Source organism: Dysgonomonas sp. GY617 (assembly GCF_015233815.1).
Classification (GTDB): Bacteria; Bacteroidota; Bacteroidia; order Bacteroidales; family Dysgonomonadaceae; genus Dysgonomonas_A.
In genome coordinates, this window is sequence record NZ_JADCLR010000001.1 from 506,934 (window position 1) to 737,619 (window position 230,686).

The 230,686-nt window shown below is 35.9% G+C and carries 218 protein-coding genes and 2 tRNA genes (1 of these 220 running past the window's edge); 128 read left to right on the forward strand and 92 right to left on the reverse strand.

Translation table 11 applies throughout. From position 1 onward, the window contains the following. Positions 1–383 precede the first annotated feature (383 nt). The 10 genes from IR022_RS02070 (at position 384) to IR022_RS02115 (ending at position 10,855) form a co-directional block, all read left to right on the forward strand. Complete coding sequence (locus tag IR022_RS02070) at positions 384–1,520, forward strand: hypothetical protein (protein WP_194202424.1); 1,137 nt, start codon at positions 384–386, stop codon at positions 1,518–1,520. Between the two features lie 25 nt (positions 1,521–1,545). Further along, the gene (locus IR022_RS02075; RefSeq protein ID WP_194202425.1) at positions 1,546–2,442 is read left to right on the forward strand and encodes a hypothetical protein; all 897 of its coding nucleotides are present in this window, start codon (positions 1,546–1,548) and stop codon (positions 2,440–2,442) included. Between the two features lie 470 nt (positions 2,443–2,912). Then, positions 2,913–3,677, forward strand: a complete 765-nt coding sequence (locus tag IR022_RS02080) for a hypothetical protein (RefSeq protein ID WP_194202426.1) — start codon at positions 2,913–2,915, stop codon at positions 3,675–3,677. A 57-nt stretch (positions 3,678–3,734) separates the two neighbouring features. Then, complete coding sequence (locus tag IR022_RS02085) at positions 3,735–4,487, forward strand: hypothetical protein (RefSeq protein WP_050708868.1); 753 nt, start codon at positions 3,735–3,737, stop codon at positions 4,485–4,487. A gap of 736 nt (positions 4,488–5,223) precedes the next feature. After that, on the forward strand, positions 5,224–6,036 hold the full coding sequence (locus tag IR022_RS02090) for a hypothetical protein (RefSeq protein WP_185099943.1): 813 nt from the start codon (positions 5,224–5,226) through the stop codon (positions 6,034–6,036). 15 nt (positions 6,037–6,051) lie between these two features. Then, the gene (locus IR022_RS02095; RefSeq protein ID WP_050708870.1) at positions 6,052–6,798 is read left to right on the forward strand and encodes a hypothetical protein; all 747 of its coding nucleotides are present in this window, start codon (positions 6,052–6,054) and stop codon (positions 6,796–6,798) included. A gap of 27 nt (positions 6,799–6,825) precedes the next feature. Further along, positions 6,826–7,587 carry a hypothetical protein gene (locus IR022_RS02100; protein WP_194202427.1) on the forward strand — a complete coding sequence of 254 codons (762 nt, stop codon included), beginning with the start codon at positions 6,826–6,828 and terminating at the stop codon, positions 7,585–7,587. 893 nt (positions 7,588–8,480) lie between these two features. After that, positions 8,481–9,284: a hypothetical protein gene (locus IR022_RS02105; protein ID WP_157258276.1), complete on the forward strand. Its 804-nt coding sequence runs from the start codon at positions 8,481–8,483 to the stop codon at positions 9,282–9,284. A gap of 13 nt (positions 9,285–9,297) precedes the next feature. After that, positions 9,298–10,056 (forward strand): hypothetical protein, encoded by a 759-nt coding sequence (locus IR022_RS02110; RefSeq protein ID WP_050710489.1) that lies wholly within the window; start codon positions 9,298–9,300, stop codon positions 10,054–10,056. A gap of 28 nt (positions 10,057–10,084) precedes the next feature. Beyond that, positions 10,085–10,855 carry a hypothetical protein gene (locus tag IR022_RS02115; protein WP_050710490.1) on the forward strand — a complete coding sequence of 257 codons (771 nt, stop codon included), beginning with the start codon at positions 10,085–10,087 and terminating at the stop codon, positions 10,853–10,855. Between the two features lie 88 nt (positions 10,856–10,943). Here the strand turns inward: IR022_RS02115 and IR022_RS02120 are convergent, their stop codons facing one another. Together IR022_RS02120 and IR022_RS02125 are read right to left on the reverse strand one after the other, a co-directional pair. Beyond that, positions 10,944–11,621, reverse strand: a complete 678-nt coding sequence (locus IR022_RS02120) for a DUF2461 domain-containing protein (protein ID WP_194202428.1) — start codon at positions 11,619–11,621, stop codon at positions 10,944–10,946. 45 nt (positions 11,622–11,666) lie between these two features. Then, entirely contained in the window at positions 11,667–12,122 is a 456-nt protein-coding gene (locus IR022_RS02125; RefSeq protein ID WP_194202429.1) for a surface-adhesin E family protein, read from the reverse strand. A gap of 125 nt (positions 12,123–12,247) precedes the next feature. On the opposite strand from IR022_RS02125, the gene IR022_RS02130 reads away from it, so the two are divergent. From IR022_RS02130 to IR022_RS02145, 4 genes are all read left to right on the forward strand, one after another. After that, on the forward strand, positions 12,248–12,823 hold the full coding sequence (locus IR022_RS02130) for a TIGR00730 family Rossman fold protein (protein ID WP_050710493.1): 576 nt from the start codon (positions 12,248–12,250) through the stop codon (positions 12,821–12,823). 512 nt (positions 12,824–13,335) lie between these two features. Then, positions 13,336–13,674: a hypothetical protein gene (locus IR022_RS02135; protein WP_194202430.1), complete on the forward strand. Its 339-nt coding sequence runs from the start codon at positions 13,336–13,338 to the stop codon at positions 13,672–13,674. 196 nt (positions 13,675–13,870) lie between these two features. Then, on the forward strand, positions 13,871–14,692 hold the full coding sequence (locus IR022_RS02140) for a hypothetical protein (protein ID WP_194202431.1): 822 nt from the start codon (positions 13,871–13,873) through the stop codon (positions 14,690–14,692). Then, on the forward strand, positions 14,658–15,284 hold the full coding sequence (locus IR022_RS02145) for a hypothetical protein (protein WP_242053016.1): 627 nt from the start codon (positions 14,658–14,660) through the stop codon (positions 15,282–15,284). The genes IR022_RS02140 and IR022_RS02145 overlap by 35 nt, the downstream gene beginning before the upstream one ends. A gap of 60 nt (positions 15,285–15,344) precedes the next feature. Here the strand turns inward: IR022_RS02145 and IR022_RS02150 are convergent, their stop codons facing one another. From IR022_RS02150 to IR022_RS02160, 3 genes are all read right to left on the reverse strand, one after another. Next, on the reverse strand, positions 15,345–15,878 hold the full coding sequence (locus IR022_RS02150) for a hypothetical protein (RefSeq protein WP_194202432.1): 534 nt from the start codon (positions 15,876–15,878) through the stop codon (positions 15,345–15,347). After that, on the reverse strand, positions 15,821–16,126 hold the full coding sequence (locus IR022_RS02155) for a hypothetical protein (protein ID WP_194202433.1): 306 nt from the start codon (positions 16,124–16,126) through the stop codon (positions 15,821–15,823). The genes IR022_RS02150 and IR022_RS02155 overlap by 58 nt, the downstream gene beginning before the upstream one ends. Positions 16,127–16,388: 262 nt before the next feature. Beyond that, complete coding sequence (locus IR022_RS02160; RefSeq protein WP_194202434.1) at positions 16,389–16,574, reverse strand: hypothetical protein; 186 nt, start codon at positions 16,572–16,574, stop codon at positions 16,389–16,391. Between the two features lie 230 nt (positions 16,575–16,804). Between IR022_RS02160 and IR022_RS02165 the strand changes: the two genes are divergently transcribed. The 3 genes from IR022_RS02165 to IR022_RS02175 all read left to right on the forward strand — a co-directional run bounded on the left by IR022_RS02165 (position 16,805) and on the right by IR022_RS02175 (position 19,071). After that, positions 16,805–17,668 carry a GNAT family N-acetyltransferase gene (locus tag IR022_RS02165; protein WP_199330242.1) on the forward strand — a complete coding sequence of 288 codons (864 nt, stop codon included), beginning with the start codon at positions 16,805–16,807 and terminating at the stop codon, positions 17,666–17,668. A gap of 324 nt (positions 17,669–17,992) precedes the next feature. Then, on the forward strand, positions 17,993–18,406 hold the full coding sequence (locus tag IR022_RS02170) for a hypothetical protein (RefSeq protein ID WP_194202435.1): 414 nt from the start codon (positions 17,993–17,995) through the stop codon (positions 18,404–18,406). A 254-nt stretch (positions 18,407–18,660) separates the two neighbouring features. Beyond that, positions 18,661–19,071 carry a group III truncated hemoglobin gene (locus IR022_RS02175; RefSeq protein ID WP_199330243.1) on the forward strand — a complete coding sequence of 137 codons (411 nt, stop codon included), beginning with the start codon at positions 18,661–18,663 and terminating at the stop codon, positions 19,069–19,071. Positions 19,072–19,160: 89 nt separating this feature from the next. On the opposite strand, the gene IR022_RS02180 is transcribed toward IR022_RS02175, so the two are convergent. Beyond that, entirely contained in the window at positions 19,161–19,469 is a 309-nt protein-coding gene (locus tag IR022_RS02180) for a hypothetical protein (RefSeq protein ID WP_050710501.1), read from the reverse strand. Between the two features lie 358 nt (positions 19,470–19,827). Here IR022_RS02180 and IR022_RS02185 point away from each other — a divergent pair, with 358 nt between their 5' ends. The 4 genes from IR022_RS02185 to IR022_RS02200 all read left to right on the forward strand — a co-directional run bounded on the left by IR022_RS02185 (position 19,828) and on the right by IR022_RS02200 (position 24,468). Next, on the forward strand, positions 19,828–21,006 hold the full coding sequence (locus tag IR022_RS02185; RefSeq protein WP_194202436.1) for a lanthionine synthetase C family protein: 1,179 nt from the start codon (positions 19,828–19,830) through the stop codon (positions 21,004–21,006). Between the two features lie 53 nt (positions 21,007–21,059). Continuing rightward, complete coding sequence (locus IR022_RS02190) at positions 21,060–21,233, forward strand: TIGR04149 family rSAM-modified RiPP (RefSeq protein WP_194202437.1); 174 nt, start codon at positions 21,060–21,062, stop codon at positions 21,231–21,233. A gap of 155 nt (positions 21,234–21,388) precedes the next feature. Further along, entirely contained in the window at positions 21,389–23,584 is a 2,196-nt protein-coding gene (locus tag IR022_RS02195; protein WP_194202438.1) for a lantibiotic dehydratase family protein, read from the forward strand. After that, positions 23,581–24,468 carry a thiopeptide-type bacteriocin biosynthesis protein gene (locus tag IR022_RS02200; protein WP_194202439.1) on the forward strand — a complete coding sequence of 296 codons (888 nt, stop codon included), beginning with the start codon at positions 23,581–23,583 and terminating at the stop codon, positions 24,466–24,468. Before IR022_RS02195 ends, IR022_RS02200 begins: the two co-directional genes overlap by 4 nt. On the opposite strand, the gene IR022_RS02205 is transcribed toward IR022_RS02200, so the two are convergent. From IR022_RS02205 to IR022_RS02230, 6 genes are all read right to left on the reverse strand, one after another. Further along, positions 24,379–25,335: a hypothetical protein gene (locus tag IR022_RS02205; protein WP_194202440.1), complete on the reverse strand. Its 957-nt coding sequence runs from the start codon at positions 25,333–25,335 to the stop codon at positions 24,379–24,381. The genes IR022_RS02200 and IR022_RS02205 overlap by 90 nt on opposite strands. Continuing rightward, positions 25,335–25,763 (reverse strand): type VI secretion system tube protein TssD, encoded by a 429-nt coding sequence (tssD, locus tag IR022_RS02210; RefSeq protein ID WP_050710506.1) that lies wholly within the window; start codon positions 25,761–25,763, stop codon positions 25,335–25,337. Before tssD (IR022_RS02210) ends, IR022_RS02205 begins: the two co-directional genes overlap by 1 nt. Before the next feature lie 11 nt (positions 25,764–25,774). After that, a complete protein-coding gene (tssD, locus tag IR022_RS02215; protein ID WP_194202441.1) occupies positions 25,775–26,200 on the reverse strand; it encodes a type VI secretion system tube protein TssD in 426 nt (141 codons plus the stop codon). Positions 26,201–26,266: 66 nt separating this feature from the next. Beyond that, positions 26,267–26,896 (reverse strand): tetratricopeptide repeat protein, encoded by a 630-nt coding sequence (locus IR022_RS02220; RefSeq protein ID WP_194202442.1) that lies wholly within the window; start codon positions 26,894–26,896, stop codon positions 26,267–26,269. A 6-nt stretch (positions 26,897–26,902) separates the two neighbouring features. Then, positions 26,903–27,592 carry a tetratricopeptide repeat protein gene (locus IR022_RS02225; protein ID WP_194202443.1) on the reverse strand — a complete coding sequence of 230 codons (690 nt, stop codon included), beginning with the start codon at positions 27,590–27,592 and terminating at the stop codon, positions 26,903–26,905. A 103-nt stretch (positions 27,593–27,695) separates the two neighbouring features. Then, positions 27,696–27,875 (reverse strand): hypothetical protein, encoded by a 180-nt coding sequence (locus tag IR022_RS02230; protein WP_050710509.1) that lies wholly within the window; start codon positions 27,873–27,875, stop codon positions 27,696–27,698. Between the two features lie 1,040 nt (positions 27,876–28,915). Here IR022_RS02230 and IR022_RS02235 point away from each other — a divergent pair. Further along, the gene (locus tag IR022_RS02235) at positions 28,916–31,426 is read left to right on the forward strand and encodes an AAA family ATPase (protein ID WP_194202444.1); all 2,511 of its coding nucleotides are present in this window, start codon (positions 28,916–28,918) and stop codon (positions 31,424–31,426) included. Positions 31,427–31,729: 303 nt separating this feature from the next. Here the strand turns inward: IR022_RS02235 and IR022_RS02240 are convergent. Further along, a tRNA-Pro gene (locus IR022_RS02240) sits at positions 31,730–31,804 on the reverse strand. A gap of 192 nt (positions 31,805–31,996) precedes the next feature. Here IR022_RS02240 and IR022_RS02245 point away from each other — a divergent pair. Beyond that, positions 31,997–33,760, forward strand: a complete 1,764-nt coding sequence (locus tag IR022_RS02245) for a cellulase family glycosylhydrolase (protein ID WP_194202445.1) — start codon at positions 31,997–31,999, stop codon at positions 33,758–33,760. A gap of 2 nt (positions 33,761–33,762) precedes the next feature. Here IR022_RS02245 and IR022_RS02250 read toward each other — a convergent pair whose 3' ends face one another. From IR022_RS02250 to tssD (IR022_RS02315), 14 genes are all read right to left on the reverse strand, one after another. Beyond that, positions 33,763–34,230, reverse strand: a complete 468-nt coding sequence (locus IR022_RS02250; protein ID WP_194202446.1) for a GNAT family N-acetyltransferase — start codon at positions 34,228–34,230, stop codon at positions 33,763–33,765. A 145-nt stretch (positions 34,231–34,375) separates the two neighbouring features. Then, a complete protein-coding gene (locus IR022_RS02255; protein WP_194202447.1) occupies positions 34,376–35,704 on the reverse strand; it encodes a tetratricopeptide repeat protein in 1,329 nt (442 codons plus the stop codon). A 43-nt stretch (positions 35,705–35,747) separates the two neighbouring features. After that, the gene (locus IR022_RS02260) at positions 35,748–35,972 is read right to left on the reverse strand and encodes a hypothetical protein (RefSeq protein WP_050710512.1); all 225 of its coding nucleotides are present in this window, start codon (positions 35,970–35,972) and stop codon (positions 35,748–35,750) included. Positions 35,973–36,077: 105 nt separating this feature from the next. Next, complete coding sequence (locus IR022_RS02265) at positions 36,078–37,214, reverse strand: tetratricopeptide repeat protein (RefSeq protein ID WP_194202448.1); 1,137 nt, start codon at positions 37,212–37,214, stop codon at positions 36,078–36,080. 309 nt (positions 37,215–37,523) lie between these two features. Further along, entirely contained in the window at positions 37,524–38,006 is a 483-nt protein-coding gene (queF, locus tag IR022_RS02270; protein WP_194202449.1) for a preQ(1) synthase, read from the reverse strand. A gap of 56 nt (positions 38,007–38,062) precedes the next feature. Further along, a complete protein-coding gene (locus tag IR022_RS02275) occupies positions 38,063–38,785 on the reverse strand; it encodes a hypothetical protein (protein WP_050710515.1) in 723 nt (240 codons plus the stop codon). A gap of 52 nt (positions 38,786–38,837) precedes the next feature. After that, positions 38,838–39,506, reverse strand: a complete 669-nt coding sequence (gene queC / locus IR022_RS02280; protein WP_050710516.1) for a 7-cyano-7-deazaguanine synthase QueC — start codon at positions 39,504–39,506, stop codon at positions 38,838–38,840. Positions 39,507–39,712: 206 nt separating this feature from the next. After that, positions 39,713–40,141, reverse strand: coding sequence for a hypothetical protein (locus tag IR022_RS02285; protein WP_194202450.1), 429 nt, complete (start codon positions 40,139–40,141; stop codon positions 39,713–39,715). A gap of 3 nt (positions 40,142–40,144) precedes the next feature. Then, positions 40,145–40,324, reverse strand: coding sequence for a hypothetical protein (locus IR022_RS02290; RefSeq protein ID WP_194202451.1), 180 nt, complete (start codon positions 40,322–40,324; stop codon positions 40,145–40,147). Beyond that, positions 40,302–40,772, reverse strand: coding sequence for a hypothetical protein (locus IR022_RS02295; RefSeq protein ID WP_194202452.1), 471 nt, complete (start codon positions 40,770–40,772; stop codon positions 40,302–40,304). Before IR022_RS02295 ends, IR022_RS02290 begins: the two co-directional genes overlap by 23 nt. Positions 40,773–40,914: 142 nt before the next feature. Next, the gene (locus tag IR022_RS02300) at positions 40,915–41,376 is read right to left on the reverse strand and encodes a hypothetical protein (protein ID WP_194202453.1); all 462 of its coding nucleotides are present in this window, start codon (positions 41,374–41,376) and stop codon (positions 40,915–40,917) included. 3 nt (positions 41,377–41,379) lie between these two features. After that, entirely contained in the window at positions 41,380–42,402 is a 1,023-nt protein-coding gene (locus IR022_RS02305) for a hypothetical protein (RefSeq protein WP_194202454.1), read from the reverse strand. A 3-nt stretch (positions 42,403–42,405) separates the two neighbouring features. Continuing rightward, positions 42,406–42,834, reverse strand: coding sequence for a type VI secretion system tube protein TssD (gene tssD, locus IR022_RS02310; protein WP_194202455.1), 429 nt, complete (start codon positions 42,832–42,834; stop codon positions 42,406–42,408). A 12-nt stretch (positions 42,835–42,846) separates the two neighbouring features. Then, a complete protein-coding gene (tssD, locus tag IR022_RS02315; protein ID WP_050708091.1) occupies positions 42,847–43,272 on the reverse strand; it encodes a type VI secretion system tube protein TssD in 426 nt (141 codons plus the stop codon). Positions 43,273–43,564: 292 nt separating this feature from the next. Between tssD (IR022_RS02315) and IR022_RS02320 the strand changes: the two genes are divergently transcribed. Beyond that, positions 43,565–44,563, forward strand: a complete 999-nt coding sequence (locus IR022_RS02320; protein WP_194202456.1) for a hypothetical protein — start codon at positions 43,565–43,567, stop codon at positions 44,561–44,563. A gap of 37 nt (positions 44,564–44,600) precedes the next feature. Here IR022_RS02320 and IR022_RS02325 read toward each other — a convergent pair whose 3' ends face one another. The 5 genes from IR022_RS02325 to IR022_RS02345 form a co-directional block, all read right to left on the reverse strand. After that, positions 44,601–46,073: a hypothetical protein gene (locus IR022_RS02325; RefSeq protein ID WP_050708089.1), complete on the reverse strand. Its 1,473-nt coding sequence runs from the start codon at positions 46,071–46,073 to the stop codon at positions 44,601–44,603. After that, the gene (locus tag IR022_RS02330; RefSeq protein ID WP_199330244.1) at positions 46,070–46,558 is read right to left on the reverse strand and encodes a CYTH domain-containing protein; all 489 of its coding nucleotides are present in this window, start codon (positions 46,556–46,558) and stop codon (positions 46,070–46,072) included. The genes IR022_RS02325 and IR022_RS02330 overlap by 4 nt, the downstream gene beginning before the upstream one ends. Before the next feature lie 51 nt (positions 46,559–46,609). Continuing rightward, positions 46,610–47,695, reverse strand: a complete 1,086-nt coding sequence (locus IR022_RS02335) for a DUF4831 family protein (protein ID WP_194202457.1) — start codon at positions 47,693–47,695, stop codon at positions 46,610–46,612. Between the two features lie 251 nt (positions 47,696–47,946). Beyond that, positions 47,947–48,396, reverse strand: a complete 450-nt coding sequence (locus IR022_RS02340) for a PepSY-like domain-containing protein (RefSeq protein WP_194202458.1) — start codon at positions 48,394–48,396, stop codon at positions 47,947–47,949. Positions 48,397–48,409: 13 nt separating this feature from the next. Further along, entirely contained in the window at positions 48,410–49,735 is a 1,326-nt protein-coding gene (locus IR022_RS02345; protein WP_194202459.1) for a mechanosensitive ion channel family protein, read from the reverse strand. Between the two features lie 293 nt (positions 49,736–50,028). On the opposite strand from IR022_RS02345, the gene IR022_RS02350 reads away from it, so the two are divergent. From IR022_RS02350 to IR022_RS02390, 10 genes are all read left to right on the forward strand, one after another. Continuing rightward, positions 50,029–50,805: a hypothetical protein gene (locus tag IR022_RS02350; RefSeq protein WP_194202460.1), complete on the forward strand. Its 777-nt coding sequence runs from the start codon at positions 50,029–50,031 to the stop codon at positions 50,803–50,805. A gap of 166 nt (positions 50,806–50,971) precedes the next feature. Then, entirely contained in the window at positions 50,972–51,505 is a 534-nt protein-coding gene (gene hpt / locus IR022_RS02355) for a hypoxanthine phosphoribosyltransferase (protein ID WP_050708083.1), read from the forward strand. A 141-nt stretch (positions 51,506–51,646) separates the two neighbouring features. Beyond that, complete coding sequence (locus IR022_RS02360; RefSeq protein WP_050708082.1) at positions 51,647–52,228, forward strand: adenylate kinase; 582 nt, start codon at positions 51,647–51,649, stop codon at positions 52,226–52,228. A gap of 185 nt (positions 52,229–52,413) precedes the next feature. Continuing rightward, positions 52,414–53,607: a GTPase ObgE gene (obgE, locus tag IR022_RS02365; protein ID WP_050708081.1), complete on the forward strand. Its 1,194-nt coding sequence runs from the start codon at positions 52,414–52,416 to the stop codon at positions 53,605–53,607. Positions 53,608–53,790: 183 nt separating this feature from the next. Next, positions 53,791–53,949, forward strand: coding sequence for a winged helix-turn-helix transcriptional regulator (locus IR022_RS19825; RefSeq protein WP_199330245.1), 159 nt, complete (start codon positions 53,791–53,793; stop codon positions 53,947–53,949). A 42-nt stretch (positions 53,950–53,991) separates the two neighbouring features. Continuing rightward, the gene (locus IR022_RS20295) at positions 53,992–54,099 is read left to right on the forward strand and encodes a hypothetical protein (protein WP_199327711.1); all 108 of its coding nucleotides are present in this window, start codon (positions 53,992–53,994) and stop codon (positions 54,097–54,099) included. A 45-nt stretch (positions 54,100–54,144) separates the two neighbouring features. Beyond that, complete coding sequence (gene pgeF, locus IR022_RS02375) at positions 54,145–54,957, forward strand: peptidoglycan editing factor PgeF (RefSeq protein WP_194202461.1); 813 nt, start codon at positions 54,145–54,147, stop codon at positions 54,955–54,957. Between the two features lie 266 nt (positions 54,958–55,223). Further along, positions 55,224–55,799 carry a hypothetical protein gene (locus tag IR022_RS02380; protein WP_050711266.1) on the forward strand — a complete coding sequence of 192 codons (576 nt, stop codon included), beginning with the start codon at positions 55,224–55,226 and terminating at the stop codon, positions 55,797–55,799. A 111-nt stretch (positions 55,800–55,910) separates the two neighbouring features. Further along, positions 55,911–56,927 (forward strand): Gfo/Idh/MocA family protein, encoded by a 1,017-nt coding sequence (locus IR022_RS02385; protein WP_194202462.1) that lies wholly within the window; start codon positions 55,911–55,913, stop codon positions 56,925–56,927. A gap of 325 nt (positions 56,928–57,252) precedes the next feature. Then, positions 57,253–58,896 (forward strand): fumarate hydratase, encoded by a 1,644-nt coding sequence (locus IR022_RS02390; RefSeq protein ID WP_194202463.1) that lies wholly within the window; start codon positions 57,253–57,255, stop codon positions 58,894–58,896. Positions 58,897–59,129: 233 nt separating this feature from the next. On the opposite strand, the gene IR022_RS02395 is transcribed toward IR022_RS02390, so the two are convergent. After that, entirely contained in the window at positions 59,130–60,983 is a 1,854-nt protein-coding gene (locus tag IR022_RS02395) for a hypothetical protein (protein ID WP_194202464.1), read from the reverse strand. 454 nt (positions 60,984–61,437) lie between these two features. On the opposite strand from IR022_RS02395, the gene IR022_RS02400 reads away from it, so the two are divergent. Both IR022_RS02400 and IR022_RS02405 read left to right on the forward strand, forming a co-directional pair. Continuing rightward, the gene (locus IR022_RS02400; RefSeq protein ID WP_194202465.1) at positions 61,438–62,043 is read left to right on the forward strand and encodes an MBL fold metallo-hydrolase; all 606 of its coding nucleotides are present in this window, start codon (positions 61,438–61,440) and stop codon (positions 62,041–62,043) included. A 546-nt stretch (positions 62,044–62,589) separates the two neighbouring features. Beyond that, positions 62,590–62,805 carry a hypothetical protein gene (locus IR022_RS02405; RefSeq protein ID WP_050710383.1) on the forward strand — a complete coding sequence of 72 codons (216 nt, stop codon included), beginning with the start codon at positions 62,590–62,592 and terminating at the stop codon, positions 62,803–62,805. Between the two features lie 151 nt (positions 62,806–62,956). Here the strand turns inward: IR022_RS02405 and IR022_RS02410 are convergent, their stop codons facing one another. The 7 genes from IR022_RS02410 to IR022_RS02440 form a co-directional block, all read right to left on the reverse strand. Then, a complete protein-coding gene (locus IR022_RS02410; RefSeq protein WP_194202466.1) occupies positions 62,957–63,553 on the reverse strand; it encodes an outer membrane beta-barrel protein in 597 nt (198 codons plus the stop codon). Positions 63,554–63,706: 153 nt separating this feature from the next. Beyond that, positions 63,707–64,687, reverse strand: a complete 981-nt coding sequence (gene pfkA / locus IR022_RS02415) for a 6-phosphofructokinase (RefSeq protein ID WP_050710385.1) — start codon at positions 64,685–64,687, stop codon at positions 63,707–63,709. 25 nt (positions 64,688–64,712) lie between these two features. Beyond that, entirely contained in the window at positions 64,713–65,591 is an 879-nt protein-coding gene (locus IR022_RS02420) for a 4-hydroxy-3-methylbut-2-enyl diphosphate reductase (RefSeq protein ID WP_050710386.1), read from the reverse strand. Then, positions 65,588–66,280: a (d)CMP kinase gene (gene cmk, locus IR022_RS02425; protein ID WP_194202467.1), complete on the reverse strand. Its 693-nt coding sequence runs from the start codon at positions 66,278–66,280 to the stop codon at positions 65,588–65,590. Before cmk ends, IR022_RS02420 begins: the two co-directional genes overlap by 4 nt. 79 nt (positions 66,281–66,359) lie before the next feature. Beyond that, entirely contained in the window at positions 66,360–67,361 is a 1,002-nt protein-coding gene (gene porQ / locus IR022_RS02430; protein ID WP_194202468.1) for a type IX secretion system protein PorQ, read from the reverse strand. Between the two features lie 254 nt (positions 67,362–67,615). Further along, the gene (locus IR022_RS02435; RefSeq protein WP_194202469.1) at positions 67,616–68,086 is read right to left on the reverse strand and encodes a hypothetical protein; all 471 of its coding nucleotides are present in this window, start codon (positions 68,084–68,086) and stop codon (positions 67,616–67,618) included. 48 nt (positions 68,087–68,134) lie between these two features. Continuing rightward, positions 68,135–68,908, reverse strand: a complete 774-nt coding sequence (locus tag IR022_RS02440; RefSeq protein WP_194202470.1) for a response regulator transcription factor — start codon at positions 68,906–68,908, stop codon at positions 68,135–68,137. Between the two features lie 17 nt (positions 68,909–68,925). Here IR022_RS02440 and IR022_RS02445 point away from each other — a divergent pair, with 17 nt between their 5' ends. Beyond that, positions 68,926–70,083, forward strand: coding sequence for an acyltransferase (locus IR022_RS02445; RefSeq protein ID WP_242053019.1), 1,158 nt, complete (start codon positions 68,926–68,928; stop codon positions 70,081–70,083). A 264-nt stretch (positions 70,084–70,347) separates the two neighbouring features. Here IR022_RS02445 and IR022_RS02450 read toward each other — a convergent pair whose 3' ends face one another. Genes IR022_RS02450 through IR022_RS02460 form a run of 3 tightly spaced genes read right to left on the reverse strand, consistent with a single transcriptional unit; the run spans position 70,348 to position 72,841 of the window. Continuing rightward, positions 70,348–71,184: a hypothetical protein gene (locus IR022_RS02450; RefSeq protein WP_050710391.1), complete on the reverse strand. Its 837-nt coding sequence runs from the start codon at positions 71,182–71,184 to the stop codon at positions 70,348–70,350. A gap of 12 nt (positions 71,185–71,196) precedes the next feature. Continuing rightward, positions 71,197–71,964, reverse strand: a complete 768-nt coding sequence (locus tag IR022_RS02455; RefSeq protein WP_157258264.1) for a hypothetical protein — start codon at positions 71,962–71,964, stop codon at positions 71,197–71,199. Positions 71,965–71,971: 7 nt separating this feature from the next. Further along, a complete protein-coding gene (locus IR022_RS02460) occupies positions 71,972–72,841 on the reverse strand; it encodes a hypothetical protein (protein ID WP_194202471.1) in 870 nt (289 codons plus the stop codon). A 589-nt stretch (positions 72,842–73,430) separates the two neighbouring features. Between IR022_RS02460 and IR022_RS02465 the strand changes: the two genes are divergently transcribed. From IR022_RS02465 to IR022_RS02500, 8 genes are all read left to right on the forward strand, one after another. Next, on the forward strand, positions 73,431–74,675 hold the full coding sequence (locus IR022_RS02465; protein ID WP_050710394.1) for an ABC transporter permease: 1,245 nt from the start codon (positions 73,431–73,433) through the stop codon (positions 74,673–74,675). A gap of 50 nt (positions 74,676–74,725) precedes the next feature. Further along, the gene (locus tag IR022_RS02470) at positions 74,726–75,199 is read left to right on the forward strand and encodes a PepSY-like domain-containing protein (protein ID WP_194202472.1); all 474 of its coding nucleotides are present in this window, start codon (positions 74,726–74,728) and stop codon (positions 75,197–75,199) included. Between the two features lie 80 nt (positions 75,200–75,279). Further along, complete coding sequence (locus IR022_RS02475) at positions 75,280–76,263, forward strand: aminodeoxychorismate synthase component I (RefSeq protein ID WP_242053023.1); 984 nt, start codon at positions 75,280–75,282, stop codon at positions 76,261–76,263. Between the two features lie 79 nt (positions 76,264–76,342). Continuing rightward, positions 76,343–76,948: an aminotransferase class IV gene (locus IR022_RS02480; RefSeq protein WP_194202473.1), complete on the forward strand. Its 606-nt coding sequence runs from the start codon at positions 76,343–76,345 to the stop codon at positions 76,946–76,948. 138 nt (positions 76,949–77,086) lie between these two features. Then, positions 77,087–77,686, forward strand: a complete 600-nt coding sequence (locus IR022_RS02485; protein ID WP_050710398.1) for a hypothetical protein — start codon at positions 77,087–77,089, stop codon at positions 77,684–77,686. Positions 77,687–77,706: 20 nt separating this feature from the next. Beyond that, positions 77,707–79,143, forward strand: a complete 1,437-nt coding sequence (locus IR022_RS02490; RefSeq protein ID WP_194202474.1) for a DUF5723 family protein — start codon at positions 77,707–77,709, stop codon at positions 79,141–79,143. 150 nt (positions 79,144–79,293) lie between these two features. After that, complete coding sequence (locus tag IR022_RS02495; protein ID WP_194202475.1) at positions 79,294–80,265, forward strand: helix-turn-helix transcriptional regulator; 972 nt, start codon at positions 79,294–79,296, stop codon at positions 80,263–80,265. Positions 80,266–81,218: 953 nt separating this feature from the next. Next, on the forward strand, positions 81,219–83,012 hold the full coding sequence (locus tag IR022_RS02500) for a hypothetical protein (RefSeq protein ID WP_194202476.1): 1,794 nt from the start codon (positions 81,219–81,221) through the stop codon (positions 83,010–83,012). 115 nt (positions 83,013–83,127) lie between these two features. On the opposite strand, the gene IR022_RS02505 is transcribed toward IR022_RS02500, so the two are convergent. Together IR022_RS02505 and IR022_RS02510 are read right to left on the reverse strand one after the other, a co-directional pair. Then, positions 83,128–83,694 (reverse strand): flavin reductase family protein, encoded by a 567-nt coding sequence (locus tag IR022_RS02505; RefSeq protein ID WP_194202477.1) that lies wholly within the window; start codon positions 83,692–83,694, stop codon positions 83,128–83,130. Positions 83,695–83,885: 191 nt separating this feature from the next. Beyond that, on the reverse strand, positions 83,886–84,551 hold the full coding sequence (locus IR022_RS02510; RefSeq protein WP_050710401.1) for a hypothetical protein: 666 nt from the start codon (positions 84,549–84,551) through the stop codon (positions 83,886–83,888). Positions 84,552–85,595: 1,044 nt separating this feature from the next. Between IR022_RS02510 and IR022_RS02515 the strand changes: the two genes are divergently transcribed. From IR022_RS02515 to IR022_RS02540, 6 genes are all read left to right on the forward strand, one after another. Next, entirely contained in the window at positions 85,596–86,402 is an 807-nt protein-coding gene (locus tag IR022_RS02515; protein WP_194202478.1) for a hypothetical protein, read from the forward strand. Positions 86,403–86,433: 31 nt separating this feature from the next. Then, complete coding sequence (locus tag IR022_RS02520; protein ID WP_194202479.1) at positions 86,434–87,297, forward strand: hypothetical protein; 864 nt, start codon at positions 86,434–86,436, stop codon at positions 87,295–87,297. 30 nt (positions 87,298–87,327) lie between these two features. Continuing rightward, positions 87,328–88,152 carry a hypothetical protein gene (locus IR022_RS02525; RefSeq protein WP_050708842.1) on the forward strand — a complete coding sequence of 275 codons (825 nt, stop codon included), beginning with the start codon at positions 87,328–87,330 and terminating at the stop codon, positions 88,150–88,152. Positions 88,153–88,749: 597 nt separating this feature from the next. Continuing rightward, the gene (locus IR022_RS02530) at positions 88,750–89,646 is read left to right on the forward strand and encodes a hypothetical protein (RefSeq protein WP_194202480.1); all 897 of its coding nucleotides are present in this window, start codon (positions 88,750–88,752) and stop codon (positions 89,644–89,646) included. Positions 89,647–89,708: 62 nt separating this feature from the next. Then, entirely contained in the window at positions 89,709–90,572 is an 864-nt protein-coding gene (locus IR022_RS02535) for a hypothetical protein (RefSeq protein ID WP_194202481.1), read from the forward strand. A 14-nt stretch (positions 90,573–90,586) separates the two neighbouring features. Further along, entirely contained in the window at positions 90,587–91,390 is an 804-nt protein-coding gene (locus IR022_RS02540; RefSeq protein ID WP_194202482.1) for a hypothetical protein, read from the forward strand. Between the two features lie 89 nt (positions 91,391–91,479). On the opposite strand, the gene IR022_RS02545 is transcribed toward IR022_RS02540, so the two are convergent. The 5 genes from IR022_RS02545 to IR022_RS02565 all read right to left on the reverse strand — a co-directional run bounded on the left by IR022_RS02545 (position 91,480) and on the right by IR022_RS02565 (position 94,888). Continuing rightward, the gene (locus tag IR022_RS02545; RefSeq protein ID WP_194202483.1) at positions 91,480–91,926 is read right to left on the reverse strand and encodes a biotin/lipoyl-containing protein; all 447 of its coding nucleotides are present in this window, start codon (positions 91,924–91,926) and stop codon (positions 91,480–91,482) included. 18 nt (positions 91,927–91,944) lie between these two features. Next, positions 91,945–92,121: a hypothetical protein gene (locus IR022_RS02550; RefSeq protein WP_185099929.1), complete on the reverse strand. Its 177-nt coding sequence runs from the start codon at positions 92,119–92,121 to the stop codon at positions 91,945–91,947. 25 nt (positions 92,122–92,146) lie between these two features. Next, on the reverse strand, positions 92,147–93,706 hold the full coding sequence (locus IR022_RS02555; protein WP_050708204.1) for an acyl-CoA carboxylase subunit beta: 1,560 nt from the start codon (positions 93,704–93,706) through the stop codon (positions 92,147–92,149). 184 nt (positions 93,707–93,890) lie between these two features. Continuing rightward, positions 93,891–94,301 (reverse strand): methylmalonyl-CoA epimerase, encoded by a 411-nt coding sequence (mce, locus tag IR022_RS02560; protein WP_110308908.1) that lies wholly within the window; start codon positions 94,299–94,301, stop codon positions 93,891–93,893. Between the two features lie 218 nt (positions 94,302–94,519). After that, positions 94,520–94,888, reverse strand: a complete 369-nt coding sequence (locus tag IR022_RS02565; protein ID WP_194202484.1) for a hypothetical protein — start codon at positions 94,886–94,888, stop codon at positions 94,520–94,522. Positions 94,889–95,431: 543 nt separating this feature from the next. Here IR022_RS02565 and IR022_RS02570 point away from each other — a divergent pair. Further along, positions 95,432–96,583: a sensor histidine kinase gene (locus tag IR022_RS02570; protein WP_194202485.1), complete on the forward strand. Its 1,152-nt coding sequence runs from the start codon at positions 95,432–95,434 to the stop codon at positions 96,581–96,583. Between the two features lie 111 nt (positions 96,584–96,694). Here the strand turns inward: IR022_RS02570 and IR022_RS02575 are convergent, their stop codons facing one another. Beyond that, complete coding sequence (locus IR022_RS02575) at positions 96,695–97,303, reverse strand: OmpH family outer membrane protein (RefSeq protein WP_050708200.1); 609 nt, start codon at positions 97,301–97,303, stop codon at positions 96,695–96,697. A gap of 306 nt (positions 97,304–97,609) precedes the next feature. Here IR022_RS02575 and IR022_RS02580 point away from each other — a divergent pair, with 306 nt between their 5' ends. From IR022_RS02580 to IR022_RS02590, 3 genes are all read left to right on the forward strand, one after another. Continuing rightward, entirely contained in the window at positions 97,610–99,070 is a 1,461-nt protein-coding gene (locus IR022_RS02580; RefSeq protein ID WP_194202486.1) for an aminoacyl-histidine dipeptidase, read from the forward strand. A 342-nt stretch (positions 99,071–99,412) separates the two neighbouring features. Continuing rightward, entirely contained in the window at positions 99,413–100,144 is a 732-nt protein-coding gene (locus tag IR022_RS02585; protein WP_050708198.1) for a DsbA family oxidoreductase, read from the forward strand. Beyond that, positions 100,068–101,633: a choice-of-anchor Q domain-containing protein gene (locus IR022_RS02590; protein ID WP_242053026.1), complete on the forward strand. Its 1,566-nt coding sequence runs from the start codon at positions 100,068–100,070 to the stop codon at positions 101,631–101,633. Before IR022_RS02585 ends, IR022_RS02590 begins: the two co-directional genes overlap by 77 nt. A gap of 135 nt (positions 101,634–101,768) precedes the next feature. Here the strand turns inward: IR022_RS02590 and IR022_RS02595 are convergent, their stop codons facing one another. Next, positions 101,769–102,524, reverse strand: a complete 756-nt coding sequence (locus IR022_RS02595) for a creatininase family protein (protein ID WP_410492790.1) — start codon at positions 102,522–102,524, stop codon at positions 101,769–101,771. A 284-nt stretch (positions 102,525–102,808) separates the two neighbouring features. On the opposite strand from IR022_RS02595, the gene IR022_RS02600 reads away from it, so the two are divergent. From IR022_RS02600 to arsM, 8 genes are all read left to right on the forward strand, one after another. Beyond that, positions 102,809–103,246, forward strand: coding sequence for a dCMP deaminase family protein (locus IR022_RS02600; protein WP_050708558.1), 438 nt, complete (start codon positions 102,809–102,811; stop codon positions 103,244–103,246). A 34-nt stretch (positions 103,247–103,280) separates the two neighbouring features. Then, positions 103,281–104,936 carry a S41 family peptidase gene (locus IR022_RS02605; RefSeq protein WP_194202488.1) on the forward strand — a complete coding sequence of 552 codons (1,656 nt, stop codon included), beginning with the start codon at positions 103,281–103,283 and terminating at the stop codon, positions 104,934–104,936. A gap of 103 nt (positions 104,937–105,039) precedes the next feature. Next, positions 105,040–105,600: a 5-formyltetrahydrofolate cyclo-ligase gene (locus IR022_RS02610; RefSeq protein WP_194202489.1), complete on the forward strand. Its 561-nt coding sequence runs from the start codon at positions 105,040–105,042 to the stop codon at positions 105,598–105,600. A gap of 56 nt (positions 105,601–105,656) precedes the next feature. Continuing rightward, positions 105,657–107,726 (forward strand): alpha-L-fucosidase, encoded by a 2,070-nt coding sequence (locus IR022_RS02615; protein WP_194202490.1) that lies wholly within the window; start codon positions 105,657–105,659, stop codon positions 107,724–107,726. Positions 107,727–107,888: 162 nt separating this feature from the next. Then, on the forward strand, positions 107,889–108,209 hold the full coding sequence (locus IR022_RS02620) for an ArsR/SmtB family transcription factor (protein WP_050708554.1): 321 nt from the start codon (positions 107,889–107,891) through the stop codon (positions 108,207–108,209). A gap of 69 nt (positions 108,210–108,278) precedes the next feature. Next, a complete protein-coding gene (locus IR022_RS02625; protein ID WP_194202491.1) occupies positions 108,279–108,704 on the forward strand; it encodes an arsenate reductase ArsC in 426 nt (141 codons plus the stop codon). Further along, a complete protein-coding gene (gene arsB, locus IR022_RS02630) occupies positions 108,697–109,740 on the forward strand; it encodes an ACR3 family arsenite efflux transporter (RefSeq protein ID WP_194202492.1) in 1,044 nt (347 codons plus the stop codon). Before IR022_RS02625 ends, arsB begins: the two co-directional genes overlap by 8 nt. Positions 109,741–109,759: 19 nt before the next feature. Further along, complete coding sequence (gene arsM / locus IR022_RS02635) at positions 109,760–110,572, forward strand: arsenite methyltransferase (protein ID WP_194202493.1); 813 nt, start codon at positions 109,760–109,762, stop codon at positions 110,570–110,572. A 60-nt stretch (positions 110,573–110,632) separates the two neighbouring features. On the opposite strand, the gene IR022_RS02640 is transcribed toward arsM, so the two are convergent. After that, entirely contained in the window at positions 110,633–111,004 is a 372-nt protein-coding gene (locus IR022_RS02640) for a carboxypeptidase-like regulatory domain-containing protein (RefSeq protein WP_194202494.1), read from the reverse strand. Between the two features lie 113 nt (positions 111,005–111,117). Then, complete coding sequence (locus IR022_RS02645) at positions 111,118–113,004, reverse strand: vWA domain-containing protein (RefSeq protein WP_194202495.1); 1,887 nt, start codon at positions 113,002–113,004, stop codon at positions 111,118–111,120. A gap of 265 nt (positions 113,005–113,269) precedes the next feature. Between IR022_RS02645 and IR022_RS02650 the strand changes: the two genes are divergently transcribed. The 4 genes from IR022_RS02650 to IR022_RS02665 all read left to right on the forward strand — a co-directional run bounded on the left by IR022_RS02650 (position 113,270) and on the right by IR022_RS02665 (position 116,573). Then, on the forward strand, positions 113,270–113,860 hold the full coding sequence (locus IR022_RS02650) for an RNA polymerase sigma factor (protein WP_050708561.1): 591 nt from the start codon (positions 113,270–113,272) through the stop codon (positions 113,858–113,860). Then, the gene (locus IR022_RS02655) at positions 113,847–115,112 is read left to right on the forward strand and encodes an energy transducer TonB (RefSeq protein WP_194202497.1); all 1,266 of its coding nucleotides are present in this window, start codon (positions 113,847–113,849) and stop codon (positions 115,110–115,112) included. Before IR022_RS02650 ends, IR022_RS02655 begins: the two co-directional genes overlap by 14 nt. A 43-nt stretch (positions 115,113–115,155) precedes the next feature. Then, the gene (locus IR022_RS02660; protein WP_194202498.1) at positions 115,156–115,782 is read left to right on the forward strand and encodes a viroplasmin family protein; all 627 of its coding nucleotides are present in this window, start codon (positions 115,156–115,158) and stop codon (positions 115,780–115,782) included. 131 nt (positions 115,783–115,913) lie between these two features. After that, a complete protein-coding gene (locus IR022_RS02665) occupies positions 115,914–116,573 on the forward strand; it encodes a DUF2461 domain-containing protein (RefSeq protein WP_199330246.1) in 660 nt (219 codons plus the stop codon). 68 nt (positions 116,574–116,641) lie between these two features. Here the strand turns inward: IR022_RS02665 and IR022_RS02670 are convergent, their stop codons facing one another. Together IR022_RS02670 and IR022_RS02675 are read right to left on the reverse strand one after the other, a co-directional pair. Beyond that, the gene (locus tag IR022_RS02670; RefSeq protein WP_050708546.1) at positions 116,642–117,139 is read right to left on the reverse strand and encodes a DUF4252 domain-containing protein; all 498 of its coding nucleotides are present in this window, start codon (positions 117,137–117,139) and stop codon (positions 116,642–116,644) included. Between the two features lie 44 nt (positions 117,140–117,183). Next, positions 117,184–117,834 (reverse strand): HAD family hydrolase, encoded by a 651-nt coding sequence (locus tag IR022_RS02675; RefSeq protein WP_050708545.1) that lies wholly within the window; start codon positions 117,832–117,834, stop codon positions 117,184–117,186. A 174-nt stretch (positions 117,835–118,008) separates the two neighbouring features. Here IR022_RS02675 and IR022_RS02680 point away from each other — a divergent pair, with 174 nt between their 5' ends. From IR022_RS02680 to IR022_RS02720, 9 genes are all read left to right on the forward strand, one after another. Further along, complete coding sequence (locus IR022_RS02680) at positions 118,009–118,905, forward strand: diaminopimelate dehydrogenase (RefSeq protein ID WP_050708544.1); 897 nt, start codon at positions 118,009–118,011, stop codon at positions 118,903–118,905. Between the two features lie 17 nt (positions 118,906–118,922). Further along, the gene (gene ispE, locus IR022_RS02685; RefSeq protein WP_194202499.1) at positions 118,923–119,735 is read left to right on the forward strand and encodes a 4-(cytidine 5'-diphospho)-2-C-methyl-D-erythritol kinase; all 813 of its coding nucleotides are present in this window, start codon (positions 118,923–118,925) and stop codon (positions 119,733–119,735) included. 286 nt (positions 119,736–120,021) lie between these two features. Beyond that, positions 120,022–121,746: a helix-turn-helix domain-containing protein gene (locus IR022_RS02690; protein ID WP_194202500.1), complete on the forward strand. Its 1,725-nt coding sequence runs from the start codon at positions 120,022–120,024 to the stop codon at positions 121,744–121,746. Between the two features lie 406 nt (positions 121,747–122,152). Continuing rightward, entirely contained in the window at positions 122,153–122,908 is a 756-nt protein-coding gene (locus IR022_RS02695) for a hypothetical protein (protein ID WP_194202501.1), read from the forward strand. Between the two features lie 7 nt (positions 122,909–122,915). Continuing rightward, complete coding sequence (locus tag IR022_RS02700; protein WP_157258082.1) at positions 122,916–123,671, forward strand: hypothetical protein; 756 nt, start codon at positions 122,916–122,918, stop codon at positions 123,669–123,671. A 5-nt stretch (positions 123,672–123,676) separates the two neighbouring features. Then, positions 123,677–124,390 carry a hypothetical protein gene (locus IR022_RS02705; RefSeq protein WP_050708539.1) on the forward strand — a complete coding sequence of 238 codons (714 nt, stop codon included), beginning with the start codon at positions 123,677–123,679 and terminating at the stop codon, positions 124,388–124,390. A 684-nt stretch (positions 124,391–125,074) separates the two neighbouring features. After that, on the forward strand, positions 125,075–125,716 hold the full coding sequence (locus tag IR022_RS02710; protein ID WP_194202502.1) for a hypothetical protein: 642 nt from the start codon (positions 125,075–125,077) through the stop codon (positions 125,714–125,716). 6 nt (positions 125,717–125,722) lie between these two features. Then, positions 125,723–127,291, forward strand: a complete 1,569-nt coding sequence (locus tag IR022_RS02715) for a hypothetical protein (protein WP_194202503.1) — start codon at positions 125,723–125,725, stop codon at positions 127,289–127,291. A 31-nt stretch (positions 127,292–127,322) separates the two neighbouring features. After that, positions 127,323–127,979, forward strand: coding sequence for a hypothetical protein (locus IR022_RS02720; RefSeq protein WP_194202504.1), 657 nt, complete (start codon positions 127,323–127,325; stop codon positions 127,977–127,979). Positions 127,980–128,115: 136 nt separating this feature from the next. On the opposite strand, the gene dnaJ is transcribed toward IR022_RS02720, so the two are convergent. Continuing rightward, positions 128,116–129,261 (reverse strand): molecular chaperone DnaJ, encoded by a 1,146-nt coding sequence (gene dnaJ, locus IR022_RS02725; protein WP_050710880.1) that lies wholly within the window; start codon positions 129,259–129,261, stop codon positions 128,116–128,118. A 52-nt stretch (positions 129,262–129,313) separates the two neighbouring features. Beyond that, positions 129,314–129,859 carry a nucleotide exchange factor GrpE gene (locus IR022_RS02730; protein WP_194202505.1) on the reverse strand — a complete coding sequence of 182 codons (546 nt, stop codon included), beginning with the start codon at positions 129,857–129,859 and terminating at the stop codon, positions 129,314–129,316. Between the two features lie 389 nt (positions 129,860–130,248). Here IR022_RS02730 and IR022_RS02735 point away from each other — a divergent pair, with 389 nt between their 5' ends. Beyond that, entirely contained in the window at positions 130,249–132,078 is a 1,830-nt protein-coding gene (locus IR022_RS02735) for an SLC13 family permease (RefSeq protein WP_050709326.1), read from the forward strand. Positions 132,079–132,176: 98 nt separating this feature from the next. Here the strand turns inward: IR022_RS02735 and IR022_RS02740 are convergent, their stop codons facing one another. After that, positions 132,177–133,712: a TlpA family protein disulfide reductase gene (locus IR022_RS02740; RefSeq protein ID WP_194202506.1), complete on the reverse strand. Its 1,536-nt coding sequence runs from the start codon at positions 133,710–133,712 to the stop codon at positions 132,177–132,179. Positions 133,713–133,900: 188 nt separating this feature from the next. Here IR022_RS02740 and IR022_RS02745 point away from each other — a divergent pair, with 188 nt between their 5' ends. Beyond that, positions 133,901–135,265 carry a nucleobase:cation symporter-2 family protein gene (locus IR022_RS02745; RefSeq protein WP_050709324.1) on the forward strand — a complete coding sequence of 455 codons (1,365 nt, stop codon included), beginning with the start codon at positions 133,901–133,903 and terminating at the stop codon, positions 135,263–135,265. A 109-nt stretch (positions 135,266–135,374) separates the two neighbouring features. Next, on the forward strand, positions 135,375–135,944 hold the full coding sequence (gene xpt / locus IR022_RS02750; protein ID WP_194202507.1) for a xanthine phosphoribosyltransferase: 570 nt from the start codon (positions 135,375–135,377) through the stop codon (positions 135,942–135,944). A 33-nt stretch (positions 135,945–135,977) separates the two neighbouring features. On the opposite strand, the gene menA is transcribed toward xpt, so the two are convergent. Both menA and IR022_RS02760 read right to left on the reverse strand, forming a co-directional pair. Further along, a complete protein-coding gene (menA, locus tag IR022_RS02755; RefSeq protein WP_194202508.1) occupies positions 135,978–136,883 on the reverse strand; it encodes a 1,4-dihydroxy-2-naphthoate octaprenyltransferase in 906 nt (301 codons plus the stop codon). A gap of 46 nt (positions 136,884–136,929) precedes the next feature. After that, the gene (locus tag IR022_RS02760) at positions 136,930–139,368 is read right to left on the reverse strand and encodes a DUF5686 and carboxypeptidase regulatory-like domain-containing protein (protein ID WP_194202509.1); all 2,439 of its coding nucleotides are present in this window, start codon (positions 139,366–139,368) and stop codon (positions 136,930–136,932) included. Positions 139,369–139,633: 265 nt separating this feature from the next. Here IR022_RS02760 and IR022_RS02765 point away from each other — a divergent pair, with 265 nt between their 5' ends. From IR022_RS02765 to IR022_RS02820, 12 genes are all read left to right on the forward strand, one after another. Further along, entirely contained in the window at positions 139,634–141,019 is a 1,386-nt protein-coding gene (locus tag IR022_RS02765) for an aspartate kinase (RefSeq protein ID WP_194202510.1), read from the forward strand. Between the two features lie 509 nt (positions 141,020–141,528). Beyond that, the gene (locus tag IR022_RS02770) at positions 141,529–142,335 is read left to right on the forward strand and encodes a MotA/TolQ/ExbB proton channel family protein (RefSeq protein WP_050710169.1); all 807 of its coding nucleotides are present in this window, start codon (positions 141,529–141,531) and stop codon (positions 142,333–142,335) included. Positions 142,336–142,410: 75 nt separating this feature from the next. Further along, positions 142,411–143,028, forward strand: a complete 618-nt coding sequence (locus IR022_RS02775; RefSeq protein WP_050710168.1) for an ExbD/TolR family protein — start codon at positions 142,411–142,413, stop codon at positions 143,026–143,028. Positions 143,029–143,057: 29 nt separating this feature from the next. After that, positions 143,058–143,711 carry an ExbD/TolR family protein gene (locus tag IR022_RS02780; RefSeq protein ID WP_373419310.1) on the forward strand — a complete coding sequence of 218 codons (654 nt, stop codon included), beginning with the start codon at positions 143,058–143,060 and terminating at the stop codon, positions 143,709–143,711. 23 nt (positions 143,712–143,734) lie between these two features. Next, on the forward strand, positions 143,735–144,568 hold the full coding sequence (locus tag IR022_RS02785) for an energy transducer TonB (protein ID WP_050710166.1): 834 nt from the start codon (positions 143,735–143,737) through the stop codon (positions 144,566–144,568). A 105-nt stretch (positions 144,569–144,673) separates the two neighbouring features. Further along, on the forward strand, positions 144,674–144,907 hold the full coding sequence (locus IR022_RS02790) for a hypothetical protein (protein ID WP_194202511.1): 234 nt from the start codon (positions 144,674–144,676) through the stop codon (positions 144,905–144,907). Between the two features lie 39 nt (positions 144,908–144,946). Further along, positions 144,947–145,894: a PstS family phosphate ABC transporter substrate-binding protein gene (locus IR022_RS02795; protein ID WP_050710164.1), complete on the forward strand. Its 948-nt coding sequence runs from the start codon at positions 144,947–144,949 to the stop codon at positions 145,892–145,894. 63 nt (positions 145,895–145,957) lie between these two features. Beyond that, positions 145,958–147,589, forward strand: a complete 1,632-nt coding sequence (locus IR022_RS02800) for a tetratricopeptide repeat protein (RefSeq protein WP_194202512.1) — start codon at positions 145,958–145,960, stop codon at positions 147,587–147,589. A gap of 216 nt (positions 147,590–147,805) precedes the next feature. Continuing rightward, positions 147,806–149,074, forward strand: coding sequence for a methionine adenosyltransferase (metK, locus tag IR022_RS02805; protein ID WP_050710162.1), 1,269 nt, complete (start codon positions 147,806–147,808; stop codon positions 149,072–149,074). Positions 149,075–149,256: 182 nt separating this feature from the next. After that, positions 149,257–150,141, forward strand: coding sequence for a DUF4271 domain-containing protein (locus IR022_RS02810; protein WP_050710161.1), 885 nt, complete (start codon positions 149,257–149,259; stop codon positions 150,139–150,141). After that, positions 150,138–150,890 carry a uroporphyrinogen-III synthase gene (locus tag IR022_RS02815; protein WP_050710172.1) on the forward strand — a complete coding sequence of 251 codons (753 nt, stop codon included), beginning with the start codon at positions 150,138–150,140 and terminating at the stop codon, positions 150,888–150,890. The genes IR022_RS02810 and IR022_RS02815 overlap by 4 nt, the downstream gene beginning before the upstream one ends. 162 nt (positions 150,891–151,052) lie before the next feature. Beyond that, positions 151,053–151,748, forward strand: coding sequence for a M48 family metallopeptidase (locus IR022_RS02820; RefSeq protein ID WP_194202513.1), 696 nt, complete (start codon positions 151,053–151,055; stop codon positions 151,746–151,748). Between the two features lie 6 nt (positions 151,749–151,754). Here the strand turns inward: IR022_RS02820 and cdd are convergent, their stop codons facing one another. After that, positions 151,755–152,237 carry a cytidine deaminase gene (gene cdd / locus IR022_RS02825; protein ID WP_050710159.1) on the reverse strand — a complete coding sequence of 161 codons (483 nt, stop codon included), beginning with the start codon at positions 152,235–152,237 and terminating at the stop codon, positions 151,755–151,757. 55 nt (positions 152,238–152,292) lie between these two features. Between cdd and IR022_RS02830 the strand changes: the two genes are divergently transcribed. After that, a complete protein-coding gene (locus tag IR022_RS02830; protein WP_194202514.1) occupies positions 152,293–153,240 on the forward strand; it encodes a glucosaminidase domain-containing protein in 948 nt (315 codons plus the stop codon). Here IR022_RS02830 and IR022_RS02835 read toward each other — a convergent pair. Together IR022_RS02835 and IR022_RS02840 are read right to left on the reverse strand one after the other, a co-directional pair. After that, on the reverse strand, positions 153,226–154,272 hold the full coding sequence (locus IR022_RS02835) for a glycosyltransferase family 2 protein (protein ID WP_194202515.1): 1,047 nt from the start codon (positions 154,270–154,272) through the stop codon (positions 153,226–153,228). The genes IR022_RS02830 and IR022_RS02835 overlap by 15 nt on opposite strands. Positions 154,273–154,435: 163 nt before the next feature. Continuing rightward, positions 154,436–155,329, reverse strand: coding sequence for a DUF3078 domain-containing protein (locus IR022_RS02840; RefSeq protein WP_194202516.1), 894 nt, complete (start codon positions 155,327–155,329; stop codon positions 154,436–154,438). A 293-nt stretch (positions 155,330–155,622) separates the two neighbouring features. Between IR022_RS02840 and IR022_RS02845 the strand changes: the two genes are divergently transcribed. The 3 genes from IR022_RS02845 (at position 155,623) to IR022_RS02855 (ending at position 160,766) form a co-directional block, all read left to right on the forward strand. Continuing rightward, complete coding sequence (locus IR022_RS02845; protein WP_050710155.1) at positions 155,623–156,336, forward strand: hypothetical protein; 714 nt, start codon at positions 155,623–155,625, stop codon at positions 156,334–156,336. 16 nt (positions 156,337–156,352) lie between these two features. Then, positions 156,353–158,038 (forward strand): energy-dependent translational throttle protein EttA, encoded by a 1,686-nt coding sequence (ettA, locus tag IR022_RS02850; protein ID WP_050710154.1) that lies wholly within the window; start codon positions 156,353–156,355, stop codon positions 158,036–158,038. A gap of 208 nt (positions 158,039–158,246) precedes the next feature. Continuing rightward, positions 158,247–160,766: a DUF5686 and carboxypeptidase-like regulatory domain-containing protein gene (locus tag IR022_RS02855; protein ID WP_242053028.1), complete on the forward strand. Its 2,520-nt coding sequence runs from the start codon at positions 158,247–158,249 to the stop codon at positions 160,764–160,766. 5 nt (positions 160,767–160,771) lie between these two features. Here the strand turns inward: IR022_RS02855 and IR022_RS02860 are convergent, their stop codons facing one another. The 4 genes from IR022_RS02860 to glf are packed head-to-tail and all read right to left on the reverse strand — an operon-like array spanning position 160,772 to position 164,527. After that, positions 160,772–162,289 (reverse strand): ArnT family glycosyltransferase, encoded by a 1,518-nt coding sequence (locus IR022_RS02860; protein ID WP_194202517.1) that lies wholly within the window; start codon positions 162,287–162,289, stop codon positions 160,772–160,774. Beyond that, positions 162,289–163,002, reverse strand: coding sequence for a glycosyltransferase family 2 protein (locus IR022_RS02865; RefSeq protein ID WP_194202518.1), 714 nt, complete (start codon positions 163,000–163,002; stop codon positions 162,289–162,291). The genes IR022_RS02860 and IR022_RS02865 overlap by 1 nt, the downstream gene beginning before the upstream one ends. Further along, complete coding sequence (locus tag IR022_RS20300; RefSeq protein ID WP_194202519.1) at positions 162,999–163,415, reverse strand: GtrA family protein; 417 nt, start codon at positions 163,413–163,415, stop codon at positions 162,999–163,001. Before IR022_RS20300 ends, IR022_RS02865 begins: the two co-directional genes overlap by 4 nt. Then, the gene (gene glf / locus IR022_RS02875) at positions 163,412–164,527 is read right to left on the reverse strand and encodes a UDP-galactopyranose mutase (protein ID WP_194202520.1); all 1,116 of its coding nucleotides are present in this window, start codon (positions 164,525–164,527) and stop codon (positions 163,412–163,414) included. Before glf ends, IR022_RS20300 begins: the two co-directional genes overlap by 4 nt. A 231-nt stretch (positions 164,528–164,758) precedes the next feature. Between glf and IR022_RS02880 the strand changes: the two genes are divergently transcribed. Together IR022_RS02880 and IR022_RS02885 are read left to right on the forward strand one after the other, a co-directional pair. Next, positions 164,759–165,568 (forward strand): threonine/serine exporter ThrE family protein, encoded by an 810-nt coding sequence (locus IR022_RS02880; RefSeq protein ID WP_194202521.1) that lies wholly within the window; start codon positions 164,759–164,761, stop codon positions 165,566–165,568. 4 nt (positions 165,569–165,572) lie between these two features. Continuing rightward, the gene (locus IR022_RS02885) at positions 165,573–166,097 is read left to right on the forward strand and encodes a threonine/serine exporter family protein (RefSeq protein WP_050710152.1); all 525 of its coding nucleotides are present in this window, start codon (positions 165,573–165,575) and stop codon (positions 166,095–166,097) included. A gap of 51 nt (positions 166,098–166,148) precedes the next feature. On the opposite strand, the gene IR022_RS02890 is transcribed toward IR022_RS02885, so the two are convergent. The 13 genes from IR022_RS02890 to lon all read right to left on the reverse strand — a co-directional run bounded on the left by IR022_RS02890 (position 166,149) and on the right by lon (position 181,767). Continuing rightward, complete coding sequence (locus tag IR022_RS02890; RefSeq protein WP_194202522.1) at positions 166,149–167,525, reverse strand: aminopeptidase C; 1,377 nt, start codon at positions 167,523–167,525, stop codon at positions 166,149–166,151. A 2-nt stretch (positions 167,526–167,527) separates the two neighbouring features. Next, positions 167,528–168,571: an acyltransferase gene (locus IR022_RS02895; protein WP_194202523.1), complete on the reverse strand. Its 1,044-nt coding sequence runs from the start codon at positions 168,569–168,571 to the stop codon at positions 167,528–167,530. A gap of 2 nt (positions 168,572–168,573) precedes the next feature. Beyond that, the gene (locus IR022_RS02900) at positions 168,574–170,370 is read right to left on the reverse strand and encodes a MutS-related protein (protein ID WP_194202524.1); all 1,797 of its coding nucleotides are present in this window, start codon (positions 170,368–170,370) and stop codon (positions 168,574–168,576) included. A 48-nt stretch (positions 170,371–170,418) separates the two neighbouring features. Then, positions 170,419–171,141 (reverse strand): DNA repair protein RecO, encoded by a 723-nt coding sequence (gene recO, locus IR022_RS02905; RefSeq protein WP_050711272.1) that lies wholly within the window; start codon positions 171,139–171,141, stop codon positions 170,419–170,421. A gap of 201 nt (positions 171,142–171,342) precedes the next feature. Beyond that, on the reverse strand, positions 171,343–172,014 hold the full coding sequence (locus IR022_RS02910; protein WP_191976327.1) for an OmpA family protein: 672 nt from the start codon (positions 172,012–172,014) through the stop codon (positions 171,343–171,345). A 27-nt stretch (positions 172,015–172,041) separates the two neighbouring features. Beyond that, entirely contained in the window at positions 172,042–172,371 is a 330-nt protein-coding gene (locus IR022_RS02915; RefSeq protein WP_050709995.1) for a hypothetical protein, read from the reverse strand. A 181-nt stretch (positions 172,372–172,552) separates the two neighbouring features. Beyond that, positions 172,553–174,988 (reverse strand): type I DNA topoisomerase, encoded by a 2,436-nt coding sequence (topA, locus tag IR022_RS02920; protein ID WP_194202525.1) that lies wholly within the window; start codon positions 174,986–174,988, stop codon positions 172,553–172,555. A 177-nt stretch (positions 174,989–175,165) separates the two neighbouring features. Beyond that, positions 175,166–176,116: a glycosyltransferase family 2 protein gene (locus tag IR022_RS02925; RefSeq protein WP_194202526.1), complete on the reverse strand. Its 951-nt coding sequence runs from the start codon at positions 176,114–176,116 to the stop codon at positions 175,166–175,168. Between the two features lie 3 nt (positions 176,117–176,119). After that, positions 176,120–176,650, reverse strand: coding sequence for a DUF4199 domain-containing protein (locus IR022_RS02930; protein ID WP_050709998.1), 531 nt, complete (start codon positions 176,648–176,650; stop codon positions 176,120–176,122). A gap of 389 nt (positions 176,651–177,039) precedes the next feature. Then, entirely contained in the window at positions 177,040–178,131 is a 1,092-nt protein-coding gene (locus tag IR022_RS02935; RefSeq protein WP_242053031.1) for a GyrI-like domain-containing protein, read from the reverse strand. A gap of 158 nt (positions 178,132–178,289) precedes the next feature. Further along, the gene (locus IR022_RS02940) at positions 178,290–178,559 is read right to left on the reverse strand and encodes a zinc ribbon domain-containing protein (protein WP_050709999.1); all 270 of its coding nucleotides are present in this window, start codon (positions 178,557–178,559) and stop codon (positions 178,290–178,292) included. Between the two features lie 133 nt (positions 178,560–178,692). Continuing rightward, positions 178,693–179,145, reverse strand: a complete 453-nt coding sequence (locus IR022_RS02945; protein WP_194202527.1) for a GNAT family N-acetyltransferase — start codon at positions 179,143–179,145, stop codon at positions 178,693–178,695. A 138-nt stretch (positions 179,146–179,283) separates the two neighbouring features. Next, complete coding sequence (gene lon / locus IR022_RS02950) at positions 179,284–181,767, reverse strand: endopeptidase La (protein ID WP_194202528.1); 2,484 nt, start codon at positions 181,765–181,767, stop codon at positions 179,284–179,286. Between the two features lie 258 nt (positions 181,768–182,025). Between lon and IR022_RS02955 the strand changes: the two genes are divergently transcribed. The 21 genes from IR022_RS02955 to IR022_RS03055 all read left to right on the forward strand — a co-directional run bounded on the left by IR022_RS02955 (position 182,026) and on the right by IR022_RS03055 (position 206,299). Continuing rightward, positions 182,026–182,739 carry a tRNA1(Val) (adenine(37)-N6)-methyltransferase gene (locus tag IR022_RS02955; protein ID WP_194202529.1) on the forward strand — a complete coding sequence of 238 codons (714 nt, stop codon included), beginning with the start codon at positions 182,026–182,028 and terminating at the stop codon, positions 182,737–182,739. 152 nt (positions 182,740–182,891) lie between these two features. Then, on the forward strand, positions 182,892–183,650 hold the full coding sequence (locus IR022_RS02960; RefSeq protein WP_194202530.1) for an SDR family NAD(P)-dependent oxidoreductase: 759 nt from the start codon (positions 182,892–182,894) through the stop codon (positions 183,648–183,650). A 188-nt stretch (positions 183,651–183,838) separates the two neighbouring features. Continuing rightward, complete coding sequence (locus IR022_RS02965; RefSeq protein ID WP_194202531.1) at positions 183,839–184,402, forward strand: hypothetical protein; 564 nt, start codon at positions 183,839–183,841, stop codon at positions 184,400–184,402. Further along, positions 184,403–184,573 (forward strand): hypothetical protein, encoded by a 171-nt coding sequence (locus IR022_RS02970; protein ID WP_194202532.1) that lies wholly within the window; start codon positions 184,403–184,405, stop codon positions 184,571–184,573. Positions 184,574–184,600: 27 nt separating this feature from the next. Continuing rightward, positions 184,601–186,109 carry an NAD(P)H-hydrate dehydratase gene (locus tag IR022_RS02975; protein ID WP_194202533.1) on the forward strand — a complete coding sequence of 503 codons (1,509 nt, stop codon included), beginning with the start codon at positions 184,601–184,603 and terminating at the stop codon, positions 186,107–186,109. A gap of 174 nt (positions 186,110–186,283) precedes the next feature. Beyond that, a tRNA-Glu gene (locus IR022_RS02980) sits at positions 186,284–186,355 on the forward strand. Positions 186,356–186,398: 43 nt separating this feature from the next. Next, positions 186,399–186,650 carry a 30S ribosomal protein S20 gene (rpsT, locus tag IR022_RS02985; RefSeq protein ID WP_050710005.1) on the forward strand — a complete coding sequence of 84 codons (252 nt, stop codon included), beginning with the start codon at positions 186,399–186,401 and terminating at the stop codon, positions 186,648–186,650. A 236-nt stretch (positions 186,651–186,886) separates the two neighbouring features. Next, positions 186,887–187,099, forward strand: coding sequence for a hypothetical protein (locus IR022_RS02990; RefSeq protein ID WP_194202534.1), 213 nt, complete (start codon positions 186,887–186,889; stop codon positions 187,097–187,099). 236 nt (positions 187,100–187,335) lie between these two features. After that, positions 187,336–189,294, forward strand: a complete 1,959-nt coding sequence (gene gyrB, locus IR022_RS02995; RefSeq protein ID WP_050710007.1) for a DNA topoisomerase (ATP-hydrolyzing) subunit B — start codon at positions 187,336–187,338, stop codon at positions 189,292–189,294. Positions 189,295–189,438: 144 nt separating this feature from the next. Next, positions 189,439–190,347 (forward strand): LD-carboxypeptidase, encoded by a 909-nt coding sequence (locus IR022_RS03000; RefSeq protein WP_194202535.1) that lies wholly within the window; start codon positions 189,439–189,441, stop codon positions 190,345–190,347. After that, on the forward strand, positions 190,347–191,843 hold the full coding sequence (locus tag IR022_RS03005) for a potassium/proton antiporter (RefSeq protein WP_194202536.1): 1,497 nt from the start codon (positions 190,347–190,349) through the stop codon (positions 191,841–191,843). Before IR022_RS03000 ends, IR022_RS03005 begins: the two co-directional genes overlap by 1 nt. A 153-nt stretch (positions 191,844–191,996) precedes the next feature. Further along, complete coding sequence (locus tag IR022_RS03010; protein ID WP_194202537.1) at positions 191,997–192,989, forward strand: M20 family metallopeptidase; 993 nt, start codon at positions 191,997–191,999, stop codon at positions 192,987–192,989. A 49-nt stretch (positions 192,990–193,038) separates the two neighbouring features. Further along, positions 193,039–193,470: a SufE family protein gene (locus tag IR022_RS03015; RefSeq protein ID WP_050710011.1), complete on the forward strand. Its 432-nt coding sequence runs from the start codon at positions 193,039–193,041 to the stop codon at positions 193,468–193,470. Positions 193,471–193,622: 152 nt separating this feature from the next. Beyond that, positions 193,623–195,026 (forward strand): arylsulfatase, encoded by a 1,404-nt coding sequence (locus IR022_RS03020; protein WP_194202538.1) that lies wholly within the window; start codon positions 193,623–193,625, stop codon positions 195,024–195,026. 191 nt (positions 195,027–195,217) lie between these two features. Next, positions 195,218–197,758, forward strand: a complete 2,541-nt coding sequence (locus IR022_RS03025; protein ID WP_194202539.1) for an alpha/beta hydrolase family protein — start codon at positions 195,218–195,220, stop codon at positions 197,756–197,758. A 163-nt stretch (positions 197,759–197,921) separates the two neighbouring features. Continuing rightward, positions 197,922–199,253 carry a serine hydrolase domain-containing protein gene (locus tag IR022_RS03030; RefSeq protein ID WP_194202540.1) on the forward strand — a complete coding sequence of 444 codons (1,332 nt, stop codon included), beginning with the start codon at positions 197,922–197,924 and terminating at the stop codon, positions 199,251–199,253. Positions 199,254–199,291: 38 nt separating this feature from the next. After that, complete coding sequence (locus IR022_RS03035; protein WP_194202541.1) at positions 199,292–200,602, forward strand: M16 family metallopeptidase; 1,311 nt, start codon at positions 199,292–199,294, stop codon at positions 200,600–200,602. A 131-nt stretch (positions 200,603–200,733) separates the two neighbouring features. Then, on the forward strand, positions 200,734–202,779 hold the full coding sequence (locus IR022_RS03040) for a M16 family metallopeptidase (protein WP_194202542.1): 2,046 nt from the start codon (positions 200,734–200,736) through the stop codon (positions 202,777–202,779). 137 nt (positions 202,780–202,916) lie between these two features. Beyond that, positions 202,917–204,932: an AAA family ATPase gene (locus IR022_RS03045; RefSeq protein ID WP_194202543.1), complete on the forward strand. Its 2,016-nt coding sequence runs from the start codon at positions 202,917–202,919 to the stop codon at positions 204,930–204,932. Between the two features lie 54 nt (positions 204,933–204,986). Beyond that, complete coding sequence (locus tag IR022_RS03050) at positions 204,987–205,412, forward strand: GNAT family N-acetyltransferase (RefSeq protein WP_050710017.1); 426 nt, start codon at positions 204,987–204,989, stop codon at positions 205,410–205,412. 104 nt (positions 205,413–205,516) lie between these two features. Continuing rightward, positions 205,517–206,299, forward strand: a complete 783-nt coding sequence (locus IR022_RS03055) for an NUDIX hydrolase (protein WP_050710018.1) — start codon at positions 205,517–205,519, stop codon at positions 206,297–206,299. Between the two features lie 64 nt (positions 206,300–206,363). Here IR022_RS03055 and IR022_RS03060 read toward each other — a convergent pair whose 3' ends face one another. Then, positions 206,364–207,821: a sodium:solute symporter gene (locus tag IR022_RS03060; RefSeq protein WP_194202544.1), complete on the reverse strand. Its 1,458-nt coding sequence runs from the start codon at positions 207,819–207,821 to the stop codon at positions 206,364–206,366. A 127-nt stretch (positions 207,822–207,948) separates the two neighbouring features. Then, on the reverse strand, positions 207,949–208,581 hold the full coding sequence (locus IR022_RS03065; RefSeq protein ID WP_194202545.1) for an HAD family hydrolase: 633 nt from the start codon (positions 208,579–208,581) through the stop codon (positions 207,949–207,951). Positions 208,582–208,897: 316 nt separating this feature from the next. Here IR022_RS03065 and IR022_RS03070 point away from each other — a divergent pair, with 316 nt between their 5' ends. Further along, positions 208,898–209,779, forward strand: coding sequence for a LuxR C-terminal-related transcriptional regulator (locus IR022_RS03070; protein WP_194202546.1), 882 nt, complete (start codon positions 208,898–208,900; stop codon positions 209,777–209,779). 86 nt (positions 209,780–209,865) lie between these two features. Here IR022_RS03070 and purU read toward each other — a convergent pair whose 3' ends face one another. Genes purU through IR022_RS03085 form a run of 3 tightly spaced genes read right to left on the reverse strand, consistent with a single transcriptional unit; the run spans position 209,866 to position 213,656 of the window. After that, positions 209,866–210,726: a formyltetrahydrofolate deformylase gene (gene purU / locus IR022_RS03075; protein WP_194202547.1), complete on the reverse strand. Its 861-nt coding sequence runs from the start codon at positions 210,724–210,726 to the stop codon at positions 209,866–209,868. A gap of 40 nt (positions 210,727–210,766) precedes the next feature. Then, on the reverse strand, positions 210,767–211,807 hold the full coding sequence (locus IR022_RS03080) for a hypothetical protein (protein ID WP_194202548.1): 1,041 nt from the start codon (positions 211,805–211,807) through the stop codon (positions 210,767–210,769). Beyond that, the gene (locus IR022_RS03085; RefSeq protein WP_050710024.1) at positions 211,800–213,656 is read right to left on the reverse strand and encodes a DNA topoisomerase IV subunit B; all 1,857 of its coding nucleotides are present in this window, start codon (positions 213,654–213,656) and stop codon (positions 211,800–211,802) included. The genes IR022_RS03080 and IR022_RS03085 overlap by 8 nt, the downstream gene beginning before the upstream one ends. Before the next feature lie 286 nt (positions 213,657–213,942). Here IR022_RS03085 and IR022_RS03090 point away from each other — a divergent pair, with 286 nt between their 5' ends. Genes IR022_RS03090 through IR022_RS03105 form a run of 4 tightly spaced genes read left to right on the forward strand, consistent with a single transcriptional unit; the run spans position 213,943 to position 218,540 of the window. Further along, the gene (locus tag IR022_RS03090; RefSeq protein ID WP_194202549.1) at positions 213,943–214,866 is read left to right on the forward strand and encodes a glycosyltransferase family 2 protein; all 924 of its coding nucleotides are present in this window, start codon (positions 213,943–213,945) and stop codon (positions 214,864–214,866) included. Beyond that, positions 214,859–215,725: a methionyl-tRNA formyltransferase gene (locus IR022_RS03095; protein ID WP_194202550.1), complete on the forward strand. Its 867-nt coding sequence runs from the start codon at positions 214,859–214,861 to the stop codon at positions 215,723–215,725. The genes IR022_RS03090 and IR022_RS03095 overlap by 8 nt, the downstream gene beginning before the upstream one ends. Further along, positions 215,722–216,867 (forward strand): dTDP-4-amino-4,6-dideoxygalactose transaminase, encoded by a 1,146-nt coding sequence (gene rffA / locus IR022_RS03100; RefSeq protein ID WP_194202551.1) that lies wholly within the window; start codon positions 215,722–215,724, stop codon positions 216,865–216,867. Before IR022_RS03095 ends, rffA begins: the two co-directional genes overlap by 4 nt. Next, entirely contained in the window at positions 216,864–218,540 is a 1,677-nt protein-coding gene (locus IR022_RS03105; RefSeq protein WP_194202552.1) for a DUF6044 family protein, read from the forward strand. Before rffA ends, IR022_RS03105 begins: the two co-directional genes overlap by 4 nt. A 129-nt stretch (positions 218,541–218,669) precedes the next feature. Here the strand turns inward: IR022_RS03105 and IR022_RS03110 are convergent, their stop codons facing one another. From IR022_RS03110 to alaS, 5 genes are all read right to left on the reverse strand, one after another. Further along, complete coding sequence (locus tag IR022_RS03110; RefSeq protein ID WP_194202553.1) at positions 218,670–219,800, reverse strand: hypothetical protein; 1,131 nt, start codon at positions 219,798–219,800, stop codon at positions 218,670–218,672. A 72-nt stretch (positions 219,801–219,872) separates the two neighbouring features. After that, complete coding sequence (locus IR022_RS03115; RefSeq protein WP_194202554.1) at positions 219,873–220,652, reverse strand: C40 family peptidase; 780 nt, start codon at positions 220,650–220,652, stop codon at positions 219,873–219,875. A 65-nt stretch (positions 220,653–220,717) separates the two neighbouring features. Further along, entirely contained in the window at positions 220,718–221,305 is a 588-nt protein-coding gene (locus IR022_RS03120) for a DUF1287 domain-containing protein (protein ID WP_194202555.1), read from the reverse strand. A gap of 131 nt (positions 221,306–221,436) precedes the next feature. After that, entirely contained in the window at positions 221,437–222,501 is a 1,065-nt protein-coding gene (locus IR022_RS03125) for an acyltransferase (RefSeq protein ID WP_194202556.1), read from the reverse strand. Positions 222,502–222,683: 182 nt separating this feature from the next. Further along, complete coding sequence (gene alaS, locus IR022_RS03130) at positions 222,684–225,296, reverse strand: alanine--tRNA ligase (protein ID WP_194202659.1); 2,613 nt, start codon at positions 225,294–225,296, stop codon at positions 222,684–222,686. A 122-nt stretch (positions 225,297–225,418) separates the two neighbouring features. On the opposite strand from alaS, the gene IR022_RS03135 reads away from it, so the two are divergent. From IR022_RS03135 to creD, 5 genes are all read left to right on the forward strand, one after another. Continuing rightward, on the forward strand, positions 225,419–226,393 hold the full coding sequence (locus IR022_RS03135; RefSeq protein ID WP_050710030.1) for a M23 family metallopeptidase: 975 nt from the start codon (positions 225,419–225,421) through the stop codon (positions 226,391–226,393). 108 nt (positions 226,394–226,501) lie between these two features. Beyond that, positions 226,502–226,843: a MerR family transcriptional regulator gene (locus tag IR022_RS03140; RefSeq protein WP_050710031.1), complete on the forward strand. Its 342-nt coding sequence runs from the start codon at positions 226,502–226,504 to the stop codon at positions 226,841–226,843. 146 nt (positions 226,844–226,989) lie between these two features. Beyond that, a complete protein-coding gene (locus tag IR022_RS03145) occupies positions 226,990–227,598 on the forward strand; it encodes a hypothetical protein (protein WP_194202557.1) in 609 nt (202 codons plus the stop codon). Further along, a complete protein-coding gene (locus tag IR022_RS03150; protein ID WP_050710033.1) occupies positions 227,598–227,897 on the forward strand; it encodes a winged helix-turn-helix domain-containing protein in 300 nt (99 codons plus the stop codon). The genes IR022_RS03145 and IR022_RS03150 overlap by 1 nt, the downstream gene beginning before the upstream one ends. Before the next feature lie 53 nt (positions 227,898–227,950). After that, positions 227,951–229,273 carry a cell envelope integrity protein CreD gene (gene creD / locus IR022_RS03155; RefSeq protein ID WP_194202558.1) on the forward strand — a complete coding sequence of 441 codons (1,323 nt, stop codon included), beginning with the start codon at positions 227,951–227,953 and terminating at the stop codon, positions 229,271–229,273. Positions 229,274–229,355: 82 nt separating this feature from the next. On the opposite strand, the gene IR022_RS03160 is transcribed toward creD, so the two are convergent. After that, on the reverse strand, positions 229,356–230,686 hold the 3' portion of the coding sequence (locus IR022_RS03160) for a DUF3857 domain-containing protein (RefSeq protein ID WP_194202559.1). 631 nt of this gene lie beyond the right edge of the window; the window shows 1,331 of its 1,962 coding nt (coding positions 632–1,962); its start codon lies beyond the right edge, outside the window; its stop codon occupies positions 229,356–229,358.

The following is a 230,686-nucleotide window of genomic DNA, read 5'->3' on the forward strand; positions in this document are numbered from 1 at the left end:
AGAGAGAGAGAGAGAGAGAGAGAGAGAGAGAGAGAGAGAGAGAGAGAGCTAAATAACGCATCTACATGCTTAACACTTCTTACCTCTAAAATTTTAAGGAGAAATATCTGTTTTTCACACTTATTGCGTTTTCGTGACTCATTAGTGTGTCTTTTTTTGTATCCTTTAATAAAAGTTAATAAAAGTTATAGCTCTGCCGATAATACTAGTCGTATAGAACATTCCCTATGTTGTTGTCGTTTAGAATTTGTACGACTTAGATTTTCATCTAAATCGGAGCTATACATAGTGTTAATGTGTAGTGATTACACGTTGACACTTTTTTCGTATATTTGCATTTTTGCATTAACTAATATATTTTATTTTTTAAATTTTTAAAAACGATGAACAAAAAGACTTTTTTATTAATTCTGTTTTCGGTTTTATTCAGTATGCTCTCTGCTCAGGTCGGGATCAACACTGAAAACCCTAACATATTGACCGAGCTCGATGTGCGCAACCTTTTGGCCAACGGCACCGACACCATTCCCAAAGGCATAATGATCCCTCGCATGAGCGAACTTCAGCGAGACCAGATCGACGTCTCCAATATCACCACCGCCAACAGTCTCATGATCTATAACATAGACGAAGACTGTTACAACTATTACTCCAAAACCAACCAAGAATGGCAAAGCCTCTGCGGTAAGATGGGCAAAGCCCACTTCGACATGATCTGCGACTCCGTCAAAGTCATGGGACAATACGGCGATGGCGTAGCCCTCACCCCCTCCAACTATTTGCGAGTAACCCTCAATATCACCCGTATCGGCTCCTACAGCATCTCCGCCACCTCCGATCCCGACAACGGCTATTTTTACGAAACCACCGGCACCTTCTTTACCACCGGCACCATCACCCTAACCGTTCCCGGCATAGGCCAACCCATACGTCACACCCAAGGCACCGACCTAATCAGCCCCAGTGATGACACCCCCGACCAATTCACCCTAACCTCCAATGGAGGCGGAGGCGATTGTAGCTTCAAAGTAAACGTCCGTTCCACCGCCGCCCGTCCCAAATTTACAATGAGCTGCGCAGCCACAATCGTCGAAGGCATGTATTTCGAAGACCAAGCCCTCAGTAACATCCCCAACCCCTATAACGGCCAATCACACCGCTTAGCAGTCACCATCACCAATATCCCCTCCAGCTCCTATGGCGCCATAGCCATGTTGGAAACCAACACCATAGACGGCATCAGCTTCAAAGGCGAAGCCGTCCTTAGCGCCTCCACCCAAGTCGTATACCTAGAAGGAACCGGCGTCCCCCGAGGTTTAGCCGATAAAATCGTAACAATAACCTCCAACAGCGAAAGCTCCACAGCCTCCTGTACCGCCACCATCCGCATCCTCATCCCCCGTAAACGGCTGATGACATTAGGCAATACCACAGGCCCCCTTTACTCATACAATGCCGGAATCGTAGACAACCGTACCCCCCCCCAACAACATAAATACCCTGCTGACCGACAAAAATAACTTCGGTTACAACCAGTGGTCCATCATGAAATTCCAAGGCTTCAATAACGTCTCCACCTCCCCCTTCTCCAACTTCATCCCCACCAGCCCCAATAGCTGGACAGACGATGACCGAGACATCATAGCCCTAGAAACCGTCACCTGGCAGAATATGTCAGACACCAAATTAGAATCCCTGCTCAAAGGCACCAACGGCGTCTCCAAAGTCGACATCTTTATGATCGGATATAACACCGAATTCTATCGAACCGGCAACGCCTCAGACGCCGCCAAATGCGCCAAGCTCGTAGAATTTGTAAAATCCGGAGGCATCCTTATGATCTGCTCAGAACAAGTCACCTCCAATGCCAACTTCATGAACCTATTGTTTGACTATCCCTCCCCCGCAATAGCCTCAGCAGGAGGAGCAGGACCAGGCTCAAACTATACCCTAGGCTTCAATAGCACCAATATGCCCGCCAATATGCGTCCCTATTATTGTCGAGACGACGACCCCATCCTAAGAGGCCCCTTCAATGATATCCTAGGAAGAAATTGGGGCGAAGACGCCTCCACCACCCAATATGTCACCAATCTCCCCCTAGACGAAGTCGTCATCTATTCCGGCGCCAGAGAAATCGGTAACACCACCCGTCCCGCCGAAGGAGTCACCATCTTCCGACACAAAAACCTACCCTTCGTATTTATCGGCGACGGCGGATTTAACTCCTCCGAAGCCCGAACCTACGCCAATGTACTAAGCAATGTCTGTCCCTTCGTCCTAACCAATAGAACCATAAATGGCCGAACCTTTACCAATTACCCCGGCTTCCGTCTGAACTTTGGCGGCACAGGCAACAGAGTTGACAATACCACCTTTACCGCCAATGCCTTTGCCTGGTGTATATTACAAGCAGAAGAGTTTAGACGACAAAATCAATAACTATAAACCAATAAAGATCCTACCTTATACCCAACAAAAACCACGCAATACACCTTGCGTGGTTTTTTATACAATCAAAGATATATACATTAAAATTTTTCTTGTATTATAAAAAGTACTATCTTCGCCCCTGTAAAATAACTCATTACAATAATGGCTCAAGTAAAATTAACAAATATATCACTAGATAATAATCTAAACTTTAACTGTTTAGGTTTGGTTAATTGTGCTGAAATATTAGAGAGAGAGAGAGAGAGAGAGAGAGAGAGAGAGAGAGAGACTATACACAGCTAACTAATCATTTTCATTTTAAACAAATAAATCTCGGAAAATATTTTTTGAGATGCGTTCTCACGTCTTTACATTTCCTAAACACAATTTTTTCATGTAATTGGTGTCGATTACATAGTGATGTTGTGCCCCGAAAAATCCAATCAATAAAATATAAAGTACCCCAAAAGACAATAGTAATGAAAACATTCAAGACAATATTGGTTTGCCTATTATTTGTGAACACTCTTAATGCTCAACAAAAGGTAGGTATTGGTACAACCAATCCGCAAGCTACACTTCATGTTGAAGGAGATCTGAGAGTGACAAATACGCCTATTCTTTCTAACCCCACTGCGTTGGGGATAGATAATAAGGGGCGTGTATACACCACTCAGAAAACAGCAAAAGCAATGATTGTACAGTCGTCAAACGATCAGTTATATGCGACCACCGACCCGATTATTGCTAGTTTCAATAATGCTACCCCCATAATTGTAGAATGGAGTAATAGCGATATTATAAGTAATAATATAATGACATTTAATAGTGCGGATAATTCGTTTACATTCGATAAAATAGGCACCTACGAAGTGAGTGGTTATATCAATTATAGGGCAGGAGCTAAAGTGGCAACTACTTTGGCTCAAGTGTCTTCTATTGCTGTTAATCTTATTGCGCTCAATGTCACTATACAGTTGTACGAGGTAGCCACAAACAGTTGGCGTAATATAGCAGGTGTTAGATACTTAACATCGGGTCCTGGTATTGATAAATATCCCGAAACGATTATGATTCCCTCTGTAGCTTATAATTTTAAAGCGGGCGATAAAATACGTGTAGTTTTTTACCGACCTCTAGCCAACTTTGCTTCCCCACACGCTACATCTTCCGAATTGGGTATCCAAAAGCCCGAAGGATTACTATTTACCAAAGGTCTGAAGGTTATCAATAGTAGTAATTGATTCATAAAACACTAACTAAAAGAATATAAAGTATATCACTACAAAATATTTCATCAAATGAAAAAAATAAAATTACTTATTACTTGTCTTTTGTTTACAAGTATAATTAATGCTCAGGTGGGTATTAATACCGAGAATCCGCAGTCCACACTTCATGTCCAAGGAGATATGATAATAACCGATACTCCTCCATTAACTAATGCTACAATACTTGTTGTAGATAATGAGGGACACGTGGGTACAGCGGCTTATGTGCCGGCTAAATTGTTTCTTATACAGTCGGGTACAAATCAGTTATATGCACCTAACGGAAGCGTGGCTGATAGCTTTAATCAAGCCGAACCTATTATAGTGGCATGGGCTCAGAGTGATATTAAGTCCAACAATATTATGGTATTGAATAGCGACAATACTTTTACTTTTGAAGAAGCAGGCACTTACGAATTGAGTGGCTATATCAATTATAGGGTGGGTAGCGCTATTGCTACAACTCTGGCTGATATAACCAGTATAGCTAAAAATTTGGCTACCCTTAATGTTGTAATACAACTTTATAATGCTAATACAAGTAGTTGGACAAGTCTGGCAGGTTCAAGATATTTGATTTCGGGTCCGGGTATCGATAGATACGTTGAAACTGTTCATGTACCTCCTGTTTTGTATAAATTTGCAGCCGGGGATAAAATTAGAATGATATTTTTCAGACCCACTGCTTCGTCAGGGATGTTGCATGGAACAACTTCCGAATTTGGCATAATTAAGCCCGATGGGATGGAATTTACTAAAGGCATGAAAGTTATTGCTTATTAAGCTAGAAGTCCTTATTGTATTGGTATATTGTATAAAATAACAAACCTATCAAAAGTATTGATAGGTTGTTGTTTCTTTTGTTGTCGTTCAATTTTCTTTTGTAACCGAGGCGTTACCTATGGCATAACTATGTCCGTAGTGCAATTTTTCGTTTCGATATTATTGCGTGTGTGCAAAAGTATTAAAATCTAGTTGGTTTTACAACATAATTGTGTAAAAAAAGAGCAGTTAATTAGATTTTAATTGTTTTAATTGTTAAAATGGAAGGTGTTTTTTCATTAATTGAGAGTAATAATCCTTTTTTGTCAGAATTTTAAATAAAAGGATTATCTTTGCATTTGTTAAACGGGAAATTAACATTTTTTTTATCACTGAAAATGACAACACTATTCACTGACGCTTTTGTTTGTAAAAATCTGAATTTTAACTATCGCAAATTAAGTTGCTGTATCCAATCGTGTGAGACAGTGTACGAGTATTGTTATATATCATAATCATATTCTATTGTGACATTAAAAAATGAGGTCACATAAAATTGTGTGTTTATTATTGTAGTTATATCTGTATCTGCACTAAATATACATTTTATAGTACCTCTGTTGTACCATTGGTTGGGGAACTATTGGGCTTAATGTTTTTTGATTATGGGTAAACTGTGTTCAGTTGCGAAGTTTAGTGATTGTCCTTCTCTGTTTTATTTAGAGAGAGAACGTATTTAATGAATGAGAACGACAAAATGAGGAAAACAATTCTATTAGGGTATGTACTGATTATTTCAGTCTCACTGTTTGGTCAAGTAGGAATAAATACTCGAATCCCCTATGCCGGTAGTGTATTGCACATTGATGGTAAAGGAAACAATACATCGTCTACGGGGGCAATAGTTGCCGAAGCAGCAGATGATGTGGTGATTGATAAACAGGGCAATGTTGGTGTTGGTGTACTACAACCGAAGGCAAAGCTACATATAGATACATCCAATGGCACACTTAAGCCACTTCGTTTGGCAGACGGATCGCAGGGTGTTAACAAATACTTTTTCTCAGATACCGAGGGTAGGGGTACATGGAAAGATAAACCCATAGCCAATGGTATTGTTTATTATAGTGCCACACCCAGAACATTCACCAAAAATGTATTTACGGAACTTCCCGTAGAAGTTAATTCTGCTGGATATAGCCGTATCACAATACCCCGAGCAGGTAACTATGTATTTACCTTGCGATGGTGGGGAGCTTTAGATGCTTTGCCTATCGGCACGAAGCTAATGTCGGCAGCCACTATTCAGCTATGTAGGTATGTAAATGCAACTACGGCTACTGTTCTCGATCAGACTACTTATTATACTGCAGTTACGGGAGTGGGAGGGAGTACCACCCGTTTTTCGTTTACCGTAAGTTTTTTTGCCTCTAACCTTCCCGCAGGTTATGTTATGTTTTTAAGACTCCGACCCGATGATGGCTACAATTGGGCAACAGGTGCAGGGTTGAGTGCAGGGCAAACAACAGCAACTATTTATTATCCGAGTATAATGGTCTATAATATTTGAAAACAAGAAAAACGAATGAAAAAATATATAACTCTATTAGGTTTGTCGCTTTTGATGTCTTCTATCACTATAGCTCAGGTTTCAATAAATACTAAAAATCCGCAAGGCATATTTTACATTGACGGAGGGGCTGATAATGCAACCACTTCGGCAAATCGTTTCAAGAACGATGTGATGGTAGATGCCAACGGTTCGCTGGTATTGGGTAAAGCTACACAGCCATCAGTTGGATTGGCAAAGGTAGATATTACTTCCGATGCGGCTTATGGCACTCTAAAAATGGTAGACGGTGGCGAAGGTGATGGTATGGTTTTGTTGGGCGATGCCAATGGGTATGCCCGATGGGGTATGTTAAAAGGTAGTGGAGGGTATAAGCTCTCCCTTACAGCTCCTACGGGTGCTATGGCAACAGGCTCTTTTTATACAATGACTTTTAGCAACAAGTTGAATTATATTCCGATAACCGAGCAGGGAAGCTATATTGTTATGGTGAGAATGTCTGCTACATATACCGGTGCATTGGGACGTACGGGCGGATATTTCTATCTGCATAAGAATACTGTAAATACCGCTACTATGGGTATTGACTCGATAGAAATGTATATGGAATGTTTGAGTGGTAAAAAATTCTCTACATATACCGTACTTCGGGCACTCGATCTGGCGGTAGGCGATAAGATATATTTGGTGATGAAACCGCAAACGGCTGGTACATGGACTCTGGATCTTAGTTTGACTACCGTATTCTTTTATCGCGTATAAATATTCTTCCATTAAGTTAAGTAAATTATGAAACAAGTAGGATTAACTTTTTTATTGCTTATATCATTCGGTCTTGCTTATGCACAGATCGGGATAAATACAGAACGTCCTTTATCGATATTTCACGTGGATGCAGCGAGTGATAATGCGGCAACACCTACGGCTGACCAGATATTGAATGATGTAGTGATAACTTCCGCAGGCAATATGGGGGTGGGAACACTTACTCCGTCGGTGAAACTGGAAATCGTAAAGGGTGCAAATGATGCTTTACGGATTAACGATGGTTCTACCATGTCGGCAAAGGTATTAGAGTCGGATGCTAATGGTATAGCGACTTGGACAGAGCAACCTGCATCATACGCCAAATCGTATAGAGCTACTACGGCTGGGCAGAAGTTCTATTATAATACTATAACGGTATTGGCTACGAATCAGCCAATTGTTATCCCTCAAAAAGGAAAATATTTACTTACTCTCCGTTGGTGGGGATATAATAGGCTCGATGTTTCGTTACGTCATATTCTTAGTGGTTATATTTATGTAAGAAAGAAGGGTACTACTGCTTATCTTGATCAGATCGAATATTATATGACAGGTACGGTAAACGATGTTCTTACTTTTACCACTTCTTTATATTTAGGTGACAGAGCGGCAAATGAAGAGATTGAGGTCTTGATCCGTCCTGTGATCGGAACAGATGGTACGGTAGGGGCTCTTCAATGGGAGCTTATAAATAATGCAGCACGTCCCGATCTTATGCCTCAGGTTATTTTGTATTCAATTTAGAGATATAAGTATATTTTAAAGCAGGTGTATATTCTATTTTAGAGTATATACCTGCTTTGTTTTTTAGGGTTTTAAATTTTTACTTTAACTGTTAAATGAACTCTAGGGATATTTTAATGAGATATTGTTTCTCTAAATTATTCTTACTGTTTATCGTTTCTTGTTATTGCTCCTTTATTGTCTTATTATTCTATATATGTGATTATAAGCTTTTGTTTTTTGTTATCTTATCTGAAAAATATGCAAATAGATTCTATTTATATCGTGATTTGTTTTATGTATAACTATTGCAATTCAATTACTTGCGTGTGTTAAATTTGAAAAGAAGATGAAAGGCAAATATCTTAAGCTATTTTCCAAATAAGAATTAGATTTACCATATTTGAAATATGATTTTAATACATATCTTTGTGCCAGTAAATAAATGTTTATAAACGATTTATGCAGACTCTTACGGCACACTTAACTATCAAATCAGCATCATTATTTGTTGATAATAAGCTTAATTTTAACGATTTAAGTTTGGATAAGTGCGTTGAAATATTAGAGAGAGAGAGAGAGAGAGAGAGAGAGAGAGAGAGAGAGTAATACAACTTCACGCTCATTAAAATATTCTCCTTTTCTAGTTTTTTATAGGGTTTGTCGACCCTTTTTTAATAAGTGTTTAAAAATCACTTATTCTTTAAGTGCAATATATTCCCCTTATAAATATATTCTTAGTTTGATTGGTAAGAACTATTGTTGTGCAATAGATCCTTTTTGTTGTCGTTTGGATCGTGCACAAATACACAACTTACCTAGAGGCAAACTATGTCCAGCAGTGGGGTGTAGTGATTATACTCCGCTGTTTTTTCACACTAATAAATGAACAATTAACTAATAAGACCTAGAGAATGAGAAAAATGATTTTATCACTTCTGATACTTGCTATATCTATTTCGCTGTATAGTCAGGTAGGTATCAATACTCGGACACCTTTTTCCAAAAGTGTGTTTCATATAGATGCAAAAGGAAATAATACTTCCGAATACACCGTTACTACAGCCCAACAGCTTGATGATGTTCTGATTGATATGTCAGGAGCTTTGGGCTTGGGGGTAGTTTCTCCCACGGCAAAACTGCATATTTTTACCACAGGTTCAACAACAAAACCTATTCGTATTGCCGATGGATCGGAAGGTGTGAACAAATATCTTTTTTCGGATGTTGACGGGCGAGCTACATGGAAGGATAAGCCTGTACCCAATGGGGTAGTTTATTACAGCAGATCGCCAAAAACATACGCCAAAAATGTATATACCGAATTGCCTGCTGAGGTGAATGCTCCCGGCTATAAACGTATTACTATTCCAAGAGCAGGTAACTATGTTTTTACATTGCGTTGGTGGGGTTCTATAAGTGGCTTGCCGATTGGTACCAAACTTATGTCGGCAGCAACCATACAATTGCGAAAAGTAACCGGTACGTTTGAATCTGTAGTCGACGAAACTACTAATTATGTTGCAGCAACAGGAACAAATTATTCACGTTTTTCATTCACCATGAGTCTCTTTGCTTCCAATTTAGCCGCGGGAGATGTATTGTATCTCGCTATCAAGCCTATTGACGGATATGCATGGGCTACAGGCTTAGGCTTATCGGGGAGTCAATTAACCAATACAATCTATTATCCGAGTATAATGGTTTATAATATCTGAAAAAATTATAGGAATGAAGAAATATATAGTTCTATGGGGATTACTTTTCCCTTCGTTATTCGTTTGTTTTGCACAAGTGTCTATCAATACGCAAAACTCTCAAGGTATATTTTACATTGATGCAGCGGCAGATAATACAACCACCTCGGTCAATCGTTTTAAGAATGATGTAGTGGTAGACGAGGCAGGCTCACTTATATTGGGACAGTCTACACAGCCCACAGTAGGAAAGGCTAAACTCGATATAACTTCCGATACGCCATATGGAGCTTTTAAGATGGTAGATGGAGGCGAAGGCGATGGTATGGTACTATTGGGTGATGCCTCGGGATATGCAAAATGGGGTATGCTAAAAGGTAGTGGGGGATACAAACTCAGGGTTACAGCCCCTACAGGTGCTATGGCATCTCAAACGGCTTATACTCTTTCTCTTAGTAGTGGACTCAATTATATTCCGATAAGTGTAGCAGGAAGTTATATTATAATGATTCGTATGACGGCAACTTACAGAGTTACAAGTGGAACCGGGGGGAGAGCATCGGGTTATTTTATAGTTTATAAGAACACAATTAATGCTTCAACTTTAGGAGAGGATTCTACCGAAAATTATTTTGCAGGTATCAGTGGTCAGAAATTCACAGTCTATACCTTCCTTAAGGTTCTGAATGCTTCGGCGGGAGACAAACTTTATCTGGTAATAAAGCCTCAGACAGCTAATAATCAATGGACTCTCGATACTGCTCTGACTACAGTATTCTTTTATCGTGTCTGAATATGTGTTTATTAATTCGTGAAATAATATGAAACGTATACTATTTTTATTTTTATTAATTTCATCCGTAGCCTTTGTATCTGCACAAATAGGCATAAATACCGAAACTCCATTGGGGATATTTCATGTAGATGCATTGCGTAATAATAGTGCAAGCCCTACTGCGGCTCAGATAGCAGACGATGTGGTGATAACAACAGCCGGTAATATTGGCTTAGGAACTCTTACACCTTCCGTTAAAGTAGAGATTGGAGATATTTCTAATATTTATAGTCCTTTACGTATAGAAGATAATTCGACGTTTGCAGCTAAGGTATTAGAATCTGTAACGGCTGATGGCACAGCTATGTGGACGGAGCAACCGGCGTCTTATGCAAAAGCTTATAGAGCCAGTACATTTGGGCAGGTATTTCCTTTTGATGGTTTTACTGTGCTCGCACTGAATGAGAATATGGTTATACCTCAAAATGGAAAATATTTGGTTACCCTCCGATGGTGGGGATATAATAGAGTTGATGCGATAGGCGATAATATTTTGAGTGGCTATATATATGTAAGAAAGAAGGGTACTACTGCTTATCTTGACCAAATAGAATATTATTTGGTAGGAACCAAAGGAGATGTAATTACTTTTACCACCTCTTTGTATTTAGGTGATAGAGTGGCGGGCGAGATTATGGAGATATTGGTAAGACCCGTAATTGGAGCCGGAGGTGCTGCTACACCAATTCAATGGCAGCTTATGTCTACCACCTCTAATGCGCATCTTATGCCACAGGTTATTTTGTATTCAATCTGATACACTGAGAAATATAAGCATTATTAAGCCTTGACTTTTAGAAGATAAAAGTCAAGGCTTAAATTTTATTTTTAGAGCTTAGAAGAGATCATATTTCTTCAAAAGCAAAATTTGCAGCACGATTCAATATTTGATTAAATTCTAAGTTTTTTTTGAATTCTGTTAAACAATTCTCCAGAAGATTTTCGCTCAAAAGGAAATCATTTGACACAAATTTCATAAGAGAGTAGTTTTTAAGCTTTAAATATTCAGCATGTTTATAATCCTGAGGGAAATCTTTAGGAACTTTCTTTAGTTTCGAGTTTTCGTCTAATTCAAAACCTTTAGCATGTTTAATGGCTTTTATAAAAGCGTCTCCATTATCTAAAATCTCTTCCCTTATACTTTGTAATACCTTTGGCTCGGGATTGTGTATACCGGTAGCCAAAAGATGTCCTCCAATGTAATTAGATTCGGGAGCTTCCACATGAAAATAATATCCAGCCAATCCCGATTTTTTACCGTTCGGGCAAATATAAGCAGCCATATGTGTTTTGTAAGGCTCTTTATTCGGCGAAAAACGTACATCCCTATATATACGGAAGGTGCAATCTTTAGCAGTCAGATTTTTGATTGAAGAATCAAATTTCGAAATACCTTCAATCAGTTTTTCGGCAAAGGCATTAAACTCCTTTTCCATGTCTTTATATAAAGCCTTGTTTGCTGTGAACCAGTCTCTGTTATTATTCTCTTTCAGTTGAGAGAGAAATTCTATTATATTTTTCATGCAGCTAAATTAATTGTTAAGTCTCAATTTTCTAATACTCCGAATTTATATGTTCTGATCGCAGATGTAAAACAGAACGAAGTCTCCCACTGTTTCGCTATCTACTAATAACCAAGGCGATTTTTCTTCTTTCGATTTAGTTGCTATAATGAGTTTGTTATCTGCCGTGTAATCTTTCACCTCTAATATTTTGAATCGTTTGTGCGTACAATCATATAAACCATAGGTAATGGAGTAGCTAAAATTTTCCCACTTTTTGATTTTTTTGTCAGCATTCTTTTTGAAGACCCTTTTTATTTTGTCAACATAAGCTTTTTTGCTTTCAGACGTCATATATACCGTTTTGATGGTTGCATAGATACTCCCGTCTACCATTTTTACATTGGTAGAATCTATATAATATTCCAAATTTTCGGTAACTGCCAGATCTTTCCATCCATTTTGTCCCCATGCCAATATCGGAGCCAATACAGCAACGATTAAAATAAATACTTGTTTCATATGCGAAGTTTCTTTAATTCAGATTTTAAATACTCTTAATAAATTTGTAACAGATATGTCTTCTCTTTGTAACTATAAACGGCAAAAAACGTTTTATATTTGTAGTAACAAATTAAACAAAAAAAATGAAAAGAATAGCAGTTTATTGTGGTTCGAGTTCAGGTTCGAACGATATTTTTAAGATAAAAGCCGAAACTTTAGGAAAAGCCCTAGCCAAAAACAACGTAGAATTGGTATATGGTGGAGCTAAAGTAGGGTTGATGGGTGCAGTTGCCGATGGAGCACTCAACAATGGTGGTAAAGCTATTGGTGTACTACCACACTTTCTGGCAGAAAAAGAATTGGAACACAAATCGCTCACCGAAATTCACTTAGTGGATACGATGCACGAACGTAAATTCAAGATGGCAGATTTGTCGGATGGTTTTATCGCACTTCCCGGTGGTTTTGGAACAATGGAAGAGCTGTTTGAAGTATTAACATGGGCTCAACTATCGTTACATAAAAAACCGGTAGCACTGCTCAATGTAAATGGATATTACGATGCCTTGTTAGAATTTATTAAGGTAATGAGTCGTGATGGTTTCTTGAAAGAAGAATATCTCGATCTATTGATTGTAAGTAATGATATTGATGATTTGTTGCTTCAAATGAAAACTTATGTTCCTTTGAAGAACGAAAAATGGTTTGTTTCTAAATAAAATCAATCTGATTCATTATTAGGTAATTGTTTAGTCTGTCCCTTAGGATAGGCTTTTTTTATTGCACAAATTTTTTGATAAATGAGTTTTATCTTTTTTTGTTAAAATGAAGTTTTTCCTTACCTTGCATCCTCAAACTTTATAAAAACGACACATAGAATGAAAAAATCAATTTTCTGATTTTAGAACAAAGTATAATGCAACTATCTTTTATGTGGTAGCTGCTGTTAAAAATAGCTATACATCGAATCTATATAAAATTACACTCAATTAATATCAGCTTTCTAATCTACACCTAGTTAACAGTCAAGGCTATCCTTTAGGGGGTAGCCTTTCTTTTTTTACACTTAATTAAGAAGATTCAGTCGGGGGAATAACTTCTTTGTACCTATTAAAATGGGCTTTTTTTATCTATACAATAGGAGAAGAGAAGATGACTAGTCGTAATAATCTGAATAAGATTTCTTCTTCTGAGATAGCCACGCTGTATTAATAACTAAATTTTTACAATTATGTTAGGAGTGAATTTTCAAAATGTACTTTTTAATGTTAGAGACGCCGATACTTTCGAAATTATCGATGAGGATTTTACCATAATGTTATATCCCATAGATGAATCTACCTATCGAACAATAAAATGTGGAACATCTATTTTGTCTAATATCCCCGTGAAAGATGGTTTTGTTACTATTATTTTCCCGAATGAAGAACAAGTTTCTGCCTTAGGATATGATCCTGGAAGTCTTACCGGAAATTATATTGTATTTGAGGGATATTATGATGAAGCATCGGGTATTACTACAAAGTATATGCCTTGGGAAGTAAATCTTTTTATAAAGAAGTTGTCTTAAACTAATAATTAGATTTCTCATTATAAATCAATCAGCAAGCTTGCCTCACTTTGTGGTAGGCTTGCTTTGTTTGTCACTGGTTATACTTTGTTTATTAATAATATTTATAGTCTTCTAGGATATGGAAAAGTACCAGTATTTATCTATAAGTCTGAATTACATAACAAGAGGTCTAAGACCTTTCTAAAATTGATATATGGATAAAGGATTTATTAAACTTAACCGGAAGTTTTTCTCTCATAAAATGTGGGAAGCAGCCCGTACGTTTTCAGAGTGCGAAGCGTGGATCGACTTGATACAGTCGGCACGATTTGAGGCAACTGAGCAAATTGAGCGTATCGGAGGTAGAGAAATTTGTTTTGGAAGAGGGCAGTATCCCGCATCAAATCGCTATCTGGCTCGAAAATGGGGTTGGGGTGAGCAGAAAGTAAAAACATTCTTAGGCAAACTGAAAATAGAACGAATGATTAAAGTAGATACCTCTCAAGGTATGAATGTTATAACACTCTGTAAATACAATAGTTATAATGGTACAACCCAACCCGATAACTCCGATGATAACTCATCTATCGATTTGTTATTTAAAGAGTTGAGAGACTTGAAAACCCAGCTTGAAGCCCAGCAAATGACTCAGGCACAACTCACGGATAACCCAAACTTAAAGAAAGAAAAGAAAGAGGAAGAAAGAAATACTAATTCCCCCTATAATCCCCCAAAGGGATATGAGAAGTTTAATTTCGATTTTCTGGATTTGGGGTTCAAGGAAAGTTTCTTTGTCTGGCTCAGTTACAAGACAAGCAAAGGGCAGAAGTACAAAAGCCAAAGATCGATAGAGTTGTGCTATAAGCAGTTGAAAGTAAAAGCGAGAGAGAACCCCAGGATGGCAACTCTCATTATTGAGCAGTCTATGGCTAGTAATTGGAATGGTTTATTTGAATTAAAAGAACACAAAAATGCAGAGAGTAATCAAACTAAAGGCACTGATGGGAAGAGAGCGGATTATTCAATCGGCATGTAAATTGTCTGATTATGAGATTATACAACGGAAGAAGAAGTTCTTGCGGATAGCAAGAACTGTCATTCCCGAATTTGTGATTGATAGTTCGAATAGGGGAGTCGTAACCAATCTATTCAACTACTTCAATGGTATTGAAGGGAAGTATAGCCTCGACAAAGGTCTGTGGATTTATGGGGATATAGGTACTGGAAAAAGTTCTCTGATGCAGATATTTTCGGAATATATGAAACTCGAGTTTAATGGTTTTAAGCTGCATATATGCAATGGTATAGCTAATGCTTATAGCGTATCGGGCGATTTGGATTTATATACCTACAATCAGCATGGATACATTGGTAAACCTGTTTGGATGTGTTTTGATGAATTGGGGAGAGAAGCCATCCCAGCCAATCATTTTGGGACTAAGTTGAATGTAATGCAGCACATTCTACATATCCGATATTCGTTGTGGCAGTCTTCACGATTAAAGACTTTTGTAACAACTAATTGTGATCCTTTTCAGATTGAATCGTTGTACGGTGATTTTATTCGTGATCGTATTCGCGAGATGTTCAATGTTATTTTAGTAGAAGGTAATTCGAGAAGGCAATGAGAGAAAAAAAGCAGAAAAACCGAAGTTTTTCTGCTTTGTATTATAATTTACACGATGTGCTTAATATAAATCGTCTCTGTATGGTTCTGGATCCACCTCAGGTAAATCAGGTCTAGGGAAATTTCTATCTCGTGGCAGTGATGCTGATTTAGCTAAAAGCTCTTCTGGTGACATTAACTTCGATTTAGAAATGAAATATTCGATTCTATTATTTATGTATTTCCTGAATTCATAACTAAAATAATCAAGCATTTCGGGAGTTAAGTCTTTGGGGTTTTTGGGGAATTTTACATCTTTAAGGTGATATAGGAAATCTCCACCTTCGTTATTATATCCCATCAGCTTGGCTTCTGAGGTATTATAAGCATAATACGAAATAGTACTGTATAAGTAAAGCGTTTTTAGTTTCTTACATACACCGCGGGCTTTGGCCGATACTGCAGAGTTATATCCGAAGGCGGCATTCATATTTTTCACAAAAATGATAATGTCATATTCATCAGTTTTGGTATCAGCCCATCTACTGAGTTTTTTACCTACGCCACTCTCAAAAATGCCTTTTTTGCTGTTTTCAACGAATCGGGTAATTCGCATATACTTACCTCATATTCGGGTGTAAGGTAGGCTTTCAGACTCTTTTCTATATATTGTGAAAGAGCAATATCAAGCGGTAGTGGCTTTGTGTTGTTTTCGAAGATTGTGACACCTATATATTGATATATGGTGGAAGTATCTGCCATGAGAACTACTCCGATTTTTTTAGTCTGAGCTGTTGAATGGAATGTACAAACGGATAACAAAGCTATTACTAAAAAGTAATTAAAAAAGCCTTTATGTTTCATCAGATTTGCAGAGATGTTATTATTTAAGTGCCAAAAATAATAATAAAAATCAGTCTCTTTTCTTAGATATAGTTAAACTATTGTCTATGCTGTATAATAAATTTAGCGTGGCTTGATCTTTCAAATGGCGTTTGATTCTCTTTTTAATAGAATTTTGTGTGCTTGGAGATACTTATTTCTTTTTAATAAGTAGAATATCTTTTGCCATATTATCTATTTATAAATAAGTACACAGATGGCTCCTTTCTGTTGAATGTCTATTTTAGTCTTTCATTTTCTGATATAGGATGGAAATGCGGTCATCTATTTCTTTTTCAATACGTAGAGCCTCGTTTCTGAAATCTTCATCACTGAGCGATTCAACATTATTGATGAGGTCTTCCGACTGCATTCGTAATTCGATAATTTCTTTGTCTTTGTTTATATTTTCTAGGTCTTTTCTGGTCACGATCTTTTTATTTAAATAAGTCAATTAGATGGAAACAAGTCCAAACATAAGTAATAATCCAAAATTAGTGAATTTTGATTGTATTACCCTTACATAATGATATTAAAAAAAGCAGCCACAAAGTTTCTTATCTTCTATTGTGTATTACAGTGAATTTATAATTGAAAGCTCTCCGATAAATATTTTATTTTCGCTGAGATTTATTTTTATCTTTGAAAATCGGGCATAGAATGTATAACTTCAAAAAAGATATTTCGCACATGAAAGTTTTAGGTAAAGAACAATATAATAAGTTATCAGAACCATTAAAGTCAGTTACTACAAATAATCTCTTTGCTCGCTCTGTGGTGGAGAAGATGGTTGACGGAGAAGTTTATGTTGATGATATAGACAGTCCTACGACCTTCTTTATATTGCATCCATACGGAATGTCGTTGCTCTTTGGTGATCCAACTAATACCGAATTTAATAAGGTGTTTAAGAAGTATGCTTTAAATGAAAATGGCAATAGGCATCGTGTGGAATGGATGCAGGTATTTCCTTCGGATTGGGATGCTGTTCTGGGTGATTTGTTGCACGATAATCTAGTCGAAGCGGCTTATAGGCATACTTCCTCAGATACGATAGAGTTAAATGTGAGAGTGAATTTTAAATTCAATAAAGAGAAATATTTAAGTGCTAAACGTGAAAATAATTTGCTTGATCCTAAGATTAGTATTGTGAGAACTGATCAGGATATTTTTGAAGCCATGAAGGGAACGGTTGTACCTCTTCATTTTTGGAATAATGCGGATGAGTTCATAAATAAAGGAGTTGCCTTCAGCTTGTTTTATGATGGCAAACTAGTGTCTACCGCCTTCTCTTGTTATGTTCATGATGATAAATTAGAATTGGGTATAGAAACTTATGAAGAGTTTAAAGGAAAAGGATTGGCAAATAAAGTATGTTCGGCACTTATAGACTATTGTCTGGAAAATGGATATGAACCTGTTTGGGCTTGCCGAAAAGACAATGTTGGTTCGTATCAATTGGCTCAAAGATTAGGATTCGAAAATTCAAAAGAGATATCCTATTATAGAATGGGTTTTGTTTAACAGCACTTGTTGCAGAGCCGAAAAAAAGAGATGTAATTGATCTAAAATCAATAGTAAGAATATACTTGTTTCAGGAGACGAAAGCTTCGAAAGATTATTAAATCTCTCGAGGCTTTTTTGTAAGTTGTAAGATATCAGATTCTTTTGTCCGAAATGTTATAAAAAGTGAGGAAAGCCTAAAACTGAAACTTATTATAAAGTCTGATTGTTTATAGTTTATATCGATAAGTGAAACGTTGTAAGCTTAAAGGTGTAAAATGAATATGTGCAGATCGCCGAATAGGCATATTCATAAAATGATCGGCTTTACTTAATAATTACTTTATGAAGAAAATATTGTTTTTAAGTTTATTTATCGTTGCAGCAGCTGCTGTCGGATTCAGTTCTTGTAGCGACGACGATGACGATGATCCTAGCTTTTTAGGAGCTAATGTAACAGTAAAGGTGACCAATGCGTTAGGTATTGTTCAGTCTGGCAAAACGGTTTATATGTATAAGGATACTCCCGTAACGGAAGCAACCATACCTGGTGATGCTAAGAAAATGGCTATAACAGATGATAATGGAATTGCCAAGTTCAGTTTGAATCTTACGGAATTGAATGTTCTTGAATCTCAAACCAATCTTTATTTTGCTGTATTTTATACTCTTGGAGATAAAACAGCTGTTGCAGGTACTGAGGGTATTACAATAAAAAGAAATGAATCTAAGGAACTGGAAATCAAAATTCCTTTATAATAAAAATACTATTTTTGATATAAATGTAAGCCTCTCAGTAAATGGGGGGCTTTACTTATAGTAATAATCAATCTATTATTCATTTTAGATCTATTCCGTATAAAGATCAGAAGACGAGAGAGATGATAAAGAGAATAAAGTCATTGGAGAAACCAAGACCGTATATGCTTACAATCTCAGAGGTGGGTTGTATGTTTTTATTATCTTTGAAAATGATGATACTGATTGTATTTGGTACACGTAAATAATTAGATATGGAGAGAGAGATAAAACCGATAAAAGATATTGAGAATTTAGAGGACATAAAAAAAATGGTCAACACGTTTTATGCCAAAGTGCGTAAGGATGAATTGTTGGGACCTATATTTAATGAAAGAATAGGTGATCATTGGGATGAACATTTGGCGAAATTACATTCTTTCTGGCAAAGTATTTTGTTGAATGAAAGAACATATACGGGTCACCCTTTTCCGCCACATGCGCAGCTACCAATCGATAAGGAACATTTCGATCGTTGGTTGTCTCTTTTTACGGAGACGGTTGACAGACTTTTTGCGGGAGATATTGCTGACGAAGCCAAATCGAGAGCTTATAAGATTGCAGATGTGTTTCAAGGCAAGTTGGAATATATTCATAGAAGATCGGGTAATGATCCTCATAAATAAAAGTAGATTATAAATAAGTATATATAATAAAAGCCTTTTCATACGAAAAGGCTTTTATGTTTTATTAGAATAGTGTAGTTTTAAATCTTTTAATCAATCTCTCCGTTGAATTTCCATTTCTTCTCGCTTTGGTCAAAGGCAATAGAAAAAATGGTGGCAGATGGTAAGCGTAGGTACGGAAATTGAGCATTCAAAGCCAGTCGCGCACCTTCAATATTTGCGACATAAAAATTCCAGTCAAGTATTTTGCAATAATCATCATTCACTCTATCCATATTAAGCCCACGGATGGCTTCGTTGATATCATCAATAGTTGTTCTAATACCCGATTTATCTCGCTTCTCAGTTAATTCATTATACTTTTCCATATAATGCTTAGAAAGTTCTTCAAAGTCCATATGTGATAATTTTAGAGATTATTATGCACTAAATGTACAAATTAATTTTTTTATTACTGGTATAATATTTCGTGTATTTAAAGCTTATTTACTCTAATAATGAATGGGGTAGGGTGGTATATTGATACTGTTTTCTTGTTTGCGAGAAACTGCTCTGGCATCGCTGATGTTTTTGTTTTATTAAATGGATTAGCATTTCGAATATATTTTTTTATCTTTGATACATTCATATCGTAAGCTTAATAAATAACACAACGGAGACTAAAACAAAACAATTTTTAGCAAAAAAACCGATAATCAATTTCTAATTAGTAAGGTTTATGCGTAGCTTAAATCTATCTTAAATAACCTAATATTAATGAAAAATGCTATCCGAGTAAACCTCGATCAGATTGCTGATTGTATTTATAATAAAATCCAAAATGGAAGTCTTGAAGATGGAAATGGACTTTACAGTGGAAATTTCGGAATTTTATTATTCTTGTTCTATTACTCTCGCTATTCTCAAAGCCCTAAATATATTTTATTGGTAGACTCTTTTTCAGAAAGTCTAATGAGTGAATTAGGTTCTAAAATAAATCTTCATACTTATTGTTCTGGATTATCAGGAATTTTATATCTATTCGAATTTTTAAGGGAAAACGAGTTTATTGATATTGACGTTGACGAAGTGGAATCAGACTTGGAAAATTATCTTATTAATGAAATGCGGAAGGATATACAAAATCATAATTATGATTTTATGCATGGAGCATTAGGGGTAGGGTTGTATTTTCTAAAGAAAAAAACGAATGAGTTGATAATACATGAACTTATTGAATTTCTTTATTTTACCGCAGAAATAGATAGGAGTAACAAGATTGCTAAATGGAAGTCGGTTATAGATATAAAGACCCATAAAATAGGTTATAATATTGCTCTTTCTCATGGAATTTCTAGTATAGTTATTTTTCTATCTCGTGTAGTTGCAGGTGGTAGTAAAGATATTAGAGTGAAAGAATTACTTGAGTATTCTGTTAACTATCTGCTTTCACAGGAGATAGATTTCCAATTATATGGTTCACATTTCCCTATTCAATCCAAAGAAAATATTAACAAAAGCAGGCTAGCTTGGTGTTATGGTGATTTAGGTATAGCATTATCACTATGGCAGGCAGGTAAAGCGATGAATAAGGATGAGTGGAAGAATAAAGCGCTGGAGATTTTTGTAGATTCTACCAAGAGGTTATCCCTAAGTGAAAATAATGTATTTGATGCAGGGCTTTGTCATGGAAGTGCAGGTATCGTAATGATATATCGTCGGATGTATATTGAAACTGGCAGATCTGAATTTTTATCAGCTACTAATTATTGGGTTAGACAGACATTGGATATTGCTCGATTTGAAGATGGTTTAGCTGGCTATAAAACTTATAGGAAGGATTCTTGGATATGTGATAATTCTCTCTTAGAGGGAATTTCGGGAGTTGGATTGATGTTTACATCTTATCTTTTAGATGATATGCAGGAATGGGATGATATGTTTTTACTAGTATAAAAAAAGAGGTTCCCGAAAATCTTAAGAGTAGGGTAATATAAATTTAAACACTTATGAAAAAGAAAGAAGTTAAAAAGTTAAAGTTGAAAAAAGAATCTGTGATTAATTTGAGTAATGCAGGAATGAATGATTTAAAGGGAGGGGTGTGGGCCTCTAATAAATGTGCAGACCCAGGGCAATCTGGTGATATGAATTATGATTGTTTAGCAACAGGTCCTTATTGCTAACAAGAAGTTTTACATCACATCTGGATCGTATAATTAAAGACTAGATATGACTGCTTTACATCGAAACAGTCATATCGTAAATCTAAATATGGGATCTATAATCCTATTAATTCAGAGACAGCCTTATTTTTTAAGGCTGTCTAAATTTAAAATAAATGAATTACAGTCCATTTCCCCAGTTTATTTTTCGCTCACCGTTTCTTCCTTTTAATCATTTAGAACCGATTCTTCATGATCACGATTTGTTCTGTCAAAAACTATCAGATCCAAAAATTCAGGAAGCTATATATATTGCATCTCCTGTTTTGTCTAAGGAATTGCAAAAATTATTAAAGGGAGAAATTAAAGCTGAAAATGAGAGGAGTAAATTAATTTTCTCATTAGAACGATATATCAGTCGAATGTCTACTCGTTGTACCCCTTTTGGTCTATTTGCGGGCTGTTCTTTAGGGAAAATAGTTGATAATGAGGAGACAAATGTTGAATTAGGGGATACTCTAAATAGAAAAACCCGATTAGATATGTATTATCTATGTGCACTTTACGATGCATTATCTGAAATGCCAGGTATTAGAGATAAAATAAAATATTATCCCAACACAAGTTTGTACTCTATCGGTAAAAAATACAGATATGTGGAATATAAATACATCAATACGAAAAAAAAATACCATATATCAGAAATTGAGAAGTCTATTTACTTGAATAAAATACTTAAAACTGCAAGAAAAGGTACAAATATAAGAGTTCTAATTGCATGTCTTGTGAACGATGAGATCACAGAGGAAGAAGCTATATCTTTTATTCAAGAATTGATTGACTCTCAGATAATAGTTAGCGAATTATACCAGTCTGTAACGGGTGATGATTTCTTCATTCGAATAATAAAATCATTGGAAACAACAGAGTGTGACGAGAATTTATTTTTTTTATTAAAAAATATAGAGAGTCTATTGAAAAATATTGATTCTCAAAGTAAAAAGATTGGATTATATGAAGAAATCATTTCTAAAATAAATGGAATAAAAATTCCTTATGAAGAGAAATTTCTGTTTCAAGTAGATATGGTAAGAGATGCATCTTCTGCATACTTAGGAACAAGAATTCTAGAGGAGTTAAAATCAACGATGACATTCCTAAACAAGATAACCTTGACAGAAAATAATACTTTGTTAAGTCAATTTCAGCAAGACTTTGCTAACAGATACGAAGAGAAAGAGGTTCCGCTTATGGAAGCTTTAGACCCTGAATTAGGTATTGGCTATCCATCAAGAGGTGACAATGGTGATATTTCTCCTCTTGCTGATAATTTTTACTTACCCCGTAAAATAGAGCAAAGAGGCATTCAGCCTACCTTCATTCAATCTCTTCTGCTAAAAAAGGTTATAGAATGTTTATCTCAAAAAGCACAGGAAATTATTCTAACTGATGAGGATGTAAAAGATTTAGCTCCTAATTGGGATAATTTGCCCCCAACTATATATACTATATTTGAAATTATACGTGCAAATAAGAATGATACATTAATAAGCTTGAAAGCTTTTAGTGGAAGTTGTGGTGCAAACTTATTAGCTCGTTTTGCTCATATTGATAGTGAAATAGAAAAACTAGTGAAAGATATTACAAAAAAAGATCAAGAACTAATGCCTAATGTAATTTTAGCAGAGATTGTGCATTCTCCGGAAGCTCGTACTGGTAATATTCTTTCTCGTCCGCATATTCGAGAATATGAGTTGTTGTATATGGCAAATTCAGACTTACCGCAAGATCAGCTAATTTATTTATCTGATTTGATGCTATCTGTCAAACAAGGGCGATTAATTATTCGATCTAAGAAACTGAATAAAGAGATTGTTCCTCGACTAACCACAGCTCATAATTATCAGAATAACTCAATGCCCGTTTATCATTTTTTGAGTGATATGCAAATGCAAATTGGAAGAAAAGGTTTGTTTTTCGATTGGGGATATTTAGCGAATGAGCTTTCATTTCGCCCAAGAGTACGATATAAAAATACGATTCTTTCACCTGCTACTTGGAGTGTGAAGAAAGAGGAGATACAGCATCTTTTTATTCTGAGAGAAGATGACGTATTAGTCTCAGAAGTGGAGCTTTGGAGGGAAAGATATTCTATACCTCGTTATGTCCTTATGCCGGATGGTGATAACGAGCTTTTTATTGATTGGAAAAGTGTTGTGAGCATTCAATCTCTTTTCTCTATAATAAAGAATAGGCAGATTATAAAATTCGAAGAGTTCATATTTGATTCGGAAGAGGCTGTTGTTAAGAATAGAGACGACGTGTACTTGAATGAATGTATTGCTGCTTTTCATAAAAATTCTAAAGAATGAAAATGATTCAAAGAACATTTGTTCCAGGAAGTAAATGGCTTTATATAAAATTATATACTGGAAATAGAACTGCAGACAAAATATTAATACGTAATATCTCTCGTATTATAAGCAAATTGGAAAAGAGAAGTATTATAGATAAATGGTTTTTTATTCGTTATTCAGATCCCGATTTTCATCTAAGAATTAGAGTATTACTCAAAGATGAATTATATTTTGGAGAAGCTGTAAGACTCTTCTATACACAATTGAATCACCATATAAAAGACAACTTTATCTGGAAAGTTCAGCTAGATACCTACAATCGAGAACTAGAACGTTATGACAACCTATTTATAGAAGATGCCGAAACCATTTTTAATCTAGATAGTGAGTGTATTTTATCGATTCTGAAAAAAATAAGTATAACTTCAAATGAGAATTATAGATGGATGATTGCATTGCAAGTGATAGATTCCTTTCTTTCAGACTTTGCTTTGGATATTTTAGAAAAACAGCAACTGATGGAGAAACTAAGCAACTCTTTTAAAACCGAATTTGGCTTTAATAAATATAATGCAAAGCAATTCAATACTAAATTCAGAGAAAATAAGAAAGCTGTAGAATCTGTTCTTAAAAATACTATAACAGATGAAAATTTTATAGCTTTACAATCGCCTATAAAAAGAAGGTCTAAGAGATTAATTCCTATAATTGAAGAATTAAAATCTAAAAAAGAAAAGCAACAAAATAATATTACGATCAATGCGTTATTAACCAGTTATATTCACATGAGCTTGAACCGATTATTTCGGTCAAATAACCGATTCCATGAACTTATTATATATGATTTTATGTATAGATATTATAATAGTGAGATTGCCAGAGCAAAGAACAATAGGTAATACTGTAGATGCACCTGTACTTATAATATTTGTTTCAGTCAAATCTCCATTAGCTAGCCATTGCCCTCCAACATCTATTCCAGCTTTCAAACCCCACATGCTAGTATTTAACTTTAAAGCAGTCCTAAGCCCTGCACTTAAAGCATACACTCCTCCTGCCTCTACAGCAAAAGGAGCACCAACCATACCATATGCCATTCCTTCAACTGCTTTTGACGCAAAAGGGTCGGCATTTTTCCAGTTATCAAGTGCCTTTTGGTAATTCCTTTGTCTTTGTTCTTCATCAGTCAGCCCCTGAGTAATGTAAGAGGTCGGTGTAAATGCTGTTATATTGAAGTGCTTTATATATGTGTTTGCTTGTTCTGTATTTCTCAAATCTATAGGAATGATATTGAGTTTGAATGGTGTTTTCTTTTCCAAACAACTTATGAGTCTTTCATATTGTGCTAACAGATTGTCGAGATCATTTTTTAGATTAGGGTCTTTTATAACCCTAATGGTATATTCTAATTTTATTTTCCGATTCAGTTCTTCTGCTTTAAGTCTAAAGGCTGTCTTTATACGCCCTTCCTGTATGCTTTGTGAATATTCCTTGTTTCTGATGTTTATATTTTGGTTATTAGGCTTAATAGCATCATTAACAGTGATAATCTGTTCATGATATTTATTAGCTGTTCTCATTTTATATTGGGTATAACGATTCAGGTCATTGTCTGAGGGAATAGTCTCAACAACTACTTCTGTTAGTACAAACGCAACAATACCATCGGGATATTCTACGAACCCATTGTATTTTTCGTTCTTATGTACTATCATCATATATTCCTTAAAGGAAATGACAGGATAGTTTTTTTCTTTGTTGCTCATTACACCCAAAAGTTTTCATGTTCTACATCATTAACAAGTAATCTTTCAGGGGATAAAATCAGATTGGTTTGAAGTCCACCAGATAAATTTACTTCACGGGTAAAATTAACACAAGCTGCATTAAAAAATTGTATCCTTAATGGGGAGCTGCTAACTTGATTCTTAAATACTACTTCTCCGTCTTTTCTCTGTGCCGGTTTGATAATCCAGTCATAAATACTTTCGGGTACAGTTTGTGTAAGACCTATCATTAACTGACCGCCTCTGGTTTCAGCTTGAGGTTCTCCTTTATGGTCTGTGGTTTGAGTGAAACCTATTTTAAACTGTTCTACCTCGTATTCTTTTTGATCTACAATTAAGTGCACAGTTACACCAGCTTCAACAAGTGGAAAAGTGAAAAATTTACTAACGGTATCTTTGATATTCATATCGTCTGTGTTTATTTATTAAGCCATCTACTTTCGAAAACAGTGTTTCCGATCATTATTTTCTTAGCACTTATTATTAAGGAGGTTTTAATATAGGCACTTCCTGTTTGCATATAAGTGATTTCCATTGATATACATGCGGCATCAGTAAACAGAATCTTTTCTAGAGGAGTGCCGGCATCATCACTAAACACGATCATTCCACTTTCGTATTTACGGGGATTGAGTGCCCATTGAATAATAGCTTTACTTGGTAGAGTAGAAAGCTCTAATTCGATAACACCGCCTTCAGCTTGCGATTGCACTTGCCCTTTTCCGTCTATTCCCTTTGCAAAGGTGTAGCTGCATTTTGCCAGTTCTGTTGAATTTTCGAAAAGCTTGCTTGCATCAATACTTTCAAGAGAGCCTATTCTTAGATGTGTCTTGTGTGTAAACATTGTGTGTGTTGTATTATTTAAGTATGAATTATGAAGTTTTAAATCTAGGTCTCTTATCCTGAGTAGTTAGTGGTCTTCCAGCATTGATTTTATTTCATCTTCTATCTGGGTGTGTTTTTCGCTCATTGAAAGTAACATGCCTTCAAGAATGTCGTATTTTTCTGTACAAGCTAGTATTTCGGCCTTGCCCTTTTTATGCTCTCTCCAAAGGAGCAAGACAAAAGCCAGCACAATACAAATAACAATAACTCCAAGTAGAATAAGAAAAAACACATCAGATTTAAGAATTTGAGCTTCTTTGTCTTTCTGTTTTATATAGAAACTTTTATCAGCCCCCAGCAATGCTGGAGTGTTTGCTTCGCTACTGATTTGCTCTTTAGTTGCTATCTCCAGATCCCTATATTTCAAGGCTGTTTTATAGTCTCCCGTTTGTCGGTAGTAATAAGCTAAAGCCCCGTACATTTCTTTAAGAGTATTAGATTTGGGAGCTACTTCAGTGAGGCTAGAGGTTACCAAAACTGTATATTGTTTGGCTGATTTCATGTCTCCTTTATTGTTGTAAATATTTAGTAAATAAAGATATATTTTGGGGGTTTCAGATTGGCTTATCTCATCCGGAACATCTATAGACAAAGCAGCCTTATAGTATTCAATCGCCTTGTCATATTCACCTTTGTCATTAAAAGTTACACCCAAGTTTTTTTAAGAATGAAATTCGTATATTTTGTTTTCAGTTTCTCTGGCAGATGATAAACACATGTCGAAATACAAATAAGCGCTATCTAACTGATTCGAAACTTCATATGCTCGACCTACATTTGTCAGTCTTTTTAGTTTTCGAACATCAGCCTTATCCATTTTATCATAATATGACAATGCCTTTCGGTAATTGACCGCAGCACTATCGTAAACTTCTTGTTGATAGTAAATATGTCCTATATTGTTAAAACTCTTACTTGTTAAAAGGCTGGTGTCATATTTGCCTGAAGTGGCGTTGGCAGCACTCATATAGGATTCTAAAGCTTTTGGGTAATCACCGCTATTATCATGTAATTGTGCTGCATAATAGTTGACAATAGAGGTGTAGTCTGATTTTCCTTTGGTATTAAAATATTGCTGAGCTTCGAAAATTACAGTGTCTTCATCACTACTTTGCTTGGTTTCATATTTAGCGCCTACATTAATTGCTATATATTGCATATAACTTTCTTTATCCATATTTTCTGGATCGTTAATGGTGCTGAGCAAATCTAGAGCATTGTTGGGTTCTCCTTCAATTAGAAGACTACAAGCTTTATCCAAGACCCCATTGTCCTTGTGACAAGAATAAATTAACAATATTGAAATAATGAAGAGTAGTAATGGGTACTTAGATCGTTTGAATAGTTTCATAAGAAAATGTTTAATGTGTCAAGAAAGAGAGTATGGAGTGGAGATATCTACCCAGAAGCCTATCTAGATTATAGAGCAGAAAAAGTTAATGTTATAACTGTCACTATGAGTTGTTCCTCTCTTGATAGGTTGACAATGGTTCGCTTCTCGAACTCATTTTCGACTGTATAGTGTCGTCTTTGCCTCCACCACCAAGTCCTCCGTCTCCCATTTCATCCTTCTCACAGGAAGTAAATAATAATGCAATAATACCAATGGCGATCAATAAAAATCCAGTTCTCATTATTCTTATATTGTTAGTTAAAAATATTCTAAGCAATGTAAATTAAGCCCTTTTGGGGTTTTACTTATAAAGAAAAGGAATTGTAATTGAATCTTTACAATGGTATACCTGTTTTAATGTTAAAAATTATAATAATTAGAAAAAGGTTAGAAAAGCAAACTGAAAGGTTTATATTAGTAAAATCTGCAATTAATGTATTTAGGTTGTTTAGAGCTGAAAAAAATAGATTCAGTTCTGTTTGTTTTTTGGTGATTAATTTATTACAAATCATCCTAAAAATGCTAAGTATTTGAAGCGCTAAAATATTGATAGAAAGATTGATAATACCACGTCTGGTGAACATCATCTAAAAAACATTTTTCTAAAGATATTCTAAAGATTTGAAAACCACAATCGACCCATATAGACCAAATTTGCAATGAATTTGCACAAAAAACGACGTGTAACCGCATGAAAAAAACCTGTGAAAACTTGCTTAATGCTTGTTCTACAGGGTCTTGATTTCAGTCGGGATGACACGATTCGAACGTGCGACCACACGCCCCCCAGACGTTAGATGTGTCCTGATTATAAGCTGTTTACGTGTTAAAATTAACTTAATAAAATAAAATGCAATGTTTTTGCAATGTCAGTTTTTGCTTTTTAGAAGCCCTTTTTATGTCGATTTGTCTTCTCCGAATATGACTCATTGATATTAGAAATTATGCGAAGCTAGGTGCTTTTAGTTGTGAGTTTAAGTGAGAAAAGTTTAAAACAGAGATTGCGGAATTCCTTTTTCCCTTTTTTGAATTAGAATTTAGAGAAAGTAGAATTAGTGTATCAACGTCGTAGAGTGTCTAAATTCAATTCAGAATATTTAGTGCTTTCTTATATGAGAAATGTGCTATATGTTAACACCCTTTAATTAAAAGAATCCAAGTATCCACAATTTTTAATTTGAAATAAGCTTATCAATCTACTCATTTTTATTTCTAGGTTAATTGTTTTCAATCTGAAATTATTCATAAATTAGCACAAAAAGCAAACTTTATTCTTTTATTATGATTAAGAAAATTGATATACAAAAATTTGGCCTCTTTTCCGATTACAATTGGGATTCTGAGATAGGAAATGATACTACCAAAGACATTTTTAAGAAAGTAAATATCATTTATGGTAGAAACTATTCTGGCAAAACTACATTATCAAGAATATTTAGATGCGTAGAAAAACAAGAACTACATAAAGATTACCTTGATGCTCAGTTTATAATGTCAACACAGGAGAATACTGTTATAGACCAAAATAATTTGAATTATCCTAAAACCATAAGAGTATATAATACCGATTTTGTTAAAGAGAATCTTAGTTGGATCTATCATGAAAATGGAGATATAAAGTCTTTTGCTTTATTGGGGGCTGATAACAATAATATTGTTAAGGAGATCCAGAATATAGAGAAAGACATAGAGGATATTGACCTAAAACTAGGAGTAAAAAATGAAGATACTAGCTCATATGAAGAAGGAACATTGAATTTTGAACAAAACAAGAAAAAAGCCGAGGTTGATATTGCCAATAAAAACTTAGATGGTCTCAAATCTAATTTGGCAATAAGAATTGGCAATAAGGCGAATCAGGAAATAAAAAAGAATTCCAACTTCATAAATCAAAAATTCTCCTCTAGTTATAATATTAATAGTTTATATTCCGATATAGATGATATTAGAAATAATAACCTAGCCTGCTTATTATCTGAAGATGAAGAAAATCAACTAAAAGCAATAATAAAAGAAGAAGCTAAAGAGACTATATCTCAAGTATCTCCTCTTAACTTTAATTTTTCTGATTATATAAATAATACTAAGGCTTTACTATCTAAAGAAATCACACTTTCAACAGTATTAAAAGAATTGATTGAGAATGATTTATTACAAAATTGGGTTAAAACTGGGCGTAATTTACATAAGGAGACTGATATCTGTGCATTTTGTGAAAATCCAATTACTGAAGCTAGACGTAAGGAACTAGATGGGCATTTCAGCAAAGAATCAGAAGAGTTAGAGCAAAACATTCAAGCAATGCTCGACCGACTGGGATCACTACGTATTATAATAGAAAATTACTTATCAAAAAATAAGATTACAAAGGGGCGGTTTTATGTTGCTCTTCATTCTAAATATGAAGAAGTTGATTGGAAATGGAATAAAGCTATTGAAATACAAAATCAGCAAATAAATTGGTTAGAAGAGAAACTTATAAATCGTTCGAAAAATTTATTTACCCCGATAAAGGATCTTGATTTTTCGGAGTTGGAAATAATTAGCACTGAATTTAACTCAATAATAGATGACTTTAATTCTCTGATAAAAGAAAATAATAGCAAGAGCATATCAATAGAGGTAGACAAAGATTCCGCTCGAAAAACATTAAGATACCATACTATTAAAAACTTTTTAACAGATATTGAACATGATGCTTTATTGCAGGCGATTGCCAAAAATAAAGAAGAAGCTCTAAGCATTTATGACGATTATACTCAACTAACAACAACAATATCAAATTGGACGAAAGAAAAATCTAAATTGGTAAGCGACATAAAAGAATTAGAAAAAGAGTTGAAGAATGAAAGTCAGGCTGCTGAAAAGATAAACGAGCATCTACAAAACTTTTTTGGACATGATAGTATACAACTTAAACCTAAAGAATTTCAGGAAGAAGGAAAACCTCAAATTCGTTTTGTTGTAAAGAGAGGAAATGAGGATGCTAGAAATTTAAGCGAAGGAGAATGTAGTTTAATTGCATTCTGTTATTTCGTAGCTACAATTGAAGATGAGTTGCAAAAAGAAGATGCTAAAAATAATCTAATTATATATATTGATGATCCAATATCAAGCTTAGATAATAACCATATCTTTTTTATTTTTGGAATAATAAACACAATTATCATTTCTGCTAATAAAATAGAAAATGTGAAATTTAATCAATTATTTATATCTACTCATAATCTTGAATTCCTTAAATATTTGCATAGATTATTTCCTATCTCAGGATTATATCTAAGCGATAATAATCCTAGCATGATTCATTTGCTAATTGAGAAAAAGAAAATGCAAGATGCATCCAAAAGTGTCCTTAGGATAATGCCCAGACATTTAAGACTAAATACAACAGAATATATATACCTATTTAAGCAAATATATGACATAGCAAAACCTTATGATAATATAGATAATAAGATTAAAGATTATGAAGAAAACTATACTTTACTATATAATATAGGTAATAATATGAGGCGATTTATGGAAAGTTATCTTTCATTCAAGTATGCCGGAGAAAATAATCCTCTCTATTTGCTTAATGATTTTTTTAGTGAAATTGTTGGTAGCCAACTAAACAGATCATCGAATGAATATTCACATCTATCATGGCTGGAAAAGGGAAACACATTACTCGATATTCCTGAAGCAGAAAGATTAGCTATTCTAATTTTAAAAGGATTAAAGAATAATGATGAAATTCATTACAATGCTTTATGTAAAAAACTTGAGGTAGATCCCAGTATCATATGAGCATTTAATGAGTTGTGTTATCAAAATGATAGAGAGGTTTGCTTAAGCACACTCTCTACAAATAAAAGAATCACTTATTCGATGATTATTAATCTCAATATAATTATAGAATAAAGAAAAATTTAATGTCAATAATACATTTTAAGTGCAATATTTATGCAATGTTTCATTGGAAAATATGTCCAAATATGTGCAAACATGTCACATACAGTCTGTAAAATTAACAAAAAAGACGTGTGTTTCCAGAAAAAAAGCCCTGTAAAACCATGCTTAATCGCTTGTTTATCAGGGCTTTGATCTCGGTCGGGATGACAAGATTCGAACTTGCGACTTCACGCCCCCCAGACGTGTACTCTAACCGGGCTGAGCTACATCCCGAAATCGGATGCGAAAATACTACAATAATATATTATTTCCAAGTTTTATTTTATCTTAGTAGAAAATTAATGAGCACATACCTTTTCAATGGGGAAGAACGATCCCTGCCGAAGCACATTGAGTATGGCTTACTACTATCTTCTAGCCTTTCTATGTTTCTGTATAAGATTAGGTTAAATAAAATATAAGGAAATGACAACAAATGTAATCTTCAAATATATGCGATTAAATTTTTTATTTTTAATCTGTATTATTTTTTCAATAAGCAGTATCGATGCAAAAGGATTTCTAAGGACCAATGGTACAAAGATTGTGAATGATAATGGAGAAGTACTTTTGCGTGGTATCGGTCTTGGTGGATGGGTATTGCAAGAACCATATATGCTGCAATTGTCGGGAGATGCTAAAAATCAAACAGATATAAGACGACGAATATATGATTTGATAGGAGAGGAGAAAACCTCTGAATTTTATGCAGCATGGATAAAAAATGGTGTACGGAAAGCAGATATAGATTCACTTGCTAAGTGGGGCTTTAATAGTATCCGTTTACCGATGCACTATAATTTATACACTCTTCCAATTGAAAAAGAGCCTAAAAAGGGTGAGGATACATGGCTAGAAAGTGGATTTTTGCTTACCGACTCTATTCTTAGTTGGTGTAAGGCTAATGAAATGTACCTGATACTCGATCTGCATGCTGCTCCGGGCGGACAGGGCAATGATCTTGCGATATCTGATGCTTCGGACGTGAAACTATGGAATAGTGCCCAAAACAAAGCGAAAACAGTTGCTCTATGGAAAAAACTTGCCGAACGTTATAAAAACGAAGAATGGATAGGAGGCTACGATATTTTGAATGAACCTAATTGGGGATTTCAGGATTCAGAAGATCTTAATGGTAATCGCGAAGAATTAAACGCGCCTTTACGTCAACTATATATTGATATTACAAAAGCTATTCGCGAAGTAGATCGGAAGCATTTTATTGTGATTTCGGGTAATGCTTGGGGGAATAATTACAAAGGTATATTTCCTCTGTGGGACGATAATATGGTAATCAGCTTCCATAAGTATTGGACGTATAACAATGATCAATCAATAGCCAACTTTCTCGAATACCGTAAGCAATATAATGCACCTTTGTGGATGAGCGAGTCGGGCGAGAACTCTAATACATGGCATACCAATGCAATTAAACTCTTTGAACATAATGACATTGGTTGGTGTTGGTGGACTTACAAAAAGATGGGATTCAATTGTGTGATGGAAATACCTACGAACCCTGAATACGAAAAAATGAAAGCATTTTGGAAAGGAGAGGGAGCGAGACCTACTCCCGAAGAAGCATATAAAGGATTGATGCAATTGGCAGACGACTACAAGGTTGAGAATACTCATTTTAAGAGAGATTATGTGGATGCCTTATTCAGACAAGTAAAAACAACTGCCACTAAACCATTTCATAACTTTTTTCTGAAAGAAAAAATGCCTTTGGTAATTAATGCTACTGATTTCGATTTAGGACGTAATGGTTATGCCTATTTCGATAAAGATACTGCCGACTATTGGGTGTCAAGTGGTGTAAAAGGTTTTGGAAATAAAGGACGTGTTTATAGGAATGATGGTGTAGATATTATGCCCTCAGATGATAGTTCGTCGAATGGTTATTGTATATTTAGTATAGAAGCCGATGAGTGGTTGCAATACACTTTCAGTGCAAGAAAGCAAGGCAGTTATAAGATTAATATATCAACTAAAGCTGTTGATGGAGAAGGTTCTCTTTATCTAATAATTAATGGACGGAAAACTCCAATATTTAAGACCTCGGGAAGTACTACTGATTGGAGTGTTTTGGAGGTGAGGTATATTAATCTTAAAAAGGGAATTAATACCATTAAAGTTCATTTTGTAAAAGGAGGCTTCAAAATGAGTAAAATAGAAATTAAACGATAAGGTTACTCAATATCAAGTACCATCATAATATTGCATCTCTCATAAGCTGAGTCTTTTATGGGAACCTCTATGAATCCCAGTTTTCGATACAAAATAATAGATGATTCCAATAAAGTATTTCCTTCAAGAAAAACCTGTTTTATACTTTTTTCTTTAGCATATGCAATGAGGGCTTCTCCAAGCTTGCGTCCTAATCCTAATCCTTGTGCTTGTGGGCTTACTGCCATCTTAGCCATTTCGAATGTTTGCGTCTCGGGATGTGCCACTAGGGCGCAACATCCTTCCACTTTATTGTTGACTAATGCTACGAAAATTTGACCTCCTTCGTTTATAATATACTCTTCTACATGATTTAGTGTATGTAAATCAGATTCTTCAAGTCGAAAGTATGTAGTAATCCATTCAGTGTTGAGGCGTACAAAATCTTCTTTGTATTTGGGGCGATATAATTCGATTCTAGTAGTATTCATGAGATATAGAGAAATTGTGAATTTCTGACTAAGAGATGCGAAGTTAGTATTTTTTTATTTTAATTCCATATCAATAAAGCCCAAATGGAACTTCTTCCTATTCGGGCTTTATCTCTCTACTACTAATAATTGAACAACGTATTCTTTATTTTTTATCTTCCTCGTTATCCTCCAACATCGATTTTATTTCGGCTTCTATATGTGGGTATCTTTGATTCATTGAATGAAGCATTCCTTTAATGATCTCATACTTTTCGGTATGTAATTTTATTTCTTCTTTGTTTTTCTTATGCTCTTTCCAAAGAAACAGTAGAAATAGTAGTACAATAAAAATAACGATTGCTACAATAGACAAGTACAAATAAAGATGTGTACGTAATTGAGCAGCCTCCCTATCTTTTTGTGCTAAGTGGAAATTTTTATCTGCTTGCAATAAGGCTGCGGCATTTGCTTCTTTCTCAATTTGATCTTTAGTTGCTCTCTCTAATTCACTATAATCTAGAGCTTGTTTGTAGTCACCCAATTGCTTGTAATATTCGGCTAGAGCGGCATACATTTCTTTAAGAGTATAATTGTATGTTACTTCCGGTAGACTTGCTATTACGAGGTCAACATATTCTTTAGCCGATTTTGGGTCTTGCTTTTTATTGTAGATATTTAGTAAGGTTAGATGTATTTTCTGTATTTGTGTTTTATTGGTAATGCCTATATTTAAGGCAGACTGAAAATACTCTAAAGCTTGTTCATTCTCGCCCTTACCATAGCATACTGCTCCTAAATTTTGATAGAGTTGGCTCTCCTCTAATTTACTATCAGTTTTTTTAGCTAAGCTCAAGCCTTCTTGGAAATAGAGGTAGGCACTGTCTAATTTATTATCAGCTTCATAAGTACGACCTAAATTAATTAGTACTCTTAATTTATTTTTATCTATATTTTCTACTCTATCATAATGACTCAAGGCTTTTTGATAATTGATTACAGCACTATCAAAAAGATCTTTCTCAAAATAAATATATCCAATATTATTTAAACTCTTGGCAGCTAATAAATGATTCTGAGATTTACTGGCTTCGTAAAGGGTGAGTAGATAAGATTCTAAGGCCTTTGGGTAATTACTACTTTCATCATATACTTGTGCAGCATAATAATTAGCAAGGGCTGATTCTTCTGGATTTCCTTTCTCTATGAAATATCTTTGTGCTTCAAAAATTAGAGTGTCGTTAATGATATCTGCTTTAATTTCATATTTCGCACCAACATGAGTAACTATATATTGCATATAACTGTCTTTATCCATCCTTTCAGGATGCAGGATAGAGCTAAGCAAATTTAGAGCTATATCAGGTTTGCCTATAATTAAGCTGTCTTGAGCTTTTTTTAATAGTTTTTTTTGAGAGTTGTCTTTTTCACAAGAAAAAGATGCTGTTATAAGTAGTAAGTACAGTAGGTACTTTAGAGTTAAAGATAGTTTCATAGAATGTAAAGTTTTGTGTCTATAAAGAGAATATCAAGGTGGATTATTCAATGTCAAAACCCAAAAGGTTGTTTGACTTGTATGATAAGCTATCAGTATCATTTTCTTTAGCATTATTATCTATAGTCTTATTGCCCGAATTTAGAGAACTAATAGAGTCTGCTTTTCCACCGCCATCAGTAATTCCTTTACCCATTTCATCTTTTTCACACGAGGTAAATAAGAATATTGTACAACTAATCGCAATCAATAATGTTTTAATTTTCATGTTAGTTTTATATTTTCGTTTGTATAAATATTAGATTTACTTGCTTGGGTATATTTATCATTTTCTTTATTAATATCAAGTTAATTCTTTTATCTAATTTTATAATTAAAATAATTCTTCAATATAGCGTGTGTATTGCTTGTATTTGAGAAGTTGGTTTATTTCTTCATCTTTTTTAGCCACGTAAATTTCCTTGTCAATAGCTAATAATTTAGAAACCTTTTTTTCTTTCTCAATTTGTTCTATGGTTTTCTTCTCTAGATCATTATATTGCAAAGCTTGTTGAAAGTCGCCAGATTGTTTATAGTATTCGGAAAGAGCCGTATACATACCTTTTATCGTGTAAATAAAAGTTACTTCGGGAAGATTTTTTATTACTAAATTTGCGTATCGTTTGGCTGAATCAGAATCTTGCTTTTTATTATAGGTATTTAGTAAGAATAAATACATTTGTCTTGTTTGTATGTTATTAGTAACATCCATAGCCAATGCGGACTGAAAATACTTAACAGTTTTGTCATATTCTCCCATAGTATATGAAACTACTCCTAGATTCTGTAATGAAAAGCTCTGATACGCTTCATTATTTATCTCAATAGCTTTATCTAAGGCTTTATTATAATAAAAACAAGCACTATCTAGTTGATTAATTTCCTCGAATGACTGCCCTAGGTTGGTACATGTTTTTATCTTTTTGTGATCTGTATTCTTCACCTTGTCATAATAAATCAAGGCTTTTCGATAGTTAATTATAGCTTTATCAAAAAGATCTTGATCGTAATAGATATATCCTATATTATTAAAACTTGTACCAGCCGCTAAGTGGTTATTCGATTTGTCAGCTTGATAAGTCGTGTACATATAATATTCCAAAGCTTTAGGATAGTCGTCATTCATACTATAAAATTGGGCAGCATAGAGATTAGCTAATATCTGATCGTGAGCATTTCCCTTTTCACTAAAATATTTTTGAGCTTTAAGAATTAAAGTATCTGCTTTAATATCCTCTTTCGCTTCGTATTTTGCGCCTATATGAGTTACAACATACTTCATGTAATTGTATTCATCTAGACTTTCGAGATTCTGTATAGAAGCAAGTAGATTGAGAGCGACATCGGGTTGACCCATCATCAAGCTATTTTGTGCCTCACGTATCAATTCTTGCGACTTGTCTTTTTGACAAGAAAACAAGGATGTACCAATGAATAGGCAAAATAGATATTTGATTAATGTTATTTTCATAAAGAAAATAGGTTGATGTGTCAAAATAATAACGCTTGTGTATTAAGTTATGCAATAGTAATGTATAAACTGTTAAACTAAACTTGTCCTTATTGTCTGAATTAATTTTCGATTTAGTTTGTGAAGATATATTAAAGTATCCGTCATTGTAGACTTCACGACCTTGTTTAACTGCGAACATAGAAAATATTATAAAAAAAGGAACATCCTTATCGAATGCTCCTTTTTTTATAATATTTATATATTTCAGCTCAGTAGGTATGTCCAAGATGGCTGCATATTCAGTTTTTGAGGTTTGAAGTCCGTGGCTTATTTAGTGTAGTCTTGTTGAGGATTTCTATTCCAAAGACGAGTTTTAGCCATTTGTTCGTATTCTGTGCCCGGACGACCATAATTTGCGTATGGGTAGATGCTTATGCCTCCTCGTGGAGTAAATACACCAATGACTTCAATGTATCGAGGATCCATCAATTTAATAAGGTCTTTCATGATTATATTCATACAATCTTCATGGAATGCGCCATGATTACGAAAGCTGAAAAGATATAATTTTAAGCTTTTGCTTTCTACCATATTTATTTCAGGGATATAATTGATATGGATAGTTGCAAAATCGGGCTGTCCTGTAATAGGACAAAGACTTGTAAATTCGGGGCAATTGAATGCTACCCAATAGTCGTTGTCGGGGTGTTTATTGGTGAATGCTTCCAATACTTCGGGAGCATAATTGTCTTTATATTCTGTTTTACCTCCCAGTAGTGAAAGGTTTTCCAATTGTTTATCTTGTTGCATAATTTTTCTTTGATAGTTTTTTCTTTGTTGGAGTGCTTAAAAAGTTGCGGAACTTCTCAATCTGTAAAGCATTGAGGACCTGCCATTCCTCCTGTATATTTAAGAACCACGTTCTTCTTATAGTATACATATTGGCATCCGTCGTTGAATTCCTTTATTTGCGGTACAGTTAGCAATGGAGTGGGAAAGATGAGGTACGAATATTTACCTAATCCGCTTCGAGCAAAGCCTATTTCAGTTTGATCGCCATTTTGAAGTGATATGCAGTTTGCCATTTGCATCATATTCTTGATACCGCTAAAGGTCATCGGATCCCAGCCTATGATTTTGAGTAGGGTGTACAATTCGTCCGAATCGTATTGAATATCCCAATCACCATCAACCAGCTTTAATTCACCCTTGCTATCTTTCTTGAAGATCTGGAGGTCTATACCTTCCACTGTATGAAGAAGGTCTCCCTTGGTTCTAATCTCCAGAGATACTACAAAGTCTTTAGGGATTGATTTCGTGAATTCGTCCTTTAAGTTTTCTATTTCAACAGACCTTTCCTCATAATTTTGTATGAGTTCTGCTTTACTGCTCATGGGCATCGAGTAAACTTTCAGCATGATCGCTTTGATGGTGTCATTTGCCAAGTCGTAGTCACGCTTAGCATCAGCGAGAGCTTCAGGTGAAAATTTGAGATTCAGAGCATCGAATATCAAGTCTGTTTTAGTATTTTGTGCCATACCAGTAATACTGAAGCAGATTATACCGAATGCGAGCAGAATTTTTTTCATTTAATATGAGGGTTTTAATAAAAAGATCAGTGATCTTAAAGAAACGTAAAAATCAGATATTTTGTTTCCGTATTTTTAAATAATTTTCTAATCCTTGGTTTCGTAATTGGCACGATGGACATTCGCCACACCCCTCGGCAGGTATTCCGTTGTAGCAGGTAAGGGTCTCGTTTCTGATAAGGTCAAAAACTCCAAGTTGGTCAGATAACTGCCATACTGCTGTTTTGTCTCTCCACATCAATGGTGTATGTATCTGGAAGTGTTCGTCCATAGCCAGATTGATACTTGTATTTGCCGACATGATAAAGGTATCTCTACAATCAGGATAGCCGCTGTAATCGGCTTCCGAAACGCCCGTTACTATATGGCGGATACCATGACTGCGGGCAATAACAGCCGCAAAGGTTAGAAACAAGAGATTGCGTCCCGGCACAAAAGTGTTTGGATATGCATCGGCAGGCTTTTCTCTATCCATTACCACACTGTTGTCGGTTAATGAATTGGTAGATAAGTGACTGATGATTGATGCATCGAGCTTTTGAAAAGGTACTCCTGCACGTTGGGCAATGCCTTCGGCAATTTCTACTTCTTGTGAATGACGTTGTCCGTAAGTGAAGCACAATGTGCGTACGGAAGAAAAATGTTTCAATGCCCAAAAGAGGCATGTGGTGGAGTCTTGGCCACCCGAAAATAAGACTAGGGCAGATTCTGTTGATTTCATTTTAATTACTTTGTTTTTTACGTGGTTTATCCTAAGCTACACGGAAAAGGCTGCTCCTTTTCGTCCGACAAAGATAATTATAAGCACGTGATAAAACAAAAAGTACCGATTACATTCTAATTGTCGGGCTGAAAAAGTATCTGATCTAAGAATAAAGAGCTTTTTAATTTCCTTAAAATCCCTCTATCTTGCCTGCATCCCACAAATTACCCCAAATGATAAAAACAACAACAAACAGAGCGAATGAGATTATATAAAAAACTGGAATAGCTATATTTAATTATTCGATTTCTGATTTTGGAATACTCTGCAAATTCTTGATCGTATTTATACCATCTTTTCTTATAGATAAGAGTAAAGTAATTAAAAATAGAAATTAGAACAACAAGTAGCGTAGCGTCCATTAATTGGTCGTCAAAGAAATAGGGTATTTCTTTGCCTATAATTATTTCGATTACTTTTAATAAAGTAAAAAACCAAATCATTTGGATGAAGGATAATGCTATAAGAGCTTTGTTTATAATCCATTCCATATCAGGATTTTCAAGGAATTGTTGATCTAAACGGTATACAAAACGCACTAGCTTATAAAAAAATAGAATGTACATTCTATTTAATAATTTAAATATTTTCATAAATTACCATTTAGGTCCATAAGGAACTTCTTTATATCCAGCGATTATTTTTTGTACTTCCTTTTCTCGTTTGTCGCGATCTTCGAGTGCCTGTACCCAGCCTCCCTGGTAAAAAGTGTCTATACCGAATGAAAAGTGCTGACTATTGTTTTTATTTGCTCTAAAACCCTTCAATCTTTCCATCATGACCTAAATCAGCCCAAATCTCTACAACAACAAAATATAACGTAACTGAAAGAATATAGAATAAGAGAATAGAGATATTTATTATTCTATTCTTGGTTTTAGAATATGCCGCAAATTCTTCATCGTACTTAAACCATCTTTTTTTATAAATAAGCGTGATATAATTAAAGGGAAAAACTATTCCAATAAATAATAAAGCAGATACATACCCATCTTCAAAGAAATCTGGGATTGTCTTTTTAATAATTATTTCTAGAGTTGTCATTAATACGAAGAACCAATTTACTTGTATAAAGCATAGGGCTATAAAAGCTCTCCACATCACCCATTCCATACTGAAAGTAATCAAATCTTTATTACAGACTTCGTCCAAACGCAAAACAGTCTTAACCAATTTATAGAATAAGAGGCAATAATATTTATATACTTGTTTGATAAAATACATTATTAGTTGGTTATATTATCTTAGTTGCCCCCACGGATGGCTAGGTGCACAATATTTATTATAATCTTCAATATACCTTTCCCAATCTCCGGGGTAAAATCTATTGATACGAAATAAAATGGACAATACTGTTTTTACTTCCTTAAAAATCAATTGTTTTTGCTGCAAGCTTTATATTAGCAGAAATCTCAATAGCTAGACAATAGAGAGCAAATGAAATGATATAAAAAACAGGAATAGCTATATTGATTACCTTATTTCTTGTCTTGGAATAACCTGCAAATTCCTTATCGTATTTAAACCATTTTTTTTTATAGATAAGTGTGAAATAATTAAAAATAGAGAGCCCTCCTAGAAATAATAAGTTTGATATTAATTGATCTTCAAAAAAATCAGGAATTGCTTTTTTTAGAATTATTTCTAGAACTTTCCATAAAATAAGAATCCAAATTGCTTGGATGCAGAATAAGGCGAAAAAAGCTTTATACATTACCCATTCCATATCAGGCATATTAATAAACATCTTGTCTAAACGTAGTACAAATCGAACTAGCTTATAAAAAAGCAAGCTGTGTATCTTATGTAAACAATTTAATATTTTCATAAATTACCATTTAGGTCCATAAGGGACTTCCCTATATTTGGGAATTATTTTTTGTACTTCTTTTTCTCTTCTGTCGCGATCTTCAAGAGCCTGAGCCCAACCGCCTGGATAAAATCCATCGATACCGAAATAAAAAGCACTGACTATTGCCCCTGCAGGACCAGCAAAACCGATTCCTATAAAAATCATATCTATACCTCCTTTTGCAGGGTGTACAGCATTTTTATCGTTCGGTGAATTTCTCCAGATATCAATACCTTTAGCATCATAAAGAAAAGTTATAACTGCTCCAACTCCAGCTACAGGCTTCGCGAATCTTGCTATTTTACTTGCTATATTACCGGGTATAATTGAATACCTCCATTTACTACTTGCTTGGTAGACAGTTTTCCAGCCATCACGAATGGGGCGGAAGTATGATACTTTTCCCATGTGTCTGTTGATTTCGGAGGTAATTATTCCTGCAATATAGGCAGTTTTACCTGCTTGGCTCAGTACTTCCTGTGTGTTGATAGAACTTTTTTGCTCCGTAGAAAAAGTTATATTCTTGTTGAAAAAAGGATATTCGTTTTTAAATTGGCTAAAAGTGTAAGTGAGAGAGCGTGTTGTTGTCTGCATGTTTTCTATATCACCGTTGACGTTGTGCGTAGTTATTTTTATACGTTGATTTACGGTGTCTATTTTGACATCAATTTTACCTAATCGTGATAGTTCCTCGGGCTTTTCCGATTTTCCCATATTGACAAGTCTACTACCGTCGGGATTGATTTGGACGATTGACTTCAATACATCCTTTTCATTCAGGGTTTGCTCAACAGGTGTTATAAGCAGGGCGTAATCGTTGGATACGAAGTTAGAACCTTGTGAAAACATCCTACCATCGTGAGGATAATCGGGCGTACTTGATATATGAGGCACAGGAAGCCATTCAGCATAACCCACGCCTTCTACATAGCCTGTATATTTGATTGCATGCCGTAGCTTGATTTCAAAATCTTCTTCTGATATTGTATTGTGATTGGGCATAGGTTAACTCCTCCATTGGTTATCGTGAGTCAATCCGTTTAAGCTCAGTTTTTCGGGAGCTAAGATTAGTTCAGTTCTTAGTCCTTCTGTTGAGCTTACTCTTGTTTTTAAGCCTATACAACTTGCTCTAAAGAATTTGATGTCGAGTACGGTTCCCGAAGATTCGGTTTTAAAACAGATTCTCCCGTCTTTGTGTCTGCCTGTGCGTTTAGCCCAATCAATGATACTGAATTCTACGGACTGAGTGAGAGTTATGAGTAGTTGCCCTCCTTTGGTTTCGTGTTGTGGCTGTCCTTTATGATCTACTTCTTGTGAAAAACCAATGTGAAAATGCTCTATTTCGTAATGTCTGCCATCTATTTCGAGGGTGGCTGATACATGGCTGTCTACTAGTGGAAAGAGACTGCCTAAACTGGGTATGTTTAGTTTCATAAATCTTTGTGTTTATTTTGTCCAGAAATTGTCGAAGTCAAAACCGTTGTCAAAAATTAATCTTTCAGCTTGCAATACAACTTTGGTGGTGATGTATGCTCTTCCTTTTTGGGTATAATCGAGCGACATGTTAACGCATGCTGCATTTTCGAACAATAGTTTTTCGAGAGGCTCATTCTGCTCGTTTAGCATAATAACTGCTCCGCTTTTGTACTTACGTGAGTTTAATACCCATTCGACTATGGCATCGGGTGGTAATGTGGGGATGGTAAGGCTCAGTGTGCCGCCATATACTTCGGTTACAGCCTTTCCTGTGCTGTCTATTCCTTGTTGGAAACCGTATTCAAAATCGTCTAGTTCGTAACCGCTTTTGATTAATGATGTAAAGTCTGTTCCCGTGACTTCACCTAGTTTTAGGTAACTTTTGTGTGAAAACATAATGTGTTGAATGTTTGTGATGTATATTTTGTGTCGTACGTAATTTTGTGTTGTTTGCTACACCAAATACATGTGTTGATATATTTGATGTGTATAAATATAGGAAAAAGAATATAAAAACAAAAATGTTAACACACGTCTTCTTTTGGCGTAAGGGACATGGTAATGTAAAAGTGGATAATAATGAGTGGTTTAAACTTCTTATTTCATGCTTGAATTTTAGATGTTAAGGATAGTCTGTTTTATGTGTGGTTATTTTCTGATCTAAGCAGAGGATAATACAAAATAATGAATGACGCGCGATAACCTCTTTTATAAAATAGGACAAGTGTTGTCTCAAGAAAATGCACTATTATTGTACTCTGTTTCTACTAATTTGAATATGGTGTTTATTGTTTCTTCAAATATGACTAAAATACAAATTTGTCTCCTGCTATTTCTTATTCCTCTGATGGGATATTCTCAAAAGAATATTCTGAGCGATATGCAAGGGTTATCTCTGAATGGCGATATGATTTTTGAATTGGATGGGTATATTATGACCATCCAGAAAGAGAAAGCCGCTTTTAATGAAAAGGGTTTTCAAAAGATTAAAAAGAAGTATCACCTAAACGATATTGAAAGAGAATATTCGGATAAGAATGTAAAATGGGAAAATTGGGTGATTGAGGCTAATACAACGGTAAAGGGTGTACCCGAGGCAAAGGGTTTTCAGTTGTGTTATCTCTTGCCTGAAACAGACAATCGGATGATGGTTGTGCTTCTGCAATCGGCTAATGGAAGAGATTCTTTGGTAGAGAAAGCTTTTATGAATGCTGTTTTTTCGAGACAATTATCTCAATACACGATGGATAGCTGGGTTGCGGAAAAGATAGACTTTGCGGGGCGAGAAATAATGTTGGGAGATGTTTGTCAGTGGGTATCGCCACATAATGTGCATTGTGCGAGTTTTGGTCAGATGGGGTGGTCAATTTTCAAGACTGAGAAAGAAGCCGAATTGAATACGTTGATTCAGATTGCTAACAATAATAATTCGGGCAGATATAAAATAATGCATGAAGAGGAACTCAATGTTATTTTCGAGGGTATTCCCACTCTTGCCAAACGGATAACATATAAAATAAATACATCGAAACTAATGTCGGGAGGTCGTAATGTGTTGGCTGTGTACTATATTACGCAAAAGGTGAGAGGCAAGTATTTGAGCTGTGTGTTGACGCATTATGTTGAGGTAAAGGATAATTATTCGCTGCCTATATTGTTGAAGGAGGTGATGAGTATACCAACATAAGTAGCCTTTTCTTGAAGGTATAAGAAGGTCTGGGACCTTAATCGTAAATCTCTGTGATTTCTTTTATGCCTCCTCTGTTGAAAAGAAGTCTAAATTTGCGGAAGTACAGGTTCTCGTGTCCTTGACAGCGGAGTATAAAATGGAGTGCATATACTTTCTCGCTGGTCATTTTTATATAACCATCCTGTTCGTCAGTAACGTAAATGGGTACATATTCGTTATCCATTTTCTGAATAAAGTGCGTAAGATTGAAGCGTGTAACATCGTTTATACCTACAAACTGATAGCCTTTGTATTTCTTGATGGCTGATGACGAAAGGTTCACAAGCTTTTTGTAGAGTATAATTTGCTCGTTGTAGATTCTATTTTCGGCTTCTACAAGAGGTGTTCTTTTACGGATATTCATTATCTCGGCAGGAACTTTTGATTCGGGAGCGAAGTCGAATGCTTCCTTTGTCCATCCTATTTTTTTGTCTTGTATTTCGAGTTCACGTTTCGTGTCGTAGTATTTTTTACCCAATTGAGTACTGAAATAGTATCTCATGAGGTCTTTGATTCGATCTTTGAAAACATAGCTGATTACAAGGGCAAAAAACAAGGGTGTTGTAAAATTGCCATAATGCAATTGTGCCGAAAAAGATACTACGGTTGCAAAGATCATAGATACTGCGGCTGCAATGCCATAGTAAAACTGCTCGGCTAATGCTCCGTCTTTGGTCTTTTTTGTATAAAGAAATAAATCGCTTTCGATGAACTTCTTAAGTATGCCTCTTCGCATTACTACGAGATAGTTGTTAGACGGATCGGTGGTATCAAGTAACGAATAGTTTTTCTTGCGTTTGTATTCGTTCTCCGAATTGATTAGCGCCAGAAGCAGAGGTTTTACTTTTTCGTATATCGATCGGTTTTCGATCCCCCTCATTATCCTGAAAGATTGTTGCTGAATTATATTGCCTATAAAATCGTCGCCGAACGAAAAATACTGTTGCAAGTCTTCACTAATGGAAGGTATCTGCTTTATGTGTTCAAGTTTTCGGTAATGACGGGCAATTTCGGATACGTCGTGAATATAATCGCGAACTAATTCGGCTACTTTATTATCGTCTTTTTCTTCTACAATATGATAGGCTTTGTCGCGAGATGCACTCTTGAATATAGCCGAAAACATTTTGATCTGAAAGGTATAGTCTGATATGTTTTCAGGCGAATCGGGGTTGTTTATTTCGTTTTCGAAAGCTTTTTGAAGTCGGCTCAACGGACTGTTTTCCGAAGCATATATGTCTTTTAACCCATAAATAGGGGTAATAAGTCGTACGTTAGATTGTGTGTCTTTATAAAACTGTTCTTTTGAATAGGTCGATCGGTTTATATCCAGATTATTGGGTACAAACATCCATGTATTGATACTGAATTCATTTACATCGTCATCTACTGTTTTACGAGTGGCGATGAATGATATTTTGAATTCGAAAGAAAACTTATCGTGTATCTTTACCTTTATATCAATCATTCAGATTTCCACATTTTATAAGGACTTTTTACTAAGTGCGAATTGTAGTAACGTTTGTCTCCTGTTACTTCTTCTCCCAACCACGATGGCTTTTCGAAGGGTTCGTCCTCCGATTCAAGTTCAATTTCGGCAACCACCAAGCCTTCGTTGTCTCCATGAAACACGTCTACCTCGTAAGTATGTTTTCCTGCTTTGATGAGGTAGCGTACCTTGTCGATAACACCCGGATCGCACAGTTGTAACAATTCTTCTGCGTCTTGTAAAGAAATTTCTTTCTCCCATTCGAAACGGCTAAGTCCCGAGTCGCTGCTTCCTCCTTTTATGGTAATGAAGCCTTTATCGCCTTTTATGCGGATGCGTACACTTCGTCCTCCTGTACTGGAAGCCATATAGCCTTGTACTACTCTGTCTGATTTATAAGCATGTGATTTAAAATCTCCCGCAATGAGAAATTTACGCTCTATCTCGATATTTTCTGAACCCAAGTGTCTAAATTTTATGTTTTTTTGAAAGCTATAAAGGGGGTTTGTAATCCCTTACTGTATAATTTGCTTGATAGCTCCCATTTCGGGGAAGAATATCACTTTTACAGGTTGTTTGTTATTTTCGAACATTTTAGGAATAAGCACTTCTTGCTTGCCATATTGCACAACATCTACTTCTTTGTTTACCCATGCTTTATTGTCAAACTCTACTTTCATAGATGCTTTGGCGGGTATGTTGTAGATGATGCCTTTTGCAAACTTGTCGTCCCAAGCCTTTTGTTCTTTCGGACTAAGTACGGGAGGTTCGCCCGCAGGTTCTTTGTTGATAAGGGTTAGTGTGACGGGTGCACCTGCCATATTTTCGCTATCTACAAAGCCCAATTTCTTAGAGAATCGGAATACTATCTGATTGTTAATGTCTTTTGTTGTAGGTACAATTGTATATGTTTTGCTTAGGCTTTCTACTGTTTCGCTTCCTGCAAACATAGAAGTCAGCGCTTTTTCTTGCGAATCTAAACGCTCCATTACCAGTTTGTAAGCATTGCCATCGGGGGGCATATTGTCAGCCTCGCCGGTTAGAATATTGTTTCGGGTTTCGCGAAGCAGAAATATTTGTTTCGAAACCATTTCGGCTTGTCTCGATTTAGAGCCTGCACGCAATGTCTCTTCTGATAGAAACGAATTAGGATTGGGTAATGCTTTTACTGTCTCTTCTGTGACAGTGTTTGCAGCTCCCTCTACGGGCGAAAACTGAGCATCGGCATTTATTGCACAGATGAGTCCGTCTTTAGTGAGGGTTACAAAAGGTACAGTTGTGCCGCTTCTGAATTCAACCAGATAGCTTTTATCCTTATCGGGTATTGCTCCTGTGGTTGCTGTTAGAGCATTTATGGTATATATTGTTTCGTCCTGAGTTATAGGGTTCGAAATGTTGAGGTAGCGTTCGGCATACTCATAAAATTCACCAGCCTTGCGTGTTGTTTTGGTTGCATCGGCTTTTATAACTATCGTAGTTTTTGGTAAATTGTATGCTACACCAAAGTCATTACTTTTTACAGCACTCATTTTTACAGTGTTCTGAGCAGGTAAAGCACTCGCTAGTAGCAGTGATAATAGTCCTATGTAATATCGTTTCATATTTGTATTTTCTGATTTCGTACCAAATACAAATCTAATAAAATTATTTTAGGCTTCGATATGTTTGGTATTGATATGTATATAAGTAAAAGAAAGTATTTGCATGATATACTTTCGAATGATAACGGGTTACTACTCTTGTAGAGCTCAAGCAATAAAAAAAGATTAGACCTGTGATAAAGAAAAAAGACCGACACGTATTATTTAGTGTCGGTCCTTTTATCATCCGAATTTTAGAATTCGGTACTTTGTTATCTTTTGATAAGATTGCCTTTGCTATCAAATACAATATTACGGTGACGATCGTGACCTCTGTCATTTACAAATTTTACACCTACCGAGTAGGTTGTCGATCCGTTTTCGTACTTTTTATTAGCACCTAAGATTTGTGCGTCTTTGTAATTTTTCTTGATGTAATCGGTGGCAAAAGAAGGAATGTCTTTTATTAGAATATCCTCTTTCGAAGCTATCAGAGTTCCATTATCGGCAATCTTCAATTCAACTTCTCTGCCTTGGTATCTGAATTCGGCTTCGTAATACCCTTTTTTAGATTTATCGTCCCATTCGATGTTATTTACTTTAGAGTAATGTTTCGAAACGTACGACTTCACTTTTGCTGGTACGTTTTCTGGTAAAATGTCTTTTGCTTGTATCGAAAATGAGGCTACTGCCATCATTAACAAAATAAAAACTTTTCTCATGTTAGTAAAATATTTAATTAGTGATTTTATTGTCTTTTGGACTTTGTTCTATTTTTACGTCATAACCATCCGTTCCGGCAGTTACTTCAAATACAGTTAGTCCGAATATGCTTACGCTTGAAATAAGATGATTAAATACTTCGCTCATAATTCGTTCGTATTCCGACCATGCGGTTGTATTGGTAAAAGCATACACCTCAATAGGCAATCCTTGTGTAGAAGGTGCTAGCTGACGAACGATGAGTGTCATCTCCTGATGTATCTCGGGGTTGTTGCGCAGATACCATGTTGCATAACGCATAAATAAGTCGCAATTGGTTATCTGGAACCCTTTAATGATTGAACTTGAATCGATCTTGAGAGCTTCGTTCTGATTAGCATATTGTTTACGCTTGCTTTTTATGTAGGAGCTCAATGGAATAACTTTTTCAAATTCGTCCAGTTCCTTATCCGTTAAAGGTTTTATGTCGGTTTGTTTAATGGTAAATGCTCGTTTTATACGACGTCCTCCACTGTCTTGCATCCCTCTCCAGTTCTGAAACGAATCGGATATAAGTGCGTATGTAGGTATGGTGGTGATTGTTTTATCAAAGTTGCGGACTTTTACCGTTGTCAAATTTATTTCCATTACATCACCATCTGCACCATACTTGTTCATGGTAATCCAATCGCCAATCATTACCATCTGATTGGTTGATATCTGAATGCTACTCACAAAGCCCATGATGGTATCTTTGAACATCAACATCAATACAGCCGATGCTGCTCCCATTGCTGTGAAAAAGGCGGTTGCCGATTTTCCTGTGAGTATCGAATAGATGGCTACTGCCCCAAAAATATAAAAGATGATCTGAATTACTTGCAGATAACTTTTCATTGGTTTATTATGGAATGCTGGTTTCTCTTGCAGAACATTTGCCATCGATTTAATAATCGACATGATAGTCCAAATAACCATAAATACCATATATATTTCCGCTATTTTAAGCGTGGGCTTTATAAGCGTAGGGTAGTTGGCAAATATTATGGGTATAGTATTTATAATAAAAGTATAAGGTATAACTAATGCCAGAAAGTGAGGCAATCTGTTTTTCTCGGCATGTTTAAAAATAGAGAGGCTCGTTACTTTTTCTATTTTCTTGAAAACATATGTAAGACCTATACGTACTACTTTTTGAAGCACATATACTATAATAATAGCTGCTACCAGCATAATTATCAGATTAAGGATATCAATCCATCTTTCAGATATTCCTGTTTTCTCAAGCAAATCGTGAATGAGGTCTGTTACAAAGTTTGCTGAGGTTTTTATGTCCGAATCTTCTACGATGTTATCCATAATAGGGCGATTTTTATTTGTTATTAGACCAAAGTTAAGTCTAAAACATTCCTATTTGCTACTTTTTTAGTGATTTTTAACGATGGGTTTTGACGAATTGTCGTATTTGAAGGATGAAATTAACGTTTTCTATGATAAAAAGATTTTCTCAGAATAAGTAGTAAAGATTCTATTGCAAATGACTTTTATTAAGGTGACTAATTGCTGGTAATTTTAGTTGGAAAAAAGTTCTTTAATCTTTTCTTTTTATTAATTTAGTGGCTACAAACTTGTTTGACTAAAACACTGTTAGAATGAGAACACAACTGATTGCAATATTTACTTTGCTCACTACTATTTGTTATGGGCAAGCTATGTCAGAAAAAGATAGTATAAGTCTCATTAAAGAGAGGAACGAGCAACTGCTAAACTACAAATTACAACCGGGTACGGGTGGTTTCGAGAAGAGGCCCTCTCTTGATAGCAATTCGTCGTCTGATTATAGGATCGATAATAACTCGGATGTGCAAGAGAAGACATTAGATATGCATCTTTTTGTCCGTAAATTTTATCAAGGTCCAATGCATGAATATTTGTCAAATCCTGTTGGTAACCCATTTGCGGATGATTACAAATCCTATGGGCATTTTAAAATAACGGGCAGAGATTGGATATCTACTACAAGTTCAAATACAACTTATCCAACATTGGGTTCTCTTAATCTTATTAATGTTAATTATAATTATCAGTTTTCCGATCGTGTGAGAGGAACGGTAGGTACATACGGTGGTCGTTATTTTTATCAAATGAATCCCAATTACGATTTTGGTGTAAATGGCTCTCTTCGATTCGAACTCACCGATAATGTTTCTGTTATAACCTTTGGGCAGTATTCAGCCAGAGGTAATATGAATAAAGTTGGAGGCGATAATGGATGGATGTTTCCTCAAACTAATTACGGAGGTGTTGCCGAATTTAAAATTACTGATGGCTTTGGTATTCAATCGGGGGTAATGAGGGAGCTTAATCCAATGACTGGTAGTTGGAGAACTATTCCCATTTTTGCTCCAGTCTTCTTCAAGAAGAAATGATAGCGTGTATTTATTGCAAATAGAGCAATCTCGAAAAGGTTGCAGGCCGTAATATTTATTTGATAGAGCGTAAATTAGGTATTCCCGAAAAAAAAGGGAACAGTTATTGCTATCATTCATCTAATTATAGTACTTTTGTAAGCTTAAAAGTTTTAAGCATTCAAGTATGAAAAGCGTAACGGTAAGAGATAAAGAATTTGAGCTGTTTATCTCAGAAACAGAAATATTACAGGCTGTAGATAGAATTGCAGGAGAAATGAATAAAGACCTTGATGGTAAAGATCCTCTGTTTGTATGCATATTAAACGGCTCTTTTATGTTTGCTTCCGAATTGATGAAACGTGTAAACGTACCAAGCGAGATTTCGTTTGTGCGCATGGCATCGTATCAAGGAACCAAATCGTCGGGTAAAATAAAAGAGATCTACGGACTTGAAGAAGATATAAAAGGTCGTACGATCGTTATTATCGAAGATATCGTAGATACAGGGTATACCATGTCGCTGATATTAGATCAGTTGGCTTGCGGAGAACCTAAGGAGGTAAAAGTAGCTACTTTGTTGTTTAAACCCGAAGCTTTGAAGTGCGATGTTAAAATTGACTATGTTGCTTTGGAAATACCTAGCGACTTTATTGTTGGTTTTGGTTTAGATTATGACGGATATGGTCGTAACTTACCTGATATTTACAAGATTAAGTAAATGTAAGAGTTCTCGGTATAAAAGCTGATTGTGGTTCTTATGCTGATTAAAGCAATAAAATAGGTCTTATATGATCTTTTGGTTGTTTACTTTTCGAAATATAAAACAGGTCTGAGACCTTAAAACTATAAACAAAGAGTAATGTTGAATATTGTAATTTTTGGAGCTCCCGGCTCAGGAAAAGGCACACAAAGCACAAATCTTATTGAGAAGTATAAATTGGCACACATTTCTACAGGTGATGTATTGCGTGCCGAAAAAGCTGCCGGAACCGAACTTGGTAAGCTAGCTGACAGCTATATGTCGAAAGGTCAATTGATACCTGACGAATTGATGATTGATATACTTGCAAGTGTATTTGATCAAAAAACAAAAAGCGGAGAATGTAAAGGTGTAATCTTTGACGGATTTCCACGTACAATTCCTCAAGGAGTCGCTTTGAATGAAATGTTAGAACAAAGAGGACAAAAAATATCAGCCGTTGTAAGTCTTGATGTTCCTGAAGAGGAACTGATCGAACGCCTTTTGAACAGAGGTAAAGAAACTGGTCGCAACGATGATAATTATGAAACTATAAAAGCTCGATTGGATGTGTATTACAATCAAACCACACCACTCAAAGAGCTTTATGAGAAAGACGGTAAATTGTATTCTGTAGAAGGAGTTGGTTCTGTGGAAGATATATTTGCTCGTATTTCGACTGTGATTGATAAAGTAAATTAAGATATAAATTAAGTTTTTGAGGCCAGGAATTGAGTTTTGAATCTATTGTCAAAAACTCGGTTCTTGGTTTCAGGGTTTTAGGCAACAGTAAGTATTTAACATAATATTGTTTCGATATAAATGTTTGTTTTACTTATATTTGCCAAAGTAATAAATAGGTCTGAGACCTTAGAAGAAAGGATAATATGTCTGATACAAATTTCGTAGATTACGTAAAAATATACTGTCGCTCGGGGAAGGGTGGAAGAGGTTCTACTCACTTTCGACGTGAAAAATACATACCGATGGGAGGTCCCGACGGTGGCGACGGTGGCGATGGAGGACACATAATTCTTCGTGGTAATCGTAACTATTGGACGTTGCTGCACTTAAAATTTAAACGACATTTGCTTGCTGGACATGGTGGCGGTGGATCGGGTAAATTATGTTCCGGTAAAAAAGGTGAAACTGTAATTATAGATGTACCTTGTGGAACTGTTGCTTATGATGCAGAGACGGGTGACTATATGTGTGATATTACGGAAGACGGACAAGAGATAATCTTGTTGAAGGGTGGTAAGGGCGGACGTGGTAATAACCACTTCAAAACACCTACCAATCAGGCTCCTCGTTATGCACAACCTGGCGAACCTTTTCAGGAACGCCGTATTGTATTGGAGCTAAAAGTACTAGCCGATGTTGGGTTGGTTGGATTTCCTAATGCAGGAAAATCTACACTTTTGTCGGTAATGACAACTGCTAAACCTAAGATTGCTAATTATGCATTTACTACGCTTGAGCCTAATTTGGGTATTGTGAGTTATCGTGATCATCGCTCGTTTGTGATGGCAGATATTCCCGGTATTATAGAGGGTGCTAGTGATGGTAAAGGTTTAGGACTTCGCTTTTTACGCCATATTGAGCGTAACTCGTTATTGTTGTTCCTTATTGCAGCCGATGCGGATGATATTCATGAAGAATACCGTATTTTGTTGAATGAGTTAGCAAAATATAATCCGGAATTGTTAGATAAGCGCCGAGTGCTGGCTATCTCTAAAGCTGATATGCTGGATGAGGAGCTGACAGAAGCACTAAGTGCCGATCTTCCTGATATTCCTCATGTATTTATATCTTCATTCACTAGCTTGAATCTTCAGAAGCTAAAAGATTTACTTTGGTCTGAACTTAACAAGGATGGTGAATATATCAAGGCTGCGGACAATGTTATTGTTCATAGAAAACTGGATATTAAAGCAGTTGAATTGGATGATGACGATGATGACTTTGAATTCGAAGACGAAGAAGAGGATTATGAAGAAGAATGGGATGATGATGAAGATCCTAACTTTGACGCCGATTTCTATTACAGAGAAGGAGAAGAAGACGATACAGTTAAATAATTCTAGGATTCGCTGTTGATACAGCAATCTCAGTATATACAAAAACGAGATAATGGTTCAAAACTATTATCTCGTTTTTTTTTATCTTGCTAACATCTTTTTAATGTTTTGATTGTTATTAATTTGTAACTTTACTGCAAAGCTGGATAGAAATGCAATAATCAGTCAATTAGTCACAGAAATATGGCTACAAATAATAATATGGAAGATGAGAAAACCTGTCCTGCTGAGATGTTGGTGAAGATGCTTTCAGGTAAGTGGAAGTTGCAAATATTGCGTCTGGCATTCTTGGAACCTGTTCGTTTCAATTCATTGTTGCGGGAGCTCGAAGCTAACAAATAATCAATTGCTTTGGCACTAAAGGAGCTCGAAGATTAGGGTTTTCTGGAGAAGGTTACAATTAAGCAGAAGCCTTTGCATATAGAATATAATTTGTCTGAAAAAAGTAAGTCATTAGTTCCGGTCTTTCGTCAGCTCGAGATAATATCGTAGCTGGATTTTTTATAAATAAACAAGATGTGATATTTTATTTATCAAATGATAGATCATAAACGATATTCAAACTTATTGCAATTTGAGAGTCTTAATGCCTATGACTCTCTTTTGCATTTCTCTACCACTATTGATGGTGGGGTAAGTACTGGTAATTATGCATCCTTTAATTTAGGATTGTATTCAGGAGATGATGTTGACAATGTTATAGAAAACAGACGGCAATTGGCTTCTATGCTCAATCTCCCTTCAGAGAATCTAATATTTCCGTACCAGACGCACGGGGATGGTGTTTGTGTTATCGACAGAGAGTTCCTTTCTAAAAATAAGGATGAACAAGCGAAGTTATTACATGGTGTAGATGCTGTAATAACCGATCAGAAGAATATTTGCATTGGTGTTGGTACTGCCGATTGTGTACCTATTCTAATATACGATCCTGTACATAAAGTTTTGGCAGCTATACATGCCGGATGGAGAGGAACGGTTGCCAAGCTTGCCTCTAAAGTTGTCGCTATAATGAAGACTACTTATAATAGTGATCCTGCTAAATTGATAGCGGGAATAGCTCCTTCTATCTCTCCCGACCATTTTGAAGTGGGGAATGAGGTGGTTGATGAGTTTGCTAAAGCTGGTTTTTTGATTGATGATATTGGTTATTACGATTTTAATACAACAAAATTTCATGTTGATCTGTGGTTTGCAAATGAGCTGTTATTAACTCAATCTGGTATCCCTTTTGAGAGTATTGAGGTTGCCGGAATGTGTACTTATGCTCACGGAGATCAGTTTTTCTCGGCTCGTAGGCAGGGTATTCATTCGGGTCGTTTAATTACTGGTGGAGTTGTAATAGGTTGATATTGTGTTGGTAGTCAGGTTTGTTTTATTTATCTATAATCCTATATTATTTATTATTATTGATTGTTTTGTGTAATAGAATACTATATTATGTGCTGTTTGTATAGAGACACGAAATTTTGCAAAACGAGGTAGGTAACGGGGTGAAATAAATGAATTATTTAATATAGTGAGAGTTTATTTCTATTTAGGAAAATTTATTTTATCGCAAAACTACACTATCTTTGATACATCAAATATTAATCAAAATAAAGATTTAAAAGTATATGGGAAAAATTCTATCGTTGGCAATTATGATTTGTCTATCAGCAAATCTCCTTGCTCAAGTTCAGAATGAAGCAGAGCCTGTTGTCGGAACATGGGAAGGTGAAGATGTTTTTGTAGAACAAATTGATTCTACTGAGCATCATATTTCAGCGGCATATATACAACTAGAGCCTCAGGTTTTGGCTGATATAGATTGGTTGAATTATTCACCACTAGATCAGGATATACCTTTGCGTGATGATAAAAATCGTTTCGTTTTGATGTGGATGTCTGGATCGCCTACTGTAAAAATTGGTATGGACGATCGTATTGTTACCTTTCAAGGTGCACAACCTTGGTTGTTGATGGCATATATGATGGGATGGACTAAATACTCGTTAGAGCATAATTACTCTGCCGATCCGGTTGAATGTACAACTGCTGCTATAACTAATGTGGTGAATTTCTATGACAGGAATCGCAAATCGTTAGCTAAGAGCAAAGAGGTTGAAAAGTATGCAAAGATGATTAAAGAAGATTCTTTGAAAAAGTATATTAGTGGAGTTTTAGCTCAGCCTGTTGCAACAGCAGAGTAAGATTACATCTATTTAGATAAAATAAAGGCATTTAACTAATAGTTGAGTGCCTTTGTTTGTTATAGATTAAAATAACAAATAGGTTTAAAACCTTCATAAAAACAAATTACTATGACAACTATATCTCAATCTAAAATTCGCTTTGGTATCGTTGGAACCAATTTTATAGTAGATACCGTGTTGGAAGCTGCACGGCTCGATCCTCGTTTCGAATTGACGGCTATATATTCACGCACACAAGAATCGGCTAATGTATTTGCCCAAAAACATCAAATACCTCATACGTTTGTTTCGCTCGAAGATATGGCTCAAAGTCCATTGATTGATGCTGTATATATTGCTTCGCCTAACTTTTTGCATTCATCACAAAGTATTCAGTTTATGAAGCATGGTAAGCATGTATTGTGCGAAAAGCCATTTGCATCTAATGCTACAGAATGTAAGGCTATGATTGCAGCTGCTAAAGAGTATGATGTTGCTTTGATGGAGGCTATGAAATCGACTCTTACACCCAATTTTAAGGCTGTGATGGAGAATATAGATGCATTGGGTACAATCAGACGTTACTTTGCAAGCTATTGCCAGTATTCATCCAGATACGATAAATTGAAAGAGGGTATTGTTTTGAATGCTTTTAATCCGGCGTTTTCAAACGGATCGGTTATGGATTTGGGTGTATATACTATTTACCCGATGGTGGTACTCTTTGGACGCCCCAAGAAGATCAGTGCAACGGGATTTATTTTGTCTACGGGCGCTGATGGGCAGGGTGCTGTAAATTTCGAATATGAAGGTATGAATGCTACGGTACTTTATTCGAAGATTGCAGATTCACATTTACCTACCGAAATTCAAGGCGAAAAAGGATTAATCTCTCTCGATAAAATTAATACAATTGAGCAGGTAAAACTATGCTTCAGACAGAAAGACGAATTGGAGATAAGCCATCGTGATCAGAAGAACGAGTATTATTATGAGATTGCCGAGTTTATAGACCTTATACAATCGGGTAGGAGAGAGTCTGCTATAAATAGTCACGAAAATTCGTTGATAACTATCGAAATTGTTGACGAGATTAGAAAGCAATTAGGGATTGTATATCTGGCGGATAAAAATATAGGAAACTAAAAATCATATTTTTTACACCGTGCTTGCTTTTAGTAAGTAGTGGCGTTAGTTTATTTTTGCCAAAGCAGTAAAAAGTCTTTCATTTTACTGACTTCTGGTAAGGATTCTTTGTGATTAAGATTCCTTTGCTTCGGATTATTTTTGTTATTTTTGTAGGGATCAAAAAAGAACTAAGGTCACAGACCTTCTTATCGCTTTGGTAAGTACAATAGAAATATCTAATTATTGCTATGAAACCTGCCAATGCATATTCTAAGACTATTTATTCTTCTATTTTTTGTTGAAGATAAACGAACATAAGAGAACTAATTATAAACTGATTAATATGGCAACTCCATCATTTAAGTATCAGGAAACATTTCCAATGGGTAAAGATACTACCGAGTATTATCTGCTATCTAAAGATTATGTTTCTACCGCTACCTTTGAAGGTCAGGAAGTTTTGAAAGTCGCTCCCGAAGGTTTGACTCTCTTGGCTCAACACGCATTTCATGATGTTGAATTTTTGTTACGTCCCGAGCATCAGGCTCAGGTGGCAAAAATTTTATCAGACCCTCAGGCTAGTGATAATGATAAATTTGTAGCACTCACTTTTCTTCGTAATGCTGAAATTTCGGCACGTGGTATCCTACCTTTCTGTCAGGATACGGGAACGGCCATTATTGTAGGTAAAAAAGGACAAAATGTATGGACTGGCAGCAACGACGAAGAGGTGTTGTCTAAAGGTGTGTACAATACATTTGTAGAAGACAATTTGAGATATTCTCAAAATGCTCCTCTTAATATGTACGATGAGATAAATACAGGTTGTAATCTGCCAGCTCAGATCGATTTGTATGCTACTAAAGGTGATGAATATAAATTTTTATTCATAGCCAAAGGTGGAGGTTCTGCTAACAAAACATATTTGTATCAGGAAACTAAAGCTTTGCTTACTCCCGGGAAATTGGAGACTTTTCTGATCGAAAAAATGAAATCATTAGGTACTGCTGCTTGCCCTCCTTATCACATTGCATTTGCGATAGGTGGAACTTCGGCTGAAAGTAACCTAAAAACTGTAAAACTGGCTTCTACTAAATATTACGATAACTTGCCAACTGAGGGTAACGAGGGTGGACAGGCTTTCCGTGATTTGGAAATGGAAGCTAAATTGTTGAAAGCTGCTCAGGAACTTGGTTTAGGAGCACAATTCGGCGGTAAATATTTTGCTCATGATGTGCGTGTAATCCGTTTGCCACGTCACGGCGCTTCTTGCCCTGTGGGTATGGGAGTTTCTTGCTCGGCAGACCGTAATATCAAAGGCAAGATCAATAAAGAAGGTATCTGGTTAGAGAAGATGGAGGATAATCCTTCGCGTTTGATTCCTGCTGAATTTCAAAAAGAAGGCGAAGCAGGCGGTGTGAAAATCGACCTGAATCGTCCAATGCCTGAGATATTAGCTGAACTTAGTAAATATCCAGTATCTACACGTTTATCTCTTACGGGTACTATTATAGTAGGACGTGATATTGCTCACGCAAAACTTCAAGAGCGTTTAGATAAAGGCGAAGGTATGCCTCAATATATCAAAGATCATCCTATTTATTATGCAGGACCTGCTAAAACGCCTAAGGGATATGCAAGTGGTTCGATGGGACCAACTACTGCGGGTCGTATGGATTCGTATGTAGATGCTTTCCAAGCGGCTGGAGGTAGTCTTATAATGATTGCTAAGGGTAACCGTAGCAAACAGGTAACAGATGCTTGTCACAAACACGGAGGCTTCTATTTGGGAAGTATCGGTGGACCTGCTGCAATATTGGCTCAAACCAACATCAAGAGTCTGGAATGCGTTGAATATCCTGAATTGGGTATGGAGGCTATCTGGAAAATTGAAGTGGAAGATTTCCCTGCTTTCATTCTTGTGGATGATAAAGGAAATGACTTTTTCCAACAATTGAAACCTAATACAGGTTGTAGCTCAATGTAAGACCTATAACTAAGCATACTAAAAAATAATGGAGGCTACTATCGATAGTAGCCTCCATTATTTTATTTAAGGAAGAAATATGATTTTATAGTTTCCACCAAATATGAAGCGATGCTTGAAGTTATGTGTTACTGATTCGCACATGAACTAGTAAAACTCGGGAGGCTGCTTATTAGGCAAAGCGACAATTAAAACTTTTTTTATTGTCGCTTTTTACAGAGGAAAAGAGATTATTACAATGAAGATGCTGTAATAGAGCTTTCCAAACCATCTACCCTCACGCGTAATTCTACTACACTTTGAGCATAATTACTGGCAGTATCATAAGCACCTACAATATAATAGTACGTTTTATTGGCATTAGTAGAATTATTAATAACTATCAGACCATCCATCATTCCCCAACAAGCATTATTTTTTTTATTTATAGGCTTAGGTCCACTAACTCGCCCGCTAATTAAATAAGCACCTTCTATATCGACTGATTTAATCTGATTAATAGCCCCCGATACTGTAGGAGAATCCACAAAAGTGGAACGTACCCAAGCAAAATCGTTTGATGTCAGGTTTGTTTTAGCACTTACATCATATATTGATATTAATGTTTTAACGGCAACAGCCCATCTTCCGGGAGGTAAAGTTATGCTACTCCCTGATTGAAGAGCAATACCATCTCCAGTAGTCACTGTAGCATCATACTTCAATGGAAATGTCACTGCTTTAGTACTCTTTACACCTTCCACAATTCTAAGTCTGGCATATTCCCAATGAGCAATCCCATCAGCATCAGAGGTTAATACTTTACCAAAACCTTGTGATCCATCTGTTATTCTCACAGCAGGTACGGGTGCAACAGCAGTTCCGGCTGTCTTTACATATAATTTTTGTGTAGAAGGAGCTATACCAATTCCTACATTTCCGGTTAAAGTAGACGTTCCTGCAACGGTTTGTGCTCCCACAACGGTTGAACTTCCTACGCGTGAATTACCTGTCACATTACTGTCTCCGGTGACTTGCAATTTATAAGCTGTAGGAACGGCGGTACTTGCACCAATACCTACACTACCTGTTTGATAGATATTCTGAGCATTGGTAGTAGCAGCTACTGCTCCACCTTGTACTTGCCAAGGTTCGGTAGTAGCGGTAACAGGCAACGTTCCCCACGTAGCATTACCCGCGGCATCCGAAGCTAAGAATTTACCGGCAGCAGGAGTACCGCTACTGATACGAAGAGCTCCAGAAATAATCGAAGGTGCAGAGACTGTCAGCGTATTAGCTGCCGTTCCTGAAATGGTGGTAGCTTTGGATAAAGCTCCCCCTAATTCAGTCGTAGTGCCACTCATAGTCAGACCATTGTTAGCAGTGGTGACAGTAGCAGCTGGTAAAGCTGTCCATGTTCCTTTACCTGCAGCATCGGATGCCAAGTATTTGCCGGCTCCGGCTCCATTGCCAGCTAAGGTAAAATTTCCGGTAGAAGCAATGGTGGTGGCTCCAGCTACATTCAGAGTACTGGCTAAAGTAGTGGCTCCGGTTACTCCTAGTGTAGTGCCGACAGTCTGTGCTCCCACAACTGTAGAACTGCCAACTCGCGAATTTCCTGAAGTATTACTTGATCCATTTACATCCAGCTTATAACCACTTACTGCTGATGCTCCTGTACCGATGGCAACACTACCTGTTTGGTAAATATTCTGTGCATTGCTTGTGGCAGCGGTAGTTCCGCCTTGTACTTGCCAGGGTTCGGTAGGTACAATAGTTTCGGCTTGGCTAAACGGTTGCCAAACAGTTCCGTCAAAATAGTAATAACCGACGGTAGTGATTTTTGTTGTTTTTGGACTGATAGTACCATCAACTGCAGTCACATACACAATGGCTCCTTTTTGAGCAGTTGTATAACGAATATCTTTGCCAATTAATTGAGCACGTGTTAAGTTAGGTGCGATAATACCCTCGGCGGTGGTGCCGTCCGTTTTCTGAGGCGTGATATGAAGCGATGCTTTCGGATCGGTGTTGTTGACTCCCACCTGAGCTTGTAAGGCTCCGGAGGCTGCAGCGATGCAGAGCGAAAATAAAACCTTTTTTTTCATTGTCTTAATTGTTATTTATGTGTTTGGTTTGTTTAAATTTTTGCATAAAATCAAATAAAAAAGGCAGCAACATGTAATCACTACACGTTGCTGCCGGACATAGTTGTGCCATAGGTAAACGAGTTATTCGTGTCGATTGTGAACGACAACAAAAAAACAAATCAGTGACACGAAAACGCTTACCGACAGAACTATAAGTATATTTATTGGGGAAATATGCGGGAGTGAAAAACCGCGTGTAAAAAAGACGCAAAAACAAAAAAAGACGAGGAATCCCGCCTAAAATACTTTTATTACTAGCGTGGTTGCTAGTTAATCTCTCTCTCTCTCTCTCTCTCTCTCTCTCTCTCTCTCTCTCTCTCTCTCTCTCTCTCTCTCTAATATTTCAACGCACAAAAACAAACCTAAATTGTTAAAATTTAGAGTGTTATCTGTAAATATGTTTGTTAATCTTATGGACATTATTAGCGTAAAGAGTTATTTTACAGGAGCAAATGTAAGTAAAATTTCAGTGTTTACAAATTTAACCCGCTATTTTCTAAATAATGGTAGTTCACTTTATACAAAAAAGGTTGAGTATGATTTCTGGATGAGCGAAAATCCTGATTTTTCAAGATCGAAAATCAAAGATACAGCAATGATAGTTGCTATGGTAAAACATATCCGAAATATACTTACAACGCTGCAACCTCAAATAAAACTGGTAGCTGATAAAGATATACTTTTGGATTGTATGCAGGTAGAAATTGCTCCGGGACATACTCCGGGACATATTATATCTACTATTTATTCGGGCGATGAAAAATTAGTTGCAATGGCAGATATTGTACATGCTACAAGTATACTATTTACTAACCCACGTTGGGGGACTAGCTTTGACTACGATTTTGAATTGGGCATAAAAACTCGGGTGGCTGTCCTTAAAAAACTAAGCAAAGACAATGCTTTGATATTTGGTTATCATCAACCTTATCCGGGGATAGGACATATAAAAGAACTTAGTGTTGACAGTTATGAATGGGTTCCGGCTGATTTTGCTACACCTCAATTAAAGGATTAAGGTTTATCTATTTTTATTCAAATAGGTTCTTTCTAAAAAAAATATAAAGAGCAGTAAGGGTTATCCTTGCAGCTCTTTGTTTATATTAGAGTTGAGGATATTTATTATTCATTGATTCTGAATGCATAAAAGCTGTAATCTCCGGTGTTTTGCCAACATTGGGCATAGTAATGCCATTGATATTAGCAGTATTAATAACATTACCAGCCAAGAAATAATAATCTTTGGCAACTCCACTAGTGTTATTAATGATGTATCTACTTGTTAATACACCTTTAATATCAGCCCAAACGGTATTACTGTCTTCCGTTTTTCCCGATATATCTGGCGAGGGTGTACCATAAGTAGAAGTACCGTCTAGTGTCGTTTGATCTCCTATGGTCGAACGAACCGAGATTCTCTTTTACAGGGACAAAGGTAAATAAAAAAAAGTCCAAATTTGATGATAAGTTAAAGCCTGATTTTTAACTAAATAAACTCTTCTTTTTGTGAACGTTTTCTGTGCTTGTGTGTTTAAACTGTATAGATCTTTAAAAAGATGTTATTATGGAAGGCAAGAAAAAACGCAGAATTTATACCATTATTGGTATTTGTGTAGCTGTTTCCTCATTATTCTTTTTTTTACAGATTGGCACGAGCGAACAGCTGAATGTGGCACAAGCGAGTCTTTATAGGTTATTTGGAATATTGGCAATCGTGTTAGGCTCAGTATTCGTCCTGTTTGGATTGCTTAAAGGTCATCATGAATCTCATGAACAATAGTAAGAGTTGGTGTACCTTGATTTTAAAATCTAAGAAATTATTCGATATTTAGGGGGAATGATTTCTTAGATTTTTTTGTTTTATTTTCTGCTTCCAGAAATTTTTCTTGGAATTTCTATATCAAAAAATATAAGCTCAAATTGAGTCCTTTTTATTGTATTTGAAACAGATAGCCAAAAGTCATGCAAGAGTTGTAGTAATTTCCTCTTCTGTTGCTTTCTTCTTTCCACGCTTTTATGACACCAAACTGAAAAGAGTATCCAATATAAAGCCCGTAAACCATTGCGCTGAATCCTATTTGAGGACCAACATCAAATCTGTTTTTATAGTCAAATACATTAGGTCTGTCTCTTTCTTTGGTCTCAAGATTATCAACCCAATATCCTCCGTGTAAACCGTATTTAAGGAAAGGACCTACATCTAAGCCAAAACTAATATCTTCGTCTCCGAATCTGCGTGACATTATAAGTGGAACTTCCAGATTGTATGTGTATGCTGAATAGGCAGGTTTAAAACCTCTGACTGATTTACTTCCTTCGAGATTATATAAAAGAGCGGGTTGAAAATACCAATAATCCGATACTTGGGTACTGTACATTGCTCCTACACTGAAACCTGGTCTGCTCTTTGAACTTCCGGTACTCAATGACGATACGTTGAAACTTCCTCTCACTCCTAAAAAAGATTGGGAATTAGCACTTCCGTATGTTAAAACGGATAGGAGTATGATGATTATAGCCTTCTTCATTCTTTTCTTTTATTTACATAAGTTGCAAAAATAATCAAAATTGGATGATTGGAGTGCCAATTTCGATTAAATATTTTTTGTCTACTATTCATGTAACGAAAAAAGGAAACCATTGTTCAATGATTTCCTTTTATATAATGTTCTAAATATCTATTAGATAGATAGTATTTTTAGCGTATTAACCAGATTTTCGTTTACTGGTTTATTCTTCTTAATTGCTTTAGAGAATGGTACATATACTATTTGATCGTTTTGCATACCAATCATCACATTACGCTGATCGTCAAGCAATGCGTCGATAGCTGCTGCACCCATTCGGCTGGCAAGTATACGGTCTATTGCAGTTGGAGAACCTCCTCGCTGAACGTGTCCTAAAATAGTTACACGTACATCGTATTGTGGATATTCTGTTTTTACACGCTCGGCCATAGCCATAGCACCTCCTGTAATATCACCTTCGGTAACAAGTACGAGACTACTGTTTTTGCTTTTTCTGAATCCGTGTGAAATAAGTTCACCCAACTGGTCAGTAGCATACATTCTCTCGGGAATGATAGCTGCTTCAGCTCCGGTTGCAATAGCTCCGTTAAGTGCTAAGTAACCGCATTCGCGTCCCATAACTTCGATGAAGAACAGACGCTCGTGTGAGCTTGCTGTGTCTCTGATTTTATCGACAGCATCCATTATTGTATTCAAAGCAGTATCGTAACCGATGGTCATATCGGTACCGTTAAGGTCGTTGTCTATTGTACCGGGTAAACCTACGATCGGAATATTATGTTCCTGAGCAAGAATGCGAGCACCTGTCAAAGATCCATCTCCGCCGATTACAACCAAAGCATCAATGCCTTCGCGTTGCATTGCTTCGTATGCTATCTGACGTCCTTCCACTGTCATAAACTCTTTACAACGGGCAGTTTTGAGGATTGTACCACCTTGTTGTATAATATTACTAACACTGTTGGTTCTGAAAGGGATGATTTCATCAAAAATAAGACCTCTGTAGCCTCTCATGATGCCTTTTACTTCGATGTTGTTGTATATAGCAGCACGAGTGACAGCACGGATTGCTGCATTCATACCAGGGGCATCTCCTCCCGAGGTTAAAACACCAATACATTTAATATTTGCCATAATTCTTAAGACTATATTGTTTTAGTTATTCTACTAAACGCGATGAAATTTCGTCGATCCTCTTTTCAACTTCTTCCATTTGCCATTTAGGTGTCGAAGTGGCTCCGCATACACCAATGGAAAGTCCTTTTTTGATAATCGCCGGATCAATTTCGTCTGGCGAAGATACGAAATAAGAATTTGGATTGTATTTTTTACACTCAGAAAAAAGTACTTTTCCGTTAGAACTTTTTTGTCCCGCTACAAAAAGTATAATATCGTGCTTAGTAGCAAACTCCTTAATGTTGGGTATTCTGTTCGAAACTTGTCGGCATATGGTATCTACATACTCAAATTGAGCACCATTTTGCATTCTTGATTCGATAATATCAATAACTTCTCTAAATCCGTCAAGCGGTTTAGTGGTTTGAGAGAATAGACAAATATTTCTTGAAAAGTCAAGTTTATCTAATTCTTCTTTTTTCTCGATAACTATGGCACGGGCATCCGTTTGTCCCATTAGTCCGTTTACTTCGGCATGTCCTTTCTCTCCGTAGATCACAATTTGAGTCTCGCTATCTATCTCTGTCTTATGTTTATCTTTGATCCGTCTTTGAAGACGAAGTACTACAGGACATGAGGCATCGATAATTTCGATATTGTTCTCTTTTGCTATCTCATAAGTGCTAGGTGGTTCGCCGTGCGCACGAAGCAGTACTCTTGCATTTTTTAGTTGTGCAAACTGTTCGTGATTGATGGTTTTTAGTCCTAGTTTTTCTAAGCGTTCTACTTCCAGATTATTGTGTACAATATCGCCCAGACAGTATAGTATACCACCTTTGTCCAATTCTTCTTCCGCTTTTTTTATAGCATTTACTACACCAAAGCAGAAACCCGATTTTGCATCTATTTCTATTGTATTCATTGTGATGTGATATGATTGAATTTATCAAGGAGCCATTGCATTTGCTGCTCCTTGGTTAGTGTTGAATTGTCGAGCACCAGAGCGTCTTCGGCTTGCATCAGAGGACTTTCTTCGCGGTGCTGATCAATGTAATCTCTTTGTTTTATATTGTCTAAAACGTCATTAAACGTTGTTTTAGTATCTCCTTTAGCATGTAGCTCATCCAGACGGCGTTGCGCTCTGATATCGGGACTTGCTGTTACAAAAAATTTGAGTTCGGCATCGGGAAAAACAACAGTACCTATGTCTCTGCCATCCATAACGATACCTTTTAGTTTACCCATTTCCTGCTGTTGATGTACCATTGCTCTACGTACAAAACCTACTGCACTGACGTAGCTTACTTTGTTGGAAACTTCCATTGTACGGATTTCCTTTTCTACATTTACGTCATTGAGATATGTTTCGGGAGTAGCCGTGTCCTTATTCAGCTTGAAACTTATATGTATATCCTTTATATGTTGACTCAATTTTTCCTCATTTAATACATCTCCGTCAAACAGGTTGTTTTGTATACAATACAGAGTAATAGCCCTGTACATGGCTCCGCTGTCTATGTATATGTACCCTATTTGTTTAGCTAAATCCTTAGCCATAGTACTTTTTCCACATGACGAAAACCCGTCAATTGCAATTGTAATCGTTTTCATATATGCTATATTTACAACAATAGTGTGTCTAAAATGTTCGTTGAATTTTGATGCAGCACTTTTGTTAATGAGAATTTGGTTAGAATTTGGAGATATCGACAGCTAAGCTAAAATGATAAGTGGTAGCCGATGGGTGATATTTTGCCAGTGAAAAACCTATACTGAATTTTTGGATGCGTATACCTGCACCTCCGTTGAAGCCGCCAAATTTATTTCCGTCCTCCAAGGCCATGTCGTAATGTACTTTGGGGTTGAAACCTGCACTTATCCAGAAATTTTCGGAAGGAATGAGGTCTACACCTATAATGGTATGCTTGAATGCTGTTTTAAGAAACCCGTCGCTACTGGTGTCTATGCCGTTAGCTTCATTTACTCGGGCAAAATCCCATTGAGTAAGATATACGGCAGTGAGCGAAAGTCGGATAGGGGCGTTGTTGAGTTTTTTGCTTATACCCAATTGTATGTCCCAAGGCAAGCCCACACGTTTGTCGTCGTAGGACGATATTTGACTACCCATGTTTTTTAATACTAAGCCTGCTGAAAATTCGCGATCTTCATTATAATAACTCAGACCTACATCGAAGCCTATGGCTGTGGATGAATAATCCTGATAGTTTGACGATATAAATTTAGCAGTTACACCACCTCTTAACCTATTGGTTAGCATGTGACTATATACACCATTTACGGCTATGTCTTTGGCAGAGAAGCTTCCGATAACTTCTTCGGTGGTTGTTTCTTTAAAGTCTCCATAATCAATGTAATTTACTCCTACGGCAAACGAATTGTTTTCGCGGATGGATTTACCGAAAATGGCACTCCCTACCTTTATGTCCGATATATATGATAGGAAATTGACATTGGCATTCATATTCATTTCGGGACCCAATGCTGCGGGATTGAGGAAAACGAGTGAAATGTCGTTTTCTATAACCGAAATATTGGTTCCACCCAATGCGTTTGCACGTGTTGAAGTGGGTAATTCGAGAAAACGAAAGGCTCTTTCACCCTCTTGAGCGAAAGACTGAAATATTGTAATTGTACAAATAATACTTGTTATACAAGCGTTTATTCTGTTCATGAACGATTCTGCTAATTTTAAGGGCTAAGACCTTTCTTATGGCTTCGGTAAGTTTAGATGCAGCAATGGATTGTCATTAAATAATGTTGCTTTAAATACTTACAGTTGCTTTGTTGTACTTTGCAAAGATAATTTTATTCTTTTGATTACGTAATTCCTTTTCTCGTTTCTGGTCTTTTTTCCTTTATTAAAATTAAAAAAGCAGAATTAGACTTTAATGCCAATGTTCTGCTTTTTAGTTGTTTTTTATCCTGTTATATATCTTCAAACTCTGTTTCGTCTGTTTCATGAGTGAGATCGAGCATCGTGCGAACCAATCCTACTACGGTGAAGTAAAAGCCTTTTCTTATCCATTCCACATCTTCGAGCGAAGCCGTATATGTTCCATTAGATACGGTAGCAGATAACTCTTCGCTTTCTATCATCTGCTTGCATATCTCTTTTTCTATATCTAAAACAGGGATTAGCTGAGTGTTGATAAGAGCGTGCAAATCGTCTGTTGTAACTACTTCTGCAAGCAGCAGATCGTCATATAGCTCTTCGAAGCTATCGTCATCGTCAACTACTCTGCCGTCAAGAGGAAGAGTTTCTAATAGTATAGACTCTAATGAAACAGGATTTAATGATTCAGTTTCCTGCGAGAAAGAAAGCAGGGGTATTGTGCAAAGAATAATAAAGGTGAGGTATTTTAACTTCAACCTTTTGATAGTGTTACTTATTAGCATAATATGATAGTTAGTATAGTGTTTTATTATACAATTAAAAATGTGCGATTAAAATAACTTCATGGCTTCGGCAGAATGAACGGCTTCTAGCGAGTTATTTACATTTAATTTTTGGAGAATATTTTGTCTATGTCTGTTTACTGTATTTATGGTGATATTAAGATTTTTCGAGATTTCTTTACTCAAATAACCTTTCTTGATAAGTTGGAGTATCTCTTTCTCACGTGTGGAGAGTATAGATCGTTTTGCTTCTGATAATGATACAGCGATAACCTCGCCCGTTTCGTTATTTGTTATCTGGCTATCAATACTTGTCAGTGGGTTTTGATTGGGCGATAAGTCATACAAGCAGAGAGCCAACCACATATTGCCACAAGGTGAATTGCGTAATATATGAGTCTGATTAGTAATGTAGCAATATTCGCCCTTTTGATTCGTCATTCTTATGCGGCAATTGGAGCGGTACTTTAATCGTTCATTGATAGGTAATTTGCATAGGAACTGAAAGAAGTGAAGTTCGAGCATTCGTTTTTCGACCAGATCTTCGGGGTGGATATGCTGATAGATGCAATCTTCGTCCAGTGACTCTATTACTTCCTTCGATATATCTTCTTGCGACAGTCCGAGAAAGTCGCCAAATGTTCCGATAGAAAAATAACTTTTGTTGTCGGCCATATCGGTAAGCACAGCACATCCGTTGTTTATTTCGGTGAGCGACTGAATAAGCTTGCGGCAATCCATCAATGCTTGCTCGTTGAATAGGCTTTTGTCGAAATGTTGTATTGCAAAAGCTTCTTCGAGTTCCGTTTTAAGTACATCCATAAAATTGATTGTGGCGTATGGTTATAATTCAGTATTGTACTGTTAACTGGCAGCCGTTACCTTTGTTCAAAAATAATGAAATACTAATTACTATGCAAGTGAGAACATTAAATCTGAATGACCGTGTTGTTTTTCTGGATTACCTTCGGGTAATAGCCTGTTTTATGGTAATAATGGTTCACTCTTGTGAGTTTTTCTTTATCGATGGCGACTCTATTGGTATACGTAACATCTCGGATGCTTTTTGGGTGAGTGTTGTAGATAGTGCACTTCGGGCATCAGTACCTTTGTTTGTAATGGCATCGGCTTATTTGCTGTTACCTCTTAAGGGGAGTACAAAAGATTTTGCGAAACGTCGTTTTGTGCGAGTGGTAGTTCCATTTATTATATGGTCGGTGCTTTATGCGGTGTTACCTTATTTCTGGGGCGAATTTTCGCTAGCCGATATACAATCTAATCTGTTGCAATTGTTGTTCAATTTTACACCTGCTAGCGGTCATCTGTGGTTTGTGTATATGCTTATCGGGCTATATCTCTTTATGCCCGTGTTTTCGCCTTGGCTCAAAACGGTTTCGAAACGTGGCGAAGAGTGCTTCTTGCTGATTTGGTTTATTTCTACTTTTTGGCATTATGCAAAATTGTATGCGGGCGATTTGTATGGCGAATGTTATTGGAACGAGTTTCATATGTTTTGGTACTTCTCGGGCTTTATCGGTTATCTGGTCTTGGGACATTATATACGCACTTACGTAAACTGGTCGCTAAAGAAGAGCCTTGGTATTGGTATCCCATGTTTTGTTGCAGGATATCTTTTTACGGCTATCGTTTATTATAACAATACATTTACGGCAACTACTTTACAGGAGTTGGAGTTGAGCTGGCGTTTCTGCTCTTTTAATGTTGTGTTGATGACTTTTGGTTTGTTCGTCATTTTAAAGCATATATCATATCAAGGTAAATGGGTGTATGGTATAGTGAAAGAGATATCCCGATTGAGTTATGTTATTTACTTGATGCATATATTTTTACTCGGGTTTAGTTATCAATTGTTGGGAGGGTATTTTTCTACTCCGGTAACCATCTTGCTGGTGGGTAGCAGTACAATAACGGTGTGTTGCATATTGTCTAAGATATTGACTTGTTTGCCCGGAAGCAAATATATAACAGGAGCTTAGTTTCTTTTCTTTGTGGATTATCCATACAGTTAAATATTTTTTGAATAAGGCTTTATCTTACTCTGCGGAGTGAGATAAAGCCTTAAAGGTTTCTCTATTTTCTTGAAAGGAAATAGATTAGTTTAATCTGTTTTGTTGATTACTATCTGAAAGTATTATTAAGATTAAACTGATATTGAATAATTGAATACAAATACAGTGTTTTTCACGGCGATCTATGACGATGGTAGATTTGCAATTGTTTGTGCTCTTTGCTTCGTTTTCTTACGATGTTGCACGACCTTGCATTTCTATAATCTGTAATTTTGCCCAGATTTTTATGCCTGACGATTTAGTGTAGGGTAGTGGATCGAGATAGGGAATTGATTTGTTGACGTTACTCCTTACATCCATTGCCTGAAAAGAGAGGCTGATTTCGGCAGGACTATTCCCCGAAAATTTTACAAACCATATGCGTGCAGACAGATAATCGGAATACGTAAAGTAATCTTGACTGGCTATTTCGGGTCTTGTATGGTAACTGTTACTTGCCGTGCCACCTATATTGATAAGTAGTTTACCATATTCTCGTACATCCTCTACGTCGGCAGTAACTATGATAAAGTAACCTGCATATCCGAAGGTGTTGAAACGGGCAGGGAGAGTTAAAGTACCTCCGTTGGCAGTAAGTCCGATTTCATTAGATAAGAAAGACGAGCTTCCATTAATAGGTACAGCAGTTGTGGTTATATTATTGGTTTCAACTTGCACTAACCATTCGGAAACTCTGTAGCCTCCCATCGACAGGTATCTCCATTCGGCTAAGCCCTCTTCGTTTGTAGAGGCTAGGAATCTGTCTTCTTGAGGATTGCCTCCTCTTATTCTTATTTTACCATCTTGTATATGTAATTTTGCCTCGGGGGCATTTGTTCCTATTCCCATTCTACCCAAGTTGTCTATAACCACATCGTCCGTAGAGTTGGCAAAAGACGATGTAGTATCTCCTTTAGGGTCTATATGTATATTTAAACCGCTTTTGGGGTTGGAGGTATTTATACCAATCTGAGCGGTGAGGTTGAAAGACAAAATAAGCGATATAATTATATAGATATATTTTCTCATATACTGTTCTTTTTAGTCTTTTATGCGGATAAATGTGAGTGAATATTTATAAGCTTTCTGAAACGGAGGTGTTTCATAGAATATATTATGTGTATCAACGGCTTCCCATTGCAGGCTGATTGCAGACTGTTGCGGTAATTCTTGATAAAAGATACTTCCATTTACATAATCTGAATAATATACCTTGTTTGTTTCCGTACCATTTACCAATAGGCGGAGTATAGCATTTTCTTTAGAGGCTTCTATCTCTCCTGAGACGAGTATAAAATACCGTCCTTTGGGCATCGTTATAGATGAAGCGGTGGTACTGGTTCCACTTATTTCGCTGAAATCAATAGATGCTGTACCCGTAAGATTTTCACTTTTACCCAGTGAAGGAAAATTGAATGCCGAGTTCTGTAAAGTCCATATGCAATACTTATTGAAGGGGAAAGTTTTGAAGTTGACCCAATCTCCCACACCGTCTTTGTCGCTGTGTAATATATAACCGTTTGCCTGAGTACCATCTGCTATTTGGAGTACACCTTTAGCGCCGGATTCGCCCGTGACTGTTACTTTGGAGCCTGTTACGGCCGTTTTTGCACCAATTACAAGATTGCCATTGTAGTCTATCATAGCATCGTCAAAATACTTTGTGGCTGCAGTTGCAGTGGTATTATTTGCTTTGCTATCAAGATGAAACAATGCTTCCGGGTTTTCGAGGTTTACACCGATTTGCGCTGCTAAAGGGCATAAAGAAGTAATTAATAAAACAAGTACGCAAGATAAGTTTATATTCATGTTGTAATTAATTAAAATCACGTAAATAAAGATAGGATACGTCGAATTGCACATGAGCTGTGAGAGGTGCAGATGCAAACCAGTTTATACCTGGTGTGTTTTGCAGTGAAATATACCAACGGTATACCTTAGGAGCATTTTCGACCTTAAGCAAGAATGTTGTACCTGCCGTACCTTCTCTTAAGGGAATTTTGTATATAAACTCCTTATAGGTTGTATTGTCTAGCATCTCGGCAAACAAAAAGTCTCCGTAAGCAGCTATATCGTTATTAGCAGCATCGGAAGTCCGTTGCTTTACAGTTACCAGATATAGAGCATCTTTTAGTATAGTAAAGGTGGGCTGAGATAGAACGAATGTCGATTCTAAGTCTGCTATTCCTAAGCCATACGTAGTGCTTAGTGTGACGCCTATACCATTCCCCGATGTACGGGCATTGGGCACATTTTCTAGTAATTGCAAGGGGGTAGCCTTTGTTCTGTCCACACCTATACTTGTACGGTAAAGTGGGAATGAATAAGATTGAGCCCATGAGGCTAAACCCGTAGCGTCGGATTGTAGCATAAAATCTTTTATAGCTATACCGCTTGTAGGTTTGTAGGGAATGGCTATTTGCCCGTTGATGTCTAGTTTAGTTGTAGGCGAAATAGTTCCTACTCCTACATTTCCGTTTGTAGTGACTATGAAGTCATCCACTTCTTGAAGTGCATTAGGGATACCTGCCTCGGGATTGGTAGAATCCGGAGTTGAGCGAGCATCCACATGGAATACTCCTAGTGGATTTTTAGTATTGATGCCAACTTGAGCTGACAGAATTAGAATCGAAGTCAAATAAAGAGGTAATAGTATACTATACCTAATTGAATTGTTCTTATTCATAAATACTGTTTGTTATTTGTTGTCGTTGTTCAGTTTTAGTTTTGTGACCTATAATTTAGATACATCAAGTGCACTTAATTATGTAGTTATTAGCTTTTTTTAGGAACTAATAATCAGAGGCTATTTGTCGTCGTTGTTATTATTGCTTCATTACGACACAAAGATAGTGATGTTTTTCAATTAAAAATATCAGTTTTGTTTTTTTGTGTGCTTTGGCTCGAAATTTGTTATGGTATTTTATTTTTTTATCAAAGTTCTATTCTATAGTTGTTTATGTTTGTTTATTAACTATTGTGTTTCAGGTATATTATCGATATAAGTAAAATCAATGTATGTATAGATTGAGTATCTTTAATGATGATTTTGCTATAAATAAATGCAGTTATTTGAGAGGTCTTTTCATGAGGGAGATATGTTTATAGTTAGTTGAATATGGTAATTTTTAACAATTGATTCTGATCTGAAAATGTGTAGACCTTATATATTAAAAGGCTGAATGCAATGGCAATAGATTTGAGACTTTATCGTTGTATATTGTAAGGGATAATTTATACCTTTGTTTTCAGAAAAAAACATTCAATATTATATTTTGAATTTAGAATTATTTATAGCCCGAAAAATATATTTCGGAGGAGGTATCAAACAAAAGGTATCATCTCCGGCTATTAAAATAGCAGTTGCGGGTATTGCTTTGGGACTGGCGGCAATGGTATTGTCGGTATGCATTGTTGTTGGTTTCAAGAAAGAAATACGCGATAAGGTGGTTGGTTTTGGGTCGCATATCCAGCTAACCAATTTTGGGAATAATATGTCGTACGAGGTTCAACCTGTTCGTATGACCGATAGCTTGGCTGTGACGTTAGAAAATAATTCGGATATAAAGCATATCGAAGTATTTGCGAATATTCCTGGAATTATCAAAACCGACAGCGATTTTCAAGGAGTGGTACTTAAAGGGGTGGGCAACGATTATGACTGGACTTTCTTCAAACAGAATATGATTGAAGGAGATATTCTTCATAAATCGGATACGTCTACTGTCAATCAGACTATTATTTCGAAATATATTGCTGATAGATTACAACTAAAGCTGGGAGATAGTTTTATTACATACTTCATACAAGATCCGATAAAAGCCCGAAAATTTGTGATATCGGGGATATATAGTACCAATTTCGAAGATTACGATAAACTATTTATTATTACTGATATAGCTTTGGTGCAGCGGTTGAATGGTTGGGAAAAGAATCAGGTGAGCGGTATTGAATTGACTGTGAAGGATTATAGCAGGTTGGCTGAAATAAAGAACAACTTGTTTTATGAGATGGCGGGTTCTCACGATGGAGACGGACAATCTCTATATACCCGTTCGATAGAGGAATTGAATCCCATGATTTTCAGTTGGCTTAGTTTGCTTGATATGAACGTATGGGTAATTATTATATTGATGTTGGCTGTATCGGGTTTTACGATGATATCGGGCTTGCTCATTATTATTCTCGAACGTACTAATATGATTGGTATTCTTAAGGCATTAGGAGCACGTAATTTTAGAATACAGAAGGTGTTTCTATATATATCGTCTTTCCTTATTTTGAAAGGAATGCTTTGGGGCAACATTATTGCTTTGGGTATTTGTGTGTTACAAAAATTATTTGGTATAATAAAACTCGACCCTGCTACTTATTATGTATCAGAAATGCCTGTTTATCTTAATGTTTGGTATATAATCTTCATTAATGTAGGAGCATTGGCTATATCAATGGCAATGATGATAGGTCCATCATATCTTATTGCTCGAATATCTCCTGCAAAGTCTATTAAATTTGAATAAAGGAATATACAACCATAATTATTGACACAATATTCTAAATTATTTACGATATGAAAAAATTATTAAGAGCTAGTTTACTATTATTTGTTACATTGTTTGTATTCAATGCATGTACGGAAGATGACGATTCGGACGATTTCGTTATCGATTACACAAGTTTGCCAACTGAGTGTAAAACATTTGTAACTACTCACTTTGGAGCTGACCCTTTGGTTAGTCAAGTCAAAGAAAGATATGTAGCTGAAGCTGACGGTACTTACTATATGGTTTACCTAAATGGCGGTTACGAAATTGACTTTAAAAAGAATGGTGAGTGGGTAAGTGTTGAGCACGCTACTACTGCTTTGCCTCAATCTATTGTTAAACTGCTGCCAGCAATTACTCAGGAGTATTTGACTACTAATTATGCAGACTATAAAGTATTGGAAATCGAAAAACTGGTTTCTGGTGGATATGAGGTTGACTTAAATAATGATATTGATTTGCTTTTTGATTCAACAGGAAAATTCCTATCTAAAAAGTAAAAAAGAACTACTCATAAAGAGAATAGAAACTGTTTGTTGTTATATACGGACAGTTTCTTTTTCTTTTAAATATGATAAGGATGAAGTTTTATAGAAATACAGATGATATTCGTCTTAAAATGAATGAGGCAGGTTCTGCAAAGAAACCTTTTTTGTTTGGTATTAATTATGAAATGTCGGAAGGCTTTTTTATAGAGAATCCTTTATCGCAAACCGATATTCTGTTCCAGTTGAGGGGCATTGGTAATAAGCTGGTTAATGAGGTTGAGGATTTATCTGCCGATCTTAGTTATACCCCTATTTCTGAGAGCGAATATCAACATAAGTTTGATATAGTGCATAAGGGGTTGAGGCGAGGCGACTCGTTCTTAACTAATCTGACCATTAAGACACCCATTACAACTAATATCTCATTACAAGATATATTCGATAGAAGCAAAGCCCCTTATCAATTATATATGCCTGATAGATTTGTTTGCTTTTCGCCCGAAAGGTTTGTGAAGATAGCAAACGGGCACATATCATCCAACCCTATGAAAGGGACTATTGATGCAAGTATTGAAAACGCCGAACAAATCATTCTGAATGATTTTAAGGAAACAGCTGAGCATAATACAATAGTTGACCTTATTCGCAACGATTTGAGTATGGTTGCTAATCGTGTTCATGTAGAACGATTCAGATATATAGATCGTATTAAAAGCCGTAATAAAGAGATTCTTCAAGTCAGTTCCGAAATAGTAGGGGAGTTAGATGCAGATCACCATTCTCATCTAGGAGATATTATATTTAAGCTTTTACCTGCTGGTTCTATTTCGGGTGCGCCCAAACCGGCTACTGTCAATCTTATACGATCGGCAGAAGAAGAGGATAGGGGGTATTATACGGGCATTTTCGGATACTATGATGGTACGACGTTAGATTCTGCAGTATTGATCCGTTTTATAGAACAAGACAATAAGCAAATGTATTTTAGAAGTGGTGGAGGAATTACAGCTTATAGTAAATGCAGTGATGAGTATCAAGAGGTACTGAATAAGATATATTTTCCGTTTAAAGTCTAGGACTTTATCGTTAAGAGGGTAAAATAAAAAGAGCCTGCTGTATTTTAAAGAATAGAATAATAAATATACTTTTACGCAGATGAGTGAACCGTTATTTATAGAAACCATAAAAGTAAAGGATGGTATTTTTTATAATCTGCCTTTGCATATAGCCCGATTAAGCAGAACTGCGATTCAATTTTTCGGCTCGGCTCCTTTATTGGAGTTGTCGGAAGATATGATTCCTGAGGCTTTGAGGGAGGGGGTGGTTAAATGTCGTGTTGTATATGGTTCGCAAATTGTTTCTGTTGAATTTGAGCCGTATTCTTTCCGTAGAATATCAAGCTTAACTCTTGTTGAGGATAATACGATTGATTATGCATACAAATCGGTAGATAGAAGCTCTTTAAATGAGCTATACTCCAGAAAAGCGAGTGGAGATGATGTTCTAATTGTGAAGAATGGGTTAATTACTGACACTTCTTATGCTAATGTAGTTCTTAGGAATGAGGACGGATTTTATACACCTAAGAGTTATTTACTTGGAGGAATCAAGCGTCAATATCTTTTAGAAAAGGGAGTTATCAGAGAAGTAGAGGTTAGTCTCGATAATTTGATGTCTTTCTCTAAGCTCTATCTAATAAATGCAATGATTGATCTGGAGGATGAAATAGGTATCTCAATATCTGATCTGAAAACTTTATAGGTTTAAAGATTGTTAATAAAATAAAAGATGTACTTTTACATCCTTACACATAACTAAAGCATACGCTCATCATTGTTTAAGGTAGGAACTACTTATAGGTAGATTGTTGTGCTATTTAGAGAAACTAGAACCCTGAGTATGAAAAAGGTATTAAATTACAATATAATCGGCATTGTTATTCTTTTCTTATCTATGCAATCGTGCGTAGATAAAGAATATGATTCGGATAATTTGAATACAAATATTGAATTGAATCTGCCCCCAGTTCCACTCGGAGGGTTTGATACTATTTTTGTAAATTTTTTACCCTCTATTCCCCCTGAAATTGTTGTAGGAGCTAGAGTTGCTTTGAGTGATACTATTCGCGGGTTATTTGATAAGAATACTATTGACAGGTTCTTTTTCGAAGGTTCGAGAGGAGTGGTTATCTCTGCAAAGATAGATGCAATGGTGATGCCTCAAGAGTCAGGGTTGGAAATTGAAATACTTCTGAATATTATTAATGCAGATAGAACCCGAAATGAGTTTGTAAAGATTCCCCCACAAAAAATAGTTTCGGCTAAAAATCAGAATTTTGAAATCAGAATAGGACCTGAGTACATGAAGTATATGAAGGATGCGAGAGATCTGCATTTTATATTTGCGATAAAGGTTGCCGCAATTAATTTTACACGACAAGATTATATCTACTTAAGAAGGGTTGTTCTCTTTGCGGGAGGTGTACAGCTTGAGCTATAATGTTATATTCAAAGAACAGAATGAAATTACGATCTCTTTTTAGCATTTCTATTGCAACCGTGCTGTTTTGTATATTGTCTTTGGATGGTTTTGCACAATCAACCCGATCTTCCTATTTTATGAAAACGTCTTATACCCGTACCAGTCTTAATGCTGCATTAAGACCCGATCAGGGATATATAGGTGTACCTTTGCTCTCTAATATTTATTTAGATGCACGAACCAATACTTTTAATCTGGAGAATCTCACTTTTTCTCTTAATGGCGAACGTGTAACCTTTATGCATTCTCAGATTCCGGCAAGTAAAGCTTTGTCGAATATTTCGGATGATAATTATGTAACTACCAATCTTGCGTTTAGTATTATGTCTGCCGGTTTTTATCGGGGCGATTCGTATTGGAATTTCGATTTCGGGATAAGAGCTAATGCCGATTCGAACGTACCTAAATCGGTATTCGAATTATTGAAAGTAGGCTTTGATGAAAATGAAACCGTTACTCACGACCTTTCGAATGTAAGCTTAGCAGGTAGTGTTTTTGCAGAAATAGGTGTAACCAATTCCCGAACATTCTTAAACAACAGCCTAACACTGGGTGCAAGAGGTAAACTCCTATTGGGTATATCGTATGTTGATTTAGATGCAGAGAGTTTGAATATAACGGCTGGAAGTGAATTTTGGCGAGCCAAATCTAGGGTTACCCTAAAGGGTGCAGGACCGGGTATAAAAGGTAAATATGACGAAAATGAATATGATCCTACTAAGCAGGATTTTGATGGTTTCAATTTTGGCGATTTTAATATTCCCGGCTATGGTTTGGGACTTGATATAGGTGCTGTTTACGACTTTAAAGATGTACCGGTTGGATTTCTTCGAAAACTGAAAGTGTCTTATGCTCTAAATGATTTAGGGTTTATCTCGTGGTCGAAAGGTAACTTTATACAACTCAGTTCACCCGAAACAGAGGTTATTGTTTCACCCAACGATTATTCTACTCACAATGATGGAAGTACGTCTATAATTGATATCTTCGATCATGCTCTGGACGATCTTCGGCAAGCAGTAAATCTGCATGAAGACCCTCGTACAAGTGGCTATACGGCAACCTTACGGGCCAATATGAATGTGGGTTTAGAGTACGAGGTGTGGGACGATAAAATGACGGCAGGGTTTCTTTATTCTACTCGCTTCGGTAATTATTTTACAACAAAGGAGTTTACCTTGTCTGCTAATTATACGCCTAAAGAATGGCTTGCTGCAAGTTTTAGCTATTCACTTGCTTATAGTGCCTTTAAAACATTTGGCTTGGCTGTTCATATTGCTCCATCGAGAGGTATAAACTTCTTTTTAGCTAGCGATTATAGTATTGTTCGTATTTCGCCTCAATGGATGCCTACTTCTACTAAAGCCATCAACGTACAGATGGGAGTCTCTATACCTTTTGGAGGGAGGAGGTAAGTAATAAGGTCTTGGCTTATTATTAGTGATTTATGTTTTTCGAAAAAAAATAAATTACTATTTCAATTTGTTTTTGTAATTTTATGTTCGTAAAAGAATTTCTTTTAAGCTCTTCAAAAAAAGACAACCCATTCGTTAAAATAATAAGTTTTGAATATAACGTTAGATGCAGAATCAAATCTGTTTGAATTAGATCGAATACGAAAAAAAATATCTATTGGATATTTCTATGCTATTATTGCTGTTTTTCTGCTGTTTGCAGGTTATTATTGGTACGAATCTATAGAACCTTTCAAGTATTTAATGCTTATTGGTTTGTTTTTTCACTGTTTCTGCTTCTTTGTACCCTATATGCTTAGTTACGATCTATTCAGACCTTTGGTATCTGTATATCTTGTTTTTGTTTCAATTATGATTTATCCTATGGTGCTTATGTTTTGGCAGCATGGGCAGATAACAACATTCATGTGGTTCTTTTTGATTCCCACTGCAGCTACGGTATATTATACAGTGAGGAAGGTTATGCTTTGGAGTATTTACATCTTTGTACTAATATGCTCGGTTTTTTTCGTTTCCATGTTTTTGCCTGAAACGCCTATTATATCTTTCTCTGACAACCAGCTTTCAACTTTAAATATTCTTACCATTATATGTTTTCTAGCTTTGTTTTTCTATTTTTTATATGGTACGAATATTATTAATCAGATTAAAATCCAAAAATCGCAAGAATCAGAGATTGACAACGTTGTTATTGAAAATAACATTACAGAGCAAGATGTAGAGAGACTTAACAAATTGTTTGATGGAATTTCTACCTATTTTAAAAAGAAGAAACCTTATTGTGATCCCGATTTTTCTATCTCTCAATTGGCAACGGCTGTTGACAGCAATATAACTTACATATCGAAGGCGATAAAATTTAATAAGAATATGAGCTTTAATATTTTTGTTAATTCTTACAGAATCGAGATGGTCAAAGAGATGTTGGATAGTGATTTGCAGAATAAATATACGATGAGGTATATTTATACATCTTCAGGTTTTAGGCATCAATCGACCTTCAATAAGGTCTTTAAACAGATCGAGGGTGTCACCCCTTCCGAATATATTAAAAACGTTTAGCCAGATCGTTTTAAGGATTAATAAACGACATTTGATTCGTTAATATACTATATATATCATAATTTTTTTTTAGTAATCGTGGTCGATATTTTTTCGATCACTTTTTTTATGCTTTGACGAATTTATCTAGTGACTTACTGTCTTGTATAATGATATCATAAGAACCTTATTGGCAGCTTGGCTAGATTATAGCTATGATTATCTATTGGTATTATTTCTCTCAAATAGTACAAGAAGCCTTTGTTTTATCATCTTCTTTAAAATATGAGCTTCTTTAAAATGAAGTCGCTATCTTTTGAATTTATCCCTTCTATTTTATTCAATTTATAATAATTGCTACGTATTTGAAGTTCATTTTTACCTTTTTAGAAATAGAGAGAAATCAATATGTAAAAACAAAAATGGATAAGTGATTTATCGTATTTTGTTTGTTTTATCTTCTTTATATCAGTGCTTTATTGTAAAAATCCTCTTTGCGACTTACTTCTTATTTATAGTAGTAATCACTTATGTATTTAGTTCGAATTTCGAGACCTGGATGCATTTGTAATACTTTTGTTCAAGGGAAATGCAATGAGAATTACAACTCAATCAATAAATTTAGGAGAATTGTTAATAGCATTCAGAAGTATTTAATATAACACTTAATTATAAATATTCATTTAGATTTTAAGTATTATCTATTGCAATGTTTTAACACTATGTTGAATTTCGAGATACCAAGAATAATTAAATGTGAATCCGCTAATTTAAATAATAGTGATGCCAATAATAGCTGTTGTATAGAGAGTTCTTATTTTGTCGTTGTCGTTAGATTCTATCACGACTCAAAGCTTATTTATGGCACACTATGTCCGGTAGCAGTTTGTAGAGATTACACGCTGCTGCTTTTATAAAATGCAATATAGATTAACTAATAATATCACGTTTTACGTTTTTAATTAAATATGATAATGAAGAAAATTTTACTATTACTGCTGATGGTTTTTATATTCATAAATACGATTCATTCACAGGTCGGAATAAATACTGAAGCTCCCAATGTACTAACTGAACTAGATATTCAAAATTTATTAAATGGAACAGATACTATTCCTAAAGGAATTATGATACCTCGTATGACTGAGGCTAAGAGAAACGAGATAGCGATTGATACTAATACATCAAATAGTCTTATGATTTATAATACAACAGAGGATTGTTATAATTATTACTCGAAGCTCGAAGGCGAATGGAAAAGTTTATGTGGAAAGCTTGGAAAGGCTCAGTTCGATTTTGATTGTTCTGCAATAGTTGTGTTGGGAACATACATCGAAAAGAAAGAACTTACACCTTCAAATAGGTTGAAGATTTTTGTTACGGTAACTAAGCCGGGCTCATACGATATTACAGGTACAACTACTAACGGATATTACTTTACTACGTCGGGTACGTTTCTTACAAGCGGATCATATACTGTGTATGCTGAAGGAAAAGGAACTCCAATTGCTCCACAGGTTGATATTGTATCTCTTTCTAAGAATGGGGAGTCGAAAGACTGCGGCACTTCACCCGTTAAAGTTACAGTGTTAACAGCTACTGCTACCTATTCGATAAACTGTTCGAGTCTTATAGCCAACGGACAATATGTAAAGGGTAAACTGCTTGTGTCTACTAACACCATAACTCTCAATGTAAACGTGAGTAATCCGGGATCATATAATATAGAAACACCCTTAACAAATGGTATTAGGTTTACTGCCAGTGGCAACTTTGCGGCAGTGGGAACACAGTCGGTTACTTTGTCTGCTGTATCGGGCAGTAGTCCTACGGTCAATGCCGATTTTCCTATCACTGTTAACACCGATACTCCCGAAGGTAATAATGCTTGTACAGTAATAATTCCTATTACATTACCTCCCATGACTTATGCTGTTGTAGGAACAGGTGATTATTCTTGGGCTTCGACTCAAAGACGTAATGCTCTTACCAATGGTGGCCTGAGTTTTGGACCTAATGGTACTGTGAAAATTGTGAGCTTCACTCAATTGTGGAGTACATCTAATGTGACTACTGCAGCTGGCTATCTTACTGGTGGTTTTTCGGGAGGACAGCAGCCCGATGTTGTATTATATTTCGCCTATGGTGCTTCGCCTAATGCCGCAATAACAACGGCACTGATAAGCTATATTAATAGAGGTGGATGTGTAATTTACGGATCTGCAGATAATACTTCCTCTGCTGTTAATATTCTTATCAATGGAATATTTGGTATATCAACAGCGCAGGCTCAGATTGCCGGTTCGCCCACAGTGGATGATAATACTTATCCGATTGCTAATTTACCGAATGATCCTGTTATAAATGGTCCGTTTGGCAATATTTCAGGTAGACATTGGGGTGAGGATAATTCATCAACAGGTTCTGTGATTATGACGGCACTACCTCCTAATTCTGTGCAAATAGCTTCGGCTTATAATCCTTATGGAAAAGCGACCGTAAATCCGGAATATTCTATAATATGGTATAATGATAATAAAAATTTCTTGTATTTTGGAGATAGTGTAGCCACTACCACCACTGTTAATCAGCAAAATGATTATCCGGCATCTTATACCTCTGGAGGTTTCCCTCAATCTAAGTTCTATGGAAATTATCCGCAACCATCAGGTGCTCCGTCTCAATATGTGTATAACTCTGCGTTAGAGTTGAATGCTGTTTCATGGGCAATAAAAAAAGCTGCTGTGAGTGGTATCAATCCCCACTAATTTTTTGGATAGAACGATATATTATATCACTGTAATTTTTCATAAATATGAAGGGCATGTCAAAATTGTATTTGATATGCCCTTTTATAATAATGAGACTATTAATCAGATTGCTTTATTTCTTTTTTACCGACCATCCAAAACGACCTATCTTTTCTGCCAAAGCATAATAAAAACCATGCGAATAAGCCATTATTCCTGCTTTATCTAATTGAAATCTGCCTGTTTCAGGGTCGATATATCTTTCGTCAGCTTTTACGTTTACAACATCGGCTATAAACATGTGATGAGAGCCTAAAGGAAGAATTTCTTTTACCCTGCATTCTATTGACAGTGGCGACTCTTCTATTATAGGTGCTTTAACCACCGATGCTTTTCCGGCAGTAAGTTTCATTTCTTTGAACTTATTCACGTTCTTACCCGATTTTACGCCACACCAGTCGGTTGCATATGCCAATTGTTCGGTAGTGATATTTATCACAAACTCCATATTGCGTTTAATAATGTCGTACGAATGTCTCTCGGGGCGTACCGAGATATAGCACATAGCGGGATTGGTACATATAGTTCCTGTCCAACTAATGGTTATAATATTGTGTTCGTCTGGTGTGCTGCCACAGCTCACCATTACGGCAGGTAGTGGATATACCATTGTTCCCGGTTTCCAATCTTGTTTAGTCATTGTAAAAAGTCTTCTTGAAATTTCGAATGTAAAGATACTCGTTTCATTTTATAGTTGCTGTATCTTTTTTTCTAGCTAACGGTTTAGAGTCTTTTGGGTAGGTTTGCGCATAGGTATATATGGCACATGAAGAAATTATGTGCGGATTAAATAAGTAAACTATTGAATAATTTATTGCTTGGATGCGTTTCTTATTTGATCTTGAAGATGATATTCATATACGTTTTATCAGTAATAGTAGGAGGGGTAGCAGGCAATTTGTAAGTTAATACACCGGCTGGGCTTACTGCTACATCTTGATATACTGTATTGTCATAATAGGTGACAAGATATTCAAAATCAGTAGCTACTACTACAGGCAAAGAGGTTGCACTTGGACTTTTAATTGAAGTCGAATTATTGGTCATTCCGTACTGACCTGCATAGTTATTGTATAAATCTACGGTGAATGTTTGCGTGCCACTATTATAAGCAGGGTCGGAAGTATCAGTTGGTAAAAGAAGAGACGGTTTGTAAATAAATTTGAATCCTCTATCCGGTCCCACAGTTTGCCAAAGAGTACCGTCAAAATAATAATATCCTGCTGATATAATATTTCTTGTTTTATTAGTTGCTGTTCCTGTTACATCTGTTATATAGACGAGCGCTCCGGTCTGATCAGCCAGATATTTTGAATCTTTAGAAGCTAGTTCACTAAGAGTAAGGCGAGGCGCTGACATTCCCTCTGCTGTACTGCCATCTATTGAATTAGCATATATATCTAAAGTAGCTTTAGGAGAATCTGTATAAACACCTACTTGTGCTTGTAAAAGCCCTATACTAGAAATGCCTAGTAGGAGTAAAAAAATCCTTTTCATTGTTGTCGTCTTTTTAATATCTCAAAATATAACATTTCAAAAATACATAAAATTTTTAAACTCACGGAGGTCTTTAGAGATAAAAGATATAAAAATAGTTTAATAGTTCTCTAGTTTATAGATAAATATGTGATTTTTCCGAAATTGGATTTTGAGTCTATCTTAATTATGTACAATATGTATACGCTATTGTGGATCATTATCAGCCAAGAATTATTTTATTAATACGACTGTATTTTATTCCTGTAATAATTGCTGTTTTTATCTTATAATTTAATTAAAGATTCTACCCTATTTCAGTTAATATAAAGTAGTGTATTGAATGTTTTTAGTCTTTTTCCATTTTCTGATATATAAATATAGTTTCATTGTAAATAGTATGTCTTCTAAAATTAATTTATATATTTGTGTCTGTGAAATAACTCTTTATGTAAAAAATGCTATTAGAATTAACAAACATATATCCAAATAATAATCTAAATTTTAACTGTTTAGGTTTGGCTATGTGCGTTGAAATATTAGAGAGAGAGAGAGAGAGAGAGAGAGAGAGAGAGAGAGAGAGAGAGAGAGACTAACTAGCAACCACGCTAGTAATAAAAATATTTTAGGCGGATTTTTCCGTCTTTTTTTGCGTCTGTGTGTTTTTGACACTGACTCTGATCGCCGAAAATATTTCCCCAATAAATACTTTAATAGTTCTTCCATAGAAGCTTCTTGTACAGCTTTTTGTTTTTTTTGTTGTCGTTCAGAATCTGTACAGATACAAGGCTTATTTGTGGTAAAACTATGTGTGGTAGTGGCTTGTCGTGATTACAAGCTACTGCTTATTCCTGTTTGCTTTCTTTTAATATTGAAGGCATTGGGTAGCAAGTATCATTCCGTTTTCCTCTCTTCAGGAGGAGGGCGGAGTGAGTTGCTATGCCTTATTACATCTGTTCTAATGACGATCATTTATTTATTTTCTGAGCAAACAAGATTGCTTATTGGGAGAACAGAACAGTTCTTTCTACGAAAAAATCAAACACATATAAAAGAATTACTACAATGAAAAAGAGTTTTTTATTCATCTTTAGTTTATTATCCATTGGGTTATGCTTAGCTCAGGTGGGTATAAACACTAATACTCCGCAGGCGATATTAGAAATTCAGTCGAAAGGAAATACTGGATCAACAAAGGCTTTATCAATAAAAAATAATTCGGCTGTAAATATATTTGATGTACGTGATGATGGGCGTATCGTAACTTCGGGAGTTGCTTCACCCACTGTTCTGTTCGATTTAAGGGATGGCAAAAACAATTCCATTATGGCAGTTGGTGAGAGTAATCAAACTGCTGCGACAGCCAAGGGTGGAGCTGTAAAGTACGATCTGAATACTAAATCGTTGTTTCTTTCAGACAATACTGTTTGGAAAGAATTGGCTTCTGATTATATAAAAACTTTTATCGTTGCGGACATTGCTACTGCAACGCAGAGCTTTGCCAATAATACAACTAATACGATAAAGAATTGGGTTTTGGTATCGGATCTTACGAATAGTTTTAATCCCACGACAGGTATTTTTACAGCACAAAGAAGTTCGGTCTATTCCGTTTCTTTAAATATAATACTAAATGATGGTGCGATAAATGCAAAGACCCAACTGCAAGCATCGCTTATAGCATCCGGAGGGCAGCAAGTAAAGAGTATTACAACTTTTAATGCGGCAGGTAATTTTTCGGCTGGAGTACAATGTTCGGGCAACTTCACATTAGCTTCAGGTGAAACCTTATATGTTGCTTTATGGCATAATATGGGGATTGCGAAAGTTATAAAAGTAGGCTATAACAATCTAACAATAGTCGAACTCTGATTGGAGTATTTAATTAAAATAAGTAAGATTTATGAAAACTAAAAGATTGAATAAGATTGTTGCATTGCTTTTTTGTATTGCAGTGATACCCTCAAATATATGGTCTCAGGGTGTTGGTATTAATACAGTCTCTCCCAGAGCAACCTTTGAAGTAAAAGGCAAGGGGAATACAGCAGCTCAGAAAACTTTACGAGTTGTAAACTCTAGTGGTACTGAGATTCTTACCATGTTGGACAATGGTAGGTTGGGAGTAGGACAGGTTGCACCATCTGTAAGATTAGATTTGCGGGGCGGGGGAGCAAACCCTATTGTGGCTATTGGCACAACTACTAATACAGCCTCGTCGGTAGGCGGGGGAGCTATACGATATATGTCTGGAACGAAAGAGATACACTATTCGGATGGTACTCAATGGTTTCGTTTACAATCGTCAGCCTTAAGACCTTGTGTCGTAGCTCCTAATAATTATGTTGCAGGCTCTTACCCTAGTAATGCTACAACTCGTTTGACTGGTTTTGTGCCGTCATACGATAGTCACGGAGCTTTTAATACTTCTAATTCTGTCTATAAAGCTCCTGTTGATGGACTATATGTGGTGTCTTTTACCCTGTCTTTCAACAGAGCTATTGCAATACAAGCTAATAAATATGTTGAGGGCAGATGGGTTGCAAGTAATGGGCGTACGGTGAGATGTATTCAAGCTTATCCTGATACTGGTATGGGACAAGGTGGGATTACCTGCTCGGGAACCATTCAGCTTGCGGCAGGAGATACTCTATGGCCTGAGGTATGGCACAATCTGGGAGGGACTAAATCTATGAGAGTGTATGGTTATTCACCATCATCTCCTAATTCGGATACTGGTTTTAATCAATTATCCATTTTTGCACAATGATTCTTTCGTTTAATTAAAGCTTAGTTTTCTATGAAAAATTATTATATCAGTTCAATATTATTTCTTTTACCCTTTTTGACCATCCAAGCTCAGATAGGTATCAATACAGAAACCCCCGATGCTGTACTCGAAGTTTTGTCTTCAACATCGGTTTCTACGGGTAAAGCTTTTGTAACCAGTAATTCGGATAATTACGAAACGATGCAAATCCGAAATGATGGTTATATCGGTGTAGGAGCATCTAATCCATTGGTGAAGCTCGATCTGAGAGCCGATAATCTATCGAAAGAAAATGCTATCGGTATAGGTTATACTACTCTTACAGCAGCCAATGCTGGAGCGGGAGCCATAAGATATGAGGAGACATCTAAGACTTTGCAGTATTCTGATGGTGAGACTTGGTTAACTCTGCAAGCCAATCCTGATAGGGCAATGGTAATTGCGCGTAACTCTTCGGGGCAAGCACTTACTACTGTAAATGGTGTAGCAAGTAGTCGTCTTACTAAATGGACAAAGAGCTATGATAAAACAGGGAGTTTTGATGCTGTTACCGGTTTTTTTGTAGCTCCTCGTAATGGGGTTTATAGTGCTTCGGTAACTGCTGTCTTTCAGCCTAATTCTATGTCGAGCGGAGCTCAGTACGAACTTACTTTAACAGGAGGTTCTATTTCTTTAAAAACAGTTGTGCCTTATTTGAGTACAGTAACGTCTATTAATCTGACTAATACCTGTAAAGGATTGTTTTATCTTACAGCAGGTCAGCAGCTTCAAGCAGGGGTTTATATAACATCAGCCGTGAATCCTGTCTTATCTACAGATGCTTCTTTAAATGTTCTTACTATTGCTGAGATGTAAAGGAGCATATTAAAATTAAATGTATTATTATACATATCAGAGAAATTCCCCTTTCAATTAGTTTAGGGGAATTTTTACTTTAGATAGAGTTCGCCATGCCCATCGAAAGGAGGCTTTAGGTTTATTTATTTAGATATAAATAGTGGGTTTGATAATTTTTTTATTTTCATTTATTTAATTAAAAATTTGAAATGTGGTTGATTGATATTAAAAGTATTTCTATATTTGCATCTGTATAATAACTCTTTACGCTTATAATGGTGAGTAAATTAACAAACATATCTATTCTTAAGGGTCTAAATTTTAACTGTTTAGGTTTGGCTATGTCTGTTGAAATATTAGAGAGAGAGAGAGAGAGAGAGAGAGAGAGAGAGAGAGAGAGAGAGAGAGAGATTAACTAGCAACTACGCTGGTAATAAAAATATCTTAGGCGGATTGTTCCGTCTTTTTTTATTTTGTGTAAATATTACACATGTTGCTTTCAGATACAAATATTTCCCCAATAAATATAATTTTAGTTTTGTCGATAAGATTTATCGTGCAGAAGATTTGTTTTTTTTGTTGTCGTTCAAACTCGTACGATTAGTAAACTTATCTGTGGCAAAACTATGTCCGGCAGTAGTGTGTAGCGATTACATGTTACTGCTTTTTTATGTGCGTAAAACAACTAACTATATAAATAATTGGAAGATAATGAACAGGATAACTTTATTGTTAATAGCCATTTTCTCCTTTGGCTTACTTCAAGCTCAAGTAGGTATAAACACCAAAAATCCACAAGCTACCTTGGAAATAGTTTCCAAAGGAAATACTGCTTCAACGCAGGCTCTTTCGGTCAGAAATGTATCCAATACTGAGATACTTTCGTTACGAGATCAAGGCTATCTTGGGTTGGGGGTTGCAAGCCCTAACATTCGGCTCGATTTACGAAATGGCGCTAATAATGCAATCATTGGTATAGGTAACAGTGCTCAGGCGGCATCGGCAGCCAAAGCTGGTGCATTAAAGTACGATGCAGGTCCTCAGGCTCTGTATTTATCTGATGGAAGCGGTTGGAACAAATTAAGTGCTTCTGTAATCCGTACATATGTTGTAGCCGATATTGTCAACACAAGTCAGTCTTTTCCTAACAATGCTTCTACAACGGTTATGAATTGGCGTAAACAAGAAGACTTGCTCGGTACATTTAATGCATCTACCGGGATATTTACAGCACCACGTAGCGGTACTTATACTATATCTGTTATTGCTACATTCGATAACGGTGCGGTAGGCTCTTATAGCTATATGCAAATGGAATTGGTGTCGCCCACGGCAACCGTTAAATGCCAATCCACATATTATGACGCTGCCACTTTCCAGACCTCTGTATTGTGTTCGGGAAGCTTTCAGTTATTGGCAGGACAAACCCTCAAGCCTGTTATTTCTCATAATATGGGAATAGCCAAAAATCTCAAAGCCGGATATTGTAACTTAAGCATTTTAGAAAATTAAGGTATCAAACCTCTACCATTGCTCTCATTTGCAAATGGATCAATCTATGATATTAATAAGATATGAAAAAGAAAATATACAACTATCTAACACTTACTACTGTTTTATTATCTCTCTATGTAACAGAGGTTAGCGCACAAAGCGTAGGGATAAATACCAATACTCCAACTGCTGCACTTGATATATTCTCGCTAGGAGACAGTAATCTCACTGAAAATATGAGAATTAGCAATTCCAGCAATGTAAATCTTTTGACATTGCTTAATAATGGTTATCTGGGACTCGGAACAACAAGCCCCTCTGTACGTCTTGATCTGAGAGGCAGTGCGGGTAGCAATAACATTATAGGCATCGGTAATACCAACCTTACGGCATCGGTAGCAGAAGGGGGAGCGATAAAGTATGTAACTGATACCAAAGAGTTACATTATTCGGATGGTACTCAATGGCTGATACTTGAGGCTGATATGGTTAGGGATTGTGTGATTGCTGCTAACTCTAATAATATGATGATATGCCCCAATAATACCACTACTCAGCTTGGTAACTGGGATGTAAAATATGATTTAGCTAAAACATTTGATGCCGCAACGGGGGTATTTACTGCTCCTAAGACAGGACTATATACAGCTACATTCAGTGTACATACAGCTATTACTACAGTAAAGGCAGGTAGTTATATCGAAGGGCAATGGATAGCCAGCAATGGTAAAACTATAAAATGTACTAATTCTTTTCCATTGGCGGGAAATTTTATGGTGCCTATGATTTGTAGTGGAACACTTTTTCTGAATGAAGGAGATACGCTATATCCTCAAGTATTTCACAATACGGGAACTGATAAACACTTGCGCATTTACGGAGACACACCTGGAAATCCCGTATCAGATCAATATTTTAATAATATATCCATTGTTATACAATAAAGCATCTTACAGAAATGAACAAAATAATTATTCTATATATACTTTTCTTTATCCCTTTGGGGATCATCGCTCAAATTGGGATTAATACTGAATCGCCAGTCGCTACTCTGGAAGTAAAATCGGTGTCAGCTACAACGCCCGTTATTTTATCTCGGAATTCGGCTAATGTCGAGTTAAGCAGATTACTAGATAGTGGGTGTTTAGGGATGGGGAGAACCAGTCCTGTAGTTAAAGTCGATCTAAGAGGAACTTTTTCTAATGGTGAATTGGGTTTAGGTACAACAACTATGACTGCCACTGCAGCTGGTGCCGGAGCTATAAGGTATAACAATGGTATCGAATATTCTGACGGGAGTGTCTGGGTAAAGTTAACAGCTCTACCAGCGAGAGCATATGTGATAGCTAAGAATACAAAAGCACTGACGATAGGTTCAGGAGCTAGTCAAAGATGGGGAGATTGGACTGTAGAGAAAGATGCTACAAATAGTTTTGATGCCCAAACATTCACCGCTCCCCGTAAAGGAGTGTATTCAGTGTCATGTACGGGTATGGCTGAGAATATTGTAACAACTTCAGCTACTTTGCGTATTGAGCTAAATTTAGGAGTTTCAAGTACTACAGCTTCAAACGTAAAGAGTGCATTTGCAGCACCCAACAATTCTGCCGGTGCACCAGTTAATATGACGTTTGTGAACAAAGCATTCTTATATCTTCAAGCTGGTGATAAATGTTATTTTTCGGTATATAACGGTATGGTGGGGGAGATACAAACAACTACCGATGGAGCGTATAATACTTTGACTATATCGGAGATGTAATAAGTAATTTTGCTTATACTAAAAAATAAAGCCCCGTCTCTGAAAATTTTCAGAGACGGGGCTTTTAAATTATACGTTTGTAACGTGTATTATTCTACAGTTAAGATAACTACACCTTCTAAAACTGAATCACCTGGATTAACGCTGATAGAAGTCACTTTACCTGCTTGAGGCGCAGCGATGGTATTTTCCATCTTCATAGCTTCAAGTACGGCAACTGTTTGACCTTTTTTCACCTCGTCACCTACATTAACGTTGATTGCAACGATAATACCGGGTAGTGGCGATTTTACAGCTCCAGCACCGCTTTTAGCAGGTGCACTTGTTGGTGCCGATACAGTAGCTGTTCTTTGAGGAGCAGGTGCAGCAACTGTTTTTGCAACCGGACGAGATACTAGTGTAACTTCCTCCTCATTACTTACTAATTCTACCTCGTAATTGCTTCCGTTTACTGCAACTTGGGCAATAGAGTTTTCTAATTTATTTACGGCAACTATATAGTCTTGACCGTTAATTCTATATATGAATTGTTTCATGATAAATTTCTCTAATTTTTATTTTCTTATTGGCATTTGAAGCATTGTAGCGCTTCTGTCAACCCAAGGAAGATGATCTTGAGATTCATGCTTAATGGTCAAAACATTACTCTCAACATCATGTTGATGTTGAAAATCATATATAGCCATAGCTATAACAGCTAATACATCTGTGGGTATATTTTTATCACTCATAATTTCTATGTATTACAGTTGAAAATTATAGAGGTAAATTATCGTGCTTTTTAGCTGGATTTACCTGATGTTTAGTTCTCAATTGCTCCAATGCACGAATAACACGGAAACGTGTGTTACGAGGCTCAATTACATCATCGATATAACCATAACGAGCTGCATTGTAAGGATTACAGAACAATTTGTTATACTCATCTTTTTTCTCTGCATAAGCTTCAGCTTGTTTTGCAGGATCTGGATCAGCTTTAATTTCTTTTGCATACAATACTTCAACAGCACCATCAGCACCCATAACTGCAATTTCTGCACTTGGCCATGCGTAGTTGATATCGCCACGAAGTTGTTTACAACTCATTACGATATGAGAACCTCCGTAAGATTTACGTAGGGTAACTGTTACTTTAGGTACAGTAGCTTCGCCGTAAGCATAAAGAAGTTTAGCTCCATGTACAATTACACCGCCATATTCTTGTGCAGTTCCGGGAAGGAATCCAGGTACGTCAACTAAAGTTACAATAGGAATATTGAAAGCATCACAGAAACGTACGAAACGTGCTGCTTTACGAGATGCATTGATATCAAGCACACCAGCCATATATTTAGGTTGGTTGGCTACGATACCTACCGATTGTCCGTTGAAACGAGCAAAACCGATAATTATGTTTTTAGCATATGCTGCGTGTACTTCTAGGAATTCGCCATTATCGATTAACGAACCGATTACTTCATACATATCGTATGCTTTGTTCGGATTGTCAGGGATAATATCGTTCAACAAGTCGTCCATTCTTGCGATTGGATCGTTACATTCTTTGCGAGGAGCTTCTTCTCTATTATTTGAAGGAAGGAAACTCATCAGGTGACGGATCAATGATAGACCATCATCTTCGTTTTCTACTGAGAAGTGAGCAACACCCGATTTTGTTGTGTGTACGCTTGCACCACCTAGTTCTTCTTGAGTAACGTCTTCACCAGTAACAGTTTTTACAACTTTAGGTCCTGTAAGGAACATATAAGAAGTCCCTTCTGTCATGATATTGAAGTCGGTAAGAGCTGGAGAATATACAGCACCTCCGGCACATGGTCCGAAAATTCCTGATATTTGAGGAATTACTCCAGATGATAGAATATTGCGTTGGAAAATCTCAGCATAACCTGCTAATGCATTGATACCTTCTTGAATACGAGCACCACCCGAATCGTTGATACCAATACAAGGCGCACCTACTTTCATTGCCATATCCATTACTTTACAGATTTTCATTGCCAATGTTTCAGACAACGATCCTGCTATAACAGTAAAGTCTTGTGCAAAGATATAAACAAGACGTCCGTCAATTGTTCCACATCCGGTTACTACACCATCACCTAGGAATTTGTTTTTCTCCATTCCAAAGTTTGTACAACGGTGTTCTACAAACATATCAAACTCTTCGAAACTACCTTCGTCAAGTACGATAGCGATACGTTCGCGAGCAGTATATTTTCCTTTTGCGTGTTGAGCTTCGATTCTTTTTTCACCACCACCTAGGCGTGCTTTTTCACGAAGTGCAATAAGCTCTTTTACTCTTTCAAGTTGGCTCATGTTTTTATATTTTGATTCTTAAATTAAATACTTATTTCTGTAAGGTCAAAGACCTTTTTTGCGTATTGCAAGCATAACTGCAACAGCCACTTATAGCTTAAAATGTTACATTATTTTTTGCATTACCTTATATAGGATAATGCAAAAAAGACCTTACATCGTAAAGTCTCTTTTAATGTATATCTTATTTGCTTGGGTGTTCGCAGAACTCTGTTAATACACTACAAGTAGATTTTGGGTGAAGGAATGCAATGTTAAGACCTTCTGCACCTGCACGAGGAGCTTTGTCTATCAATTGTACACCTTTACTTTCTGCTTCAGCCAATGATGCAGCTACGCTGTCTACTGAAAACGCAATGTGGTGGATACCTTCTCCTTTTTTCTCGATGAATTTTGCGATAGTACTGTCTGGGCTTGTAGGCTCAAGTAGTTCTATTTTAGTCTGACCGACTTTGAAGAAAGCAGTTTTTACTTTTTGATCTTCTACAACTTCTATGTTGTAGCATTTTAAGCCTAAAACGCCTTCGTAGTAAGGAAGACTGTCTTCAATACTTTTTACAGCAATACCAAGATGTTCGATGTGCGAAATATTCATGATTTCTTATAAAAAAGTTAGTAATTTTAGATTGTTTACAAAATTAGTAATATTAATTAGAACGAGAAGAAATTTTTAAGATAAAAAAAGAATCTGTCTATATCGTATTGGTTTTATTGATGTGTGGCTGTAAGTAAAAAAATGAAGCTGATAAATAATCCTATCTATCAGCTTTTGTGTTTCAAACCTTTTTATGCGGAAACTTAAATATAAAAAGATTATTCATTTTCGGTTTTTGTTTCTTTATTTTGAGAGCCACGTTCTTTACGTTCCGATTTGTTTTTACTACCCTTCGATTTACGTCCTGTACGTTCGGAAGATATACTGTCGCTGTTTTGAGTGGTACGTTCCGATCTGTTTTCTCTGTTTCTAGAACCTCGTTCTCCACGCTCCGATTTTCCTTCTGAATTTTCAGAATTTCGTTCTCTCTTACCCTTTTTCCCTTTTTTGCTGTCTTTTCTAGTCTCCTTATCTTCCGCTTTCTTCTCTTTTTTTACTTCTTGTTTATTCACTTCTTGTGCGAATGCAGTATTAGCTGAAATAAAAAGAGTAGCTACCATAATACCCGAAATAATTAACTTTTTCATAACGTAATCTTGATTTGTAAAATACTTCTGTGTTTTGTGACAAGTATTAAACAAGTTACTTAAGAAATAGTTCTGCTTAAATCTTTATTTATCAGAGTCTTTGAGGGTGTTGTGACAGTGATCTTTGGTGTATAGTTGTTTGTAAATGCTACTAATTGTCGTCCTAAAGATAGGAGGGTGTTACTAAAGCATGGTTTCTTTATTAGGATGATATACTTACTTGATAATTTTTATGATGCAAGAAGAAAATAAAGGTATGAGGGTATCGAAGAGTAAGGGAAAGAAAAAAGTGACTGGCTTGTATGACTAAAAAAGAAAAAGGTTGTCATCCCGACAACCAATCTTCATTGTTAACCTTAAAATCTAATACCATGAAAAAACACAGTTCAAAGATACGCGATCCTGATATAAAATCCAATCAATTTGATTTTATATAGCATACTTTAACAAAATTATGATATTGTGGCTCTTTTCTGGTCTAATTTTAGTATCTAATAAAGATTATGTACCTTTCCTATCTCAAAATTGACTTAATTTAAGAAAATGAGATCTTTTGACAAAAAAGTATTAGCTAAATATATTTTCATAGCTATCGCGATATCTATTGCCATTAGTTTCCTTATAATATCTAACCAAATGGCTGGAGATATGGCGAAAGACGAAAGGCAAAAGATGGAGCTATGGGCAGAGGCTCTTCAATTGGTAGCCAGTAATAATGGCATTGATGAATTGGATCTTACTCTGAAAATATTGTCCAGTAATAAGACTATCCCCGTTATCTTGTGTGATGAGGATGATAATGTTTTGATGACTGCAAATGTGGATGTACCTGTAAATGATAGTCTCAAGTATTTGACGGAACAGGTAGATTATTTCAAGAAATCGAATAGTCCTATTGTTATCGAATCTCCTAATTTTAAGCAATATGTTTATTATGGAGACTCTTCTACATTGAAACGTTTACAATATTATCCTTTTATTCAGATTGGGGTGATGACTTTCTTTATTTGTGTTTCATTCCTTGCCTTGTTGAGTACAAAGAATGCCGAGCAGAATAAATTGTGGGTGGGATTATCAAAAGAAACTGCTCATCAGTTGGGTACTCCCATATCATCCATGCTAGCTTGGGTAGAATATCTCAAGAGTAAAACATCGGATATATCAACCTTGAACGAGATGGAGAAGGATGTGATGCGATTGCAGGTTGTTGCGGATCGATTCTCTAAAATTGGATCTACACCTGCTCCCGAAACTCGCGAAGTGGGAGAGGAGATGAAGCAATCGGTTGCTTACTTGGAAAAACGTATATCGAAGAAGGTTAAGTTTGAATTTGATATTCCTCACGACCCTTTGTATGCTAAGATTAGTACTTCATTATTTAGTTGGGTAATTGAGAATCTGACTAAGAATGCAGTAGATGCTATGGAAGGACAAGGGCATATTGTATTTAAGCTGTCTCAGAGAAACGGATTGGTTTGTATTGATATTACCGATTCGGGAAAGGGGTTGCCCAAAGCTATGTTTAAAGGTATATTCTCTCCCGGTTTTACAACCAAAGAAAGAGGGTGGGGTTTGGGCTTGTCTCTCGCTAAACGAATCATTGAGGATTACCACAAAGGTAAGATATACGTAAAGAGTTCTGAAATTGGTGTAGGTACTACATTTAGAATAGAGCTTGCGAGAGAGCTTATTTAAATAGCTGATAAATAACTGAACAGAACTTAGATGTCTGTTCGATTATATAAAATAGAAAAGAGGAATACAATTTCATGTACTCCTCTTTTTATATTCAGTAATGTGTAATTCTTATTTCTTAGGAGATGCTGCATGTCTAGCATTCAACAGCTCTATAACTTTGTCTGTAATGTTATATTTTTCTTTTGCATAAAGAACATTGTCAAGTCCAGAGTTGCTAAATATGATGTGATAATTAGCAGTCTTGTTGAACTCTTTGATACAAAGTCTAACCGAATCAGCCAATTGATTGTTCACTCTTATTTGTTCCATAGTCAACTCATTATCCAAACGAGAAGCAGTTTGCTCCAATTCAGCACCAAGTTTTTGTATACGTGTAGCTTCTTGCTCGGCACGCTCTTGGCTTAGAAATGCATTATTTTGATATTTACGTTGAAATTCTTGTTGTTCGCTGACCAATTGTTTTTGTTTTTGATTGATAGAAGCTCTCGATGTCTCAGTCTTTTTCATAAGTGCATCGCTTGCTTCTTTTGCATATTGATAGTTAGTTAAAACGCTGTCAATATTGACATATGCAATAGGTAAAGTCGCAGTTGTGTCATTTTCGAATTTTAGAGATGGTGTATTCTCTGTGGTCGATTTCGTCTTAAAGAACAGGATAAAAAGTATGATAATAGCAACCGCTAAAATACCATTTATCACAAGAGAAAGATTTTTCATATAAATAACTTAATGTTGATGACTAAAATATATTGTTACGAGTATTTGTTTATCAATTATTTCGCAAAAATAGAACCAAATTTTAAATTTTCCGCATTTATTCGGTAATAAATAAAAATAAGGCTAAAAATACTGTTATTGAGAACCCTATTTTCGGTTTTCGAGACAAAGATAGGCGTAATAGTTGGAGATGGTATTCGGACTAAGTATAAAAGATGTGAAAAAGTTTGTGTATGCCTCTATATATCTTTACTTTTATAATAAGAAAAAACGGGTTTCCGATAAAAAATTAATAAACGATATATTATGACAATAAACGATTTGGAGCCACATATTGTGTGGAAGTATTTTTATGAATTAACACAAGTTCCCAGACCTTCGAAAAAAGAAGAAAAGGTAATAGCATATTTACTCGACTTTGCAAAAAAACACAATCTTGAAGTAAAAAAGGATGAGGCTGGTAATGTACTTATTACAAAGGCTGCAACTAAAGGTAAAGAAAATTTGCCAACAGTTATTCTTCAAGGGCACGTTGATATGGTATGTGAAAAAAATAGTGGTACAGTACACGATTTTGATAACGATCCTATTGAAACATATGTAGATGGCGATTGGTTGAAAGCAAAAGGTACTACATTGGGAGCTGATAATGGCGTGGGGGTAGCTGCTGCATTGGCTATATTGGCTTCGGATAATATAGAGCATGGTAAATTGGAATGTTTATTTACGGTGGATGAAGAAACAGGGCTTACCGGAGCGTATGCTTTGGGACAGGATTTTCTGACTGGAGATATTCTTATCAATCTGGATACCGAAGAAGAAGGACAACTTTATATTGGTTGTGCAGGAGGTAAGGGTACAACTGCCACTTTTAAATATGAGCAGGACGAAACTCCGATGAACCAGTTCTGGTTTAAACTGGAAGTAAAAGGTTTGAATGGAGGACACTCGGGAGCAGAAATCCAAAAAGGATTGGGTAATGCCAATAAAATACTAAATCGTTTCTTATGGACTATCTCTCGTAAAATGGAAGTGCGTTTAGCTTCGATAGAAGGAGGTAACTTACATAATGCTATTGCTCGTGAAGCATCGGCTGTGGTTGGTATTCCTGTGGGCGATAAAGACAGGGTGGTTACCTTATTAAATATATTTATTGCTGAAATAGAGGAAGAGTTGAAAGCGGTGGATCCTAATGTCCAGATTTTAATCGGAACAACTGATGAGCCTGAGTTTATCATAGACGAAAAAACAACTTACGGGTTATTGAATGCTATTTGCGTATGCCCTCATGGTGTGCTGGCAATGAGCCACGATGTACCCGGCTTAGTGGAAGCTTCTACTAATTTAGCTTCTGTGAAAATGAAAGAAGGCAATACTATTGTTATTGGTACAAGTCAACGCAGTTCTACCGAATCGTTGAAAAACTATGCTGCCAATATGGTAAATGCTGCCTTTACATTGGCAGGAGCAAAGGTAGAGCATGGAGAAGGGTATCCGGGCTGGAAACCAAATCCTAATTCTGCAATATTAAAAGTGGCTGAGCAATCATTTAAGAAACTATTTGGTAAAGAGCCTGAGGTAAAAGCTATTCATGCAGGTTTAGAGTGTGGATTGTTCTTGCAAAAATATCCTCATTTGGATATGGTTTCCTGTGGACCAACTATTACAGATGCCCATTCGCCAGCCGAACAAATATATATACCATCGGTAGATAAATGGTGGAGATTGTTGCTTGACGTTTTGAAAAATATTCCTGAAAAGAAATAAAAAGTCATAGAGCTATCTTTTACTTTGGCAGGTATAACCCAACAAGTGTCTAGAACTTGTTAGACTTGTAAACGAGTGAAATAATATATAAATAGATGTAGGACAAGGGAAACTTTGTCCTATATTTGTCTATATAATAAATAATGTAGAGTAAATGTTTTAAATATGACTCTAGGAGTATGTTTGGCACTATTTATGCTACTTTAATAACTTACGATATTTGCTGAATAGTAAATATTAATTGGTCAAAATCAGAATCTATTTTAAGTAGCAGTAATTATTATACTTGGTGAAGTAACAAATAGGTCTGCGGCTTTTACGGTTCACAAAAAAAGAAATGTTATGGGAAAAATGAAAGTTGAAATATGGTCGGATATAGCTTGTCCGTATTGTTATATAGGAAAACGTAAGTTCGAAAATGCTTTGGCAAAATTTCCTCATGCAAATGAGATAGAATTGGTTTGGCATAGTTACGAATTGAATCCCGATTTACCTAAAAGACCATTAGGACAATCGTATTATGAGTATTTTGCAGGATTGCATGGTTCGAGCATCGAAGAGGTGAAAGCCGATTTGCAAGGATTGGTAGATCTGGCAAAGGAAGTAGGCTTGGATTATCATTTCGAAAAACTTGTCGTAGCTAATACTTCGGATGCTCTCCGTCTAGTGAAATTGGCTAAGAAGCATAAATTGGCTGACGAAACCGAAGAAGTTCTGTTCAAGGCATATTTTGTGGATGGCGAAGATATCAGCGATAGAGTAACTCTGGTGCGTTTGGGTACAGGTGTAGGTATACCAGAGGACGAAATTATGACTTTATTGAATGGCGATGAGTTTGTTGTAGATATTGAAGCAGATATAAGATTCAGTGAAGATGAACTGAACTTAGAATACATTCCTTTTTACCTGTTCAATGGCAAAGACATAATACAAGGGTCACTTGCTGAAGAAGAATATCTGGATGTTCTGCATAATTCATATAATTTCTGGAAAGAAAATGGTGTTTCCAAAGGTGGAGGAGGCGAAAGACACAAAGGACGTGCTTGTTCGCCCGATGGAACATGTAGCATATAATCTGAGTCTGTTAAATATGAAGCGTAGCAAAAAATATCTGGCATTATTTGTAGTGTTGTTCACATCGTTATCCTTGTTTCTTTCGTGTGATAATGATGATAATTTTTCAAGTAGCAGTAGTCTAAGATTATCATTTTCGGTGGATACTTTGCGGTTCGATACTGTTTTTACAACAGTGGGAACTGCAACTAAACGTTTGAAGATTTACAATCAAAACAAGGATGCATTAGTCATAAGTTCTATACAGTTGATGAATGCCGCTAAAACGGGATTCAGAATGAATGTAGATGGTGAAAGTGGCAATACTATAAACAATGTTAGTCTTTTAGCCAAAGACAGTATGTATATTTTTGTTGAGGTGACAGTTGATCCCCTTGGTGGAAATAAACCTATGCTGATTGATGACTCAATACGTTTTCAATTCAACGGGGTGACTCAATATGTACGACTGGAAGCAATAGGGCAGGATGTTATTCTTTGGCGAGGAAAGAGAATTGACAGTGATACTACTCTTACCGAAGGAAAACCCTACCTTATATACGACTCGTTATACATTGCCAAAAATGCAACACTGAGTATCAAGAAAAATGTACGCTTGTTTTTCCATAGCGGAGCAAAAGTGTTAATTAACGGTCGTTTAGATGCCGTAGGTACAATAGCAGAGCCTATTGTTTTTAGAGGAGATCGTTTAGATAATCTGTATCAATCGGGTAATGTACCTTTCGATAGAGTTCCCGGACAATGGGGTGGGATAGAAGTGGCAGCCGATAGTTACGATAATAATTTCGAGAATGTAAGAATCCGTAATGGTATTTATGGTGTTCTTTTTCACGAATCGGATCCGACTAGGCAAAAAGCTACATTTATGAATACCATTGTTCAGAATGCGACTAAAGAAGTCTTATGGGCAGTCAATTGTAAGATAACAGCAAAGAATACACTATTTGCTAATTCGGGTAACTATACGGTAAGGTTATTAGGCGGTAGTTACGATTTCTTGCATTGCACCATTGCGAACTATATGCATAGCAATTGGTTGACATTGCCCAGAAAAAGTACTCTTTTGCTGGCTAATACAGGAGAGAATGTAAATGGAAGAACCGTAGAGTATCCTGTTGTAAATACTTCGTTTATAAATACTATTGTTGCAGGAAACGGACCTAAGGAATTGACTGTTACAAAAAAAGATGGTATATCGTTTACGTATCTTTTTAAGAATTGTTTGTTGAAAATTGCGGGATCGGACGACGATAATTTTGTAAATACGGTATGGAATGTAGATCCTAAATTCAAGTATATCTATTCGTTGGAAACAGCGGTAGAAGATCCAAGCTTGTTTTATTATTATAATTTCGAGTTGTCGGAAAACTCACCTGCTATAAATAAAGGATCGCGTCAAGATGCAGTGGCTCTGCCTTATGATTTGATCGGAGTTTCGCGCCGCAGTGACGATGGGCCTGATATTGGATGCTTTGAATGGAAAAAGTAATTTGGTTAAGTCCTGATTTCTATCCACAGTGATATAAAATAAGAAACGATTCAAAAGTATATTTTGAATCGTTTCTTATTTTCGGGAAATAGCTATGCTATATATCTTGTTTTATATCATGGTAAAAAAGGGTGCTTAATACATATCTTCTTTTACCAATTCTATAAATAAAGTAGCAAGTTTGTCTGTTACGGCTTCGGCATATTTTTTTCCTTTTTCGGCAGTCGATTTATGAGGGTTTCCAATACCGGTGTCCTGTGATACTTTGGACCAATTACGTGGAGTCCATGCAACACCTTCGCGAAGAGTTTTAGTCTTGAAGGGGGTGTATGTGCCATCGCCTGCTACTTCCAAATTTACCAATTCGGGGCGATAATACATTAAAACAGATGTTTCCAGCTCATCAGCGTGATCTCCTGCTTCTTCAAAGAAATCTTTAGTCGGCACTATCTTGAACCATTCGGTTGCTGCAATTAAAAAATCAGGATAATCTATTGCTAAATCGCGGATCATATTCTTGAAACTATTTCCTCCATGACCATTTACGATGATAAGTTTATCTATATTTTGTCTGTGAAGCGATGCTACAATATCGGATAGTATTGCTTTTTGAGTCTCGTAACGACCATGTAGACAAAAGGGTAGATCGAATTGTCCCGGGTTTTGAGAACCAAAGGGAATAGGAGGCAGTATCATCCCTTTAACCTCTGCCTGCTCGTATGCTTTTTTTACTGCATCTAGCGATGTGTCGTATGCCAGATAACAATCGGTTAAATAAGGCAAATGGTAATTGTGAGGTTCGGTTGCACCCCATGGCAAGACTGCATAGTCATATTTTTGGTCTTTAATGTCGTTGTAGGATGCGGATAGAATATCGAATTTAGGCATAATAACAGGTAATTAAAACGTTAGTAATATATTTCTATATAAACAGAAATTTGACTTTAAGATTAATATCGGACGATGAATTTACTGCTTTTTGGAGAGGAATCAACTATATCGTTATATTTTTCAGGATTTTTGTAATTTGACGAATATTGTAATGTTTAGAAGGATTATGTCTCTATTTTTATTAATATTTATGCATAACTTATTGAGTTTCCCTATTAAAATAAACTTTAAATGTGTATTTTTGTGGAAATTGAATTTTTTTATATTTTTTAGATAAGAGAGGCATGGATACTGAAAAACAGCAATTGTTGGATAATCGTTATTTGCGTATGGCGATGATTTGGGCAGAAAATTCTTATTGTAAAAGACGTAAGGTTGGTGCTCTTATAGTAAAGGATAAAATGATTATCTCCGATGGCTATAATGGAACTCCTGCCGGATTTGAAAATATTTGCGAAGACGAAAATTATTTAACCAAACCATACGTACTACATGCCGAAGCTAATGCTATTACTAAGGTAGCCTGTTCGCACAATAGCAGCATGGGAGCCACAATGTATGTAACTACATCGCCGTGTATGGAATGCTCTAAATTAATTATACAAGCAGGAATAAAAAGAGTGGTTTTTAGCGATAAATATCACAATATGGACGGATGCGATATCTTGGAAAGAGCAGGTATCGAGGTTGCTTTTGTTTCCATAGACAGCGAAAAAGAATAAATTTAAATAACAACACATATAATACTTGATTTCTATGAGATCAACATCTAGCAGTAAAAGATACTTTGTTTGGTTACCCTTGTGGATTGCTTTTGGTATTGTAATAGGCATTGTCATAGGTAATGGTTTTTCGATATTTACATCTCAGAAGAAAATTTTCAGTGGTGGTAATAAGTTCGATGCAGTATTGCAGTATATCAGTGAAGCTTATGTAGATACAGTAAATACTCAGGAGTTAATAGAAAAAGCAATTCCGGGATTATTGGCAGAACTCGACCCACACTCCACGTATTTTACAGCAAAAGAAATGGAGCTGACCGGCGATGATCTCGAAGGTCATTTCGGAGGCATTGGTGTGCAATTTGTATTGCGTAACGATACTATTATGGTAGTAAGTGTAATTGTTGGAGGGCCATCTCAGGCAGCCGGCATTCGTCCTGGCGACCGTATTGTGTATGTTAACGACAGCCTCTTTGCAGGTAAGGGTATGACTACCGATAAGGTGATGCTCAACTTACGAGGTGCTGAGGGTACGGATGTAAAACTGGGTATTAAGCGATTCGACAATCCTAAAATTGTAAATATAACTGTGCAAAGAGGTGATATACCAGTCAACACAGTAGATATTGCATATCAACCTGCCGAAAAGATCGGATATATAAAGATCAGTAAATTTGGAGGTACTACTACTCAAGAATTTATTTCGGCTATATCTAAATTAAAGAAACAAGGTAGCGAAACATTTATAATAGATTTACGCCAAAATACGGGAGGATATCTTCAAGCAGCAATCGACATGGTAAATGAATATCTTGATAAGGGCGAACTTATAGTTTATACCCAAGGTAGAGCGTTTAAACGTGAGGATGCTTTTGCAAACGGATCGGGAACTTCTAAAAAAGATCAACTGATTGTTTTGATGGATGAGGGTAGTGCTTCAGCGAGTGAAGTGTTTGCCGGAGCTATTCAGGATAATGACAGAGGACTTATTGTAGGTCGCCGTTCATTCGGAAAAGGTTTGGTTCAAAGTCAACAAAAATTTGTAGACGGATCGGCTCTTCGATTGACTATTGCTCGTTATTATACACCTGCCGGACGTTCTATACAGAAACCGTACGAATTGGGTAAATCTGGCGATTACAATCAAGACTTAATGAATAGATACTTGAGAGGTGAATTTGATTCTCAGGATAGTATCAAGCAAGATAACGAGCCGGTATTCCATACCGCAGCAGGTCGTTTGGTGCATGGAAACGGAGGTATTATGCCCGATGTATTTATTCCACGCGATACTATTGGAATCAATTCGTATTATATCTCAGTAATGAACAACGGACTTGTATATGAGTATGCATTTACGTATACCGACAAAAACCGTCAGCGTCTTGAGCAGTTTAAAACTTGGCAGGAGATGAATGCTTACCTATCATATCAACCTTTGTTGACTAATCTAATTAGTCTGGCAGACGTGAAGGGAATCCGTTACAGACCTTATTTGGTGACTGAATGCCGTAACTTGTTGAACCTACAATTGAGAGCTAACATTGTTAGAAACTTTTTTGGTGATGAAGGTTATTATTCTCTTGTTTTACAAGATGATATTGTTTTGAAGAAAGCAATAGAACTTGCACAAGCAAGGAAAGCAACTCCGGCAGCGATTAAGAGTCAAGCATATAAAGAAGCTAAGTAAGACAATAACTATAAAATATATGATTGGTGCAGGGATAGGGCTTTTGCTCTGTCCCGCTAATCAATAAAGATAAATAGGTCTGAGACCTTAAAATTAAACTATATTGAAATCGGGAACAGATTCCTCTAAGGATAAATTAAGAAAAGAAATTGCAAACGAGAAACGCCGATATACAGAAGAAGAACTACTTCTGATGTCGGAAGAAGTTTTTTCGGTGCTTGAGATTACTGGAACATTTAGAGATGCTTCTATCATCTTTATATATAATGCAATGGCTGATGAGGTGTCTACACAGGCATTTATCGAAAAATGGAAATCGGAGAAACATTTCTATTTGCCCGTTGTGAAGGATGATAATTTGGTATTCCGAAAATTGCACGATGATACTCTTTTCGAAAAATCTAAGATAGGGGTTCACGAACCGGTTGGAGAAGATTTTACTGATTATTCTAAAGTAGGAATGGTGATTGTACCCGGTGTGGCTTTCGATCGGAAATGTAATCGGTTGGGGCGTGGAAAGGGATATTATGATCGTTTTCTGGCTAAGATAAAAGCGCCAAAAGTAGGAGTCTGTTTCGACTTTCAGTTGAAAGACCAAATACCTGCTGATGACAGAGATGTAAAAATGGATATGATTGTGGGCGAGAACGAATTGATTTGGTAGCCTGCGATTGTTTGTTGTAATTAGTGACCTTTAAATACATACTAAAATCTGATAAAATGAAACGTACAAAAACTTATCAGGCAGGTTTACTTTCGCTAAGTCTGCTGTTGAGTGGGATGTTTTCATCCTGCACCAATGACGATCCACCTAAACCTTACGGAGTATTGCCTTCTGCCGATCAGATGGAATGGCAAAAAATGGAATACTATATGTTTATTCATTTCGGACCTAATACATTTACGGATGTAGAGTGGGGAAATGGTAAAGAAGACCCAAAAGTATTTAATCCGACAGATGTAGATTGCCGCCAATGGGCTGCTACAGCTAAAGCTGCGGGTATGAAAGCTATCATATTGACGGCTAAACATCACGATGGTTTTTGTTTATGGCCAAGTGAATACAGTACACATACCGTTCGCGAAAGCTTATGGAAGGATGGTAAAGGTGACCTGCTGAAAGAGCTATCGGAGGCTTGTAAAGAGTATGGCTTGAAGTTTGGTGTATATCTTTCACCTTGGGATCAAAATCACCCTGCATACGGAACACCCGAATATAATCAGATATTTGCGAATACGCTAACCGAAGTTTTATCGAACTATGGTCCTATATTCGAACAATGGTTTGATGGTGCTAATGGTGAACACGAAGGTGGCAAGAAGCAAGAATACGATTGGAAAATGTTCCATGATGTTGTTTATAAAAACCAACCGAATGCAATTATATTTAGCGATATAGGTCCAGGTTGTCGATGGATGGGTAACGAACGCGGTGTTGCGGGCGAAACCAATTGGTCGAGATTGAATATCGAAGGCTTCGGTCCCGGTAGATTGGCTCCTCATGCCGATACGCTAAATATCGGTAATATACATGGTGCTGCATGGGTTCCTGCCGAAACGGATGTATCTATTCGTCCGGGATGGTTCTTTAGCCCTTCTACTAACGATAGGGTGAAAAGTGTAGATCAGTTGATGGATATATATTATACTTCGGTTGGTAGAAACTCTAATCTGTTATTGAATGTGCCACCCGATAGAAGAGGGCGTATTCATCCGAATGACTCTACCCGTTTGATGGAATTCCGTCAGACTGTAGAATCGGTATTCAGTAACGATTTATCTAAAGGTGCAAAAATATCAGCATCTAAAACCAGAGGTAATTCTTCTAAATTCGCAGCAGCTAATTTGCTAGACGATAATTACGATACTTATTGGGCGACTGACGATAATGATATGACTGCTTCGTTAGAAATAGACTTGGGACAAGCTAAATCTTTCAATCGATTGGTTATCCAAGAATATATACCATTAGGGCAACGCATTCAGAAGTTCAATATCGAGTATCTTAATGGTGATAAATGGGAAGAAATAGCGAACGCTACAACTGTTGGTTACAAACGTATATTAAGATTTCCTACTATTACTACTCAGAAATTGAGAATCAATATACAAAATTCGTTGGCATGTCCTATTTTAAATAAGATTGGTTTGTTTGCTGCTCCAGAAAAGCTAACAACTCCTCTTATTCAAAGAAGTAAAGACGGTCTTGTTTCTATCAAGTGTGCTACTCCCGAGCCTGTAATTTATTACACTACAGATGGCACTGAGCCAACAACATCTTCTAAGGTATATAAAGACGCATTTAAACTGGCTGAAGGCGGTTCGGTAAAAGCTATTGCTACTATAGAAGAAGGAAAGACTAAAAGCGAAGTAGTATCAGTAGTATTTGATATTGCTCCAGCTAAGTGGTCTGTTGTTTCTCCAGCGGTTGATAATGTAGATCGCATAGTAGACGGTAATCTATCTTCGTATGTTGGTATTAAAGATAAAGAAGCGGTTGTTGTAGATTTAGGTGATAAACTTGTTCTGAAAGGTTTTTCATACGATCCGTTGAAAAGCGAAACAGCTAATAATGTTTATAAGTACAATTTGTATACTAGCTTAGACGGTAAAGTGTGGACTAAGGTGCAGAGTAATGCAGCTTTCAACAACATAAAGAACAATCCGATTAAACAAGATGTATTGTTTGACAAGGCAGTAGAAGCAAAATTCATAAAGCTTGAACCTTTGCAAACTACAGCTACCGCTAAAGAGTATATTGTAGCAGAATTGGGTGTTATAACAAAATAAGATTGTATTTGATGCAATAGATATAGGAGCAGATTTTGCTCAAGTTTAAAGTAAGAGAAAAATCAAGGGGCTGTAAGGTTTATAGATTTTTCTCTTACTTTTTTATTCTTATATATGATTATATTAATATTGTTCGTATATTTGCGAACATGATAAATAATAATGGCGAAAAAAGAATTAACTAAGGAGCAAGAACAGTTGGCTAGATTTGCCAAAGCATTGGGGCATCCTATCCGAATTGCTATCCTGCAAATGTTGGTAAACCAGTCTTGTTGCTATCATGGTGATATGTCGGAAGTATTACCTATTGCTAAGAGCACTCTTTCGCAACACTTGAACGAGTTGAAAGATGCAGGATTGATTCAAGGAACAATAACTCCACCAACTGTAAAGTATTGCATAAATCTTGAAAATTGGACTGAGGCACAAACGCTATTTACAGCTTTCTTGAAAGATGTTGAGTTAGATACTGAGTGTTCTTAATCATAAAAATTTGTCTTCAATGTTCGTTGTTTTGCGAATTACGAATTGTAGGTTTAAATATAAAACAAAATGAAAATATTGATTCTTTGTACAGGGAATAGTTGTCGTAGCCAGATGGCACACGGTTGGCTTCAAGCATTCGATTCGAAGCTCGAAGTATATTCGGCAGGAACAAAAGCAAGTGGAAAGCTTAATCCAATAGCCGTAGAAGTAATGCAAGAAGTGGGCATTGATATTTCGCATCATACTTCTGATAGTATTGAGAAATACCTGAATGGAGAATGGGATTATGTGATAACTGTTTGCGGTGGGGCAAACGAAAACTGTCCTATATTCAACGGAAAAGTGAAGTACCGTTTGCATATAGGTTTTGATGATCCTTCGGAAGCTATTGGCACACCTGAGTTTATTAATAGCGAATTTATCAGGGTAAGGGACGAAATAAAGAAAGCATTTTATGAATTGTATATCTCAAAATTAAAAAGTGATGAGTAGTAAAAAGATGGGTATCCTAAACAAAAATCTAACACTCTGGATATTCATGGCTATGGCGATAGGAGTGGGGCTGGGTTATTTTATCCCTTCATTCAGTGGGTATATTGATTCCTTTTCGAGTGGAACCACAAATATACCTTTAGCTATCGGGCTTATATTGATGATGTATCCGCCGTTAACCAAAGTAAATTATAAGCTATTACCTAAGGTGTTTTCTAATGTAAAGGTATTGACAACATCATTGATTCTTAATTGGATAATAGGACCTGTATTGATGTTTGGCTTAGCCATAATCTTTTTACACGATTATCCCGAATATATGGTGGGTGTTATTCTCATAGGCTTGGCTCGTTGTATAGCTATGGTTTTAGTATGGAACGATTTGGCGGAGGGCAACTCCGAATATGGAGCAGGGCTTGTGGCTTTAAACAGTATTTTTCAAGTATTCTTTTATAGTTTTTATGCTTGGCTGTTTATTACCCAATTGCTACCATTGTTGGGGCTTGAAGGTGCTATTGTTGACATATCTATCGCCACAATTGCTCAAACGGTGGGTATATATTTAGGTATTCCTTTTGTGATGGGTATACTTAGTCGATTGATATTGGTGAAGTTAAAAGGCGAGAAATGGTATACTGAAAAGTTTATCCCTGCCATATCTCCCATTACATTAATAGCACTATTGTTGACTATTGTACTTATGTTTAGTTTGAAAGGAGAGTTAATAGTTCAAATCCCTATGGACGTGGTGCGTATAGCATTACCACTTATCATATATTTTGCATTGATGTTCTTTATCAGCTTCTTTGCGAGTAAATCGGTTGGAACGCCTTACGACAAAAATGCCTCTATCTCTTTTACTGCTACGGGAAACAATTTCGAATTGGCGATAGCAGTTGCTATTGGCGTATTTGGTTTACATAGTGGACAAGCATTTGCAGGCGTAGTAGGTCCATTAGTTGAAGTACCTGTGCTGATTGTTTTGGTAAACGTTGCACTATGGTTAAAGAAGAAGTATTATACAAATAGCATATAAAAAAGAAATACATATAAATATGGAAACAAATAAAGATAAAAAAGAGTTGGTAAAACAACAATATAGCGAATTGGCTTTAAATGGCGATTTATTAAAGTCGTCTTGTGGATGTGGTACTAATCCGGCAAAACCATCTAAAAAAGTCTTTACTATAATGAGTGAAGATTACAGTCACCTGAAAGGTTACGAAGCGGATGCCGATTTAGGTGTTGGTTGCGGATTGCCGACTGAGTATGCAGGACTAAAAGAAGGTCATACGGTTATCGACTTGGGATCGGGTGCAGGCAATGATTGCTTTATTGCCAGAGCCGAAGTGGGTGAAAGCGGTAAAGTTATTGGTATTGATTTCTCGATGCCGATGCTAGAAAAAGCCCGAAAAAATGCATCTAAGCGAGGTTATACAAATGTAGAGTTTAAGGAAGGTGATATTGAGGAAATGCCCATACCCGATAATACGGCTGATGTAGTAGTAAGCAATTGTGTATTGAACTTGCTACCCGAAAAGAATAAAATCTTTAAAGAAATTTACCGTGTACTTAAACTAGGAGGTCATTTTTGTATTTCGGACGTAGTGCTTAATGGTGTTTTCCCGAAAGAGTTTACAGATAATGCTTCTATGTATGCCGGTTGTATTGCAAGTGCCATTCAAAAAGAAGATTATTTAGGAGAGATAGAAAAAGCGAACTTCACTGATATTAAAATAGAAAGGACAAAAACAGTTGTGATTCCAGATGAAGTTTTACAAGAAAACCTGGATGAAGAAACTATCGCAAAATACAAAGCCGGAAATGTAGGTATTTATTCAATTACTGTGACTGGTGTAAAAGCTTAAACGAAAAGAGGCAGATATGGAACGATCTGCCTCTTTTTATCTTTAGAAAAGCATGAGAGCTTACTCGGCTTTCTCGAAATTATCCTGAATACGTTTTGCATCTTCGGGATTCGTAGCTTCCATTTTTATCGTTTTAGCATCCTTAGCATCAATAGTGATGCTTTTGTATTGTGCATGTCTGAATACTAACTCTTGATCTTTTCGAGCCATGATAGCATATTCTCCATTGGCATTAGATAACGACTGAGGGTTAGTACCTTGTATGGCTATTGATGCACCTTGTATTGGTTGGTCATTGGCAGCATCTACTATTTTGCCGCTAATGAGAGTTTCTTTCTCTAGTTTTTTTGTCTTTTTTATATCCTTCTGGTCGTAAATGTAGAACGATACAACGCACAATAAAACCAGTACTATACCTAATTTCGATTTCATGACTATTTTTATTTATTATTTTTTACATTCAAAATAAGTGGTTCATAATACGTTCTCATATTACGGTTTTCTATTGCTGTTTTAACGATAGTAATAGAAAGAGATATGAGACCTTATTTTAAGCTTTTAGTAACCTCTACCAATCGTATAAATTCGGCTTTATAGCCTTCGGTGTCGTTTTCTAATCCCGATTTGGCCTGAGCAATTACTTTGTCGTAAGTAGCATTGCCTTTGTAATCAGAATCTTTGATTAGCTGGGCAAACATGGCTACTGCCGATGCGAAATGCATATCCGAAGATACGTCATTTTTTTTATTATCTAAAACAGGCAATTCCATATTAACGCTATTATCCTTGTCAGGCTCTTTGTATCTCAGTTTTACAGTCAGTAACTCAGGTGAATCCGTAAGAATAATGTTTTCGTTGGATTTGTTGGTTTTTTGATATTTAAGTTTGTCTACTTTAGGTAACCTGTTTGTTTTTACTCCTACGGGAATCACTTCGTAAAGGGCTGTTACTGTCTGACCGACTCCCATCTCTCCTGCATTTTTGGTGTCGTCGTTAAAATCTTCCTTGTTTAAGATACGGCTTTCGTATCCGATAAGTCTGTATGCTTGGACTTGACTCGGATTGAATTCTATTTGTAGTTTTACATCTTTGGCTACAGTAAATAGAGTACCGCTAAACTCTTGTACAAGTACTCTATTAGCTTCTTGCATATTGTCTATATACGATGCATTACCGTTTCCTTTTTCGGCAAGAGTCTGCATCTTCGCATCTTTATAGTTACCCATTCCGTAGCCTAGTATAGATAGAAAGACTCCTGATTTCCTCTTCTTTTCTATTAGTTCTTGTAAGCCTTCGTTGCTCGACACTCCTACATTAAAATCTCCGTCAGTACAAAGTATAATGCGGTTATTGCCTCCTTTTATAAAGTTTTTCTCGGCAATTTCGTATGCTTTTTGAATGCCTCCTGCTCCGTTGGTAGAGCCTGATGCTACAAGCCCGTCAACTACATCTTTTATTTTTTGTTTTTCACTACCTGATGTCAAAGCTAGCTTTTCACCTACTTCACTGGCATAAACGACTATAGCTACTCTGTCGGTATTTCTTAAATTGTTTATAAGTAGGTTCATTGACTTTTTTACGAGTTCAATGCGAGTAGGTCCTGCCATTGACCCCGATACATCTATCAAAAAGACAAGATTACTTGGTGGAAGATTTTCTTTCTCTACTTCTTTTGCCTTCACACCGATGCGTACTAAACGGTGTTGTTCATCCCAAGGACATTGTCCCACTTCGGTTGTTACTTTTACAGGATCTTTAGTGGTTGGCTCATCGTATTTATATTTAAAGTAGTTGATGAATTCTTCTATTCTTATTGCATCTTTTGGAGGCATTTCTCCTTGATTCACATATCTGCGAAAGTTGGTATAAGAAGCTGCATCTACATCAATAGAAAGTGTTGAGAGAGCTTCTTCTAAAGGCGATTTGAAGCTGTTTTCTACATAAGATCCATATTCTTCATTTTTATTTTTCTTATTGTATTCTAGGCTCGATCTCAGATCGCTTTCAGATATACTTATAGAGGGTTTACTTCTTTTTTCTCGCTGTCTTTTCCCCGAAGATGTGGATGCTGCACTGATCATGTCTCTTGAATTTAGAGAATTGTATCCTATCACTACTGTTTCGGTTAATATCTGACTGTCCTCTTCTAGGGTTACATTAATATTCTCGGAAGTTTTTACTTTTATTTCTTTGCTTACATATCCTATGTATGAAAATATTATTGTGGCGTTAGCTTTAACTGTAATAGTATAATTACCATTCATATCGGAGATTGTGGCATTATTGGTACCTTTTTCTAATACCGAACAGCCAATAATAGGATCGTTTGTCGGATCGGTAATTACTCCCATTATTTTGATGCTTTGGGCATTCAACATACTCGAAACACATAGAAGAAGTAATGCAACTAAAATTTTTATGTTTTTGATCATAGCTGTTTATTTTTTTGTTTAACTTTTTTTGTGTGTATATGCTTTTTGTTTTTTAGCATTTGGTCTTTAATTCTCTCTAATCCCTGATATTATAAGAAAAGCAATACATTGAGTCGAAAGTTTTATGTAAACAAAGTATTGCCATATGTCTTGTTTTATAGAGAAGATGTCACTGTTAATTCCACAAAAGAAACATTTTTTTTTTTTATCGTTGCAAACTTTTATAAAATCATGTAGCTTTGCCAACTATATAAAACGACAAGATTTGAGATTTTTTACACTAAATAGGCAAAAATCTGTTGAATATACGGATGAGGAACTGTTGGCGCAATACCGAGAGACAGGGGATTCTGAGTCTTTTGGACAGCTTTACAATAGGTATATTCCGTTGGTGTATGGTCTCTGCTTGAAGTATTTACAAAATGAAGATCAGTCGCAGGATGCTGTGATGGAGATCTTCGAAAACCTTCTACCCCGCGTAAGTGGTTACGAAATCAAAGTATTTAAAACTTGGTTATATAGCGTAGTCCGAAATCACTGTTTCCATATCCTCAAAGAGAATAAAAAAGAAATAATTGTAGATTTTGACTCTAACGTTATGGAATCTGACCAAATTTTAACTCTATTAAGTGAGGACGTGGAAAAAGAGCAGGAAGATGCACTGAATTATTGCATGGCTAAGCTCTCCGAACCTCAAAGAATATCCATAGACAAGTTCTTTTACGAAGAAATGTCTTATGCCGATATTGTCACACTAACGGGGTATGATCTTAAGAGCGTTAAAAGTTATATCCAAAATGGTAAACGTAATTTAAAATTGTGTATAGAAAGCAGACTGAACAATGAAGTTTCTTGATTACATACAAGGAGTCCGCAGAGGGAAGGCCGCTCATCGAATAGAACACGAGGCGATGGGTGATCCTTTTTTGTCCGAAGCTATCGAAGGATATGATTCAATTGAAGGGAATCATGCCAATCGAATAGCTAGGATGCAAGCATCTGTGCTTGCGCGTACTGCTAGGAGAGAAACTCAAACTGGAGCGTGGAAGATTGCAGTTGCTGCAGTTGTCGTCATAGCTCTGCTTAGTGGATATTTTGCATTGATGAATCATAAATCTTCGATGGCACTAGCCAACGAATTGGAAAATTCATACATTAACTTATATGCCCCCGAAATTTATATAGAGCAAAGAAGGCTAGAACTTACTGCGATGATCGAAAACGATCCATCTCAGAATGTTTCTGTAGAATCGGTAGTGCCTATTGCTAACCTCGATGAGGTAATAAAACCTGTAGAAGTACTTCCTTTATATATACCTGGTGTTTATGCCGATCTTAAGAAAGATGTTATAGATGCTGAGTCTGCTCCATTGGATGAGACTAAAAAAATATTTATAGCTGAAGGACCATCTTCTATTTTAGCAGAAGCTAAAGTTTCGCGACCACAATCAACTAAAGCACAGGTTATGCCTGATAAGTTAAGAGATGCGTGGACTACTAAAGAAGTAACTGAGGTTACACGTAGTAGAGCAGTTGAAGTAAATAAGGCAAATGCTAGAGGTGCAAACCAACGTGTGATGGGATTGGCTGTAGCAGATAATCCAAAAGAAACATCAACAAAAGAAACCGAAGCGACTTCAACTATTAGAGTTGATGCTCACGAAGCACGTCTATTAGCTGAACAAGCCGGATTTGATAAGATAGAAGTTGTTGGAGCTGATGAGTTGGATGGCAATGCTCTAGAATTGAATGAGGTAGAAACGACTAAAAGGACAATTACCCGCGAGTCAGTATATAGACCTAAAGCTTCGTCAAGATCTTTAGTATCAGGTTCTACAAAGAGAACTAAACCCGAACCTCTGATTGGAGATAAGGCATATAAAGCATATTTGAAAGAAAACATCATCCGCCCTCAAGACGGTGAGTGTAAGAATAAGAAAGGAAAAGTTATCGTTCAATTCTCAGTAGATAAGAATGGTAATCCCGTAGATATTTATGTAACAAAAGCCCTTTGTAAAGATCTGGATAGAGAAGCGGTTCGTCTTGTGAAAAACGGTCCGAAATGGAAATACGGAACTTTACGTGTAGATGTAGAAGTGCAGTTTTAGATAAATCCTTATCTTTGCTTTCTAAACATTCTTCCTTTTATCAATGGCAAAAAAGAACTTCTACGTAGTATGGAACGGAGTCACTCCCGGAGTGTATAACTCATGGGATGAGTGCAAGGCTCAGGTTTCGGGCTATGATGGAGCAATATATAAATCTTTCCCCTCATTAGAGCAGGCTAAGAAGGCTTTCGACGAAAGCCCTTGGTTGTATGTTGGCAAACAAGCAAAAAAAGAAAGTCCCAAGAAATTATTATCTAACCCTGCTATTATAAAAGATAGCTTAGCTGTGGATGCCGCTTGTAGCGGAAATCCGGGGTTAATGGAGTATCGGGGTGTATATGTCTTGACCGGAGAACAAATATTCCATCAAGGACCTTACGAACAGGGTACTAATAATGTGGGTGAATTTTTGGCTCTTGTACATGGCTTGGCTTTATTGAAACAAAAGAAATTGGCTATGCCTCTTTATTCGGATAGTGCGAATGCAATTAAATGGGTAAAGGAAAAAAAATGCAAAACTAAATTAGAGAAAACTGCAGTAAACATGTCGTTGTTCTATATGATAGAGCGTGCTGAGAAATGGCTCAAAGAGAATTCCTATACTACCAAAATAATAAAGTGGGAGACAAAGGAGTGGGGCGAAATTCCGGCAGACTTTGGTCGAAAATAAGATCTCATCCTTTTTTAGTTACTTTGGCATGTTATAAGTGAAAAACTTATGAGCAGACTTATAAATGAGACTGCAAATTTGTGAGCTTAAAGAGAATACGAAATAGTTTATATTGCTTAATAATAAAAATTATGGCTTTTAACGGATTTACACCTGCTACAATACAATTCCTAAACGATTTGAAAGAGAATAACTATAAAGAGTGGTTCGAAGAGCATCGTTCGGTATATGAAAATGAATTGGTTAAACCTTTTAAAGAACTTATTGCATCATTAACTCCTACGATGCATAATATCGATTCGCAGTTCGAATTGCGTCCACATAGGGTATTATCTCGTATCTATCGCGATGTTCGCTTTTCAAAGAATAAAGATCCTTATAAAACTTGTTTGTGGATGAGCTTTCAGGCTCCTACGCCCGATTGGGTAAATATTCCTGGCTTCTTTATGGAACTGAATACGGATACATATTTCTATGGTATGGGATTGTTTGGTCCAAAGAAAAAAACGATGGATAATCTGCGTGATAGCATTGCTTATGATGCTAAGGAATTTCAGATTCAGACCCAAAAGATTCTTGATCGTGGTTTTGTGGTGTACGGTGATGAATACAAACGTCTTATTCCGAGCGAACTGCCTGAGTATTTTCAGACATGGATACAGCGTAAGAATCTGTATGTAGGTAAAAATCTTCCAGTGAATGAGGATGTGTTTTCTCCTAAGTTTGCAGATATTATTCGTGAGGATTACGAATCGTTAGTTTGGTTATACGAGTTCTTTAAAGATGAATAAATAATAGAATCTAAATAGAAAAAGCTCTAATCCATAAAATTAGAGCTTTTTTATGTTTAAGAGAGTTTTTATTGCTGTTGTTGTTTAATGATATCAGCAATATCTGTCTCGTCCATTTTACCTGTCATTCTCACAATTACAATTTCCTGATCTTCGCCATCTATTGCGAATACAAATATTTGAGGAATAAGAGTTCCTTCTTTTCTTGCTACAATGCGTACTTTATCGCTTCCATCCACTACGTTGATTAATGTTTCGTAGCCGTTTTCGTCCTTGATTCCCTCCAAATCAGCTAAAAATAATTTCTTTATTTCAGCAGAGCACTCTGTTAGGTTAATAACATCTATAGACTCTAACTTTTCCATAAAGGGAGGAGTTTGAGGCACGGCACTCGAATCTGCTATTCTTGCTGCAGCTAAAGATGCTTCGATCATGGTTCGGTCTACCTGTTGGTATTGAGCGTTTTCGTTTAGAGCTAAGCCTGATACCCAATTGCTCAAATCTTGCGCTGAAATAATCTGGCTAGTAGCAAAAACTAAAAATATCGAAAAAATAAGTTTTTTCATAAATTTTACTTGATAGGTGATAACTCTATTTTTTTCAATAAACCTTAATCGGCAATAAATAAATCGGTTATTCTTTCGCCTCCCGTTAAATGGTATGCTTGTAGTCCGAATGCTCGAGCTTCGGTTATGTTAAGTTCATTATCGTCAATAAAAAGGGTATTTTTAGGATTCTGGCGAATGTCTGCCATCATCTGTCTATATATCTCATGATCGGGTTTTCTAAGATGCATTTCATCTGAGTAGAAACACTTGATAAAAAGATCATCAAAGTTTTCTCCAAATTGTTGTCTGTACATTGCTTTAAATTTGACTCTGTGTGGAAAATTTGTATTGCTGAGCAAGTAAGTGCGATAATTCTTTTTGATGTTTTCGAGTAGAGCAATTCGTTCGGGTAAGTAAGGTTGAAGTAAAGCGTTCCATGCATCCCATATTTGCTTCTCTGATACGTTTTTTGCGTCGGGGTAATCCGTATGAATGGCATCAATAAATTGTGATGGGCTTATAAGTCCTAATTCGAGATCGAGTAAAAATTTCTTATGGGCAGAAATAATGTCATCAGACTCTAAGCCTTCGATGCGCAGGTTGCTAAAAGCAGCTATTGTGCGCCCAATGTTTATGTCCATGATCACTCCTCCAAAGTCGAATATGATACTATCAATCTCAGATACAGGAAAATTTGGTATATTTAATTTCATTCTTACAATTTTTATAAACTACGAATATAGGTAATTTTTTTTTATAGAATCTCTTGTTAACAAAGGAAAAAGGAGAAAAGGAATTCATTAATTTTGTATATTTTTGTATGGCGATAGATATGTGTATTCTTATATCCCTTAAATACGAATCTAATTAATAAAAATAAATAACATATGAGTAAAATAAAAGCAGCTATTGTAGGATACGGAAACATTGGTAAATATGTACTGGACGCTATTTTGAGTTCTCCAGATTTTGAAGTGGCGGGTATTGTACGTCGTAATCCTAACGATGTTCCTGCTGAACTGAAAGCTTATAAGGTTGTAGCAAGTGTAAAAGAGTTGGGCAAAGTAGATGTTGCCATACTTGCTACACCAACCAGAAGTGTTGAGAGCTATGCTAAAGAATGTTTGGCTTTGGGTATTAATACAGTAGATAGCTATGATATTCATGGTGGTATTGTAGACCTTCGTCGTAGTTTAGATGCAACTGCTAAGGAATACAAAGCAGTATCTATTATTTCGGCAGGATGGGATCCGGGTACAGACTCGATGGTTCGTTCTATGTTCGAATTTATGGCACCCAAAGGTATTACTTATACCAACTTCGGTCCGGGTATGAGTATGGGACATACAGTGGCAGTAAAAGCCATTAAAGGTGTAAAGGCTGCTTTGTCTATGACTATTCCTTTAGGAACAAGCATTCATCGCCGTATGGTGTACATAGAGGTTGAAGAGGGTTATAAATTTGCAGATGTAGCAGCAGCTATTAAAGCTGATGACTATTTTGCACATGACGAAACACATGTTACTCAGGTTGATTGTGTAGATAGCCTTAAAGATATGGGACATGGTGTAAATATGGTACGCAAAGGGGTTTCGGGCGATTCTCAGAATCAGTTGTTAGATTTCAATATGAAAATAAACAATCCTGCTCTAACTGCACAAGTATTGGTTGCTTCGGCTCGTGCTTCATTAAAACAAGCTCCGGGTGCATATACTATGATCGAAGTCCCAATTATTGACTATATTTACGGTGAGAGAGAATCTCTAATAAAGAAACTTGTATAAAATATACTTAAAAAACTATGATTTGTTTTCCGAACGCAAAGATTAATTTGGGTTTAAACATTGTTTCGAAGCGAGACGATGGATATCACAATCTGGAGACAGTTTTTTATCCGATAATGATAAAAGATGCTCTTGAAATTATTGTATCTGAGCGACAAGATAAGGATTCTTTTATCGAATCAGGAATCAAAACGGGGACATCGCTCGAAACGAATTTAGTAATGAAAGCCTTAAAATTGATGAGGACTCATTATAATATTCCTTTTTTGGATGTCCATTTATTGAAAAAAATTCCTTTCGCTGCAGGAATCGGAGGAGGCTCTTCCGATGCTGCTTTTATGCTGAAATTGTTAAATAAGAAATTTTCGCTCGATGCTACAAATGGTCAGTTAGAAGCTATGGCTGCTCAACTAGGAGCCGACTGTTCATTTTTTATCTCCAATCGTCCATCATTTGCAAGTGGGATAGGAGAGGTGCTCGAGCCGGTTGAATTGTCTTTAGATGGTTATTACCTAATGCTCATTAAGCCAGATATAAATGTATCGACTAAGGATGCTTTTGCATTGGTAAATCCTTCTCAACCAGAAATTTCTTTGAAAGAAATTATAAAACAACCTGTATCGGAATGGAAAAATCTGATGGTTAATGATTTTGAGAAAAGCATTTTTACAAAACATCCTGCAATAGAACAAATCAAGTTGAAATTGTATGCTTTAGGAGCTGTGTATGCTTCGATGTCGGGATCGGGATCGTCGGTATATGCTATTTTTAATAAAAAAACGGATCTGAAACATCATTTTGCAGACTGCTTTGTCTGGGAACAAGAGTAAGTTTCGTTATAAATAAAAATAGGGGAGGTCATTTATTTTGACTTCCCCTATCTTTTTGATTCCATCTGTGATGTATTTATTCGATATTTATTTACAGTTATCCTGAAATGGTATTTATTTTTATTTTTTTAGACTATTTAGATATTCTTTTGTTGCGTCTAAAAAGATTTAATAGTTAATAAATAAATTTATTCTTTTTTTTTGATCTTGTTTTTTATTCTACCTTTGGCACCTTCGATATACATAAGAATGTATTTTAGACATTTTCTTTTTAGACAACTTTGATATGTTAAACTACTTTAGATTAAACCAGATAAAATTGGGTGCGAAAATATTTACTTGCCTAATTGGGATTATTATACTGGTATTATGTACTTCTTGTAATAAAAATGACGATGATATACGAAAATTAGAAGCGTTGAAACAAGCTTGTATATGGAATGCTAAAACAGATAAAGGACTTACTTATATTCATCAGTTGAAGGACGAAGCTTTAAAACTAGGTAATGATCGGTATGTAGGTACTGCTTATTATTATTTAGCGAATACTTATCTACTAAATGGGAAACAAGATAGTATATTATATGCTTTGGAAGAGGCAAAGATATACTACCAGAAGGCAGGATACAAGAGAGGGATTATACTTATAGAGTCTGCAAAAATAGATATGTTGCTGGCCGATAATAGCTACGAATTGGCATTAGATGCGATTTCATCATTATTGAAGGATGTTGTCATCAGTGATGATGATTATATGAAAGGTGCCATATATACATCATTAGGTAATGTTTATTTATATTCAAATAAAGCCGAAGATGCTCTCAAAGTATATAAGGATGCATTAGAGGCTTACTACAGATTGCCTATTCAGCAGGAGGTGGAAGTTGTGCCTGAATATAATTATGTGATTTATATGCAGGCGGTAGCGGCGAATCAGGCAAAAAAGTATGAATTGTCTTTGTCTTATTGTGACACTTTTACTGCTAATCTCGAAAAAGAAATCGTTACTGCGACAATAAAAGGAGGAAAGCTTTGTGATGTTAATATCTTGAGGGCAGATAATTTACTTGAATTAGATAGAATTGACGAAGCTGAGCCGCTAATAAAAGAAATAATTTCCTTTGTAGAGGAGAATCCGAACTTCAAATTGATGCCTGATTCCAACTTTATTTTTGAATTTTTATTATCCAAGTATTATTTCAAGAAACATCAGTACGATGCTGCTCTTCAGTGTCTTGATTCTTTATCTTTTACGGATTTGCCTTACATTGATTATCTTGCTGCACAAGAGTTAAAATCGGAAATAGTTTTTGTTAAAGGTGATTATAAAAATGCTTTTGCATTGCAGAATGAACTTATGCAATACTCTGATTCTATAAAATCGACGAGTACTTCGCGACAACTTGATCGCTTGAGAAATACATTCGAAATTGAAATGCAGGCACGAGAAAATGAATTGAACGCTAAATATACAGAGGTAATCATTATATTCTTATCGGTAATTTGTATTCTATTGATATTACTACTTTATATAAAAGTACGAAATACGAAAAAACTTAAGAAAAAGAATGAACTAATATTTTCCCGATATAGAGACTTAGATAAATATACACATAAAGTAAGTAAAGGAGATGCTCCTTTATCGGAAGAAGCGCAGGAGAATGAGTCGGAACAAGCTCTGTTCGAAAAAGCAGCATCTCATTTACTTACTACTGAAGCTTTCCTAGATCCCGATATATCAAGAGAATCGCTTGCTCTGGAACTGGGTACTAACAGACAGTATTTGACGCAAACAATTCAGGAGAATACGGGAATGACCTTTATGGAGTATATCAATGAAATGCGACTCGAATATGCTCGCCGTCTTTTATGCTATAATATAGATCAGCCTATTGACGAGGTTTATACTACTTCTGGCTTTAATAGCAAGAGTATGTTTTATCGTCTATTTAAGCAAAAATATGATTTAACTCCTAAAGAAATGCGAGAAATTGCAATTCAGGGAAAATAAGTATTGAGGGATAGCTTTTTACGATCGGCTTTCGATATTTAGAATCACTTACTTATTATGGCTTGGCTTAGGAAAGCTTAATTTTACCTCTTGTTTATTTGTTAAAAGAAAGAAGGCGATTTGAATTTATTTTCAAATTTCCTTCTTTTTTTAGTGTGTCTTAATTATTCACTATGAGGTGTTTGCGTGTGTGGGATGCCCTTTTTGCCATATTGATACTCGGTTCTGCACCTCTGAGACTTTTGCTTTTTATTCTTGATGTAGTTTTGTGCCGACAACAAAATATTTTGTTTGTATACACTAACAATGGACTAGCTAATGTTTTAGAAAGGTTTTGGGGAATTAATGTCTTTCTATTAGCAGAATAAGATAGTCGTTTGTATTCACTACTATATCTTATTGGATTATGAGAATCTATTTTTCAATTTTGTTTATACTGATTGTGCACTTTCTACAAGCACAAGTTGGTATCAATACTCAGAGTGCATATGCTAATACTCTTTTGCATATAGATGCTAAGGGTAATACATCCGGCACAACCAATTCGTCCGACGATGTGGTTATAGATGCTTCGGGCAACATAGGCATAGGAACATTGTTACCTAAAGCAAAAGTAGACATAGTAAAAGATGGAACGGCATCTTTAATGAGAATTGAAGATGGTAAGCAGGCAGCTAATAAAGTATTGGTATCCGATAATTCGGGTAACGCTTCGTGGGTAAGCATGCCTTCTACAATGGGAGTAACTTATAATCTTACCAATCTCAAGGCTACTTATGGGTCAACATATACACTCGTGCGGGCAATACCAGTTTCAACTCCAGGATTTTATCAGGTAGTTATACGATGGTGGGGTAAGAGTTCTGGTGTGAATGGTAACAGATCGACGGCTGCTATGTTTGCCTTGTCAACATCGGCTAATGCAAGTAATAACTGGACTGCGGATCAGACAAATCAGAAAGATGTATATGAAAAGTATATTTATATGGATGCTGCTCTCGAGACATTTTGTTTCGCATTACCTCTTTCTGCAAAAGTAACAACAGAAGCTTATCTGAAAGTTTATATACGGGTTAGCGTTGGAGGCTCTTGGCTTGTAGGAGACAATCCCGACCCTTCAAATAGTAATTGGCAGCCTAGTATAGTTGTTTATAGAATATAATTAACAAATGAGAAAATATTTATTTTTAGCAATAATTATGTGCTTAGGCTGTAAATTGTCGGCACAAATAGGAATTAATACTGAGGCTCCTCAAAAGCTGTTTCATATTGATGCTAAAGGCAACACATCTGGTTCAACCAATGTATCGGATGATGTAGTTGTCGATAATAATGGTAATGTTGGTGTAGGCACAATTTCGCCCACAACTAAACTGCATATAGAAGCAACTCAAACAGATTTTCCTGCTTTACATTTTTCGGATGGTAACGAGGGGGTAGGTAAAGTGTTGGGTAGCAAAGATGCCAGTGGAAATATAGCATGGTTGGCTCCACCCAACTCGTGGGCTAAAGCATTTTATACTACTGGTAGTAAGAGTTATAGAAACACTGTTCGTCATCTCTTTTTTTCTACTCAAGTTCCTTTAGCTGGAACGTACGTTGTAGTTTTACGTTGGTGGGGAAGGGCTAATGTTACTAACCCGGTTATTAGTGCTTATGTTCATGTAACAGAGGGGGTTGATAACGTAAATGGCTCGTCAGGAGATATAGGTCGCGATAATATTGAATATTATATCAAATACCCTGTAGCAAATGCTGTATTTACATTTACTACAACTTTGAGGGTTCAGTTAAGTCAAAATAACAGATGGATAAAAATTTACCTTACACCTGCTACTCCTGTCAATCTTAGTTATAATTGGAATGTAGGAATGAATGGTACAGATCGAAATTATAATCCAAGCATTTTAATTTTTAAAATTTGAGATCAATGAAACAATTTATAATCATAAAGATATTTATAGTATTAATTTGTTTTGGCTCGAATGCTCAGGTCGGTATTAATATAAGTCAACCTAGTGGAGTTTTTCACATCGATCCCAAATCAAATACTCCAACCGTTACAACCGACGATGTTATTGTGAATGCAAATGGTTATATGGGGTTGGGTACAGTGTCTCCAACAGCAAAATTGCATCTTAGTGTGCCTTCGGGGAGTACGGCTTTACGTATTGTTGATGGTACGGAGAAAGTTGATAGAGTACTATTGTCAGATGCAGCAGGAAATGCTTCATGGGGTGCTATGCCCGGTAGTGGAGGAGAGGTTGTTTATCTCACCACGGCTACGACTTATCCTCAGGGAGTTATAACCAAACTCAAATTGTCTTCTAATACTCAATATAAGGTTACCTCCGCTGGAAATTATCTTATTTTTATCCGTTGGTGGGCAAAACCCAGTGCGTTGAATAATAAGACCACAAATGGATTTTTATTTGCTTATAAGAATGGGGTAGAAGTAGATTCTCAGGAGTTTTATGAACCGATTTATACAGCCAATACTTATTTTTCGTTCAGTACAGTTTTGCTGGTTTCAGGGTGTAAAAGAGGAGATTATTTAGAGATTGGAGTAAGACCTCAGACCGCTAGTTGGACTACGGCTACTTCTGCACATACCAGATGTACAATCAAGTTTTTTATGATGTAGTGCTTCATTGGTTTATAAATATTCTCCCCTCTCAATAAATTAATTACAGTTTTACCGATGAGGTTCATTGTATGGATTATCTCTTGTTGTCATTAAAAATTGTCCATATATGAGTCCTCGGTAATTGTATTCATGGTAGTAGCTTGTAGTGATTACAGGCTGCTATTTTTTTCTCTTTTCATTACGTTTACTTTTTAAATCAATAAAATGTAATTATCTTCGCCCTTGTAAAATAACTCATTATCCTTTAAATGGCTAATAAATTAACAAACATATTTGTTTATAATGATCTAAATTTTAACTATTTAGGTTTGGATATGTGTGTCGAAATATTAGAGAGAGAGAGAGAGAGAGAGAGAGAGAGAGAGAGAGAGAGAGAGAGAGCTAACTAGCGAATACGTTATTTATGAAAAAAAATCAGACGGGGTTCTCCGTCTTTTTTTATTGATACGTCTCGTTGACGCGTATAGTCTTGCGTTTCTATATTTCCCCCATAAATATAATGATAGTTGTATCGGTAAAGCACTTTGTATAGGTTGTTTGTTTTTTTGTTGTCGTTCAAAGTCTATACAAACCAAGTTCTTACCTATGGCACAACTATGCCCAACAGTAGAGTGTAGTGATTACACTCTGCTGTTTTCTTTTATTCTTAAAACACTAATTAATTCTAAATATAAGATAACAATGAAAAAAAACATTCTATTACTAGCATCTATAGCGTGTATTAGTGCAGCACAAGCACAAGTGGGCATAAACGTCGATAGCCCTAAAGCGACGCTACATGTTAATGCTTCGAATACAGGTGCTGGCAGTGCAGAAGGAATTATAGCTCCTTCATTAACTCGGGCACAGCTAATAGCCAAAGATGCTCAGTATGGAGCAGACCAAAGGGGGGCTTTTATCTACATAACCACTATTGATGGTACGGTATCTGCTAAAACTCTTAAAGTGACTATGGTTGGTTATCACTACTTTGATGGTAGTATATGGCAACCTTTTGATTACACTCCTCAAATACTTTATTTGCCTTCTTTTAATCTGCCAATGACTGCTGTAGCAACCGGTCAGACATACGATTTATATAACCAGGTGTATAAAAAACAATTTACAAAAGCGGGCAATACCACATGGGTAAGCAGTAACAGTTTGTTAACTCAGATTCCTGAAATACTTGCTGCTAATCAAGTGGATTTTGTGGTTACCTATTATGACGCCACTGTAATCACCATCAATAGTATATCGGCGGCGGGGGTTTTAAATTACAATGTAATCAATACAAATCCCGGCGATCAGTCATTTATCAATATTGTTCTTGTAAAAAAATAATAGAATATGTTAATTAGAAAAATATTCGTAACTCTTCTGCTTTTATCTATCATCTGTAGTCTGTCCGCACAAAAAGAGCAGAATAACTGGTTCTTTGGTAATAATGCTGGACTGACATGGAATGTTACACGAAGTTTTACAGGTACCGGTATGTTTGGTGCGGCTAATACGACATTGACGGGTATACCAACAGTGGTTACTGGCTCTTTAATGACCACTTTCGAAGGTTGTTTCTCTTTGTCGGATGTGAATGGGAATTTATTATTTTTCTCGGATGGGATGACTATCTGGAATAGAAATAAAGTTGTAATGCAAAATGGTAGTGGATTGACAGGGGATCCGTCCTCTGCTCAGTCCGGGATTATCCTACCTTATCCCAATAGCCTGACTCGTTATATTGCGTTGACCTTAGGGAATAATGCGGCTAACAACCTTTCTTATTCAATCGTTGATATGACTCTCGCCGGAGGCTTGGGTGCTGTAGAAACCGCCAACAAGAATAAACTCTTTACGGGACAATCGGGGACATTAGGAGAAAGCGTTACAGCTGTGAGAAACTCCAATAAAAAAGATTTTTGGGTAGTAGCAGTAGGCAGAGGAACGACCACATTTTTTAATGTCTGGAAAATAACAGATGCAGGAGGAATTCAAACAGCCCGGCATAGTGTAGCTTCAGTGGCTCGAACTACAGTTCAGACTACAGCGAGCGGATATATAAAGTTTACGCAGGATGGTAAGCATTTTGTTTGGCACTGTTTTAATGAGAGACTCTTTGTTTATGGAGACTTCGATCCCGCTACCGGAATCCTCAGTAATTTGAAATCACGTACAGGAGGAGGACCGGCTGCTCCAAGTTATGGATATGGTGTAGAGTTTTCCCCTAACGGAAGATATCTGTATCTTACATATAGTCCAGGAGCCATTGCTGCAACGGGAACATATAATTCAAGTATTGAAGTTTACGATTTAAATAGCTTGTTGGCGGCAAGTAATCCCAATACAGTCAATCCTATAAAAATTTTTAGCTTAGGACCTTATATCTCGAACGGTAATAATGATTTGTTTTCGGGCATACAGATAGGACCCGACAATAGGATGTATATATCAAATATTGCAACTAAAAGCTTATTTATTATACCTACACCCGATACTCCGACAACAGCCAGTGTGTATAAATTGACTAATGTGTTGGGAACAGGTGTTGTTAACTTTGGTTTGCCTTCATTTGCAGCACCTTGGTTTAAGATGGATATTACTACCAATACCACTTCCGAAGTTTGTGCTGAATATATTAGAGATTATATTCTAACTATACAAAACGGTATGGGATTTAATGTGGTAACTAAAATAGTTGTTAGTTTTGGAGATGGGGGACTTAATTCAATGCAAACCATCAATACTCCGGTGCTGGGTGCAACTACACTTTCTTATAAATACAAAAAGCCCGGAACATACACTATAACTATTACTGCATACAATGCCAGCGGAGGTGTGGAGCTTGTTGAAACATCATCTATAAAAGTATCTACTTGTGCCATTAAAGTAAACAAACACATCAGAGGGATTAATAAATGAATTAAATTTTAACTTAGACTTAAAAGAAAAAATGAAAAATATATTATTGATAACACTTTTCTTCTCTATCTCTCTATTTTGTAGTATAGCTATACAGGCACAGGTGGGTATTGTAACCATTGCTCCTAAATCTACGCTTGATGTTACAGCCAAATCGATGGATGCCAACATTGCTGACGGCATTATTGCTCCTGTTCTTACCCGAGCACAGCTTATTGTTAAAGATGCTTGGTATGGAGCCGATCAGACCAATGCTATGGTATATATAAGTACTATTGACGGAATTGTTACAACTAAAACGACAAAAGTGACCAAAGCCGGATATTACTTTTTTGATGGAGCTATATGGCAAAATATAGACCGTGCAGGTTTATATTTTTATTTACCATCCTTTATACTCCCATTAACAACGGTAGGTAGTGGAAAAACTTTCGATTTGTACACCAATGTTTTGAGTAAACAATTTAATCAGTCAGGAAATATCCTGTATAATACTGCTAATTCTATGTTACCGCAACTGCCTGCAGCCAGATATGCTGCAAATCAGTTTGACTATGTTATAACCTATTATGATACAGATATTATTAAAATCAATAGTATTTCGTCACAGGGAGTTGTCAATTATGACGTATTAAGTATAGTACCAGGACTGGCTGCTTTTGTTAATGTGGTATTGATTACAAAATAGAGCCTTAGATTAGAAGTTGTGGTAAGATAAGTTCTAATTATTACCCATAAAGAAGATCTGGACACTTATAGATATGGAAAGGGAGCATCTATTTAAAGATGCTCCCTTTCTTATGAAATAAAAATTATTCAGTTATTTAATCAAACATGCGTCTGAAATGGCTGAATATTTTTTCTTTAACCGATTTGTTAGGTTGAAAATTGGGTGAATTCTCTAATCCTGAAAGAATATTCTTTTCAGCATCATCTAACTTTTCGGGTATATATACGCTTATGTTTATTAGTAAATCACCCGTTCCATAACGGTGAACGCTAGGCAAACCTTTGTTCTTTAAGCGAAGTACTTTTCCGGGTTGAGTTCCCGGATCAATTTTCACCTTCACTTTTCCGTCAATAGTTGGTATTTCTATATTACCTCCTAAAGCTGCTGTTGAAACGCTGAGTAGTAAATTATAAACTACATCGTTTTCGTCACGCAGAAGTTCGGGATGTGGTTCTTCTTCAACAACAATAAGTAAATCACCGTTCACGCCTCCATGGCGGGCAGCATTACCTTTTCCGCTCATCGATAGTTGCATACCTTCGGCAACTCCTGCTGGAATGTTGATAGTTATTACTTCCTCTTCTCTTATAATGCCTTCTCCTGAACAGTGAGGACATTTTTTAGTGATATTCTTACCTTCACCGTTACAAGAAGAACAAGTGGTTTGGGTTTGCATTTGCCCCAACATAGTGTTTACTATGCGGGTTTGTGTTCCCGATCCGTTACAAGTAGAACAAGTAGTGTAAGCGGTTCCGTTTTCAGACCCGTTTCCATTACAATGTTGACAAGCAACGTATTTCTTTACTTTTATTTTTTTCTCTACGCCTGTTGCTATTTCCTTAAGCGTAAGTTTTACTTTTACACGTAGGTCAGAACCTCTGTTGACGCGTCTTCCGCCGCCACCGCCGAATCCTCCTCCAAAGCCACCACCAAAATGACCTCCGAAGATATCGCCGAATTGCGAGAAGATGTCATCCATAGAGAATCCTCCACCTGCATGACCTCCAAAACCGCCGGGAGCTTCGTGTCCATATCTGTCGTATTTGGCACGTTTTTGCTCATCGCTCAATATCTCATAAGCTTCGGCTGCTTCTTTAAATTTATCTTCGGCTTCAGCATTCCCCGGATTCTTGTCGGGGTGATATTGAATCGCTTTCTTTTTATACGCTTTTTTTATTTCCGTTATTGTCGCAGTCTTGGAAATTTCTAATACTTCGTAATAATCTCTTTTCTTCGCCATTTTTTTAGTTTTCTACCTAATAGTATTACGTGTAGTAATAAGGTCTGTAGCCTTATTTAGCAACAATTACTTTTGGGAAACGGATCACCTTGTCGTTCAGTGTGTATCCTTTTTGTATACAGTCTATTATTTTGTCTTTTTGATCTTCGCTTTGAGCCGGAATCGTTGTAATGGCTTCGTGCTTATCGGTGTCGAAAATCTCGCCCAACGAGTCTATTTCCTTTACTCCGTTTTGAGCTAAAAAGTTTTGGAATTTGCTATAAATAAGCTCTACTCCTTCTTTAGCATCTTCTGGGATATTAGGCAAGGCTCTTTCGAAGTCATCCACAATTGACAGTACACCTAAGATGGCTTTCTCATTACCGGTTTTCAATAAATCAGCTTTTTCTTTCATGGTTCGTCTGCGATAATTGTCAAACTCTGCATGTAAACGTAAATACGAATCGTTCAGATCTGCAAACTTTTTCTCTAAGTCGTCCGCCAGATTGGCACTATCTTCGTTTTCGTTTACGTCATTAATCTGATCATTTGTCACATTTTCGATATTCAAATCATTCTCTTGTGACTCAAATTCTTCGTTTCTATTAGTATCCTTCATATCTTATATTACTTTCTATCTACTGTTATATACATATTTAAGACGCGTATTTGCTTATAAACAAATTCGGTCTTTTATTTCATTCTGTATATACTCTTACAAAATCTTTGCCAAAGATATAAAATTTAGCGAAATTTAAAGTTTACGGGCTTTCTATGACACGTACAAAGTTGTTATCTTTGTGTGCTTTCAACAGTGAGAGTTTTTTAGGTTATTGAAGGTTTTGGATCTTGTATTGTTTAATTTATAGAGATAGGCTTTGACTTGTTTCTTATAACATTCGAAGGCTGATCTATATTATTTAAATAATAAACAATAACTATTTTATATTACTTAATTTAGAACATAAACAGGTATTAATTATGACATTGAATGAGATTTTTACCCCGATGAATATCACACTGATTATACTTTTTGTATCGTCAGCATTTTTTATGAGTGGAAAAGTAAGATCAGACTTAGTTGCAATGTGTGCACTATTGGCGTTGGTACTTACTAATATAATAACTCCTGTGGAGGCTTTGTCGGGCTTTTCTAGTTCTATTGTATTAATGATGGTAGGCTTATTTATTGTAGGAGGAGGAATCTTCCGCACGGGGCTTGCAAAGCTTATCAGTTCTAAGATACTGCGTCTGGCAGGCAATAGCGAGAGCAAGTTATTCGTTTTGGTGATGCTGGTAACGGCTTCTATTGGAGCTTTTGTTAGTAATACGGGAACTGTGGCGGTGATGATGCCTATTGTAGTAAGTATTGCAGTGAGTGCGAATATCAGTCCACGCCGATTTCTTATGCCATTGGCTTTTGCGAGTAGTATGGGTATATTAACTTTAATTGCTACTCCTCCCAACTTAATTATAAGCGAAGAATTACAGAAAAACGGATATGATGCTCTTAGCTTCTTTTCGTTTACGCCCGTGGGTTTGATCTGTTTAGGGATAGGAATAATAGTTTTGTATTTTCTGAGCAAATTTTTTTTATCGAAAGACGATAGAGATGGTGATGAAAAACGAAAAGGCAAAACTCTGGATGATTTAGCAGATGAATATCAACTGCATAAGCTTACACATTTAAGCCTTCCCGAACATTCGGATATGATTGGTAAGAGCTTAAGAGAACTTTCCATACCAAGTCTTTATAATATAAGTGTTGTAACTGTTGAGAAGATTGTAAACGCATCTCGATTCAATAAAAGCGTGAATGAGGTTGTTGCAGGTCCAAATACGGTCATCGAAAGAGGAGACATACTGGTATGCTATGGTAAAAAAAGTAATTTGAATCGTTTTATCGAAGAAAAAGAATTGACTTTGGTAGAGAAAGAAGGTGCAGGAAAAGATATTTTCGACTTTAAGGATATTGGTATTGCCGAAGTATTTATTATGCCCAATTCGAAACTAGTGAATCGTACTATTATAGATGCTCACTTTCGCGACGAGTTTAACGTAAATATTCTAGGTATTCAACGCAATAATGAATATAAAATGAGCGATTTGCAGAAAGAGAAATTACATTCGGGTGATGCTCTTCTTATTCAAGGTACATGGGGTGATATTGCAAGCTTAGGTAATCGTCAGGAAGATTTGGTCCTTGTAGGTCAACCTTTGGAAGAAGCTGCAAAAGTAACGCTCGATCATAAAGCTCCTGTGGCGGCTATTATTATGGTGTTGATGGTCATTGCTATGGTTACTAATATAGTAGCTCCCGTTATTGCAGTTCTCACTGCTGCTGTAATGATGGTTATTACAGGCTGCCTTCGTAATATGGAAGAAGCCTATAAAAATATAAATTGGGAAAGTGTGGTTCTTATTGCGGGTATGATGCCTATGGCAGTTGCTTTTGAGCAAACCGGAGCCGCAGGTATTATATCGGGCACTCTGGTTGATGGTTTAGGACCTTATGGACCTTATGCACTATTGGCAGGTATTTACTTTGGAACTTCTATGCTTACCATGTTTATTAGTAATACGGCAACAGCTCTGCTTTTTGCACCTATTGGTATGCAGGCGGCTGTAAATATGGGGGTGAGTCCTTATCCGTTTATGTTTGCCGTAGCTGTTGCAGCTAGTATGTGTTTTGCATCGCCGTTTTCTACTGCTCCCAATGCATTGGTTATGTCAGCAGGTAAATATAAATTTATGGATTATATCAGAGTTGGTTTACCCTTGCAGCTAATTATGGGTATTGTTATGATTATAGCATTACCATTGTTATTCCCGTTTTAAGGTAAGCTGAATTCATTTATAATTCCTTACTATATATAATAAGAAAGGCTATTTATACAGTATAAATAGCCTTTCTTATGCTTTAATGAGTATTCTGCTTAAGGTAACAGTTGCTCTATCATTGTCTTCATTTCGTTGGTTCCCGGGTAGCCCGAAAATTGCTTCTCTAATTTACCATTAATATCATAAAGCTGATAAGTTGGTATTCCTATAAAATCAAAGCTATCCTGAAGAGACTTCCATTCGCCTTTGGTAAGGTAATAATGTTCGCCTCCTATTCCTTTAATCTTGTCTTTCCATAAATTAAGAGGAGAGGATGTATTGGTTATATATACGAATACAATATCTTTATTCTTATAACTATCTTTCGCTTCTCTGAATTCCTTCATCGCCTCCAAACAAGGTCCGCACGAAGTTGTCCAGAAATCTACTAAAACAATTTTGTCTTTATATTGGTTGATAATAGCAGGCATCAATTCTTTTAGAGGGACGGCTGGTGTTTCTTTAACAACCGGATTACTGTTGTATTGAGCTACTTTCATAATATCATCATTCTTTTTCAACAGTATTTTTGTAATTTCTTCATTCTTAAAGTAGCTTTTGATATTTTCAATTTGTTTATCCGACAAAGGTTGTACTTCATTGTCGAACTGTGCAATATAAGCATTGATAACTAACATGTCATAAAACAAACCACTGTCTGCTCCGATTAAGTCTGTCATTGTAGCTTTCACTTGCTTTAACCATTCATTTATGGGGGAGTCTTTTATTAGAGGTATGTTTAATGTCTCATTAAATAGTATATTTTTTAGCACTCTCGAATAGCTCCCATTATATAGATACTGGGGATCATTGAGGTTGAAGTCTTTTAAAAAAGTAAAATAAGATTTCTCTAATTTTTGTGGAGTAAACTCTTTGGAATCTTCTGTTGTCTTAATGTCTTTGTGAGTTTTGGATATATAGAAGTCATAATCAAGAAGGTATGAGGCAAGATAAAATAGTTTGAATTCATTCATTCCAAAATTTTGGGCACTTTTTGATAAAATAGTATCATTCAATATAATATTCAATGTTTTTTCCATATTTTGAATCGTAATACGGGCAAAATCGGTTGGTGACATTTTATAATCAGATGAATAACTATCTTGATTCTCCATCATCATCATTTGATTTATCGTATCTCCGAAATTCAAGACATCATTGGATGTTAATTCAATTCTGCTTGAAATATTTACTTCTATATTTTCATCATCCTTTTTTGTTATTATAAGCTTTGTCTCTTCTTGCGAAGCTAGACCGATAATTAAACCAGTTCTGAGTATTTCAGAACTAATAATACCAATCATAAAATTCGATTCCATTGGGACTTCAAAACTGAAACTTCCATCTTTATTCAGGTATGTTTCTAACATACTGGGTTCTCCTGTTACCGGGTTTGGAACACGTAGTCGTATAATGGGTTTTTCGTCGCCATCTTTTAGTTGTAGATTAGTAATTGATCCTGTAACCTTAGCTGTACCCATCATTATCTTGGGTTCAGGAAATTTGTCTTTGTTTGTAGATGTACAAGATAAAAAGGCTATGCAAATTCCCATAATTAGTATTTGCTTGAATAAAAAAAGATTACTTCTCATATAATATTGTTTTGGTTCATTGAGTAGATTTGTTTTGTTGCTTAAGGTATAAAAGTAAGAAAATAATTTAATATTGCGTCTTCTGTTTATCTCTTGAAAAATAATAGATCAATAATTGTTTAACAGCGCCAAAAGTATACGATAAAGATTATATTTTAATTATCTTTAGCAAATTTTTTAAATCAACTATGTCTGCAATTATCGAAGAAGGGTTGGATGAAATGATTCTGCCTATCCAAAAAACCGATCTGATTTATCAGATTGAAGATCGCCCGCCTTTCAAAGAGGCTGTGTTTATAGCTTTCCAGCATTTGTTAGCCATTTTTGTCGCGATAGTGACTCCTCCGTTAATAATTGCCGCCAGCTTAGGTCTGGATAAGGAGACTACGAGTTTTCTGGTTTCAATGGCTCTCTTAGCCTCTGGTATTTCAACCTTTATTCAATGTAGACGTATAGGACCTTTGGGTTGTGGCTTGCTCTGTGTACAAGGGACAAGCTTTTCTTTTATTGGGGCGTTAACTGCTAGTTTTCATGGTATGGGTATTGCAGCACTTCCTGTTATATTTGGAGTGTGTATTGCAGGTGCTCCAGTGGAAATGGTTGTAAGTAGAATATTAAAATATACTCAAAAAATAATAACTCCACTTGTTTCGGGTATTGTCGTTACGATGATAGGGCTTAGCCTTATCAAAGTTGGTATTACTGCATGTGGTGGTGGCTTTGGAGCTATTGAGAATGGTACTTTTGGAAGCTACCAAAATTTAGGTCTTGCAGGTATGGTCTTGGTATCTATCTTGATCTTTAATAGCTTTAGAAATAAATATGTACGTATGTGTTCCATTGTGTTAGGACTTCTATTAGGCTATGTTGTTTCTTATTTCATGGGACTGATTGATTTTTCGCAACTGGGAACTCTTGGCATGATTAATATACCTACTCCATTTAAATACGGATTAGGGTTTGATCTGTCAGCCTTTATAGCAGTAGCTCTTATATACTTTATTACTTCTATTGAAGCGATGGGAGATATTACAGCCAATTCGATGATTGGTGGAGAACCGATTAAAGGTGAGAAATTTGTGAAACGTGTTCAAGGAGGTGTTATGGCTGATGGTTTTAATTCAGTTGTTGCGGGTGTCTTCAATTCGTTTCCTAATTCGATTTTTGCTCAAAATAACGGACTTATTCAACTTACAGGTGTTGCTAGCCGATATGTTGGTTATTATATAGCAGGTTTTTTAATTTTATTGAGTGCTTTTCCTTTTATTGGAGGACTTTTCTCTTTAATGCCCGAGCCTGTTCTTGGTGGAGCTACATTGTTGATGTTTGGTACAGTTGCCGCTTCGGGGGTACGTATCATTGCATCACAAGATATAGACCGAAAAGCAATATTAGTATTAGCTGTTAGTTTTGCTTGCGGTTTAGGAGTAGAGCTAGCTCCTGATATTTTAATACAAATGCCCGATTGGGTGAAAGGTATATTCTCTTCGGGAATCACTACGGGAGGATTAGTTGCTATTATAGCAAACATTGTTATCAGAATAAAAGAATAAGGTCTCAGACCTTATGAATACTTTGGCAAGTATAACGGCTTTAGTTTGTTATAATTTTAAGATGCATAATTAGATACTTTCAGTTACTTAAATATAAAGAGGGAAGACCATGAAATTATTAAAAGACAGAATACTAAAAGACGGAAAAAGCTTTGATGGAGGAATATTAAAGGTAGATAGCTTTATTAACCATCAAATGGATCCGATATTGATGAAATCGATAGGAGTAGAATTTGTACGTCGTTTTGGAAATCTTCCTATCAATAAAATTGTTACTATTGAAGCAAGTGGTATTGCTCCTGCTATAATGTTGGGTTATCTGCTCGAATTACCTGTAGTTTTTGTAAAGAAAGCAAAACCTAAGACAATGGATAGAATGATAACTTCTCAGGTGTATTCGTTTACTAAGGATATTACTTATGATGTTTGTGTAAGCAGCGATTTTCTAACTCCAGATGATACGGTTGTATTTATAGACGACTTCTTAGCAAATGGTCACGCAGCTATTGGTGTAAAAGATCTTGTCGAAAAAGCTGGTGCTACATTAGCAGGTATGGGCTTTATTATCGAGAAAAGTTTTCAAGATGGAGGTAAGCGTCTTCGTGAGCAGCATATTCATGTTGAATCGTTGGTGCGCATCAAGAGCTTAGGAAATAATAGAATAGAATTTGAAGAATAGGCTTATATTTAAGTCTATTTAATTTCCTGTATTTTACAAATTAATACAAACTGCAAAAGCGACAGATAGAATGAAAGCTGATAGAGAAGTAAACTTCAAGTAAGGATCAAGCAGTCGATTATCAGTGTTTTTGTATATGTTTCGAAGAATAATAAGGAAGGGTATAAAGAATACCATATATAAGTATTGATAGCAATTGGTACTATATATTATACTATATGCTATAAAGCAAAGTATTCCACCGAGGGAGAGGAAAGTATGGTATAACTTTGCACCTTTCAGTCCTAAATGAATGGCTAAAGTCATCTTTCCTGAATTGCGATCGTTTTCCATGTCTCGCATATTATTGACGTTAAGTACTGCGGCTGTAAACATTCCCAAACCAATAGCAGGTAACCAAGGCTGAAATGTCATTTGGTGTAAGTGTAGAAAGTATGTTCCCACAACGGCTACAGGACCAAAGAACACAAACGAGAAAATATCACCAAACCCTTTATATCCGTATGGATTCTTTCCGGCAGTATATTTTATTGCTGCCCATATAGATGCTATTCCTAGAAGAAGGAGTAGTATAATATATATGATATTGATAAATTGTGATGCTTCGTATATCAATGCTGTACCTACGAGCATAGAAGCTAAAATGGCTATGCCAATGGCAACCTTCATTTGATGAGGAGTAATAGCTCCACTTTGTACAGTGCGGGTAGGACCTACTCGTTGCCCTGTTATATCTGTTCCATGTTGAAAATCTCCCAGATCATTGGCTAGATTGGAAAGTAGTTGAAGAAGTGTTGCTGTCAATATCGTAAGTACGCATATATTAATACTAAAGTGCCCGCTACTATAAGCCATGCCATTTGCACAAATGGTGGAGGCAACGGCAAGAAATAAAGTTCGGGGACGTAGTGCCGAAATCCAATGTTTTAAGGAAGCCATATTCTTTGTTTTTGCAAAGATAAAAATTTAAACCCGAAGATATTCTCTATTCCTTATCAAGAATTGCTTTTAGGTTAAACGATAACCGTATACCAAAGGCATCATAATTTCCTTTGCGGAAAGAGGTGAAAGCTCCTACATTAACAAGATTAATTAAGTCTACCGAATATCCAATTTCGGTATACAGATTGAGATCAGGGGTATATAAGTTCTTGAAATGTAAGTTTTCGGTCATAGGAAGCGATTGCAGAAAAGATAATCGCTTCAATAATAAATATTGACTTTGATAATTGAATTGCGATCTAATCCAATAACGATTGGTTGATGCTTCGTAATTACCGAGTAGAGTATAGGTGTCAAACGGAAAATCGGTCAATGAGTATTTTCTTGATGTATTGAAATGTTGATAATCTGCAAAGTGAGTTCTACTGGTACTTCCTAAGAAGCTTCCCCCTTCTACCAAATAATCGATATCATTGAAATAGCTTATTTTTATTTTCTGGGAGATACTTCCTTGTAGCTTTCTATATCTTGAATTGTTTTTGAGCCACGATGAAAATCCTTCATTATATTCGACTGTGAATGTAGGTGAGGTAATTTTCCGATACACTTTTCGCCCTTTATATATAGAGTAGTATGCGTATGGAGAATAGGTGAGCTTAACGGAATAAGAAACAGCATCGAAACGATCGTCTGGATATAAGTTTGGTTTGATTTTGTCTTTATTACCCCAAATACCCCAATCGCTATGATTAGAGAGACCTGACCGTTTTGCAATTTCAAAACCTGTTGTCAGTTGTAAGCCATTAGCTAAATCGATACTGTTTTGAGTATTGACGAAATCTTCCTGATAAAAATAACTATCACTCTTTCTAAATAGAGCAGAACTAACGGTATTATCGAGGCGTGAGATACCATTGGGGTTGAAATCTTCCGAAATAGATGCTGCCGAAATATTCAGTTTTCCGAGTTTTAGAGGGGCATAAGTAAATGCCAGATCACTGCCATAAAGAATCTCTTTTCGTCCGGTAGTATAATATGCATAAGGCGATATTGTAAGCTTTCTATTCTCGTTGAATCGTATATTCATTTTAGCCCTTTGTCCGAGCCATGCGCCATCAACAAAGTTATATTCACGAAAAGCACGGATCAGTCCACCATATTCGAAATTAATACGTGCAGTATCACTGCCTACGCGTCCTCCCATTACAATATCAAACGGTTTGAAAGTGGGAGAGTGGTATTCTTTCTTCAAAGAGTCTACATATTGTTGTATAGAATCTTTTTTCTGATAACTACGAATTTCGGTGCTGTCAAGAGCGATTGTTCTGATTTTGTCCCAGTACGATAAATCTCTTTTGGTAGCCATACTATCGGTGATGGTAGTATAAAGAGTGTCTCTTTTTATTTCGAAATTTCGTTTAGTTGTTTTTTTCTTCGATAGTTGTTTGACTATCTCTTTGTTGACCTCAATATCTGTATATTTCAACGATGAGAAATAATTCATCGTACCACTTGTACCTAAGATATCAAACTTCCCCGTTAGTGAGTAAGATATGGGCAGATATACCTGAGGAGAAACTTCTTCGTATGAGATTACAAAATCTTGTTTCATACCGAATATATCGTGAGAAAGTTCTGCATATTGAACGTGCCATGTATCATCTGCTATATATAGGTAACCATCAATTAGTTGGGGGTTTTTGTATTTAGCTTCAAACTTTATTTTATTTATGGTCATCCCATTTTCCTCATTAAAGCCTTCGTATTTATATCTGTAATATTTGAAAGCATCTTTGTTGAGGGGTGATATATTTTGATTGAGTAATGGGGAATATATAGAAGCATTCATTATTCTGAAAGATTCTTTCGGGTCGAAATTATCAGGAATAGTACTCGAAAATGCTTTTACTGTCTGTGTATACTTTTCGGGAGCTACGAATTGAAGTTCATTAAAAGATTCTTGCAAAAACACATTGTTTTTAAAGTCTGAGATTTTCAAACCATCTTCCGAAGCCAGTTTGTCAATAAGTTTCGATACTGTGAAAAGCTCCATGTTGGCTTTTATATACACATCGGCAGTGTATTTGTTTGCTGCACTGAGATGGCGTGGTGCTTCTGCTATTGCTTTTCGGATGATTACATAGGCAGGATCTTCGGTGTTGGTTATAGTAACTTCTTTCAATTCGTAGGCATCCTCTTCCATAATAATGTGGAGGTCAATCGGATTGTTCTTTACTTCTATTGTCCGCAAAACGGGTTTATAGCCGAGGCAACGGAAGGTGATATTGTATGTTCCATTGGAGAGAGTTGTTTGAAACTCGCCTTTCTCATCGCATATAAGACCTTGGTTTATCTCCTTTATGAAGATATTGCTGCCGTATAATGGCTGTTGTTTTTTATCTGTTATTTTCCCCGTAAAATTCTGAGAGAATAGAGTTTGTGATAATAATATAGAGAGAAGGATAAGGTGTAATTTGTACATTCCGAATAGCTGTTAATTAACAAAGACTTTAGTCTGTCTCTTTTAAGCAAATATATAATGAAATTTTATATCTCGAAATCGTTTGTAATCAAATACAGCAAATTAATTGACAGATAGTATTCCAACTTATTATTTATTGTTATTTTTGTATCATTATGGTCTTAGACCTTTATTGCTTGGGTACGTATTAATGTAGTTTGTTACTCAAATGAAAAGCAGTAAATAGTTGAAATTACTTAATTGAAAAATATTTTAAAAAACTAAAATGCTCACTGTCGAAAAGATTGGAGGCACTTCAATGTCTCAGTTTCAGGATGTTTTGACTAATATTATCAAAGGAGAACGTACTCCGGATGACTATTATAATCGAATATTTGTTGTTTCTGCATATAACAATGTGACCAACTGGTTGTTGGAACACAAAAAGACCGGAGATCCCGGTGTATATGTTCAATTTCTTAGAAATGAAGATTATAGCATTGGTCTTGATGGTCTTTGCCAACGATTAGTACATATCAATAAAGCTTTTGCGGAAATAGGTCTAAATCAGGCTGAAGCAAAAGAGTTTATTGAGTATCGTATCAAGCAGGCAAAAGTGATGCTATATAGTTTGAGTAAAGTATTAGCCTCGGGATATGTAAATACCGAAGATATATGCTTAGCTGCCCGCGAAATTTTAGCTTCGATAGGTGAAGCTCATTCTGCGTGGAACTCGGTAAACATATTGAACAACAATGGTATTACTGCACGTTTTGTAGATCTCTGTGGTTTTAATGATTCCCTTCCTTTGACTATTGACGAACGTATTGCAAAAGCTTTCGATGGAATAGAGTTTGATAAGGTATTGTGTATTGCTACGGGCTATACTAAAGGAACCGAGGGTATTATGAGGGCTTTTGATAGAGGATATACAGAAGTTACTTTTAGTAAAATAGCAGTACAGGTAAAAGCAGATGAGGCTATTATCCATAAAGAATATCACTTGTCGAGTGCCGATCCAGGTATCGTAGGTGTTGATAAAGCAGTACCTGTGGGACATACCAATTATGTAATTGCCGATCAATTGGCAGATATTGGTATGGAGGCAATACATCCAAAAGCAGCTAAACCTCTGGAATTGGCTGGTATAAATATAAGAATCAAAAATACTTTTGAACCGAATCATCCCGGAACCCTTATTACTCGCGAATATGTATCTCCTGACGCTAAAGTGGAGATTGTATCGGGAACTACTAAGGTTATTGCGGTGGAAATACATGACCCTATGATGGTGGGCGAGGTTGGCTTTGACTTACGTATTATGACTCATTTTGCGAAATTTGGCGTGAGTTATATTCTTAAATCGACCAATGCCAACTCTATAACTATGGTTGTATGGGAAAATGCCAAGTCAAAAGAGTTGATTTTAGACTTGAGACAGAGCTTTTATCAAGTACGCACCGAGTCTGTTGCCATTATTTGTGTCATGGGTACAAATATAGCAATGCCTGGCTTCTTATATAAAGCCTCTAAAGCTCTGTATGAGCAAAATATAAACATTGAAAGCTTCGGGCAATCGCTGCGTCAGGTAAACATGCAGTTTGTTATTCGTCGCGAACGATATAATGATGCAGTTATAGCACTGAATGAAGCTTTATGCTTTCATAAATAACGAAAACATGTTATAAAGCATGCTTTTTGATTAAGATAAAATTAAGATAGAATTAAGTTTAGTTAATTTTAGAAAGAAATTATTGAGCTTTCTTGTATAAAAGAATATAACTGTTACTTTTGCAAAAGTATAATTGAGTCGTAGAAATAAGAATTTGATACCAAAGAGAGCCTTGATGTATAAGCTGACAATTGTGTTGGGTCCGAAATGCCGTTTTAATCAGATCACTTCTCTTAATAAGCTACTAAAAGCATAGTTTGAGTGCACCTTAGTTAACCAAAAAGAATATTGGTTATGCTTTTTCTGTGTTTTGAATAAAAATGGCAATTATACACCGTTTTTTAAGGTAAATGATTGCTATCATTGAATCAATTTATATATTTGTACTTAGAACGCTTCTATTAAAGAAAACGATTCTGGATACAAATTGAGAAAATGGATATTTTATATTACGAAAATTAAATATTTGAATATTACTAATTAATTTAAACAATTTATTTATTACTATTATGGAAACTAAACCACAAAAAACAAAATCTAGATCTAAAGGAGTATCGGCAGGATTGGTGATCGTTGGTTGTGCTATCGTTGCTTTCTGCTTTTTCTTTTTTGTCTGCGGAAATCCTTCTGGATTTGATGAAAAAGGACATCCACACCCAGGTAACGTATTTGCAACTCTATACCAAGGAGGTTATGTAATTCCTATCGTTATTACTCTTCTTTTAACAGCATTAAGCTTATCTGTTGAAAGATTTTTCGCATTAAACAGAGCTAGCGGAAAAGGTAGTGTACCTCAATTCGTAGCAGAAGCTAAAGCTAAATTAGAAGCTGGTGATATTACTGGTGCTGAAAAATTGTGTGATGCACAAAAAGGTTCAGTAGCTAATATCCTAAAAGCAGGTTTAGTTAGATACAGAGACGTAGAAACTTATACTGACATGAATAATGATGAGAAAGCTCAAGTTATTCAAAAAGAAATTGAAGATGCTACAACTCTTGAACTTCCATATTTGGAGCAAAACTTATCAGTAATCGCTACTATTTCAACACTAGGTACATTATTCGGACTATTAGGTACGGTACTTGGTATGATCAAATCGTTCCAGGCTATGGGTAACGAAGGTGCACCAGATTCAACAGCTCTAGCGGTTGGTATCTCTGAGGCTCTTATGAACACAGCGATGGGTATCGGTACAGGTGCGGTTGCTATTATTTTCTATAACTATTTCCAAGGAAAAGTTAAAGATGTTACAGATGCAGTAAATGAAGTAGGTTTTGCTATTGGCCAAACTTATACTTCTAAGCACGGAAAATAATTATCATTTTTTATGATGAATGATTGTGGAATCAAATAAAAGTTCCACTCTATTAAGTAAGAAAAACAAGAAGAAATGAGTAAAGTAAAAGTAAAAAAACAGGATACGTTCATCGACATGACGGCGATGAGTGATGTGACTGTTCTCTTGTTGACATTCTTCATGCTTACTGCTAACTTCATCCCTAAAGAGCCAATTCAGGTGCAAACACCTGCTTCGGTATCTGAAGTGAAAATTCCTGAATATGATGTCATGACTATTTTGATTGACCCACAAGGACAGGTTTTTATGAATTTAGACAAAGCCGATGATAAAAGAAAAGTGCTAGAAAGTATTGGTAAACAGTATAATCTTACATTTACTCCAAAGCAAATTACTTCTTTTGTAAATCAGACTCACATAGGTATGCCTATAGGTCGTTTGCAAGCATTCCTTGATCTTCCTATGGATGAGCAAGACGAATTGATGAAGAAGTTTGGTATCCCAACTGATACTATTATCAGTCCTAACAACCAATTGGCTGTTTGGGTTACTACTGCAACAGAAGTAAATGAAAATTTATCTATTGCTATCAAAGCAGATCAAAGCACTCCTTATTCTTTGGTGAAGAATGTAATGTCTACGTTGCAAGACTTAAAAAAGAACAGATATAGTTTGATAACAACTCTTAAGACAATGCCTGCAGGAGTTTAATTGTAAAACTTTAATATTAAAACAGAAAGATTATGGCAAGTGCTGATACCGGTGGCGGTGAACAAAAAAAAGGCCAGCCCCAGAAAATCAATCTACGTGTAGACTTTACACCGATGGTTGATATGAACATGCTTTTGATTACTTTCTTTATGTTCTGTACAACTTTGAGTAAGCCTCAGACGATGGACATCGTAATGCCAACAAAAGATAAGGATCTTACAGAAGAAGATAAAAATCAGGTAAAAGCTTCTAAAGCAATTACTGTGATACTTGGAGAGAAAGATAAAATTTATTACTATGAAGGTGAACCTGATTATAACGATTTTAATACTCTAAAAGTAACAGATTATTCTCCTGAAGGTTTTAGAGCATTATTGTTGCAACGCAACTCTGATGCTGTGGCTAAGATAAGAGAACTAAGGATTGATAGAGCAAAGAAGAAAATTACAGAAGAAGAATTCAAAGAGCAATCTAGTGAAATAAAAAATGCGAAAGATGGTCAGGTAGTTGTAATAAAACCAACAAACGGGGCTTCGTATAAAAATTTAGTAGACGTGCTTGATGAAATGCAAATCTGTAGTATTGGAAAATATGCTATTGTAGAAATGGCTGATGGAGATAATTTCTTAGTACAGAATTTTGAGTCCAAAGGCGCATTATCAGCTCAGACTGGAGGAAAATAAATCACATATTTAATAACATAAAAATGGGAAAAGATATTAATTTAAATTCCTCTGAATGGCGTGATATAGTATTCGAAGGCAAAAATAAAAGTTATGGAGCGTACGAGTTACGTAGCTCTTCTTCAAAAAGACACGTTGTTGCATTTATTGTAGTACTTGTTTTTGTAGGAGTAGTAGCTGCACTACCTGCTTTCCTTGACGCTGTGAAAGCTAATCAACAGATTGCTGGAATAGATGACTCTTTCGAATTATCGAATATAGCCAATGTAGAGGAACAGGTTCCGGAAGAAAACATTATACGTCAGGAAACCGCACCACCTCCCCCCCCTTTGAAGGCGACTATCCAGTTTACACCTCCTGTTATTACAGAAGATAGTAAAGTGAATGAAGATAAAGAAATGAAATCTATCGAGGAGTTAAACGAGAAGAAAGATATTCAAATCTCTATTGCAACTGTAGAAGGAACCAATGACAAAAACGCTGTAGATATTGCAGAATTGAAAGAGCATAAAGTGATTGTTGAAGATAAGGAACCTGAAAAACCTTTCGTCAGCGTAGAGCAAATGCCTCAATTCCCAGGTGGAGATGTTGAATTAATGAAATTCATTAATGGAGGTATCAAATACCCAACTATTGCAGCAGAAAATGGAATTGAAGGACGTGTTGTAATTCGTTTCGTAGTTGGAAAAGATGGTAACGTATCTGATGTACAAGTTGTAAGATCTCTTGATCCTTCTTGTGATAAAGAAGCGGTAAGAGTAGTAAAAACAATGCCTAAATGGGTACCTGGTAAACAAAATGGACGTAATGTGCCAGTTTATTACACGCTACCTGTATTGTTTAAACTGCAAAAATAAGAGTATGTATGGCTTCATATAAGAAGTTACATAAATCATAATGTAAAAGAGAGAAGTTGATGATATTTTATATGGATTCACTTCTCTTTTTTAAAATATAAGCGAATGAAAGAAGAGAAAAAAAATGGTGTTACATTTAAGCTGATTTGGAATATTATCATGTTTGTGATATATCTGGGTATAGCCTATTTGATAGCTTTTACCCCCATGCTTTTACCTTACAATTATAGAGGAAACGATCCTCATGATGACTTTGTGATACCTCGTATCGTATTAGGAGTAGGGGTTACTGTATATGCTTTGTTTAGAGGGTATCGCTTGTTAAAGGAAAGAAAGTAGTTTTTAGTTAGCGAAGTTTTTATTTAATTATTATAATTTATGAGAAAAGTTGGTTTATTTTGTATGTTGTTATTAATAACAATTTTCTCAGCGTGTAATAGCGGGCAAATCAAAATTACACGAACTGATACTCCCACAAGTGGAGTAGCCGAGATCGCTGTAGATGATTGCTTTGCTCCCATAATTCAAGAACAGATAGATGTATTTGAAGCTTTGAACGATGAGGCGTCAATCATTCCTGTTTTTGCAAACGAAGTAGAAGTAATAAATTTACTTTTAAAAGATAGTGTCAGACTAATCATTGCAGCACGCGATCTTACTGATGCTGAAAGACAAGGCTTGTTGAATAAGAAATTGCAAGCTCGTTCGCAAAAGATAGCAATAGACGGTATTGCTTTAATCATTAACCAAGAAAATACGGATTCACTGATAAGTGTGTCTGCACTGAAAAAGATAATGACAGGCGAGATTGATTCATGGAAATCTATCAATCCGCAATCTAAATATGATAAGATTTCGGTTGTATTTGACAATCCGAATTCAAGTACAGTTCGTTTTATTAAAGATTCAATAAACAGAGGCGAACCTTTGGCGGAAACTTTAAGAGCTCAAGAGAATAACAGAGCCGTTTTAGATTACGTTGCTAAAACACCTAATGCAATGGGGGTAATAGGAGTGAACTGGATTAATAATCCGGGAGATACTACTAATTTGAGTTTTACTAATAAAATTAGAGTAATGTCAGTTAGTAAGAATGATAATCCTACTATCCAGAATAGTTTTCAGCCATTTGCTGCTTATTTGGCACTAGGAGAATATCCTTTGAGACGTGATGTGTATGTAATACTATCAGATCTTAGAGAAACATTGCCTGCTGGTTTTACCAGTTTTGTGGCAGATGATAGAGGACAGAGAATTATCTTGAAAGCTGGTTTAGTACCTGCAACAAGACCTATGAGATTGATCTCGGTTAAAGAAAGCTTTTAATAGCATTGAATGCTATGGGCTTTAATTAAAAGAAGTAAATAAACTATATTATAAGATTTAACGATGAAAAAAAAGTATTTATTAGGAGCTTTCCTCGGTTTATTACTTAGTTCTCCAATTTTTGCGCAAAGCAATATTGGTGCAGACTATTTAAATACTGGAGAGCTAAAAGTTGCAAGAGAAATTTTTGAAAAGCAAATAAGTCAATCTCCGGCAGAAGCTTATTATTACTTAGGTGAAGTGTCTTACAGCGAAGGTAATATGGCTGAAGCTAAAGCTAATTTTGAAAAAGGATTGGCTGCATCACCAGACTTCGTTCTTAATAATGTTGGTCTAGGTAAAATTTTATTGAAGACCAATCCTAAAGAAGCAGAAGATCAGTTTTCTATTGCTTTGAAAAAGGATAAAAAAGATGTAGCAGTACTTGTTGCAATTGCTCGTGCATATTATGACAATAATATGAAAGAAAAAGGCGATTCAAAATTGGCTGATGCAAGAAAGGCTGATAAAAAAGCTCCTGCTATTTATATCCTAGAAGGAGATTTGAAAGCTAAAACAAATGTAGGAGAGGCTGCTGGTAGCTATGCTCAGGCATATACTTTCGATCCTACTTCTGCTGTGGCTTATATTAAAACAGCGCAAGTTTACGAAAGTGTAAATCCTACTTTAGCTGTAGAAATGTTGCAGAAAGCTATTGAGATCAATCCAGATTATACTTTAGCTTATAAATATTTAGGAAGTATATATTCTCATACAGGTCGTTTTAATGACGCGATTGAGGCATATAAAAAATATTTTGCACACGGATCGTATGATGTTGCAGACCTAACTCGTTATGCTGGCGCATTGTATTTTACAAAACAATATGAAGAGGCTAAGAAATTGATTAATGAAGGTATCTCTAAAGAGCCTAACAATTTTGTACTAAATCGTCTTTTAATGTATAGCTACCTTCAATCTAAAGACTATGCGAATGGATTGGTTGCTGCTGAGAAATTTTTCTCTTTAGATAAAGGTACTAGTGAGTATATAGTTCAAGATTATATGACTTATGGTGAATTGTTGAGCAAGAACGATCAGCTAGATAAAGCTTTGCTTCAATACGATGCTGCTATTAAATTAGATCCTTCTAAATCGGCAGTTTATAAAGATATAGCTATTGCTTGTGCTGATGCTGGACAGTACGCTGATGCTGCAAAATATTACCAACAATATATTGAGAAAGCAGATCCTGCAACTTTAGAAGCTACAGATTTCTTCACTTTAGGAAGATATTCTTACCTATTTGGAAGTAGTACTATAAAGGATGCTGATCCTGCTGTGGCTGCACTAGCTAAAGAATCTTTGCTTAACGCAGATAAAGCTTTTGCTACTGTCACTGAAAGAATTCCTGATAGCTATTTAGGATATTTCTGGAGAGCACGTACAAATGCATTATTAGATCCTGAGACTACAGAAGGTTTAGCTAAACCATATTATGAGCAAGTTGCTTCTATTATAGTAGGAAAAGGCGATGGTAGTAACCCTACTGAATTACTTGAAGCTTATCAGTACCTAAGCTATTATTACTATTTACTATTCGATAAATCGAAAAGTGCTAGTGATAAAGAGCAAGTGAAATTGTATAGCGAAAAAATGTTGGAGTTAGATCCAGCTAATACAGTAGCTCCTCAATTACTTGATGCTATTAAATAAGATTTATTTATCTTAATATATAAAAGATTGATACATAATTTTGTATCAATCTTTTTTGTTTCCAAAAATAAAGATACCTTTGTATCAGTTTACGGTGGATAGATTTGTACGATTGCAACCACAAGAAAAAATGCTAAAATAAATTATTCTTCATTTTTTTCTGCAACACTACATTTTGCTCCTCTTTTATTTTAATCAAAATAAAACTTAAGAGATATGAGTTATTTATTTACATCGGAGTCCGTTTCTGAGGGACATCCCGATAAAGTAGCAGACCAAATTTCGGATGCATTGTTAGACGAATTTTTGGCTTACGATCCAAATTCTAAAGTAGCGTGCGAAACTTTGGTAACAACTGGTCAGGTTGTATTAGCCGGAGAAGTTAAATCACAAGCATATATAGATGTGCCCGAAGTTGCTCGTAATGTTATCGAGCGTATTGGGTATACAAAGAGCGAATACCAGTTCGAAGCTAAATCGTGTGGTGTATTATCTGCCATACATGAGCAATCGGATGATATAAATAGGGGAGTCGATAAGAAAGCCGATCCTATGGATCAAGGTGCAGGCGATCAAGGTATGATGTTTGGTTATGCAACCAATGAGACCGATAATTATATGCCTTTAGCTTTAGACTTATCTCATGCGTTGTTGCTTGAATTGGCTGCTATTCGCAAGAATGAGTTAGCTTTGATGCCATACCTTCGTCCCGATGCAAAATCTCAGGTTACTATTGAGTATGATGATAATGGTACTCCTTTGCGTATAGATACGATTGTAATATCAACTCAACATGACGATTTTGGTAGTGACCAAGAAATGCAGGATTTGATTCGTAAGGATGTGATAAATATATTGATTCCTAGAGTTAAAGAAAAGTATAAATTCCGCGAAGACATTATCAATCTGTTCGATGGTAACATCACTTATCATGTTAACCCTACTGGTAAATTTGTGATTGGTGGTCCTCATGGAGATACTGGGTTAACAGGTCGTAAAATTATCGTTGATACTTATGGTGGTAAAGGTGCTCATGGTGGTGGTGCTTTCTCTGGAAAAGACCCTTCTAAGGTAGACCGTTCGGCTGCTTATGCAAGTCGTCACATTGCTAAAAATTTGGTTGCAGCAGGTGTTGCTTCCGAAGTTTTGGTACAGGTTTCGTATGCTATTGGAGTTGCTAAACCTATGAATATTTATGTGAATACTTACGGAAAGGCTAATGTGAAGCTTTCGGATGGTGAGATAGCGAAGGTTGTAGAACAACTATTTGATATGCGCCCTAAAGCTATAGAAGATCGCTTGAAGCTTAGAAACCCTATTTATTCAGAAACTGCGGCTTATGGTCATATGGGACGCGAGCCTCAGGTTGTGACTAAGGTATTTAAGTCAAGATATAATCCTGAGCCAAAAGAAATAAAGGTTGAATTATTTACTTGGGAGAAACTTGATTCGGTTGACGTAATTAAAAAAGCGTTTAATCTGTAATAGAGATATAAGATTTTGATAGTATAATTTTTCAGTGAAAAAGCTGAAACTTCTATACTTATAAAATCTATAAATAGGTTTTAGACCTTAATAAATAAAAAAAGTGGTGCATCCTTGATGATTTTATCTCAAGGATGCATTGTTATAACTATCTTTGTGGCGAATTTAATTTTACATAACGTTTGAATCCCGAGGTAACAACATATTATGTGATAGACAGCGTACAAATTGCCGAATCTAATAAAGATCAGGCGGTTTATAATTCGTTGTTTGCATTTGAAAAAGATACTAGCCTATTCTTTACAAAAGATAAACTTGAAGCTCGTTATGGTGTTGTTACTACTAAAGCTCAAGCGGAGGGAGGGCATGAAGGTGTTACAAAAATATTTACTTTAGAGCAGGACGATGGAGTTCTGGCATTGCTGGTACTTTGTTTTCTCTTTTTTACACGTATTTTTAAAGGTGGCTTTACATTCTTTAAGGAGAATATTCGTCTGCTTTTTTCAACGAGAGAGAGTTTAAACTTATTCAGTGAAACTACTGTAACAGAATTTTGGTTTAATTTTATTCTGATTTTCCAAACTATATTACTCAGTGCTATTGTAATCTTTGATATATTTTTGGAGTCGGATGAGTATAAAGTCCCGCAGCATAGCTTCTATACAATTATTTTGTTTATGGTGGCTATTTTGGTCTTCCTACTCTTGAAATATTTATTTTACAGAGCTTTGGGCTATTTGTTTGATATACGCGAGCAGCTTAGAATATGGTTGAGAAGTTGTACGATAGTCTTATCTATGGCTGGTATTATTGCTTTCATACCTACATTGATGATGGTATATTCTCAAAATTACCACCATTATTTGCTAATATTCTTCCTTGGGCTGTTCATTATCTCGCAGTTAATACTTTTTTATCGAGTTATAACTTTTTTTTTACAAGGGAATGTTAATTTTTTCTTTTTGATTGCCTACCTTTGTGGCGTGGAAATTATACCTTATATAATATTGTATCAGGTATTGATTTATTTGTATAAAGTTGATCTAATTGGTTTATTATGGCTTTGAAAATAAAAAGAGTGCTGATCTCCCAACCGAAACCGGCAACTGAAAAGTCTCCTTATTTCGATATTGCAGAGAAATATAATGTAGTAATTGATTTTAAACCTTTTATAAAAGTAGAAGGTCTTGATGCAAAAGAGTTTAGACAGCAGCGTATTAATATTCAAGATTATACGGCTATAGTCTTTACAGCGAAAGTGGCGATAGATCATTTCTTCTCGTTATGTGAAGAAATGAGGATAGTAATGCCGGAAACGATGAAATATTTTTGTATTTCGGAGTCGGTAGCACTTTACTTACAAAAGTATATCGTATATCGTAAACGTAAGATATTCTTTAGTACTACGGGAAAGATGGATGGTTTGGCTCCTTCATTGGTGAAACATAGCAAGGAAACTTTTCTGGTACCAGTATCAGATATGCACAATGATGACATGACGAATGTTTTGGATGATAAGAAAATTTCTTATACCAAAGCAGTAATGTATCGTACTGTAAGTACCGAGTTTACACCTGAGGAAATTAAACAGTATGATATGCTTGTATTCTTCAGTCCTTTAGGGGTATTGTCTTTATTCAAGAATTATCCTGAATTTGAACAAGGTGAAATAGCTATTGGTAGTTTTGGTGCAACAACGGCAAAAGGTGTGCGTGATGCTAATTTACGACTCGATTGCGAAGCTCCTTTACCTGGTGTTACTTCTATGACAGCAGCTTTGGAGGCTTTTATAAAAGAGAATCATAAGAAGAAATAAGTTTTACTTATATATAATGTGAAGAGCTTGATTTTTTATTATAAAAAATCAAGCTTCTTTTAATAAAGTCTCAACCCTTTCTATTGCTTTGGCTAGTATATCTATACTTTTTATGGATGAACATATAGGGGCAATATTTTATATTATTTATTGGTATTGAAAATGAGTGAAGAATTTATTGACAAAGATTTAGGGAAAATTGCTATAATAAGAAATGTTCGGGCAAAAAGTGTGATTGCTCGTCGTAAATCGGGTTATATTCAATTGACGGTGCCTGATAGATTTTCTATGAAGCAAATTTCGGAAATTTTTCAGAAAATGAAACCTCGCCTCGAAGTACTACCCGAAAAACCTGTTATTAAATTTTCTGCAGATTCTTCATTTCAGACTTTTAGTTTTTCGCTAAGTATAGAAGAGAGAAAGATTAAAAAACATTATATGACTCTTAAGGATGATACATTGTATATAGTATGTCCTGAAAATACGGATTATAATGATTCGGGGGTGCAGGATGTTATTCGTAATTGTATCGAAAAAGCGATGAGACACGAAGCTAAGCGTATTTTTCCTGCAAAACTAACTACTTTGGCGAAACAATATAATTTTACTTATACCGATCTTAAAATAAATAAGAGCAGATCCCGATGGGGAAGCTGCTCCTCTAAAAAAGCTATCAATCTTTCTTATTTTTGTTGCGTATTGCCCGAATATCTTATCGATTTTGTAATGTTGCACGAGCTGTGTCACACAATAGAAATGAATCATGGAGAAAGATTCTGGCAACTATTGGATAGTGTAACTAATGGGAAAGCAAAGCAACTGACTCTTGAATTGAATAAATCACAAGTGCATTGGTAAAATGTGTTACCCGTTCAGTGAATCTTTTCCGAAACAAAAAGGTAACAAATCTCTTATAGAATCTACCTCATAAATATGTTTTTCTCCATACATGATAATTTGGATGGGAGTATCATATCTGTTTTCAACTTCAACAAGTACTTGGCGACACGAGCCACAAGGAGCGCAAATATCTTTAGTGAAGCTTCCTTTAGTCTGGGCAGCGATGGCTATTGCTTTGACAGCCAGATTTGGATAGTGTGCATTCGCATAAAAAAGAGCAGTGCGTTCGGCACATATTCCTGAGGGATAGGCTGCATTTTCTTGATTGTTTCCTGTTACAATAGTGCCGTCTTCGAGCAATACTGCTGCTCCGACATGAAACCCTGAATAGGGTGCATATGCTGAATTTGTAGAATTTTTAGCTTTTTCTATCAAATCTTTCTTCTCATTTGAGCATTCTATTAGGCTATAAACTCTTATTTTTGTAAGCAATTCTAAACTTTCCATCAATTATTACTGTTTATTGTTTGTAGATAACAGTCAAAGATATAAAAAAATAGAGATGACATACATATTTGAAAGAAAAGGTATTTTGAGATTATTGGTATTAGGAATGGTATTGATGCTGTTTCCATATGCTATTATGGGTGCTGAAAGAAAGCGAAATACATTTTATGATGATTATATTGATAAATATAAAGATTTGGCGATAAGCCATATGAAGAAATATAAAATACCTGCAAGTATTACTCTTGCTCAGGGATTATTAGAGTCTGGTGCAGGGAGAAGTTCTCTGACAGTTAGATCAAATAATCATTTTGGAATAAAATGTCATAATGGATGGAAAGGCGAATCGGTAATAGCAGCGGATGATACGCCTAACGATTGTTTTAGAAAATATAAGAAAGCTGAAGATTCGTTTGACGATCACTCTCGATTTTTGAGCGAGAAACAGCGATATAGCGATTTATTTTCATTAGGTATAACAGATTACAGAGGGTGGGCGAGAGGCTTACAAAAGGCGGGTTATGCTACTGATAAGGCTTATGCTAACAAGTTAATCAAGCTGATTGAGGATTATGAGTTATACAGATTCGATAAAAAAGGAGGTAAACGTGATGCTGAGCGAGAAGAGATTCAGATTATCACACCCGTTTCATCATCAGGTGTAAGGCATACGCCTTATAAAACTCATGGCTTGGTATATGTAGTTGCTCAGAGGGATGATACTTATGCTTCTATTGCCAATGAATTTGGCTTTAAGGTGAAAGATCTTTGTGAATACAATGAAGTACCTGAAAACTTCCCTATTCAAGAAGGGGATTTGATTTATTTCCAGAAAAAGAAGAAAAAAGCTGATAAGCCCTACTACGAACATGTTGTTCAAGTGGGAGAATCTATGTATAGCATCTCTCAATTATATGGCGTAAAAGTAAGCAATCTCTATAAGATGAATAAAAGAGACTTCGAATATGTACCTGTGGAAGGTGATATCTTAAGATTGAGGTGAGTATTGTAAATTAGGCTGTTGCTTAAGTGCTTTTTTGTTTCTATTCCAGAGTATTTTTATTACTGAATTTGTATATCCTAGTTTGATTAATAGCCATTTAGGATTTCTCATGGAAACCCTCAGAGTACGTTTCCAGGTGAGTAGGTTTTGCATGTTATTATTTGTGTAATATTGTTGTATGTTGTTTCTAGCATCACTGAGATCGTTATTTAAATTTTTATTGCGAAGTTCATTTTTTATTGAGTGATAATAGAAACTTACAATAGTATTATTATTTAGAGTGATTAACTCAGGATATCCTTTAGCATATTTTTCTAATATTTTAGGAATAATCTTATGAACTACAGTTACACTATGTATGTATTCTTTGTGATAATTTCGAATTAAAGAAGCTGTGTTAACTCTGTAATTATAATATTTTTGAGTTAGTACTACTAAGTTGTTTGCCTTGGCTAATGTTTCAATGAAAAAAGGTTTGTCTTCTACTACTGAAATATTGTAGAATGATATATCTTTTATAATTTCTCGGCGAATGCATAATGACCATACACTGGCCATCTGACCTAAGCTTATGCGATGTGTACCTAAAAAAAGAGGTAATAACTGACTCTTTATTTCGAACTCATTATATATAGTTTTATCAATATCTTTTTTTTCAGGATAAGGCATATAGAAAACATCAATAGTGTTTATTGATTGTTTAATTTTGCTAACTATATCTGAGTACATCCCTTGATCTATCCAGTCATCTGAATCAATAAAACTTATATAATCTCCTGTTGCATATTTTAGCCCGAGATTCCTAGCAGCAGCTACCCCTTGGTTTTCTTGATGTAAAACCTTTACACGTTGATCTTTTAGTGCATAATTATTGCAAATTGGACCTGAAGTATCGGTACTGCCATCATTGATTAATATAACTTCGAGGTTTGTATAGTCTTGGTTTAATACGCTATCAATACACTCATGTAAATAATTTTCAACATTATATACTGGTATTATAACTGATATTTTAATATTGGTTTCAAGCATGTTTAATTTGTGATATAATATTATCTAAGATTGATTAATGCTTGGAATGTTGCATTGTATATCGTCTTTTTTAGTGAAAAACTAAAATTTTAGAATGAAAAATAAAGTCAAGGCTCTGCAAACTGCAAGAGTCTTGACTTTTATTGAAATAATATATTACTTTTTAGAAGTTATATCCGATACCAATACCTATGATTTCTTTGAATTGAACTCTGGGTCCTCTTTTTGTTCTGTCTTCACTGATAGCTTTTATATCGTCATCATATTTCAAACTGGTATTGACATTTGCATTGAGGTATTTATTGATTTTCATATTTATCAATACATTCCAATCGATGTCTATATTACCGAAACTATCGTCGTAAGCAGTAAAGAAATTCGCATCGGTCATCAATTTCACATTTTGCATAATTTCTTTTTGATATGTTCCACGTAAAAAGGTACCAAATTCAGCTCTGAATTTATCTCCGGGAGTTACTCCAAAAAATCCTCTGTCAGAAAGAAAGTCATCATTCACAAACGTGAATTTTCCGGCAGTAGGAGAGAAGTATAGTGTGTAATATGAATCCTTAGGTCTTAATTCAAGACCTACCGAAACATTAGAATATGCAGGAGCCATAAATTTAGATATATACTCATCTTTGTTTGGATAGTTATAGCCTTTACTAAACTGAGTCTTAAAATCGGCCATAACAGTGTAGAACCATTTATTATCGGTGCTATATCCGAGTTGTGTTGTAAAGTCTATCTTATCGGTTGCTTTTTGAGAGCCTCCCGCTTTTGTTCTGGTAAGACCATATTCTAAAATCAAGAGGTTGTTCCACAACCAGTCGCCCTTTCGGTATTGTAAATTACCATTAAAAACAGCATTACCGGCTACGGCATTATCTCCTCCGGCAGACCAGTTAGATAAAGATGTTTGAGAAAAGTTTAGAGATGCAATACCATTGTGTTTCCATGGTGATATATTTGTGCTGTCTGTTTCTTGTGTTGCATCTTGTGCAGACAGTCCTAGTACCGAAAGAGCCAAAGAGGCGGCTAAAAATAATCTTTTCATAATTACTTCGCTTTAATTAGTAATAAAATTAGTTACATTCTTTGTGTTAGTCATATTTTGCGGCAAAGATAGGACGAATACACAGGTTTTCTATTTATTCCTTGCTATTTTCAAGACATTATTCGATTAACACTATATAAGATATTTTTGTTCATTTAAACTTATTAACAGATTTAGACATAGCATTGCTATAAAATGTTGAAAATTCTCTTGATAGGACATAATTCATTATATTTGCAGGCACTAATTGATATGTTGAAAATAGTAGGTGAATTAAGAACTGTTTAATAACGATGAGCGTAATTTTTATTTCTTATGAGAGAACATTGTTAGATCAGGTAGAGTTAGATGCTACCTTTTCTTGTTCTAAATGTGGTTCTGATAAATGGTTATTAAATACCGTAGAAACTAAGGTCTCCGTTTTGCTTGGAAATACAAGAATGGTGAAAGCCAGTGTTGTTTGTAAAGGTTGTGAAAAAAAGATAGCTAAAAAATACCTAAGCTCATCAATTAGTGATTTGGCGGCAAGTAAGGAGAAAGAGTTTAAGCTTTCTTTCTTGAAAAGATTCGGTTTTATTATCTTGTTACTGGTTCTTTTCACAGGAATAATGTCTTATGCTATTATCGATACTGTTGTAGATCATAATAGGGTGGTGAAGGATGCAAAGGAAAATTTTGCGAAAGCGTATGGTATAGAGGCTAAACAGGTGTGGCTAGAAAACATTCAACCGGGAGATTTTATTCTTTGTAATAAAGATTATTATGATCCGGCAAGAGTATTTGAGGTAAAGGAAATAAAAGAAGACTCTTTGGTTCTTACCGAGTTTGAACAAACTATACCTAGAAGTGAATTTGAAGATGTAGATAAATTGAATCAATTGGTATTAGGTACTGGAGATTCTCGAGAGATAGAAATAAGTCGAAGGAATTTTAATCGAAATATTATTGAGATTGACGACTCGGGTCTTAATAATCTCATGGTACAACAAATAAGAAAGAAGAAGTAAATAAATATAAAAATATATGTCAGTAGAAGATAAAAAGATTATTTTTTCGATGATTGGTGTAAGCAAGACTTACCCTCCACAAAAACAAGTGTTGAAAAACATTTACCTGTCGTTTTATTATGGGGCAAAGATTGGTATTATCGGTCTGAATGGATCGGGTAAATCTAGTTTGCTGAAAATTATAGCAGGTATTGAAAAAGAATTTCAAGGCGAGATAGTTTCAGATAAGGCTTTTAGTGTAGGCTATCTGGAGCAAGATCCCAAATTAGATCCGACTAAAACCGTAAAAGAAATAGTTCAAGAAGGTGTTCAACCTATTATTGACGTTTTGGCGGAATACGAAGCAATCAATGAGAAATTTGGTTTGCCTGAGTATTATGAGGATGCCGATAAAATGGATGCTCTATTTGCACGCCAAGCTGAACTTCAAGATAAAATAGATGCTGCTGATGCTTGGAATTTAGATAATAAACTGGAGCGTGCAATGGATGCTTTACGTTGTCCGGATGAAGATCAATTGACAGAGAATTTATCAGGAGGAGAAAAACGTCGAGTTGCTCTTTGCCGTCTTTTGTTACAAGAACCTGATGTATTATTGCTTGATGAGCCTACCAACCACTTGGATGCAGAATCTATTGATTGGTTAGAACAACATTTACAACAATATAAAGGTACAGTAATCTGTATTACTCACGACCGTTACTTCTTAGATCACGTAGCAGGTTGGATTCTTGAACTAGATCGTGGTGAAGGTATTCCTTGGAAAGGAAACTATACATCATGGTTAGAGCAAAAGACCAAACGTATGGAGCAGGAAGAGAAACAAGTGAGCAAACGCCGCAAAACATTGCAACATGAGTTGGAGTGGGTGAGAATGGCACCAAAAGCTCGTCAGGCTAAAGGTAAAGCTCGTTTGAATTCGTATGAGAAATTGATGAATGAAGACCAAAAAGAGAGAGAAGAGAAATTAGAGATATTTATTCCTAATGGTCCTCGTTTGGGTAATAAAGTGATAGAAGCACATGGTGTATCTAAAGCTTATGGTGATAAACTATTATTTGATAATCTTAATTTTTCGCTTCCTCCCAATGGTATCGTAGGTATTATCGGACCCAATGGTGCGGGAAAAACAACCCTTTTCCGTTTGATTCAAGAGCTTGAAACAGCAGATAAAGGAACATTCGAGGTAGGTGAGACTGTAAAAACAGCTTACGTAGATCAGGCTCACGAATCTATCGATCCTGCAAAAACGGTATATCAAGTAGTATCTGATGGTTCTGATTTTATCAGAGTTGGAGGAAAAGAAATAAATTCGAGAGCTTATTTGTCTCGCTTCAATTTTGCGGGTGGCGATCAGGAAAAACTTTGCGGAGTATTATCAGGTGGTGAGCGTAATCGCTTGCATTTGGCTCTTACTCTAAAAGCCGAAGCTAACGTTTTGTTGCTGGATGAGCCTACCAATGATATTGATATAAATACATTACGTGCATTAGAAGAAGGTTTAGAGAATTTTGCAGGATGTGCGGTAGTAATTTCCCACGACCGTTGGTTCTTAGACCGTATCTGTACACACATTCTTGCTTTTGAAGGTAATTCGGAAGTATTTTATTTTGAAGGATCATATAGCGAATACGAAGAAAATAAAAAGGCTCGTTTAGGTAATGTTGAGCCTAAGCGTGTACGTTATCGCAAACTAATGTAATGATTTCGAAGAAATGTTTATTACTTTTGCTTCCGAAAGGTTATTAAAGTAATAAAATAAACAGGTGATCTGTTTATCGAAAAATCCAAATATAGAGAAGATTAGGGGCTTTAATGCCCCTGTTTTCCCTTTTAGGATAGATTTTTGACAAAATGTAAAGATTCGAATGAGGATATCCATCATATACAATTTAAGAAATCTCCGTTTCATGATGATAATGCTTTTTGCATTATTTTCTATCTCCACAATATATTCACAAACGACATCAGTACAAGGAGTTGTTAGAGACTCTGTTACCAATGAGCCTCTTGAATTTGCAACAGTTCGTTTCGATGGAACTACTGTGGGTAAACTATCGGATGAAGTTGGTAAATTTTCGCTGAGTAATACTACCGGCGGTAATACGGTTGTTGTTACAATGATGGGATACGAATCGCGAACTATAATAGTTCCTCTCAACAAAACTACTCAATTAGATATAAAACTGAAAGCTGAAGGGGTGCAATTGAATGAAATTGTAATCAGACCCGGAAAGGAGAAATATTCCAAAAAGGATAATCCCGCAGTAGAGCTAATCAAAAAAGTAATAGCTAATAAATATGATTACTTGATAACTAATCAGAATTATTATATGAATGATGAATATGATCGCCTCATGTTTGCATTCAACGAATATGTCCCCGGAAAAGGTATATTGAAGAATCTTAAATTCGTTTCTAAATATGCTGATACTTCAAAAATAGACAATAAACCGATATTACCGTTTTCTATACGTGAGACATTATCTAATGTTTACTATCGTAAAGATCCTAAAGGAACACGTAGGGTAGTGGTTGCTTATCAGAATGAAGGATTAGATGAGCAAATGAATACCGAATCAATGGAGAGCGTTATTGCTGAAGTATTCAAAGATGTATCTATTACCGATAATAATATAAATATGCTGTTTCAAGACTTTGTAAGTCCATTGAGCAGCACGTCGTCTGTCAATTTCTATAAGTGGTATATCATTGATACTGTGATGATAGATCAAAAAAAATATGTAAATCTTGGTTTTGTACCTTTTAATACTCAAGATGTTGGTTTTATTGGTAATCTTTATGTTCAGCCCGAAGCACCATATGCAGTGAAAAGAGTATCATTCAGAGTGCCACCAAAAATTAATGTGAATTACGTAGAAAATATGCTCATCACTCAGGAGTTTTATGAGAAATCTCCAAATCTTTGGGTGCCTTCCCGGTTTACAACTGCCATAGATATGTCTATGTATGGTGCAGCTAAATTTTATGTAGAAAAAGAAAGAACTTTTGAGAATTTCATATTCAATCTACCCGTTGATGCCGCTTTCGGAACATCATCGCCGGTGGTTTATTTATCGGACTACAAAAAACATGATAAAAACTATTGGAATGCGAGCAGACCTAAGGTCGTAAATAAAGACTATCGTTTGGGCGAAATGATGGATGAATTCAGGGCTAATAAACTTGTGGATATTACGCTGAAAACAATAGATGTCCTGACAAGTCAATATCTACCGACCAATAGTAATGAGGAAAAGAATAAGCTTGATTTAGGAACTACTCTGACTTTTTATAGTTACAATCACCTCGAGGGGAATAGATTCCGTTTGACGGCTTCTACGACTAAAAACTTATATCCGCACTTTTTCATGTATGGCTATCTTGCATATGGAACTAAGGATGCAAAGTGGAAATACTACGGAGAGGCAACTTGGTCGTTCAATCAAAAGAAATATCATAAAGACGAATTTCCTCGTCATAATATATCTATTGCTCACAAATACGATGTCAACCCTTTGGGACAACGCTTCTTGCAGGCAGAGCGTGATAATATACTTCTTTCTCTTAGAGCAAGACGGTATAATAACATGACTTACGATCGGATGACTGAGATTGACTATATACATGAGTATCACGGTGGATTTTCGTATAATATATATGGTAGAACTCATAACGAAGAGGCTGCCGGAGAATTAAAATTCCAGCGATATGATGAGAGTGGCATGCTGGTTGATATGGGTAATCTGAAAACAACAGAAGCCGGAATAGATATACGATATGCTCATGGTGAGAAATTTTTCCAGCAGAAACGTAGACGTCAAGCTCTTCCGTCCAAAGGATATACTATTCAGTACTCTCATATCATGGGATTCAAGAATGTATTAGGCGGGCAATTTAAATATAACAAGAGCTCACTTTCATTTGATAAGGAATTGTGGATTGCTCCTTATGGACGTCTAGGTTTTACTGTGAAAGGTGAGAAGATATGGGGTTCTGTACCGTTTCCTCTTTTATTGGCAGCTAATGCCAATACTTCTATAACTATTCAGAGAGGATCGTTCTATATGCTTAGTCCTATGGAGTTCTTAAATGATTCGCAATTAACTTGGGATATGGATTATCGTATGGGAGGATGGTTATTTAATCGTATTCCTGTTCTTAAATTACTTAAGTTAAGAGAAGTTGCCGGTTTTAGGGGCTTTTGGGGACATTTGACTAGAGATAATAACCCTGCTTATAATACAGACCTGCTCGTCTTTCCTAAAGATGTTTATTCGATGGGTAGAGCTCCATATATGGAGTATAGTGTGGGTATTGAAAATATACTTCAAGTATTCAGAGTGGATTATGTCCGACGTGTTAATTATCTGGACAATCCGGATACCGAAAAATCCGGATTCCGCATAAGCTTCGAATTTACTTTCTAAAGGTATTATTTCTTCCGTTTATAAAGTGTATATTGAGTGGCAGGCCATTCATCATATATCGTATGAACTTTTACTACATCATACTTAGATTCTATTAGAGTATAAAAAGAATCAGGATCATTTAATTTTCTTTTTATACTTATACTCTTGAATACTGTAAGGTATAAAGGAGCCGAGGCACTTTTTATTGTATTAATGTAGTTCTCCATTATATTAGGGTATACTTCATCTGGAATATTAGGACGATAATAATATTTATTAGGAGGTATAGTATTTGTCAGTAGAAAATACCCATCATCCATTGAGGTGTTTAGTATGGTTATATCTTCTCCTTGAGAATTTGCTTTCATATAATCTGTAAACTCAATTTGAAAATAAGCATTATTTCGACCTTGAATCATTTTTAATTTTAAGAAAATATTTATTGATATGATAATGAGTAAACTCGTAATAATAAATAAATATTTGTACTTCTCTTTCTTCCATATTCTAATTTGCTCAACGATACAGAATATGGCAATAAAACCTAATACTGTTATAATTATTATGGCTATTGGGTAATAGATATAATATTTACTCTTAAATATTGAAAAATAGGTAGATATAAACATGAGTAGAATAGATATTCTAAATAGAATATTATTTATCTTGCTTTTACTTAAAGTGAAATATAATACGCCAATCACCATAAATAATGCAATCAATGTATGTTTCTTTAGGAGCATAGTAAGTATACCCACAAAGATTTCTGAACTAAAACCAGAACCATATAGGGTATTGAATACGATATATGATTCCCATAGATGACTTAGTCCATTTACACTATAAAAGTAGATAGCAAAGGGAAGTATTATAGTAAGTATGCCTAATATTGTTGTTGCAATGTATTGAATAGATAATTTATAGTTACGATCAATTATAGATTGAATAATAATTGCAGATAGTGGGAAAAACCAAAATATAATAAGGTTAAATTTTATAAGAAGTATAGATCCAATCAGCAGACCTTGAATGAATAGATTATATAAATTTCGAGGATTGTCCTTATCTGTAAAATGTTTAAAAAAGAGGTAAAGTCCAATAGTTTGAAATAGTAGGATGAACTCTTCACAACTTGCACCTTGCATATTGGTGCGAAAATAGACAATACTGAAGAGAAAGCTAACAAGATATGCATACTCTCTACAAATAAAAAGATGCGCTAATTTATATATAAAGTAAAGTACAATAGTTAGAGATATACTTTGGAGGATATACATACCAAAGAAACTATCATTCGATATAATGTATCCAATTCCGAATATTACATATAATAATGGTCCTTTGTGGTCAAATAAGTCTTTATAAGGTATGTACCCATTAACCCATCCTTTTGCCATCGTAAAATAAGCATTAGGGTCAACCCAGTCATTAAAAGAATAAAAAAGAGAAGACTTAGTTCCAAAGAATAAGCTAATAAACGAGAATATCAAAAAAGATAATAGTACGTATTTATCTTTTTTGATATTTTGTATAAACTGCATCAGATTGATTTTTTTAATATTTTATTAATCCTAGTAAAATCTTTTATGGCTTGGATGCCAATTTTACAAATTCTTTTGAAATTAATGGAGTTAACCCCTCCTTGGCGTGGCTTAAATGTAATAGGTAGCCAAAGAAATTTCTCATTTTTCTTTTTTGCAATAACAGAGATCAAGACGTTTGATAAAAAGAAATCCTTCGGTATGAGGTTTAGGTATTCGATAAGATGCTCTTTCTTCATTAACCTGAAAGGTGTATTTGCATCTTTTAGATCGAGACCAAATGTAAATCTTATAACAATGCGGAGTACACGTGTTACTAATATTCTAGATGATCCATCTTCTCGTGCATTGCGGACTCCTATTCCAATATCAAAACTATCTCGTTTATTCCAGAATTGCCAAAACTCAGCAGGATCGGTTTGTCCGTCAGAATCTGTTTGAAAAATATAATCGGCGTTATTTTCTATTGCATAATTGTATAGTGCAAGACAAGTTCCTCCATGTCCTGAATTTATCTTAGTTTTACCTATCAGTTGTGGATATTTTGATTCTAAATCTACTAATTTGGCATAGGTACTATCTTTGCTTCCATCATCAAAAATAACAAGTTTGCTATCGCTACTTATTTGTTCTATAACCGGATACCATTGCTTGACTACAGCCTCAATGTTTTCTTCTTCGTTATAAGCTGGTAGGACGATATATAGTTTCATACACTTTTAGTTTTAAAGGTGATTGTTTTATTAAGTATAAACTGAAGGAGAGCAACAATGACAATTGTTAGCAATTTAGATGTAACTTTATTTATGTCTGCAATATCAACTAATAAATATAGAAAACAAAAGCTTAGGGTTAATCCCAAAAGTCCGATTCCGTAAAATGTAATAAACCTTTTTACTGTTTTATCTTTTATCTTGAAGTTAAATTGTCTATTAAGTATAAAACTACAGATTATACCACAATGAACGCTTATAACATTTGCTACTAAGTAATTTAAAGATAAATAACTGGTTAGCGTTAGAAAAATCAGAAAATCTAATCCGGCTGATATTATACCAATTATACCATAAATGATTAAAGGACGACATCTTATAAATAAGAGCTTTAGATTGTCTGTTGATATCATTTGTGATTGTTTAGCCAGTTATTAACCTTATCAAGAGTTGCAGCTATTACATTATCCATGTTGTAGTAGCGGTATTCAGCTAGTCTTCCAATGAATAAGAATTTGCCCAAAGATTCTAATTGTGCAACTTCGTGCATGTATTTTAGTCTTTTATCATTATTCTCTTTGGTTGGAACTGTATAGAAAGCGTGCCCTTTGGCTAGTGGGTACTCATAGCAAATGGTAGTCTTGTCGGAAACTTCGCCAGTTAATTGCTTAAACTCGGTGGTGCGTGTCCAATCATAATCATTTGGGTAATTTACAACCGGAGCCGGTTGAAATTGTTTCGTATCATAAGTTTTTAATTCGATACGTACCGAACGATACTCTAGTTCACCAAACTTATAATCGAAGAAACGATCTAGTTCTCCCGTGTAGATTGTTAAATTCGATTTGATTTCACCTTTTTTACTGAAATAATCGCATCCTAACAAGATTTGGATATTTGAATGATCTAGCATATTACTTATCATTTTAGTATAGCCATCTTTGGGGATCCCTTGATACATGTCAGTGAAATATCTGCTATCGTTATTTGTTCTGATAGGTATGCGAAAAGCAAGCTCTGGAGATAAGTTCTCTGGATCTGTATTCCATTGTTTTTTTGTGTAGTTCTCAAAAAACATAGAGTATAGTCTTTCTCCTACTTGAGATACAATAACATCTCTGAATGAAATATGTGGTGTGTTGAATGTTGATCTTTTAACTTCTCCTATGAGAAAGTCTTCAACTTCATTACACGATAATTGTAACCCAAATATTTTATTTATAGTGATTCTGTTTATTGGAAATTCTACAAAATTACCTTCTGAATAACTGAGTACACTATGTTGAAAGTGATTGAATTCGCTAAATTGGGTAACAAAATCCCATACTCTTTTTTCTTTAGTATGGAAAATGTGCGGTCCGTATTTATGCACTGTAATATTATTTGAATCTTTATAATCAAAGCATTGCCCACCTATATTCCGTTCTTTTTCAACGACAAGTACTTTAAATCCATTTTCTGCAAGAACACGAGCCGATGTTGCACCAGCTAATCCACTTCCTATGATAACAATATCGTATAACATCTTAAATATATAAATATTAGTCTGCAAAGATATCGATTTTGTTTAACAGTTGAATCTTATTATATAATAAAGTTACTTAGAGATACTTTCTCAAATGTTAATAATAATCTATTGGAGAGGAGCTGAAAGATACAACTTAAACAGTATATTTTGTATGCTAAACTTCGCGATTCTTATGGATTCGAGCACTCTTTTTAATATCTTTGTGGAGATTTTAAAGTATATTTTAATATGTCAGATCCTAAATACGATTGTGCGATAGTGGGGGATATTCCGGTGAAACGTTTTGCTGATTTAATCCTTGATATCGGAACATTTTTACTTGCTTCGGGTGCTCATAGTGGGCGTGTAAAGAGCAACATCACACGTATGGCTATTACTTGGGGATTTGACGTGAATTTGCAGCCTACATTTAAAGGTTTATTGGTTACGGTCAAAAGTCATTGTAGGGAAGACGATACCATAACTATGTTCAAGGAATCTCCTACACATGTAGTACATTTAGAGGTTCTAACAAAGGTGAGTCATCTTTCGTGGAAAGTATATGAAGAAAACTTATCAATTGGAGAAACAGAGAATGAATTTGACAAGATAAAGAATATGCCTCATTACAATCCTTGGATTGTATCGGTAGCAGTTGGGTTCTCTTGTGCAGGATTGTGTTTCTTTGCTTTTGGTGATGTTTTTAATGCCTTAGTGGCTATGTGTGGAGCATTTATGGGTTCAGTATTCAGATATAAAATTGCAGCTTTGAAATACAATCAGATGATATCTATAAGTATAGCTGCATTTATTACTACAATGATAACGGGTTTGGGAACTGTGTTTGCAATAGGAAATTATCCTGAGGCAGCAATGGCAACCGCTGTACTATACCTTATACCGGGTGTACCTCTTATCAATAGTGTAATCGACTTAATTGAAGGTTATCTGTCTTCAGCAGTAAACAGGGCTTTATTTGCAGGCTTTATATTATTATGTATTGCAGCGGGTATGACTCTAAGTATTACATTGCTCGGTATTGATAATTTTAAGCTTTAGAAAAATGATACATACAGATATATTATTGTCTATCGCCCGCGATTTTGCAATAGCATTTGTCGTAGGAGTTTGTTGGGGAGTACTTTTTGGTACACCTAAAAAAGTACTGATTGTTGCAGGATTACTTGGAGGATTGGGACACTGTCTGCGTTTTATTCTTTTAGAACTAGACTTTGGTCTTATCATGGCTACTCTTACAGGATCGGTCGCTATTGGTTTTATAGGTATTGTTGCAGCTCATAGGGTAGATAATCCTCCCGTTGTGTTTACAATGCCTGCTTGTATCACCATGATTCCCGGAATGTATGCCTATAAAACGATGCTAGCCGGAATTAAAATTACCGACTTGAGTGTTGTAGATGATAATCCTACAATTCTTATCACCATGGCACATAACTTGACGCTTACCATGTCATTATTATTTACATTGGCCATTGGTATTTGTATTGCAGCCTTATTATTCAGGCAGACGAGCGTAAAGGAAATTGAATTTGCGAAGAAGATAGAGCGAATGACTCATTTTAAATAAACAAAAAAGCCGACTATTTGTCGGCTTTTTTTATCTGTATAGGGTTTCTGTTTAGTTCATATAGTCCCACATTGGTAATTGAATTGGTTTTTGATTTAAGCTTTCGATTGCTTTTGCATCTAGATATTTACGGTGAATAACGAGACGGAACATATACTCGTTAAACCAATTATCAGTAAATGTTAGATAACCATTATTTCCGGCAGTTGTGCCCCAACTGTTTTCGAATTCCCATTTAGTAGGCTTGTCGTTATTATCGGTATCGCATCCTATGAGGAGCATGGCATGGCTCGATCCACTTTGACGAGTCAATATGCGAGCTTTCTTATCCATATTGATTTTTACACCAAACAGCGATTCATAATCATACATATCAGGATCCATAATACAGCTCTCTCTGTTGTGTTGCTTACCTACATCGCACGAAGCATACATGGCTTCATTATTCTTGATAGAAGATAAAGCTGCTTTCTTTATATCCTCATTTGGTAAGTTAAGATATACCCAGTTGATACCTTCAATTGTATTTCTGTAATTCTGAATTTCGTATATCTTATAATATTCGCGAGTGGGGTCGTTCATTATCATAATATAGTTCTCAGGACTATAATCTGAAGGAGTTATTTCGTTATAAAACTCTTTAGGAGTATATTGCTTTTCTTCTATTTTGCCTGCTTTGGTTTTGTACCTCCAAGTAAATTGTGTGGGAGGCTCTCCCAAGCATAAAGCCAACATACGATATACATCTTTCAATATAGCCTGTTTTTCAGTTCTGAGGTCTTTATCTTTTTTTCCGCTTGAAGCTAATTCTCTAAGATCATATCCACTCATGCGCAATTTCTCGTTAATGAGTCCTATCATCTGACCAGTACTGTTCGAATGGGCTGTTTCGGGCATAACTGATTCGGGGACTACGCCGTATTTAAGTGCAGCATTGTAGTATAGATTCCATACACCACCGTCTCCAACGGGCGATTTGAAGAATGTGACTACCTCTCTGTCATCAATAGGCTTTGATGCGGTTGCTATTATATTCTCTAAATATAGATTTGCTTTTTCGAATATATCCCAGAAGTATAGGTAATTGTGAGAAAAGTCGAACTTTTCCAGATCATATTTAGCCATAATCGAAGGGCGAAGTACATTCATGGAAGTAAACATCCAACAACGACCCGAGCTTTTCTGATTGGTGATGCCTTTTACTTCAACCCTATATTTGAAAAGATGATCTATTTCCGTTTGCAGATCATGATTGAGCGCATTATCCTTGATGTTACTCTGTACTGTAAGTATGTTTTGGATAGCTGTAGTAGGGGCATCTTTTTTGAAACTGCCTCTAATGTCTTGTAAATCTTTCTCTGTTATTGTTTGAGAAAATACAGAGACAGAAGCTAGAAGCATCGAGCAGGTCAATAGTTTAGTCTTCATAATTATATATTTAAGTTGTATTTACTAATCTTTCTTTCTATTTTTTCTACTATTGGAGTGCAGATTAGCTGACGTATTTTCTCTATACCTAAACAGATTAGAAACACGATAATAGAGAAAAGGAATAGTATACCAATTAGTAATAAATATTGATTGTTATATGTATCGGTGAAATATTTGATTGCAGGTTCGAAAAGTATTTCACGAATGAGGTAATGATTATGTATTAAATATATACCAAATGAAAGAGGTGCTAATTTGTTGATAACATTACTCGAAATAGTCATATTCTTAAAGGTAAAGAACAAACCGATAGCAGCAATAATCAAGAAAGGATTATTATATCTGTTGCCTGGTTCAATCATTTTTCCGAATTGAGTATTGAATAAAAGGGTAATCCCGAATATGAGCATGGATGCAATCAGATACAGAAAAAATGGCTTTGGTATTCTAATATTATATTTATTGATGTATCGTGCTAAAACGTATATAGTTATAAAGTTATAGATGGAATAGCCGTCTCCTGAAATATATGAATTGTTGAATATAAAACTAGAGAAGCAATTTAGAAATAACATTCCTACGAGAATGGTAGTCATTTGCTTTCTATTGAAATATTCTATCGAGTGATTGAGAAGAGGTGCAATAAATAATAACGCTATATATGCAGTAAGAAACCACCAAGTGCCATAAGTAAGACTGCTCGATATAGGGAAAAAGGCTTTTATATAATCACTCATTCCTAATTTATACCCTAATAACAAAACGAGAATAAGAATGCCTAGTGAATAAAATAAGGCTTGTATAATTAATGATACTATGGTTTTTGATTTGAATTTCACACCAAAATATCCAGATATAAAAACAAAGCAATTCACACCAACAAAAAACAAGCTGGTAAGCAGCAGTTCAGATATGTATAATCCAGTGTTGTTTATATTTTCATGCAATTCTAATCGAAATACATGAAGCATTACGATCATAAGCATGAGAACCAACCTGAGCAGTTCTATATTCGAAGAGCGTGTTTTTATATTCGCATTCATATTTATAGTCCAGTGATACCCATTTTTTTCATAAGGAAGCAGGCATTCATATTTTGAGCTACCCCTTCGCGTATCTTATATGAGAACGTTAACTGATCGTTAGTAATATCTGCCTCAAAGCGGTAATCTTTTACATTATCGGGGTATTCTTGTTCCAGATTTCCGAGTAACAGATCATGAGTTGCAATGATACCGTTTCCGTTGAGCGAGAGCAACTGTTTCATCAAAGCCATAGAGCCTTTTTGCTTGTCTTCCGAATTGGTTCCTTTCAGAATTTCATCTAAAATTATAAATAATTCTTCACCCGATTGCAGGCGATCTATAATCATTTTCAAGCGCTTCAATTCGGCAAAGAAGTACGATTCGTTATCAGCCAAAGAATCGGCTGTACGTAAGTTTGTAACTAACCTACATGGATAAAACGTCAACGATTCGGCGCATACAGGAACTCCCGCACATGCTAATGTATGATTGATACCTATGGTGCGTAAGTAAGTGCTTTTACCCGCCATATTGGCTCCTGTGATCACTAAGAAGTAAGGAGTCTTGGAAATATTGACATCGTTGCGTACACATTTATCGCGATGTAACATAGGATGTCCCAAAGCTTTCCCTTCAAACGTGAATTTGTCGGAAACCTGAGGATAAGTATAGTCGGGGTGATTAAAAGCGAATACTCCCATAGAGACAAGCATATCAAATTGTGCAATAGCTTCGAACCACTGTTCTATTTCCGATTTGTATTTTTCAGTCCATTGCTCTACTTTGATTGCATATTTTACATTCCAAAGCAAATAAGGGTTGAATAGCATCAAAACAGGGAAAGTATAAGAGACAGTAAGGTTGTTATGATACGACTTCAATTGATTTATCGCATGCGAAGCATTCGTTATTCCTTTCAACTGAGACTGTATGTGTTTTAGTTTGTCTGATTGAACACTTTCATCTTCTATGATTTTGAAAAGCTTTGAGTATGTATCAAGCACCTTTGATTTTTCGTTGAAGGTTTCCATTATCTGTGCCACCTTTTTTCCGGGAATGAAGCTTATACCCAATGTCAGGATGTACACTAGCGAATAATATCCTCCTACTATAATATCGAAATAGATAAGTAGCCCGAATGTGATATGGATAAGAGGCATAATATAAACCATACTTTTCCATAAAATGCTATTCTTTAAAATAGACGGGCGTTTAAATGATGCCGAAAAATCTTTAGAATTCAGGCTGTCGGCTTCGCTCATTTGACCTATTGCTCTGAAATGAGACAGTAATTTGCTTTTTTGTTTAAGCTCTTCCACTGCTTGTTGTTGATCTAAAATGTCTTTCTTGTTCTCAAAAGGATGTATGAATATATCCGCAAGAGTATCTTTTCCGAAAGAGGTTACAGTTCTGTTTATAGACTGGAAGAATGATCTGTTACCAAACAAATCGAGGTCGAGACTGAAACTGTGCTCAGCATTAGCCTTCTCGGGAGCACCATCGAATGCCGAAAAGTCATAATCTATACCTTTCAATTCATTTTGAGCATTTACTATCTGTTGTTCGCAATAGCTCTTTTTTACAAATAACCTGTTGTGATGTTTCATTAATGCCAGAAACACAATAATCAAAGCAATAAGAGTAAGTATAACGGTTGTTGTATCGCCCCACAAAATATAGGTGCTTACTATGGCCGCTATGGCTATAATTAATCGGATGGTTCCTACCCAGAATATAACTTTCTTTAATTGACCAAGTTCGCTATCATATTTATTGATAATACTTGAATAGTAAGACTGTACTTCGTTTAGATTCATTCTATAGAGAGTTTTGAGCTGTTTTTTTATTAGTGTTGTAATTGCGATCTAGAATAATTCATGCAAAATATCCAGCGATTTTAGTGGCTGAAAATCATGTAAATGAATGCGGTAGTATTCCAACATCCGATTTATGATATTTTGCCTGTCTTGTCTCGATAATAAGAATAAGTGCATATTCTCATACGATATTCTGGATAATAAAGATAATACTTTGCTATCAACCTTATTTACATAATGGTTGTGTAATGGTTGATTGCTCACGAATATACCATTCAGCATATCGAAGTAATCATTATCGTGATATTCCTCTAAGTTCGGATAAAAGCCTAAGAATCGGGTAAGTTTCAACATAAATACCAGATGGTAATTTGCTAAACCTTTCTCGGTTTCTTCTAGTACTTGTATCGAATGGCTTAGAAAATTGTAAATGATCTCGTATTCATCAGTATCTTTTAGTATTCGGCTGAGGAATTCGGATAAAAAGAAAACTATGGATGTTTTTACCATATTTCCCGAAATTGAATACAAAGGATAAAGTATATGAGCTTCGCGTATGCGCTGAATGTCTCGTGATGCCTGATGCTCTGTCTCCATGTCGAGTATAGACAAGGGTGCAAAGAGAGACTTCTGTACTTTGGTTGATTTGCTTCGTGACTTGGGAACCATATACGTAACTCGCCCAAAAGCACTGGTGTATACCGAGGCAAGCAGATACTTGTCGTTATAGTTTATCGTACTGAGTACTATGGCTTGAGTCTTATGGAGCATGAGTATGAGCGATATAAAATATTTAATGCGATATTTTATCAGATATAGTTATCTCTGTTTTTTATCCTGACCAAAGAAATAAAGAGGTCTGAGACCTCAATAGATGCGTATCGTGCAAATTTACTCATTTTGACAGACGAAAAAAATCCTTGATGTAATTAACATCAAGGATTTTGTATTATAGTGAGATAAATATCTAAATTATTTACCTGCTTGAGCGTCTTGAATCATTTTTTCGTTTGGATGAATATAGATTTCTACACGACGATTTTGAGCTTTACCTGCAGAAGTGTTGTTGTCAGCAACTGGTTCTGTAGATCCCATACCTGCTGAAGTCATACGATTGCCTGCAACACCTTGTTGTAAAAGGAAGTTATAAACAGCTTGAGCACGTTTTTCAGATAGTGGGTTATTGATTGCGTCAGAACCTGAACTATCAGTGTGACCTGTGATATTGATATCTGTATCAGGGTGATTTCTCAAAGAAGATGCAAATTGACTAAGAGCACTTTGTGATGCCGAATTCAATGAGCTAGAGTTTGTTGCAAATAATATACCCGATTCGAATGTTACTTTGATAGCTTGTCCATCATTAACAGATTCTACCTGAGCACCATTTATTTCTTCTAGTTCTTTCTTTTGCTTATCCATTTTGTTACCGATGATTGCACCAGCTCCACCGCCTACAACGGCACCTATACCTGCACCCCAAGCAGCACCTTTGCCACCACCTAGAATTGCACCTATACCTGCACCTAATGCACCGCCTGCACCTGCACCAACACCTGTACCTTTAACTGTATTGCTTGCTCCACAACTTGATAATAATAATGCTGCGGAAAGGGCTAGTGCCCCAAAAATGTTTCTGTTCATAATCAAAATATTTTTATTTTAATTTTCTTACTCGAAAATGTCTATGGACTCGCAATATGCCAGTTCTCCTTGTATTATAAATGTGATTTCATCAGCAGTGAAATCCTTCAGTTTGTCTTTCTTTGTATTTTTAAGAACAAACGCAGTTAACTCATCTTCATCAATGTCGATGATTTCGTCGTCGGGTGAGCCTTCGTCTAACAAACCTTTGTCTTCGTAAAATTCGTATATAATATCAATGATGTAATTAATTTCATCATTAGAAAATTTGCCTTTCAATTCTTGAGGAAGGTAGTTCTGTATATATTTTACAGCATCATCTTCGTCATAACCTATTGGATCTACTTCAGCACTCATATGATATTTTATGTTTAAATTTTTATGTCTAATTTTATAACAATTGATTATGATCAATGTTCACGTAACTTAGTATTATAAGTAGCTTTCGACTGTTTAGTATTTTATTTCTTAGTTATAACGAGCAGTTGCTCTAGTTATTATCAAAGGAATAAAAAATCTCATATTTCGAAAGATATATTTACTTCTTGGTTGCTTTAGTTTTCTTTTCTTTAGCTTCCTCTTCTAATACTTTTTTCTTTTTCTCGGTTACTTTGGTCTTTTTCTTTTCTTTTTTCTCAACCTTGGCTTTTGTTTTGCTTTTGGTTGTTTTGATTATCTCCATACATTCTTTTAAGGTAAGAGTTGTTGCATCTACTGTTTTTGCAATCTTATAATTCTTTTCCTTATATGCTATGTACGGACCGTAGCGACCATTAAGTATCTGAACCTCGTCTTTACCACCTTTGCCTTCTTTTCCTTCGAAAATTTTGATGACTTTTTCTCTGTCCTGTTTTCTTTTAGCTTCGATAAGTTCAATAGCCTCTTCTTTAGTTATTGTATATGGATCGGCATCTTTAGGCAATGATATAAACTTACCATCGAAACGAACATAAGGACCAAATTTACCGATAGAGGTAGTCAGCTCTTTTTCTTCGTATTCTCCGATAGAGCGAGGTAGATCAAATAGCTTGATAGCTTCTTCTATGGTTATTGTTCCTAACGACTGACCTTTGCGTAGAGACACAAATCGAGGTTTCTCTTCATCGTCTTGAGTTCCTAATTGAATCATAGGACCAAATCGACCGATTTTTGCCGAAATCTGTTTTCCTGTTTTTGGGTCTGTACCCAAAATACGTTCACCTACTTTGTGATCTTCGTGAGTATTGAGAGCTTCCTCTACAACGGGATGGAATTTCTTGTAGAAACGATCAATCATATCCGTCCATACCTCGGCACCTACTGCTACGTAGTCAAATTCTTTTTCTACATCCGCAGTAAAGTTGTAATCCAAAATACGAGGGAAGAATTCAGTCAGATAATCATTTACAACTATTCCCGTATCAGTTGGTTTTAGTTTATTCTTATCCGCACCTGTTTTTTCGGTTTTGATAGCGTCTGTTATTTTGCCTTTCTTCAAATGCAAAACATTGTATTCGCGATCTGTACCTTCTATGTTTGTTTTCTCAACATATTCTCTATTTTGAATTGTTGAAATTGTTGGTGCATAAGTTGATGGACGACCTATTCCTAGTTCTTCAAGCTTTCTTACTAAAGAAGCCTCCGAATATCTGGCAGGGCGTTGAGTGAAACGTTCTGTTGCAGTAGATTCTTTCAAATCCAGAATGTCCTTACGCATGATTGGAGGTAGCAATGTGCTCTCTTCGTTATCCGCAGGTTCGTCATCTGTACTTTCAAGATATACACGAAGAAATCCGTCAAAGGTGATAACCTCACCGCTTGATACGAATTTTACATCTTCATCATCAAAAATATTGATTGTAACAGTTGTTCTCTCTAGTTCCGCATCAGCCATTTGAGAGGCAATGGTGCGTTTCCATATAAGCTCGTATAGCTTTTGCTCTTGTGAAGTACCCGTTGTTTGGTGGGCATTCATATAAGTGGGACGTATAGCCTCGTGAGCCTCTTGTGCTCCTTTGGATTTAGTCGAGAACTGTCTTGTCTTAACGTATTTTTTGCCGTATGCGTCTCCAATTTCAGCTTTCGAAGCATTGATAGCCAAAGCCGAAAGATGCACAGAGTCGGTACGCATATAGGTAATCTTTCCCGATTCGTATAGCTTTTGGGCTACCGACATGGTTTGTGATACCGAAAATCCCAATTTACGAGCAGCTTCTTGTTGAAGTGTAGATGTTGTAAATGGTGCGGCAGGCGATTTTTTTGCAGGTTTGGTTATAACGCTGTCTATGGTATAAGCGTTGATATCTTTGAGCCTGTTTAAAAACTCAAGAGCTTCCTCTTTTGTTTTTAATCGCTTATTTAATTCTGCATTTATCTGATAAGGTGTATCTCCTTCTTTTTTCAGGAAAGTAGCTTGTACACGATATGCTGCTTCACTTTGGAAAGCTTCAATTTCGCGTTCTCTCTCGGTAATAAGTCGTACAGCTACCGACTGTACACGTCCCGCAGAAAGGGCCGGTTTAATTTTTCTCCATAATATGGGAGATAATTCGAAACCTACAATACGATCCAGTACACGGCGTGCTTGCTGAGCATTAACCAAATCTCTGTTTATTCTTCGTGGATTTTCTATCGCGTGAAAAATAGCATTTTTGGTAATCTCGTGAAAAGCAATTCTATGATACTGCTTGTCCCTTAAGCCCAAGGTTTCGTATAAGTGCCACGAAATAGCTTCTCCCTCGCGGTCTTCATCGGAAGCCAACCATACAACATCAGCTTTATTTACCGCAGCTTGGAGTTCGGATACCAATTTTTCTTTATCTGCCGGTACTTCGTATAGGGGTCTGTAACTATTTGCTAAATCAATACCCAAGTCTTTTTTCTTGAGATCACGAATGTGCCCGTAGCTGGACATCACTTTGTAATCCTTGCCCAAAAACTTTTCTATTGTTTTTGCCTTAGCAGGAGATTCCACTATAACTAAATTTTTCTGCATTCGATGTTATTTTTTTGTATTCATACAATGAAACGGCAAAAGTAATCAAATTGTTTATTATATAAGCCGTTTTTTCTTATTTGTAAAAAAATCGGACACCATCTCAATTGATTAACATTATTTTGTTTGGTCGATTGGATGGTGCTGTTTTTTCTATTACGTTTTCATCTAAGGTAGCTATAATATCTGAGATTCGATCTTATAATCGTTCCTCCCAGCCGAGTTTCTCGAGATCAGTTCGCCTATAAATCCGGCGAGAAAAAGCTGCGTACCCAATATCATTGTAGTAAGCGATATATAAAAGTAGGGAGAGTCTGTAACCAGCGCATAGGGCATACCGTGACTCATGGCATACATCTTGGATGCTCCTACCCAAATAACGGAAATAAGCCCGATGAAGAACATAAAGCTGCCCATTAGTCCGAAAAAGTGCATAGGCTTGCGTCCGAAAGCCGAAAGAAACCATAAAGTAAGCAGATCGAGATAGCCATTAAAAAAACGGCTGATGCCAAATTTACTGCTGCCATACTTTCTGGATTGATGGTGTACAACCTTTTCGCCAATACGGTTAAAGCCTGCTATTTTTGCCAGATAGGGTATATAGCGGTGCATATCGTTGTATACCTCTATGTTTTTTACTACATCTATACGATATGCTTTCAAGCCGCAATTAAAGTCGTGCAGATTTATACCTGATACTTTGCGTGCCGTTGCATTGAATAGTTTGGTAGGCAGGGTCTTGGTTATGGGGTCGTATCGCTTCTTTTTCCATCCTGATACCAGATCGTACTTTTCGTTGACGATCATATTATACAGTGCCGGAATTTCTTCGGGACTATCTTGAAGATCGGCATCCATAGTGATAATTACATCGCCTTGCACCATCTCAAAGGCACAATGTAATGCGGGCGATTTGCCATAATTGCGGCGAAATTTGATTGCTTTTACATTGGGCGACTTTTCTCTCAATTCCTTTATCACCTGCCACGATCTGTCGGTACTTCCGTCATCCACAAATATTACTTCGTAAGAGAAGTTGTTTTCGGTCATAACTCGCTCTATCCAACTGTATAGTTCGGGTAACGATTCGTCTTCGTTATATAAGGGGATGACAATTGATAAATCCATAACTTAGATATTTTTATGAGGGTAGTTGTTTTTCGGGCGTGATACGAAATATCCGAGTACTAAAGCCAGAAAAAGTGCTATGATCATGTTTTGAATAATAAAAGAGACAATATAATATACTGCTCCGTATGAAAAAATAGTATCTAACTGACTCATGTATGCTTCGGGTAGATGCATTTGGCTGAATAACTTGTAGATTTCCTCGTTCATCTGAGTAACTATACCGGGGTTTATCACCAGTAGGTGAAGGCTGGTAATTACTGCTTCGAAAAGTGAAGCTAGAGCGAAGATGAGGAGAGTAAACAAAATGGCTTCTCCATACATAATATGTCCCTTCAGTTCTTTGTCCCTATATCTGCATAGTAACGCATAAGCGATAAGGGGTGTACCAATGCTTAGAATACTATTGATGTATTTACTTATTTCGGCATATTCGCCACCTATAACAAACAAATACTTGAATATCCAGAATATCCCTAATGGTATTGCGTAATTCATGGCAGTAGATACCATGCTATTTTTGTTTTCGCTCATATTTTTTAATGGGTTTCAGGTCTTCTGACTCCTTGGCTTGTATATTAATCCAAAGAATGGTCTGATCTGAACATGCAAATTTATTATTTAAAACCACTCTTTATAAAGTCATTTTCGATCCTGTAAAATGTTTTTGATAAACGATTTTAGTTGGGCGAATAACTGTTGATACTGCAAATTATTGAACAACTAATTATTTGTATTTACGATTCAACTCGAAAAATAACCCTGTGACCTTATGACAATGCGAAAGTAGCAAAAAAAGAGTAGATATAAACAAGGTGCTATTACTTCGTTTCACTTTTTTAAGGTCTCAGACCATTTTTGTTGTTTAGACAAGCATAGCTGCAATAGCTTATTGCTAATTGAAATTATAGGATGGTATACTATTATTTGCTTAATAATACGGGAATATATATTTCGGTAATAATATCCTCTTCTTTTACTTTGTTGGGATCGGTTACATACTTTTCGAAGAAAGTGGCTTTTCTTAAGCGATAATTAGAGGTGGGTAGCCATCCAAACCAGATATTTTTGTAGAAGTCGTGCAAGCCGTTGTATGAACCTTTGTGAGTGAAAACTGCATATTGTCCGCCTTTAATGTTTTTACACCCAATTTTACCTGTTGGAACAATTGTTTTATCAATAGTAAGACAGGCATAGAAACGACATTTATTGGTTTGTGTAGTATTGGGGTCATCAAAGCTGATACCTAACCATTCGTTTGATTCTTGTAGTAAATTATGGTCTGCTGCAAATTGATGCAGTTCTTCCCAAGCTCGTTTATATACATCTTGAGTACCGTATGGGGCTATAACTCTTATATAGATGAGGCTTTTTTGCTCTATTTCGCAAATTTGTGGCGATAGTTGATGTTTGCTGTAATCTCTTTTGTCTACTGATGCCTGTTTGTAAATGCTAGGAGGCGTTCCAAAATGCTTTTTGAATGCTTTAGATAGTGCTTGTTCGGTATTGTAGCCTGCTTTTTCTGCTAGTGTATTTAAGCTTAGTTCTGTTGTTTTAAGCTTGCCGGCTACGTACTCTAAACGTAAGCGTTGTACATATTCGCCTAAGTTTTCGCCTATAATAGCTTTAAATATGCGATGAAAATGAAATGGCGATACATTGGCAATTTGCGATAAAGTTGTAAGGTCGGGTTTCTCGTTCAAATGCTCGTTAATATAATCGAGCACTTTGTTGATTGACTTGTGATATTCCTTTTGTGTGTTTTCTTTTTGTGCCCATCTTTTTAGTGTAGGTAACTTTTTTCTTAGATGATCTATGGCTTCGTTCGGTGTAATATCTGTCATATATTTGGCACAGAGTTCAATCATTTCGTCCATCGTAGAATCTGATGTGAATTGTCCGTTTTTGAAGCAATACTGACAATAATCTTCTACTCTGACTCCTTTTTTATCGGTTCCAAATTCATTTAATTGATGCAGGGGCATTCCGCAACTTTGACAAATAGTATATTCCATAGGTTTTGAACAATAGAGAGGTATCAAAAGACTAAATAGCACACAGATTACTCTGAAATATGTGATATCAGTGTATTCTGTGTGCTGAATCTCTCTTAATACACCCTCATAATTAAAAAGCTATTATGCTTACCAAAGTAATAAAAATGTCTTAGATTTTAGCTTCTCCAACGCAAAAGGGTAGGGAAGTGCTGCTTCATACCTGCAATTGCTTCTTCTTTAGTGTATTTTATATCCGAATCTTTGTTGAATTCGTCTACGTATTCTGCACACTTCAAGATCATTTCGTCCATTGTTACATCTGAGGTGAATGCACCATCTTTATAGCAATAACTGCAATAGGTTGTGTTTACTGATCCGTCTTTGTTTGTACTATTGAATTCTGCTGACATTGGCATACCACAGCTTTGGCAAAAAGTTTGTTCCATGATGTTAATAATTAGTTGTTTATATTCGAAAACAAATATAGGTATATCTTGTTTTGGTTTACTTATCCAATCTTGCTAAAAATAAAAAAAAGACAGATGCCTTACCATCTGCCTTTTGGTTCATATCTGTATTTTAGGATAATTGCTTGCTCATACAAATACTCTCGGGATTATCGGCATATTGTCCGTAATTGGGTATCTGTTTATATCTCATTTTTTTATATAGATGGATGGCTTCAGTCATTTTATAACCCGTTTCGAGAATTGCAATCGAAAAGCCTTTCTCTGTAGCCCAAGATTCTACCTCGTTAAGCATTTTAGAGGCAATACCCTTGCCTCGGTGATTGATGTTGAGGTACATTCTTTTTATCTCTATCGTTTCGTTGTCAATCCTTTTAAAACAGCAACAGCCGATAGCTTCCTGATCTGAATAAGCTATTACAACGGTTTCTATAAATGGAATTTTATTATAAATGTCATACTGAAATTGTGTATCTCCATTGCGAATGCTTAGTTCGTAATCGAGTTCTGTAATCAATTTTTTGAAATCGTTGTTCTCGCTATTGGTTCTTATAAGTTCGGACATTTGTATAGTATCAAAAAGGTCAAAAGACCTTAAATTGTAACTTCTTATTTTGAGAGTAGGGGCAAACTTATGTGTTGCCAATAACTAGGACATACACATAGGTTTACCCCTACATTATAGTATAAAAGTCTTAGACTTTTAATTGCTTTTCTTCTCTGGTTCTTTTATCTCAAAGCTCAGAGGGTTTTTCACCTTGTCTTTAAGAAGTGCGATGTCCAGAACTTCAGATATGTCGGACACGTAATGGAAGGTTAAGCCTTTTAGATAAAGTTCTTTTACTTCCTCTATGTCTTTTTTATTCTCTTTACACAAGATAATCTCTTTGATACCTGCACGTTTGGCTGCCAGAATCTTTTCGCGGATACCACCTACCGGAAGTACTTTCCCACGAAGTGTAATCTCGCCCGTCATGGCCAGATTTGCTCTGACCTTACGTTGTGTAAATGCCGAAGCTAGCGATGTCACCATTGTGATACCGGCAGAAGGTCCGTCTTTTGGAATAGCTCCTTCTGGTACATGTACGTGTACATTCCAGTTTTCAAGTACACTATCATCAATGCCTAATCTTTGGTTGTGAGAATGTATGTATTCGAGAGCCAGCATAGCCGATTCTTTCATTACATCTCCCAGATTTCCGGTAAGAGTCAACTTGCTACCTTTGCCTTTGCTTAGAGATGTTTCTATGAATAGAATTTCACCGCCAACCGAAGTCCAGGCTAAACCTGTTACAACACCTGCATAGTCGTTTCCTTGATATTCGTCTCTTGAAAAACGGTTTGCACCTAGATAGTCATTCAGATTTGCAACATCCAGAGTCTTTGAGTAATCTTCTTTTAAAGCTACTTTTAGAGCAACTTTACGCATTATTTTGGCCAAAGTTTTATCTAAAGAACGTACACCCGATTCGCGAGTGTAATCTTCGATGATTTTCTCGATAGTCTTTTTAGGAATATCAATATCCTCTTTCTTTAGACCATGATTCTCTAGTTGTTTTGGTATAAGATGCTTGCGGGCAATCTCAACCTTTTCTTCCATGATGTATCCACTAATATCGATCAACTCCATACGGTCGAGTAGAGGTTGCGATATTGCCGAAACATTATTGGCTGTTGCAATGAAGAGTACTTTCGACAAATCGTAATCGATATTCAAATAGTTGTCATGGAAAGCAAAGTTTTGCTCCGGATCAAGTACTTCTAAAAGAGCTGATGCAGGATCGCCTCTAAAATCGTTGCCTATTTTATCTATTTCGTCCAATACAAATACAGGGTTCGATGCTCCTGCTTTTTGTATGTTTTGAATGATACGTCCGGGCATAGCGCCTATATATGTACGACGGTGTCCTCTGATTTCCGATTCGTCGTGTAAACCACCGAAAGATACTCTTACGTATTTACGATTAAGAGCTTCGGCTACCGATTTTCCTAGAGAGGTTTTACCTACTCCGGGAGGGCCATAAAGGCAGATGATAGGAGACTTAAGGTCACCTTTCAGCTTCAATACGGCAAGATGCTCTATGATGCGTTCTTTTACTTTTTCGAGTCCGAAGTGGTCACGATCAAGTACTTTTTGAGCATGTTTCAAATTGAAATTGTCTTTGGTGTATTCGTTCCAAGGCAAATCCAATAGAGTTTGCAAATAAGTATATTGTGTAGAATAGTCTGGTGACTGAGGATGCAGACGTTCCAATTTCTTAATTTCTTTGTCTACGCTCTCAGCTACTTTCTCATCCCACTTTTTAGTTTTTACTTTCTCTTTCAGATCATCTATATCTGCTTGTTGAGGGTTGCCTCCCAGCTCGTCTTGAATAGTTTTGATCTGTTGTTGAAGGAAGTATTCCTTTTGTTGCTGATTCAATTCCTCACGGGTTTTCATCTGGATATTCATCTTCATTTCCAGCATTTGAGTTTCCCTGTTCAGAATCATCAACAAACGATACGCTCTGTTTTTATCGTCATCAATATTTAGTAATTCTTGTTTTTCAGAACCTGGCACCGGCAGGTTTGTGCAACAATAGTTTACTAATAATGGCGATTTAGAGTTTTCGTTGAGCTTTACGATTAAATCCTTGGGAGGATCTCCGTACATACGTAGCATATGTATGGTAAGGTCACGAATAGATTCTAAAAGAACCTGATATTCTTTGTCGTCTTTGTCGGCAGCCGTTGTTTCTTTAATCGTGTATTTTGCCTTTAAGAATGGTTCGGTTGCTGTTAACTGATCTATTCTAAAACGCTTTTTACCTTGTAATATAACTGTTAGATTGGGATCATTGGGTATATCAATGATACGGATCACTTCTCCGATGACACCAATGTCATATAAGTCGTTTTGTTCGGGATCTTCTGTTTCTGCATCTTTCTGACAGACCATTCCTACAATACCCTTTTTGTTCTTCAAGCTTTTTAGAGCTTTAAGCGACTTAGGTCGGGCTACTGTAATAGGAAGGCTGGTTCCAGGGAAGATGATAGTGTTTCGAAGTGCCAGAACCGGAATTTCTTCTTTCAGATACTTTTCGTCAATGTCAAAATCAACATTGCCTAATTCGTCTGAAACTATAGAAATTACAGGCTCAGAGTTCCCGTCAATACTAAAAAAATCTCTGTCTTTATTTTCAAACATTGTATGCTATCTCGTTTTAAGTAAATGAAAACATTTAGTGATATAAAACCTTAGAATTATAACTTGCTTTGTCAAAACAATAAGAAAAGGTCTTAGACCTTATGTTGTCATATCTGTTGTTTATTTTGAGGTGTGCAAAGTTAGTAATAATAGTTAACTTTGCTTTACTTTTTACTTTAACAAATACTGTGCCAGTATAGTTTTGTGTTGTTTGCTTAAGAGTTGGTATTGCCAATTTGTCTATAACTTGTATCTATTATGTCTAATCCTTATTTCAGTTTTAAAAAATTTACTGTCTATCACGACAAATGTGCCATGAAAGTGGGTACTGATGGTGTATTGCTTGGTGCTTGGGTTAAAATGCGAGAAGCTAAAACTGCTCTGGATATTGGTACGGGTACGGGGTTGATTTCCTTGATGCTTGCTCAACGTTCAGAGGGTCTATTATCTATTGATGCTATTGATATAGATGAGGGTGCAATATTGCAAACTGTCGAAAATGTGGAACGCACGCCTTTTGAGAATGTAAAAGCGATGCATTCATCATTGCAAGAGTATGTAATTGGTTGTGATAAGTGTTACGATTTGATTGTATCTAATCCACCTTATTTTTCATCCTCTTTACATTCTCCAAATGGGCAACGTACATTGGCACGACATACCAACTCGTTACCAATGGCTGAGTTTATGAATGCTTCGGCTCGTTTATTATCTCCCAATGGTTATTTGTCTCTAGTATTTCCGCATACAGAAAAAGATTTGTTGATAGAGTTGGCACAAGATGCAGGCTTGTTTGTATCTCGAATTACGAATGTCTACCCGATGGCTCATTTACAAGCCAAAAGAGTATTGCTCGAGTTTTCGGTGATAAAACAGGAGTTAGAAGTTGCAGATTTAATTATTGAAAAGGAACGTCATATATATACGAATGATTTTTCGGAATTAGTAAGAGATTTTTATCTGAAATTATAAGGTCTATTAATCCAGAGAATTGTAAATTTAAGGTCTGGGACTTATTTGTTTTTTTGTAAGTGAAAAAGCGATACGTGTTATTGCTCTGAAAAATGAACCCTTATGATACATTTGTTTAAATTAGGTCTGTGACCTTTAATAATAAAGCACGAATGAAAAAGATTGCATTAATAACCGGAGCTACTTCTGGTATAGGAAAAGCTACTGCAGAAAGACTGGCAAAAGATGGTTTTGATATTATTATTACCGGACGCCGAAAAGAAAAACTACAAGAGTTAGAAAGCTTGCTTCAAAAAGAATATAAGGCTGAGGTACTTTCTCTTGAATTTGATGTTCGTAATTATGCTGAAGTTGAAAAACATCTGGGTAATCTTTCCGAAAGATGGAAGAATATAGATGTGTTGGTGAACAATGCAGGATTGGCTGTTGGTCTTAATTCTATTCAAGAAGGAGTAGTGGATGATTGGGAGCGAATGATTGATACCAATATCAAAGGGTTGTTATATGTAACCCGTATAATCTCTCCCGTTATGGTTTCGCGCAAATCGGGTCATATTATCAATATTGGTTCTATTGCTTCGAGAGAGGTGTATGTCAATGGTGGGGTGTATTGTGCAACCAAGCATGCTGTAAAAGCATTGTCGGAGGGTATGCGTTTAGATATGGTTAACTACGGTATTAAAGTAACCTTAGTTTGTCCCGGAGCTGCTGAAACTGAATTTTCGTTAGTCCGTTTTAAAGGAGATGGAAGTCGAGCAGATAAAGTGTATGATGGCTTTGTGCCTCTTACAGCTGACGATGTCGCAGACGCTATTTCTTATGCGGTATCGGCTCCTGATCATGTGGATGTACAAGATATATTGCTGATGGCAAAAGCTCAGGCTTCGGCTACAGTGTTTCACAAGGAATAAGATTAAAAAGATTCAGAGGTAATACTTGTAGCAGTTTCTTGCAGTGATAGTTACAAGTTGCACCTGTATTTGCCGAATCTGTAAAAGGTTCACAGCCTTAATTGTGGAATTTTGGTGTTTACGTAATCTATATAATATACCTGTATCGGTAAAGTTTAGGTATGTACACACTAAAATTTCACTTATCTATGAAAAAGTATTTCTCCCTTATTCTTCTCTTCGCTTGTATTCAAAGCCTCCAATCTCAAGAACATATTATTGGTCAATGGAAAATAGACTTTTTGATATCTCTATGGTATAATCAAATAGAAGATCATCAGGAATATAACTTATATAATGTTGCTCAATCAGATGAACGTACGTTCGACTGGGGTAATTGGGCTAGTTTCAATCCAGATGGAACTTTTATATCTTATTATACAGCTCCTTGTGGTAATGATTGCTTTCCGAATGTGTATGGTCAATTTAAACTTTTAGATGACGATCGTGTTTTATTACATGTAGATTCTATTCTTATTGGTGGCTTTTGTAAGAATGAGCAGTTTTATCCCAATAAAGATCTGGGTGTATTTAAAATATTCCCTACAGATTCAGGCTTTAAGCTTATCAAAAGCGAAGCAAGTTTGGGTTCAGATTCCGAAAATCTAGCTTATTCTCAGTTAATAGATAGTTTTGAATGGAATGGTAGTAATGCAGGAAAACAGAATCAACTGAATTGGGTGCCGCTGAAAAGTAATAGTTTGACGGATTAAATGAAGGGATTGGGCAAAGTTACCGGATATGATGCTACTAAAATTAGAATTCTTTATAGTAAACATTTGGCGGCAAGCAAAGCTGTTTTGTTTGAATATAATGGCGAAAAGCGTTTAGCTTTTTACTATCCTCATGCACTGCAATTTGCAATATTTGATGACCCTTTATGAATAAAGGGTTTTTAAAAGAACTAAGTTATGATTAAGATTTTTGATGTTTCTCAGATTAAGAAGATTGATGGTTGTACAATCGTCAATCAGGGTATTACATCCATCGATTTGATGGAAAGAGCTTCGCTTGCAGTTGCGGAAAGGCTTGTTCGTTTTTTAGACCCCAATCAGTGTATAGTTGTTTTTGCAGGAACGGGTAATAATGGTGGCGATGCGCTGGCTATTGCTCGTATATTGTTGTCGAAACATTTTAAACTGCATACTTATATTATAGCTCCCGATGAGAGGTTTTCTGATGACTGTCTTGTCAATAAAGAATGTTTGGAGCGATTGACTGATGTGAAGCTGATTAAAGAAAATCAAGATATACCGCAGATTCCAGAAGATTGTATTATTATAGATGGGATGTTTGGTTCAGGTCTTAATCGTCCTTTAGAAGGTGTTTATTTGGAGGTTGTAAAGGTGATTAATGCCTCTCGAAATAAAGTTTATTCTATCGATATGCCTTCGGGTTTATTTGTTGAGGATAATGCTATTAATAATCGAGAAGGTATTATAAGGGCAGAAAAGGTATTTACTTTCCAATTTCCAAAACTATCCTTATTACTGCCCGACAGTGCAAGCTTTTGTAAGAAAATGATTCTTGTAGATATTGGGTTGTGCGATAAATGTATCAAAGAGGAAGAGACTAATTTGTTTTTTACTGAGAAATCGGATGTAGTAAAGTTGCCCATACCACGAGATAATTTTTCTCATAAAGGAACTTTTGGAAAAGCTTTATTAGTGGCAGGTTCGTATGGTAAAATGGGTGCAGCAGTTTTGTCGGCTCGTGCATGTCTTCGTACGGGTGTGGGGTTGCTGACGATGCATGTGCCCCGTTGTGGAGTGGATATTTTGCAAACTGCTGTTCCCGAAGCAATGGTTCAGGCAGACGAGTTTGCTGAGAATGTAAGTCGGGTAGGAGATAATATTGACCAATTTACTATTGGTATTGGTCCCGGTATAGATACGGATAATAAAACCAAAGATTTATTGTCTGATCTTTTCGATAGATACCGTAAGCCGATAGTTATTGATGCCGATGCGCTCAATATTATTGCAGAGGATGAATCTCTCAAAAATAAGATACCTCCTAAAAGTGTTATTACGCCGCATCCTGTCGAATTTGAGCGTTTGGTAGGTGTTGTGTCTGTTAATGGATATGATCGCTTGCAGAAGGCAAAAGAGTTTGCGAATAGGTATGATGTTTATATTGTATTGAAAGGTGCATACTCTGCCGTTGTAACTCCTGAGAGAAAAGTATACTTTAATTCGACCGGAAATCCCGGAATGGCAACCGGCGGAAGTGGTGATGTGTTGACCGGAATGATAATTTCTTTGCTTGCTCAAAAATATTTACCACAAAATGCTGCAATTTTAGGGGTGTATTTACATGGATTAGCCGGAGATTTAGCCGCAAAGTCAAAATCTCAACAAGGAATGTTACCTAGTGATATGATCGAATATATAGGAAAAGCATATCGGGCTTTGAAATAATGAAAAAAAGATGTACTTTTATGTTCTTGATTCTTAAAATTTTAGGGTTTTATCGCTATTTTTTTTGAAAAAAAGTATTGAGAATGTTTGCAAGAATAGAAATATCCACTACCTTTGCATCCGCAATCGAGAGACAACGATACTTGAAAAGTCAAGCATTATAACTCGAAAATTGGTCCATTCGTCTATCGGTTAGGACGCCAGGTTTTCATCCTGGAAAGAGGGGTTCGACTCCCCTATGGACTACAGAAAAAGAAATAGAAATTAAACAAGGAAATAGATTAGTCAAATGGCAAATCATAAATCTTCGATAAAAAGAATAAGACAAACAGATGTAAAGCGTCTGCGTAATAGATATGTAGCTAGAACAGCTCGTGGTTCGGTTAAAAAGTTTCGTGCTTTGACTGATAAAGATGAGGCTAGAAAATTATATCCATCTGTAGCTTCAATGCTTGATAAATTAGCTAAAAAGAATGTTATTCATAAGAATAAAGCAGCTAATTTGAAATCTAAGCTAGCTCATTATATGAATTCTTTATAAGAAATTATATCTGAAAATAATACAAGAGGTCGAACTTTTAAGTTTGACCTCTTTGCTATTTGTTTAGTTTTGATATTGTGGCTTGTTGTAGGTTGCTCATGAATTATGTTGTGAAGTGTTCTGAAATATTAATTAAGACTAAAAGAAAAGGAAGTTGAACGCTTTTCTGCGATATATGCTATATTTGTGTCTTTCTAATGTTTAGAAAAGAGTAACGCAATTAAATTGTTTAGAATATGAGAAAAATAGCATTATCATTAGTTATGTCTTGTGCTTTGTTGGCTTCAACAGCAGTTATGGCTCAGGATGCAAAAGCAACAAAAGCTGATAAGCCTAAAACAGAAGAAACTAAATCTTGTTGTTCTGCGAAAAAAGATACTGACAAAAAAGGTACTTGCACAGCAAAAACTGATAAGAAAGAAGCTGCTTCAACTCCAAAGAAGAAATAAGAAAAAAATAAAAAATCAGGCTTTTGTCTGAGGGATTCGCTAGTAGTCATATTATTGATTACTAGCGATTTTTTTTGTAGTAATATGGGTGTATTTTAGCATTGCTTTTTTGAAATTATGATATGTGAATAAGCTTGTTTGTACGGGTATTTTTTCGTATATTTGTTTGCTTTTTTCGAGGAGGTTTGTGCACTACAGTTTGAAACTTCTTGAAGATGCACGCTAAATGAAATAAAATGACAGATAACGAAAAAAATCTAGCAAGCGGCTCGTATTCCGCCGACAATATTCAAGTATTAGAAGGTCTTGAGGCTGTTAGAAAAAGACCCGCCATGTACATTGGCGATATAGGTGAAAAAGGTTTACATCACTTGGTTTACGAAGTCGTCGATAACTCTATTGATGAGGCGTTAGCAGGTTATTGTAATGATATCAGAGTAACGATCTTAGAGGATAACTCTATTTCGGTATGGGATAACGGACGGGGTATTCCTGTAGGTATAATGGAGAAAGAGCAGAAATCGGCTCTCGAAGTTGTATTGACCGTTCTACATGCCGGAGGTAAGTTCGATAAAGGAACTTATAAAGTATCAGGAGGTCTGCATGGAGTAGGGGTATCGTGTGTGAACGCACTATCTACTTATCTGAAAGCTGAAGTACGCAGGGAAGGTAAAATACATATGTTGGATTTCTCTTGTGGAAAGCCATTGCATGAGGTTCAGATCTTAGGTGATGCTGTTGACACAGGAACAACTATTACGTTTACACCAGACAATACTATATTTATAACTACAGAATATAAATATGATACATTGGCTTCGCGTTTGCGTGAACTTTCATTCTTGAATGCAGGTATTAAGTTGTCATTGACTGACTTGAGACATAAAAAAGACGATGGTTCTTACAAATCGGATACTTTCTTTTCAGAAAAAGGTCTTGAAGAATTTGTGAGATATATCGATGCAGCTAAGGAAGCTCTTATTGAGGATGTTATACATATCAATACTGAAAAGCAAGGAGTTCCTGTAGAAGTTGCTATAACATATAATACATCTTATAATGAGAATGTATATTCGTATGTAAATAATATCCATACAATAGAAGGAGGTACTCACTTAACAGGTTTTCGTAGAGGATTGTCGCGTACTTTGAAGAAGTATGCCGATGATATGAAAATGTTGGATAAAGTGAAAGTAGATATCAGTGGCGATGACTTCCGTGAGGGATTAACTGCTGTTGTGTCTATTAAAGTGGCTGAACCTCAGTTTGAAGGACAGACCAAAACTAAATTGGGTAACAATGAAGTAATGGGTGCTGTAGATCAGGCAGTTGGTGAAGCTTTAGGATACTATCTTGAAGAGCATCCCAAGGAAGCTAAAATTATCGTAGAGAAAGTTATACTTGCAGCTACTGCACGTTATGCAGCCCGTAAGGCTCGCGAAATGGTGCAACGTAAATCTCCGCTTACGGGTGGTGGATTGCCAGGTAAATTGGCTGACTGTTCGAGTAAAGATGCTGCGGTTTGTGAAATATTCCTAGTCGAAGGGGATTCTGCGGGTGGTACTGCTAAACAAGGTCGTGACCGTGGATTTCAAGCTATTCTACCATTGAGAGGTAAAATTCTGAATGTTGAGAAAGCGATGCAGCACAAGGTGTTAGAAAGCGAAGAAATTAGAAATATATATACAGCTCTAGGTGTTTCTATTGGTACCGAAGATGATACCAAAGAATTGAATCTTGCAAAGCTCCGTTATCATAAGGTGGTTATCATGACCGATGCCGATGTTGATGGTAGTCACATTGCAACATTGATTCTTACATTCTTCTTCCGTCATATGAGACCATTGATTGAGTTGGGATACATATATATTGCTACTCCACCGCTTTACTTATGTAAAAAAGGTAAGGTTGAAGAGTATTGTTGGGATGAAAGACAACGTCAGTCATTTATCGATAAATATGGTGATGGTAACGAAAGTGCTATTCATACACAACGATATAAAGGTCTTGGAGAGATGAACGCTTCTCAACTTTGGGATACAACCATGAATCCAGAACATAGAACACTTCGTCAGGTAACGATTGAAAATGCAGCAGAAGCTGATCATATTTTCTCGATGCTGATGGGTGAAGATGTTGCTCCTCGTCGTGAGTTTATCGAAGAAAATGCTACTTATGCTAAGATCGACGTATAAGAATAAGCTTATAATATAAAAAAGGAAAGGGATACAATATATATTGTATCCTTTTTTTGTGTGATTAAGACTCATAAAAAGATTCTTTTTCGATTTCTTTTTCTTAATAATTACTACATTTGTTTTAAAGGAAATGTTTTTAGGATGAATAAAATGATATATCCCCCTCTCTTAAATAAACTTGATAAAGCAATAATAATATCTCCCTCTGGTAGTACCGATTCTCAATATATTGATAACGCTTGTCGAGTGTTACAAGATTGGGGCTTGATGGTAGAGGTTGCATCTCATGCAAGAGGAGAGTATGGACGATATGGTGGTACAATAGAAGAAAGGCTTTCTGATCTGCAAGAGGCTATGGATGAGGAAGATATAGACCTGATTTTTTGTTCCCGAGGAGGCTATGGTGTTGTTCAGTTATTGGATAAACTCAACTTCGAAGGCATAAAGAAGCATCCTAAATGGATTGTGGGTTATAGTGATATCACAGCTTTACATTTGGCTTTGTTGCAAGAGGGAGTAGCCTCATTGCATGCACCTATGGCTCGCCATTTAAGTGAAGACAGTAATGATATAGCAAGCGGTTTTCTTAAAGAATCATTATTCTTTGGTATGCCCAAATATGAAATAAGTTCTCATCTTTTAAATAGAGAAGGACTTGTGGAAGGCATATTGTTTGGAGGAAATCTAGCAGTGTTAACAGGATTGACTGGTACATATTATGTAGATGTTCCTGAAAATGGGATATTATTTGTTGAAGATATTGGAGAAGCTCCTTATAAAATAGATCGCATGATCTGGCAATTGAAATTGTCGGGAATACTAAGTCGTATATCGGGATTAGTTGTTGGTCAGTTTACCGATTGCCCCGAAGATATGGGCATGTGTTCTACTATTTATGAATCAATGAGAGGTATGGTCGATGAATATAATTACCCTGTTGTTTTTGATTTTCCCGTAGGGCATGTGAAAAATAACTACCCTCTTTTACATGGTGGAATGGTAGAGCTGAGAGTAAAAGAAGATAAAGTAATAATGAAAAGGAGTAAGTGATGTTAGAAACTGTGTTATTGGTATTGTCGGTACTCCTTTTTATAAGTATAATGGTTGGTAGAATAGGTGGGCGTTTGGGAATTCCCGTGCTTGTCTTATTTCTAGCCGTGGGTATGCTGTTTGGTTCCGATGGAGTGGGAATCATTTTTAATAATTTGGCATTGGCTGAGGCTATAGGTACTGTAGCTCTTTGTATTATATTATTTTCGGGTGGTTTAAATACTAAGTTCAGGGAAATAAAACCGATAATTGGGCAAAGTATAATGCTGGCAACCGTAGGTGTAGTTGTAACTGCGGCTCTTACCGGTTTTTTTGCTTGGTGGTTGTGTGGCGAGTTATTGCCCTCAGTTGGTATTTCTCTATTGACGGCAATATTATTAGCATCGGTAATGTCGTCTACCGATTCGGCTGCAGTATTCGCTATACTCGGATCGAAGAATGTACAACTAAAACATAACCTGAGACCTACTCTCGAGTTTGAGAGTGGAAGTAACGATCCTATGGCTTATATGCTTACAATCACTCTTATAGGGCTGATAAAGGCAGGAGGTGAACCCAATATTCTTATGATAGTTCTGTCTATAATTATGCAGATACTTGTAGGGGCTACTGTGGGGTATTTTGTTGGACGGTTTGCTGTGTATGTTCTCAATAGGATAAAGATTGGCAATGAGGTTTATTATCCTATTATTGTATTGACTTTCTGTATATTTATTTTTTCGTTTACGCACTTTGTAAATGGGAATGGATATTTAGCTGTATATATAGGTGGCTTAATTATTGGTAACTCTAAGTTTGTTACTAAGCGAACCACCTTCAAAATGTTTGATGCTATATCGTGGTTGAGTCAGATTTTGATGTTCTTAACTTTAGGATTATTAGTCAACCCAACGGAGTTGCTTCCTATCGCTGTACCTGCTCTGCTTATCGGTTTGTTTATGATGTTTGTAGCACGTCCAGTAAGTGTGTTTATTAGTATGCTGCCTTTTCGAAAGGTTTGCTTTAAAGATAAAATATTTGTGTCGTGGGTTGGATTAAGAGGTGCTGTACCTATTATTTTTGCTATTTTTCCTCTTACTGCAGGGGTACCTCATGCTCAATTTATTTTTAATATCGTGTTCTTTATAACCTTGTTGTCTATTCTGTTGCAAGGTACTTTCTTAACTCAGATGGCAAAATGGTTAGGGTTATTAGGGCCAACTAAAGTACGCCGTCGTCATGATGACTTTGACATGGATTTACCTGAAGAAATAGGTTCTCTTTCTATTGAAATAGAAGTTACGGAGTATGCTGTTAAGGATGGAAATAAATTAATGAATATGCCTTTACCTGACGATGCCTTGGTGGTGATGGTAAAGCGTAATGACAAATATTTTGTGCCCAAAGGTAAGACCGAATTGCATGTGGGTGATAAGCTTTTGGTAATGATGAATAGTGAGGAAACCTTGACTCAAACATATCAGAATATGGGGTTGTCGGGCAGTCATCATAAATAATAAAATGAGGTTTACAGACCCATTTATTGCTATCATTACATATCTTTGTAAGAAAGTAAGGTGTGAGACCTTTGTGATCTTTTGTTGTAAAGGCAAAAGTCTAAAGGTATTACCTATGAGAAACCATGAATATTTACGTTACTTATATAACTTATGATTTTTAGAAATGTAACTTTAACCTGTTTTATGATAAGCCTATTGGCTTGTTCGTGTGGACAGAAAACCGTAAATAACACAACAGTGTCGGAACGTTATGAACAAGTATCTCCCGATTTTAATTCGGACAGTGCTTATTATTTTGTTGATAAACAAGTAGCTTTCGGACCACGTGTTCCTAACACCGAAGCTCATAAGGCATGCGGTGATTTTCTGGTATCGCAGTTAGAAAAATTTGGAGCTAAAGTTTTTGAACAGAAAGCTGATTTAAAAGCTTTTGACGGAACAGTATTACATGCTCGTAATATAATAGGTTCTTTCAATCCCGAAAATCCCGAGCGTATATTATTATTTGCACACTGGGATACACGTCCTTTCTCAGATCACGATCCTGATCAGAAAAACCATCGTACACCCGTGCAAGGTGCCAATGACGGAGCTAGTGGAGTGGGAGTATTACTAGAAGTTGCTCGTATATTACAGGAGAAAACTCCGAATTTAGGAGTTGATATTATATTTTTTGATGCCGAAGATTATGGCACACCCTATTTTGCTGAAAATGCTGCTGGAGGCGATTGGTGGTGCTTAGGCTCGCAGTATTGGGCTAAAAATCCTCATATACCGGGTTATAAAGCACGTTTTGGTATTCTGTTGGATATGGTAGGAGCACCTGATGCTACTTTTTACAAAGAAGCAATATCGAGACAATATGCCCGAGGTATTGTTGAAAAGGTATGGGGTACGGCTCGCGATTTAAGATATGGAAAATATTTTGTTGATAGAGACGGTGGTGGTATTACCGATGATCATGTGCCTGTAAACGAGCATAGACGCATACCTAGCATAGATATAATACATTATGATTCGAACACCGATTCTGGTTTCGGATGGTATTGGCATACAACAAAAGACGATATGAGCAATATCAGTAAAGAGACGCTTAAGGCTGTCGGACAGACCGTATTGGAAGTAGTCTATAAAGAGAAATAAGGTTAAAAACCTATCTGTTTTTTTAATATTTCATTGTACATTAATAGAAATGAGTCAAGCAAAAATAAACGATATTCAAGACGAAATAATTGAGGAATTTTCGATATTCGAAGATTGGATGGATAAATATGCCTATCTGATAGAATTGGGAAATTCATTAGAACCTTTAGACGAAAAGTATAAGGTGGAACTAAACCTGATAGAAGGTTGTCAAAGCCGTGTTTGGTTACAAGCTGAATGCGAAAATGGTATTGTAACCTTCAAAGCAGAAAGTGATGCGGTGATTGTAAAAGGAATTATTGCCTTATTGATACGAGTTCTGACTAATCATACACCAGACGAAATTATAAATGCAGATTTGTATTTTATAAATAAAATAGGCTTGAATGAGCATCTTTCGCCAACCCGATCAAATGGATTGGTATCGATGGTAAAACAAATGCGGTTTTACGCTATGGCATTCAAAGCTAAAAATGCTTAATTGAATAGATTACAGAGATAGGGAGTTGCCCTGTCTGTGGTAAATATCCGGCAAGTTTCTGTTATTGTTACTCTCTCAGTAGATGACAATAACAGAAATTGTGTTTGATAGAGTTTGTTGATTAAAACCTAATTCTAATATAATTATAAGCTATGAAAGTTCAAATGTTGTTTCTATCCACTGCATTTTTATCTGTACAAACTGCATGTAAAAGCGAGACGCCTAAAGATCAAACGCCTATGAATGTGATATATATTCTTGCGGACGATTTAGGATATGGTGATATAGGATGTTATGGTCAGGAGAAAATAAAGACTCCTAATATTGATAAACTGGCGGGAGAAGGGATGTTATTTACCCAACATTATGCCGGTTGTACGGTAAGTGCTCCTTCAAGAGGTTCGCTAATGACTGGACTACATACGGGACATTCGCAAATACGTGGGAATAAAGAAATCCAACCCGAAGGTCAGCAACCCATGCAAGAGGGTACTTATACACTAGGTACTTTGATGAAATATGCCGGATATGCTACGGGTATCTTTGGTAAATGGGGATTGGGTTATCCCGGTTCAAGTTCTGTTCCCTCAAAAATGGGATTCGATGAATTTTATGGTTATAATTGCCAACGCGAAGCTCATACCTATTACCCTGAACATTTGTGGCATAACGATGATATTGTTCCACTTTCCGAAAATGAAAATAACGGTAGGAAAGTTTATTCTCAGGATTTAATCCATCAACAAGCCATGCAGTTTATACAAGCGAATAAAGACAAACCTTTTTTCGCTATGTTGACATATACACTACCACATGCCGAATTGAATTTACCTCATGATTCACTTTATCAGATGTACGAAAATGCTTTTGAGGAAGTTCCTTACGATGGAAGTGCGGGTTATTATGCAAGCGAGAAACCTTATGCATCTTTTGCAGCAATGGTTTCGAGACTCGATATGTATGTGGGAGAAGTAGTTGCCCAATTGAAAGATTTAGGATTGGATAAAAATACAATCATAATTTTCACCAGTGATAACGGTCCTCACCGTGAAGGTGGGGCTAATCCCGATTACTTTAAAAGTTATGGTCCTCTAAAAGGTGTAAAGCGTGACGTGTATGAGGGTGGAATACGTGTGCCTATGATTGTATGGTCTCCCGCTAAAATAAAGGGAGGTGTAAAAACCGATCATATAAGTGCTTTTTGGGATGTGATGCCTACTCTGGCTGAACTGACAAATGTTACCTTACCCGAAAAAGGCGATGGAATATCTTTTCTTCCTACATTATTTTCGACTACCGATCAGAAACAACATGAATATTTGTATTGGGAATTTCACGAAATGAATGGACGTGAAGCTCTACGTAGTGGAAACTGGAAACTTATCCGTCAACCGATAGTAGGCGAAACTATATTGGAGTTATACGATTTAGATAAGGATATTCATGAAGATCAGAATTTGGCAACTCTTCAACCAGAGAAATTGAATGAGCTTGTACTTCTTATGGATAATGCACGTACTGAATCTCCATTATTTAATTTTGGACGAGAAAACTAAGGTTGCATGCATTCTCGTGTATTTGTAACTAAAACAGTTATAAAAGTTATAATCTGAGAATATATCATTAAATGCAACTATTATTTAAAACATTATTCTGTGTATATTTACTGAATAAAGTACACAAATAAATAGGTCTGAGACCAAAACATAAACAAAATCTTGTTAGAGCAGGATTAAATATTGTAATTATGACAAAGCCAAAGTATTATTTTATCCTCTGTTGTTTACTAATTTGCCATACTGCCTTTGCACAGCAAACCATTACTTTGAAAAGATTGTTTTCGACAACCAGATCATATGATGTCGAAAATCCTGTAATGATTGATTCAGTTAATCTGAAAGGGAGTAAGTTTGATAATAAAGATTTGTTGGAGTCTTTTATTTCGTTTCCCGATCAGAGTGCTTTTACAGAGGAACTGAAGCCTGACTTGTCTAATTCCTTTTTTGTAACAAAAGCTCAACGAGGTGCGCGCTTTCATTTACTCTCTTTTAGGGTAAATGTAGATAAGTATGCAAAAACGAACATAAGAATAACTGCTCCCAGTATGTTTGAAGCATATATAAATGGAAACAAAGAAACCTCTAAAACATCGATAGAGGATACGCTTTCGACTTCTAAAACAATAAAACTTAACTTTCCGGCTTTGCCAGGTACATATACTGTACTTATTAAGTATATGAGTTTGGCAACTAATAAAAGTGCCGAAGGAATCAAAGTAACAATAGAGCCCGAAGATAAAAATTCGACTGTAAATTACACTTTCGACAATGGAGATAAAAGAAACATCACGATAAAAGACCTTTTAGATGGTGAGCGTGTGTCGTCGACTTCAATTTCTCCCAACGGACAGTATATTTTATTGGGCTATACAACTACCAAGAGTGATGGCAAAACATTCTCGACTAAGGAACTTCTGTCTCTTAAAACCAATAAGAGGATAGCATTGGCAAGCAGCAATAAATATGAGTGGATGCCTACTACAAACAAGTTCTACTATACTGATAATGCAAGTGGCGAAGTAAAACTGATAGTAGTTGATCCCGAAACAATGGTTGAACAAGTATTGTCTAATAATATACCTACGGGCGATTTTCAAATAGCATACAATGAGCAATATTTGATATATACAGATCGTGAGGTTGCCGATGTTCCAAAGGGAGATCTTATTCTATTGACTGCTCCGGAGAGCAGACAACCTAATAATTATGATCGGTATTTTCTGTCTCGTTATGATCTTTCTACGGGGGTAAAACAAAGATTGACATTTGGTAAGCACTCCACGGGCTTGAATGATATAAGTAAAGATTCGCGCTATCTGCTTTATTCTGTAACAGAATATATTCCAACAGTTCGCCCATTCTTCCACACATCTATGTATAGACTCGATGTGCAAACATTAGCCGTAGACACCTTGTGGACTAATGAAGGTTTTGCAAATTCAGCTTCTTTTTCGCCCGATGGAAAGAGTATTCTTATCGGAGGTTCGGGTGAAGCTTTTGGAGGAATCGGTCAGAATATAAAAGAAGGGCAGATTGCAAATAGCTATAATAATTTGGCTTTTATTATGGATGTTGCTACTCGCAAAGTAGAAGCTATCAGCCGCGATTTTACACCAAGCATCAATAGATCGTTTTGGAATGTATCGGATGGTATGATTTATTTTTCGGTGACTGATAAAGATTATGAACGAATCTATAAATACGATCCCAAACAAAAACAATTCACACTTTTACCTTTAAGTGAGGATGTGATCAGATCTATTTCTTTTGCTGAAAGTAGTACATCTGCAACTTATTTTGGTGTAGGTCTTTCTAATTCTACCCGTGCTTATTCATTAGATTTGAAGAACCAACGATCTACACTCATTGCCGACCCATATAACAAGATATTAACTCAATTAAGTTTAGGAAAAACAGAAGATTGGACTTTTACTGCTTCGGATGGTACAACTATTGATGGCAGGTATTACCTACCGCCTAATTTCGACCCGACGAAGAAATATCCAATGATTGTCTATTATTATGGAGGTACAATGCCAACACCACGAACTCTTGAATCGCCTTATCCATCGCAGGTATATGCTGCTTTGGGATATGTGGTATATGTGCTTCAACCAAGTGGAACAACAGGTTATGGACAAGAGTTTGCGGCACGTCATGTAAATGCATGGGGTAAGAGAACTGCTGATGATATTATAGAGGGAACTAAAAAGTTTGTAGAAGAGCATCCGTTTGTAAATGGCAATAAGATTGGCTGTATAGGGGCTTCTTATGGTGGCTTTATGACTATGTATTTACAAACTCAAACCGATTTGTTTGCGGCTGCCATATCTCATGCAGGTATAAGTTCTATTGCCAGCTATTGGGGCGAAGGCTTTTGGGGATATACATATAGCTCGGGGGCAAGTGCACATAGTTACCCTTGGAATAATCCAGAGATGTATGTAGGACAAAGTCCATTGTTTCAGGCCGATAAAGTGAAGACTCCTATTTTGTTACTGCATGGTACAGAAGATACTAATGTGCCTATTGGCGAAAGTATCCAGATGTACACAGCTCTTAAAATATTAGGAAAGCCTGTTGAATTTATACAAGTAAAAGGCGAAAACCATGGTATAAGAGATTATAAAAAGCGCATTGAATGGAATAATTCGATCTATGCTTGGTTCTCTAAATGGTTGCAAGACGATTCTTCTTGGTGGGATAGTTTGTATCCAAAACAAAACTAAAGAAACAGGCCTTTATTTGTGATGAAATCATTAATATTGTGTGATTGTTTTTTACAAATGTCGACAAATAGGTAGGTAAAAGTATTTAGTGATATACTTTCTTATTGATAACAAGCTTATTTCCGTTGTATTTACCAAACATTAAAAGGTCTAAAGTCTTAATATGAATAGTAACAAAATGAGATTGATGTTTTTTACGTTAGCTCTATTCTTGGGTGTAATTCCTACTGTGTTTTCATTTGAAAAATCGAAAATGGATAGTCTTTTTTCTGTTATAGAGAATAATGACAAAGGGATGGGCAGCATTTCTATCTTTCATGACGGTAAGGAAGTTTATAGTAAGAGTTACGGGTATTCTAACATTGAAAATAAGACCAATGCAAACTCCGATACTAAGTATAGGGTAGGGTCTGTGTCGAAAACATTTACTGCCACTATAATAATGAAATTAGTGGAAGATAAGAAGTTGACTCTGGATACTAAGTTAAGTAAATATTATCCGCAGATAATAAATGCCGATGATATTACAATTGAAGATTTGTTACGACATAGAAGCGGCATATTTAACTTTACGAATGCTCCTGATTATTTAGAATGGCATACGATGCCACTGTCTAAAGAGCAACTTTTAGATAAAATGGTTTCTTATGGGAATTCGTTTAAACCGAATGAAAAAGCCGAATATTCAAACTCCAATTATGTTCTGTTGACTTTTATAGCTGAGGATGTTAGTCATAAAACATTTTCGGACTTGCTAAGTGAATATATAATAAAACCATGTGGTTTGAAAAATACTTCGCTAGGATCAAAAATAAACAAAACGAAGAATGAAGCTGATTCATATACCAAACTCGGAGAGTGGAGGCTTGAAAAAGAAACCGATTTGAGTTTTGTATTAGGTGCAGGAGCTATAATTTCTACTCCTACGGAGTTAAACATTTTCTATAATAAGCTTTTTGACGGAAAAATAGTCGATCAAAAAAGTTTGGAGTTGATGAAGACTATAAAATATGGATTTGGAATAGGATTATTTCAAGTTCCCTTTTATGATCTGAAAGGCTTTGGACATACAGGAGGGATAGATGGCTTTCAGGCAAATGTGTTCTATTTTCCAGAGCAAAAGGTTTCAATAGCTTTAACCTCTAATGCTGTAGACTTTCCATTAAATGATATAGTGCTTGGTGCATTAAGTATCTATTGGGATAAAGAATACAAACTTCCGGTATTTGAAAAAGCGGTTACTCTAAAATCGGAAGATCTGGATAAATATCTGGGAGTCTATTCTGCTCCGAATTTCCCTATAAAACTAACAATAAGTAAAGAAGGGAATATTCTGAAGGGGCAAGGTACAGGGCAGCCTGCGTTTGCGTTGGAGTGTTTCGACGTAAATAAATTCAAATTTGATCAGGCTAAACTTAAAATAGAATTTTACCCTGACGAAAATAAAATGATTTTAAAACAAGGTGGTGCAGAGTTTAACTTGAAGAGAGAATAACTCACATTACTGAATATAAATAGTTGAAAATTGAAGGTATGAAGAAAGTTTTTATAGCATTCGGACTATTTCTCTTCTCGGGAGTTGCTGTTATGGCACAACATATCGAGTTTGAGGAGTTTACTCTGGATAATGGATTACATGTTATTTTGCAGCAAGATAAATCGGCTCCCGTAGTTACTACGTCCGTAATGTATCATGTGGGTGCTAAGGATGAAAATCCCGATCGTACAGGTTTCGCTCACTTCTTTGAGCATCTGTTGTTTGAAGGTACAGAGAATATTCCTCGCGGACAGTGGGATAAAATTCTGGGTGCAAACGGTGGGCAGGGAAATGCCAATACCGATGACGATAGAACGTATTATTATGAAACTTTTCCTTCTAACAATTTACAATTGGCTTTGTGGATGGAATCGGAGCGTATGTTTCATCCTGTAATCAATCAGATAGGAGTAGATACTCAACGCGAAGTGGTGAAAGAAGAGAAACGAATGAGAATGGACAACGCACCTTATGGAGGTCTTTGGGAAGTAATCAAGAAGAATCTGTTTACAAAACATCCTTATCGTTGGGCTCCAATTGGTTCGATGGAGCATTTAGATGCTGCCACCTTGGACGAATTTAAAGCTTTCTTCAAAAAATACTATGTTCCAAACAATGCTGTATTGGTGGTTGCTGGAGATTTTGATACTAAACAAGCAAAAGAATGGATTACCGACTATTTTGGAACTATTCCAAGAGGAGCGGATGTTATTAAACAACAATTTGTAGAAGATCCTATTACTACACAAATTAATGCTACTCACGAAGATGCTAATATTCAGATTCCGATGTTGCTTAATGCATATCGCATGCCTTCGATGAAGGAGCGTGATGCTCGGGTTTTAGAGATGATATCTTCGGTGTTGAGTGGAGGTAAAAGTTCGAGACTTTATAAAAGACTTGTAGATAAAGATAAACTGGCTTTGGAGGCTGGCTCATTTAATCTGGCAGAAGAAGATTACAGTGCATATATTGTATATGCGTTGCCAATGACAGGTAAAACATTGCCCGAAATTCAAGTGGTTATAGATGAAGAGGTAGCTAAATTGCGTACTGAGCTAATCTCGGAAAGAGAGTATCAGAAATTGCAGAATCAGTTCGAAAATGCTTATGTGAGCCAAAATGCAACAAGTGAAGGTGTAGCACATAGTTTAGCCGAATATTATTTGTTATATGGCGATGTTAAACTTATCAATAGCGAAATAGATATTTACAGATCGATAACGAGAGAGGAAATCAGAGATGTGGCTAATAAATATTTGCAGCCAAATCAACGACTGGTACTTGATTATCTTCCTAAAAAATAAAGTTTCATTATAGCTAAAGTCAATCAAAGGTCTCAGACCTTTTTATTGCTGTGTCTCGGCATAATAACCGTAGGCAGTTATGTTGATAAAACATAGTATTAAATATTTAGCATTACTTAAAAGAATAGAAAATGAAAAAAATATTATATATAGCTGTTGCATTTGTAATATCTCTGTCTTTGCAAGCACAGATAGACAGATCGGTACAGCCCAAACCGGGTCCTGCACCCACAATTAATCTGGGAAAACCTCAAACCTTTACATTGCCAAATGGGTTGAAAGTATTGGTGGTCGAAAATCATAAATTACCAAGAGTAACATTCTCTTTGTCGTTAGATAATCCTCCATCGGTTGAAGGAGCTATCAAAGGTGTTGACAACCTGACCAGTTCTTTGATGGGCAATGGTACATCAAAAATAAGTAAGGATGAGTATAACGAACAACTCGATTTCTACGGAGCATCCATAGGGTTTAGTGTTCATAATATTGGAGGTACAACTTTATCAAAATATTTTCCCGAAGTGCTTACATTAGCATCTAAAGGGGCACTTGATCCTTTATTTATGGAAGAAGAACTTGAAAGTGAAAGAGCTAAATTACTTGACAATATTAAAGTTCAGGAGAAGAGTGCAAGTGCTATTGCTGCACGAGTGCAAGATGTATTGTTGTATGGTAGAAATCATCCGAAGGGAGAGTATCTGACTGAAGAATCTATCAACAAGATAACATTGGCAGATGTGAATAAGTACTATCAACAATATTTTGTACCCGAAAATGCTTATTTGGTAATAGTGGGAGATGTGAAGTTTGATGAGGTAAAGAAACTAGTTACAGAAAATTTCTCTTCTTGGAAAAAAGCTTCTGCTCCTAAGAGTGTTTATACTGAGCCTGTGAATCTGACAGAAACCAAAATAGGATTTGTAGATGTGCCAAATGCTGTTCAGTCTGAAATTTCGGTTAATAATATTGTGAACTTGAAAATGACTGATCCCGATTATTTTGCTGCTCTCTTGGCTAATTATATTTTAGGTGGAGGCAGTGATGGGTATCTGTTTATGAATCTTAGAGAAGGTCATGGCTGGACTTACGGGGCTTATTCGAGCCTATCGGGCGATAAACGTACTTCTGATTTTTCTGCATCTGCTGCTGTGCGTAATGCTGTAACAGATAGTGCTTTGGTGGAAATGTTGAATGAAGTCAAAAGAATACGTACAACTCTACCTTCGGAGAAAGAGCTTGAGTTGGCTAAGGCAAAATACATTGGTAATTTTGTGATGAATGCCGAGAAGCCAACAACTATTGCAAGTTTCGCACTTCGTGAAAGAACACAATCGTTGCCAGCCGATTTCTATGAAAATTATATCAAGAATATTGATGCAGTTACTTTAGAGCAAGTGCAGGCTGCCGCTAAAAAGTATTTTTCGGACGATGCTGCACGTATAGTTATTGCAGGTAAAGCTTCGGATGTATTGCCCGGCTTAGAGAGATTGGGTATTCCTGTTGAGTTTTTTGATAAATACGGAAATCCGACTACCAGACCCGAAGAGAAGAAAGTAGAAGAGGGTGTTACTGTAAAAGATATATTAGCTAAGTATATAAAGGCAATAGGAGGCGAAGAAGCTCTTAAGAAAATAAAAACACTTTCGTATACATCAACAGCCAGCATACAGGGACAAGAGATAACTCTGTTAAAGAAAGCGACTGCGGATGGAAAATCGCTTCAAATCATAACAGGTATGGGAATGACTTTGTTAAAAACTGTATATGATGGTAAAACAGGGTTTGTAGAAGTACAGGGGCAACGCAAAGATATGTCGGCCGAAGATTTGGCTGATCTAAAATATTCTGCTATTTTCCCCGAATTGTTGATGGTTCAATCTTCTACTATTGGAGTCGCAGGAATTGAGAATCTAAACGGGGCGGATGCCTATAAATTAGTTGACGGTTCTATCAGTTACTATTATGACGTAAATAGTGGGTTGAAGGTTGCCGAAGGTGTGAAGAAAGAAGTTGCTCCAGGTCAGGAAGTCGATCAAATCGGTTTTTATAGTGATTACAGAGAGATTTCGGGAGTGAAAATACCTTACAAATCAACAATGAATGTTGGAGTTGAAATAGAACTCAATGTTGTGGATGTGAAGGTGAATGAAGGTGTTTCTGATACCGATTTTCAATGATTCACTTCATAGAATGATAAACAAGACTCAGGTCGTAAATACTTAAGAGTACTTAATATAATAAATAGAAGCCTTGAATCGGTATCCCGAATCAAGGCTTTTTTGTATTTTTGTATTACAAGAAAAAGGAGAAAATTTTGACGCCATCTATAGATACATCCAATCCCGAATTTAAGAATGCATTAGACTTGATAACCCGTACCCGTCAGTCTGTTTTTTTGACAGGAAAAGCAGGTACAGGAAAATCTACGTTCTTAAAACATTTGTGTGATATAACGAAGAAAAAATATGTAGTGCTTGCCCCAACGGGTATTGCTGCGATAAATGCCAATGGATCTACGATTCATTCATTCTTCAAATTACCTTTCCGTCCGATGTTACTCGACGATCAGGATTTGAGTTTGGTTAATGGACGTATATTTGAATTCTTTAAATATAAGAAAGATCATAGAAAGCTGATTCAAGAGGTTGAGCTTATTATTATTGATGAGATTTCGATGGTACGTGCTGATATGATCGATTGTATTGATCGTATTCTACGTGTGTACTCCAATAATATGCGTACTCCTTTCGGGGGGAAGCAATTGGTCTTCGTGGGTGATGTTTTTCAGTTAGAGCCTGTTGTTACAAGCGATTCTAAAGATATTCTGAGTAGGTTTTATCCTAATCCCTACTTCTTTTCGGCTAAAGTATTTTCCGAAGCTAAATTGGTCCCTATTGAGTTTACCAAGATATACCGTCAGACTGATCGAGTCTTTATTTCTATTCTCGATAAAATAAGAACAGGAGTAGTAGGTTCGGCAGAGATGCAGACGTTGAATACAAGGTTTCAGCCCTCATTTAATCCTTCGGAGGACGAGATGTATATTACATTGGCTACACGTCGTGACAATGTTGATTACATTAACGAAAAGAAAATGGCTGAATTGGAAACTCCCGAGTTTATCAGTAATGGTACAATAGACGGAGATTTCCCCGAATCGAGCTTACCAACTGCCAAAAACTTGTTATTGAAGGAGCATGCACAAGTAATGTTTATTCATAACGATGTTCAATGGCCTCGACGTTGGGTTAACGGAACCTTGGGAGTAGTGTCCAACATCGATGAAATGGACAATGTCTATGTCTTGTTGGAAGACGGCAAAGAAGTATTGGTTGATCTCGAAACTTGGCGAAATTACAGATACAAGTACAATGAAGCAGAGAAAAAGATAGAAGAAGAAATAATAGGCACTTTTACTCAGTTACCACTTAAAGCGGCTTGGGCTATCACTGTGCATAAAAGTCAGGGGTTGACCTTTAGTCGGGTGATTGTCGATTTCAACGGAGGAGTTTTTGCAGGAGGTCAGGCTTATGTTGCCTTAAGTAGATGTACCTCATTGGAAGGTATGGTTTTGCGGAAGATGATAAGCAGATCAGATGTATTTGTTCGTCCAGAGATTATAGAATTCAGTCGTCAGTTCAATAATCAACAGTTGATCGAAAAAGCCTTGAAAGAATCCGATGCCGATTATCTGTATGGTAAGACGGTAAGCGAATTCGAAGATCGTAATTTCGAAGAGTGTATCGATACTTTCTTTAGAGCAATACGTGCCCGTTATGATATTGAAAAACCTCTATCGAAACGATTTATTCGTCGTAAGTTGAATGTTATCAACGAGCTTGAACAACAAAATAAATTGTTGATCAGTAAAATGCTGGAGCAAAGAACAGCTTTGCATAAGTATGCCGAAGAATATTATTTGTTGGGTAACGAATGTATTGTTTCTTATAAAGATACAAGAGCTGCTTTGGCTAACTTCAATAAGGCACTCGATTTAGATCCCACATACGTAGATGCTTGGGTACGCAAAGGGGTTACTCTATACGATTTGACGGATTATTATGAAGCCGATGTTTGCTTTAATAAAGCTGTAAGCCTTAGTCCAATGTCGTTTAAAGCTCTATACAATAGAGGTAAGAATAGAATAGCCATGGAAGAATACGAATTGGCTATAAACGACTTAGATCGTGCTTCTGGAATTAAACGCGACCATGCCCCTTGCCATGAGTATTTGGCTCAGTGTTATTCATCTATCGGTAATGAAGAATTGTCTATAAAACATCTGATGATTGCCCGCGAAATAAAGGGTATCGATCCTGATGAGGATTAAGGTCTCAGAATATTTTATTATTTTACGAGGTTATAATCATATTAATATATACTTATGGAACTAATATATCAAGAAAACTGTGATAATATAAATTGGGAAGAAGTTCCTCAATTGCTCGAAAAAGTAGGAATGTCATTTGTTGATGTTGAAAGACATCGTATTTCGTTCGAAAATAGCTTTGCCGTAGTCTTTGTTTTTGATAAGAAAAAAATGGTTGGTATCGGACGTAGTATTTCGGATGGAGTACGTCAGTCGGCTTTGTACGACATAGCAATCGATCCTACTTACCAAGGTTGTGGAATAGGACGTAAAGTAATGGATAGATTGGTGAATGCTACTCCCGATTGTAATTTTGTTTTATACGCTTCGCCCGGAAAAGAAGACTTTTACAGAAAGCTCGGATTTAAGAAAATGAAGACAGGAATGATGCTTTTTGCTGATCCTAAAAGAATGGAAGATGGAGTTTTTGTTGATAAATAAGTTAATTTAATGATGAAAATATTATCTTTGTAGATATAACACAATAGAAATCTGATTTTTATTAGAATTATTTTATTAATGGTAGACAAAAAACATAATTAAAAATGACAAAACGGTATCCTACAGCAGAAGTTCTTGCACAAGCTAATGATACTTTCTTGGACAGTGTTTCTGTCGACTGTGTGATTTTAGCTTTTCATCAAGGTAGTTTAAAAGTCCTTCTCAATAAATTTAAAATAAGCGATAAATGGATGTTGCCCGGCGGATTTGTTCATATTGATGAAGATGTAGATGATGCAGCAAATCGCATTTTGAAATTTAGATTAGGTATTGCAAACCTCTATTTAAAACAATTTCATCTTTTTGGTAGTTGCGATAGAACAAGAAAAGAAGAAAGCTTAAAGATGTTAGACTCTTGGGGTATAACACCCGAAGATGGGCATTGGTTTCTAAAACGATTTGTATCGATGGGGTATTATGCTCTTGTAGAGTATAATAAGGTATCAATAAGTGTGGATGAAGCAGTTGAGGAAGTGGGCTGGTATGATTTAGATAAATTGCCCGAACTCTATGCAGACCATCGTTTAATAGTAGAAAAAGCAATTAATACAATTCGTATACAGATTGGTATTGTACCAATTGGTTATGAATTATTGCCGGAAAAATTTACAATGCCTGAGCTTCGCTTGATTTATGAGGCTATCTTGGGTTATGAACTCGATCGACGCAATTTTCAACGTAAAATGTTGTCTGTGGGTTTAATAAACCGATTAGATGAAAAACGTAAGAATGGTGCTCATAAAGCTCCTTACCTGTATTCGTTCAATAAAGAAAAATATAAGGAAGCTAATTTGGGAGGAGTTCATTTAATGCCTTGGACGCATTGATTTAGGATTATTTTCCTATAAAATATATAAGACAGATATCATTTCTAATGGTATCTGTTTTTTATTATGTAAGTTTTGGAGTTGTCTTCCGTTCCGAAATGATTAATAGTCCGATAACCGTAAGTAATCCGTTCAGCATTAAAATTTCATATCCTACCTTATAGTTAAAGGAAGCCGCTAATGTTTCTTCTATGAGATAACATATAATAGGAGTGAGAATACATACTATGGGTGCAAATTTATCCTTAATCTGCACTTTCGTAAATAGACCCAGACCGAATAGTCCGAGGAGTGGACCATAGGTATAAGATGCTACCTTATAGATGGTGTTCAATATATTGTCTTGCCCAATGTGATGGATAAAAAGAATCACAAGGATAAAGACAATACTCATACCTATATGAACTCTTTTTCGGGTTGTATTTGCCTCTTTATCGTTATTCTGATTCACGCCAAGGATATCTACGCAGAAAGAGGTTGTAAGCGATGCCAGAGCCGAATCGGCATTGGCAAACGAAGCTCCTATAATACCAATAGTAAAGAAGATGAGACAAGGCAAGCCCAGATAATTACTTACCAGATAGGGTAGTATTTCGTCCGAAACGGTTGGCAATGTAATGCCTTGTTTTGAGGCAAAAACTAATAGAAGAATACCTAACGACAGAAAGAGTAAATTGATCGGGGTAAATAGAAAGCCGTAGGTGAGCATATTCTTGCGGGCATCTTTCAGGTTTTTACAAGTCAGGTTCTTTTGCATATTATCCTGATCGAGTCCGGTCATTACGATGACAATAAATATTCCACTAAAAAACTGTTTGAAAAAGTTCAAAGGGCTTTTCCATTCAAAATGGAATATTTTAGAATGTGGACTGTTTGATATAGTACTTATGGCTTCTCCTAAATCGAGTTTTAATAGCGATGATACCTGCCATATGATAAGGATAGCAGCTATAATAAAGCTCAGAGTTTGTAATGTATCTGTCCAGACAATTGTTTTGATTCCACTTTTTCTAGTATATATCCAGATGAAAAGTATGATGCCACTAACAGTCATCCAGAAAGGAATATGCCAATGATCGAATACGAGAGTCTGCAATATAAGTGCTACCAGATACAATTTTGCAGCAGAGCCTATAATACGAGAAAGGATGAAGAATGAAGCTCCCGTTTTGTACGAGTAATTACCAAACCGTTGATCGAGGTAAGTATAAATTGAGGTAAGATTGAGCTTATAATAAAGAGGCAGAAGCAGGTAGGCAACGACCAGATATCCGAAAAAGAATCCGAATACCATTTGCATATACGACATATTAAATGCTCCAACCATTCCCGGTACCGAAACAAATGTAACGCCCGAAACACTTGTTCCTATCATTCCGATAGCAACAATATACCAAGGCGATTTTCGGTTGGCTACAAAGAAAGCATCGTTATCTGAGCTTCCTCTGCTAATGAGAACAGATATGAGGTATAATATTCCGAAGTAGGCTGCAAATATGATTAAAATAGTTGTTCCTATCATAGCCTATTATGTAAGTGTATGTATTTAATTCTGTATTTATTATTTACAGGGGAAATCTATTGCCTGTCTTGTTGGAGTGAGCAGATAGGTTTTCCCCTACACCAAAATTTCAAATAGGTTTGAGACTTTATAGGCTCATGAAATATTCGGTTAGTTCCTTCATGCTATCAAATTTGTGTGCATAAGAATCTGTTGTACCAAATCCCCATGATGCAAATACAAAAGGAACGTATGCTAGATCGGATTGTTTTCTGTCTGAATCTGTATCACCTATATACATGGGTGCTTTGAGATTATACCTGTCAATCAATGTTTTCATATTGATGTGTTTAGGTTGATGGTTAGAACCATATTCGATATAATCGCAAAAGTATTGTTTAGTTTCGGTATATATCATAAAGTCGCGAATGCTTCCTTTCTGACAATTACTCAACATAAACAATTTGTATTTTCTTGATAATTGTTCAATACCTTCCAATACATCGAGATAGATATTTCCGCCCATTTTGGGTAGTAATTCATCCGTTTTCACGATAATATTCTGATAGATTTGCTCAATAGTTTCTTCTGGCAATTCGGGGAACATCACTTTGTATATTTGCTTTGCTTCCATGCCCATATAGCCTTGTATATCTTGTTTTGTTAAGGGTTTATCTATTATTCCCATTTCTTGCAAAACTTGTGTCCAGCTATAAGCATAAGTATCTACGGCATCCCAAAGAGTACCGTCCATGTCAAAAATTAAACTATCAGGCTTCATTTATTTATAAGTAAAAGTAAATATTTAATGATGTATTCTCTGAGTATAGCTTTACCATATTACTAACCAAAGCAATAAAGAGTCTGCGACCTTAGAATGCGGCTCAAAAGTACTCAACAAAAACGGATTGAACAAGCTCAAAAGTCTGTGATCCGAATTTTAACTTAAGCTGAAAGGTGATGTCAGATTATTTCTGTAAATTTGAGGAAAGATAAGGTTTCAGACCTTCTATTACCTTGATAGATACAAAAAATTGAAGTAGTTATCTTTGTAAAATGTAATGTGAAATATTTACATTTCTTATAATCAAATTGTTATGGCTTTTTTGACCCCTTCTTCTATCTTATCCGAAATTGTGAGCGTTAACTACTTATTGATACCCGTTATCAATAGATTTGGTATTAAGTTAGGATTAGGAGATAAATCAGTTAAGACTATTAGTGAAGAATACAATCAGAATATGGATTTTTTTCTAACTATTCTGAATACGTATCTCAATGAAGATTATTTTCCGGAGAAGAAGTTGCAAGAGTTTGAAATAGATCTTGTTACTGATTATCTAAAACGGACTGATATGTATTATATTCATGGTCAGATAACTAATATAGAGAAACACCTCAATGCTCTGATTGCGACGAGCGACCCCAATAATAAGCAGTTAGAACTTATTCGTAAACTTTTCATTCGTTTTAAAGATGCATTAATTCATCGCATTGACAATGGTTTGCTGGATGATGATACCTCGCAGGCTCTATTATTAGACTTAAAGAATATTCTGATAAAGCATATATCAGGTAGTTTTAATGAGAACCTTTGTTATGCTGTTGTGTTTTCTGTTGATAGTTTACTGAACGATTTGACTAAGCACAATCGAATAAGAGAGAAGATATTAAAACCGATGATTGAAGAGTTATCGGAAGCGGGTATTGATGATTGGCAAAGCTTGATTGGTAAACCAAAATCGCATCAATTATCGGATGAATCGCATACTATTTCTCCTCGCGAATTGGAGGTTTTAAAACTGATAGCTCTTGGCTTATTGAATAAGGAGATAGCTGATCGTCTTAATATCAGTTTAAACACAGTCCTTTCTCACCGTAAAAATATTACAGCGAAATTGGGTATTAAAACCGTTTCGGGACTTATTTTCTACTGCATCAGTCATGGATATATTTCTGCTGACGAAATAGAATTGTGATTGATATACAGTTTTATTGCATCATTTTATAGTTCTGACGAACGTTAATCTATAATCCAGCCAAAGCAATAAAAAGGTCTGCGACCTTATGAGAATAGTATCGTTTTATTCTTGTAAACCAATACTCTACGATTGATATGGTATTCGATACCATGAGACAGAACAATCTTTTCCAAATCTTGCCCTTTACGTACTAAATCGGATATACTGTCGCGATGAGATATGCGTGTGATATCTTGCTCTATGATAGGACCTGCGTCTAATTCGGTAGTTACATAGTGGCTTGTTGCTCCAATAATTTTCACACCTCTTTCGTAAGCTGCATGATAAGGTTTTGCTCCAACGAAAGCGGGTAAGAACGAATGATGTATATTGATAATCTTATTAGGATATTCTTTTATAAACTCGTCTGTCAGAATTTGCATATAGCGTGCAAGGACGATGAAATCGACTCCTTTTTCTTTGAGTAAAGCCTTTTGTTTGGCTTCCATTTCATCTTTGTTTTCTTTGGAGATTTTGATTACGTGATATTCTATTCCGAATCGCTCGGCAACCCATCTAAGGTCTTCGTGATTACTAATGATAAGAGGTATCTCTACATTCCATTCACCTGCTGTATAACGTGCCAGTATATCGAATAAGCAGTGTGACATTTTAGATACAAAGACAGCCATCTTAGGCGTATAATCATTGAAGTATAATCTGAATGTCATCTCAAATTTATTGGCATACATCGTTTGAAAGTATTCGCCAATTTTATCTTTAGGGATCAGAAACTTTGTTATATCCCATTCAACACGCATAAAGAAGATATCCTCTTGCTTGTCAACATGCTGTTCGAGTTGAATAATATTTCCTCCATTTACACAGATAAAATCAGTAACAGCAGCCACTAGACCCGGCTGATCGGGAGAGTAAATTAAAATAGTAGCACGAGAATCTTTCATTGTACGAATCGTATTTTATAATATGTAAACTTTTTGAGTTTTATTCTGAATCACTTGATGTATAAAAGTATAGGTCGGTAAATATATCTTCATTTATTTCTTCCCTATATTTTTCAATCCATTCTTTATAGAAATATTCGGTGTATAAAACACCGGCTTCTAATGTATACCTTGCGAAAGGTTTACCTATTATTGGGTGTTCTTTTAGACCGAATGTTTGAGATGTTCCGTTATCGAATTTGCAATCCATATTGTTTGACCAGATAAGAATTACTTCTTGTTTATTGACAACTTGTACAGGATAGTAGTATACGCATTGCCCATGGTATTTAAAAGTTATTCTTTTTTCAGAAATACTTAAGTTCACTATATCATTAGACCACGAAGCAAAAAGGGATGATTGATCCTCTATGTTAGCACCATCTTCGTCTTGTAGAACAACTTGTCCATCTTGATCTAATCGTTCAATCTTTACAGTTTTCCACTTGCCTTGTTCTCGTTCGAGAAATACTCTCGCATGAGGAGTTTTCGAAATTATGGGAGGTTCTCCGCCTTCCGTATATATAAAGACTACATCTACGTGAGCAAATAAATCATCCTTGTTAATGATAGTTTGGATAGCTTTTACCTCCTGGTATGTATCTTGACTCGATGTCCAATACATATAAGTAACCTGAGGACACATGCCATCGAAGGTGTAAGCATCGCCGCTTTCAAAGACCTTATAATGAACCTTTTTTACATACTCTTCACAAGTAGAATTGCGTTTTTTTTCAGATGCTATAAACTTCTCGGAAATTGTTCCCAGTTTTCTTAACTCATTAAAATAGGGTTCAGAATCTAGCTGACACATACCGTTTTTATCCTTTGTGATATTTGCATCAAAAGGTATATTACGGCTTTCTGTGGCATTCAAATACCATTTATAGAATGATAAGCCGGCTTGTTCCACTTCTAAAGTCCGTGAATCATTTGAGGACTTGGTTGAAGTTACTGAATCAGCAGAATTTGCTTGTATTTTATTCTGATTGGCAAATGGCAAAAACAGAAATGCGATAATGAATAAGAATGCTTTAATCACCTACTTGAACCAGATTATCAATAATAAATACTTGTCTTTCGGGTGTATTCTTGCCCATATAGAAGTTTAGCATATCTTTCACCAAGTCTTCTTTTTTCATGGTCACTTTATCGAGACGTATGTCTTTTCCTATGAAGTGTTGGAACTCGTCGGGCGAAATCTCCCCCAGTCCTTTAAATCGGGTAATCTCGGGATTTACACCTAGTTTATTTATCGCTGCAATACGTTCTTCGTCACTGTAACAATAGATAGTTTCCTTTTTGTTACGCACCCTGAACAAAGGAGTTTGCAGGATATATACGTGATTTTTCTTTACTAAATCGGGGAAGAATTGCAAAAAGAATGTAAGTAGCAATAATCGGATGTGCATACCATCGGTATCGGCATCAGTTGCTATAATTACTTTATTGTAACGAAGTCCGTCCAAGCCATCTTCTATATTAAGGGCAGCTTGAAGCAGGTTGAACTCTTCATTCTCATACACAATCTTTTTGGTCAGTCCAAAGCTATTAAGTGGCTTACCTCTCAAACTAAATACTGCTTGAAGATTTGGGTTACGGCTTTTGGTAATAGATCCACTAGCCGAATCTCCTTCGGTAATAAAAATAGATGTTTCATCTAAGTTATCACCTTTAGTATCATTATAGTGAATACGGCAATCGCGAAGTTTTTTATTGTGAAGATTTGATTTCTTCGCACGTTCGCGAGCCAATTTGGTAACACCTGCAATTGCTTTACGTTCTTTCTCCGAATCCAGAATCTTTTTTAATAGAGCTTCCGAAGTTTCGGAGTCTTTATGCAGATAATTATCAAGTTCTTTTTTAATAAAATCACCAATAAATTTCTGAACTGAGGGTCCGTTGGGGCCCATATCTCTCGAACCTAGTTTAGTCTTGGTTTGCGACTCAAAAACAGGTTCTTCTACTTTTATGCTGACAGCTGCTACTATACCGCTTCGGATGTCGGCATAATCGAAGTTCTTAGCATAATATTCTTTTATAACACGCGAAACAGTCTCACGGAAAGCCGATTGATGTGTTCCTCCTTGTGTTGTATGTTGTCCGTTTACAAACGAGTAGTATTCTTCTCCGTACTGATTGGTGTGAGTTATAACTATCTCTATATCGGTATCCTTAAGATGAATGATTGGGTAGAGGGCTTCCGAAGTCATATTTTCGTTCAGAAGATCAACCAGACCATTTTTTGATAAGAATTTCTTTCCATTGTATACTATCGTTAATCCGGTATTCAGATAAACATAGTTTTTCAATAAGCTTTCTACATACTCGTCTCTATACAGATATTCGCCAAATATAGTAGTATCGGGAATAAACTCTACCAGCGTTCCGTTGTTTTGTGTAGTTGCTTCTATTGGTGCTTCGTCAGTTACTATGGCTTTGCTAAACTCAACCCAAACCGTTTGTTTTTCTCTAAAAGCCTGAATCTTGAAGTATGATGACAAGGCATTTACTGCTTTTATACCAACACCATTAAGACCTACTGATTTTTTAAACGCCTTAGAGTCATATTTAGCACCTGTATTCATTTTGGATGATACATCCTTCACCTTACCGAGAGGCACTCCACGACCGTGGTCACGTATAGATACTTCACCATCTTTGATGGAGACTTCTATCGTTTTTCCGAACCCCATCATGTACTCATCAATAGAGTTGTCGAGCACTTCCTTAAGAAGTACATATATTCCGTCGTCGGGAGAAGTTCCGTCGCCAAGTTTTCCGATATACATACCCGGACGACGACGTATGTGCTCTTGCCAATCAAGAGTCTTTATGTCGTCATCTGAATAATTTTCCTGAGGTAAATTGATCTCTAATTCTTCTTCCATAGATATTTGTGTGTCAAAAATCAGCTTTCTAGCAAAGATAGTGAATTTTTAGAAAATGAATCAAGCGAACATCTTCCTAAATTTTTAGATTATTAAATGTATTAATTTTGGTTTGTGAAAATAATTACTTTAATTTGTGTTAATTATATCTTTTCTGGATGGTTATTCCCTTGTCATTTAGTTGTGTATAGGTGTTTTTTATATCTGTTCTTTTCTTAAAGAAAGATATATTCTATTTCTTTTTCATGAGGTATATATTGTAAAAAAGTAACTAAAAGTAGTTAGAATGAAAATCTCAATTGTCAGTCCAGTTTACAGGGCTGAGAAAATATTACCAATATTAGTAAGTCGGATTGAAAAAAGTGTTTCGTCAATAACGTCTGATTATGAGATTATCTTAGTCGAAGATTGTGGTCCAGATAATTCTTGGGGAGTTATAGAAGAAATGGCGAGAAATAATAAAAAAATTATAGGTGTAAAATTGAGTCGTAATTTTGGACAGCATTATGCTATAACTGCAGGTCTTGATCATGTGTCAGGGGATTGGATTGTTGTTATGGATTGTGATTTACAAGATCAACCAGAGGAGATTGTAAAGTTATATGCTAAGGCTCAAGAAGGGTATGATATTGTTTTAGCTGAACGTTTTGAAAGACAAGATTCTTTCTTTAAGAGAATGACTTCAGCTTTGTTTTATAAAGTATTATCATATTTAACAGGGAGTCATCAGGATAAAGGTGTTGCAAATTTTGGCATTTATAACAAGAAAGCGATTGATGTTGTTCGCTCTATGAAAGAGTCAATAAGATATTTTCCGACAATGATAAATTGGATTGGATTTAATAAAGCTAAGATAAGGGTAGATCATAGTTCTAGATATGAAGGGCAGACTACATATAATTTGAGCCGATTGTTAAACTTGGCATTAGATATAGTATTAGCATACTCAGACAAGCCTATTCGTTTGACTATAAAATTAGGTTTTATCATCTCCATATTGTCAATCATAGCAACTTTATACACTTTTATACAATGGTTGTGTGGAGATATAACTGTTTTAGGATATACTAGTTTGATTATATCTATTTGGTTTTTATCAGGTATTATAATTTTTATATTAGGAGTAATTGGGCTTTATATTGGTAAAACTTTTGGTGAAGTAAAGAATAGACCTATTTATGTAGTGTCGCATAGACTTAATTATGATTAGAATAAACACCCTAGGATATAAAGGGTATTATGTACTCTTAAATATAAAACAGTTTTATCCTATTATAGACGAAGTTGTAATAGGTAAAGATGTGAATGTTGAGAATGATTACTATGATGAGGTTGTCAATTTATGTAAAAGCAATAATATCCGGTATTATAATAGAAACGAAGAGCCTAAATGTGAATCTAAATATATTATATTAATTGGTTGGCGTTGGCTTATGCCTACTGATACTCAATTGGTCGTTTTCCACGATTCTTTATTACCTCGATATAGAGGCTTTAATCCTCTGGTAAGTGCACTAATCAATGGTGATGAGCATATTGGAGTTACTTGCTTATTTGGGGAAGAAGGGTACGATAAAGGTGCTATTTTAGGGCAAGAGCAGGTAGTGGTAAAGTATCCATTAAAAATAGATCAAGCTATTAAATTAGTGTCGGAGTTATATCTTAAATTGATGATAATATTTTTATCTAAGATTCAAGATGGTAAGGCAATAAACTCTTATAATCAAGATGAGTCTAAGGCAACCTATAGCCTCTGGCGTGACGAGGATGATTATTTTATAAATTGGAGTTGGGACTCAATGAAGATTAAACGATTTATTGATTCTGTAAGTTATCCTTATACTGGTGCAAAAACTAGGGTAAATGGTTCTATTTTAAAAATATTAGATTCAGAAATTGTAGAAGATGTATTTATTGAAAACAGGATGCCAGGTAAGGTTATATTTAAAGATAAAAGAGGATTAACTATTGTATGCGGTAAAGGTTTATTGCTAATAAAAACTTTATATAGGGATGATAGTACACTATTTGATTATAGTACACTATTCAGACTTAGATTTACATTATGAATTATAATATTCCATTTAATAAGCCTTATTTAACGGGGAAAGAAACCGAGTATATCGAATCTGCTGTAAAATCTGGGAAAATATCAGGTAATGGTTTTTTTACAAAGAAATGTCAGACTTTTTTCGAAGAACGATATGGATTTAATAAGTGCTTACTGACAACATCTTGTACAGATGCACTTGAGATGGCTGCAATTCTTATTGATACGCAACCAGGTGATGAAATAATTATGCCATCTTATACATTTGTAAGTACAGCCAATGCTTTTGTTCTAAGGGGCGCTAAGATTGTATTTGCTGATTCACTGGCAAACAATCCTAACATAGATGCAGATAGTATAGAAGAACTTATCACATCAAAAACAAAGGCTATTGTTCCCGTGCATTATGCTGGGGTGGGGTGCGACATGGATAAGATTATGACATTAGCAAATAAATATAATTTATTTGTAATTGAAGATGCTGCACAAGCAATAGATAATTATTATACATTTAAAAATGGAGAGACAAAGCCTCTTGGGTCTATTGGCCATTTATCTGCATTTTCTTTTCATGAAACAAAAAATATAATATCAGGAGAAGGAGGTATGCTGGTTATAAATGATAAGCAGTTTGAGAATAGGTCTGAAATAATCTGGGAGAAAGGTACAAATAGGTCTGCTTTTTTTAGAGGGGAGACCGATAAATATGGATGGGTTGATCATGGTAGTTCTTTTCTTCCATCTGAAATAATTGCTGCGTTTTTATGGGCGCAATTAGAAAATTTAGATGATATACAAAAGAGAAGAAAGTTTCTTTGGAGTTCTTACTTTGAAAGTCTTAATGTTTTTGCAAAAACAGTAGGGATAGGGATACCTGAGATTCCTGCTCATATGAATAATGCACATATGTTTTATTTAGTTTGTGAAAATTTAGAGCAACGTTCAGGAATTATAGAATATCTTAAATCTAAAAATATCTTGAGTGTTTTTCATTACCTGAGTCTGCATTCTAGCCCTTTTTATTCAGAGAAGCATGACGGGCGTATATTACCTGAAAGTGATAGATATACTGATACATTAATGAGGTTACCGTTATATTATGAATTAAGCGATTCAGATATCGGTAAGATATCGCAATTTATAAAAGAAAGTTTGAAATGAGAGTTTTTCTTAAAGAGCGAAATCTTATACTATTTTCTTTAGTATTAATAACTCTGGTTTTCTTACCATATGTATATTTGGGTGAGGATGTACACCTTCGTCTTCATGATAATATGGATTCAAATATTGTCTGGGTTAAGATTATATTGGAGTCGGGTGGCTTTTTTTTATCTCCTGCTGCTATCGTTGAGCAGGTAATGAATGGTATACCACATTCTTGCGTTTGGGGTACTTATGATTTGAGTTTACTTTTCTTTGATTTTTTTGGAATATTCTGGGGCTATGTATTTAATAAATACTTAATGGCTTTAATCGGTTTTCTAGGAATGTTTCTTTTGCTTAAAAAGCATTTTCTTAGTGATACAACACCCTCTTTTATACCTATAGGGGTGGCTGTGTTGTTCAGTTTACTTCCGTTTTGGTCTTTTATGGCTTCAATATCAGGGTTGCCTATTGTTTTATATGCGTTCATGAATCTTCGTAACAGAGAGGTGAACGTTACTAATTGGTTGATTTTAGTTTTGTATGGATTTTATTCATCCTTGGTCTTAGTTGGGTTTTTTCTTTTTATTGTTCTTACCTTTTTGTGGATAGCTGATTTAGTAAGAACTAAGAAGATTAATTATCCGTTTAGTTTTGGGATTATATTTTTACTTATTATATACATAATTAGCCATTTACCATTGTTTTGGTCTTTCTTTTATGATTCGGGCTTTGTATCTCAAAGGGTGGAACTTAAGACGGGTCAAGCTGGTTTTATGACTGTCTTTCGACGATTATTACTTCATGGAGATGAAACATTAGGCTCCAATCATGCGATTAGTTTACAAACTTATTTTTTGATACCAGCTATTGTTATTGCATTCTTCTTTATGTTGAAGAATAAGGTGCCAAATAGAAAGTTCTTAGGTTTGGTTATATATATAGTAGTAAGTTCGGCTTGGTTTGCTTATTTAGGATGGGATTCTGCTTTAAAAGAAAAATTGATGCTAATTTTTCCTTTAGACATTCGTCGATTCAATTGGTTGCAACCCCTGTGTTGGTATCTTTTATTCGGTATCTCGTTGTCTTATATCTATAGTCTTTTTAAAAATAAAGTGATTGCTACAGTTCTTATAATGATTGTTTTTATTTTTCAGTTTATATTTTTGCTTAAATATCAAGAATATAATCTTTATGAAAATAAAAACTATTCATTTCGTAAATATTATGCAGAAGCACAATTTAAAGAAATAGGTGAATTTATTGGTAAAAACAAAGAAGATTATCGAATAATAAGTGTAGGTATAGAACCTGCTATATCTCAGTTTAATGGATTTTATACTTTAGATGGGTATTTCCCTAATTACCCTTTATCTTATAAACACCAATTTGGAAAGGTTATAGAACCGGAACTGAAAAAGAATATGGGGCTATACAATTTCTTTCATAATTGGGGTTCTAAATGCTATGCTTTTTGTTCTGTATTATATTATCCTATGCAAGATCTGATTTCGGGAGAGCCAGTCATTGAGCATTTGGATTTTGATTATGGCGCATTAAAAGAAATGGGTGGGGAATATATAATCTCTTCTAGAGAAATAAATGTAGAAAATAATAGAGAAATTAGGTTAGAGAGTACTTTCGAGCACGAAGATTCGTATTGGAAACTTTATCTATATAAGGTATTATAAGCTCACTAGGCTTTCTTTAGATAAAGAACGGGGATATTATAAATAATATCCCCGTTCTTTTATTTGAAATAATGGCTTTTCTATGACTATATCTTATTCTGAAAATTTACCCTTCAGATTTATATGCTATTATATTTTTTTCGTAAATGCCCTTCTTGTTTTATGATGTTCTGCATTAAAACCATCCCAAAGTGCTGATACTTTGTTGTTTTGTTCCAATTCGGGATTGCTTTCTGCAAAATGAAATCCACTTTTGTGAGCTGAAGGTATGAAGTCGTTGAATATCATAGCATTTACTCCTTTTCCTTGATATTCGGGGGCAATACCGATTAGTAAAAGATCAATGACTTTATTACTCTTAAATTTAAGAGCTTTAAGTAAATAGTACCAACCCGTGGGGAATAATTTTCCACCTGCTTTTTGCAGTGCTAATGATAAGCTAGGCATTCCTATTCCAAAGGCAACAAGTTCGTCAGTATCTTCTTTTATGATAAGAGAAACAATATCCCATCTTAGCAATGGAACATACATTTTTACATAGTAATCTATTTGCTTCTGAGTCAAAGGTACAAATCCGTAAAGCGGAGCATATGCCTCATTCAGTAGATTAAATAGTTTATCTACATAAGGTGTTATCTGCTTTAGGTTTTTAAACTTGAGAAGTTTAAGACCATATTTATTAGCAATTATATTTGCTATGCGTTGATGTCTTTCGGGTACAGCCTCGGGTACGGGAATATAGAACTCGTGCCAGTCTACATCTTTTTCGTATCCCAGACGTTCTATCTGATCCTTGTAGTAAGGGTAGCTATAAGTAGTAGCCATTGTAGATATTCTGTCATAGCCGAAAACTAGCAACCCTTCGTGATCTAGGTCTGTAAAACCCATTGGACCTTGTATGGCGTTCATGCCTTTGTTGCGTGCCCATTCTTCGGCAGTTGAGAAGAGTGCATCGACTACTTCGTTATCATCAATAAAATCAACAAAACCAAAACGTGCATGCTTTTGGTTCCATATTTCATTGGATCTGTGATTGATGATTGCAGCAATACGTCCTACAATCTTATTGTCTTTATAAGCTAAGAATAACTGTTGCTCACAGAAGTCAAATGCAGGATTCTTTTCTGAATCTAATGTACCTAATTCGTCTAATACCAAGGATGGTACATAGTAGGGACAGTCTTTGTATAAACGTATAGGAAATTTGATAAATTTCTTTTTAGAAGCTTTATCGTTTATTGGTACAATTCTTACGGACATTCTATTTGGATAATCAGAAATTACTACTTTTTGACTTTGTCGCAAAGATAAGATTTTTTACTGAAAGTGGGTTTATACTCGTTTTATTGTTGAGAGTGTATGCGTATACTTTGTCGTCTCGTGGTTGTAAATACCTTGTTGATCAACTTGTTCTATTTTTACTTTACCCGATGCATGGATAATTTTATTGTTTCCAAGAAATATCCCTACATGAGTTATACGTCCTTCTTTTTCGAAGAATAATAGGTCATTAGGTTGTGCTTCTTCTAGAGTATCTACTCTTCCTCCTTCTAAAGCCTGCATACTGGCATCACGAGGCAATGCAAATCCATTCATGGCATATACTGTTTGTACTAAACCCGAACAGTCTATTCCTAATATGTTTTTGCCCCCCCAAAGGTAAGGTGTATTAACGAATAGCATGGCCGATTCAATAATGTTGTCTTTATTGCTTTCGGGTAAGTATGTTACAAAAGTGGGGTGAATTTGAAATACTTTTCCACTAATTTCAAAGCTACTCTTTTCTGGATTGTAAAGGGGTAGGAGACTGCCTGCTGATAAGCGGTATATGGTTTTATCTGTCATGCAGAATATATCGGTAATAGGTACGCAAGTACGAAATACGGGATGATCTATTATCTTTTTATGAGTTTCTTCATCAATCTCAGTTAGAGATTTTGAGTCAGCCCATCCAAGATAGCCATCTCCATTGTTTCTAATTTTGACAAAAGAGTCCGATTCTTCAAGTATCTCGCATGTATCACCAAATAATAATTGAGTGACCATTTCGGATGCTTCACTGGCTTCTGATCGAATTGGTAAGGCTGTATTTAAATAAATTGCATATTTCATATTAAGTAACTTAGAGTATTTAATGATACATTCATTAGTCTGAATAAAATGTATTTTATGTTTACTTATTTGTATCTGTAATGACCTACAATTTTCCACGCAAATAGACGGTCTTCTATTACTTGACCTCCACCTATATTATGTACAATGAGGAGTCTTTTTCCATCTTGCGATTTTCGGTTTACTACTATTCCTATATGTGCTAACCCATTGTCGAGAGTCCACGATACAATATCTCCTGCTCGATAATCTTCAGGGTTTGTAGTTATAGGCTTTACTGTACCGTTTCGAGTGAAGAATGTTTCGAGATTGTACACTCGGCGATGATCAATATTAGTATCTGTTTTCTTTAAGCCCCATTTCTTTTGACTGGGGTATTTGTTGAAATTAGCTTTCATGTCTTCATGCACTTCTTTCTGCAAATCGATATTCATTTTTCGATACGCTCTTATTACAACATCGGTACATACCCCTTTGTTTGCAGGCACATCTCCGTTAGGGTAAGGAATACTAAAATATGTGGGGTCATAAGTAACTCTGGATCTAGTTAATTCTATGGTTGCATCTGATAATTGATCATAGAAATCCTTTTCTTGTGCAGAAATAGGAAGGAGAGTATAAAGAAAGACAGTTACAAATAATAATATTTTCATTCTTGAGGTTTAATGGATATGTAAACACGAAGACAAATATAATGTAAAAGCTGATGTTGGACAATAGAAAGAGTCCGTAAGGATAGTTTCCATCGGACTCTTATTTTGTAATGATTTATATCTTTGTTTCGTTATCGTGTGGTTACTTTATTGAGAGATATTTTAAGTTTCGATTGCAGCCCAAATGTTTTTTTATCCATGAAATCTATAATAGGATCGCATATCTGTTGTCGCACTTTTTCGATACCTGCACAGATTAGAAATACAATAACTGCAACTGCTATTAATGCTATAAACATTAATATAGGGTTATCTATAGCATTATTTACTTGTTGTATAATATTCTTTAGAATAAATCTGTTGTCAGGTGTTTCATGTATTAAATATACCCCAAAGGTAAGGGGAGCTATTTTATTGATGATCCGACTTTTAAATTTAAGTTTCTTGAAACAGTAAAAGAAGAAAACTGCGCCTAAAATAACTAAAGGTGAATTGTAAGACATAAGTCGCCATGCGAAATCTTCTTTTCCTAATAATATGCTACCTATAACCAATGTAAATGTTAGCAAGTAGATACATATATGTATGGGGATTGCTCTTTTTATGTATGGTATATATTTGCCACAATAACGGGCAATTATATAAATTAGTAACATTGTAAAGAGTCCATAACCACCACCTCCGTAGAAGTTGTTCCCTGTGATAGGATAGCTACAACTTAGATATAGCAAAATAAGAATAAGGGCTCCCGTTTGATAAGCTTTTAGGGCTTCTATACCTTTATTGATAAAGGGTGATAAAATATATACTCCTACAAATGCATTTAGAAACCACCATACAGGATATGTTAAGGGAAAAAATCTCTTAACTAAGTCAACAAGTGAAAAGTTTTCGGGGGATAATAATATGTTGTAAATGATGTATGCTCCAACAGAATAGAACATTCCTTGAAATATAAACGATATCAAACTTTTGAGTTTGAATTTTATACCATAATATCCCGAAATAAATATAAAGCAATTGACTGCTATTATTGCAAAAGTATTTACGAGTGTGAACAGCAAAGTTTTGTTCCAACTGCTAGGATCGCATTTGATTATCAAATGATGTAAGATTACCATCACCATCAGTACTATACGCAATAGTTCAATGTTGGAGTCGCGTTCAGGCTTTTTAGTTAGTGTTTGTCGATTCATATTATCTACTCCAGTTTTAGTGGGGTTATGAAAAAATAAAACGGTTCAATATATAATAAGCTATTATTGAACCGTTTTTAGGTTTTAGACCTTCTATAGCCTTTATTAAGTAAAATAGCTATATAAGTTATATTTTAAGAATAGAGCAAAGGATACTAAAAAATATGTATCCTTTGATTATCTTACTTCAGCTTTTCCAGAATTTCGTCCACAGCTTTTGCTAAGCCATCCGAGTTTTTGCCACCTGCCGTAGCAAAGTGAGGTTGACCGCCACCGCCACCTTGTATGTTTTTGGCAGCTTCGCGTACTATTGTTGATGCATTTAAGCCATGTGCAACAAGATCGTCCGATAGCATAAACGTTAGATTAGGCTTATCGTCTATGTCGGTTGCTCCAATGAATGCAGCGTGTTCGGGGAATTGTCCTCTGATTTGGAATGCAATATCTTTTACAATCTCAGCAGGGAAATGTCCTCTCAATGTGAATATTTCGATGCCGTTAACAATCTGTCTGCTTTTGATGATAGAGTCTTTTACTTGAACGGCTTTTTCTTTCATGAACTCTTCGATGCGTTTTCTCATTTCTGCACTTTCGCTGAAGAATTTTTGGAATGCCTGAGTCAAGTTTGGAGCATTGTGCATCAAAGCTTTTAGCTCTGCAATAATATCTTGTTGAGCATAGAAATACTCTTCGCATGCTTCGGCAGTAATTGCTTCTATACGTCTTATTCCTGCTGCAATAGAACTCTCGTTGATAATGCGGAAAGAACCGATTCTTCCGGTTGATGAAATGTGAGTACCACCACATAGTTCAACTGAATCACCAAAACGTATTACACGAACTTCGTCACCGTATTTTTCACCGAACAGAGCCATCGCTCCCATTGAGTGAGCTTCTGAGATTGGAATGTTTCGAGCTTCTTTTAGTGCGATGTTTTCTCTTATCTTAGAAGTTACAAAGCGTTCTACTTTGCGAATCTCTTCATCTGTGAGTTTTTGGAAATGAGAGAAGTCAAATCTTAGAACTGATGGTGATACAAAAGATCCCTTTTGTTCTACATGTGTACCTAATATCTCACGCAAACCTTCGTGCAAAAGGTGAGTTGCAGTATGGTTACATTCTACAGCCGTACGTCTTTCGGTATTGATGCGAGCCACAAAATGAGCCGTAACATCTTTAGGTAATTTCTTGGTGATGTGTTCAGCCAGATTGTTTTCACGCTTAGTGTCAATTATCTCGATTGTTTCATCATCATCAATTAACCACCCGGTATCGCCAACCTGTCCACCCATTTCTGAATAGAAGGGAGTGCGATCGAGCACTATTTGGTAAAATTCGTTGTTCTTTTGTTTAATTTGGCGATAGCGAAGTATTTCTGCTTCACATTGAGTATAATCGTATCCGATAAATTCAGGCTCACCTTCACGTATGATAATCCAATCGCCTGTTTCTACAGCCGCAGCATTACGTGCACGGTCTTTTTGTTTCTGCATTTCGGCTTTAAATCCTTCTTCATCGACACTCATATTGTTTTCGCGCAATATAAGCTCGGTTAAATCAAGAGGGAATCCGTATGTGTCGTATAATGTAAAGGCATCAAGACCTTTTAATATTGTTGAGTTATTTGCTCTAGTTTCAGCTATTTGCTTGTCTAGTAGTTTTATACCTGTATCTAAAGTACGTAGGAAAGATTCCTCTTCTTCCTGTATATCTCTGATGATTAAGGTCTTTTGCTGATATAGCTCAGGATAAGCCTCACTCATCGATTCGATAAGGGTAGGAATCAACTTATACATGAATGCTTTTTGCTGATTGAGGAATGTGTAGCCATAACGAACTGCACGACGAAGAATACGACGAATTACGTATCCAGCTTTTGCGTTCGACGGTAATTGTCCATCAGCAATAGAGAAAGCAATTGTACGAATGTGGTCGGCAATAACACGCATTGCTATGTCCTTTTTCTCGTCTTCTCCGTAAGTGCTATTAGTTAATTCACCAATAGCTTTGATTAGGGGTTGGAATACATCAGTATCGTAGTTCGACGTTTTACCTTGAACAGCCATACAAAGACGCTCGAATCCCATACCTGTATCTATTACTTTAGCAGGAAGCTCTTCAAGCGACTTATCTGCTTTGCGGTTGAATTGCATGAAAACAAGGTTCCAGATTTCGATAACGTCCGGATCTTTATTTACTAACAATGCTCCGTCTACTTTAGCACGCTCTTCATCTGAACGTATATCTATGTGTATTTCTGAGCAAGGACCACAGGGACCCGTGTCTCCCATTTCCCAGAAGTTATCCTTTTTGTTTCCGTTAATGATTCTCTCTTTTGGTAGATATTGAAGCCAGAAGTCGGCTGCTTCATCATCGCGAGAAAGTCCGTCTTCGGGTGCTCCCTCAAATACGGTTACATATAGTCTTTCTTTATCAAGTTTTAAAACTTCGGTCAGATATTCCCATGCCCATGCAATAGCTTCTTCTTTGAAATAATCGCCAAATGACCAGTTACCAAGCATTTCGAACATTGTATGGTGATACGTGTCGTGTCCTACTTCTTCCAAGTCATTATGTTTTCCGCTTACGCGTAAACATTTTTGAGAATCCGCCACTCTTGGATATTTAATAGGTGTATTGCCCAGAATGATGTCTTTAAATTGATTCATACCGGCATTGGTAAACATCAATGTGGGATCGTCTTTAATCACCATAGGGGCTGAAGAAACAATTTGATGTCCTTTAGACCTAAAAAATTCTTTGAACGAATTACGGATTTCTTTAGAAGTCATGATATTTATAACTATGTATTTTGTTTTACAGATTCTTAATAAATAATAGCTTGCAAAAATAAGCTAAAAACTTTACTTTTGTGCCCATCTCAACGAATAAAATTGAGGTGACTTGATCTTAAAGAATGGCAAAAAAGGTATTTTATATATATAATCCGCAATCGCTGACCTATGAGCGAGTGTATCCGAGCCTGGGAAAAAAAATATTTATTATCATTCGTAATCTTTTGGGAGGAATAATCTTAGGAGCTTTAGGTTTCTGGGCTTTAATGTATTATGTGCTGGATTCTCCTAAAGAAATGGAATTGAAGAAAGAGAATAGACTGATACGCACACAATATAATGTATTGTCCAAAAGAATGGATAATGTATCCGAAGTGTTAAAGGATATCCAACAACGAGATGATAATATGTATAGGGCTATATTCCATGCAGAGCCTATTGCTTCTGCTATACGTAATTCTACTGCCGGAGGAATCGGGCGGTATGATTATTTGATGGAATTATCGAATCCTGACTTGATTGTTCAAACATCGAAGAAGATAGATTTAATATCGAAACAATTATATGTGCAGTCGAAATCTTTTGATGAAATACTCGATTTGTCGAGACAGCAAAAAGATCGTTTGCAGCACATACCAAGCATACAGCCTGTTGCAAATAAAGATTTGTCGCGTGTAGCTTCGGGTTATGGTACTCGTATCGACCCTGTTTATGGTACACTGAGATTCCACGCCGGTATGGACTTTACGGCTAAGGAGGGTACAGATATTTATGCTACGGGAGATGGAGTTGTTACTTGGGCAGAGTGGCGTCAAGGTTATGGTAATTGTATCATAATAGATCACGGCTATGGTTTCGAAACTTTGTATGGTCATATGAGCTCGTATGTAGCTAAACGTGGTCAGAAGGTTAAACGTGGTGAGCTTATTGGTAAGATTGGTAGTACGGGTAAATCAACAGGACCTCACTTACACTATGAGGTACATGTGAAAGGTAAGCCTGATAACCCTGCGAAATACTACTTTATGGACTTAACTCCTGAAGAATATGATAAGATGTTACAGATTGCTGCTAACCATGGTCAGGTAATGGATTAAGATTGTAAATCTTTTTTATTACTTTGGTAAGCGTAATTGCAATAAGTAGTGATAGCTGTAAAATGCAGCAGTAAATATTTCACAATACTTAATTTTGTTTGTTGGAGTATGATAGACTTTAGTAACAGTAAGAAATTGTATTTTACCATAAAAGAGGTAGCAAATCACTTTGGTGTGAATGAATCGCTTCTTCGTTTCTGGGAAACCGAGTTCAAGGAAATCAAACCTCGTAAAACTCCGGGAGGTGTGCGTCAGTACACTCGGGAAGATATTGAAGCCATTGAATTGGTTTATTCATTGGTTAAAAATAAGGGGTTAACTTTGGAGGGGGCACGCCAGACGCTTAAATTGAAGAAGGATGAGGAAACTCGCCGTATAGATCTGATTCACCGTTTGGAAGATATAAAGAAAGAGCTAAATGACTTGAAAGAGGGATTAGAGAGTATATAGTTAAGGTTTTACACCTTTTATGATAATATAAGTAAGCAGTGGAAATGGAAATTTCTGCTGCTTTTCTTTTTTAGAAAAAAAAGAGTTGGTTTTTGTTGCAGAATTCAAAATAAAGAACCTACTTTGTAATTCAAAGTGAAAAGTATATGGATCGCAATATGGATGATTTAAGATATATCCGTTCTACTATGGAACGTTCTACCAAATTCCTTTCATTGAGCGGAATTTCGGGAGTAATAGCAGGTTTAGTAGCCTTATGTGGCGCTTATCTTGCTTATCTTATAATGAAAGGCTCTTTTACTCTTACAGGCATTTTGTTATTTGATCTTTTTATTCTAGCTACTATTGTTTTAGTTGTGGCATGTTCAGCAGGCATATATTTTTCTGCAAGGAAGGCTAAAAAGATAGGAGCCAAGTTTTGGACTCAGGTAACCGTCCAATTAATTAAGGATGCAGGAGTTCCCCTTGTTGTAGGAGGTTTGTTCAGTCTGATATTGGTATATCAAGGCTATTTTGGGATGACAGCGTCTGCAATGCTTATCTTTTATGGAATTGCGTTGATTAATGCTGGAGCGAGAACATATCGCGATATTAAAATATTGGGAGCTTGCGAAATTGTATTAGGTTTATTGGCGGGCGTATTTATCGGAAATGGTCTGTTATTGTGGGCAATTGGATTTGGTGTACTGCATATTGTATATGGCATTGTGATGTACATGAAATATGATGCTAAATCAGATAAAGCTAATGGATAATGAAAGATATAATATCAGGTCTAAATAAGATATTTGATAGTCGGGTACGCTTGGGTATTATGTCGGTGTTGGTGGTTAATGATAGTGTTGATTTCAATACAATGAAAGAATTGCTCGAAGTAACCGATGGTAATCTGGCAAGTCATCTTAAGGCTTTGGAGAAAGAAGAAGTAATAGTTGTAAAGAAGCAGTTTGTGGGACGGAAACCTAATACCTCGTATAGTGTTACCGACCAAGGTAGAAAACTATTTCAGGAACATATTGACGCACTCGAAAAACTAATTAATCCTTTAACATAAAAATTTTTTACTTATAAACTTTGAAATTCAAAGTTCTTTTAAAATAGAAAGAAATGGAAACAACAAAGAATTTTTTCAAGAATCAGGCTTTAACTACAAAAATTGTAATAGTAGTTATATTGACTTTATTGATGCTAATCCCAATCGGAATGGTGAGGTCTCTCATTACAGAGCGTGAAGATAATAAAGTGGCAGAACAAACGGAGATGAGTGATAGGTGGGGTGGTAGACAATTGTTAACGGGGCCGGTTTTGGTGCTTCCGTATAAACAGAGTTTAGCCGTTGGAAGTGCAGCTCCAAGTTTTGTGTATTGTTTACCCGAAGAATATAATGTGACGGGGGATATTAAGCCCGAGGAACGAACTAGAGGAATACAGAAGATTCTGAGTTATCAATCTACGATGCATTTCGAGGGAAAATTTATATTTCCAGACTATAAGAGTTTAGATCTCAATGAGGCTCTTATTCAGTGGGATGAAGCATATATTGTTATGGGGATATCTAACCTTCAAGGGGTGAAAAATAAGATTATGTTTAATATAAACGGACATCCTCAGGAGATTTTAGCAAATGTAGCAGATAACGATTTAATAAGGTCGGGTGTGATGATTAGAATGCCTTTGGCTGCTGCTGACATGGGGAAAAGTTACAATTTTGATTTCGATCTGGTACTTAATGGCACCGATGGGCTGCATTTTCTTCCCGTAGGAAAGCAAACAAACGTGCATCTTAATTCTACATGGAAATCCGTAGCATACACGGGTGATTATGTGCCTACTGAAAAGGCAGATGTAAAAGAGGGTATTGATGCTCAGTGGAACATATTTGATTATAATAGAAGCTATACTCAGATGTGGGTGGGTAAAAACGATTCATTTGGTAGCACTAAGTTGGGTTTAGATCTATTATTACCTATCGATCATTATCAGAAAACGATGCGTGCCGTAAAGTATGCCATCATGTTTATAGCTCTTACTTTTCTTGTGTTTTTTATGGTTGAGATATTGAGTAAGAAACGAATACATCCTGTTCAATACTTATTGGTTAGTTTTGCTCTGGTCTTGTTTTATAGTCTCTTGCTGGCGTTGTCAGAACATATTGGTTTTGATTGGTCGTATCTGGTTTCAGCATTGGCTATCGTTATGCTTATTACGGCATATTCTCACTCTATATTTAAATCGAGAAAGCAGACTTTATTTATGGGGTTGTTTTTAAGTGCATTGTATATATTCTTATATGTGGTTATTCAATTAGAGGATATGGCACTCTTATTAGGTAGTATCGGATTGTTTGTAGCTTTGGCTATTGTGATGTTTGTTTCACGGAATATCAATTGGTATAAAGATGATGAGAGGATAGACAAATCTTTGGATTAAAGGTGTTATATAAATAAAGAGAGTCGGACTATTTAGTCCGACTCTCTTTTTATGTAGATGCTTTAGTAAATGTTTGAAGTTATTATTCTTTTACGAATACAATCATATCTGAGAATTGTTTGATTATTTCTGCATACGAATACTTGAGACGCACATAGTCTTTAGCATCATATAGATTGGTATTGAAGAAATAGCCTGCTGTGACTTCTATTTTATTATCTGTTACCTTAGTTGAATATTTGATAGACATTAAGCGACTATCATGTTTTAGTTCTTTAGGTAAATATTCAACTTTATATCCTTTAGGAATTTCAACTTCCGATGTATAATCTGCATTGCGCAGATATATTAGGTCGATAGGAAGTGTACGGGTTTCTTGCTTAAATATGTTTTCTGAAACTGACAAGTTGCAGAAAGGGCTTATGAATAACTTATCTGATGCTTTTTCGAATCCTGTACTTGACTGAAAGGAGAAGCTGAAAGGTTTGTTCAGCTCTTTGTAATCGTTTGTGATCAGACTATCTTCAATATTTACATTGTTGTTTTTCTTAAAGTAGTTAACTAAGTTATCATCTTTACCCTCATATATATTACGGAACTGATAGGCATCTTGCCCCGACAGTGTATATTTTATATTTATATCTAGAGTTTGTTGGTCAGGGTTAATTTTTACCTTGAATGCTTTACTTGTGCGGGCAACCTCTTTTTGTGTTGTAATAACCCATTCTTCGTTTTTTGGCTTGACAACCAATGCTTCAACATTGGTGCAGCGGGTAGGTAATTCATCAAAATAACGCAAAGGTTCGGTTGCATCTATAAAATAGGTTTTTCCATCTATTTCTACTTGTGCAATTACGTAATTGAGAAACTGTTGAAACGGGTGACTTTTACTTACTCCTCCATGATTACGGGTGCTCAAGACAAGAGGATTAACATTTATGTTTGCAGCTTTAAGAAGACCTATAAGATATAGGTTGATGTTTGCAGAGTTGCCACTTTTAGATTTTAGAAAATCGGATAATTTGTCTTCTGCAAACTTGTTGTTTACATCATTCCACTTGTACATAGATTTTACATACTGAGTGATTTCTATGGTTTGGTCAAGCTGCGACTTGCTGTCAAGGTTTAGTGTTGGCAGTAGTTTTTTACCTTCTTTCTCACTATTCTTTATATATTTTCCAAAGTTATCTTTTTTCAAAAAGTCATCACAAAGAGCAGGCCATGTTGATATATAGTTTTGACTACTTCCGCTGGCGAAATAAATCTTCGATACCTGAAAGTTTATACTTATCATATAATCTTCTTCGGCACTGATAAATTCTTCGTCTCTAAAAGCAGGAAGATCTTTCATTCCAAATGTGTAAATTTTTTCTTGGTATAACAGTGACCCAAAGTGTATGTCATGATTTTTTG

Excerpts from the sequence above, each read along its gene's own strand:
- IR022_RS02070 (WP_194202424.1), top strand. The coding sequence starts at position 384 with ATGAACAAAAAGACTTTTTTATTAATTCTGTTTTCGGTTTTATTCAGT.
- IR022_RS02075 (WP_194202425.1), top strand. The coding sequence starts at position 1,546 with ATGAAATTCCAAGGCTTCAATAACGTCTCCACCTCCCCCTTCTCCAAC.
- IR022_RS02080 (WP_194202426.1), top strand. The coding sequence starts at position 2,913 with ATGAAAACATTCAAGACAATATTGGTTTGCCTATTATTTGTGAACACT.
- IR022_RS02085 (WP_050708868.1), top strand. The coding sequence starts at position 3,735 with ATGAAAAAAATAAAATTACTTATTACTTGTCTTTTGTTTACAAGTATA.
- IR022_RS02090 (WP_185099943.1), top strand. The coding sequence starts at position 5,224 with ATGAGGAAAACAATTCTATTAGGGTATGTACTGATTATTTCAGTCTCA.
- IR022_RS02095 (WP_050708870.1), top strand. The coding sequence starts at position 6,052 with ATGAAAAAATATATAACTCTATTAGGTTTGTCGCTTTTGATGTCTTCT.
- IR022_RS02100 (WP_194202427.1), top strand. The coding sequence starts at position 6,826 with ATGAAACAAGTAGGATTAACTTTTTTATTGCTTATATCATTCGGTCTT.
- IR022_RS02105 (WP_157258276.1), top strand. The coding sequence starts at position 8,481 with ATGAGAAAAATGATTTTATCACTTCTGATACTTGCTATATCTATTTCG.
- IR022_RS02110 (WP_050710489.1), top strand. The coding sequence starts at position 9,298 with ATGAAGAAATATATAGTTCTATGGGGATTACTTTTCCCTTCGTTATTC.
- IR022_RS02115 (WP_050710490.1), top strand. The coding sequence starts at position 10,085 with ATGAAACGTATACTATTTTTATTTTTATTAATTTCATCCGTAGCCTTT.
- IR022_RS02120 (WP_194202428.1), bottom strand. The coding sequence starts at position 11,621 with ATGAAAAATATAATAGAATTTCTCTCTCAACTGAAAGAGAATAATAAC.
- IR022_RS02125 (WP_194202429.1), bottom strand. The coding sequence starts at position 12,122 with ATGAAACAAGTATTTATTTTAATCGTTGCTGTATTGGCTCCGATATTG.
- IR022_RS02130 (WP_050710493.1), top strand. The coding sequence starts at position 12,248 with ATGAAAAGAATAGCAGTTTATTGTGGTTCGAGTTCAGGTTCGAACGAT.
- IR022_RS02135 (WP_194202430.1), top strand. The coding sequence starts at position 13,336 with ATGTTAGGAGTGAATTTTCAAAATGTACTTTTTAATGTTAGAGACGCC.
- IR022_RS02140 (WP_194202431.1), top strand. The coding sequence starts at position 13,871 with ATGGATAAAGGATTTATTAAACTTAACCGGAAGTTTTTCTCTCATAAA.
- IR022_RS02145 (WP_242053016.1), top strand. The coding sequence starts at position 14,658 with ATGGGAAGAGAGCGGATTATTCAATCGGCATGTAAATTGTCTGATTAT.
- IR022_RS02150 (WP_194202432.1), bottom strand. The coding sequence starts at position 15,878 with ATGCGAATTACCCGATTCGTTGAAAACAGCAAAAAAGGCATTTTTGAG.
- IR022_RS02155 (WP_194202433.1), bottom strand. The coding sequence starts at position 16,126 with ATGAAACATAAAGGCTTTTTTAATTACTTTTTAGTAATAGCTTTGTTA.
- IR022_RS02165 (WP_199330242.1), top strand. The coding sequence starts at position 16,805 with ATGTATAACTTCAAAAAAGATATTTCGCACATGAAAGTTTTAGGTAAA.
- IR022_RS02170 (WP_194202435.1), top strand. The coding sequence starts at position 17,993 with ATGAAGAAAATATTGTTTTTAAGTTTATTTATCGTTGCAGCAGCTGCT.
- IR022_RS02175 (WP_199330243.1), top strand. The coding sequence starts at position 18,661 with ATGGAGAGAGAGATAAAACCGATAAAAGATATTGAGAATTTAGAGGAC.
- IR022_RS02180 (WP_050710501.1), bottom strand. The coding sequence starts at position 19,469 with ATGGACTTTGAAGAACTTTCTAAGCATTATATGGAAAAGTATAATGAA.
- IR022_RS02185 (WP_194202436.1), top strand. The coding sequence starts at position 19,828 with ATGAAAAATGCTATCCGAGTAAACCTCGATCAGATTGCTGATTGTATT.
- IR022_RS02190 (WP_194202437.1), top strand. The coding sequence starts at position 21,060 with ATGAAAAAGAAAGAAGTTAAAAAGTTAAAGTTGAAAAAAGAATCTGTG.
- IR022_RS02195 (WP_194202438.1), top strand. The coding sequence starts at position 21,389 with ATGAATTACAGTCCATTTCCCCAGTTTATTTTTCGCTCACCGTTTCTT.
- IR022_RS02200 (WP_194202439.1), top strand. The coding sequence starts at position 23,581 with ATGAAAATGATTCAAAGAACATTTGTTCCAGGAAGTAAATGGCTTTAT.
- IR022_RS02205 (WP_194202440.1), bottom strand. The coding sequence starts at position 25,335 with ATGAGCAACAAAGAAAAAAACTATCCTGTCATTTCCTTTAAGGAATAT.
- tssD (WP_050710506.1), bottom strand. The coding sequence starts at position 25,763 with ATGAATATCAAAGATACCGTTAGTAAATTTTTCACTTTTCCACTTGTT.
- tssD (WP_194202441.1), bottom strand. The coding sequence starts at position 26,200 with ATGTTTACACACAAGACACATCTAAGAATAGGCTCTCTTGAAAGTATT.
- IR022_RS02225 (WP_194202443.1), bottom strand. The coding sequence starts at position 27,592 with ATGAAACTATTCAAACGATCTAAGTACCCATTACTACTCTTCATTATT.
- IR022_RS02230 (WP_050710509.1), bottom strand. The coding sequence starts at position 27,875 with ATGAGAACTGGATTTTTATTGATCGCCATTGGTATTATTGCATTATTA.
- IR022_RS02235 (WP_194202444.1), top strand. The coding sequence starts at position 28,916 with ATGATTAAGAAAATTGATATACAAAAATTTGGCCTCTTTTCCGATTAC.
- IR022_RS02245 (WP_194202445.1), top strand. The coding sequence starts at position 31,997 with ATGACAACAAATGTAATCTTCAAATATATGCGATTAAATTTTTTATTT.
- IR022_RS02250 (WP_194202446.1), bottom strand. The coding sequence starts at position 34,230 with ATGAATACTACTAGAATCGAATTATATCGCCCCAAATACAAAGAAGAT.
- IR022_RS02255 (WP_194202447.1), bottom strand. The coding sequence starts at position 35,704 with ATGAAACTATCTTTAACTCTAAAGTACCTACTGTACTTACTACTTATA.
- IR022_RS02260 (WP_050710512.1), bottom strand. The coding sequence starts at position 35,972 with ATGAAAATTAAAACATTATTGATTGCGATTAGTTGTACAATATTCTTA.
- IR022_RS02265 (WP_194202448.1), bottom strand. The coding sequence starts at position 37,214 with ATGAAAATAACATTAATCAAATATCTATTTTGCCTATTCATTGGTACA.
- queF (WP_194202449.1), bottom strand. The coding sequence starts at position 38,006 with ATGCAACAAGATAAACAATTGGAAAACCTTTCACTACTGGGAGGTAAA.
- IR022_RS02275 (WP_050710515.1), bottom strand. The coding sequence starts at position 38,785 with ATGAAAAAAATTCTGCTCGCATTCGGTATAATCTGCTTCAGTATTACT.
- queC (WP_050710516.1), bottom strand. The coding sequence starts at position 39,506 with ATGAAATCAACAGAATCTGCCCTAGTCTTATTTTCGGGTGGCCAAGAC.
- IR022_RS02285 (WP_194202450.1), bottom strand. The coding sequence starts at position 40,141 with ATGAAAATATTTAAATTATTAAATAGAATGTACATTCTATTTTTTTAT.
- IR022_RS02290 (WP_194202451.1), bottom strand. The coding sequence starts at position 40,324 with ATGGAAAGATTGAAGGGTTTTAGAGCAAATAAAAACAATAGTCAGCAC.
- IR022_RS02295 (WP_194202452.1), bottom strand. The coding sequence starts at position 40,772 with ATGTATTTTATCAAACAAGTATATAAATATTATTGCCTCTTATTCTAT.
- IR022_RS02300 (WP_194202453.1), bottom strand. The coding sequence starts at position 41,376 with ATGAAAATATTAAATTGTTTACATAAGATACACAGCTTGCTTTTTTAT.
- IR022_RS02305 (WP_194202454.1), bottom strand. The coding sequence starts at position 42,402 with ATGCCCAATCACAATACAATATCAGAAGAAGATTTTGAAATCAAGCTA.
- tssD (WP_194202455.1), bottom strand. The coding sequence starts at position 42,834 with ATGAAACTAAACATACCCAGTTTAGGCAGTCTCTTTCCACTAGTAGAC.
- tssD (WP_050708091.1), bottom strand. The coding sequence starts at position 43,272 with ATGTTTTCACACAAAAGTTACCTAAAACTAGGTGAAGTCACGGGAACA.
- IR022_RS02320 (WP_194202456.1), top strand. The coding sequence starts at position 43,565 with ATGACGCGCGATAACCTCTTTTATAAAATAGGACAAGTGTTGTCTCAA.
- IR022_RS02325 (WP_050708089.1), bottom strand. The coding sequence starts at position 46,073 with ATGATTGATATAAAGGTAAAGATACACGATAAGTTTTCTTTCGAATTC.
- IR022_RS02335 (WP_194202457.1), bottom strand. The coding sequence starts at position 47,695 with ATGAAACGATATTACATAGGACTATTATCACTGCTACTAGCGAGTGCT.
- IR022_RS02340 (WP_194202458.1), bottom strand. The coding sequence starts at position 48,396 with ATGAGAAAAGTTTTTATTTTGTTAATGATGGCAGTAGCCTCATTTTCG.
- IR022_RS02345 (WP_194202459.1), bottom strand. The coding sequence starts at position 49,735 with ATGGATAACATCGTAGAAGATTCGGACATAAAAACCTCAGCAAACTTT.
- IR022_RS02350 (WP_194202460.1), top strand. The coding sequence starts at position 50,029 with ATGAGAACACAACTGATTGCAATATTTACTTTGCTCACTACTATTTGT.
- hpt (WP_050708083.1), top strand. The coding sequence starts at position 50,972 with ATGAAAAGCGTAACGGTAAGAGATAAAGAATTTGAGCTGTTTATCTCA.
- IR022_RS02360 (WP_050708082.1), top strand. The coding sequence starts at position 51,647 with ATGTTGAATATTGTAATTTTTGGAGCTCCCGGCTCAGGAAAAGGCACA.
- obgE (WP_050708081.1), top strand. The coding sequence starts at position 52,414 with ATGTCTGATACAAATTTCGTAGATTACGTAAAAATATACTGTCGCTCG.
- IR022_RS19825 (WP_199330245.1), top strand. The coding sequence starts at position 53,791 with ATGGCTACAAATAATAATATGGAAGATGAGAAAACCTGTCCTGCTGAG.
- pgeF (WP_194202461.1), top strand. The coding sequence starts at position 54,145 with ATGATAGATCATAAACGATATTCAAACTTATTGCAATTTGAGAGTCTT.
- IR022_RS02380 (WP_050711266.1), top strand. The coding sequence starts at position 55,224 with ATGGGAAAAATTCTATCGTTGGCAATTATGATTTGTCTATCAGCAAAT.
- IR022_RS02385 (WP_194202462.1), top strand. The coding sequence starts at position 55,911 with ATGACAACTATATCTCAATCTAAAATTCGCTTTGGTATCGTTGGAACC.
- IR022_RS02390 (WP_194202463.1), top strand. The coding sequence starts at position 57,253 with ATGGCAACTCCATCATTTAAGTATCAGGAAACATTTCCAATGGGTAAA.
- IR022_RS02395 (WP_194202464.1), bottom strand. The coding sequence starts at position 60,983 with ATGAAAAAAAAGGTTTTATTTTCGCTCTGCATCGCTGCAGCCTCCGGA.
- IR022_RS02400 (WP_194202465.1), top strand. The coding sequence starts at position 61,438 with ATGGACATTATTAGCGTAAAGAGTTATTTTACAGGAGCAAATGTAAGT.
- IR022_RS02405 (WP_050710383.1), top strand. The coding sequence starts at position 62,590 with ATGGAAGGCAAGAAAAAACGCAGAATTTATACCATTATTGGTATTTGT.
- IR022_RS02410 (WP_194202466.1), bottom strand. The coding sequence starts at position 63,553 with ATGAAGAAGGCTATAATCATCATACTCCTATCCGTTTTAACATACGGA.
- pfkA (WP_050710385.1), bottom strand. The coding sequence starts at position 64,687 with ATGGCAAATATTAAATGTATTGGTGTTTTAACCTCGGGAGGAGATGCC.
- IR022_RS02420 (WP_050710386.1), bottom strand. The coding sequence starts at position 65,591 with ATGAATACAATAGAAATAGATGCAAAATCGGGTTTCTGCTTTGGTGTA.
- cmk (WP_194202467.1), bottom strand. The coding sequence starts at position 66,280 with ATGAAAACGATTACAATTGCAATTGACGGGTTTTCGTCATGTGGAAAA.
- porQ (WP_194202468.1), bottom strand. The coding sequence starts at position 67,361 with ATGAACAGAATAAACGCTTGTATAACAAGTATTATTTGTACAATTACA.
- IR022_RS02435 (WP_194202469.1), bottom strand. The coding sequence starts at position 68,086 with ATGCTAATAAGTAACACTATCAAAAGGTTGAAGTTAAAATACCTCACC.
- IR022_RS02440 (WP_194202470.1), bottom strand. The coding sequence starts at position 68,908 with ATGGATGTACTTAAAACGGAACTCGAAGAAGCTTTTGCAATACAACAT.
- IR022_RS02445 (WP_242053019.1), top strand. The coding sequence starts at position 68,926 with ATGGTTATAATTCAGTATTGTACTGTTAACTGGCAGCCGTTACCTTTG.
- IR022_RS02450 (WP_050710391.1), bottom strand. The coding sequence starts at position 71,184 with ATGAGAAAATATATCTATATAATTATATCGCTTATTTTGTCTTTCAAC.
- IR022_RS02455 (WP_157258264.1), bottom strand. The coding sequence starts at position 71,964 with ATGAATATAAACTTATCTTGCGTACTTGTTTTATTAATTACTTCTTTA.
- IR022_RS02460 (WP_194202471.1), bottom strand. The coding sequence starts at position 72,841 with ATGAATAAGAACAATTCAATTAGGTATAGTATACTATTACCTCTTTAT.
- IR022_RS02470 (WP_194202472.1), top strand. The coding sequence starts at position 74,726 with ATGAAAAAATTATTAAGAGCTAGTTTACTATTATTTGTTACATTGTTT.
- IR022_RS02475 (WP_242053023.1), top strand. The coding sequence starts at position 75,280 with ATGAAGTTTTATAGAAATACAGATGATATTCGTCTTAAAATGAATGAG.
- IR022_RS02480 (WP_194202473.1), top strand. The coding sequence starts at position 76,343 with ATGAGTGAACCGTTATTTATAGAAACCATAAAAGTAAAGGATGGTATT.
- IR022_RS02485 (WP_050710398.1), top strand. The coding sequence starts at position 77,087 with ATGAAAAAGGTATTAAATTACAATATAATCGGCATTGTTATTCTTTTC.
- IR022_RS02490 (WP_194202474.1), top strand. The coding sequence starts at position 77,707 with ATGAAATTACGATCTCTTTTTAGCATTTCTATTGCAACCGTGCTGTTT.
- IR022_RS02500 (WP_194202476.1), top strand. The coding sequence starts at position 81,219 with ATGAAGAAAATTTTACTATTACTGCTGATGGTTTTTATATTCATAAAT.
- IR022_RS02505 (WP_194202477.1), bottom strand. The coding sequence starts at position 83,694 with ATGACTAAACAAGATTGGAAACCGGGAACAATGGTATATCCACTACCT.
- IR022_RS02510 (WP_050710401.1), bottom strand. The coding sequence starts at position 84,551 with ATGAAAAGGATTTTTTTACTCCTACTAGGCATTTCTAGTATAGGGCTT.
- IR022_RS02515 (WP_194202478.1), top strand. The coding sequence starts at position 85,596 with ATGAAAAAGAGTTTTTTATTCATCTTTAGTTTATTATCCATTGGGTTA.
- IR022_RS02520 (WP_194202479.1), top strand. The coding sequence starts at position 86,434 with ATGAAAACTAAAAGATTGAATAAGATTGTTGCATTGCTTTTTTGTATT.
- IR022_RS02525 (WP_050708842.1), top strand. The coding sequence starts at position 87,328 with ATGAAAAATTATTATATCAGTTCAATATTATTTCTTTTACCCTTTTTG.
- IR022_RS02535 (WP_194202481.1), top strand. The coding sequence starts at position 89,709 with ATGAAAAAGAAAATATACAACTATCTAACACTTACTACTGTTTTATTA.
- IR022_RS02540 (WP_194202482.1), top strand. The coding sequence starts at position 90,587 with ATGAACAAAATAATTATTCTATATATACTTTTCTTTATCCCTTTGGGG.
- IR022_RS02545 (WP_194202483.1), bottom strand. The coding sequence starts at position 91,926 with ATGAAACAATTCATATATAGAATTAACGGTCAAGACTATATAGTTGCC.
- IR022_RS02550 (WP_185099929.1), bottom strand. The coding sequence starts at position 92,121 with ATGAGTGATAAAAATATACCCACAGATGTATTAGCTGTTATAGCTATG.
- IR022_RS02555 (WP_050708204.1), bottom strand. The coding sequence starts at position 93,706 with ATGAGCCAACTTGAAAGAGTAAAAGAGCTTATTGCACTTCGTGAAAAA.
- mce (WP_110308908.1), bottom strand. The coding sequence starts at position 94,301 with ATGAATATTTCGCACATCGAACATCTTGGTATTGCTGTAAAAAGTATT.
- IR022_RS02565 (WP_194202484.1), bottom strand. The coding sequence starts at position 94,888 with ATGAAAAAGTTAATTATTTCGGGTATTATGGTAGCTACTCTTTTTATT.
- IR022_RS02570 (WP_194202485.1), top strand. The coding sequence starts at position 95,432 with ATGAGATCTTTTGACAAAAAAGTATTAGCTAAATATATTTTCATAGCT.
- IR022_RS02575 (WP_050708200.1), bottom strand. The coding sequence starts at position 97,303 with ATGAAAAATCTTTCTCTTGTGATAAATGGTATTTTAGCGGTTGCTATT.
- IR022_RS02580 (WP_194202486.1), top strand. The coding sequence starts at position 97,610 with ATGACAATAAACGATTTGGAGCCACATATTGTGTGGAAGTATTTTTAT.
- IR022_RS02585 (WP_050708198.1), top strand. The coding sequence starts at position 99,413 with ATGGGAAAAATGAAAGTTGAAATATGGTCGGATATAGCTTGTCCGTAT.
- IR022_RS02590 (WP_242053026.1), top strand. The coding sequence starts at position 100,068 with ATGGTGTTTCCAAAGGTGGAGGAGGCGAAAGACACAAAGGACGTGCTT.
- IR022_RS02600 (WP_050708558.1), top strand. The coding sequence starts at position 102,809 with ATGGATACTGAAAAACAGCAATTGTTGGATAATCGTTATTTGCGTATG.
- IR022_RS02605 (WP_194202488.1), top strand. The coding sequence starts at position 103,281 with ATGAGATCAACATCTAGCAGTAAAAGATACTTTGTTTGGTTACCCTTG.
- IR022_RS02615 (WP_194202490.1), top strand. The coding sequence starts at position 105,657 with ATGAAACGTACAAAAACTTATCAGGCAGGTTTACTTTCGCTAAGTCTG.
- IR022_RS02620 (WP_050708554.1), top strand. The coding sequence starts at position 107,889 with ATGGCGAAAAAAGAATTAACTAAGGAGCAAGAACAGTTGGCTAGATTT.
- IR022_RS02625 (WP_194202491.1), top strand. The coding sequence starts at position 108,279 with ATGAAAATATTGATTCTTTGTACAGGGAATAGTTGTCGTAGCCAGATG.
- arsB (WP_194202492.1), top strand. The coding sequence starts at position 108,697 with ATGAGTAGTAAAAAGATGGGTATCCTAAACAAAAATCTAACACTCTGG.
- arsM (WP_194202493.1), top strand. The coding sequence starts at position 109,760 with ATGGAAACAAATAAAGATAAAAAAGAGTTGGTAAAACAACAATATAGC.
- IR022_RS02640 (WP_194202494.1), bottom strand. The coding sequence starts at position 111,004 with ATGAAATCGAAATTAGGTATAGTACTGGTTTTATTGTGCGTTGTATCG.
- IR022_RS02645 (WP_194202495.1), bottom strand. The coding sequence starts at position 113,004 with ATGATCAAAAACATAAAAATTTTAGTTGCATTACTTCTTCTATGTGTT.
- IR022_RS02655 (WP_194202497.1), top strand. The coding sequence starts at position 113,847 with ATGAAGTTTCTTGATTACATACAAGGAGTCCGCAGAGGGAAGGCCGCT.
- IR022_RS02660 (WP_194202498.1), top strand. The coding sequence starts at position 115,156 with ATGGCAAAAAAGAACTTCTACGTAGTATGGAACGGAGTCACTCCCGGA.
- IR022_RS02665 (WP_199330246.1), top strand. The coding sequence starts at position 115,914 with ATGGCTTTTAACGGATTTACACCTGCTACAATACAATTCCTAAACGAT.
- IR022_RS02670 (WP_050708546.1), bottom strand. The coding sequence starts at position 117,139 with ATGAAAAAACTTATTTTTTCGATATTTTTAGTTTTTGCTACTAGCCAG.
- IR022_RS02675 (WP_050708545.1), bottom strand. The coding sequence starts at position 117,834 with ATGAAATTAAATATACCAAATTTTCCTGTATCTGAGATTGATAGTATC.
- IR022_RS02680 (WP_050708544.1), top strand. The coding sequence starts at position 118,009 with ATGAGTAAAATAAAAGCAGCTATTGTAGGATACGGAAACATTGGTAAA.
- ispE (WP_194202499.1), top strand. The coding sequence starts at position 118,923 with ATGATTTGTTTTCCGAACGCAAAGATTAATTTGGGTTTAAACATTGTT.
- IR022_RS02690 (WP_194202500.1), top strand. The coding sequence starts at position 120,022 with ATGTTAAACTACTTTAGATTAAACCAGATAAAATTGGGTGCGAAAATA.
- IR022_RS02695 (WP_194202501.1), top strand. The coding sequence starts at position 122,153 with ATGAGAATCTATTTTTCAATTTTGTTTATACTGATTGTGCACTTTCTA.
- IR022_RS02700 (WP_157258082.1), top strand. The coding sequence starts at position 122,916 with ATGAGAAAATATTTATTTTTAGCAATAATTATGTGCTTAGGCTGTAAA.
- IR022_RS02705 (WP_050708539.1), top strand. The coding sequence starts at position 123,677 with ATGAAACAATTTATAATCATAAAGATATTTATAGTATTAATTTGTTTT.
- IR022_RS02710 (WP_194202502.1), top strand. The coding sequence starts at position 125,075 with ATGAAAAAAAACATTCTATTACTAGCATCTATAGCGTGTATTAGTGCA.
- IR022_RS02715 (WP_194202503.1), top strand. The coding sequence starts at position 125,723 with ATGTTAATTAGAAAAATATTCGTAACTCTTCTGCTTTTATCTATCATC.
- IR022_RS02720 (WP_194202504.1), top strand. The coding sequence starts at position 127,323 with ATGAAAAATATATTATTGATAACACTTTTCTTCTCTATCTCTCTATTT.
- dnaJ (WP_050710880.1), bottom strand. The coding sequence starts at position 129,261 with ATGGCGAAGAAAAGAGATTATTACGAAGTATTAGAAATTTCCAAGACT.
- IR022_RS02730 (WP_194202505.1), bottom strand. The coding sequence starts at position 129,859 with ATGAAGGATACTAATAGAAACGAAGAATTTGAGTCACAAGAGAATGAT.
- IR022_RS02735 (WP_050709326.1), top strand. The coding sequence starts at position 130,249 with ATGAATATCACACTGATTATACTTTTTGTATCGTCAGCATTTTTTATG.
- IR022_RS02740 (WP_194202506.1), bottom strand. The coding sequence starts at position 133,712 with ATGAGAAGTAATCTTTTTTTATTCAAGCAAATACTAATTATGGGAATT.
- IR022_RS02745 (WP_050709324.1), top strand. The coding sequence starts at position 133,901 with ATGTCTGCAATTATCGAAGAAGGGTTGGATGAAATGATTCTGCCTATC.
- xpt (WP_194202507.1), top strand. The coding sequence starts at position 135,375 with ATGAAATTATTAAAAGACAGAATACTAAAAGACGGAAAAAGCTTTGAT.
- menA (WP_194202508.1), bottom strand. The coding sequence starts at position 136,883 with ATGGCTTCCTTAAAACATTGGATTTCGGCACTACGTCCCCGAACTTTA.
- IR022_RS02760 (WP_194202509.1), bottom strand. The coding sequence starts at position 139,368 with ATGTACAAATTACACCTTATCCTTCTCTCTATATTATTATCACAAACT.
- IR022_RS02765 (WP_194202510.1), top strand. The coding sequence starts at position 139,634 with ATGCTCACTGTCGAAAAGATTGGAGGCACTTCAATGTCTCAGTTTCAG.
- IR022_RS02770 (WP_050710169.1), top strand. The coding sequence starts at position 141,529 with ATGGAAACTAAACCACAAAAAACAAAATCTAGATCTAAAGGAGTATCG.
- IR022_RS02775 (WP_050710168.1), top strand. The coding sequence starts at position 142,411 with ATGAGTAAAGTAAAAGTAAAAAAACAGGATACGTTCATCGACATGACG.
- IR022_RS02785 (WP_050710166.1), top strand. The coding sequence starts at position 143,735 with ATGGGAAAAGATATTAATTTAAATTCCTCTGAATGGCGTGATATAGTA.
- IR022_RS02790 (WP_194202511.1), top strand. The coding sequence starts at position 144,674 with ATGAAAGAAGAGAAAAAAAATGGTGTTACATTTAAGCTGATTTGGAAT.
- IR022_RS02795 (WP_050710164.1), top strand. The coding sequence starts at position 144,947 with ATGAGAAAAGTTGGTTTATTTTGTATGTTGTTATTAATAACAATTTTC.
- IR022_RS02800 (WP_194202512.1), top strand. The coding sequence starts at position 145,958 with ATGAAAAAAAAGTATTTATTAGGAGCTTTCCTCGGTTTATTACTTAGT.
- metK (WP_050710162.1), top strand. The coding sequence starts at position 147,806 with ATGAGTTATTTATTTACATCGGAGTCCGTTTCTGAGGGACATCCCGAT.
- IR022_RS02820 (WP_194202513.1), top strand. The coding sequence starts at position 151,053 with ATGAGTGAAGAATTTATTGACAAAGATTTAGGGAAAATTGCTATAATA.
- cdd (WP_050710159.1), bottom strand. The coding sequence starts at position 152,237 with ATGGAAAGTTTAGAATTGCTTACAAAAATAAGAGTTTATAGCCTAATA.
- IR022_RS02830 (WP_194202514.1), top strand. The coding sequence starts at position 152,293 with ATGACATACATATTTGAAAGAAAAGGTATTTTGAGATTATTGGTATTA.
- IR022_RS02835 (WP_194202515.1), bottom strand. The coding sequence starts at position 154,272 with ATGCTTGAAACCAATATTAAAATATCAGTTATAATACCAGTATATAAT.
- IR022_RS02840 (WP_194202516.1), bottom strand. The coding sequence starts at position 155,329 with ATGAAAAGATTATTTTTAGCCGCCTCTTTGGCTCTTTCGGTACTAGGA.
- IR022_RS02845 (WP_050710155.1), top strand. The coding sequence starts at position 155,623 with ATGAGCGTAATTTTTATTTCTTATGAGAGAACATTGTTAGATCAGGTA.
- ettA (WP_050710154.1), top strand. The coding sequence starts at position 156,353 with ATGTCAGTAGAAGATAAAAAGATTATTTTTTCGATGATTGGTGTAAGC.
- IR022_RS02855 (WP_242053028.1), top strand. The coding sequence starts at position 158,247 with ATGATGATAATGCTTTTTGCATTATTTTCTATCTCCACAATATATTCA.
- IR022_RS02860 (WP_194202517.1), bottom strand. The coding sequence starts at position 162,289 with ATGCAGTTTATACAAAATATCAAAAAAGATAAATACGTACTATTATCT.
- IR022_RS02865 (WP_194202518.1), bottom strand. The coding sequence starts at position 163,002 with ATGAAACTATATATCGTCCTACCAGCTTATAACGAAGAAGAAAACATT.
- IR022_RS20300 (WP_194202519.1), bottom strand. The coding sequence starts at position 163,415 with ATGATATCAACAGACAATCTAAAGCTCTTATTTATAAGATGTCGTCCT.
- glf (WP_194202520.1), bottom strand. The coding sequence starts at position 164,527 with ATGTTATACGATATTGTTATCATAGGAAGTGGATTAGCTGGTGCAACA.
- IR022_RS02880 (WP_194202521.1), top strand. The coding sequence starts at position 164,759 with ATGTCAGATCCTAAATACGATTGTGCGATAGTGGGGGATATTCCGGTG.
- IR022_RS02885 (WP_050710152.1), top strand. The coding sequence starts at position 165,573 with ATGATACATACAGATATATTATTGTCTATCGCCCGCGATTTTGCAATA.
- IR022_RS02890 (WP_194202522.1), bottom strand. The coding sequence starts at position 167,525 with ATGAAGACTAAACTATTGACCTGCTCGATGCTTCTAGCTTCTGTCTCT.
- IR022_RS02895 (WP_194202523.1), bottom strand. The coding sequence starts at position 168,571 with ATGAATGCGAATATAAAAACACGCTCTTCGAATATAGAACTGCTCAGG.
- IR022_RS02900 (WP_194202524.1), bottom strand. The coding sequence starts at position 170,370 with ATGAATCTAAACGAAGTACAGTCTTACTATTCAAGTATTATCAATAAA.
- recO (WP_050711272.1), bottom strand. The coding sequence starts at position 171,141 with ATGCTCCATAAGACTCAAGCCATAGTACTCAGTACGATAAACTATAAC.
- IR022_RS02910 (WP_191976327.1), bottom strand. The coding sequence starts at position 172,014 with ATGAACAGAAACATTTTTGGGGCACTAGCCCTTTCCGCAGCATTATTA.
- IR022_RS02915 (WP_050709995.1), bottom strand. The coding sequence starts at position 172,371 with ATGAGTGCTGAAGTAGATCCAATAGGTTATGACGAAGATGATGCTGTA.
- topA (WP_194202525.1), bottom strand. The coding sequence starts at position 174,988 with ATGCAGAAAAATTTAGTTATAGTGGAATCTCCTGCTAAGGCAAAAACA.
- IR022_RS02925 (WP_194202526.1), bottom strand. The coding sequence starts at position 176,116 with ATGGATTTATCAATTGTCATCCCCTTATATAACGAAGACGAATCGTTA.
- IR022_RS02930 (WP_050709998.1), bottom strand. The coding sequence starts at position 176,650 with ATGAGCGAAAACAAAAATAGCATGGTATCTACTGCCATGAATTACGCA.
- IR022_RS02935 (WP_242053031.1), bottom strand. The coding sequence starts at position 178,131 with ATGGAATATACTATTTGTCAAAGTTGCGGAATGCCCCTGCATCAATTA.
- IR022_RS02940 (WP_050709999.1), bottom strand. The coding sequence starts at position 178,559 with ATGGAACAAACTTTTTGCCAAAGCTGTGGTATGCCAATGTCAGCAGAA.
- IR022_RS02945 (WP_194202527.1), bottom strand. The coding sequence starts at position 179,145 with ATGTCCGAACTTATAAGAACCAATAGCGAGAACAACGATTTCAAAAAA.
- lon (WP_194202528.1), bottom strand. The coding sequence starts at position 181,767 with ATGTTTGAAAATAAAGACAGAGATTTTTTTAGTATTGACGGGAACTCT.
- IR022_RS02955 (WP_194202529.1), top strand. The coding sequence starts at position 182,026 with ATGTCTAATCCTTATTTCAGTTTTAAAAAATTTACTGTCTATCACGAC.
- IR022_RS02960 (WP_194202530.1), top strand. The coding sequence starts at position 182,892 with ATGAAAAAGATTGCATTAATAACCGGAGCTACTTCTGGTATAGGAAAA.
- IR022_RS02965 (WP_194202531.1), top strand. The coding sequence starts at position 183,839 with ATGAAAAAGTATTTCTCCCTTATTCTTCTCTTCGCTTGTATTCAAAGC.
- IR022_RS02970 (WP_194202532.1), top strand. The coding sequence starts at position 184,403 with ATGAAGGGATTGGGCAAAGTTACCGGATATGATGCTACTAAAATTAGA.
- IR022_RS02975 (WP_194202533.1), top strand. The coding sequence starts at position 184,601 with ATGATTAAGATTTTTGATGTTTCTCAGATTAAGAAGATTGATGGTTGT.
- rpsT (WP_050710005.1), top strand. The coding sequence starts at position 186,399 with ATGGCAAATCATAAATCTTCGATAAAAAGAATAAGACAAACAGATGTA.
- IR022_RS02990 (WP_194202534.1), top strand. The coding sequence starts at position 186,887 with ATGAGAAAAATAGCATTATCATTAGTTATGTCTTGTGCTTTGTTGGCT.
- gyrB (WP_050710007.1), top strand. The coding sequence starts at position 187,336 with ATGACAGATAACGAAAAAAATCTAGCAAGCGGCTCGTATTCCGCCGAC.
- IR022_RS03000 (WP_194202535.1), top strand. The coding sequence starts at position 189,439 with ATGAATAAAATGATATATCCCCCTCTCTTAAATAAACTTGATAAAGCA.
- IR022_RS03005 (WP_194202536.1), top strand. The coding sequence starts at position 190,347 with ATGTTAGAAACTGTGTTATTGGTATTGTCGGTACTCCTTTTTATAAGT.
- IR022_RS03010 (WP_194202537.1), top strand. The coding sequence starts at position 191,997 with ATGATTTTTAGAAATGTAACTTTAACCTGTTTTATGATAAGCCTATTG.
- IR022_RS03015 (WP_050710011.1), top strand. The coding sequence starts at position 193,039 with ATGAGTCAAGCAAAAATAAACGATATTCAAGACGAAATAATTGAGGAA.
- IR022_RS03020 (WP_194202538.1), top strand. The coding sequence starts at position 193,623 with ATGAAAGTTCAAATGTTGTTTCTATCCACTGCATTTTTATCTGTACAA.
- IR022_RS03025 (WP_194202539.1), top strand. The coding sequence starts at position 195,218 with ATGACAAAGCCAAAGTATTATTTTATCCTCTGTTGTTTACTAATTTGC.
- IR022_RS03030 (WP_194202540.1), top strand. The coding sequence starts at position 197,922 with ATGAATAGTAACAAAATGAGATTGATGTTTTTTACGTTAGCTCTATTC.
- IR022_RS03035 (WP_194202541.1), top strand. The coding sequence starts at position 199,292 with ATGAAGAAAGTTTTTATAGCATTCGGACTATTTCTCTTCTCGGGAGTT.
- IR022_RS03040 (WP_194202542.1), top strand. The coding sequence starts at position 200,734 with ATGAAAAAAATATTATATATAGCTGTTGCATTTGTAATATCTCTGTCT.
- IR022_RS03050 (WP_050710017.1), top strand. The coding sequence starts at position 204,987 with ATGGAACTAATATATCAAGAAAACTGTGATAATATAAATTGGGAAGAA.
- IR022_RS03055 (WP_050710018.1), top strand. The coding sequence starts at position 205,517 with ATGACAAAACGGTATCCTACAGCAGAAGTTCTTGCACAAGCTAATGAT.
- IR022_RS03060 (WP_194202544.1), bottom strand. The coding sequence starts at position 207,821 with ATGATAGGAACAACTATTTTAATCATATTTGCAGCCTACTTCGGAATA.
- IR022_RS03065 (WP_194202545.1), bottom strand. The coding sequence starts at position 208,581 with ATGAAGCCTGATAGTTTAATTTTTGACATGGACGGTACTCTTTGGGAT.
- IR022_RS03070 (WP_194202546.1), top strand. The coding sequence starts at position 208,898 with ATGGCTTTTTTGACCCCTTCTTCTATCTTATCCGAAATTGTGAGCGTT.
- purU (WP_194202547.1), bottom strand. The coding sequence starts at position 210,726 with ATGAAAGATTCTCGTGCTACTATTTTAATTTACTCTCCCGATCAGCCG.
- IR022_RS03085 (WP_050710024.1), bottom strand. The coding sequence starts at position 213,656 with ATGGAAGAAGAATTAGAGATCAATTTACCTCAGGAAAATTATTCAGAT.
- IR022_RS03090 (WP_194202549.1), top strand. The coding sequence starts at position 213,943 with ATGAAAATCTCAATTGTCAGTCCAGTTTACAGGGCTGAGAAAATATTA.
- IR022_RS03095 (WP_194202550.1), top strand. The coding sequence starts at position 214,859 with ATGATTAGAATAAACACCCTAGGATATAAAGGGTATTATGTACTCTTA.
- rffA (WP_194202551.1), top strand. The coding sequence starts at position 215,722 with ATGAATTATAATATTCCATTTAATAAGCCTTATTTAACGGGGAAAGAA.
- IR022_RS03105 (WP_194202552.1), top strand. The coding sequence starts at position 216,864 with ATGAGAGTTTTTCTTAAAGAGCGAAATCTTATACTATTTTCTTTAGTA.
- IR022_RS03110 (WP_194202553.1), bottom strand. The coding sequence starts at position 219,800 with ATGTCCGTAAGAATTGTACCAATAAACGATAAAGCTTCTAAAAAGAAA.
- IR022_RS03115 (WP_194202554.1), bottom strand. The coding sequence starts at position 220,652 with ATGAAATATGCAATTTATTTAAATACAGCCTTACCAATTCGATCAGAA.
- IR022_RS03120 (WP_194202555.1), bottom strand. The coding sequence starts at position 221,305 with ATGAAAATATTATTATTTGTAACTGTCTTTCTTTATACTCTCCTTCCT.
- IR022_RS03125 (WP_194202556.1), bottom strand. The coding sequence starts at position 222,501 with ATGAATCGACAAACACTAACTAAAAAGCCTGAACGCGACTCCAACATT.
- IR022_RS03135 (WP_050710030.1), top strand. The coding sequence starts at position 225,419 with ATGGCAAAAAAGGTATTTTATATATATAATCCGCAATCGCTGACCTAT.
- IR022_RS03140 (WP_050710031.1), top strand. The coding sequence starts at position 226,502 with ATGATAGACTTTAGTAACAGTAAGAAATTGTATTTTACCATAAAAGAG.
- IR022_RS03145 (WP_194202557.1), top strand. The coding sequence starts at position 226,990 with ATGGATCGCAATATGGATGATTTAAGATATATCCGTTCTACTATGGAA.
- IR022_RS03150 (WP_050710033.1), top strand. The coding sequence starts at position 227,598 with ATGAAAGATATAATATCAGGTCTAAATAAGATATTTGATAGTCGGGTA.
- creD (WP_194202558.1), top strand. The coding sequence starts at position 227,951 with ATGGAAACAACAAAGAATTTTTTCAAGAATCAGGCTTTAACTACAAAA.